Below are 230,686 nucleotides of genomic sequence, written 5' to 3' on the forward strand. Positions count from 1 at the left end.
CCTCGCGGATGAAGGCAGGCAGGATGAGCTCCGCACCACCCCGGCCATGCGCCGGCTGACGGCCGAACACCGTCTCTCCGCCGCGGAGCTCATCCTGCCTGCCTTCATCCGCGAGGGGCTCACCGAACCGAACCCCATTGCCTCGATGCCGGGCGTGCAGCAGCACACCACGGACACTCTGAAGCGCGCCGCCGCCGAGGCCGTGGAGCTCGGCGTCGGCGGCATTATGCTCTTTGGCATCCCCGCCGTCCGCGACGCAGCCGGCACCGCCTCGCTGGACCCCGACGGTGTGCTGAACAAGGCCATCCGGGACGTCCGCGCCGAGGTCGGGGACGACCTGGTGGTGATGAGCGACGTCTGCCTGGACGAATTCACGGACCACGGGCACTGCGGTGTGCTCGACGCGCACGGTTACGTGGACAACGACGCCACCCTGGAGATCTACGGCCGCATGGCCGTGGCCCAGGCGGAAGCCGGCGCACACGTGCTCGGCCCGTCCGGGATGATGGACGGCCAGATCGGCGTGATCCGGCAGGCGCTCGAGGACGCTGGGCACGCCAACACCGCCGTCGTCGCCTACGCCGCGAAATACGCCTCGGCCTTCTACGGCCCGTTCCGCGAGGCCGTCGACTCCCAGCTCCAGGGCGACCGCCGCACCTACCAGATGGACGCCGCGAACCGCCGCGAGGCGCTCCTCGAAGTGGAACTGGACCTCGAAGAAGGCGCCGACATGGTCATGGTCAAGCCGGCCATGAGCTACCTCGACATCCTCGCCGACGTCGCCGCCATGAGCCCCGTCCCGGTGGCCGCCTACCAGATCTCCGGCGAGTACTCGATGATCGAGGCGGCCGCCGCCAATGGCTGGATCGACCGCCGGGCCGCCATCACGGAATCCGTGCTGGGCATCAAGCGCGCCGGCGCCAACATGGTCCTGACCTACTGGGCCAGCGAACTCGCCGGCTGGCTGAAGGAGGCCCGATGAACGCCGCGGCCGCACCCGACCCCGCTTCACGGGCGAACCCCACGGCCCCCGTCGGCCCGGGGCGCATCCTGCTGGGACTGAACACCTTCGGCGACGTCGGGGTCTTCCCGGACGGGCACCCCGTCCCGCACGCCCAGGTGCTGCGCCAGCTGCTGGAGCAGGCCGAACTCGCAGACGAGGTCGGCCTCCACGCGTTCGGTGTGGGGGAGCACCACCGCCAGGACTACGCCGTCTCGGCACCCGAGGTGTTCCTCGCCGCGGCGGCCGCCCGGACCAAACGCATCCGGCTCGGCTCGGCCGTGACCGTCCTGAGCTCCGACGACCCCATCCGGGTTTTCCAGCGCTTCTCCACCGTTGACGCCATCTCCAACGGCAGGGCCGAGGTCATGCTGGGCCGCGGCTCCTTCATTGAGTCGTTTCCGCTCTTCGGCCTGGACCTGGCCGACTATGAGGTCCTGTTCGAGGAGAAGCTGGAGCTCTTCGACAAGGCCCGCGCCCAGAAGCCCATCCGCTGGGAAGGCCGCACCCGCCCGGCGATCAACGGGCTGAGCGTCTACCCGCCGCTGGAGCACCACCTGCTGCCGGCCTGGATCGGTGTGGGCGGAACCCCTGAGTCCGTGCTGCGCTGCGCCGAATACGGGTACCCCATCATCTTCGCGATCATCGGCGGGGAACCCCGGTCGTTCGCGCCGCTGGCCAACCTCTACCGCGAGGCCATGGGCCGGTACGGGCACCCGATGCAGCAGGTCGCCACCCACTCGCCGGGCCATATCGCCGAAACGGACGAAGAAGCCCGCGAGGAGTTCTTCCCGCACTGGCTGGGCCTGCGGAACCGGCTGGGCGCCGAACGCGGCTGGGGCCCGGGCAGCAGGGGCGAATTCGATGCGATGTGCACCCCGGAGGGGGCCCTGTACGTCGGGTCCCCGGAAACCGTGGCGCAGAAGATCCTCCTGCTCAAGCGGAACCTGGGCGTGGACCGCTTCGACCTCAAATACAGCAGCGGCTCGCTGCCGCACAAGGCCATGATGCGCTCCATCGAGCTGTTCGGCACGGTGGTGGCGCCCCGGGTGGCCAGCCTGCTGGCCGCGGACCCCAACGACTGACGGAACTGAAAGAATAGGAACCATGACTTCCAGCCACCCTCGCAACGAGGAACTCTTCGACCGCGCCCGCCACCTGATGCCGGGCGGCGTCAACTCCCCGGTCCGGGCGTTCGGCTCCGTCGGCGGAACCCCGCGCTTTATGGTCTCCGCCAAGGGCCCGTACCTGACCGACGCCGACGGCGCCGAGTACGTGGACCTGGTGTGCTCCTGGGGCCCGGCTCTGCTGGGCCATGCCCACCCGGAGGTCCTCGCCGCGGTGCATGCCGCCGTCGACCGCGGGCTGTCCTTCGGCGCCTCCACGCCGGACGAGGCCAACCTGGCCGCGATCGTGCAGGAGCGCGTTCCCGCTGCCGAGCGTGTCCGGATGGTGTCCACCGGCACCGAGGCGACCATGACGGCGGTCCGGCTGGCCCGCGGGTTCACCGGCCGGAACCTCATCATCAAGTTCGCCGGCTGCTACCACGGGCACCTCGACGGCCTCCTCGCCGCCGCCGGCTCCGGCCTGGCGACCCTGGCGCTGCCCGGCTCCGCCGGCGTCACCGCCGCCACCGCCGCCGAGACACTGGTGCTGCCCTACAACGACCTCGCCGCAGTCGAAGCGGCCTTCGAGGCGCACGGGCCCAACATCGCCGCCGTCATCACGGAGGCCGCGCCGGCCAATATGGGCGTGGTCACCCCGGGTGAGGGCTTCAACGCCGGGCTGGCCCGGATCACGCGCGAGCACGGCGCCCTGCTGATCCTCGACGAGGTCCTCACCGGCTTCCGTACCGGCTACGCGGGCTACTGGGGACTGACCGGCGGGGCGGCCGGCGCCGCCGAGCCGTGGACCCCGGACCTGCTGACCTTCGGCAAGGTCATCGGCGGCGGCATGCCGACGGCGGCCCTCGGCGGCCGCGCCGACGTCATGGACTATCTCGCCCCGGTGGGCCCGGTCTACCAGGCGGGCACGCTGTCCGGGAACCCGGTGGCCATGGCCGCCGGTGTCGCGACCCTGACGCACGCCACCCCCGAGGTGTACTCGTTCGTCGACGCCCGCTCGCTGGAGCTGTCCTCCGCCCTGTCCTCCGCCCTGGACGCGGCTGGCGTGGACCACTCGATCCAGCATGCCGGGAACCTGTTCTCCGTGGCGTTCGGCACCTCCGCCCGGGGCGTGCACAACTACGACGACGCCCAGGGCCAGGAGGCGTTCCGCTACGCGCCGTTCTTCCACTCGATGCTGGACTCCGGCGTCTACCTGCCGCCGTCGGTCTTCGAGGCCTGGTTCCTCTCCGCCGCGCACGACGACGCCGCGATGAACCGGATCTTCGACGCCCTGCCCGCCGCTGCCAAGGCCGCGGCCGCCGCGAAGTCCTGACGCAGTCGGACACAGGCGCCGGTCCCGGCGTCGCCGTTAAACACTTAGGGCACCCGCCGCGGCGGGTGCCCTAAGTGTTTAAGCCGATGGTGCGGCGGGGATTAGAACGCCACGGTCACGTCGCCGTTGGGCCATTCCTTCTCGATGAAGGCCTTGACCTCGGGGGAGTGCAGCAGCTCATCGAGCTTCTTGATGCGGACGTCGTCCTTGGAGTCCTCGCGCCAGGCCAGGAAGTTGGCGTAGGGGTTGTTCTCCACGGACTCCACCGCGAGGGCGTCCTTGGTGCTCAGGCCGGCCTTGAGGATGAAGTTGCCGTTGATCAGGGCCAGGTCAACCGACGGGTCCTTGAGGTCGTTGATCAGCAGTTCCGGCTGGTTCTCGGAGAACTTCAGCTTCTTCGGGTTCTGCTCGTCGGTCAGGGTCAGCACGGAGGAATCGTCCTGGATGTCCTTGACCAGGCCGGCGACCTGGAGCACCTTGAGGGCCCGGACCTGGTTGGACGGGTCGTTCGTGATGGCAACCTTGGCGCCGTCCTGGATGTCCTGGATGTCCTGGACCTTCTCGGAGAACGCGGCGTACGGCTCGATGTGGACGCCCTCGCCGTGGCCGAACTTGTAGCCCTTGGTCTGCACCTGGTCCTCGAACCACGGCAGGTGCTGGTAGTAGTTGGCATCCAGGGAGCCGTCGCTGAGGGCCGTGTTGGGGGTCTGGTAATCCTCGATTTCCTTGATGTCCAGCTTCAGGCCGGCCTTCGGGGCCAGGTCCTGGTTGATGAACTCAAGGATCTTCGCCTGCGGCACCGGGCTTGCGCCGACGGTGAGCGTGGCGGGCTTTGCCGGGTCCAGAGTGGTGACCTGGGCGCTGGGGGTGGACGAACCACCGCAAGCCGTCAGCGCCAGGGCAGTGACAATGCCGGTGGCCAGGAGGGAGAGTGACTTACGCATTGGATGCGTTCCTTTCGAAATAGCAGGATTCACGGCCAGGGGCGTGATCCGCGCAAATGCAGAGGGCGGCTACCCGCTGCAGGGTCGTTGGTATGTGGCGGTCCGCCTGGCCGGGGTGCGGGCCCGGGCGGCCGGTGTTGTGGGTGGCTGGCGCCGGGCCCGTCAGCGGTGGTCGAGGCTGCGGGAGATCCGCTCGCCCACCAGCTGGATGACCTGGACCAGCACAATGATCAGCACGATGGTGACGAGCATGACCGTGACGTCGAAGCGCTGGAAACCGTAGTTGTAGGCCAGCTTCCCGAGGCCGCCGCCGCCCACCAGGCCGGCCATGGCCGAGTAGCCCACGAGGGTGACCACCGTGGTGGTGGCGGCCGCGACGAGGGCGGGCAGGGATTCGCGCAGCATCACCTTGTTGATGACCTGCATCTTGGTGGATCCCATGACCTGGGCGGCGTCGATCTTGCCGTGGTGCACGTCGCGCAGGCAGTTTTCCACGAGGCGGGCGAAGAACGGGATGGTGCCGATGGACAGCGAGACGGACGCCGCCACCGGACCCAGGCTGGTGCCGGTAAGGGCGCGGGCCACGGGGATGAGCGCCACCATCAGGATGGCGAACGGGATAGAGCGGGTGATGTTGACCACCACGTCGCTGAGCACGCGGTTGGTGACCGGCATCGGGCGCAGCCCGCCTGGTGCGGAGACGTGCAGGAACACGCCCAGCGGCAGCCCGATCAGCACCGTGAAGAAGGACGAGATCCCCACCATCTGGAGGGTTTCGAGGATGGCTTCGGGCAGCGCCTTGGCCAGGACGGGGTTGCTGAAAATGTCGTTCATGAGTTACCTCCCTGGTCGCCGCTGGCGGGGACGGGGGCTGTGGGCGCGGAATGCGCGAAGTCGGGGTCCGGGGCTGCGGCGGTGGACGTGCGTTTCGCGCCGATGCCGCGCTGGTGCAGGTAGTCCAGCACCGCGTCGGCGTCGGCGTCTTCGGCCAGCTGCACGCGCAGGTGGCCGAACTGCTCGCCGCCGAGGGTTTCGACGCTGCCGGCCAGGACGTTGAGGTCAATGTCGAAATGCCGGGCAACGCCGGTGAGGACGGGTTCCTTGGCGCTCTCGCCGGAGAAGAGGATCTCCAGCACCGGGCCGCGCTGCAGGGCACCTGCCAGCGGCTCCGACGCCGGCAGCGGCAGCAGCGCCCGGGCCAGCTTGCTGTCCAGGTCGCCGGCCACGTCCTGCAGGGCGCCGTGTTCGACGATGCGGCCCTTGGCCAGCAGCGAGACGGATCCGCAGACCCGCTTCACGACGTTCATCTCGTGCGTGATGATCAGGACAGTGAGCTGCAGGCGCCTGGTGAGGTCCTGGATCAGGTCCAGGATCTCATCCGTGGTGGCCGGGTCCAGGGCCGAGGTGGGCTCGTCGCACAGCAGCACGTCCGGGTCCGCCGCCAGGGCGCGGGCGATGCCGACGCGCTGGCGCTGGCCGCCGGACAGCTGCGACGGGTAGGCGTTCTCGAAACCTTCCAGGCCCACGAGCTTCAGGAGCTCGGCAACCTTGGCCCGGATCTGCTCCTTGGGAGTCTTAACGAGTTCCAGGGGGTGCGCCACGTTCCCGGCCGCGGTCCGGGAATCCATCAGGTTCGCGTGCTGGAAAACCATGCCGATGCGCCGCCGTGCGGCACGGATTTCGGAATCCTTCACGGAGCTCAGCTCGGTGCCGTCGATGCTGACGGAGCCCGACGTCGGACGGTCCAGCAGCGTCAGGCAGCGGACGAGGGTCGACTTGCCCGCGCCCGAGTGGCCGATGATGCCGTGAATCGAACCTTTCGGCACGGAGAGGGTGACGCCGTCGAGGGCCACCACTTCCTTTTTGCCCTGCTGGTAGACCTTGCGCAGGTCAGTAACTGTGATCATTGATCCCTTGGCGGTTGGGTGCCAAGGCGGCATAACACACGCCCGGCTCTGAACTAAATTATGTCAGGGGGGCAATTTGGCGGCCACTTGCGCATCATGTTCGTAACAAAGGGATTTCCGGCACGGGATATTCGGTACAAGCCGCGGCCCGGTGGGCAGGGGACGGGTCAGGCCCGCGCTGGCGGAATCCACGCCAGCCGGCGCTGCCCGCAGCGTGCCGGACGGCGGTGTGATTTCCCTCCCAAAGACGCCGCGGCAGCCGGGGGCTGGGGTATGCGGCGGCCGGGTGCTGCGCTATGCGGCGCGAGGGGGCAGTGCGTCCCGGCTAGAAGTCCCCGCGGCTGGCGTCCACGGGCGGCAGCACGGGCCAGTCACCCTCGATCACGGCAGCAGGCTTGGTTTTACGCAGGTAGTTCTGGAAATCGGTAGCCTGCGCGGAGGCCCATTCGACCTGCAGCTGGTGCAGGTGGCTCGCCGGCATCCGCAGCTTGGGGAACTTTCCTGCCATGGCATCGAGCATCCGCAGGGTGGCCAGGGCATCCGCCGCCGAAGTGTGGGCGTTGTCCAGGTCCACGCCGTATTCCTCGCAGAGCGCCGTCAGGGTTCGCTTGCCCTTGCGGTAGCGGTCCACCTGCTTGTTCATGACGTACGGATCCAGCACCGGGAAGCGGGTCAGCTGCGGCACACCGTACCGGGCGGACTCCGCGGCGAGCACGGTGAAGTCGTAGCTGGCGTTGAAGGCAATAACCGGCACCCCGGTGTCAAAGAGCTCCTGGAGCACCGCGGCGACCTCCCGCGTGACGTCCGCGGCCGGGCGGCCCTCGCTGCGCGCCCGTTCGGTGGTGACGCCGTGGATATCGCTGGCCTCCGTCGGAATGTCCACCCCGGGATCGGCGAGCCATTCGTGTTCCTTGATGATCCCGCCGTCGGAATCCACCACGGTGATGGACGCCGTCACAATCCGCGCGGCGCGGGAGTTCCGCCCCGTTGTTTCCAGGTCGAACGCGGCGCGGGGGAGGGTGTTCCAGGTGCTCATGCTTCAACGCTACCTGCTGCCACCGACACTAAAGTTCCGCCACCCCGCCAGCTAGGCTTGTCCCATGCGGATGGAGTACGTGGAGGCGGTGCTGGAGGTCGTCGCGCTGGTTCCCGCGGGCGCCGCGGTGGCATACGGCGACGTCGCCGAGCTCCTGGGCTCCGGGGGCGCCCGGCAGGTGGGTGCCGTGATGAGCCACCACGGGAGCGCGGTGCCCTGGTGGCGGGTCCTGAAGGCCAGCGGGGACGCACCTCCCGGACACGAACACGAGGCTTTGACGCGGTACATCCTGGAGCGGACGCCCCTGCTGGGACGTTACGAGGACTACCTCCGCACCGGCGAAGGCCGCTGGCGCGTGGACCTGATGGCCGCCCGCTGGGCCCCGAGCGACGGCGAATTCGACCGGATCGACGCCGTGGCCGAGCGGCTGGAGCGGGCCTTGCATAAACTGTCGGTCCCCGATGATGAAATGACTGAGTGAGCATTCCGAGCAAGAACCCCCAGCCACAGGACAACCAGCCACAAAACAACCAGCCACAGGGCGAGCGGCCACAAAACAACCAGCCACAAAACAACCAGCCACAGGACGACCAGCCCCGCGCACCCCAGACACCAGCACAGCAGCCGCCGGCCGGCCGGCCGGCGAATGCGGGGAAGGGCGCTTCGGGTTCCGGGCTCCGGCTGCTGCCGCCCCGCCGGGTGCACAGCGCCGCGCCCGCGCTGTCGGCAGACCAGCTGGCCGTCGTCGACGTCCCGCACGGTTCCGGCCCCGTTCTGGTCCCCGGAGCGCCGGGAACCGGCAAATCAACGGCGCTCGTGGAAGCCGCCGTCCGGCGCGCGCAGCGGGACGGCCTCGATCCGGAGCGGATGCTGATCCTCGCCCCCGGGCGCCTCGCCGCCGATGCGCTCCGCGACCGCTTCACCGCGCGGCTGGACCGCAGCCTGAGCACGACGCCGGCCCGCACCTGGGCGTCGTACGCCTTCGACCTGATCCGGCGGGCCAAAGCGGAAGGAATCCTGCCGCTGCCCCGCCCGCCGAAACTCCTGTCCGGCCCGGAGCAGGACCTGATCATCAAGGAACTGCTGGAGGGGCACGCGCAGCCGGGGCTGGAGCTGCCCTGGCCCGAGGACCTGGGCGCGGCCCTGCAGACCCGCGGTTTCCGCCAGGAAGTCCGCCAGCTCTTCGACCGGATCATTGAATCCGGACGGACCGCCGAGGACCTTGTGGTGCTCGCCCGGCGCTGCCACCGGCCCGACTGGGTGGCCGCGGCGGCGCTGTATGCGGAGTACCGCGACGTGCTGGATCTCCGGATGCCCGAGTCCTTCGACCCGGCCGGAATCATCACCGCGGCCCGCCAGATTTTCCAGGACGAGCCGGACTTCCTGGCTGCGGAGCGCGACAGGCTCCAGCTGGTCCTGGTGGACGACATGCAGGAAGCCAACCCGGCCGTGTTCGAGCTGCTGGCCGACATCGCCGCGGGCAAGGACGCCTTCATCACCTCGTCGCCGGACACCGTGGTCCAGGGCTTCCGCGGCGCCCGTCCGGACCTCGTGGCGGAGCTGCCCCGGCTGCTGGGCACCGGAGGGGCCGTCCTGGAGCGGCCCCTCTGGACCGCCCACCGCCACACTCCGGCCGTCGCCGACGCCTGGCTTTCCGTGGCCGGGCGGATCTCCCGCCGGGCGGGCGGGCAGTCGGCCCGCCGGCTCGAACTGCCGGAGGCGCCGGCCGCCGGCGGCACCGTCGAGGCGCACCTGCTGCCCTCGCCGGTGCACGAACTGCGCTATGTGGCGCAACGGATCCTGGAAGCCCAGCTCAACGACGGCCGCGAACTCGGGGACATCGCCGTGATTGTCCGCAACGGCGGCCAGCTCAGCCAGCTGCAGCGCTACCTCGCCGGCCAGGGCATTCCGGTCCGGATCCCGGTGGCCGAATCGGCGGTCCGGGACGAGGTCGCCGTCCGGCCCCTGCTCGATGCCTACGCCGTGGCGCTCGATCCGGCCGCGCTGGGCCCCGAGGCGGCCGTGGCGCTGCTGACCTCACGGATCGGCGGGGCCACCGCGATCGAACTGCGCCGCCTGCGCCAGTCCCTCCGCCGGGAGGAGCTGCTTGGCGGCGGCGGGCGCACCAGCGATGCGCTGCTGGTCGAGGCGCTCCTGGAGCCGGGAGCCCTGGCCAGCCTCGGCATCGAGGGGCACTCCGCCCGCCGGATAGCGCGGATGATCCAGGCCGGCCGGGAGGCTGCCCTTGCTCCCGGCGGCAACGCCGAAACGGTGCTGTGGGCGCTCTGGAACTCCACCGGCCTCGCGTCGCGTTGGACCGAGGCCGCGCTGGCCGGGGGAGCGGCCGGGGCCCGGGCGGACCGGGACCTCGACGCCATGATGGCACTGTTCCACACCGCCGAACGGTTCGTGGACCAGCTGCCCGGATCCGGGCCGGAGCAGTTCCTGGAGTACCTCCTGAGCCAGGAGCTCCCGATGGACACCCTGGCGGCGCGGGCGCAGCTCGAGGACGCCGTGGAGCTCATGACGCCGGCCAGCGCCGCCGGACGGGAATGGCCGGTGGTCATTGTGCCCGGGCTGCAGGAGGGCGTGTGGCCCAACACCCGGCTCCGCGGCGAGCTGCTCGGCAGCACGCTGTTCGCCGACGCCGTCGAACACGGCGTGGAGTACGCCCTGCAGCTGGACCCGCAAAGCCGGCTGCGCGAGATCCGCTACGACGAACTGCGGAGTTTCTCCACCGCGGTGTCGCGGGCGCAGGAGGTGCTGGTCTGCACCGCCGTGTCCTCGGAGGATGACCAGCCGTCCTCCTTCCTGGACTACGTGGCACCGCTGGAACCCGGCCAGGACCGGCGCGGCTTCACCCCGGTGGAGCGTCCGCTCACCCTGCGCGCCCTCGTCGCCGAGCTGCGCCAATACGCCCAGCTCGACGCCGGGAGCGCCGAGGCGCGGGAGGCCAGCACCGTCCTCGGAGCCCTGGCCGCCGCCGAGCCGCCCGTGCCCGGCGCGCATCCCTCGAGCTGGTGGGGCCTTGCCCCGTTGTCCTCCGCCGAACCGGTGGTTCCGCCCGGCGGCACGGTCTACGTTTCGCCGTCGAAAGTGGAGACCGTGCAGAAGTCCCCGCTGGACTGGTTTGTCCAGGCCGCGGGCGGAGAAGCTGCCACCGACTTCGCCCGCAGCCTGGGCACGCTGGTCCATGCGATCGCGCAGGACCTGCCGGACGCCTCCGGCGGCGAGTACGTGGCCGAGCTGGTCCGCCGCTGGCCGACGCTCGGCATGAAGGACAACTGGGAGGGAAAGCTGGACTTCCGCCGCGCCGAAACCATGGTCCGCAAGCTCGCCCAGTATGTGCTGGTGATGCGCAGCGAGGGCCGCTCCCTGGTGGGCGTCGAGCAGGACTTCGAGGTGAAACTCCCGGACGTCGCGGGCCCCGCCGGCGACGAGTCCTGGCCGGCCCGCCCGGCTGTGCTGCGCGGCCAGGTCGACCGGCTGGAAATCGACGCCGAGGGCCGGCTGGTCGTGGTGGACCTCAAGACCGGCAAGCGGCAGCCGGGCAAGGCCGACCTTGAGCGGCATCCGCAGCTGGGCGCCTACCAGGCGGCCGTGCTGGCCGGCGGCTTTGCCGGCCCCGACGACGGACCGCCGCCGCTGCCCGGCGGTGCCGTCCTGGCCCAGCTCGGCACCACCACCAAGAGCCCCGGCATCCAGGCGCAGGCGCCGCTGGACCCGGCGGAGAACTGGGCGCTGGACATGGTGGGCGACGCCGCCCGGGTCATGTCCGGAAGCACCTTCGAAGCCCGCCACGACCCCGCCAAGGGCGGCCACGGCGGGCACGGCTGCCGCCTTCCCGAAGTCTGCCCGCTCTGTGTGCGGGGAAAGCAGGTTACCGAATGAGTACCGAGGCAACCTCTCCGGGGAAAGAGCCCGCCGCCCTTCCCGCCGCGCGGTTTTCCCCCGAGGAGCTCTCCGCCATGCTGGGCGAGAAGAACAGCCCCACGGCCGAACAATCACTCATCATTTCCTCGCCGCTGGAACCCCGGCTCGTCATTGCCGGGGCCGGCTCCGGCAAGACCGCAACAATGGCCGACCGCGTGGTGTGGCTCGTCGCGAACGGCTGGGTCCGGCCCGAGGAAGTGCTCGGTGTGACGTTCACCCGCAAAGCGGCCGGGGAGCTGGCCACCCGCATCCGCGCCAAGCTGGCTGCGCTGCAGCGCATCGCCGCCGCGGACACCACGAACCAGGTGTTCCCCGCCGGGCTGCTCAGCACCGATGCCCTGGAGCCCAAGGTCTCCACGTACCACTCCTATGCGAGCGGGATCGTCTCGGACTACGGCCTCCGGCTCGGCGTCGAGCGGGACGTCGTGCTGCTCGGCGGCGCCCAGTCCTTCCAGCTCGCCAGCGAGGTGGTGGAGGCGTTTGACGGCGACTACGAGCACTTCCGTTCCGCCAAGTCCACCCTGGTCAAGGCCGTCATCCAGCTCGCCGGCGAGTGCGCCGAACACCTCCAGGAACCGGCAGCCGTGCGCACCTGGCTGCTGGACCGTGCGGCCGAGTTCGAGGCGCTGCCGTACGTCGCGGAGGCCAAGAAGAACCCCAGCCAGGCCGCCGTCGAGCTCAGCGCGCTGCTCCGCACCCGCGCCAGCGTCGCGGACATGGTGGGCCGCTACGCCGAGGCCAAGCGCGCCCGGGGCGCGCTGGACTTCGGCGACCTCGTGGCCCTCGCGGCCCGGGTGGCCAACGAGATTCCGGTCGCCGCGCAGACCGAACGCCAGCGCTACAAAGTGGTGCTCCTCGACGAGTTCCAGGACACCTCCCACGCGCAGCTGGTCCTTTTCTCCCGGTTGTTCGGCGACGGCCACGCGGTCACCGCCGTGGGGGACCCGAACCAGTCCATCTACGGCTTCCGCGGCGCCTCCGCCGGGCAGCTCTTCCACTTCGTCCGCGAATTCCCCGTACGCGTCGGGGCAGCTGACTCCGAGGACGCCGGCAGCCCGCCGCGGTTTGCCGTGGCCCCGACGTCGTACCTCACCACGGCGTGGCGCAACGGCCGGAACATCCTGGCCGCGGCCAATGTCATCTCAGCGCCGCTCAGCCAGGCCGCCGCCCAGACCGGCCCGGCCGGCGAGCGGGACACCGCGGGGGGCGTGGAAGTCCCGCCGCTGCAGCCCAGCCCGGCCGCCGTCCAGGGCCGGGTGCTGATGGGCCGTTTCGGCACCGACGAGGATGAGGCCGCGGCGATCGCCGGCGACGTGCTGCGGTTCCGGGTCACCGACTTCAACGGCGCAGCAGAGGAGTCCGAGCCGCCGGCCATGGCTGTGCTCTGCCGCCGGCGCGCACAGATGGAGTGCATCCGCCGGGAGTTCGAAGCCCGGGGGATCCCGTACGAGATCGTGGGCCTCGGCGGGCTCCTGGACACCCCCGAAATTGTCGACCTGGTGGCGACCCTCCGGGTGCTGGCCGATCCCGGGCGCTCGGATTCGCTGATGCGGCTGCTCGCCGGGGCCCGCTGGCGGATCGGCCCCGCCGACCTCATGGCCCTGCGGGACTGGTCCAGCTTCCTCGCCCGGCGCCGCGGCCGGCCGGGCGGCCTTGACGAGGACGACGCCGACGCCGGGGAGGCGGCCGTGATCGAGGGGGACCTCACGGACGCCGCCAGCCTGGTCGAGGCCCTCGACTGGCTGCCCCGGGAGGGCTGGACGTCCGCGCACGGGCGCCAGCTCAGTGCCGAGGCGCTGGACCGGCTCCGCCGGCTCTCGGCCGAACTCCGGATGCTGCGGGGGTACATGGGCGACGACCTCACCACGCTCCTCGGCGAGGTGGAGCGGGCCATGCTGCTCGACATCGAGGTGGCGGCACGGCCCGGGATCAGCATCCACCAGGCCCGCCGCAACCTGGATGCCTTCCACGACGCCGCCGCAGGGTTCCTGCACACCTCGCACCGCGTCGACGTGCTGGCCTTCCTGGCGTGGCTGGAGGCCGCGGCCGCGGAGGAGAACGGACTCGACGCCGCCGCCCCGGAAGTAAACCATGAGGCGGTGCAGCTGCTGACCGTCCACGCGTCCAAAGGGCTGGAATGGGACGTGGTCTTCGTGCCCGGCCTCAACGCCGGGGCTTTCCCCAGCAGCCGGGATTCGCGCTGGAGCAGCGGCAGCGCCGCCCTTCCCTGGCCGCTGCGCGGGGACCGCGCGGACCTGCCGCAATGGGACCTCGACCACCCGGACCAGAAGGGCTGGCTCGACGCCGAGAAGGAGTTCAAGTCCGCTGTCCAGGTCCACGGCGAGGCCGAGGAACGGCGGCTGGCCTACGTGGCCTACACCCGGGCCAAGCATGTGCTGTGGGTGTCGAGCGCCGCGTGGGTGGGTTCCCGCGCCGGCATGGCCGGCATGTCGCCCTTCCTGGCCGAGCTTGAGGTGCTGGCCGCCGACGGAACCGCCGGGATCCATCCGCTGTCCGTCGCCGAGGAAGCACTGCCCGAGGAGAGCCCGCTGACCTCCGAGCTGGAAGTCGCCGGGTGGCCCTACGATCCCCTCGAGGGGCCCATCGATCCGCGCACGGGTGCCAGGCTGCGGCTGGTTCCGGGCCGGCGGGCCGCCATGCAGTCCGCGGCGGGACGGGTGCTGGAGGTCCTTGAGTCCGGGGCGGCACTGGACACGGCCGCGGCCGCAGGCGCCGCACCGGGGCAGCGCAAGCCGCTGCGCGGCCCGGCTGCGGGCTGGGCCGTCGAGGCCGCGACCCTGCTGGAACGCCGCTCCCGCCGGACGCTGGTGCAGGACGTCCACCTCCCGGGCCACATCTCCGCATCCACCCTGGTGGACCTGGAGGATGACGCGGAGGCTGTCGTCGCGCGGCTGCGGCGTCCCGTCCCGCGCGAACCGGGAATGTCAGCGCGCAAGGGCACTGCCTTCCACGCCTGGGTGGAGGAGTACTACGGGACCGCCGGCATGCTGGACCTGGGGGAGGAAGCGGGCTCCGACGACCACATCGATGAGGCGTACGGGCTGGACACCATGGTGGAGACGTTCCGCCAGTCGGAGTGGGCCGACCGCGCGCCGGCCCACGTGGAGGTGCCGGTGGAAACCCGGGTGGGCGACGTGGTGGTCCGCGGCCGGATCGACGCCGTCTTCCGGGACGCCGACGGCGGGTGGGACCTGGTGGACTGGAAGACCGGCCGCCGGCCGTCCGCCGCCCAGCTGAAGACCAAGGCCGTCCAGTTGGCCGTGTACCGCCTGGCCTGGTCCAGGCTCAAGGGCGTTCCGCTGGACCAGGTCCGGGCGGCGTTCTACTACGTCGCGGACAACCAGGTGGTCCGGCCGCACGATCTCGGCTCGGCCGAACGGCTCGAACAGATTGTGGCAGCGGCCTTGGGCACCGGTTAGCGGGACTTCGCCTCGACCACCGACAGGGTGGTGGTCGAGGTGTCGTCCGCCGCGCCCTCCGGGGCGCCGGCCTTCCCGGCCGTGCTGTCCGCGGGAGCTGCGTCGTCTGTCGGAGCTGCACTGTCCGTCGGTGCTGCACCGTCGCTAGGCCGGGCATTGTCCGCCGGAGCTGCATTGTCCGCCGGAGCTGCGCTGTCCGTCTGGACGGGGCTGACCTGCGGCACGGCGGCGATCGCCTGCGTCGAGGTGTCCTCGCCGGCGTTTTCGCGGTCATCAGGTGCGGCGGCGGGGATCGCCGTCACCGAAACGGCGGGGACCTTGGCGGGTGCGCCGGCGTCAGCGGCAACGGGAATGGGTGCCACGGGAACGGGGATGGGTGCCACGTGGACGGCGGGCCTCACGCCTGCTGCCGGAACAGTGCCCCCGGCCGGAACAGTGCCCGCGGCCGGAACAGCCGCCACATCGGAGACCGGGGCAGGCGCGGGCGCAGGGAGCGGCTCGACGCTGATCTGCTGCCCGCCGTACTCCGCGACGTCCTCAGCAAGCACGGCGAGCATCGACTCGGCCTCGTCGATCATTTCCTGGTTCCCGGCAGCGAGACCCTTAACGAGGTACTGCGCCAGGGCAAATTCGGCGGACAGCGCCGCACGCCTCAGCAGGTGGGCGTCGGGCACGTCGCGCCGCGCCGAGGTGTAGTGCTTCAGGACGGCGTCCACGAAGTCCTGGTCGTTGGAGGCGACGAGCCACGCCATGTCGTCGGCAGGATCGCCGATGCGCAGGTCGGTCCAGCCGGTCACGGCGGTGACGCGGTCGCCGTCGACCAGCAGGTTGTCCTCGTGGAGGTCGCCGTGGACCACGCAGGGGTTGAAGCGCCAGAGGGAAACGTCCTCCAAGGCGTGTTCCCAGCGGCGGAGCAGCAGCGGCGGGATCTTGCCGGTAGTGGCCGCCTGGTCCAGTTCGTTGAGGCGCCGCTGGCGGAATTCGTTGGGCGTGTAGCTGGGCAGGTCGGCGTTGCTGACCAGGGAGTGCGGCAGGTCATGGATGGCGGCGAGGGCCGCGCCGATCTCGCGGGCGACGGCGGGGGACGCAGCACCGAGCTCCTCGACGGAGCGGGTGGCGCCGGCCAGGTGGGAGTACACGAAGGTGCTCAGCGTTCCCTGCCGGACGGTGCCAGCCACAGTGGGCATCAGGAACGGGAGTTCGGCCCGGATGCCGGGCGCGAAGGCGCGCAGCACCAGGAACTCCGTCTCCAGCCGTGCGCTGGCCTCGGGATGGCGGGGGGACCGGACGCGCCAGCGCTTGCCTTCGGAATCCAGGAGGAGCGCCGAATCGAAGTCTGCCGGATCGTCGGGCGCAGAGCTAACGGCGGTCGGGGTCAGTCCGGGGACTGCCGCGGTTGCCACAGCTGCCAGTTCGATTGGTTTTCTTCTCACTCTTCCACGGTAGATTGAGCGGCGCCCAAGACCGCGTTGTAGCGCGGCGAGTCTGAAAGTTCAGGAATTATTTGCGCTCCGGAAGCCTTCTCCGCCGGTCATTCAGCGGAGCCGGGACGGGCCGGGCGGAGGGCACGTGCAACTGCCCACATACGCCGGCTGGAAATGTCATTTGTCGGCGGGAGTCAGTACGGTGGGTACATGAGTCTTGCGGAGTCGGCGGCACCCAACAGTCAGGCCCCACACATCCCGGAAACCGGCCTGGCAGCGAACCACCTGATGGACCGCGTCCTTCCGGTCCGCCCGGCGCTGATGGACCGCGGCTCCGCCGCCCGGCTGAGGCCCGGAATGGTCGAGGAACTCATGGCATCCGGCAAGGCGAGGGCCATGGTGCTCTCCGGCCGGCAGGCCCTCGTCAACGGCAGCAGCCTGGTGCTGCTGGACGCGGCCGAGCTAAGGCAGCACCTGCGGGATACGCCCTATTCCCCGGAACACGTGATCTACCTGGGGTCGGCCCTGCCCGGTTCCGATCTTGCCGCCGGCACCGACGTGGTCCTCTTCCTCCTGCCGCAGCAGTTCGAAGTCCGGGCGGAGGAATTCGAGGCCCACATCGCCGGCATTCCCGAGGGCGCGCTGTGGGCAGGATTCCGCGATGTCGCGGCCACACTGACGCCCACGGACACCGCCCTGTTCGTCGAGGCCAGCGCCATCGCCAACTGGCACGCCACCCACACCCACTGCCCGCGCTGCGGGACCGCCACCGTGCCCGAGGCCGCCGGCTGGGTCCGCCGCTGCCCCTCGGACGGCTCGGAGCATTACCCGCGCACCGACCCCGCGATCATTGTCACGGTGGTTGGTACCGACGGCCGGCTGCTGCTCGGCGGCGGTGGCCCGCTCGACGCCCGAAACTACTCCACGCTGGCCGGCTTCGTCGAGCCGGGGGAGTCACTGGAGCAAGCCGTGGTCCGGGAGATCGGCGAGGAAGTCGGGGTGCGGGTCACCGCCTGCCAGTACCTCGGATCGCAGTCGTGGCCGTTCCCGGCCTCGCTGATGCTCGGCTTCGCGGCCACCACCGAGGACACCGAAGCCGCGCCCGACGGCGTCGAGGTCACCCGGGCGCGGTGGTTCAGCCGCGACGAGCTGCAGGACGCCGTCCTCAGCGGGGAGATCGTCATTTCCAGCAGGCTGTCCATTGCCCGGTCCCTGATCGAGCACTGGTACGGCGGTGTCATCCAGGACCGCGCGGACACCGCGTGACGCCCATCTGACACCACCTAAGCACCACCGCGCCGCCGGCTGTTTCCGCGGCGCATCCACCGGACACCCCCGAACGGCTGAGCAGCAACAGTGAACACAGATATCTTCCAGTCCGCCGCATTTCCCTCCGGCCCGGCCGGCCCCGGCACGCCGGAACAGCACGCGGCGCCGGACAACCGTTCCCTTGAGGAGCGCATCCTCGGCGGCCTCGATGCTGAACAGCGCGAAGTTGCCAGCACCCTGCAGGGGCCCATGTGCGTCCTCGCGGGCGCCGGCACCGGAAAGACCCGGGCCATCACCCACAGGATCGCCTACGGGGTGCATTCCGGGGTGTACAGCCCGCAGCGGCTCCTGGCCGTCACGTTCACGGCGCGGGCCGCGGCCGAGATGCGCAGCCGCCTCCGCGACCTCGGCGTCGGGAACGTCCAGGCCCGCACGTTCCACGCGGCCGCGCTCCGCCAGCTTCAGTTCTTCTGGCCGCAGGCCATCGGCGGCGCCCTGCCCAACCTGCTCGACCACAAGGCACAGATGATTGCCGAGGCCGCCCGGCGCCTGCGGCTCAGCACCGACCGCGCCTCGATCCGGGACCTGGCCTCCGAAATCGAGTGGGCCAAGGTGTCCATGCTGACCCCGGCCAACTACCTGGAGAAAGCCCAGGGCCGCGGCACCCCCGGCGGCTTCGACCTGACCGCCGTGGCCCGGGTCTTCCAGTCCTACGAGGACGTCAAGACCGACCGGAACGTCATCGACTTCGAGGACGTCCTGCTGATCACCGTCGGCATCCTGCAGGAGGACCCCAAGGTCGCCGCCACCGTCCGCGAGCAGTACCGCCACTTCGTCGTCGACGAGTACCAGGACGTTTCGCCGCTGCAGCAGCGGCTGCTGGAACTGTGGCTCGGCGGCCGGGACGAGCTGTGCGTCGTCGGCGACGCAAGCCAGACCATCTACTCGTTCACCGGCGCCTCACCCAAGCACCTGCTCGGATTCAAGGCCCAGTACCCCGAGGCGAACGTGGTCAAACTGATCCGCGACTACCGTTCCACACCCCAGGTGGTGAAACTGGCCAATGAGCTGCTGGCCGGGCGGCGGAGCGGCGGCCCGGCCGCCGACGCGGCCTGGGCTGCGCCCCTGCAGCTCGTGGCGCAGCGCCGCGCCGGTCCCGCCCCGCAGTTCACCGAATGCTCCGACGACGAGGCCGAGGCGGCCACCGTGGCGGTCAAGGTGCGCGAGCTCCTCGACGCCGGCACGCCGGCCAGCCAGATCGCCGTGCTGTTCCGCACCAACGGCCAGTCCGAGGCGTACGAACAGGCCCTCGCCTCGGCGGGCATCGGCTACCAGCTGCGCGGCGGGGAACGGTTCTTCGCCCGCAAGGAAGTCCGCGACGCCATCCTGCAGTTGCGGGCCGCCACCCGGGCCGTCGCCGAATCGGACACTCCCGAACCGCTGGGGCAGGTGGTCCGCGACATCGTCGCCTCGCTGGGATACACCGAAGCCGCCCCGCACAACGGCGGCGCGCTGCGGGAGCGCTGGGAATCCCTTGCGGCCCTGGTGGCCCTGGCCGATGAACTTGTGGTCAGCCGCGGCGCCCAGTTCACGCTTGCAGACTTCGTCAACGAACTCCAGGAACGTTCCCTCGCCCAGCACGCGCCCACGGTCCAGGGCGTCACCCTCGCCTCGCTGCACGCCGCCAAGGGCCTCGAATGGGACGCGGTGTTCCTCGTTGGGCTCAGCGAGGGCCTCATGCCGATTTCCTTCGCGGACACCCCCGCGTCCGTGGACGAGGAACGCCGGCTGCTGTATGTCGGCATCACCCGGGCACGGGAACACCTGTTCCTGTCCTGGTCCACGGCCCGGACGCCGGGCGGGCGCGCCAACCGCAAGCCCTCGCGTTTCCTCGACGGGCTGCGCCCGGACTCCGTCGCCAGCTCCTCCGCCCGCGGCAAGGGCCCGGCGCCGCGCCGAAAGGCTGCTGTCCCGGCCACCTGCCGGGTCTGCGGCACCATGCTCAGCTCCGGCGCCGAACGAAAAGTAGGCCGCTGCGGCCAGTGCCCCCCGGGCTACGAGGAGCAGACGTTCGATGCGCTCCGGCAATGGCGTAAGGAAGCAGCGCTCGACGCCGACGTTCCCGCCTTTGTGGTGTTCACCGACGCCACCCTGACCGCCATCGCCGAAGCCCGGCCCAAGTCCCTCGAAGAGCTCGCCATACTTCCCGGAGTGGGACCGTCCAAGCTGGAGAAATACGGCGAAGCGGTGCTGGTAGTGCTGGCCGAAAGCGCGGCCCTCTGATGCCCGGCAGCAAAAATGCCCCCGGCGGACGGCAGGCGGACGCGGGAACCGTGCCGTTGACTACCGCCGACGGCGCCCCGGTGGAGGTGCGGCGGTCGGCCCGCCGCCGCCGGACCGTTGCGGCGTTCTGGGAGAACGGCACCGCCGTCGTGGCCATCCCGGCGTCCTTCAGCCGCGCGCAGGAACGGGAATGGGTGCACCGGATGCTCGAGAAGCTGCGGCTGCAGGGGGAGCGGGGAACCCGGGGCACCGGACGCCGGCGTCCGCGCAGCGACGCCGCCCTGGCCGAGCACGCGGCCGCCCTGTCCGCCCGGTACCTTGGCGGGCGGGCGGTGCCGTCCTCGGTCCGCTGGGTGGGCAACCAGAACTCCCGTTGGGGATCCGCGACGCCGTCGGACGGGACCATCAGGCTTTCCGACAAGCTCCAGCCAATGCCGCAGTGGGTCATCGACTACGTGCTCCTCCACGAGTTGGCCCACCTGCTGGTGGCCGGGCACAACGCCGCGTTCTGGCGGCTGCTGGAGGCCTACCCGGACACCGAGCGGGCCAAGGCGTTCCTGGAGGGGGTCTCCTTCGCCACGTCCCGGGGCCTTCCGCCGTCCGGGGACACCGACGCTGACGCCGACGTACCGGACCCGGACACCCTCCTCCGGTAGCACCCGCCGGCCCGGACTCCGCAGCTCGGATCCAACCGGCGGCAGGCTCCCGGCGGGCAAGGAAATGCCCCGGCGGGAACCGAAGTTCCGGCCGGGGCATCTGCGTCACAGCGTTGCCGCGTTCCGCTAGGACTTGGGGCTTCCGCCCTCCTCCGGGGCATCGTCCTCCGGGGCATCCTCCGGTCCCGGGGCTCCCGAGTCCTTCTGTCCGGCGTCAGCCTCTCCGGCATCGTCCTGGCCTGCATCGTTCTGTCCTGCATCGTCAGCTGCGGCAGCATCCTTCGGCTCATCGAACCCGCCACTCAGCAGCTTCTGCAGCGCGTCGTCCACCTCGGAGTCGCTCGCTTCGGCCAGCTGCCGGCGTTCGCTGAATCCCTTCGGGTCTTCCAAGTCCTCGGCGGTCGGCAGCAGGTCGGGGTGCTGCCAGATCGCATCGCGCCCGTCCACACCGCGTTCGTCCTTGAGCGAAGCCCATAGGGCGGCGGCTTCCCGCAGCCGGCGGGGGCGCAGTTCCAGGCCCACCAGCGAGGAGAACGCGTGCTCGGCCGGGCCGCCGGTGGCACGGCGGCGCCGCACCGTCTCGCGCAGCGCCGCGGCCGACGGCAGCATCTTCTCGGTGGCGGCCCAGGTCAATTCGTCCACCCAGCCCTCCACGAGGGCTAGGGCGGTCTCCAGCTTCTCCAGCGCCTGGTCCTGCGCGGGGGTGCGCTGCGGCATAAAGACGCCCTGGGACAGCGCCTCCTGGATACCTTCCGGGTTGCCCGGATCCAGTTCGCGCGCAAGCTCCTCGATCTTCGAGGTGTCGATGTGGATGCCGCGGGCGTAGGCCTCGATCGCCCCGAGCAGGTGGCCCCGCAGCCACGGAACCTGGACGAACAGGCGTGCATGGGCCGCTTCGCGGACGGCCAGGAACAGGCGGATATCGCTCTCCGGCAGGCTGAGGCCCTCGCCGAACTTGGCCACGTTGGTGGGCAGCAGCGCCATCTCGAGATCCGCGAGGGGAACGCCGATGTCGGTCGAGCTGACCACCTCGGCGGACAGGGCGCCGATGGCCTGGCCCAGCTGCATGCCGAAGATCGCGCCGCCCATGTTCTGCAGCATCGATGAGGCGCCGCCCATCATGGACTTCATTTCCTCAGGCATCTGCTCGGTCATGGCGGTGGAGAGCGCATTCGCGACGCTGTTGGCCACCGGCTCGGTGAGGCGCTTCCAGGTGCCGAGCGTTTCCTCAACCCACTCGGCCCGGGACCAGCCCCGGCCGATCAGCCCGGTGGCCGGCAGGCCGGTGACCTGGTCAAGCCACATCTCGGCGAGCCGCAGGGCCTCGTCGACCTCGCGCGACTGCTGGGCGGTGATGGAGGGGTCGGAGCCGCTGGCCGCCACGCGCCGCGCGTTCTCGTGCGCCAGCTGCCAGTTGACGGGGCCCTCCGAGGACGCGCTCATCATGGCCTGGACCTGGGAGAACATCTGGGCGAGGAGGTTCGGGTCATCCGGAAGGCCGGCCGCCTTGGCCAGTTCCGCAGGGTCGATGTTTCCCATGCCCTGGCCGCCCATCAGATTCTTCAGCATTTCCGCCAGCGGATCCTTGGGTTCCTCGTCGCCGTTGGACGGATTAAGTGGGTTGGAGGTCATGATCCCGCCGATCGTCGGTGTGGCTGCTTCTCCCGTTCACGCTACCCCGCTGACCGCGGGCTGTCTGCCGAAATCCGGGCCCGTTCGCTGTCGGCAAAGAGACCGCCCGGCGGCCGAGCGCGTAGTGTTAGACACTGGAATATTTGCAGGCGGCAGCCGCGGCGGAGGCTGCGGACGCGGTGCGCTGACCAGGGGATCCTCAGGTCCCCGGGCGCCGGCACGGAGAGGTCCTTCATTGACGATTACGCAGGGCGGGCAGCCCGCCAGCGAGCCGGCGCCCGAACAGTCCCGGCGGGCCCGCCCCGCCGGACCACGGTCCGCCGGGAAGCGGGACGCGCGGTCATCCGCCATGCTGGTTTCGGGGTTCCTCGCGCTGGCGCTGGGCATCACCGCAGTGAGCCTCCCGGTCCCGTACGTCATTGAATCTCCGGGCCCCACGTTCAATACGCTGGGCAGCGACAACGGCACCCCGGTCATCAGCGTCACGGGCCGTGAGACGTTCCCCGCGGAGGGCAACCTGGACCTCACCACCGTCTACGTCGACGGCGGCCCCAACGGGCCGGTGACCGTCATCGAGGCACTCACCGCCTGGCTCAGCGGCTCCAAGGCCGTCTACCCGGAGGAACTCGTGTTCCCCACCGGCGTGACGAAGGAACAGTCACAGCAGGAAAGCGCCGTGGCCATGACCACGTCGCAGGAGAACGCCGTCGCCTCCGCGCTGAGGGAGCTAAGCATCCCGTTCGAGCAGAAGATGCTGGTCGCGGGTATTCCGGAGGGATCCGCGTCCTCGGGGAAGCTCCAGGAAAACGACACCATCATCTCCGTGAACGGCAAACCGGCAACCGCGCTGAGCGTCATTCAGGACGAACTGGCCGCCGGAAACGGCGCACCGGTGGACGTCGTCGTCGCCCGCGACGGCAGCAACGTGACGGCCGCCATCACCCCCACCAAGACCCCGGCCGGGCGGTTCATCCTCGGGGTCATGCTGCAGTACCAGTTCAAGTTCCCCTTCGACGTCAAGATCTCCCTCGACAAGGTCGGCGGTCCCAGCGCCGGCATGATGTTCGCCCTGGGCATCGTGGACACCGTCACCCCGGGTGACCTGACCGGCGGCAAGCACGTCGCCGGGACCGGCACCATCACCCCTGACGGTGCCGTGGGGCCGATCGGCGGCATCAGCCAGAAGATGCACGGCGCGCGTTCCGGGGGCGCCACCTTGTTCCTGGCTCCGGCCGCAAACTGCGACGACGTCGACGGGCACATCCCGGACGGACTGCAGGTGGTGCGGGTCGAGACCCTGGCCGAAGCGAGGAAAGCGGTCGAACTGGCCGCGTCAGGGGCCGACACATCGGGACTTCCGAGTTGCTCCACCAACTAGACTGGCCGCGGAACTAAGATCCGCTGCCACTCGTGGCACATATGACGGCTTCGCCGCGCTGCAGCACTGATAACTAAAAACCAGCACCTGACGACCAGCTATGAGGTACCGAGTTTGTCCCGTCCCGCCAGCACTGTCCCGCCCGGAAGACCCCAGCCACGTCGAAGCGCACTGACGCCGACGTTGATTGTCGTGGCCTTGATCGTGGTCGGCTTCATCTTCTTCGCCAATGTCTGGACAGACGTCCTCTGGTACCAGCAGCTGGGCTTCTTCGAAGTCTTCCTGACCGAGAACCTGGCACGGATCGTCATCTTCCTAATTGGCTTCGCCATCATGTTCTCCGCGGTGTTCTTCGCCATCCGGATCGCCTACCACGCCCGCCCGGTCTACGCCCCGGACTCGGACATCCGCGACAACCTGAACCGCTACCAGGTCCAGCTTGAACCGGTGCGCCGGATCGTTATGGTGGGCCTGCCCATCCTCTTCGGCCTGTTCGCCGGAAGCGCCGCGGCCAGCCAGTGGCAGCGGGTACTCCTGTTCCTGAACCAGGTGCCCTTCGGCCAGAACGATCCGCTCTTCAATATCGACATCAGCTTCTACCTGATGACCCTGCCGTTCCTGGGCTTCGTCACGGGCTTCCTCATCAGCGTCACCATCGTGGCCGGCGTCGCGGGCATCCTGACGCACTACCTCTACGGCAGCATCCGGATCATGGAACGCGGCATCTTCACGAGCCGTGCCGCCCAGATCCACCTCGCCGTCTCCGGTGCAACCTTCCTGCTCCTGCTGGGCGCCAACTTCTGGCTGGACCGGTACTCCTCCGTCCAGAACAGCGGCGGCCGCTGGGCCGGTGCGCTGTACACGGACGTCAACGCCGTCATCCCCACCAAAGCCATCCTGGCGGTGGCCGCAGTCCTCGTCGCCGTGCTGTTTATCGTCGCAGCGGTGATCGGCAAGTGGCGGCTGCCCGTCATCGGCACCGCCATGCTGGTCATCACCTCGATCCTGGCCGGCGGCGTCTACCCCTGGGTCATCCAGCAGTTCCAGGTGCGTCCCTCGGAGCAGACGCTTGAGAAGCCGTTCATCGAGCGCAACATCAATATGACCCGCGCAGCGTACGGCCTGGACAAGATCCAGGAGTCTGTCTACAACGCCACCACCAACGCCACCACGGGCGCCCTGGCCCCCGACGCGCAGACCACCGCCAACATCCGGCTGCTGGACCCGAACCTGATCTCGGACGCGTTCTCCCAGCTGGAGCAGTACCGCCCGTACTACCAGTTCCCCAGCGCCCTGAACGTCGACCGGTACGAGATCGACGGCAAGGTCCAGGACACGGTGATCGCGGTGCGCGAACTGAACCCGGACGGGTTGAGCGCCAACCAGCAGTCCTGGCTGAACCGCCACGTCGTCTACACCCACGGCTACGGCGTCGTCGCTGCCAAGGGCAACAAGTTCACCGTCGACGGCAAGCCGGAGTTCCTGCAGGCCGGCATCCCGTCCACCGGCGTGCTGGGCGATGACACCACCTACCAGCCGCGGATCTACTTCGGCGAAAATTCGCCAGACTACTCGATCGTCGGTGCCCCCGAGGGCGCGCCGAACCGCGAGCAGGACCGTCCGGCGGCCAAGGAGGGCGGCGGCGAAACGCAGTACACCTTCACCGGCGACGGCGGCCCCAACGTGGGCAGCTTCTTCAACAAGATCCTCTACGCCATCAAATTCCAGTCCTCCGACCTGCTGCTCTCTGACGGTGTCAACGTCGAATCGCAGATCCTCTACGACCGGAACCCGCGGGAGCGCGTCGAAAAGGTCGCCCCGTACCTGACCGTGGACGGCAACGCCTACCCGGCCGTCGTCGACGGCCGCGTGAAGTGGATCGTGGACGGCTACACCACCAGCCAGTTCTACCCGTACTCCCAGCAGGAGCAGCTCTCCGAGGCCACCGCCGACTCGCAGACCACCGCGGGCCGCACGGCCTCCCTGCCGAACACCTCCGTCAACTACATCCGCAACTCGGTCAAGGCCACCGTGGACGCCTACGACGGCAAGGTGACGCTGTACGCCTGGGATGACCAGGACCCCGTGCTGAAGGCCTGGCAGAACATCTTCCCGAGCTCGCTCAAGCCGTACTCGGAAATGTCCGGTGCGCTGATGAGCCACGTCCGCTACCCGGAGGACCTGTTCAAGGTCCAGCGGGAACTCCTGGGCCGCTACCACGTCACCCAGCCGGACAACTTCTACACCAACAACGACGCCTGGAGCGTTCCGAACGATCCCACCGTGCAGGACGACGTCAAGCAGCCGCCGTACTACATGTCCCTGAAGATGCCGGACCAGGAAAAGCCGGCGTTCCAGCTGACCTCCTCGTTCATTCCGCAGGTGGTCAACGGCAACGCCCGCAACGTCCTCTACGGCTTCCTGGCCGCGGACTCCGACGCCGGCAACCAAAAGGGTGTGAAGGCGGAGAGCTACGGCCAGCTGAGGCTCCTGCAGATCCCGCCGGAGACCAACGTTCCCGGCCCCGGCCAGGCGCAAAACAAGTTCAACTCCGATCCCACGGTGTCGCAGGCGCTGAACCTGCTGCGCCAGGGTGCATCCGCGGTGCTCAACGGCAACCTGCTGACCCTCCCGGTCGGCGGCGGCATGGCGTACGTGCAGCCGGTCTACCTGCGGTCCACGGGGGAGACCTCCTACCCGACCCTGCAGCGCGTCCTGGTGGCCTTCGGTGACAAGATCGGGTTTGCCCCGACTCTGGACGAAGCCCTGAACCAGCTGTTCGGCGGTGCCTCGGGGGCCAGTGCCGGTGACTCGGCGAACAACGGGCAGACGCCCACCTCGCCCACGGCGCCCGGCGCTCCCGGCTCCCCGGACGCGAAGGCGGAGCTCAAGGCCGCCCTCGACGAGGCGAACGCCGCCATCAAGGCCGGGCAGGAAGCCCTCGCCCGGGGCGACTTTGCCGCCTACGGCGAGGAACAGCGGAAACTCTCGGCGGCCCTTCAGCGGGCCATCGACGCCGAAGCCAAGATCGCGGCGGAACCCGCCCCAGCTCCCGTGGCCACGCCGGCTCCGGAGGCCACCACCACGCCGGAGGCCACTCCGGCACCGACACCCAGCAGCTGACGCAAGAAACTGACGCACGGCGAAAGGCCGGGTTCCCGCTCCACAGGAGCGGGAGCCCGGCCTTTCCCGTTCCGCCCTGTTTCGCCCCCCGGGGGCGGCCCGCCGCCCTGCGTAGCCGGGGAGACGCACATCACGCCCCCTCGATTTGGCCTCATGTTCACCGGCAGGTAAAGTTGATCTTGCGACGCGGGGTGGAGCAGTTCGGTAGCTCGCTGGGCTCATAACCCAGAGGTCACAGGTTCAAATCCTGTCCCCGCAACTGGAGAGAAGGTCCGGAACACTGGAAACAGTGCTCCGGACCTTCTGCTTTAAGCCAGGAACGCCGCCCTGACGGGTGCGGCAGAACAGTCCTGCCCCCCGGGAAACGGACTGTGGTTCGGGCGGGGCAAAAACTAGGGTAGTGTTGGTCAAGCGACGCGGGGTGGAGCAGTTCGGTAGCTCGCTGGGCTCATAACCCAGAGGTCACAGGTTCAAATCCTGTCCCCGCAACTGGAGAGAAAAAGAAGGGCTCGGATCTGATGATCCGGGCCCTTCTTGCTGCCCTGGCCGCCCCGGCCGCCCCGGCTGCCCCGGCCGCCCCGGCCGCTCCAGGCCAGCGGGGGAGACGGGGGAGAGGCTCAGCCGTCCTTGAGCCGCTGGTAGGTCTCCAGCGCCCGGGCACGGGACTCCGGCAGCCCGACTACCGGGTCCGGATAGTCCTCCGCGGAACCGTCGGCCTTCCAGGGTTCGTGGATCGCCTTGTCGTCCAGCCCGGACAGCTCCGGAATGAACTCGCGCAGGTAGCTGCCCCGGACGTCGAACTTCTTGCTCTGGGTGACGGGGTTGAAGATGCGGAAGTACGGCGAGGCATCGGCGCCGGATCCGGCTACCCACTGCCAGTTCGCGGGGTTGCTCGCAGAGTCGGCGTCCACCAAGGTGTCCCAGAACCACGCCTCGCCCAGCCGCCAGTCCGCCAGCAGGTTCTTCACCAGGAAACTCGCGGCGGCCATCCGGACCCGGTTATGCATCCAGCCGGTCTGCCAGAGCTGGCGCATGCCGGCGTCCACCAGCGGGTACCCGGTGCGGCCCTGCTGCCAGGCCTGGAGTTCGGCGTCGGACGGCGCCTGCCAGTCGAAGCGGTCAAATTCGGCGCGGTAGTTCCGTGTGGCCAGCTCCGGTTTTTCGTAGAGGAGCTGCCAGCAGAACTCGCGCCAGCCGATTTCGGAGCGGAAGATCCCGACGTCGGCCGGAGCCGACCGCGGGAAGCGTTCGCGCAGTGCGTGCCAGATCCGGAACGGGCTGATCTCGCCGAAGCGCAGATGGGGGGAGAGCCTGCTGGTTCCCTCGATCCCGGGCCGGTCGCGTCCTGTCCCGTACTCGGACACCGGACCGTCCACAAAGGTCTCCAGCCGCTCGTGGGCGCCGGCCTCGCCGGGGGTCCACTCCTTGGCCAGGCCCTGGCTCCAGTCCGGCCGCTGGGGGAGGAGCTTCCATTCGGCCAGGGCGTCACTGGCCGGCAGCCGGCGCTCCCCGGTTTTGGCGGGATTGGGGAGCTTCTGCGGGGCGTCCAGCGGCTGACGGGGGTCCTGCGAGTCGAGGCAGGCCTTCCAGAACGGGGTGAAGACCTTGTAGGGGCCTCCGGAGCCGTTCCGGACGGTCCACGGCTCGAACAACAGGTTGGCCTGGAAGCTCTGGGCCTCGAGGCCTTCCTTGGCAGCCCAGTCCTTGAGGCCCGCGTCGACCGCCCGCTCCGGCCCGCCGTAGCGGCGGTTCCACAGCACGCGGGTTGCCCCTGTTTCCCCGGCGAGGTCCCGGATGACGCGGTCCGCACGGCCGCGGCGCAGCACGAGGCGGTTCCCTGCCTCCCTGAGGTCCGCGGCCAGGGACTCCAGCGAGTGGTGCAGCCACCACCTGGTGGCGCCGCCCAGGGGCCGGATGCCGGGCGACTCCTCATCCAGGATGTAGACCACCGTCAGCGGGCCGTCCCAGGCTGCCCCGTCCGCCAGGGCGGGGTTGTCGTCCAGGCGCAGATCGTCGCGAAGCCATACCAAAGTCGAAGACATGGCTCAACGCTACTGGATGAGGCCACGACACAGGGCACCCGCGGCGCGGCCGCCCGTCCGGATACGGCAAGGGCCGGGTTCCCTAGCGGAACCCGGCCCTTGCCGACGTCGTCCGGCGGCGCCCACGCGCCCGGGGAACGGATCAGAGCTTGTCGAAGTCGGCCTCGTCGACGGTGGAGCCGCTGCGGGCACCATTGCCGGTGCCCAGGGCCTGCTGGTTGCCGCCGGACTTCAGCGCGGCGAGCCGTGCCTCGATCTCCGTCTGCTCACCGAGGTCCTCCAGTGAGTTGAACTGTGCGTCCAGGCTGGAGGCGGCGAGTTCCTGCTGGCCGCGGACCTTGGCCTCTTCGCGGCGGATCTTCTCTTCGAAGCGGCCCACCTCGGAGGTCGGGTCCATGATGTCGATGCTCTTGAGGGCGTCGTGCACCTGGCTCTGGGCCGCGGCGGTCTTGGAACGGGCCACCAGCTCGTTGCGCTTGCTGGTGAGCTCGTTGAGCTTGCCCTTCATCTGGTCCAGGCCGTGCTTGAGCTTGTCCACCACCTCTGTCTGCGACGCGATGCTCGGCTCGGCGGACTTCGCCTCGTTCTCCGAGGTGATCTGGCGCTGGAGGGCCACCTTGGCGAGGTTGTCGAACTTCTCCGCATCGACGGTGTCGCCGTTGGCGCGGTACTCGTCCGCCTTGCGGGAGGCGGCGAGGGCCTTGCGGCCCCAGTCCTGCGCATTCTTGACGTCCTCGTTGTAGTCGTCCTGGAGCATCCGCAGGTTCCCGATGGTCTGCGCCACTGCAGATTCGGCCTCGGCGATGTTGTTCGTGTAGTCCCGGACCATCTGGTCGAGCATCTTCTGCGGATCCTCGGCCTGGTCCAGGAGGGAGTTGATGTTCGCCTTCGCCAGCTGCGCCATGCGGCCGAAAATGGACTGCTTAACCATGGTGTTACCTTTCGTCCTGCTCAGTGGTTGCCACTGAATTCGGTGAACCGTGCAATGTACTGCTTCTATCCGCCCGCGGGGTCCGCCGGCGCCTAGTCTGAATCGGCCTGTCTGAATCGGCCAGGTGGCCGGTGGAGCGGCTAGAAGTCGCCGCCGCCGCCGAAGTCCCCGCCCCAGCCTCCGCCGCCGCCGAAGTCGCCGCCGCCAAAGTCTCCGCCGGAATCGCCGCCGCCCCAGCCGCCGCCTCCGCCGCCGCCGTGCAGGATGGAGTTGATCAGGATGCCGCCGAGGATGGCGCCGCCCAGGCCGCCGCCTCCGCTGCCACCGAACATGCCGCCGCGGCCGTAGCCCTGGTTGGCGTAGCCGCCGAAGTGGTCGACGTCGGACTGGGCCAGCTGGGCCGCCTGCGTCGCGAGGGAATGGGCCTGCTGCGCGTACTGCAGGGCCGTCACCGGGTCGTTGCGCGAGATGGAAAGTGCGTAGTCCAGGTTCCGCTGGGCCTCCGCCAGGCGGGTCCGGGCCTCAGTGCCCACGCCGCCGCGGCGTGCCGTGATGTAGTCCGAGGTCGCGCTGATCTGCGCCTGCGCGGACATGATGCTTTGCTGCAGCGAGGCCTGGGCGCGGCGGATCTGCTCCTGCTGGTCGCGGATGCCGGTCAGGGCCGCGTCCAGCGACTGGTGCGCTGTCTCGACGCGCTCCAGGGTAGCGATCGGATCGATCTTGCCGCCTTGGATCTCGGCCTTCACCTGCGCCAGCGAGGCTTCCACCGCTGCGACCGGGCCCGCCAGTTCGGGGTGCGCCCCCGACTGGATCAGTGCCCTGGCCTGGGCCAGGTCCTGGGAGGTATCAACCACGGCGGACTCCAGCCCGCTGCGCGCCTCATCCAGGTTTCCGGCGACCTTTGTGATGGCGCCGATCAGCACGTTCGTCTGGTGCAGGCTTTCCTCCGCCGCCCGGACGGCCACGGCGGCGAGGCTGCCCTCGCCGGCGCTGAGCTTCTCCTGCGCGGTGACGGAGGCGTTCTGCACAAAGGCGAGCCGTTCCTTCGCCTGCGTGATGTTGTCGCCGACCTGCACCAGTGCGCTTTCGGCGTACTTGGCCCGCAGCGATTCGAGCGACTGCTCGGCGCTGGCGATCTTGGCCTCAGCCTCCTTCGCTCCGGCACTGACGGCGGCGAGGGCCTGCGGGGCATTCTTCTCGAGCTCACGGAGCGAATCGAAGTCCGCCTTCTGCTCCTGCAGCGAGGACAGCGCCGCCTCGGACCGGCGGATGATCTCGGCCAGCCAGGTCCGCTGCTGCTCTTCGGTGTCGGGGATGTGGTCATCGAGCTGCTGCTGCAGTTTGAACGACTCGGACATGTGGCCCTTGGCCTCCTGCAGGGCCTTCGTGAAGTTCCCGACGGCGGCATCGCCGTACTGTGCCTGCGCGAACCCGAGCTCCTGCTCGCTGGACTTGATGGCGTCGTCGGCCTCGATCAGCAGGGAACCGCTCTTGCGGCGCAGCTCCTCCACGGTCAGCCCGGCGAGCGGGTCCATGCCTGCGCCCTGCTGGCCGGAGCCGGCGGCGGTCCCTGCCGCGGCCTTCTTCCGGCGGTTGCGGAGGTACAGGTAGGCTCCCGCTCCGCCTGCGGCAACGATGCCCACGCCAACGAGCACGCCGCTGCCGGCGCCGCCCTCAGAGGGGACGGTCCCCTTGCCGCCCCCGGCGGCGTCTCCAATCGCGGCGGCGCTGTCGATGGCGGCCTGGGCGTAGTCGCCGTTGCGGAGGTTCGGGTCAACCGCGCTGGTCACGATCGTGTCGCGCTGGGCATCGGTGATCTTGCTGTTGGACGGCTTGCTCAGCAGATACTGCCGCGCCTCGGTGGCTACCGTCAGCAGCATCGCATTGGAACCGAGGCTGGCCTTGTCGGCCACGGCAGCGGCCCAGGCGAACCGGTCGGTGGGGTTCTCGAATTTCTTCACGTAGACCACGTGGTAGGTCATGGCGTGGTCGGCGCCGAGCTGCTTGATGGCCTGTTCCACCTCGCCCCTCCGGTCGCCAAGGACTCCGGCGGAGTCCACCACCTTCGTGACGGGGTCGAGTGTCACCGGATCTTCGGCGAACGCCGGAGCGGCGGGAAGCGCCAGCAGTCCGACGACGCCGAGAACGGCGAGGAGACGTTTAGAGGTAGACCGCATGTGCAACCCTTCAGCACTTCTGCGACCAGTTCGGGCCGAACCGGTCGTCACAGAATGCAGCAGCGCCCCCACGCAGATGTAAAGCCGCAGGTCGCTGTGGCGATTCCATTTGATTCTATGGTGCACCCAATTGGCAGTCCACCAACGGGAATATGCCACCAGCGAAAAGCGCTGAAGCGGGAACGGCGACGCCTCAGGAACCGGGCGGAGACCGCCAGGAACGTACAGCAACCTCCCAGCAAACGTGCGCTCCAGTCTCAGTGAGATCGTCCATAGTTAATGCAGACGAGGATGAAAGGAAGTCTTATGACTGAGAACCCAGCGCAGGGCGGTTCACCGGAGAACCGGGAGCCGGCCACGCCGCGCGAAGACCCATCGAGTCACCCGCAGGCGGCTTCCGCGCCGGACTCAGCCCACGATCCGGCCCGGGACTCCCGCCCGGACTCCCCGCAGGGTTTCACGCAGGATAACCCCACGCTCCGGCTGGACCGGGAGGCGGACAACCGCCCGCAGCCCGTGTACCCGCAACACCAGCCCTCCTACGGCCGGCCGCCGGAGACGCACCCCCAGTACGCCCCAGGAAACCAGTACTCCTCCGGGAACGGCCAGGCCGGCTCTGCATTCGGGCAGGCCCAGCAGGGGAACTACCAGCACGGACAGTCCCCTTACGGGCAGCCCCAGCACAGCGGCTTCGGCAGCAGCCAGCCGGCCTCGCCGTACGCGGGCAATCCCGCCCACGCACCGAAGCGCAAGGCCGCCTTCGGCGTGCCCACCCTCGTCGCCAGCATCCTCGCCGCCGGCCTTGTCGGCGGCGGTGTGGTCGCAGGGACGACGCAGCTGCTGGGCGGCGAGTCAGTCACGTCCATGGGCTCCAGCAGCAGCCAGGCCGGCCCCGTGATCGTAAACAACAGGGAAGACGTCAACGCCATCACCGCCGCCGCCGTGAAGGCCACACCCAGCGTCGTCACCATCAAGGCGTCCAGCGGCAGCGAGGGCGGAACCGGGTCCGGCATCATTCTTGACGGTGAAGGCCACGTCCTCACCAACACCCACGTCGTGACGCTTGACGGCACGGCAGCCAACGCCGACATCGAAGTCCGCCTGAGCGACGGCAAGGTCTACAACGCCACGATCGTCGGTACGGACCCGCTCTCCGACCTGGCAGTCGTCAAGATCCAGAACGCCCGTGACCTGGTGCCCGCCGTCCTCGGCGACTCCAGCAAGCTGAACGTCGGCGACACCGCCGTCGCGATCGGCTCGCCCCTCGGCCTGACGGGAACCGTCACCGACGGCATCGTGTCGACCCTCAACCGCACCATCAGCGTGGCGTCCTCGGCCGCCCCCAAGGAAGGCGCGGACAACCCCCAGGGCGGGGACCAGGGCTTCCAGTTCGCCCCGCCGGACGGCGGCCAGGGCCAGAGCACCGCCAACCAGGGAAGCATCTCGATCAACGTGATCCAGACAGATGCCGCCATCAACCCCGGCAACTCCGGCGGTGCCCTCGTCAACACCAAGGGTGAGATCATCGGCGTGAACGTGGCCATCGCCTCCGCCGGCGGCGACTCCGCCAGCAGCGGCAACATCGGCGTCGGCTTCAGCATCCCCATCAACCACGCCAAGCGGGTGGCCCAGGAGATCATCAGCACCGGGAAGGCCACGCACGGCCAGTTCGGCGTGAGCGTGAAGCAGAAGACCGCCAGTTCCTCGGCCTCCGGTTTCTCCGTCGGAGCCGAGGTTGCCACGGTCGAGCCAGGCTCCGCTGCCGACAAGGCCGGGGTCAAGGTCGGCGACGTCGTTACCCGGTTCCAGGACCTCACCATCAGCGATCCCAACCAGCTGACCGCAGCCGTCCGCGAGCAGCCCGCCGGGGCCACCGTCAAGGTGACCGTCATCCGCGGCGGCAAGGAACAGCAGCTCGACGTCACCCTCGGGACGGCAGCCGAGCAGTAGCCGGGCAGTATCCGGGCTGCGGCCGGGCAGTAGCCGGCACGGGGGCCGGGCAGCACCAGGGGGTGCTGCCCGGCCCTCGCTGTCCCGTGCTGTGGCCGGCGCTGACACAGGCCTTAACCCAGGCCGCGCCGGCCAGCCCCGATATGGTTAGCTAGGAGCACCCCGGCACCCGGGCGTTCCGTGGCCACGACCCCACCCGGCTGGCTGTCCACCCGCATGGAAGGCTGCTGTAAACACAGTGGAAGAGACATTGAAGATCATCGTGCTGGTCAAGCACGTCCCTGACGCCCAGTTCGACCGGCACCTCACGGGCGAGGGGAACACGGCGGACCGTTCAGAAAGCATCCTGTCCGAACTGGACGAGTACGCCCTCGAGGCCGCCCTTCAGCTGATTGAGGCCCGGGGCGGCGAGGCTGCCGGCAACAAGGTGATCGCCCTGAGCATGGGCCCCGCCGGCGCCGTCAACGCCGTGAAGAAGTCCCTGCAGATCGGCGCCACGGAGGGCGTCCACCTCAGCGACGAGGCCCTCGCCGGATCCGACGCCGCCGCCACGTCCCTGGCGCTGGCCGCAGCCATCCGGCACCTGGGTACCGAGACCCCCGTCGACCTCGTCCTCACCGGCATGGCCTCCACCGACGGCGAAACGTCGCTCGTCCCGGCCCAGCTCGCGGAGCGCCTGGACCTGCCCCAGGTCACGTTCGCGGCGTCGCTGGAGCTCGACGGCGGCAGGCTCACCGCCCGCCGCGACGGCGACACCCACGCCGACACGGTCGAGGCGGACCTGCCCGCCCTCGTCTCGGTCACCGACCAGGCCAACGACCCCCGGTACCCGAATTTCAAGGGCATCATGGCGGCCAAGAAAAAGACCATCACCACACTGGCCCTGGCCGATATCGGCGTCGACCCCGGGCAGGTCGGACGGGCCGGTTCCTGGACCGCCGTCGAAACCGCGGAGGCACGCCCGGCGCGCACCGCCGGCACCATCATCACCGACGAGGGCGACGCCGGCATCCAGCTGGTCGAGTTCCTGGCCGCCCAGAAGCTGCTCTAAGGGGATCCCGGACATGGCAAAAGTACTGGTATTCATTGACAACCCCGGCCAGGTCCTCAAGAAGGCCAGCCTGGAACTGCTCACCATTGCCCGGTCGCTGGGCGAGACGGCCGTCGCCGTCAACGGCGAGCTGCACGACGACGTCTTGGACACCCTCGCGGCCTACGGCGTCCAGGCGCTGTACCGGCCCTCCGCGGCGGACCTCGACGACTACCTCGTGGGCCCGAAGGCGTCCTACCTCGCCGCCGCCGTGCAGACCGCCGGCGCCACCGTCGTCCTGACGGAGAACTCGGCGGAGGCCAAGGAAGTCGCGGCGCGGCTGGGCATCAAGCTCGGCGCCGGCGTCATCACCGACGTCGTGGCCGTGGACCCGGACGGGACGGCGCACAAGTCCGTGCTGGCGGGCTCCTACATGACCACCGCCAAGGCCACCACACCGGTCGCGGTCCTGACCGTCAAGCCGAACAGCATCACGCCGGAGCCCGCCGTGACCGGCACGGCCCCGTCCGCCGTCACGGTGCCCGTGCCGGATACGGCCACCGCAGCCTCCGCCCGGGTCACGGCCCGCAGCGAGAAAGCAGCCAGCAGCCGCCCGGACCTCTCCGAGGCGCGCATCGTGGTGGCAGGCGGACGCGGCGTCGACGGCAACTTCGGCCCGCTGGAAGAGCTCGCCGATGCGCTCGGCGCGGCGATCGGCGCTTCCCGCGCCGCGACGGACGCGGGCTGGATCGGCCATGACGCGCAGATCGGCCAGACCGGCAAGACGGTCTCGCCCCAGCTGTACATCTCTGCCGGGATCTCCGGGGCCATCCAGCAGAAGGCCGGGATGCAGACCGCCAAGGTGATCGTGGCCGTCAACAAGGACGCCGAGTCACCCGTGTTCGAAATCGCCGACTTCGGCATCGTGGGGGACCTCTTCCAGGTCCTGCCGCAGGCCACCGAAGAAATCAAGAAGCGCAGGGGCTGATCCCTTGACCAGCCCCGCCGTGCAGGCGCAAAGCCCGTTCGATCCTGACCGCCGGATCGAACGGGTGCTTTGTTTCACCGCCCACCCGGACGACGTCGACTTCGGCGCCGCCGGCACCATCGCCGCCTGGACCGCCGCCGGGGTGCAGGTCAGCTACTGCATCATGACCGACGGCGACGCCGGCGGCTTCGACCCAGGGCAGCGGGACGAAATCGTCCGGCTGCGCAACGAGGAACAGCGCCGGGCCGCCGCCCTTGTGGGGGTGACCGACATCCACTACCTGCACGAGCGCGACGGCTACCTCGAGCCCTCGCACAAGGTGATCCGCGAGGTGGTGCGGCTGATCCGGCAGCTGCGGCCCGACGTCGTGCTTTCGATGCACCCCGAGCGGAACTGGGACCGGATCCAGAAGAGCCACCCCGACCACCTCGCGGTGGGGGAGGCCGTGACCCGGGCGGTGTATCCGGCGCTGGAGAACCCGTTTGCCTACCCTGAACTGGCGGCCGCGGGGCTGGAGGCCTACAAGCTGCCGTGGCTGTGGCTTTTCGCCGGGCCGGAGGAGCGCGAGAACCACTTCGTCGACGTCACGGACCACGTCGACAGCAAACTCGAGGCCGTCCATATCCATGTCAGCCAGCACCCCGACATCGAAGCGATGGACCGCACAGTGCGCGGGCTCATGCTGCGGACCGCTGAACGCGGCGGGCTTCCCTTCGGCCGCAGCGCCGAGGCGTTCCACGTGGTCGAAGTCAACGGGCCGGGCACGATCGCGGGCTTCTAACGGTGCTGCCGCCCTTGCCTCGGCGCAGCCGCGTCCCCTAGGCTGGCCTCTGGTTTAAATCATATTTAATTGAGGAGGCAGGCTTTGATGGTGAAGACTGCGCAGGGCCCGGTACTCGTCATCATGGGCGTCTCCGGATCAGGGAAGTCCACCGTGGCAGGCCTGCTGGCTGACCGGCTGGGCTGGGACTTTGCCGAGGGCGATGACCTGCACCCGGCATCCAACGTGGCGAAAATGCAGGCCGGACAGCCGCTGACGGATGAGGACCGGTGGCCCTGGCTGGAGAGCATCGCCGGGTGGATCCGGCAGCACACCGAAGCCGGCACTCCCGGCGTCGTCACCTGCTCGGCGCTGAAAAAGCGCTACCGGGATGTCCTGCGCGGTGAAGGGGTGGTGTTTGTGTTCCTGAACGGCAGCAAGGACCGCATCTCTGACCGGCTCGCCTCCCGGCAGGGGCACTTTATGCCCGCAGCCCTGCTCGAGTCGCAGTTCGAGGCCCTCGAGGCGCCGGGTCCCGAGGAAAACGCCATCAGCCTCAGCGTCAGTGCCGCTCCCGCCGACGAGACGCAGGAAATCATCGACCGGCTGCAGCTCAACGCCGTGCGGCCCTAACCGCCACAAACCCGGCAACACAGACCCGGCAACACTGCGCCGGCAACACAAGGCGGGCCAAACAGCGCGGGCCCCGGACCTGAAAAGGTCCGGGGCCCGCGCTGGTTTGTTTGTTGTTGGTGTTCCTGCGGCTATGCGTTCAGCGGGGCCGCGGCGACGGTGGGCATGGTGGGCGACGCGGAGCCGCCGGTCGGTTCCACCGTGATGCCGAGGGCCGCGGCAGAGCCGATGCCCGTGACCACCGCGGGCTTGGACAGCGCTTCCGCGTCCATGAGCCCCTGGGACACCGGTGCCGAGCCGTCCTTGGGGATCAGCCACATCTGGTAGACCTTGCCGGGCGGAGGTGCCGGGACGTCGTTCATCTTGACCACCATCGAGTCCTTCGACGGCGATACGGACACGGTGGCGGTACCGCCGCCGGTGACATTGACGGTCGCCTGCTTCACGTCCCCTGCCTGCAGGACCTGGTTCAGCGGATCGTTCAGGTTCGCCATATAGGCGCCGACGCCGACGCCGCCCAGGGCGATGAAGGCCGCGGCCGCGACGCCCACCAGCCAGTTGCGCATGCCCTGCGGCCGGCGCCGTTCCTCCCGGCGCTGGCGGGCGGCGGCGAGCTCGTCGGTTGCGGAGAGGCCGGCGGCCTCCCGGACGGGCCGGGCCACGACCGGCGGGACCGCCGGGGGCTCCTGCTCCGCGGTCCGGGCGCCCGGCGCTGCGGGGGCCTGGGCGGGGAGGGAGGCCATGATCCGGTCCAGCAGGCCGGAGGGCGGCTCTTCCTCGGCGGCAAAGCTGACTGCAAGGGTTTCGCGGGCCTGGCGGACGCGGTTGTCAAAAGCGGCGCGTTCAGCCTGCGGGGCCGAGGCGAGGTACCGCTCGATAGCGGCCCGCTCGGCGTCGTCCACGGCGTTCAAGGCGTACAGTTCGGCGAGGTCGGCCGCCCGTCCCGACGCCAGGTCAGTGGGGATGTCAGCGGCAAAGCCGGAGGGGACGCGGCCCTTGCCGTGTTCGTTCATGTTGGTCATTTCAGCTCACCCCCAGACAGGTTTTCAGTCGGATCAGTCCGTCGCGGATGCGGGACTTGATGGTGGGCACCGCAGCGTTGAGCTTCTCTGCGACTTCCCGGTACGTGAGGCCGCCGTAGTAGGCGAGCCGCACGGATTCCTGTTGTGTCTCAGTCAGCGTCCCGAGGCACCGCACCACGGCCTCGGCCTCGAGCCGGCTGTCCACCTCATCGGCGACGGAATCATGGTCGATGTCCTGGCTGCTGGCGCCGTACTTCGCTTCCCGGTCGGTGGACGACTGCGAGGAACGGACCTTGTCCACGGCGCGGCGGTGCGAGATGGTCATGAGCCACGCGAGCGGGCTCCCGGCCTCCGGACTGAACTTGGCGGCGTTCTGCCAGACCTGGAGGAACACCTCCTGGGTCGTGTCCTCGCTGAGCTCCACATCGATCAGCACCCGCCGGGCCATGCCGAACACCCGCCGGGACGTGAGCTCGTAGAACTCAGCGAAAGCGGCCTGGTCGCCGCGGGCAATGTGTTCCAGCAGCATTCCGAGCCTGCGGTTCATGTCAGCTGGAGTGCCAGGGGGAGCGGCGGCCTCAGGATTCGGGGCGTTGGGAGTTTCCATCACCTTCAAGCATAATGCGCCCCCGGCCCGACCCGGCCCAGAAACGCCTCCGCCCGGGGCGTGGCTGCCGGCAGAACGTTGGACGGGGCGCCTGCCCACCTGCATTGTTGTCACCTGCGGTTCCTCGCTCCCTCACCCGCGCCTCTGGCCCGTTGGCTGAGCCGGGCTTCACAGGGGATTCGGAACAGCCGGGTAAACGGATGGGTGATGCCGGCAGGAAATGCGCGGCTACAGCTTGGCGCCGGCAAAACCGTTCTGGCGCCAGGCTTCGTAGACCGCAATCGAGGCCGCGTTCGCCAGGTTCAGCGAGCGCAGCGAGGGAAGCATCGGCAGGCGCACACGGGACGTGACGTGCGGGTCGTGCTTGATCTCCTCCGGCAGGCCCACGGATTCGGGGCCAAATAGCAGCACGTCTCCTGGCCGGTAGCTGATGTCCGTATAGGAGGTCTCGCCGTCGGAGGTGAACGCAAAGACACGGTCGGGCGCCAGGGCCGCCCAGGCCGCATCGATGTCAGGGTGTACGGTCACCACGGCCAGGTCGTGGTAATCGAGGCCTGCCCGCCGCAGTTTCGCGTCGGAGAAGTCAAAGCCCAGCGGTTCAACCAGGTGCAGCTCGGCGCCGGTAATGGCGGCCAGCCGGATCGCGTTGCCCGTATTGCCCGGGATTTCTGGGGTGTGGAAGAGGATGCGGAACACCGTCCCATCCTAGCGATCCTGCTAGTGCATGCCGCGCAGCAGCCGGGCCAGCACCGGAACGATCACGGTGTTGGGGGCCGGCCCGGACGCCAGGAACTGCTTGAGGCCGCGCGCCAGTCCGGCGGCGTTGACCACCTGCACGGTCTCGTGGCTTGTGTCCCTGCCCGGGGGCCGGCGGTGCCGGTCGATCACCGGTTCGTGCAGGTTCCCGTCGGTGCTGTGGACCACCGTCCAGCCCGTGACGTTGAGTTCCGGGAAGATGTCCTGCATCCGGCGCACCACGTGGGCCAGCTGCGGCGGGGCGATGGACCGTCCCCCGTGGGTGAGGGCGCTGCCGTTCCAGGCGTAGGCGCCCGGCGGCAGCAGCATGGAGCCGATGATCGCCATGCGGTAGCCGGACAGGACCACGTGGTCGATGTGGCTGTTGTCAGCCGGGGACTGCAGCCCGTTGATCAGCCGTGCGGCCGGAATCGCGGGAAGAATCTGCCGGCTGATGAGCTGCACTGTCCGCATTTCGCGCTGGATCCTGGCCTCGGCTCCGAAGATGCCGCGCTTGCGGGGCATCCCGTGGACCTGCTGGCGGGCCAGGTCCTCGGGGATCAGCGGGACCTCGGAGGTCCCCGCATACTGTTCGAACGGCGGAACGTAGACCGGGGCGTCGGAGGCGGTGTTCCGGGGCGTGTTGGGGCGCCGGACATTCGCCGAGGCGCGGCTGCCGGCCGCCGGCGCGTCAAAGTGCGCACCCTCGTCGGCGGGCTGCCGGGCGGCGGTGGCGCTGCCGTAGGAGCGGTCGTAGTCTGCCCGGCTCTTGGCGTCGATCAGTGTCTCGTAGGCGAGGGTCACGCGCCGGAAGGCGGCCGGATCGCCGCCGTGGTCAGGGTGGGCGGTGCGGGCGGCCTTGCGGTAGGCCACCTTGATTTCCTTCTCCGTCGCCGTGACGGGGATCCGGAGGACCTGGTAATGCGAGCTGTTGCCGTGCGTCAAGCAATAATCCTTTGCCTCGATGGTGCCAGCCCATCCTGGACGTCCGGCCTGGCCAGTTTAACCGGCTAGGGAAAGAACGAGCGCAGCGGCGCGGATGGTTCCCGGCGGCTGGCATAATTCAGCGCATGATGATCGCCGTTGCCGTCAACCCGCGGGCATCCTTCGGCCGCGGGGTGCACGCCGGCAGCGAAGCGGCGGCGATTTTCGAGGCGGCCGGGGCCGGCGTCATGCTGCTGTGCGAGGACAGTTATGCCGCGCTCGCGGCGTCCGTGGACAAGGCCCTGGCCGCAGGCATTGACGCCCTGGTTGTGGTGGGCGGGGACGGCATGGTCCACCTTGGCGTCAATGCGCTCGCCGGTTCCGGCATGCCCTGGGGGACCGTCGCGCTCGGCATTGTGCCCACCGGCACCGGGAACGACATGGCACGGGCCCTCGGCATCCCGGCCCACGACATTCCCGCCGCCTGCGCGGCGGTGCTCGCCGGCCTGAAGTCCGGGGGCCGGCTGATCGACGCGGGGCGTGCGTCCGGCCCGGGGACCTCCCGCTGGTTTGCGGGCGTGGTGTCGGCCGGGTTCGATGCGGCCGTCAACGAACGGGCCAACGCCTGGCGGTGGCCGCGCGGCAAGGCGCGCTACCACCTCGCCATGCTCCGCGAACTCGCCTCCTTCCGCGCCATCAACTACACCGTGACGGCCGACGGCGAGACCTGGCCGCAGGCTGCCATGCTCATCTCCGTGGCCAACGGGCAGTCGATCGGGGGCGGAATGAAAGTCACCCCTGACGCCGTGCTCGACGACGGCTGGCTGGACCTGTTTATCGTCGGCCCGCTCAGCCGGACCGGGCTGCTGCGGGTCTTTCCCAAGGTCTTTTCCGGCGGCCACCTCGGGCACCCGGCGGTGCGCATCCGGCGTGTCCGCTCGGTGGAGCTGGCAGCGGAGAACGTGGTGGCCTACGCCGACGGTGAGCGGATCGGGCCGCTGCCGCTGACCATCGAGGTGGTTCCCGGGGCCGTCCGTGTCCTCGCCTGACCCAGACAGCGGAGACCCAGGCCGCGGAGACCCAGGCCGCGGAGACCCAGGGCGGCGCCGTCGTCGGGAGCGTCTAGAATCGTGCGGAAGCCCGGGCGCCCACAGCGGACCGGCATGGCGGAAACGGGGCGGGGCATGGGAAGCAGGCTGGACGCCTGGCCGGCGGGACACGCGGCCAGGAGGGCTGGAGCCGTCGGTGCGCGGTGGGTGCGGCACGGCAGCCGTGCGTTCCTGGCGCTCGCGGCGGCGGCTGCGCTGGCCGGCTGCAGCGTCGGCATACCTGACCCCGCAGCCTCCCCGGTAGCGCCGTCGGCACCGGCGCTGGCCACCCCCACCATTACGCCGGGACACGACGCCGCCGCCGTGGCCGCGAAGGACATGCCCTTCACCGCCGGAGGCACCCTCGCCGCGGGCTCTGCCGTCCAGCTCTCCGACGGGCTGCGCGACGCCCCGGGATGGAAGCCCGTCACCGAGAACGTCGCCGGGGCGAGTGAGTACATCAAGGACGACGGCTGCGTGGCTTCTGCCAAGGTGCGGGCCAACCAGTCGGCGCTCGCCGTGGCCGGGGACGACAAAGCGTCCACGGAGGCCCTCTTCCAGTACCTTGACGCCAGCATCCTGCCGGACTACCTCCAGCCGGGCACCCTGCGCTGGGGCGGCGAGCCCGGCGCGCCGGCGCCGGCCGTGGAGGTGCTGGTCTTTACCGGCGGGGACCAGGCCGGGGCACGCGCCACCGCAATCTATGCCCGGCTGTTCAGTGCTTCGGGGTCCTCCGTCTACCTGTCGGTCTCATGCCCCGACGCCGCCGCGCTGGCTGCTGCGCGGGCGGACGCCGAGGCATGGACCGCCGTTATTCCGCCGTCCGCCTGAGGCTGCCGCGGGCGCTGGCGAGCCGGTTGAGCGCCAGCGCCCCCGCCAGCAGGCCGGCGTCGCGCAGGGCCACGTCGTAGAAGGCGCCCAGGATCACGAGGTTGACGATGATGCCGAGCAGCCAGGCCGCAACCAGCAGCGAGCCGAACCGCGGCGTCAGGGCCACCGCCAGGCCGGCGGCGATCTCCACGACGCCCACGACGTACATGATGGTCTGTGCCGGCAGCGGCACAACATCCGTGACCAGCGGCGCCAGGTACATGGTCCAGTCGGTGAGCAGGTTGGTGAACTTGTCGAGGCCAAAGACCACCGGCGCCACCGTGAACGCGGTGCGCAGCAGGAGGAACGCCTGCCGGTGCGAAGCCGGGGCCAGCGTTGCGGCGGGGGCGGTGGCTGCTGTGGGGGTTTTCATGACGGCTCCTTCTAAAGGTGAATATATTAATTTTAGAATCGGGCCGGTGATTAAGCAATGAAATTTGTTTTTAGAGATAGGCTGGATTCATGACGCGCGCCCCGTGGAACCGCAGGATTGCGGCCGTTGCCTCCCTCGGGGATGAGAACCGCCGGAAGCTGTTCGACGTCGTCGCTGCGGCCGGGTGCGCCGTCAGCCGCGACGAGGCCGCAGCCGCCACCGGACTGCCGCGGAGCACGGCGTCCTTCCAGCTGGACCGGCTGGTGCAGGACGGACTACTGAGCGTGGAATTCCGGAAGCTTGGCGGCAGGGGCGGCCCCGGATCCGGACGTCCGGCCAAGCTCTACCTCGCCGCCGTGCCGGAGGTTGCCGCATCCGTCCCGGACCGGAACTACGACCTGGCCGCGGAACTGCTGGTCTCGGCCATCGAGGACTCCGCCGCCGGCGCGGGGTCAGCCCGCGAGGCGCTGCTGCGCACCGCCTTCGCGCGCGGGCAGGCGGCGGCCCGGGCGCGGGGTGAAGCGGCGGGGCAGGCCGGCCCGGCGCCGGACGCCGGAGAAAGCTTCGCCGCGCTGCTGTCCGCCGAAGGCTACCGGCCCGCAGCTGACGGCGAAGGCGGCCTGGTGCTGCTCAACTGCCCCTTCCACCGGATCGCACAGGGCCACACCGACGTCGTCTGCGCCATGAACGGCGCGTTCCTCGGTGGCGCTGCGGCCGGCTGCGGCATGGACCCGGGCCGGGTGCAGGCCCTCGACATCGAGGAACTGCGGTCCCGCGGAACCGCGCTGCCGGCGCAGTGCTGCGCCCGGATCAGCCCCGGGGAACCCGCGAGTTCCGATCCCCGCCACCTGGAGTTGCCGGCCCCGGATCCGCAGAACCCGCCGCGCTGAGCCCCGCCGCGCTGAGCCCGGGGGACATGCGTCCCGAAACGTCACTCCCCGGCGCGGGCGCCTTGGCCCGGCCCTTCATCCCGGTGAGCAGCACCCCTGCGATCACCAGGAGCCCGCCGGCGACCTGCACCAGGGAGAGCGGTGTCCCCAGCGCCACGGTGATGGCTGCCGTAAAGACCACAATGAGGTTGAGGTAATTCCCGGCGGTGCCCGGAGGCGTGGTTTTCAGGGCAAGGTTCCACAGGAGGTAGGCGCCCAGGGACGGGAAGACCACGATGTAGGCCAGCGACCATGCCTCCGCGGGCAGCTGGGGCAGCCGCACGTCCAGGGCGAGGGCAAACGGTGCCAGCGTCACGGCCGCCAGCGAGACCTGCACGGCGGTGGCTGCAATGGCGGGAAGGTCCAGCCGGCGGGCGATGATCGTATAGCAGCCCCAGACGAAGATCGCGCCGAGCATCATGACCTCACCGATGTTCAGGGACAGGCTGAGCAGGCGGTGCAGTTCGCCCCGGGTCAGCACCAGGAGGACGCCCAACAGGCCAAGGCCGATGCCCACCCATCCCCGTCGGGTGGTCCTCTCGCCGGGCAGCACCATCGCCATCAGGACGATCAGGGCCGGATTGGCCGCGGTGATCAGGGAGGCGTTGATGGCGGAGGTGTGGCCCAGCGCCCCGTAAAGCAGCAGGGTGTAGCCGCTCATGCCCAGCACGCTCAGCAGCAGGAGCACCGGCCAGCGGCGCAGCACCGCACGCCAGTCCGGCTTCTCCACGAAGTGGGCCAGGACCAGCAGCGGCAGGGCGGCAAGGGCCCAGCGCCAGAACGTCAGGTCCATGGGGGTCATGGAGGCGACGGCGGCCTGGGCGACCATAAAGTTCCCGGACCAGAAGAGCGTGGCCAGGACCAGGTACAAGGGCGCTTTCACCGCTTGAATCTACACCAGGGCGGCTCCGGGCCCGCGGGTAGAATTGGACTGTGTCCGTTTACCTTGATCATGCCGCAACCACCGCCCTGGCCCCGGAGGCCCTGGCGGCGCTGACCCGTGAACTGGCCCGGACCGGCAACCCCTCCTCGCTGCACGGATCCGGCCGCCGGGCCCGGCGCGCCGTCGAGGACGCCCGCGAGGTGCTGGCAGCAGTGGCCGGTGCGCACCCCTCCGAAGTCATCTTCACCTCGGGCGGCACTGAAGCCGACAATCTTGCCGTGAAGGGCCTCTACTGGGCCCGCCGGGCGCAGAACCCGGCCCGCAGGCGCATCCTGTGCTCCGCCGTCGAACACCACGCCGTGCTGGACACCGTCGAATGGCTTGAACGGCACGAGGGCGCCGAGGTGTCCTGGCTGCCGGTGGACCCCGACGGCGTGGTGGACCTGGACGTGCTGGCCGCCGAACTTGCCCGGGACCCCGGCTCGATCGCCCTGGTCACGGTGATGTGGGCCAACAACGAGGTCGGCACCATCCAGCCCATCGCGGAGATCGTTGAACTGGCGCACCGGGCCTCGGTTCCGGTGCATTCCGACGCCGTCCAGGCCTTCGGCTCGGTGCCCGTCGATTTCCGCGCCTCGGGCCTGGACGCCATGTCTGTCTCCGGCCACAAGATCGGCGGACCGGTCGGCGTCGGGGCCCTGCTGCTGGGCCGGGCAGTGACGCTGACGCCCGTCCTCCACGGCGGGGGACAGGAGCGCGATGTCCGCTCCGGGACGCTGGACACCGCGTCCATCGCCGCCTTTGCCGCGGCGGCCGAAGCCGTCACCGGCAAACTGCCGGAGGAAGCGGCCCGCATCGCCGCGCTGCGGGACCGGCTGATCGAGGGCGTCCAGGCTGCAGTCCCCGACGCGGTGCTGCGCGGCGCTCCCGGTGCAGGGCGGCTCCCGGGCAACGCTCACTTCACCTTCCCCGGCTGCGAGGGGGACTCGCTGCTGTTCCTGCTGGACCTGGCAGGGGTGGAATCCTCCACGGGCTCCGCCTGCACCGCGGGGGTGCCCCGGCCATCGCACGTGCTGCTGGCCATGGGGCTGGACGAGGAAACCGCGCGGGGTGCCCAGCGCTTCAGCCTGGGGCATTCCTCCACCGAGGAAGATGTGGACGCGCTGCTGGCCGCACTCCCCGGCGCCTGCACCCGCGCCCGCCAGGCCGGCATGGCCGGCCACGAATCCACCATCCAGACCGCCGGCACGGTGGCCCGCCAGGGCGCCAGCCGGGGCTAGGGCGCCAGCCGGGGCTAGACAGCCGGCCGGGGCTAGACAGCCGGCCGGGGCTAGGCCGCCGGCACCAGCCCGCTGAGCGGGACGCCGGGATCCGCGAGGTCGGCAGGACTGACGGCGGTTCCCGCGGCGATGAGCTTCTTGATGGTTTGCTGCGGTTTGGCCGAACGCGGCCAGTTCACGCTCATGCCCGCCACCACGCGGCCCTCGCGCTGCCAGAAGGCGAGGAATTCCCTGGCCTCGAAAGAACCGCGGAGGGTGGGCGGCCCCGAGGCGAGGGACGCGAAGCCCGAATACTCCATGCTCACGTCGAACTGGTCGGTGTAGAAGTAGGGGACCGCGTCCAGGGCCGCCTCCAGGCCGAGCATCGCCTTGGCCGCCACCTTTCCGCCGGCCAGGGCGTTGGCCCAGTGCTCGCTGCGGTGGTGTTCTCCGGTGTAGGGATGCAGCGCGTTCGCGACATCGCCGGCGGCAAAGACGCCGGGCGCCGAGGTCCGCAGGGACGCGTCGGTGAGGATGCCGTTCCGCAGCGCGATGCCGGCCGCGTCGGCCAGGGCCACCTCGGGGATCACGCCCACGGCAATGATCACCAGATCCGCCGGCAGGACCTCCCCGGCATCCGTCTCGACGGCCGTGACCCGGCCCGACTGCCCCTTGATCGCGGCCGCCGAGGCGGGAAGCCGGAACCGGACGCCGTGATCCTCGTGCAAAGACCGGAAGAAGCCGCCCAGTTCCCGCCCCACCGCCGCTTCCAGCGGCACCTGCTCCAGGCCAAGCAGGGTGACCCGGTTTCCGTAGGTGCTCGCCGCCGCGGCGAGTTCCAGCCCGATCCAGCCCGAACCGATCATCACCACGTTCCGGCCGCCGCCGGCCAGGCCCTCGCGGAGGCGGCGGCTGTCGTCCGCCGTGCGGAAGGTGCTGACCCCGTCCAGGTCGCTGCCGGGGACCGGGATGCGCCGGGGCCGGGCCCCCGTGGCCAGGAGCAGCGACGAATAGTCCAGGCCCTGCCCGTCCCCGAGGGTCACCCTGCGGGCTTCCGGATCAACGGCCGCGGCGGCGGCACCCAGCCGCAGCTCGACCCCGTTGTCCTCATACCAGCCGTCCGGCACCACGGGGAGGGCGTCGTCGCCGGCCCGGCCCAGCAGATAGTCCTTGGACAGCGGCGGGCGCAGGTACGGGGGATGGTCCTCCTCGGCCAGCAGGACCACCGGCCCGTCGTACCCCTCGGCGCGGAGGGTCTTTGCGGCCGTGGCGCCGGCGAGTCCGCCGCCCACGATCACGATGTTCCCGGAGGCCATGTCACCCTCGATTCCTGCGGCCGCCGGAGCATCCCAGGCCGCAACGTTGCGGAAAAGCATCTAAAATCGGTACCCTTGACTTTAGAGTCGGAGGGGCGGAGCGTCAAGGTCTTTTGGGTGTGGATCCCCCCGTGGCGATAGAATGGTGCGGCAGGCATTGTGCTCTCTCCGCATCCGGCAGGCGCCGGTGCCGGCACTGCCCCCTAGTCCCAGACCCCATTTCAAAGCACCACATCCCAGACCCCCACGGAAAGTCAGTATGCGAGTTCTTGCAGCCATGAGCGGCGGCGTTGATTCCGCCGTCGCCGCAGCCCGCGCCGTCGAGGCAGGACACGACGTCGTTGGCGTCCACCTCGCGCTCTCCCGGATGCCCGGCACCCTGCGCACCGGAAGCCGCGGCTGCTGCACCATCGAGGACTCCCGCGACGCGTGGCGGGCCTGCGACGTGCTCGGGATTCCCTACTACGTGTGGGATTTCTCCGAGCGCTTCAAGGAGGACGTGGTCCAGGACTTCATCGATGAGTACGCCGCCGGGCGCACGCCCAACCCGTGCATGCGCTGCAACGAGCGGATCAAGTTCGCCGCGCTGCTGGAAAAGGCAATCGCGCTCGGATTCGACGCCGTCTGCACAGGCCACTACGCAAAGGTGATTAAGGACGCCGACGGGAACCCGGAGCTGCACCGCGCCGCGGACTGGGCCAAGGACCAGAGCTACGTCCTCGGCGTGCTGACCCATGAGCAGCTGCGGCATTCCATGTTCCCGCTCGCAGACACGCCGTCGAAGGCCGAGGTCCGCGCGGACGCCGAGCGCCGCGGCCTGTCCGTCGCCAACAAGCCGGACAGCCACGACATCTGCTTCATCCCCGACGGGGACACCGCCGGCTGGCTGGCCGAGAAGATCGAGATGACCACCGGCGACATCGTGGACGAGTCCGGCGCGAAGGTGGGCGAACACCCCGGTGCCAATGCTTTCACCGTGGGCCAGCGCCGCGGCCTGAAGCTGGGCACCCCGGCCGCCGACGGAAAGCCGCGCTTTGTGCTGGAAATCCGGCCGAAGGAAAACAAGGTGGTGGTGGGCCCCGAGGCGCTCCTGGCCATCGACGAGATCCGCGGCATCAAGGTCTCCTGGGCAGGCCTGCCGATCGCGGAAATCGGCACCGGGGAAGACTTCGACTGCCACGCCCAGGTCCGCGCCCACGGGGACCCCGTGCCCGCCTCCGCGCGCATGGAACTCGACAGCGGCAACCTGGTGGTCACCCTGGCCGAGCCGCTGCGCGGCGTGGCCCCCGGCCAGACCGTGGTGCTGTACCAGGGCAGCCGCGTGCTGGGGCAGGCAACCATCGACGCCGCCCGCTCGCTCAAGCGGGCTGCCCTCTAGGAGCGTCCCGGTCCGGTCCGGAAAAGCCGCACGCCGCCGGCGTGCGGCTTTTTTGCTGCCCGGGTTTCTTGCTGCCCAGGCGCGGCGGGCCTGCCCGGCGCGGAGGAGCGAACGGCCGGTGCAGGGTGTCGAATTTCCCGCGGAAAAGGCGAAGATCACGCTGAGTTCTGCCTGTTCGTGTAAATTTTGTGTCTCAACTCACAAGATGTAACGATTCACCGGGCAGCCGTCTGGTTGAATCTAGGCATCAGGACAGTGTTCTGCCCCCGAGTCGATTCAGGCACTACCGGGCTGCGCACTAGTACTCATCGAACAGAAAGTTCACAGATGGCAATGAACAAAAAAGCCCTGCAGAGCGCCATCGCGCTCGCCGGGGTATCCGCCTTCGCACTGACCGCCTGCACCGGCCCCTCCGGCGGCGGAACGGCTACCGGCAGCGCCGCCGGCGGCGGAACCATAACCTATGGCACCACCGACAAGGTGGTCACCCTCGACCCGGCAGGGTCGTACGACGCGGGTTCCTTCATGGTGATGAACCAGATCTACCCGTTCCTGCTCAACTCCAAGCCGGGCAGTGCTGACTCCACGCCCGACATTGCCGAGTCTGCCTCCTTCACCAGCCCCACCGAGTACACGGTCAAGCTCAAGCCCGGCCTGAAATTCGCCAACGGCCACGCACTGACGTCCTCCGACGTGAAGTTCTCGATCGACCGCGTCGTCAGCATCGCCGACGACAACGGCCCGGCCTCGCTTCTGGGCAACCTCGACTCGGTCACGGTCAAGGACGACTCGACCGTGGTCTTCACCCTCAAGGCCGCCAACGACCAGGTCTTCCCGGGCGTCCTCGCCGCCAACGCCGGCCCGATCATCGATGAAGAGGTCTTCCCGGCGGACAAGCTGATGTCCGACGACGAAATCGTCAAGGGCAAGCCGTTCGCCGGCCCCTACACGATCGAGAGCTACAAGAAGAACGAGCTCGTCGGCCTCAAGCCCAACCCGGACTACCAGGGCCTGCTGGGCAAGCCTGCCAACGGCGGCGCCACCATCAAGTACTACGCCGACTCCAACAACCTCAAGCTGGACGTCCAGCAGGGCAACATCGACGTCGCCGGCCGGAGCCTGACGGCCACCGACGCCGCTGACCTCGAAAAGGATTCCAAGGTCAAGGTGCACAAGGGCCCGGGCGGCGAGCTTCGCTACATCGTGTTCAACTTCGACACCATGCCCTTCGGCGCCAAGGCCCCCGACGCCGATCCGGCGAAGGCTCTGGCTGTCCGCCAGGCCATGGCCCATGTGATTGACCGCGGCGCCATCGCGAGCCAGGTCTACAAGGACACCTACCTGCCGGCCTACTCCGTGGTGCCGGACGGCTTTGTCGGCGCTACCCAGCCGCTGAAGGAAATGTACGGCGACGGCAGCGGCAAGCCCAGCCTCGAGAAGGCCAAGCAGGTCTTCAGCGATGCGGGCGTCACGGCTCCGGTCACCATCAAGCTCCAGTACAACCCGGACCACTACGGCAAGTCCTCGGGCGATGAATACGCCATGGTGAAGGAGCAGCTGGAGAAGTCGGGCCTGTTCACGGTTGACCTGCAGTCCACCGAGTGGGTCACCTACTCCAAGGACCGCACGGCGGACGCCTACCCGGTCTACCAGCTCGGCTGGTTCCCGGATTACTCCGACGCCGACAATTACCTCACGCCGTTCTTCGTCCCGGGCAACTTCCTGGGCAACCACTATGAGAACCCCACCGTCACGGAGCTGATCAACAAGCAGCTGACCACCGTTGACAAGGCAGAACGCGAAAAGGTCATCGGCGAAGCCCAGGAGGCCGTCGCCAAGGATCTCTCCACGCTGCCGCTGCTGCAGGGCGCACAGCTCATGGTGGCCGGCGCGAACGTCAAGGGTGTCGACCAGACCCTCGATGCTTCCTTCAAGACCCGCCTTGGTGTTATTTCCAAGTAGGTCGTTTTCCCCATCCGGTTCTGACCAGCCGACGAGGCGGGGCGCCACCATGGCGCCCCGCCTTTGGCACGGATACAGGACAACAGCTTCCGCAGCCCACAAGGCTTCCGGAACACACATTTAGGTACCAATGACAACACTTATCGAGGCACCGCCGGAAGACGGCGAAGGCCTTCTTCCGATAAAGAAAAAAACGTCCGGTGGGGGACTGGGCCGCTACATCCTGATCAGGTTCTTCCTGATCTTCCCGACTATTCTCATCCTGGTCACCATGGTGTTCTTCCTGATGCGCACCACCGGCGATCCGATCACCGCTGCCCTGGGCGGCCGGCTTCCCCAGGAGCAGCTGCAGGAACGCATTGCCGCCGCCGGGTATGACCGGCCCATCTTTGTGCAGTACTTCGAATACCTGGCCCAGCTCATCACCGGCAACTTCGGCACCACCCTCTCGGACAACCGGCCGGTTGCCGAGATGCTCGCTACCTATGGAGCCGCCACCCTGGAACTGACCATCAACGCCCTGCTGGTGGCCCTGGCCGTGGGCATCCCGCTGGGCCTGATCGCCGCGCACCGCCGCGACAAGGGCCCCGACGCCGGGCTGCGCGTCTTTGCGATCCTCTGCTACGCCACGCCGGTGTTCTTCTCCGGGCTCCTGTTCAAGCTGACGTTCTCGGTCTGGCTCGGCTGGCTCCCGGTCGCCGGGCGGGCGACGCCGGCCACAGAGCTGGCCCTGACCTCGCTCGAGGCCCCCACGGGCATCTACTGGCTGGACGCCATCCGCAGCGGCAACATGGCCGCCCTGGCCGACGTGATGGCCCACGCCGTCCTGCCGGCCCTGGCGCTGGGGCTGCTGACCGCCGGGATCTTCCTGCGGCTGGTCCGCACCAACGTGATCGGCACGCTCGGCAAGGACTACGTCGAGGCCGGCCGCTCCCGCGGAGTCAGCGAATACCGGCTGTTGACCAAGCATGCCTACAAGCCCGCACTCATCCCCATCATCACCGTCATGGGCCTCCAGATCGCCGTCTTGCTGGGCGGTGCGGTCCTGACCGAGACCACCTTCGAATGGAAAGGCCTCGGGTTCCAGCTCGCGACCTACCTGACGGCACGCGACTTCGTGGCTGTCCAGGGCATCGTGGTGCTCCTCGCCGTGATCGTGGCCGTGACCAACTTCTTCGTGGACATCGTCGCCGCGCTGATCGACCCCCGCGTGAGGTACTGATATGACCACCACTGCCGTGACTGAACCCGTCAAGGACCCGAAGGACCCTTGGTTCCGGCGCCTGCCGGTCATCTCGCATTTCAACAAAAGCGTCGGACTGCAGCGCGGCATGCTCGTGGCGGGCCTCGTCCTCACCGGGCTCTTCCTGCTGACCGCGGTATTCGCGCCGCTGATCGCCCCCTACGGCTTCTCCCAGATCTCCGACGCCGACGGCAACTTCCCGGCGCAGCAACCGCCCGGCGGAAAGTTCCTCATGGGCACCACCGTCGGCGGCTACGACGTCTTTTCCCGCGTCGTCTGGGGCGCCCAGACCGCCGTCCTGGTGATCATCGTGGCGGTAATCATGTCGATCTTCATCGGTGTGGCGCTGGGCCTGGTCAGCGGTTACATCGGCGGCTGGCTCGACCGCACCCTTGTGGTCATCGCCGACGCCGTCTACGCCTTCCCGCCGCTCCTCGTCGCCATCGTCATGGCCATTGCGATCAGCGGCGGCAGGTCCAGCCTTTGGGGCGGCATCCTCGCCGCGGCCATCTCCATTACGGTCGTCTTCATCCCGCAGTACTTCCGCGTCATCCGGGCCGAGACCATCCGGCTCAAGGCGGAACCCTTTGTGGAATCGGCGAAGGTGGTGGGCGCCTCGAACATCCGGATCATGCGCCTGCACGTCTTCAAAAACGCCACCCGCACCCTGCCGCTGATTTTCACCCTGAACGCCTCCGAAGCCATCCTCACGTTGGCCGGCCTGGGCTTCCTTGGTTTCGGCATCGAACCGACCTCGGCGGCGGAATGGGGCTTCGACCTCAACAAGGCCCTCGCGGACACCACGTCCGGCATCTGGTGGACCGGGGTGTTCCCGGGCCTCGCCATCGTCCTGACGGTCCTCGGCCTGACCCTGGTGGGCGAAAGCATCAACGACCTCAACGACCCCCGCCTGCGTGGCCGCAGGAAGGCCGCTTCCGGAAAGGGCGGCCCGCAGTCCACCCCCGGCGCCCCGGCGGCACGTGAAGAAGAAGTGAGCAGCTCATGACCATCAACATCGACCAGCCCGGCGCCGGTGCCAGCCCGGTCCTCGACATCGACCATCTCAAGGTCACCTTCGCCACCGATGCCGGGGATGTGTACGCCGTCAAGGACGTCAGCCTCGAAGTGAACCCGGGCGAGGTGGTGGCGATTGTGGGCGAGTCCGGCTCCGGAAAAACCGTCACCGCCAAGACCATCCTCGGGCTGCTCCCCGAGACCGCCATCAGTTCCGGGGCGGTGCTGATCAACGGCAACAACGTCATCAGCGTCAGCCCGGGCAAGCTCCGCGACATCCGTGGCCGCGACGTGGCCATGGTGTTCCAGGAGCCGTCCACCGCCCTGAATCCTGTCTTCACCGTCGGCTGGCAGATCGCCGAGGGCATCCGCGCCCACTCGGGCCGCGCCGGAGGCCAGCAGGTCAGCGCCAAGGAGGCCAAGTCCCGGGCCATCGAGGCGCTCCGGAAGGTAGGCATTCCGGATCCGGAAACCAGGGTCAACTATTATCCGCACCAGTTCTCCGGCGGCCAGAAGCAGCGCGTGGTCATTGCCGCCGCGCTGGCGCTGAACCCGGGACTCATCGTGGCCGATGAACCCACCACCGCGCTGGACGTCACGGTACAGGCCGAAATCCTCGACCTCCTGCGCGACCTCCGCGACCAGTACGGCACGTCGATCGTGCTGATCACCCACAACATGGGTGTGGTGGCAGACCTCGCCGACCGGGTTGTGGTGATGTACCGGGGCGATGTCGTGGAGGAAGCGCCGTCGCGCGTGCTCTTTGCCGAGCCCAAGCAGGACTACACCAGGAAGCTCCTGGCCGCGGTCCCGCACCTGGGCAGGAATTCGGCGTCCGAAGGTATGACCCAGCGCGCCCACCAGGGCGGGAAGGTGCTGGTCGAAGCCAAGAACCTGACCATTGAGTACCCCGGGCGCCTGGGCAGCCCCGCCTTCAAGGCGGTGGACGGGGTCGACTTCACCCTGTCCGAGGGGGAGGTCTTCGGCCTGGTGGGGGAGTCCGGCTCCGGCAAGACCACCATCGGGCGGGCCATCGCCGGCCTGAACCGGACCACCGGCGGCAGCCTGAAGGTCCTGGGCTACGAGATGCTCAACCTGAAGGAGCGCACGTTCAAGCCGCTGCGCAAGGAGATCGGGTTCGTGTTCCAGGACCCGGCGGCGTCCTTCAACCCGCAGCTGACCATCGGGGACTGCATCGCCGAACCCCTGGTCATCCACTCGAAGCCGACGCCGGCCCAGGCCCGGCAGCGGACCCGCGAACTCCTGGAGGCCGTGCAGCTTCCGGCGGCGTATGCCGACCGGTTCCCGCATGAGCTCTCCGGCGGGCAGCGGCAGCGGGCCTCCCTGGCCCGCGCGCTCATCCTGAACCCGAAGCTGCTGATCGCCGACGAGCCGACGTCCGCCCTCGACGTGTCGGTCCAGGCCGTGGTGCTGGAGCTGTTCAAGGACATCCAGGCCGAATTCGGCTTCGCCGCCCTGTTCATCAGCCATGACCTCGCCGTCGTCGACATCCTGTCCCACTGGGTCGGTGTCCTCTACAAGGGCAAGATGGTGGAGCAGGGGCTCGGGAGCCAGGTGATGGGCAATCCGCAGCACGCGTACACGAAAAAGCTGATCGCCTCCCTGCCGGTTCCGGATCCGGACGAGCAGGCCCGGCGCCGGGAGGAATTCCGCGCCGTGCTGCACGGCTGATCCCGCCGCCGCTTTCAAGGACATGCCAGGGCATGCCCGCCGTTCGCATTGAACGGCGGGCATGTCCCTTTTTTACGCCGCCTTTTTTACGCCGCCGGCAGACACGCGGCCGGGCCGAGGGACCGCCCCAGGCCAGGGTGCCGCGGGAGGCGCTTAACAGCAGAAGTGATTAGCGCAGGTGCCCCTAGACTGGAGCAATGACCGAGCAGAACCAGACCCATCCCGACGCCGATTCCTACGACCCCCAGGCCAGTTCGCTGGCCGGTCAGGTGGATCCGAAGGTCATGGCGGAGCTGCTGTCGATCCGCTCCAGCATTGACAACATCGATGCCACCCTCGTCTTCCTGCTTGCCGAGCGGTTCAAGGCCACCCAGAAGGTCGGGTTCCTGAAGGCCGCACACAAACTCCCCGCCGGTGACCCCGGACGGGAAACGGCCCAGATCGCACGGCTGCGGCGCCTCGCCGCGGAGGCCCACCTCGATCCGGCGTTCGCGGAGAAGTTCCTGAACTTCATAATCGGCGAAGTGATCCGGCACCATGAGGCCATCGCCGAGGACCATGAGGCGGCCCTGGCCGCAGAGCCGCGGACCACGGAGCCCCGGACCGCAGAGCCGCGGACCACGGAGCCCCTGCCCGCCGGTTCCGTGCGCCCGCAAGCCGCCGGCGACGTGCCCGGCGCCGCCGGCCCGGCCGTCTCCGCCACCGCCTAGCCGTGGCACAGACACCGCCCCCGGCCGCCGCGCCGGACCAGGTCACCGCCACGGCCCTGGGCACCTGGCCCGGCCAGGATCCGCTGGAGGCTGCGCGCATCATCCGCGGCGAACTGGGCAGCCCGCACCTCCCGTTCCTGGCGGAGCTCCCGGACCGGGGCGTCGGCTCCGACGCACTGGGCCGGACAGCGTCGCTGCTGGTGGACCTCGCCGTGGACGTCCAGCCCCACGGCTGGCGGATCGTGGACCGGCCGGGCAAGGACTCCCGGCGGGCGCAGTCCGCGCTGTCCACCGACATCAACATCCTGGCCGACGTCGTCGGTGCCGAGGACGCACCTGCGGCGGACATCAAGGTCCAGCTCCGCGGGCCGCTGAGCCTCGCCGCGGGCCTGCACCTCCACAACGGCGAACGGGCCCTGATCGACCACGGCGCCCGGCGGGACCTCGCGGCCTCCCTCGCGGCCGGCGCCGGCGGCTACCTCAGCCGTGTGGCTGCCGCGGCCCCCGGGGCCCGGATCGTGGTCCAGATCGACGAACCCGAGATCGCCTCGGTGCTGGGCGGCACTATTCCCACATCCAGCGGCTACCGGACCCTGCGTTCCGTGCCGGGCCGCGAGGCCACCGACTCGTGGCAGCTGGTCATTGACGCCCTGCGGGCCGCCGGCGCCGTTGAGGTGGTGGTGTCCGTCCCCGAAATAGAGGCACCCTTCGAGCGGATCCTGGCGGCCGGGGCCGACGGCATCGCCGTACCGCTGCGCGCGCTCACCTCCCGGCAGTGGGAACAGCTCGCCGCCGCGGTGGAATCAGGCAAACGGCTGTGGGCCGGCGCGCTCGACGTCGGAGTCCCCTCCGCCGCGCCGCCGCGCGTTGCCGACGTCGTGGAAACGCTCTGGCGGCCCTGGCGCCAGCTGGGGCTGCCAGCCTCCGCCCTCGCGGGCGTCCGGGTGACGCCTTCCGAGGGCCTGGCCCGGCACTCCCCGTCGGCGGCCACTGCTGTACTGGCGCGCCTCACCAAGGTGGCAGACGGGCTCAACCAGATCGCTCTCGGGTAAGCCCCCGTCTTCCTCAGATGCGGGCTTCCCAGCGGTCCGGCCGGGCGCGGGCCGGAAGATAGCCGGGACTGGACTGTCCGCCGGGATAGGGCTCCAGCCGGTAGTCGAAATGCCCGGCGTAGACCAGGACCAGCCCCAGCTGCGGCTGGATCACTTTCACCTGGATCCGGTGCTTCCCGGCCGGGCCCTCCTCCGGCGCCCACCACTGCTCGGCGTAGGCCTTGGCATCCAGGGCGGCCGGCAGGGGGATCCGCAGCGGTCCCAGGAAAAGCCGCGAAGCCTCCGAAACCCCGCGCAGCCGGCCCCCGGCGGTGACACTCAGATTGAGGTCGGTGACCATCCGCCGGTACCGCCCCACATAGTCCACCAGGCCGTGCCGGCGGCCGGACTCCTCGAAGCTGGTGGTGTCGTGGAACAGCCGGGTGGTGGACGGGAAGAAGATTTCGCGCCGGGCGGTGAGGCTGGACCGGCCGAATGGGTCCAGGTGGGCGTGGTTCTCGATCCGGAACGGGATGCCCTCGCCGTATTCCGGGAAGAAGGACTCCTCGGCGCTGGCGAGCCGCAGCAGCGGGCGGAGCCACGCCTGCCGGCAGCCCACCACCTCGAACACCCCCTCGCCGACGCCGTAGTGGCCGGACCCGGGAGCCAGCGAGAAGTAGTCCTGCAGCTCCGGCTGCAGCCGCGCAAAGCCGGCGCCGAGCGCACGTTCATAAATAGGGGTGCTCACAAACACTTCCTTCCAGCCGGGGGTTCCGCACCCAGCGGCCCGGGCGTGGGACCAGCCTATAGTTTGTGCGCGGGGCCGCAATCCTCCGGCCCGTGCGGGCGGGTGCCCGGACGCGCGGGCGCCATGCCCGGGCGGCGCTGAATACGACAAAGCCATTTCGATAGGGGAATATATACATATGAAGGCACGCATTCTGGTAGTGGACGATGACGAGGCGCTGGCCGAGATGATCGGTATTGTGCTGCGCAACGACGGCTTTGAACCCGTCTTCTGCGCTGACGGCGGGCAGGCGCTGGAAGTGTTCCGCTCCGCCAAGCCTGACCTCGTGCTGCTGGACCTGATGCTTCCGGGCATCGACGGCATCGAGGTTTGCCGCCAGATCCGCGGCGAATCCGACGTGCCGATCGTGATGCTCACCGCCAAAGCCGACACGTCCGACGTCGTCCGGGGCCTCGAATCCGGGGCCGACGATTACGTCCCGAAGCCGTTCAAGCCGGCCGAGCTCGTCGCCCGTGTCCGGGCCCGCCTCCGGCCCGGCGACCAGAAGGCGCCCGAGACCCTGCGCATCGCCGATGTGACCATCGACGTTGCCGGGCACCTGGTCAGCCGCGGCACAGAACGCATCTCCCTGACACCGCTGGAATTCGACCTGCTGGTGGCGCTCGCCCGCAAACCCTGGCAGGTCTTCACCCGGGAGCTCCTGCTGGAACAGGTCTGGGGCTACCGGCACGCCGCCGACACGCGGCTGGTCAACGTCCATGTCCAGCGGCTGAGGTCAAAGATCGAACGCGACCCGGAAGCCCCCGAAGTTGTATTGACGGTCCGTGGTGTCGGCTACAAAGCAGGTTCCTGACCCGTCGGAGGGCCATCCCGCCGGGGTGCCGGTGAGCGCCCCCGGAGGCAGCGACGTCCCCCGGAAGGCCGCCGCCACCTCAGTGGACCTCCGCGAACCGGGCCAGGCTGCGCCCGCAGCCGCTGGGCCCCCGGCGGTTGAGCCCGCAGCGGCACCAGCACCCGAGCCAACACCAGAGCCGGGCCCGGCCCCGCACCGCGAGGGCGGGCTCCTCGCCGCCTGGAACGCCTTGGGCTTCCGCACCCGGATCTGGGTCAAGCGCGCCCGGATTGTGGGCGTGCGGGTGGCGCGGCTGGTCCGGATCGGGGCCAGCAGCATGCTGCCGGGCATCCGCTACCTGATCCGGTCCCTGCACCGCAAATGGCGGCGGTCCCTGCAGTTCCGGACCGTGCTGACGACCCTGATGCTGGCGATTGCGTCGTTCGCCGTCGTCGGTGCCTACCTGTCCAACCAGATCGCCAACAACCTTTTCCAGGAGCGGCTGGCACAGGCCGAGTCGGAGACACGCTACAACGTCAAACAGGTCCAGGACACGTTCGACGGCGCCCAGGTCACCGACCAGTCCAGCGTCATCACGCTGGTGTACGACACCCTGAACGCCGTGGAAGGCCGCGGGTCCGTGATCCAGCGGCGCTACGTCTTCGAGGCGATGCCGGAACAGACCAAACCCCGCAACCGCTGGGTGGAGTCGCGCGCGTCCGACCAGCTCACCATCAGCGTGATCCCGGACGAACTGCGCAAGGCCGTCCAGGACTCCGGCAAGGAGCAGTTCTGGGCCTCCACGGAGTTCCCGGTGGGAACCGAGGACCGGCCCGGCATCGCCGTCGGCAACAAGGTCACGTTCAACGGCACGGTGTACGAGCTGTACCTGATCTACGACCTCAATACGGCGCAAAAGACCCTCAACGAGATCCAGAACGTGCTGCTGGCCGGCGGCGCGGTGCTTGCGCTGCTGATTGGCGCGGTGGCCTGGTACGTCACGCGCAACGTCGTCAGCCCGGTCAGCCACGCCGCGCTGGTCTCGGAGAAGCTAGCTGCGGGGCAGTTGCAGGAACGGATGGTGGTCAAGGGCGAGGACGAGGTGGCCCGGCTGGGCGCATCGTTCAACCACATGGCGGCCAGCCTCCAGGAGCAGATCACCCAGCTCGCCACACTGTCCCAGATGCAGCAACGGTTTGTCTCCGACGTCTCCCATGAACTCCGCACCCCGCTTACCACCGTGCGGATGGCCGCCGAGGTGCTCTATGACGCCCGCGATGACTTCGACCCCATCAACAAACGCTCCGCGGAACTGCTGTACAACCAGGTGGAGCGCTTCCAGTCGCTCCTCGCCGACCTCCTCGAAATCTCCCGCTTCGACGCCGGCGTAGCCACTCTCGACGCCGAACCGGGCGACATGGTGCAGCTGGTCTCCCACGTGCTGGAGGGAGTCGGCCCGGTGGCCGCCGAGTACGGCTCCAAGGTCACCCTCAACGCCCCCGCAACCGGCATCATCGTGGACATGGACGACCGCCGGATCGACCGGATCCTGCGCAACCTGGTCCTGAACGCCCTGGAACACGGCGAAGGCCGGCCGGTGAACATCTCCGTGGCCGCCAACGACAACGCCGTGGCAGTTGCTGTCCGGGACCACGGCATCGGCATGACCGCCGCGGAAGCGGCCCGCGTGTTCGACCGGTTCTGGCGCGCCGACCCGGCGAGGGCCCGCACCACCGGAGGCAGCGGCCTCGGCCTGTCCATCGCGGCCGAGGACACAAAACTCCACAACGGCTGGCTCCAGGCGTGGGGCAGCAAGGGCAGCGGGGCCAATTTCCGGCTGACCCTCCCGCTGCGCCAGGGCGAGACCATCACCAAGTCCCCGCTCCAGCTGGAGCCGGTGGACGTGGGCTTCCACGGCGCGGGAAACGAACGGACCATGCTGCTGCTGGACCCGTCGCCGGCCCCTTCCGCACAGACGGAGAACAGTGCACCGGAGAACAGTGCACCGGACACCAGCGCGGAGACCAGCCCAGTGGACACCAGCGCGGACACCGGAACGAAGGAGAGGCCATGAGCGGCGCCCCCCGAAAAGCCACCCGTGCCGCTGCCGCGCTGCTGGCGGTCCTGCTGTTCCTGCTGACATCGTGCGCCCAGATCCCGCGCTCGGGTCCCGTGGGCAAAAGCACCGATGAGAGCGCGGGGAACCCCAACAACGCTCCCGTGTTCTTCCCGTCCGCGCCCCGTGCGGGGGCCGGGCCGGAAGCGGTGATCGAAGACTTCTACCTCGCCGGCAGCGGCTACGAGGACGACTACGCGGTGGCCCGCCAGTACCTCACCCAGGCAGCATCCGTGACCTGGAAACCGGACCAGCGCGTCCTCGTCTTCCGCTCGGCGCGTGTGGTTCCCACCGGCGTCGAAAACGTCTTCAACTACGAACTGGACGTGTCCTACTCCGTCGACGCGGACGGGGTGGCGACGCAGCTGCCGGAGGGCACCAAGGAAAACATTCCCGCCACGCTGACGCAGGTGGACGGCGAATGGCGGATCGCGGAACTTCCGGACGGCACGGCCATCCCGGAGGAGACGTTCAAGGTCATCTACGGGGCCTATCCGATCTACTTCTACGATCCCTCCTTCACCTACGCGGTGCCCGACGTCCGCTGGTTCATCAAGAAGAAGACCGTCAAGGCCATGACCAGCGCCCTGCTGGGCGGCCCGGCCCCGTACCTCAAAGGTGCCGTGGTGAGCGCGTTCCCCTCCGGCATCAAGCTGGCCCGCGAGTCCGTCCCCGTCGTGTCCGGCGCCGCCCAGGTGGACCTCACGGCCAAGGACCTGGTCGAGGCATCCAACGAGGACAGGCTGCGGATGCAGACCCAGCTGGCGCTGACCTTCCGCAGCCAGCCCGACGTCATCAACGTCGAACTCCGGGCCAACCAGGACCTGGTCCGCGTCGAAGACAACGGTTCGGTGCTGCCTCCCATCCGGGACAAGAACGTCCCGGGCCACCAGATCGCCGTGAGCGAGAACGACCTGGTCCGGTATGAGAATAACCGGATCTCGCCGCTTCCGGACATGCAGCCCGTGGCGGCCCTGGGCCCCCGGGCGCCGGCGGAGTCGCCCGTCTCGCAGTCCGCGGCCTTCCTCGGCTCCGGCCGCGGCACCCTGTATTCCATCATTCCGGGCCAGCCTGCCCGGGCACTGACCACACGCACCACCCTGACCCGGCCCTCGTTCGACCGGTACGACTGGGTCTGGACGGCCGGACCGGGGGCCAGCGGCGCCACCGAAATGGCGGCGTTCAGGCCGGTCGGCGTCGCAGAGGGCGCGGGCGTTCCCGCCGTGACACTGGCGCCGGCATGGCTTGCGGGCCGCTCGGTCAAGGAGTTCAGGGTCTCCCGCGAGGGCACGCGCGCCCTCATCATCACGGAGCAGAACGGCAAGAGCAAGGTCCAGGTGACGGGCATCATCCGGTCAGCGGACGGCACGCCCAAGGACCTGACGGCTCCCATGACCCTGCTGGCCACGAACGACCCGGACCAGGGGGTATGGGTCGATGACACTACAGTTGCCGTGATGCGGGGCTCGTCCAGCGACACCGTCACCCCCGAGCTCCTGTTCCTCACCTCCTCGCAGCCGCAGCAGCTGGCGCCCTGGCCGGGGCTGACTGCGCTGAGCGCCGGCAACGGCGGCGAAGACATCTACGCCCAGTCAACGGAGGGGATCTTCCAGCGGCTCGGCAACGGATGGTCGCCGCAGCTCAAAGGACCGCTCGACCCGTCCTTCCCCGGCTGAGGCGGCGGGTCGCGGGAGCCGTGCCGCCGCGCAGGCACAGGTGACCGGTCCTGCCGGCGGTTGTCCACATGGCCTGTGAGGGGGCTTCCGCAGTGCCCTGCCCGGGCGTCACGGTTGTTCCATGGTGAAATCCGCGGACCCTGACCTGTCCCCGGCGGCACCGGCAGCAGCCAAGCACCGGGGCTCCTACCGCAGGGTGCTGGCACGGCTGGCGGACGGGGCCGCGGCCGCCACCGCCGAGGTGCTGGCGCTCGCTGCCCCGGTTGACTGCGTCTGCTGCGGGGCCGAGGATGCAGCGCTCTGCGGCGGCTGCGAGCGGCAGGTCCGGCTGCTGATGCGCACACCGTTCCGGGCAGAAGCTCACGCCCCGGCCCTGATGGACGTGGACGGTTCGGTGCTCCTGCCGGTGGTGGCCGCCGGGCCGTACCGCGCGGAGCTGGCACAGTCCCTGCTGGCCTTCAAGAAGCACGGGCAGGGACAGCTGGCACGGGTCCTGGCGAAAGGCCTCGCGGGCGCCCTCAGGGCCGCTGCCGGCGAAGATCCGGGAGTGCTGCTCGTGCCTGTTCCCACCAGCGGCGGCGCCTACCGGAGGAGGGGCTTCAGTCCGGTCCACGTCCTGCTCGGCAGGCTGGAACCACGCGCCACGCTGCGGGCAGGCCGGCGCCCCCGTTTCGCCACCGCCAGCGCCCTGGGCAGGACGCCGGACTGGACGCCGGACTGGACGGCGGGCCGGGCGGCGGGCTGGGCGAAAGACTGGGCGGCGGGCCGGGCCGCCGGCCAGAAAGGGCTGGGCCGAGGGGAGCGCGCCGAACGGGTGCGCGGATCCATGCGCGTCCGCCGCGGGCCTTTCACTCCGGACGTGCACGGCGCCCCGTGCATCATCGTTGACGACGTCCTCACCACGGGCGCCACGCTCGCCGAAGCAGCTCGGGCACTGCGGGCCGGCGGCGCCGTGGTGAGGGGCGCCGTCGTCCTCGCCGCGACACGCCCGCCCGGCACCGCCGACTTCGCCGCGCCCGGCCCCGCCACAGCGGGGGAGCGCCCCGTCAAGGAAAAAAATAAACCAAAAAAGGATGAATAAGAGGTAGCTATGAACTAACGTCGAACATGGGTACCAAGAGAAGATGTACCTGTCGATAGCGGCTCGGAAAGGGGCTCGACTGTCAGTCAGATCAGCCCCGGGAAGTGCCGCTGTCGTGTCACCGAAGTCATTTGGAGGGCACCATGGAGTTCATGATCAGCGGACGCAATTTGACGGTCTCGGACCGTTTCCGCGAGTACGCCGACGAGAAGATCTCTAAGATCGCGTCGCTGGGGGACAAAGTCCAGAGGGTGGACGCAAAGGTTTCCAAGGAGACCAAGGCCCGGCAGACCGACGAGATGCTCACGGTTGAGCTGACCGTCCTGGGCCGGGGCCCCGTGATTCGTGCCGAAGCCAGCGCCGCCGACAAATTCGCCGCGTTCGATCTCGCCTACAACAAGCTTCTTGAACGCCTGCGCCGGGCCAAGGACCGCAAGAAGGTCCACCACGGCCGGCACACCCCCAAGTCCGTCACGGAAGCGACGGCCACCCTTGAACCCGCGAGCACCAAAGAGCCCATCTACGAAGAGGCCAACCACTGGCTCGAGCCCAAAACGGCTCCCGCGGAAAAATCGCCCTACGAGGTCGAGAACGACATCCCCGCAGGGGACTCACCGGTGCTCATCCGCCGGAAGGTGTTCCCCGCCTCATCCCTCACCCTCGACGATGCCGTCGACAACATGGAGCTTGTGGGCCACGACTTCTACCTCTTCGTGGACAAGGAGACCAAGGCGCCGTCGGTTGTCTACCGGCGCGAGGGGTGGACCTACGGCGTGATCTCGCTGGACCAGACCTGCGAGCCCGGTGCCGCCGCCCTGGAGGAGAAGATCCTCGCCTACCGTTCCGAGGATGAGCCCGCCACCGCATAAGCTGGTGCTGACCATCCAGCGAAGGGACTGACGTGCAGGAAGTGCTGAGCCTCAAGCAGGCACGGCGGATCGCACTGGCAGCCCAGGGACTGGACAAAGTACGGCCCGCCGGACCCGTGACAGCACGGGCGGTGGGCCGTACTTTTGCCCGCCTGCAGCTGGTGCAGATCGACTCCGTCAATGTCCTGGCCCGGAGCCACTACCTGCCGTTCTTCTCCCGGCTGGGCAACTACGACCGTGCCATCCTGCAGCGCATGGCCGGAACCCACCCGCGCCGCATGATGGAGTACTGGGCCCACGAGGCCAGCTTCATCCGGCCCGACCATTTCCAGGACCTCCTCCTGTGGCAGAGCCGCAAATGGGTGGGGGCACACGCCATGGACCCCGAGCTGCGGAACGGCGTCGCCGGGCAGCTCCTCGATGCGCTTGCCTCCGGGCCGCCCATGACCGCCGCCGAACTCACCGCCCGGCTGGGCCACGTGGAGGACCGCCGGCAGGACAACTGGGGATGGAACTGGAACACCGTGAAACGGGTCCTGGAGCACCTTTTCGAGGACGGCCTCATTTCAGCGGCGTCCCGGACGGATTCCTTCGAACGGCGCTACACCCTCACCGCCAATGTCCTGCGCGCCCGGGCGGACGCGGCTCCTGCCGGGCCGGCGGCTGGAACCGGCGCAGGGGACGATACCGGGGACGATGCAGGCGGCGATCCGGCAGCGGCGATGGTCCGCCTGATCGATGTCGCGGCCCAGGCCCACGGCATCGGCACCCTGCGGTGCTTCGCCGACTACTTCCGCACACCCCTGCGCGCCTCGGCCCCCGCGGTGGAACACCTCGTGGACACCGGCCGGCTGCGGCCCGTCACCGTGCGCGGCTGGGACAAACCGGTGTACCGGCACGCCGAAGCAAAGCTCCCGCGCACCGCCGCCGGCCGCGCGCTGCTCAGCCCCTTCGATTCGCTGGTCTTCGAACGCAGGCGCCTGGAAGCCCTCTTCGGGTTCCACTACCGGATCGAAATCTACACGCCGGAACCGAAGCGCCGCTTCGGCTACTACGTGCTGCCCTTCCTCCTGCGCGACGCCATCGTGGCCCGGGTGGACCTCAAAGCCGACCGGGCCGGCGGCCTCCTGCTCGCCAGGGCGGCCCACGCGGAGCCCGGCGCGCCGGCCGACACGGCCAGCGAACTCGCCGCGGAGCTGCAGCTCATGGCAGAGTGGCTGGGACTGGAGCGGGTGGTCGTTTCCCCGAGAGGGGACCTGGCGGCGGCGCTCGCGGACGCTGTGTCCGCGGCAGGAAGCGGTGTATCCGCTCTGAGGGAACAGGCGTAACCGGTCCTGTGTCTCTCCCGTAGACTAAACACGCCAGAATTCGGCGGCTTGAGACTGGGAGCAACATCACGTGGCATCACTTATCGAAAAACTTCTCCGCACAGGGGACAAAAAAACCCTGCGGCAACTGCGGAACTATGCCGATTCCATCAATGCCCTTGAGAGTTCCTTCCAGACTTTTACCGACGCGGAACTGCGCGAGGAAACGGACCGGCTCCGTGCCCGCCACGCCGACGGCGAAAAGCTCGACGACCTCCTGCCGGAGGCCTTCGCGGCCGTCCGCGAGGCCTCGTCCCGCACGCTCGGGATGCGCCACTTCGACGTCCAGCTGATGGGCGGCGCCGCCCTGCACCTGGGCAACATCGCCGAAATGAAGACCGGTGAAGGCAAGACCCTGGTGGCCACCGCCCCCGCCTACCTCAACGCCCTGACCGGCAAGGGTGTTCACGTTGTCACCGTGAACGACTACCTCGCCGAATACCAGTCGGATCTCATGGGCCGGGTCTACCGCTTCCTTGGCCTCACCAGCGGCTGCATCCTGTCCAACCAGGACCCCGCCCTGCGCCGCGAGCAGTACGCCGCCGACATCACCTACGGCACCAACAACGAATTCGGCTTCGACTACCTCCGCGACAACATGGCGTGGGACAGGTCCGAGCTGGTCCAGCGCGGCCACAACTTCGCCATTGTCGACGAAGTCGACTCCATCCTCATCGATGAGGCGCGAACCCCGCTCATCATCTCCGGCCCGGCACAGGGCGACACCAACCGCTGGTACAGCGAGTTCGCCAAGGTGGTCACCCGGCTCAAGCCCGAGGAGGACTACGAGGTCGACGAAAAGAAGCGCACTGTCGGTGTGCTGGAGTCCGGCATTGAGAAGGTGGAGGACTACCTCGGCATCCACAACCTCTACGAGTCCGCCAACACGCCCCTGATCGGCTTCCTGAACAACGCCATCAAGGCCAAGGAGCTCTTCAAGCGGGACAAGGACTACGTCATCCTCGACGGCGAGGTGCTGATCGTCGACGAGCACACCGGCCGCATCCTCGCGGGCCGGCGCTACAACGAAGGTATGCACCAGGCGATCGAGGCAAAAGAAGGCGTCGAGATCAAGGCCGAGAACCAGACGCTCGCCACCGTCACGCTGCAGAACTACTTCCGCATGTACGACAAGCTGGCCGGTATGACCGGCACCGCCGAGACCGAAGCCGCCGAGTTCATGAGCACCTACAAGCTCGGCGTCGTCGCCATCCCTACGAACCGCGACATGCAGCGCATCGACCAGGCGGACCTCGTCTACAAGAACGAGGCCGTTAAGTTCGACGCCGTCGTCAAGGACATCGCGGAACGGCATGCTGCGGGCCAGCCGGTGCTGGTCGGCACCACCAGCGTCGAGAAAAGCGAATATCTCTCCCGGCTCCTGGCCAAGGAGGGTGTCCGGCACGAAGTGCTCAACGCCAAGAACCATGCCCGCGAAGCCGCGATCGTGGCTCAGGCAGGGCGCAAGGGCGCAGTGACCGTGGCGACCAACATGGCCGGCCGCGGTACCGACATCATGCTCGGCGGCAACGCCGAGTTCACGGCCGTTGCCGAACTGGCCAAGCGCGGGCTGGACCCGGAAGAGAACTCCGAGGAGTACGAGGCAGCGTGGCCGGCGGCCTTCGACGCCGCGAAGCAGTCCGTCAAGGACGAACACGAAGAGGTCCTGAACCTCGGCGGCCTGTACGTGCTCGGCACCGAACGGCACGAGTCCCGCCGCATCGACAACCAGCTCCGCGGCCGCTCCGGCCGTCAGGGTGACCCGGGCGAGTCACGGTTCTACCTGTCCCTGACCGATGACCTGATGCGCCTGTTCAACTCCGGGGCAGCGGAACGGCTGATGAACAGCTCGGTGCCGGACGACGTCGCGCTCGAGTCAAAGCTTGTCTCCCGCGCCATCGCCTCGGCCCAGGGCCAGGTGGAGGGCCGCAACGCTGAACAGCGCAAGAACGTCCTCAAGTACGACGATGTCCTGAACCGCCAGCGTGAAGCCATCTACGGCGACCGCCGCCGCATCCTCGAGGGCGACGACCTGCACGAGAAGGTCCAGTACTTCCTGGAAGACACGATCACCGCGTTCATCGACGAAGCCACTGCCGAGGGCACCGGGGACGACTGGGACTTCAACCTGCTCTGGACCAACCTGAAGACCCTGTACCCCGTAACCGTCACGCCGCGCGACCTGATCGACGAGGCCGGCGGCAAGTCGCGGATCACCGTGGACTTCCTCAAGGAAGAGATCCTCTCCGACGCCCGCCTGGTCTACCAGGCCCGCGAGGAGGCCATCGGCCACGAGAGCATGCGCGAGCTTGAGCGCCGCGTTGTCCTGTCGGTGATTGGCCGCAAGTGGCAGGAACACCTGTATGAGATGGACTACCTGAAGGAAGGCATCGGCCTGCGGGCGATGGCCCAGCGTGATCCGCTGGTGGAATACCAGCGCGAGGGCTTCATCATGTTCCAGGCCATGATGGAGGCCATTCGGGAGGAAAGCGTCGGCTTCCTGTTCAACCTTGAGGTTGAGGTGACGCCCGCCGAGGACGTCGTTGTGGCGGACGCTGCCGGCCAGCACACCGAGCACCACGAGCCGCAGATCCGGGCGGCCGGGCTGGAAGCACCCGAGCGGCCCGCCCAGCTGCAGTACACGGCCCCCGCCGAGGACGGTTCGGCGCAGACCCGCGTCGAGGCCAAGGCCTCCGGCCGCTCGGGCAACCCGGCCAAGGCCGCAGCCCAGGACGCTCCGCGCCGTGCGAACAGGAAAAAGCGGCGCTAGCTGACCAGCTGGGGGCAGTGACCCAGAAATAGAGGACCGGAGCAGTGCACTTGCTCCGGTCCTCTTTTTTGCTGCCGGTTCCTCCTTTCTTCCTTTCCTCCTTCGTCGGGTTGCCAGCATGCCTTTGGCGCGCGCCCGGACTGTCGGCCGCGGGCTCCCAGTCAGCCGATTTCCAGCACCGTGACGCGCCAGGAAACCCTGCTGCGCTCCAGCCGCAGTGCGACCGCCCGGACCCGCAGTTCCTCGACGACGACGGCACTTGCCTCATACGCGTCGTCGGACACCCGGCAGGCCCGGACCGAGCGGACAGAGGGGTTGTGGTGCAGCCGGCCCGCAGTGGGTGAGGAGCCGCACGGCACCCGGCGGGTCAGCGCCGCCCGGTGCTGCAGGGCTGCGAGGCAACGCTCGTCGAGACGCCGGGCCAGTTGCTGCGCAGGCCGGGTGCCGGCCAGCACTTCGATGGCGGCCTGCACGGTGCTGCGGCAAATCGCGCAGACCTCCTGTTCCTCGTCCGCCACCCGGCGCAGCGGTGCCGCCGCCAGGGCAGGACGGGGGAGGGCTTCCGGCGGGATAGCCGTCACCCCGGCGCCGGGCACCAGGCGCAGCGGCGGCGCCGGCGGTTCGGGGGCTTCCACAACGGGCTGGTGGTTGTCCGCCGCGGCGCGGCGGCTGGTCATGGCTCTCATGGGGCTTCCTTTGCGGTGGGGTGGCTGATGCGGAATGACTGCAGGGTCTGCGGTGCGGGGGAGACTCAGGGTGCGGGCGGCAGCCTCAGGATCTGGCCGGGCCGCAGGAGGTGGGGATTGCTGCCGATGACGTCCTTGTTGGCCTGGTAGATCCGCGGCCAGTCCACGGCGATGTCCACGTCGGAGGCGAAGGGCCCGAGCCTGTCCGCCGACAGGCTCCACAGTGAATCCCCGGGGCGGACCGCCACCTCCGATCCCTGGCCCTGCCTGCTCTCCAGACGGTGGGGCCGCCCCGCCAGCGGGCCGGGTTCCGCGGCGGGGGTGAGCGGCCGCCAGTGCGGCTGGACCACCGGCGTTCCGCCGGGGAACCCGGGGGATTCCCCGGCTCCGGGCGGCAGGGGCGCCGGGGTCCAGCCGGTCGAAGCGGCAGGGGAGGAAGCCGTGTCTGGAGCCGGCTGCAGGGTGGAGGCTGCCGCCAGCGGAGCGGTCAGCAGCTGGATCCCGACGGCGGCCAGCGCGAGCCGGCGCATGAAGGCCGGGGCGAACTTCCCGGTGGCCGCGGCGGCACGTGTCCGGCCGCCCCGTTCCAGCAGTGCCGCTGCGACGGCTATCGCCAGCGACAAGGCCCACCAGAGGGTCAGAATGAGGCCGGCCGTGTTCGCCACCACGCCGAGCTGGTCCTCGAACCCGAGGGACTGGTGGCGTGCCGACGACGACCGCCAGCGCTGCACCATGCTGCCTCCGGTTGCTGCGAGGACCAGACCCAGCGCCAGAACGGCGGCGGCCATGGCCGCGTCAGCTGGCAGGACGTGCCTGCGCCGGGAAGCCGGGAGTTCCGCTGTCTTCATGAGCCGCCGCCTCGCAATCGACTGATTTGATTTGACCTGGTTTGATCTATATTGATGCCGTTTGATGCTCTTAGAGCCAGTCTGATCCTCATGCGGCCGGTTTGTCTAGAGTGGATTTCGATTCCTTGTGGTTGACCCCTCCCGGAGGCTCACCTACGCTGGCGCCATGCGCTGGGATGCCCTCTTTCAGGACCTGGAGAGCCAGATGGCTGCCGGGGAGCGCCTGGACCTCGACTCGGAAATTACGGAGCGGGCACGGACCGAGGCGTCCGCGGTGGAGCTCGCCGACAGGTTGCGCGGCTCGCTGGGGCTGGCTATTTCGGTGCAGCTCGCGTCCGGATCAATTCTCGGGGGGACCCTCAGCCACGCAGGCAGCCAGGCGCTGGTGCTGGATGAACCACGGCACCAGGTGCTGGTTCCGTATGCGTCGGCGGTCCGCTACACCGGGCTGTCCCGGCTGGCGGTGGGTGAGCCGTCGAGGGTGCGGCAACGGCTGGGACTGGCCAGTGCGTTGCGCGGGCTGGCCAGGGACCGTGCCGCCCTGGCCGTCATCGTTGCAGGCGGCCAGGCGGGGGAGACCACTTTCCACGGCGTGATTGACAGGGTCGGGCGCGACTACCTCGACCTCGCTGTCACCGGGGCGGGCGAGGAGCGCCGGGCGGCCAATGTCCTCCAGCTGGCGACTATTCCGCTCGCCGCGCTGGCCGCGGTACGGTCTGCCAGGGCCCCGGGCCCTCCTGCCTGAGGCTGACCGGAGGGAATGCGTGGCGCGGAACCTGCAGACCCCAGGTCGTCCGGAGGTCCTCGCGGTTTAGCGGGACTTGGACTTGGCTTCCTGGATCATCCGGCTGGCCTCGGCGTAGCGTTCCTCGATGTACTGCTCCAGCATCTTTTCCTCAACACGCCACTGGCCGCGCCCGCCGACCTGGATGGCCTTGAGTTCACCGCTGCGTACCAGCGCGTAGGCGGCAGGGGCATTGATCTGGAGCTGCTCTGCGACGTCGGCAAGGGTCAGGAATCGGGGCATAAGACAAGTTTGCCACCGATGGCGCCATCTGGGGCGGTTATCCACAGTTTGCACCTCCTTGCCGTGAAGCCTTCCCGTCCGGGCGCGAAGGGGTGACAATGATGGTGCCCGGCCGGACCCGGGCGGCGACTACGGGGGGAGCAGGCGCATGAGTGCGAGCACGGGGGCCGGCGTTGCCCGGCTGAAGAAGCCGTCGTGGAAAGACCCCAAGCTCCTCGTCGGCATCCTGCTCGTCCTGGCCTCCGTCGTCGGGGTGATCTCCCTGGTCGGGGCCGCCGACCAGACGGCCGAGGCGTACACCGCGCGTGAGCCGATCGCGGTCGGTGAGAAGCTGACCGCGGACAAACTGAACCGCGTCAAGGTGCGCCTCGGGGACGTCGAACAGCACTACCTCACCCCCGCCACCGGCGTGGCGGAGGGGCTGGTGGCAGCCCAGCGCATCGGCAAGGACCAGCTGGTGCCGCGCGGGAGCCTCGGGCAGCCAGACAGCCAGGGCCGGAAACCGGTCGCCGTCACCGTTGAGGAGGCACTGCCGGCCCAGGCGGTAGCGGGCTCCCGGGTGGACGTCTGGGTGGCGCTGCCCGATGACCGCAGCGGGTTCAGCCAGCCCTCGCTGTTGCTGCCAGGCGCGGAAATCGCCCAGGTCACTCCGGGCAGCACAGCGCTGGGGTCCGCGCGGTCCACCGTGGTGATGGTGCTGGTGGAGGACGGACAGATGCCGGACCTGCTCGGCGCGCAGGCCAACAAGGCAAAAATCTCCGTGGTCTGGAACCCCGGCGGGGCGGGCCGGTGAACATCCCGGTCGTCACTGTCGGGGACTCGCGTGAAGACCTGGTGGGCCGGCTGGAACGGCTCCACGGGCCGGTATCCGTGGTGCGGCGGTGCCACGAGCTGGCGGAACTGCTGGCGGCCTGCCAGAGCGGCCTGGCCCGCGCCGCAGTGGTGGCCGAAGGCAGCGAGGAGCTGACGGCGTCGCTGGTGGACCGGCTTGCCGCCGTCGGAGTTGCTGTTCTCGCCCTGACGGACAATCCGGAGGAGAAGTCCCGGCTCCGGGGGATCGGTGTGGCCGCCGAAGTGACCGGGGTTGACGCCGAGGCGCTGGCCGGCCGCATCGAGGGGGCCGTCGCCCAGTTGGCCGGACCCGGCCTGCGGCCCGGGCGCAGTGATGTCACCGGCAGCGCCAGCCCCGGCGGTGCCGTGGCCGGCCCTGCCGGCCGGACTGCGGGCGACGGTGCCGCGGAATCCGCGGACGGGCAGATTCTTGCCGTGTGGGGACCCGCCGGCGCGCCGGGGCGGACCCTGCTCGCGGCCAACATGGCGGCAGAGCTGGCGGCCGAGGGAAAATCCGTGCTGCTGGTGGACGCCGACAGCTACGGGGCCAGCGTCGCGTCGATGCTCGGGCTGCTGGACGAGGCGGCCGGCCTCGCGCAGGCCTGCCGCCTGGCGGACCAGGGACTGCTCGACGCGGAGGCGCTGCTCAGGATTGCCACGCCCGTCACCACCAGGGCGGGAACTTTCCACGTCCTGACCGGAATCACCCGCGCGGACCGCTGGACCGAACTCCGCGCCGCAGCGCTCACGCTTGTCCTGGCCCGGGCCCGGCAGGTCGCCGAGTTCACGGTGATCGATACCGGATTCTGCCTGGAATCCGACGAGGAGCTCAGCTTTGACACCATGGCGCCGCGCCGAAATGCCGCGACGCTCACCAGCCTCGAACTGGCGGACACCGTGTTCGCTGTCGGGGCAGCCGACTCGATCGGCGTCCCGCGGCTGGTCCGCGGCCTCGCGGAGCTGGCGGCGGCAGTCCCGCCCGCCTCGCCGCGGGTGGTGCTGAACAAGGTGCGGTCGTCCGCCGTCGGACGGTCCCCGGAACGGCAGCTACGGGAGGCCTGGGACCGGTTCGGCCCCGCCGTCCCGGTCTCGGCGTTCCTCCCGGCAGACCCGGCGTCCAGCGACGCGGCGCTGCTCTCGGGGTCGCTCCTGCTGGAGGCCGCACCGGACTCGCCCCTCCGAAAGGCCATCGCCGCATTGGTTTGTGCACCCGTCCAGCAAAATAGCCGATCCTCTGTATTCTCCTCCACAGCGAAGCGGTTGCTTAAGGGCTAGGCTCGCCATGAGGGGTGCAACGAAGCGCCCGCAAACTTTCTTGATGGAGGCGTTTGTCGATGTCGTCTGGGTCCAGCGTGGAGGATCAACCCGTTTCGATCGGTGCCGGAGAAGGCTACCTGAAGGACTACTACGAGCACCTTGCCGAAGAGGACGCCCGTGCGTACCCCGGGGAACTGCTGGCAGCGCGGGCAGAGACGCACCGTGCCACCGCTGAACACCGGTTCCCGGGCAGCGCCAACATCATCATCGCCGACGAGGCAGACCGCAGCGTCGTCTACATCGTCACCGACGACATGCCCTTCCTCGTCGACTCGGTGAATGCGGAACTCGTCCGGCAGAACGCCCCGATCCACCTGGTGATGCATCCGATGTTCGTCGTGACGCGCAACCGAGAGAGCGGCCAGCTCGTCAAGGTCGCACGGGTGCCCTCCCACCTGGGCATCTCCAGCGGCGACACCGCGGCGATGCCCAACCTGTCGCACCTGATCGCCCAGGGCGACAACGCCTCGCACATGGAGTCGTGGATCGCCGTCGAAATCGACCGGGTGGGCGACGCGAAGCGCGCGGCGCTCACCGAGGGAATCGGGCGGGTGCTCGCCGATGTGCGCGCCGCCGTCGAGGACTGGCCGAAGATGCGGCACCAGGCACTCCGGATCTCCGAGGACCTGGACAAACTTGCCAACCCGGCGCAGATCGCCGAACTCCGCCAGGCCCAGGAACTGCTGCGCTGGCTCGACGACGGAAACTTCACCTTCCTCGGCTACCGCGAGTACGACCTGAAGAACGAATCCGGCGAAGACGTGCTGGAACCGCGGGAGGAGAGCGGGCTGGGGCTCCTGCGCGGCGGCACCGACACACCGCACCAGATCCAGCACCTCACCGAGACCGGCCGGAAGAAGGCACGCGAGAAGCGCGCACTGGTGATCACCAAGGCCAACTCCCGCTCCACCGTGCACCGTTCGGCATACCTGGACTACATCGGCGTCAAGAGCTTCGACGCCGCCGGGAACGTCAACGGCGAACGCCGCTTCATCGGACTGTTCGCCACCACCGCCTACTCCGGGTCCGTGCAGGAAATCCCCGTGGTCCGGGAGAAAGTCGCCGCGGTGCTGCGGGATGCGGGCTTCCCGCCGGACTCCCACTCGGGCAAGGACCTGCTGGGCATCCTCGAAACGTACCCGCGCGACGAGCTTTTCCAGATCGAGGTCCCGGACCTGGCCGCCATTGCCACCGGCATCCAGCGGCTGCAGGAACGGCGCCGCACCCGGCTGTTCCTCCGGCCTGACATCTACGGCCGCTTTATGTCCGCGCTGGTCTACCTGCCGCGTGACCGCTACACCACCAACGTGCGCCTGCGCATCGAGGAAGAGCTGCGCGCAACGTTCGACGCCGTCTCCATCGACTACGAGGCCCGGATGACCGAGTCCGCGCTGGCCCGGCTCTTCTTCCGGATCCGGCTGCCCAAAAACGCCGACGTCGGCAACGTCAACACGGACGAACTGGAGAAGCGCCTGGTCCGCGCCGCCCGCTCCTGGAGCGAAGGCATCACGGAGGTCCTGCGCGCCCGCGCCGCCGAGGGCGTCAAGGACGAGCACGCCGAGGAGCTCGCCGCCGTATGGTCAGAAGCCTTCCCGGCCAGCTACCGCGTCGACTACGAAGTGGAGGATGCCCTGGAGGACATCGCCCGCTTCGAGAAATACGGTGCCGGGGACGGGGAATCCGCAAAGGAACACCCGGGCGTCCACGTCTACCTCCCCGAGGGGGCCGGGGCGACCCTGGAAGAGGACGCCCGCGTCAAGCTCTACATGCTGGAGCCCAAGAGCCTGAGCCAGATCCTGCCCTACTTCCACAACCTGGGCCTGGAAGTGCTGGACGAGCGCCCGTTCGAGATCGAAACCGCGGACCACCGCGACTTCTTCCTGTACGACCTGGGCCTGAAGTACCCGGCAGGCGTGGACCCGGTCAAGACCGGGCAGCTGCTGGCGGACTCCTTCGGCGCCGCTGTTTCCGGCGCGGTCGAATCGGACAGCTTCGACCGGCTGGTGCTCCGCGAGGGAATGCACTGGCGCCAGGTGATGATGCTGCGTGCCTACGCCAAGTACATGCGGCAGATGGGCAACACCAACTCCTACGGGTTCCTGTCCGACACGCTGCTCGCCAACCCGGACGTCAACCGCGGACTCAGCGCCCTGTTCGAGGCCCGCTTCGATCCCGCGCTGGCCGAGGATGAGCGCCGGCTCCGGCAGAAGGAGGTCCTCGAGGGCCTTGACGTGGCCATCGAACGCGTCGCCACCCTCGACGCCGACCGCGTGCTGCGCACCTTCAAGAACCTTATCCAGGCGACGCTGCGGACCAACTTCTATCAGAACAAGCCGCACCTGAGCTTCAAGCTGGACCCGGCAGCCATCGACGGCCTGCCGTCCCCCCGGCCCATGTTCGAAATCTGGGTCTACTCTCCCCGCGTCGAGGGCGTGCACCTGCGCTTCGGCAAGGTGGCCCGCGGCGGGCTGCGCTGGTCCGACCGGCGCGAGGACTTCCGCACGGAAATCCTCGGCCTGGTCAAGGCCCAGACGGTCAAGAACGCCGTGATCGTGCCCACCGGCGCCAAGGGCGGGTTCTACGCCAAGCAGCTCCCGGACCCGGCCGCGGACCGCAGCGCCTGGATGGCCGAGGGCGTCGAGAGCTACAAGACCTTCATCCGCGGCCTCCTGGACGTCACCGACAACCTCGTTCCGACGCCGGAGGGCGAGCGGCTGGTGCCGCCGGCCGACGTCGTACGGCACGACGACGACGATTCCTACCTCGTTGTCGCGGCGGACAAGGGCACGGCGTCGTTCTCCGACATCGCCAACGGACTGGCCGCGGAGTACGGCTTCTGGCTCGGTGACGCCTTCGCCTCCGGCGGGTCGGTCGGCTACGACCACAAGGCCATGGGCATCACCGCCCGCGGCGCCTGGGAGTCGGTCAAGCGCCACTTCAGCGAGCTGGACCTCGACACCCAGTCCGAGCCGTTCACGGTGGTGGGCGTGGGCGACATGTCCGGTGACGTGTTCGGCAACGGCATGCTGCTGTCCAAGCACATCCGCCTGCTCGCAGCCTTCGACCACCGGCACATCTTCCTCGATCCCACCCCGGACGAGGCTGCCTCGTTCGCTGAACGCCAGCGGCTCTTCGAGCTGCCGCGTTCCTCGTGGGACGACTACAACAAGGCGCTGATCAGTGAAGGCGGCGGGGTCTTTGCCCGCTCGGCGAAGTCGATCCCGGTGTCCGAGCAGGTCCGGGCGGCGCTCGGCCTTCCCGACGGCACCACCCAGCTGAGCCCGCCCGAACTGCTGCGTGCGATCCTGCTGGCGCCCGCCGACCTGCTCTACAACGGCGGCATCGGCACCTACGTGAAGGCCGCCACGGAGACGAATGCGGAAGTTGGCGACAAGGCCAACGACGCCATCCGCGTTGACGGCCGGGACCTGCGCGTCAAGGTGGTCGGTGAAGGCGGCAACCTCGGTATGACCCAGCGGGGCCGCATTGAGGCCGCCCTCCAGGGCGTCATCCTGAACACCGATGCGATTGACAACTCGGCCGGCGTCGACTGCTCCGACCATGAGGTCAACATCAAGATCTTCGTGGACCGGATGGTGGCCGCAGGGAAGCTGGACCCGGCCGAGCGTTCGGAGTTCCTGGCGTCCATGACCGACGAGGTCGGCCGGCTGGTGCTGGAAGACAACATCGACCAGAACATCCTGCTGCTCAACGACCGGATGCGGGTCGCCGAATGGAGCCCGAGCTACGAACGCCTGATGGACTGGCTGGAGAAGCACGCCGGGCTGAAGCGCGACCTGGAGGCGCTCCCGACGACGGACACCCTGCGGGAGCGGCTGGAACAGGGCCAGGGCCTGACCTCGCCCGAGCTGTCCGTGCTGGCGGCGTACGCGAAGATCGAACTCGCCTCGGCGCTACGGGACAGCGACCTGCCGGACGATCCGTGGTTCCGCGAGACCCTGCGCGCCTACTTCCCGCAGCAGCTGCGGGACCGGTTCGACGCCGACCTCGACACGCATCCGCTGCGCCGCGAGATCATCGCGACGGTGGTGGCGAACGACATGATCAACATGGGCGGCATCACGTTCGCGTTCCGTGCCATGGAGGAGACCTCGGCCACCGAGGCCGCCGTGGCCAAGACGTTCGTTGCGCTCCGGGAGATCTACGAACTCAACGTGATGGTCGCGGAACTCAACGAGCTGCCCGCATCCTTCCCCACGGAGCACTGGTGCACCGTCCACCTGGACATCCGCCGGCTCCTGGACCGTGCCGTGCGGTGGGTCCTGAGCCAGGGCAACGCGTCCCGGCCGATTGCCGAGATCGTGGGCGAGTTCAAGCCGCTGATGGACCCCATGCGGGCGCGGCTGCTGGACTACCTGCGCGGCGAAGACCGGGCCCGGGTGTCCGACTGGCTGGAAAAGGCGCGCGGGTGGGACCTCCCCGAGGACCTCGCCCACCGCTGGGCCGAGCTGTTCGAGAGCTTCGTCCTGCTGGACATCGCCAAGATCGTCCACGTCAGCACGGAACCTGTCGAGAACATCGCGCACGTCTACTACACGGTGTTCAACCGCTTCCACGCCGACTCGCTGCTTGAGCGCATCACCAAGCTGCCCCGGAAGGACCGCTGGCAGGCCCTGGCCCGTGCGGCCCTCCGCGACGATCTCTACTCGACCGTTTCGGACATGACGACGGCGGTGCTGGAGGCAACTCCTGCGGACATGTCCGCTGAGGAGCGGCTGGCGGCCTGGGAAGGCCAGAACGTGGAGCAGCTGGATCGCGCGAAGAGCATGTTCGATGAGGTGAACGCCCTCGAAGCCGATGACATGGCGTCGCTGTCGGTAGCATTGAGGCTCTTGAGGTCAATCGTCCGACGCTAGGCAGCAGCCGCTGCCGGCGTCGCAAATGGAGGTGCTGTGGCAATCTTTACGGACCCTATCAGGGAGCATGCTGATTTCGGGCCGGGGGATGCCGAGTGGCTGCACCTGCTGGTCGGCGACTGGCAGATGGTGGCGGACCTCGCGTTCGCCGACCTGGCGCTGTGGTTTCCGCACCCTGAGTTCGGCTACGTGGCACTGGCCCACGTCCGCCCCTCCACCACGCATACGGTGTTCCACGCCGACTTCGTGGGGGAGGGGATCAGGTCGGACCTGCTGCCGCTGGTCAACAAGGCGTGGGAGAGCCGCACCATCGAGCGCTCCAACGAGACCAACTGGAGCAGCGACATGGCGCTGCGGGTCGAGGCCGTGCCGATGGTCCGCAACGGCCGGACGCTGGCCATCGTCACCACCCACATGGACCTCTCCAGCTCGCGGATGCCGTCGCGGCTGGAACTGACCTACCGGCAGTGCGCCTACGACCTCCTGCGGATGGGGACGCTCGGCCTCTGGCCCGACTTCGCCTCGCCCACGGGATCCCGCCGCGGGGCCCCCCGCGTCGGGGACGGCCTCATACGGCTCGACGCCGAGGGCATCGTCCAGTACGCCAGCCCCAACGGGGTGTCCGCCTTCCGACGGCTCGGCGACGGCGAGTCGCTGGAGGGCCGGAGCCTGGCCGAGGTCACGGCCGGGCTGCTGAAGGACCGCCGCATGGTGGATGAGACCCTGCCCCTGGTTGTCACCGGCCGCATGCCGTGGCGCAGCGAGATCGAGTCCCGCGGCGTCAGCCTGTCGCTGCGCGCGATCCCCCTGCGGGACGAGCAGCAGCGCTTCGGTGCCCTGGTGCTCTGCCGGGACGTGTCCGAGCTTCGCCGCCGGGAGATGGAACTTGTCACCAAGGACGCCACAATCCGCGAGATCCACCACCGGGTGAAGAACAACCTGCAGACCGTGGCTGCCCTCCTCCGGATGCAGTCGCGGCGCATGGTCAGCGACGAGGCGAAGCAGGGACTCGAGCAGGCCATGCGGCGCGTCGCCACGATTGCCCTCGTGCATGAGACGCTCTCGCAGGGCCTGACCCAGAGCGTTGATTTCGACGAGCTTATTGGCCGCCAGTTCCGGCTCTCGGCGGAGGTTGCCTCCCCGTCGCAGCAGGTGAAGACCGCGCGGTCCGGCCTCTTCGGCGAACTGCCCAGCGACTTCGCCACCCCGCTGGCCCTGGTGATCAACGAGCTGGTGACGAACGCCGTCGAGCACGGCCTGGAGGGCCGGACCGGAACCGTCTGGCTCATCGCGGACCGCTCCGAGAGCGAGGACGGCGACGAACTGCTCACGGTGACAATCGCCGACGACGGGGTCGGGATTCCGGCCACACCGTACGAAGAGGGCCTGGGACTGCAGATCGTGCGGACCCTCGTGACAAGCGAACTGGGCGGCAGCATCCAGTGGAAGGCACGGGAGGGCGGCGGAACGGCCGTCCAGATTGTCCTGAGCCTGGCCAAACGCTAGCCCGGCCCGTACCTCCCGGCCTGGCCTGGCTTGGCCTTCCGTTTGTACTAGGTGCGTTAACGGCAATGGCCGCAGACCATGGTCTGCGGCCATTGCCGTCCCGCCGCCGGAAAGGCGTCAGGAGTGCAGTGTCGGAACTGCTTCAGTGCGGGTGCGTCAGGAGGCGCGGCGGGCGCGGGCTGCGCGGCGCTTCAGGGCGCGGCGCTCGTCCTCGCTCATGCCGCCCCAGACGCCGGCGTCCTGCCCGGACTCGAGGGCCCACTGGAGGCATGTATCGACCACGGGGCACCGACGGCACACACTTTTGGCTTCCTCGATCTGCAGGAGGGCGGGGCCGGTGTTTCCCACCGGGAAGAAAAGCTCCGGGTCCTTGTCAAGGCACGCTGCGCGGTTACGCCAATCCATGCTGATCAGTCACTCCATTTCCTGGGCACTCGTTAAAGGCCTTTGTGAAATTATTCACTAGAGGCTACATAAGAAAGGGGCCCTCTGGGGCCCCCTCGGTCATCTGGATTAAGCGTGTCATGTTAACGCTGTGTAAACAAGGGGTATTTGGCGGCAATATGCGCTGGGATCGTGAGCGATGCATCACATTGGCTGGCGGAGCCTCCACATTTAGCCGACTATGTCCGGTACTGTGCCAGTGTGTCAAGAGCCGCTGAAGACCCCTCAGAACCTGCCCCACACCGCGACGGCGAACCCGCGGGGATACCTGCGGACGGCTCCGGGCCCGGCTCTCCGCAGCGGCCGGCCGGCATCCTCGTCATCGCGGTCATCGTGGCCCTGGAAGCGGCGGCGCTGCTGGTGGCGGCCATCTGGTACGGAACCCAGCTGATCACCGGCGCCCCGGTGCTTTCCTTCTGGGGTGCGGTGTTTACTTTGGTGCTCCTGCTCGCCTTCTCCGCCTGGCTTTCCGCGGTGGCCCTTTTCCTGTTCCGCGGTTACCGGTGGCCGCGTGCGGGTGCGCTGGTGGCCCAGCTTTTCACCCTCACCATCGGCTTTCCCACGATGTCCGGCGGGTACCCGCTGGCGGGCCTGGCCATGCTGGTTCCGGCGGCCGTCGCCATCATCCTGTTGTTCGACAAGCGCGTCATTGCGTTCGCGTCCCGTGCCGGCGGAGCGCCGCCGGCCCTGTAGCCGGGGCGGCACAGGCCAGCTGCACCACCCACGTCCGGCCGTCCGCAATGACCACCGCGCGCCCCGGAGGAGGGCTCTGCCCGACGTCGAACCGGACGCCGAACAGTTCTCCGTCCAGCAGGCTCCGGGGAGCGATCAGGACGCCCCGGCCCTGGCCCGCCGCGGTGAGTGCCAGCGGCACGCGCTGGCGGATGCCGGGACTGAAGCCGGCCGTGAAGACCACACGCCAGCCGAGGCTGTTCAGCGACGCCATCCTGCTGCCCGCCTCGGCCGGCTGCAGGTCGAGGTCGTCCGCCAGGAGGATGGCCGCCGGATCCAGGGTGCCGGAGAGTGCCGCCTCGTGAATTCCTGACCAGTACCGTTCAGCGCCTGTGGGCGGGGCGCTCAGCCAGGTCGCTTCCGGGTTGAGTCCGGGCAGGGCCAGCAGCAGCGAACTCTTTCCGGACGCCGCGCCGCCGAGGACGGCGAGCGCGGCGCCCCTGGGGAGCCGGATCCCTGCCGGGAGGAGCTCGTCGCCGCCGAGCCCCAGGCGCAGCGTGTTGTCCTGGGGTGGGCCCGGTGCGCGGGAGCGGACCTCGCTGACTGTCACATGCCCGGGCAGCGGTTCCACACGGAACGGCCGGTGCGCCACGGCGGCATGCTGCATCCGGACCCCGGGGGACACGGGCCCGAACAGCTGGCCCGCATGCCCGGCCGCCGAGGCTGCCGGCGACATCGGCCCAAAGACGGCCACCCTGCCGGCGTCGACGGCAGGCAGCCGCGGCCAGGCAAGCCGCTCTTCCTCGCTCGATCCTGCGGGCAGGAAGATGCGGTTCGGAAGAGCGGGGAAGAACCGCGCGGCCACCAGCTCGCGTCCGCCCGCGGCGACCACCGTGATCCCGGCCCTGCCGCCGTCGCGGACCAGGTCCTGGACCAGGTCCTCGGCCCAGGCAAGCGGCCCGGCACGGAACGCCGACACCCACGATCCCCAGCCGCAGAGGACAAGCACGATCGCCGGAGCGCCGTTCGGGTGCCGGGCGGCCAGTCTGCGGGTCATTTCTTCGGCGAGCCGCTCCAGCGCCCGCGCCGCCCGGCGGAGCTCGTGCAGGCCGGCCACGGCCCCGACCCTGGCGGCGGTGGCCGCTGTGCCGAAGAGCCCGGCGGCGTCGAGGATGTACAGGTGCGACTCGGCGCGGCAGTGAAGAAGCTGGTCCACGATGAGCTCCAGGACGGCGTCGGCGCCGCCCGCGGTTCCGGCCACCAGCGCGAGGTGGCCGTCGGAGCCCGGGAGCCAGCCGAACTCGGCAACCCGCTGTTCCTCGGGCACGTCCAGCAGGCCCAGCCTGATCCGGGTACCGCAGGACGCCGCGTCCGGCGCCAACGGGGCCTGCAGCAGCGGATCCTGCAGCAGCGGAGCCTGCAGTACCGGCTCCTGCGGTACCGGCTCCGAGGGAAACGGCAGCAGCGACGGCAGGGGCGCTGCCACCGGACGGCGCAGCGCGCCGCCGCCGGCCAGCGCCCAGGCGGAGCTCACTGCCTCGACCAGGCGGGCAAGCCCGGGGCCAGGCTGCGGGCCAGGCACCGGGGCGGCTGCGGCAGCCTGCCCGGCGGGCCGGTGGTTGAGGAAATCCATCGCCGTCATGACCGTGGGGCCACGGTCCGGCTCTTCGGACGGCACCGCGACGGTGGCCGTCTGGAACTCCTCCGGGGCCCCGCTTCCGCGGACCAGGTAGGCGCGGCCCGGAACCGTGACCGGGATGGCTGCCGCCAGCCGGGAATTGATCACATCGGCGGACTCCGGGTCCGACTGCACCCGCAAGGCGATGCGGCTGGTCACGTTCGCGCGGATATCGGCGGAGATGGCCCCCTGCGGGCGCTGGGTGGCCATGACCAGGTGTATCCCGAGGGAGCGCCCGATCGCGGCGATCCGCATGAGCTCAGCCAGGGCGGCAGGGGACTCGTCGACCAGCAGCCTGAACTCATCGATGACCAGGACCAGGTGGGGCAGCGGCGGACCGCCGTGGTCAAGGGAATCGTAGGCCGTGAGGTCGGCGGCCCGGTGCGCGGCCAGGAGTTCCTCCCGTCGGCGGACTTCGGCCGCCAGGGACACCAGGGTGCGCGAAAGCTCGCTGGCCTCAAGGTCTGTCAGAAGCCCGACGCAGTGCGGGAGGCCGGCCAGCGGGGCCAGGCCGGAGCCGCCCTTGAAATCGATGAACAGCACGTTGACGCGGGAGGGCGGGTACGCGGCCGCCAGCGCAGCGGCCAGCGTCCGAAGGAATTCCGATTTGCCGGATCCGGTGGTTCCGGCCACCAGGACATGGGGCCCGTCCGCCTGGAGGTCCAGGCGCAGGGGGCCGGACCTTCCGACGCCGACGACGACCGGCAGGCCGCCGGTTGGGGACTCCGCCCACCGGCGGGAGATGTCCGGCGTGCCCAGTGGAAGTACCGCGCTGAGCGGGCAGGCCGCCGGGATGCCCGCCGGCGGGGCCGTGGCCGGTGCGCTGCCGCCCAGCCGGCGGCAGTTGCGGTCGAAGACGCCGGCCGGAACGAGGTCGGGGGTGAACTCCACCGTTTTCCCCGCAGTGCTCAGCCGTCCGGTGCGCTCGCTGAGTTCAAGGACGGCGTCCGCGGCCGGATCTCCGCCGCAGTCGATCACCTGCCACCCGCCGGCGGCGGCCGCCGCGCGCAGGACGGCGGTCGAGGTGGATCCTGCAATGATCAGCACCCCGCGTCCGTCATCCCCGCCCAGGCCGCCGGACAATGTCTCCAGGGTCGATGACTCCTGCGCGGAGAGCGTAGCGGCCGCCAGGAACCGTGCTGGAAGCAGGGCCGGCCCGGGGCCGTGAATGAGGATTCTGGTCCGCGCTGCCGCGGCGTAGCAGGCCAGCTGCAGCAGGATGGACCTGAGCAGCCCGGACACAGCGGGTTCCGGGCCGCGAAGCGCTGTCACGGCCGTCGCGGGGTCGAGGACCACCGGCGTCATGCCGAGCGGCGGTGCCCGGAATCCGGGATCGGGCGGGTCCAGCCGGATGTTAGCGCGCTGCGGCGCCTGTCCCAGCCGCAGCCAGACAGGTCCCGGAACAGCGGGACCCTGCGGCGGGCTCGACCCGGAGAAACAGCACCGCAGCGACAGCTCGCCTGCGGACGGCGCCGCCCGCCGCCGTCGTTCCGCGTCCCGGCGGGCAGCGGCGGCGACGGCGGACTTCAGCTCACGCCGCTGCCGCCTGCCCGCCGCGACCGGCACCAGCACCGACACCACCGACACCGCGGTGAACGCAAGGAAGATCCACATTCCCGTAGCCACGGCGAGGCCGGTGCCGAGGGCGAGGGGCAGGACCGCGGCCAGCACCAGGGCCTTCCTGTTGCTGCCGGCCGCCGGGTTGCTGACCGGCAACGGCTCCGAGACGTCGGAACCCGCCGCAGCCGGGACACCGGGGCCGAGGATGCCGCCGTCGTCCGGGCCGCCGAACACCAGGGACATCGAGGAACCGCCGCACCCGATCAGGGCCTTCGTGGAGACGGCCGCCGTGCGGACGCGCCGGGCGTCGACGGTGGTCCCGTTCGCACTGCCAAGGTCCCGGAGCGTCACAGCGGAGTCGGCGACCTCCAGCTGCGCATGGTCGCGGGACAGCTCCGCGTCCGGAATGACGACGCCCGTGCCGCTGCGCCCGATCCGGATCCGCCCGCGCCTGAGCGGAACGATCAGGCCGGCGGCCGGCCCGCCGTGCACAGCGAGGACGAGGCCGGCTGCATCCGCCCGGGCACCGCTGCCGCGATCAAGGCCGTCCACCAGGACAGCGCCGGGGACCAGCGGCGCCTCGCCGACGGTAAGGGCAGCCAGCGGGATCCGGTCCACTGTCAGCTCCCCGGTACCGTACCGCAGGGACAGAGCCTGCTGGAGTTCCGCGCCCGTACAGCGTGCGGGGACGTCGACGGCGAGTTCCAGCGGCCCTGCGGTGAGGCCGGACCCCGGCGCCGCCACCAGGGTGCAGTGCAGCATCATCGACGCGGAATCCTTTCCCGGGCAGCCGTTTGGATCCCACGCTAGACCCCGTCGCGGGCGGACTGCGCGGCGGATCCGGGCTATGTGGACGGAGCCGGCCATGGCTGATTCCGTTGGGCGCTCGGGTAGGCTAGAGCAGCAGACAATGCGCACCATTGCGCTGCCCGCATTCGAATCAGGAGAGTTTGTGACCGCTGACCTCGTCATCGTAGGGTCGGGCTTCTTCGGCCTGACAATCGCAGAACAGGCCGCCACAGAGCTGGGCTTGAAGGTGGTTGTCATCGACCGCCGCCATCACATCGGCGGCAACGCCTACAGCGAAAAGGAAGAGCAGACCGGCATCGAGGTGCACCGCTACGGTGCCCATCTTTTCCACACCTCCAATGAGCGGGTGTGGGAGTACGTGAACCGGTTCACGACCTTCACCAACTACGTGCACAAGGTGTACGGAGTCCACAAGGGCGAGGTCTACTCCCTGCCGATCAACCTGGCCACCATCAACCAGTTCTTCCGCGCGAACATGACGCCGGGGCAGGCACGGGAGCTGATCCAGGAGCAGGCAGGCGAGCTGGCGGGCACCGATCCGCAGAACCTCAACGACAAGGGCATCCAGCTGATCGGCCGGCCGCTGTACGAGGCGTTCATCAAGCACTACACCGGGAAGCAGTGGCAGACGGATCCCAAGGACCTGCCCGCGGGCATCATCTCGCGACTCCCGGTGCGCTACAACTACGACAACCGGTACTTCAACGACACCTACGAGGGCCTGCCGACGAACGGCTACACCGCCTGGATCGAGAAGATGGCGGACCACCCCAACATCGAAGTCCGGCTCAACACCGACTTCTTCGACGAGTCGCACGAATACTCCAAGGACAAGGTCGTAGGGAACATCCCCGTCGTCTACACCGGGCCCGTGGACCGCTACTTCGACTTTGCCGAGGGCGACCTCTCCTGGCGCACCATCGACTTCGAGGAGGAGGTCCTCGACGTCGGGGATTTCCAGGGCACCTCAGTGGTCAACTACAACGACGACGACGTCGCGTTCACCCGCATCATCGAACCCCGCCATTTCCACCCCGAGCGCGACTACCAGACGGAGAAGACCGTCATCATGCGCGAATTCTCCCGGGCGGCGGAAAAGGGCGACGAACCCTATTACCCGATCAACACCGCCGCGGACCGTGAGCGCCTGCTCAAATACCGCGACCTGGCGGCAGCCGAGAAGGACGTCCTCTTCGGCGGACGCCTCGGCACCTACAAGTACCTGGACATGCACATGGCCATCGGCTCGGCCCTGACCATGTTCGAGAACAAGATCCGCCCGCACTTCGAAAGCGGCGCCACACTGGAAAGCGGAGGAGTGGACGCATGAGCGCCGCTGTAGAAACCACGGACTGGACCACCATCCAACGCGTCATCCTGCCATCGGCAGACCAGCCGGACACGGTGTCGCTGTACGCCGACGCCGGCAGTGCCAGCGGCATCCGGCTGCGCGAGAACGACGAGCTGGCCCGCACGCCCAAGCTGCCAGAAGACAAGCTGCAGATGTTCAGCTCCGGCAGCCAGCAGGCTCACTTCGAGGACCTGCTCACCCGGCACTCCATGCGGGTCCGTTCCGGTGAACAAATCTCCTTCGGCACCTACTTCAACGCGTTTCCCGCCAGCTACTGGCGTCGCTGGACCTCGGTCCGGGACATCCGGCTGGTGGTCCGGACCACCGGCACCGGCACCGTCACCGTGTACAAGTCGAACGCCCGGGGCTCGGTCCAGCGTGTGGACGGCGTCCACGTCGACGGCGACTCCACGTCGGTCTTCGAGCTGTCACTGAAGCCGTTCGGCGACGGCGGCTGGTACTGGTTCGATCTCGCCGCCAGCGCCGACGGGCTCGTGCTCGAGAGCGGCCAGTGGGAGACCGCGGCCACTGACGCGCCCAAGGGGCAGGTCACCCTCGAGATCACGACCATGAACAAGCCGGATTTCTGCCTGAACAACGCCCGCATCCTGTCGGAGAACCCCGACGTGCTGGAGACCGTCAAGGAAATCCTGATCGTGGACCAGGGCACGCAGAAGGTCGAAGACCAGCCCGGCTTCGCCGCCGTCCGGGATGCCCTCGGCGGCAAGCTGCGGATCATCAACCAGGCCAACCTGGGCGGATCCGGCGGGTTTGCCCGCGGCATGTACGAGGCTGTCGAGAACGGCAGTGACTACGCCCTGCTGCTCGACGACGACATCGTCGTCGAGCCCGAAAGCATCGTCCGCCTCGTCACCTTCGCCGACCACTGCCGCAAGCCGACCATTGTCGGCGGCCACATGTTCGACCTCTACAACCGCAGCGTGCTGCACACCTTCGGCGAAGTGGTGGACCCGTTCCGGATCGTTCCGGCCCTGCCGCACGCCGACATGGAAACCCGGCACGACTTCAGCGTCGCGAACCTGCGCCAGACCCCCTGGCTGCACCGCCGGGTGGACGTAGACTACAACGGCTGGTGGATGTGCCTCATCCCCACCGCCGTGATCAAGGAAATCGGGCTGTCGCTGCCGCTGTTCATCAAGTGGGACGACGCCGAGTACGGGCTGCGCGCCCGGGAAGCAGGGTTCGCCACGGTCTCGATGCCCGGCGCCGCCGTCTGGCACGTGTCGTGGATCGACAAGGACGACCTCGTCGGCTGGCAGGCCTACTTCCACGCACGCAACCGGCTGATCACCACCCTCATCCACAGCCCGTACCCCAAGGGCGGGCGCGTGCTGCGCGAATCCTTCCAGTCCGACGTCAAGCACCTCGTGTCGATGCAGTACTTCACCGAACACGGGCACATCGAGGCGCTGCGCGACCTCCTGAAGGGGCCCGAGGACCTGCACCAGGTGCTGGGCACCAAGCTGCCCGAGATCAATGCACTGAAATCGCATTACCCGGACGCCCAGCTGAAGGACGACGTCGACGACTTCCCCGCGCCGAAAATCGGCCGCGGCCCGATGGGCGGGACCGTTGTGGGCCTGCCCAGCAAGAAGCAGCTCATCCCTTGGGGCATCAAGACTGTGGCACGGCAGCTGATCAAGGCACCCGGCCCCGAGAGCGCCGAACGGCCCCAGGGCTACCTCGCCCACCGGGACAACCGCTGGTACCGCGTGGCGCACTACGACAGTGTCGTGGTCTCCAACGCCGAAGGTACGGGCGCGTCCTGGTACCAGCGGGACCCGAAGAAGCTGAAGGCCATGCTGACCGAAACGACCCGGCTGCACGCACAGCTGTTCCGCGAATGGGACAAGCTCGCCCGGCAGTACAGGTCCGCCGTGGCGGAGATCAGCTCCTTCGACGCATGGAAGAAGACGTTCGAGGCGAACACCAAGGACGGCGACTAGATGGCAGGTCAGAGCGACCAGCTGGTAAAACCCGGAAGCGGGCGGGGCCTCCTCGACGTTTACGGTGACCGTTTCCTCCTGAAGCTGCTGGTGCGCAAGGAAATCAAGGTCCGTTACCGGGGCTCGGTGCTGGGACTTCTGTGGTCGTACGTCAAGCCGCTGGTCCAGTTCCTCATCTACTTCGTGGCGCTGGGCGTGTTCCTCAACCTCCAGCGGGGCACACCGAACTATGCGATCTACCTTTTTGCCGGGATCGTGCTGGTCAACTTCTTCACGGAGTGCCTCTCCAACGCCACGCGGTCCATCGTGGACAACCGCGACCTGATCCGGAAGATCTACCTGCCGCGCGAGCTCTTCCCGGTGGCCACGGTCTGGGTGTCGGCAGCGCACTTCCTTCCCCAGCTGCTGGTCCTGGTGGGTGCCTGCCTGGTGGTCGGATGGACGCCGACGGTCTTCCAGCTGGCCGCCGCCGTCCTGATCTTCCTGATGGTCGCCGTCCTCGCCACCGGGCTGGGACTGATCTTCGGGGCCGCCAACGTCTACTTCCGTGATTCCGAGAACATCGTGGACATGATCGTCATGGTGGTGACCTGGGCGTCGCCCGTCCTCTATGTCTGGACCATGGTCGAGAACGTCATGGGCTCGTGGTTCTGGGTCTACCAGCTGAACCCCATGACGGTGGCCGTGGAGGTGTTCCACTGGGCCTTCTGGGAGCCGACGCTCAAGCCCGAACAGGTCATCGACACCATCCCGCCGGGGCTGCTGACGCTGTGGCTTCCGATCGCCATGCTGATCTCCCTCGCCCTGCTGTTCCTCGGCCAGCTGACGTTCCGCCGGCTCGCCGTCCATTTCGCCCAGGAGCTCTGACATGACCCCGCACGGCCATGTAGCCATCAGCTGCATCGACCTCCGCAAGCAGTTCGTCCTGCGCCACACCCGGTCCCTCAAAGAGGCCCTGGTGTGGCTGGTCAAGGGACGGAAGGGGGACCTGTCGAAGAAGTTCCTAGCCCTCGACAACGTCTCCCTGGAAGTCAAGCAGGGCGAGACGGTGGCGCTTATGGGGCTCAACGGCTCCGGCAAGTCGACGCTGCTGAAGCTCATCTCCGGCGTCCTGCAGCCCGACGGCGGAACGGTGCGGACCCGCGGCCGCGTCGCCGGGCTCATCGAGGTCGGCGCTGGCTTCCACCACGACCTCAGCGGCCGGGACAACGTCTACCTCAACGGCGCCATCCTCGGCATGACCGAAAAACAGATCGACGAGAAGTTCGACTCGATCGTGGAGTTCTCCGAAATCGGCGAGTTCATCGACACCGAGGTCAAGTTCTACTCCTCCGGCATGTACCTGCGGCTGGCATTCTCCATTGCAGTGCACACGGATCCCGAGGTCTTCCTGATCGACGAGATCCTTGCCGTGGGCGATGAGCCCTTCCAGCGCAAGTGCATCGCCAAAATCAAGGAACTCTCCGAGATGGGGAAGACCCTGTTTGTGGTCAGCCACGACCTGGACCTGGTCGCCACCGTGTGTGAGCGGGGCGTCCTGCTCGAGCACGGCAAGGTGGTCATGGACGGGGAGGTGCACGGGGTCGTGGCGGAGCTCCGGCGGCGTTCAGCGCACGCGGAGTCCGGGGACAGTTTGTGAAACCGCTGCGCACCCGCAGCGACCTTGCCTGGCTGAGCGCAACGGTGGCCGTTGCCTTCCTGGGTTCGCTGATTCCGCTGATCACCAACAACAGGTTCTACTACTACGACGACACCCAGGCCGGGGCTTTCGGCATCTGGTTCGAAATCGGAACCAAGCTCAGCGCGGGGGAGTGGCCGCTGTTCAGTGACAGCGCGTGGGGCGCCGGCAACTACGCCGCCGAGGGTCAGTGGGGCATCTGGAATCCGCTGATTCTCCTCATCGGCTGGCTGGCGAGCCGCTCGGCCAACATCGTGGTCTTCTCCACGATCCTGAAGATCAGCTTCCTCTGCCTGCTGGCCGCCGGCACGTTCCTGCTGGCCAGGAGCTACAAGGCCCGGCCCGAATGGTCGGCCATCGCCGGCGTAGCAGTGACCCTGACCGGGTTCACCGTCTACATCGACGCCGCCTCCTGGGTCACCGGCCTCATGGTGTTCAGCCTCCTGCCCCTCACCTGGTGGGGGCTGCGCAGGATGGCCTTCCAGGATCGCAACCCCTTCCCCGCACTGGCCCCCGCCTATGTGCTGATCACCATCGGCTATGTGCACGGGACGCTGATGCTGGTCATCGTCTTCCTGGGCCTGCTGCTGGAGGCCTGGCTGAACGGACGACGGCGGGCTGCCCTCCGGCTGCTATTCGCCGGACTGGTCTGCGGCCTCATTGCGACGGCGGTGTACCTCCCCGGCGTTTTGACGGCACCCGTGACGGCACGGTCCGGCGGCATCGCGAACAGCGGCTTCCTGACCCCCGACCTGACCGGGATGTACACCGCCTGGGTTCCCGGCAGCCTGCCGCAGGTCACCGGCTGGTGGGGCGGTTTCGCCACGGTGCCCCTCCTGTACGTGGCCTGGTTCCTTCCGGTCCTCGCCGTGGTGGACTACGCCAGGGTTAGGGCGGCCGGCCGGGACATGACGGCGCTGTGGGTTGTGGGGGCGCTGTCGCTGGCGTTGACCCTCGCGCCCAGCGACCTGGGACCCCTCCGCTTCCCGATCCGCATCATGCCGTATGTGTCCCTGACGGTCCTGCTGGTGCTCGCGGTGATGGTGTCGCGCTTCAGGGTCCCCGCGCTGAGCCGGGGGCGGATCGCTGCGACTGCCGCCATTGTGCTCTCCGGGCTGTACCTTGCCTGGAGCCAGTACCCGTCCTTCCGGGTGGCGGCGCTTTTTGGATTCCTGGCGCTCGGCGGCATCGTGGGCCTGCTTGTGGTGCTGTATTCCCGCCGGCTGCACGCCCGCTTCCGGAGCCCGGCCGTTCTGGCCGGCGGGGTACTGCTCGTGAGCATGGTGATCGCCGCAGGACAGCACGTCGCCTTCAAGTCCTCGCCGCTGCCCGACTACCGGATGCCTGACAGCCCCTCAAGCTACTCAAGCCAGCTGCCGGAGGCACAGGGCGGGACCTTCATCGTCGGCGATCCTACCCAGCTGGGCCCGGGGATCTGGAACGAGACCCTGGCATCGAATGCCTGGTACCTGAACTCCGCCGAAGTCCAGAACCTGTACACGCCGATCATGTTCGCGAAATACGCCGAAGATCTCTGTATCTCCAGCCATGGCTGGACCTGCCCCGCGGCGGCCGGCAAACTTTTCGAGACCGACCCCGCCACCGGCAAGGTCCTGGCCGACCTGCTGTCGGTCGACACGGTCCAGATCCTCCGCGACCCCGCGGACACCCAGGCCGCTACACCCTTCAACGGCGCCCCGCCCAGCGGCTGGCACGAAGCCCGCAGGTCCGCGGACTCGGTGGTCTGGGTCAGGGACCAGCCGCTGCTCAACACGGGCCACGTGGTCTGGACCTCGGAGGGGACGGACGTCTCGGTTGTCTCGGAGAGCAGCCAGGAGGTGGTGCTCCGTGTGGACCGGACAGGCGATGCGCCGGCGAAGGCCGTGTTCAGCCGGCTGGCGTGGCCGGGGTACGACGCCGACGGGGCCACTGTTGTGGCGCCGCTGCGGGGCTACCTGCTCCAGGTCGAGATCCCTGCAGGATCTGCCGGGACAACGGTCACTGTACGGTTCGCGCCGCCCGGATGGCCCGCCGTCGTAGGCAGCATCACGCTGGCGGCGGGGGTGACCGTGGCATGGAGCCTCGCGGAACTCCTCCTGCCCCGGCGGAGGCGGCCGGGCAGCCCGCAGCCGGCACGCGAAGCCGCCGCGGCAGTCTAGGAAACACTTCAGGCAGACAGCGCAAACAACCCCGGGGCGTATCACGGTGATACGCCCCGGGGTTGTTTTGGCTGTTGGCCCGGAGAGCCGGCCAGGGTGCCGGCGGCGGGTGCTAGACGGTGCTCTTCACGGCGTGCTGGTGGCCCATGCGCCGGTTCAGCCGGACGTATGCCAGGCGGCGGGCGTAGGACATGGCGATGGCCTTGGCATTTCCGATGGCCAGATCGAGCCGGCTCAACAGTGTGGGGTCGTCCGCCCGGAGCTGCTTGTGGAACGCAATGGCCTGGTCGGACTGCTGGCGGGCCAGCCGGACGCTCCACTGGCTGGCGCTGATCCGGAAGGACGCCAGCGTTTTCCGCAGCGCCACGAAGTCGCCGTGGCGGCAGATGCGCACCAGGGTCGCTTCGTCGATGAGGTAGGGATGGGTGTTGTCCCACCACCCTTCCTGGGCGAGCAGTTCACGCTTGAACAGCGAGCAGGCAGGCTCGCCGAAGATGTTGGACCCGGCGAGGACGGTGGCCCGGATGGCCTGGCGTCCGGTGACGCGTCCGCTGACGCCCTGCAGCCCGCGGCCCTTCAGGAAGAGCCGGCCGTCGGCGTCGACAAGATCGCGCTGGGACGAGACCATGACGGCGCCGGGGTTTTCTTCCAGCGCCTTGACCTGGAGTTCCAGCGCGTCCGGTGCGATGAGGTCATCGCCGCAGACCAGCTTGAGGTACTCGCCGGTGGCCGCCTGGCTGACCCGGTTCCAGTTCGCCTGCGCGCCGCCGCCTGTGGGCGTCGGCGTCAGCACCCGGAGCTTGGGGTTGTCCGCGAAGCGGGCGATCACGTCGGCCGTGCCGTCGATCGAGGAGTGGTCCGCGATCACCACTTCATAGTCCTCGAACGTCTGGTTCAGTACGGACTGGAGGGTCTCTTCGATGTACTGGACGTTGTTGTAGGCCGGAATGACGATTGAGACTTTGGGACTCATGGTGTGCTTTCCTCGGTGGCTTTCTTGGGGGACGCTTGGTCAGGGCTGCGGCGGAAGGAGAAGTACTTGTGGCCGAAGTAGTTGATGATGACGGTCACGCACGTGATGGCAATCTGGGACGGGATCTGGGGGTATCCGAGGACTTCGTGGGCCACCAGCAGCAGCGCCATGTTCGTGAAGAACATCGTCAGATTGACCAGCGTGAACCGGCCCAGGTCCAGCCAGAAGTGGCCCTTGACCCGGAAGACCAGCTTCCGGTAGACGAAGAACACTGAGATCAGCGAGATGACGAACGCGATGCTCAGCACCACCGGCGACGGGAGGCCGGGGTACATCCAGGCGACGGCGATGAACAGGCCCGTGCTGAACGCGGTGTTGGCGCCGCCGACCAGGACGAACGCGACTCGCTCGTCCTTGATCAGCCGCAGGAGAGGGCCCGGGGGGCCGTTGTGGATACCTTTGACAGCCTCCTCGGTCGGTTCTGGCTGCTTCATGGATCCCGCCTGTTCTCTGAAATCTGGGGCCGGTAACCGGCAAACACACACCCTAGACTACCGAAGCGCGGCGGCGCCGTCACAATGGAGCCGCCCGGACGGACGGTGCGGAACCCGGTGGGACCGCGTCAGAGCTGACCCGAAAGGGCCAGCCGCTGGACCTCCTGGACCGTGTTGTTGATCCCCACCGCGAGGGGGGTGACGGGGTGCGCGTCGAGCTCCGGCCACACCACGGATTTCAGCCGGAGGTCGTGGGCCTGGGCCTTGGCGAACGGGGAGGCGCCCAGCACAATCAGGGGCCGGCGCTTGAAGATCGCCCGGCAGGCGCCGATCAGGTTGCCGATCGTGTCGGCCCGCTGGGAGGCAAGAATCTTCACCACGGTCTCGCCCGGGTGGACGTCCGGAAGGACAAGCCGGTCCAGTCCGTCCGCGACCAGCCGGCTCGCGTCGTCCACGAAGAGATAGTCCCGCAGGGTGTCCAGGGACACGTAGACCGAGACCGGAGCGCCCGTCAGGTGGGCCTTGGCGAAAACGGAGATGAGCCCCTGCGGCTTCCGCAGGTTCTGGCCCGGGCCGTAGAGGTTGCTGACCCTGCCGATGAAGGCACGGACGCCGGCGCTGCGGGCGAAGTCCGCCACGGTCGCCTCGGCGCGGAGTTTGGCAAAGCCGTACGGAGCCAGGGGCTGCACGGGGCTGTGCTCGGTGAACGGGGGAGCGCTGGACCCGGCGTAGACACCGCCGGCGGAGGAGGCCAGGAAGAACGCCCCGTTTTGCCCTCCGCCAGAGCAGAGAACTTCCTCGAACACGCCAAGGGCCTGCGCCAGCTGGGAGAGTTCCGCTTCCAGGGCCTCCGGGGACGTGCCGGTGACTCCCGCGCCCGCGCACCAGGCAATGGTCCAGGGCCCGGATCCTGCCGCCTCGCGGAGGCGTTCGGCGCCGGCCCGGAATTCAGCCAGTGCGGCGTCCGGCTCAGACCACGGGATCCTGCTGGTCAGGACGGCTTCGCCGCGGGACTGGAACTCTCTGACGACGGCTTTGCCGAGCAGGCCGCCGGCGCCGATCACCCATACGGGCCTACCCTGCATCGGCCACCGGGCCGGAGGGCAACGTGGCCGGTGCCGCGTGGACCGTCTTGCCGAGCGGGCCCAGGGCCGGATCGCTCACAATCAGGTACGCGGGCTTACCCATGGCCATGTTGACGTTGACGCCCACGTATTCCGCGATGACGCCCAGGGCAAACAGGATGGCCCCGGTGCTGACGAGCAGGACCACCATGGTGGACGTCCAGCCCTGCTGCCCGGCGCCGTGGCCGGTCAGGTAGGCGATTACGAAATAGATGGCGAGGCCGATACCCGCCAGCGCGAAGACGGCGCCGATCAGGCTGACCAGCCGCAGGCCCCGGGTCCCGCTGGAGATCACCATGCGCCAGAAATGCGAGAGCAGCGAGCGCAGCCGGTACCCGGAGCGCCGGTCGCCTTCCTCGCGCAGCATCACCGGGCAGGTGGTCACCTTGTCTGCGATCCAGCCCATGGCGACGTCGAGGTAGACGCCGTGGCCCGCGTAGGCGGCGACCGAGCGGGCGACTTCGCCGGTGACCAGCCGGAAGCTCTGGTAGCTGGTGGCGTCGTCGCTGGAGAGCAGGAACCGGACGGTGCGCTTGGCGCTCTTTGACGCCATGTTCCGGAGGAAGCCGTGGGGGGCCGGGTTGCTGGGCATCGCGTAGGTGACGGAGGCGTTCTCCGCCATGGCCGTGTCAAGCAGGTCCCCGATGGCTGCGGGATCGTGCTGGCCGTCCTCGTCCATGGTGACCACCCAGTCGCCGCCCGCGGAGGCCATACCGGCCAGGGTCGCGGCGTGCTGGCCGAAGTTTCGGCTCAGCCAGACACCCCGGACAATGTCAATCGACGAGGCGAGGGAGCGGATGACGGCCGCCGAGTTGTCCGGGCCATGGTCGAAGACCAAGAGGACTTCGGAGACCACATAATCGTGGCCGCCCTTGGTGGTCGACACTTCGCGGTAGGGGAGGAGTTCGTTGACCACTCCGACCAGAGTTTTCTCGCCTTGGTATACGGGGATGACCACGGATATGCGGTGGGGCGTCGAGTTGGTCTCTGGTTGAGCGAGTGTCATATCAGGAGATTCTACCGGCTCCAGTCCGCGCCGCTGTCGCAGGCCCCCTCCGCCGGAGCGCCCCGGCGCCTTGCCGCGCGGGGCCGTTCCGGGCCCGGGAAAGCACCTCGGGTAATATGAACCTGTCCCTCGCGCGCCGTCCTGCGGTGGACGCATGCCCAAACTGAACGGATCCCCAACTTGCAGCCTTCCCTATCGTCCTCGTCGCGCAACAGGAAGTGGCTCTTGCTGACCGCAGGATCAGTCTTGGTGCTGAGCCTGATTCCGCTCCTGTTCTATACGCGCTACTACTTCCAGGACGATACGGAAAACGGCGCCTACGGGGTCTGGTACCACCTGGGGGAAAACCTGCTGCAGGGCCGGGTCCCAGTCCTCAACCCCTCCGTCTGGTCCAGCGGCAACTACATTGCCGAAGGGCAATGGGGCACCTGGAACCCGATGGTCATGCTGTTCGGCGTGCTTGCCTACATCAGCCCGAACGCGGTGGTCCTGACCACTGCCCTGAAGGTTGCCATGCTGGTGGCGGCCGGCGTGGGGACCTTCGTCCTCGCGCGGAGCTATTCACTGTCCCCGGAGTGGGCCTTCATCGCCGGCATCGCCGTTCCCCTGAACGGCTTCACGATGTACTTCGACGCACCCTCCTGGGTGACGGGCGCGCTGGTATGGGCCATCTTCCCCTTCTTCTGGGCCGAGCTGCGGAAGCTGATGGCCGGGAAGAGGAATCCCTTCTGGGCGTTCATCACCGGATACCTGATCGTCACGGTGGGCTATGTGGCCGGCACCGTGGCCATTGGCTTCATCCTGCTGGCCGTCGGCATTGAGACGCTGATCCGCAAGGCCTGGCACCCCGCCGTCCGCATTGCCGTGACCGGTGTGTCCCTGGGCCTCGTCGCCGTGGTGGTCTTCCTGCCGGGCGTGCTGACCGCCGCCGTGACCACCCGTGGGACCACCGGCATCTGGAACGACGACTACATGAGCATCGACTTCAACAGCCTGCTCATGGCGCCGATTGCTACCGCCTATCCGCAGCTCCTGTCCTGGTGGTGGTCCGGCACGGGCGCCACCAGCCCTGCGGCGTACATCGCATGGTTCCTGCCCGCCATCGCGTTCGTGAGCTGGAGCCGCTTCAAGAAGCTCAGCCCCGAGCTGCGGGACCTCTTCTTCTTCCTCGCCGCCTCTGCCGCGTTCGTCCTGCTGCCGACGACGATCGGTCCGCTGCGGTACCCCGCCCGGTTTATGCCGTATGTGGCCACCGGTGCGGTGCTGCTGGTCATCGTGGCGGTGGCCCGCGCCCGGCGGCCGCACATCGGACGTCCCTCCCTGTACTTCGCCATCGGCCTGGTGGCCCTGGGTTCCTACCTGGGCTGGGCGCAGGTCCCGTCGCGCTACTTCACCATCTTCGCGGCCGCCGTCGTGGTCGTGGCGGCGCTGGTGGCGCTGTGGTGGCTGCTGAACCATCCGGAGGCGCAGTCGCACCGCTGGAACAAATTCGGCCTGGGCGCCATGTCCCTGATCGCCATCGGCGTGCTCATGGCCACCACGGCCACAACGCTGCTGCAACACCGGACCTCCGCGCGGAGCGGCCTGTCCATCGCCAACCAGCCCGCGGACGTCTCCACCTACAAGGGTGTGCTCAAGGGCGTCGAGAACGACGTGCTGGTGGTGGGCGACGCCCTGGACTACCCCCAGGAAAAGGAGACGTGGGAGCAGACCCTCATGGCCAACGCCTGGTACCTCAGTGACGCCAGCGTCCTGAACCGCTACCAGCTGGTGGGGTTCTCGAAGTTCAACGAACTCCTCTGCCTGCGGTACCTGGGCGGCACCTGCCCGGAGCTGGCAGAGCGCCTCTTCAACCGCAGGGCCGAGACGGGGCTGATGCTCGTGGACGAGCTGAGCATCGACAACGTGCAGATCCTCAAGGAGTCCTTTAACAAACCGCAGGTCGCCAAGGCGTCCAACAACTACGTTTCACGCGATGAGGAACTGGAAATCCCTGCCGTTCCCGCCGGGTGGCACGTCGCCGCGGAAACCGACGGCACCGTCCTGTGGAGCCGCGACGTGCCCCTCGGCCCGGCCGGCGGCGTGAGCTGGACCCAGCCGGGGACGAAGCTGACGGAAGTCTCCCGGGACAACACAAGGATCGTCCTGAAGGTTGATGAGGTTCCGGAGGGCGGCGGCCGTGCCGCGCTGAGCCGGCTGCCGTGGCCGGGATATACGGTGGATGGGGCAGAATTGATGGAACGTCCCGTGGGCGGGTACCTGCTGGGACTGGAAATTCCCGCGGACGCCCAGGGCAAGCTCATCACCATTGACTTCGAGCCGCCGGGCTGGCGGATCGGCATTCCCGTGTGGGCCGTCGCCGTCGCTGGAATGCTGGGCTGGAGCCTGGTGGTTGTGTGGCGCACGCGCCGGAACCCGTCAGGGCGGCCGGAAAACGTACATGAGGGGACCAAGTAGCAACATGACAGAAGTTCGGAGCAAGGTGCGTTTTCCAGCCGCGACCAAAGTTTTGGTGATCATGCCGGCCTGGAACGAGCGGGCGTGCATCGGTAACACCGTCCGGGAAGTCATTGGCCTCGGACGGAACTACGACGTGCTCGTCGTCGACGACGGTTCCGAGGACGGGACGCCGGAGCTGGCGGAGGCCGCCGGGGCGCACGTCCTGCGGCTGCCCTTCAACCTCGGCGTCGGCGGCGCGATGCGGGCCGGGTTCAAGTACGCGCACCGGATGGGTTACGACGCCGTCGTCCAGGTCGACGCGGACGGGCAGCACGATCCCAAGGACATCCCCGCCGTCATTGCGGGACTGGAACACTCGGACATCTCCATCGGGGCCCGGTTCGCGGACAAGGGGCAGTACACCGTCAGCGGTCCCCGGAAATGGGCCATGCGGCTGCTTGCCGCCGTCATTTCACGCATCGCGCGGACGGAACTGACGGATGTTACCTCCGGGTTCCGGGCCGGCAACGTCCGCGCCATCAAGCAGTACCTGAAGCACTATCCGGCCGAGTACCTGGGCGACACCATCGACTCGCTCGTCGTGGCCATCCGCTCCGGATGTGTGGTCTCCCAGACCGGCGTGGAGATGCGGCCCCGCCAGGGCGGGCAGCCCAGCCACAATCCGGCGAAATCGGCGATCTACCTGGTCCGGTCAATGCTGGCACTCCTGTTTGCCATGACCCGCGGCAAAGCCCGCACAACTCACGAAAGCGATATCTGACCGTGGAAAGCATTGCAGCACTCATCTTCTCCCTGCTTGTCCTGGGCAGTGTGGTGTTCCTGCTCCGCGGCAAGGGACTGCGGGAGAAGTACGCGTTCCTCTGGCTGTTCGTCGGCATCGCATGCCTGGTGCTTACCGCCATCCCGGGCATGCTCCGCTCGGTCACGTCCCTGATCGGCGTGCAGGTCCCGTCCAACCTCCTCTTTGCGATGGGCATCATCTTCCTCACCGGCGTTGCCCTTCACCTGTCGTGGGAGGTGTCCGTGCTGGAAGAGGAGGCGCGCACCCTGTCCGAGGAAGCCGCCATCGGGCGCGTCCGCCTGGAAGAGTTGGAGCGGAAGGTCGAGGCCCTCTCGTCGGCTGTCGGCGAGGCAGGACGGACTGCGCCTTCGCCCACTGCGCCTTCGCCCACTGCGCCTGCGGCGCGGACGGCCACCGCCGACTGGCAGCCGCAGCGGCCCGCCGACTGATCCCAAGGATTGACCTGACTATCAGCCTCCCAGCACCACGTCCCCGCGGACGTGCACGCGATGGTGTGGAGCGCTTGGAGGAACTGAGTTGAAAACGCGACTTCCCGCGCCCGCCGGCGACGCCGTGCGGAACGCCTGGCGCTGGGTATGTGTCAACGACCGCGCCGCCCGGCTGGGAACAGTGCTGGTCTTTGTGGTCTTGGTGCTGTTCGGCATCACGACGTCATCCATCGGCATTTCCGAACTTCGGCAGGATCCCGCCGACCCGCTCGGCTGGCAGTTCGGCAAGTCCCGGCCCATCAGGTCCGATGAGATCCATGCCTTTTCGGCGATTGTCCTCTCCATCCTGGCCACCCACGGCGCGCCGAGCCTGAGCCCGCTCGCGGCGCGCGCCGACCTGGTCCACCGCTTCCCGACCGACGGCTTCTTCGAGCAGTTCGTCTTCTTCGATTCGACCCTGCTCCGCGCCGCCGGCGTGATCCCGGAACACATGCTGTTCGCCGCTCACTGGTGGCTACCCTCGCTGATCCTGCTGCTTGCCATGCCCACCTGGTTCCACCAGCTCGGGCGTTCCCGCCGTTACGGCTGGTTCGCGGCGATCCTGATCGTCCTGTCGCCGTCGAACGCCTGGTGGTCACTCCAGCCGGTGGCGCTGATCGCCTACACGCTCGGCGGCTGCGTGCTCATGATCGCCGCCTACCAGCGCTTCAAGCAGGGGCAGCGCTTCGCGCCGGCCGCCCTGGCAGCCGTGGGCGGCATCCTGATCGCGGGCCTTCCCACCTTCTACGCGCCATGGTCACTGCTGCTGGGCCTCCCGGTGCTGATCGCCTCGACGGCGTGGATCCTGCTGCAGCGCAGCGGCTGGGCACCCCGGCTGAAGGCCGTCCTCATCACCGGCGGCACCGCCGTGGTGTTCGGCGCAGGCACGCTCTTCGAGAACCGCGAGGGCCTGCAGGCGCTCTTCAGCACGGTGTATCCGGGCTCGCGCCGGGCGGAAGCGGATCCGCAGCCCTTCGGCCGCCTCTTCGGAGCGCCCGCCCTGGGACCGCTGCAGTACTTCGAGCCGGTGGGTGTCAACGCAAGCGAGCTGTCGTCGTCGTTCACGGTCTTCTTCGTCTGGATCCTGGTGCTCCTGCTGGCCGCGCAGTGGCGGCCGGGCTTCCGGGACAGCATTGCCGAATGGACGTTCGGCTCCTGGTCGGTGCTGTGGATCGCCTGGATCAGCCTGGACCTTGGCCCCATGAGCCAGAAGTTCCCCCTGCTCAACCTGGTCACGCCCCCGCGGGCGTCGCAGGTGGTGGGTGTGCTCGCGGTAATCCTTGCCAGCCTCCTGCTGAGCCGCTGGTCGCCCCCGGACTCCTGGCGTGTTCCGCTGCTGGCCGGAGCAGCGTGCGCCCTCGTCACGGGGTACGCGGCGTCCCTGCTGAAAGCGGCGGACCTGCCGGAGCTGCCCGACGCGCAGATCCTGCTGGTCCCGCTTGCTGTGGGCGTGGCCGTGGCAGCCATCACCAAATACCCCCAGCGGCTGTGGCCGCTGGCGCTCTGCGTGGTCCTTGCGGCGCTTCCCGTGGCGCGGGCCAACCCTGTACTGGTCGGCCTTGGCGACCTGCGCGCCTCGGACGCCGCCAAGGCAGTGGCGGGCCAGGCGCCCGCGGCGCGGGCCGACGGAAAGCTCTGGGCGGCGGACTCACCGGCGCTGAACACCCTGCTGCTCTCCAACGGAATGCCCTCCCTGTCCGGGCTCCAGCGGTCCGGCCCGGACGCGGCGGCGTGGCAGAAGCTTGATCCTGAATCCGCGTACGCCAACAAATGGAACCGCGGTGGAGGCTACATCTTCTTCTCGTGGGCCCCGGGCCAGCCCACCACCTACGAGACGAACGACTTCGATGCCGTGGGCGTGACGATTGACCCCTGCGTGCTCAAGGCTGCTTGGCAGAATCTGGACCGGATTGTGTCCTCACGGCCGCTGGAGGCAGCGTGCCTGGCCCTGGACTCGGAACTCCAGTGGGACGGCAAGCCGGCCTACATCTACACGGTCCGCTAGGCAGGTACACCGTCCGCTGGGCGGGGTAGGGAAGGGCGCGTACGCCGCCGCAGGGGGATATGCGCCTGCGCCCGCAGGGGAGGGCAGCTGCGCCCGCTGGGGCCTGGCCTAGGCCGCGGGGGAGGGCTCCGCCGTCGCGGGCTCTGCGCTGCGGCGTTCGGCGCGGATGGCGCCGCGGACCAGCCACAGTGCCAGGGCAAGGAACGCCGCGAAGGCGCCAACGCTCAGCAGGGTGCCGCCGGGCGGCTGCCAGGACGGCTCCGTGACCATGTCGATCCAGCGGCGGTCCACCGCCCAGCCGGTCACGTAGCGCCGCAGCGTCTGCATAAAGGTCCAGAAATGGAACACGGCGAGGAGGATGGCCGTGGCGTTCAGGAGTGCTGCGGCCTGGGGCGAGAAGCCGCGGGCATCCATACGGTCAAGGGCCATGCCGCACACCATCAGCAGCGGGACAAAGACGGCCAGGATGTACCGGCCCTGCCAGACGATCCCGATCGTTCCCACGGCCTGCGCCTGGAGCAGCGGCGGCAGCAGCAGCAGGGCGGCGAGCAGGAAGACGGCCGCGGTCCGGCCGCGTCCCCTGGCGAGCACGACGGCGGCCATCACCAGGGCCGTGCCGAGCCCCAGCCACAGCACAAACGCGCCCATGGGTGCGGGGACTTCCAGCCAGCCGAACTGCCCGACGTAGCCGGTGGCGTAGTCGAACGTCCGGTCCAGCATGATCTCGGCGCCGGTCAGGGGTGAGGAACCTGCCGCCTCAAAGGGGTTGCTGGACAGGCTGTCATGCCGGGTGATCCAGTACAGGGCGAAGGCGCAGGACAAACCGATGGCCGCCGTGCCGGCCCACACCCACGCGTTGCGGGTCAAAGCCTTGATCTGCGGCCACGTGCCCAGGATGCAGGCGGTGGCGGCCATGAGTGCCAGCCAGAGCAGGGACAGGCCCTTGGTGTTGGCCAGCACGCAGGCCGCCGCGGTGATCACCGGCACGTAGCGCCGGTAGGCGGTGCGGTCCGCCGATCGTTCCAGCAGCAGCACCAGGTTGGCCAGCAGGGCCGCGGACGTCGCGTACTCCAGGGAGTTCGGGTTCACGGCACCGTTGAGGAACAGGACCATGGGCGTCATCGCCACGGCAGTGGCGGTGATGGCCCATTTCCGCCGCCGCAGCCCGGACAATGCCGAGAACGCGGAGGCCAGGAACAGGCAGCTAAGGAGCGCACTGACCAGGCGCATCCCGTACACGGCGGCGGCACCGTGGCTGGCGAGGGACGGCAGGCCCACCACGGCGTAGTAGAGGGGGTTGTAGTTGCCGGCCGAGGTGCGGGCGTCCACCAGCGTGCTTGGGTCGCCGCTGAAGGGAGGCACGCACGACGGCGGGGTGTCCTTCTTCTGGGCGAAACAGCCGAACGTGTCGTAGTAGCCGATGCCGGCCGGCACGGTGACCAGCTGGAACGCGCCGCCGTCGGGCATTTCCCGGCCGGTCAGCTCGCCGCGGACCACCGCGGCGGCCTTGATGACGTGGGCGGGTTCGTCCGGGACCCCCATCAGGGGAGTGGCCACCGCCCAGGCGCTGGACAAGCCCATCAGCACCAGGAAAGCCCACCAGAACACCCGGCGCTGGCCGGTACGCTGCACGTGGTCAGCCGCGTGTGCGCGCTCCGGGCTGTCCGGGTCCTGCCGGCGGGTAGCCGGTGCCTGGATCAACGACCGTTTTCCAGCAGCCCAAGCAGGTAGGTTCCGTACCCGCTCTTAACCAGCGGCTCGGCGCGTTCCCGCAGTTCGTCGTCGGAGAGGAACCCCAGCCGCCAGGCGATCTCCTCGGGGGCGCCGATCTTCAGGCCCTGGCGGTTCTCCGTGGTCCGGACAAAGTTGGACGCGTCGTTGAGGTCGTTGAAGGTTCCGGTGTCGAGCCAGGCGGTGCCGCGGGGCAGGATCTCCACGTGGAGCTTTCCGCGCTCGAGGTAGGTCCGGTTGACGTCGGTAATCTCCAGCTCGCCGCGTGCGGAGGGCTTGAGGTTCCGGGCGATCTCAACGACGTCGTTGTCGTAGAAGTAGAGGCCCGGCACGGCGTAGTGGCTCTTGGGCTTGGCCGGCTTCTCCTCGAGGGAGATCGCCTTGCCTTCGGCGTCGAATTCGACCACGCCGTAGGACTTGGGGTCGGACACCCAGTAACCGAAGACGGCGCCGCCCTCGATGTTCTCGAACCGGCGCAGCTGCGTGCCCATGCCCGGGCCGTAGAAGATGTTGTCGCCCAGGACCAGCGCCACGGGTTCGTTGCCGATGTGCTCCGCGCCGAGGACAAAGGCCTGGGCCAGGCCGTCGGGGGAGGGCTGCTGGAGGTAGGTGAGGCTGACACCGAACTGCGAGCCGTCGCCCAGCAGGCGCTGGAACTGCTCGGCGTCGTGCGGGGTGGTGATGATCAGGATGTCCCGGATGCCGGCCAGGATGAGCGTGGAGAGCGGGTAGTAAATCATCGGCTTGTCGAATACCGGCACCAGCTGCTTGCTGACGCCGAGGGTAATCGGATGGAGCCTGGAGCCGGTACCGCCGGCCAAAATGATTCCGCGCATACGGGCCATCTTTCCTGTTAACTCGTGCATCGGCCAAATCCGGTAACCTTTGAAACTATGCAGCGACTACTCGTAACCGGCGGTGCCGGCTTCATTGGTTCCAATTTTGTCCACTATGTCATGTCCTCCACGGACAACTTCGTGACCGTCCTTGACAAGCTCACGTACGCGGGCAACCTGGAATCCCTGAAGCAGCTTCCGGCCGACCGGTTCCGGTTTGTGCAGGGCGATATCTGCGACCAGCCGCTGGTGGATGAACTGGTTGGCTCCCACGATGTTGTGGTGCATTACGCTGCTGAATCGCACAACGACAACTCGCTGCACGATCCGCGTCCGTTCCTGGACACCAACATCATCGGCACGTACACCCTCATCGAGGCCGCCCGCAGGCACAACAAGCGGTTCCACCACATCTCCACCGACGAGGTCTACGGGGATCTGGAACTCGATGATCCGGAGCGGTTTACCGAGAACACCCCGTACAACCCGTCCAGCCCGTACTCCTCCACGAAGGCCGGCTCGGACCTGCTGGTGCGCGCCTGGGTGCGGTCCTTCGGGCTGCAGGCCACCATCAGCAACTGCTCGAACAACTACGGCCCGTACCAGCACGTGGAGAAGTTCATTCCGCGCCAGATCACGAACGTGATCGACGGGATCCGCCCCAAGCTCTACGGCAAGGGCGAGAATGTCCGTGACTGGATCCACGCCAATGACCACTCCTCGGCCGTGCTCGCGATCATCGACAAGGGCCTGATCGGCGAGACGTACCTGATCGGTGCCGACGGGGAGAAGAACAACAAAGAGGTCGTTGAGCTGATCCTGGAGCACATGGGCCAGCCGCGGGACGCGTACGACCACGTGGTGGACCGGCCCGGGCACGACCTGCGCTACGCGATCGATTCGACCAAGCTGCGCACCGAGTTGGGCTGGGCGCCGCAGTTCTCGAACTTCGACGCCGGTATCGAGGACACGATTGCCTGGTACCGGGAGAACGAGGACTGGTGGCGTCCGCAGAAGGCCGCCACGGAAGCCAAGTACAAGGAGCAGGGCCAGTAGGGATGGAGTTTTCGAAGACGCTCTCCGTCACGGAGACGCCTATCCCGGGGGTCCTCCTGTTCGACCTTCCGGTCCACGGGGACAACCGCGGCTGGTTCAAGGAGAACTGGCAGCGCGAGCGGATGCTCGCCGCCGGCCTGCCCGATTTCGGGCCGGTCCAGAACAACATCTCGTTCAACGACAAGGCCGGCACCACCCGCGGCATCCACGCCGAACCCTGGGACAAGTTCGTCTCCGTGGCCAGCGGGCGGATCTTCGGCGCGTGGGTGGACCTGCGCGAAGGCCCGACATTCGGCACGGTCTTCACGGCCGAACTGGATCCGGCCAAGGCGATCTTCATCCCGCGCGGGGTCGCGAACTCGTACCAGACCCTGGACGACAACACCTCCTACGTGTACCTGGTCAACGACCACTGGTCCGCCGACGCGGAATACACCTTCCTCAACCTCGCCGACGAGACCGTCAGCATCCCCTGGCCCATTCCGCTGGAGGAAGCCGAGCTTTCCGAGAAGGACAAGGCACACCCCCGGCTGCAGGACGTAGTCCCCATGCCGCCGCGCCGCACGCTGGTAATCGGCGCCGGGGGACAGCTGGGCCGCGCGCTCCGCGAAGCCTACGCGGGGGACACCAGCGTAGAGTTCGCCGAACGCGGCGATTTCGACGTCGCTGATCCCGCTTCTTTCGAGAAGCGGAACTGGCGCCGCTATTCCACCATCATCAACGCCGCCGCCTACACCGCGGTGGACGAAGCGGAAACCGAGGAGGGACGCCGGGCCGCCTGGGCCCTCAACGTCACCGCCGTCGCTGCCCTGTCCAAGGTCGCCGCGACCTACGGCCTGGTGCTGGTGCACGTCTCCAGCGACTATGTCTTCGACGGGTCCCTGAAGAGCCACACCGAGGACGAGCAGCCGGCACCTCTGGGCGTGTACGGCCAGACGAAGGCTGCCGGGGACGCCGCCGTCAGCGTTGTGCCCCGGCACTACATTGTCCGCACCAGCTGGGTGATCGGCGACGGCGGGAACTTTGTCCGCACCATGGCGTCCCTGGCGGCAAGGGGCATCGCCCCCGCCGTCGTGGACGACCAGGTGGGCCGCCTGACCTTCGCCGGGGACCTTGCCGCCGGCATCAAGCACCTGCTGCAGGCCAAGGCGCCGTTCGGCACCTACAACGTGACCAACGACGGCGAGCCCCAGTCCTGGGCCGACGTCGCCGGCGAGGTCTTTGACCTGGTGGGCGCGTCCCGTGCGGACGTCACGGGGGTCTCCACCGAGGAGTACTTCCGCGGCAAGCAGGCCGCGCCGCGGCCGCTCAACAGCGTCCTGGAGCTGGACAAGATCAAGGCGACGGGATTCACCCCGGCCGACGCCTCCCAGCGGCTCAAGGAATACCTGCGCAGTTCCGTCTGACGCGGGGCAAACTTCATTACCTGAACAGCGAGGCCCGGACTGGATTCCAGTCCGGGCCTCGCTGTTGGTGGTTCTCCTAGCCGGCGTCCGGCTCCTGCTTCCCGGCGCGGCCGGGCTCTTCCGTGAGGGCGTGCTTGTGCTGGTGCGGGCCGTGGTGGGTGGCCTTCTTGCCGAACACCCAGTGCTGGTAGAGGAAGAAGTTCCACACCGTCATGGCGGCCGTCGAAATGACCTTGCCGCCCATGTACCCGAGGATGGTGGGCGTCAGCAGCTGCACAATCAGCACGGTGGCCAGGGTGTTGGCGACCACCAGAATGCCGTAGCGGATCATGCTCACGTGGGTCCGGTGCGCCGATTCGAACGAGAACTTCCGCTGGACCAGGAAGTTGAACACCAGGCTGGCGAGGAAGGCGGTGGCGCTGGCCACGCCCACGTCCCAGTGGAAAACCTCGCGCAGGAGCACCAGCAGGCCGAAGTCGACGGCGAACGAGAGCCCGCCCACAATCAGGTAGCGGACGGCGCTGTGGCCAAAGAACCTGCCGACCAGCCCGCGGCGCTTGTCCGCCGGCTTCTTCTCCGGGGCCGGCGTTACCGGGTTGTCCTCTTGGGCGGCCTCCTGGCTGGTGGCCGGGGTGTCCAGGGCGTCTTTATCCGAGGGTGTTGTCCGGCTCATGGCTTGCCCATCTGGACCGGCGCAAGGCGTTCCCGGTCATCGGTGCTGGCGGGGGCGGAACGCGCCGGCTCCGTGGCAGGGGTGGTCACGGTTCCCGCCGCCGATGTTTCGGGGGCCGGGGTTCCGTGGGCACGGGTTCCGGGGGCCACCACCGCGTTGGTTCGGACGTGCTTCAGCAGGAGGAAAGCGCCAAGGGCTGTGCCGGCCGCAAAGACGGCCACTGCCGTCAGCGTCCCCAGGGGCGGCTGCCACTGCGGGTTCTGGAGCATGTCGATCCACCGGATCTCCATGGACAGGCCGGTGACGTAGCGGCGCAGGACCCAGACGAAGGTCACCAGGTGGCTTACCGCCAGCAGCACGATGAGCGTGTTGAGGGCAGGTACGGCGGGCGCGGGCCACGGCCGGGGATCCGAGTTGTCTAGCGCCATCCCCGCGATCATGAGGCAGGGAACGAAGATCGCCAGGATGTAGCGGCCCTGCCACACCATTCCCTGGTCGGTGATGATCACGGCCTGCAGCAGGATCGGGAGCAGGAGCAGGGCCGCGGAGACGAAGATGGTGGCTGCGCGGTAGCGGCCCCGGCCGTAGATGATGGCCGCAAGCACGGCGGCGAAGAAGGCCGCTGTCCACAGTGCCATCACGCCGGTGGGAGCATCCAGCTCAAGCCAGCCGAACTGACCGATGTACCCCTGCATAAAGAGGAAGGTCCTGTCGATCATGATTTCGGCCCCGGCATCAAAGCCGAGCCCGGCGCCGTCGAACGGCTTGCTGGCAAGGCTGTTGTGGCTGGCGACCCACCAAAGGGCGTACACACAGGACAGGCCGATCACTGCGGAGCTGGCCCAGACGGACGGGCGGCGCAGGACGGCCTTGATCTCGGCCGCCGTCCCCAGCAGCAGCACCGCAACCACGACCACCAGCATCCAGAGCAGCGACAGTGCCTTGGTGTTGGCGAGCAGGGCGGCCGCGACCGTTGTTGCGGCCACGGGCACAATGAGGGCCCGGCCCTTGAGTGAGCCCTTCAGCAGGAGCGTGAGGTTGGCGGCGATGGCAGCGGTTGTTGCGAATTCCAGGCTGTTCGGGTTGACGGAGCCGCTCAGGAACAGGGTCATCGGCGTGACGGCGACGGCGAGGCCGACGGTGGCCCACTTGTTCCGGGGCAGGCGGGACAGCGCGGAAAACGCGAGTGCCAGGAAGACGCTGGTGAGGAGCGCGCTGACCAGCCGCATGCCGTAGACGGCCTTGAAGCCGCCCACCACGAGGGACGGCCAGCCGACTGCCGCGTAGTAGACCGGGTTGTACAGCCCTGCCGTGGTCAGCGCGGACACGATTTCGTTGGCGTCGCCGGGAATGGCCGGTGAGCACTGGGGGGTGGCCGTGATGTTCCGCACAAAGCAGGTGATCTGGTTCGTGTGCTCAATGGCCCGGGGGACCTGGACGGCCAGGAGGGGGCCGCCGTCGCCGGTCTGGGCTCCCACCAGTTCGCCGCGGACCACGGCGGCTGCCTTGATGATGTGGGCCGGTTCGTCCGGGATGGACGAGACCGGCGAGGCCAGCGCCCAGCCGGAGCTCATCACGAAGATCGCGAGCAGCGGCCACCAGAACCATCTGGCACCGGGGTTGCGGTCCGGTGGACTCATGATGGCGTGCTTCAAGGTGCGGGCTCCTCAGGGAATGGCGGGCAGTGTCCGTGCTGCTGACGGCCTGCCTCAAGTCATGGCTCTAAGTAGTCTAAGTCAGTCCGGAGGCCAGCCTGCTCAGAGCACCATGGCCAGAGTGCGCGCCAGGTAGCCCTCGCTGGGCTTCATCCCGGTGCCGGAGTACGCCCACAGGGACCCGTCCGGCCGCCGGGCCACCAGGTCCGGGTTCGCGTCGCCGTTGAGGTTCCAGCCGTTGAGCACCGTGTCGAAGATGTTCCATCCGGTGCCGATCCGGATGGTGGCTCCGGGCTTTCCGGTGCCGTTGCCGGGGTAAAGCCACAGGGTGCCGTCGGGCCTGCGGGCCAGCAGGTCGTTCCTGCCGTCCGCGTTGAAGTCGCCGGCGCCGAAGAGCTGGTCAAACACTTCCCAGCCGTAGTCGCCGACCTTCACGCCTCCCTGGTATCCGCTGTTCGAGCCATCGACCTTTCCGGTTCCTTTGTACAGCCACAAGGCGCCGTTCGGCTGCCGGGCGAGGAAGTCGTTCCTGCCGTCGCCGTTGAGATCACCAGCCCCCGTAATGGTGTCGAAGGCTTCCCACCCGAACAGGCCGATCTTCCGCGCGCCGGCGTATCCGTTGTTGCCGGAATCCACGCGCCCCGTTCCCGCATACAGCCACAGCGAACCGTCGGGTTTCCGCGCCAGAAGGTCGCCCTTGCCGTCACCGGTGAAGTCGCCGACGCCGGCAAAGGCATCGAAGACGTCCCAGCCGTAGTCGCCTATCCGCTTCGGGGTGCCATAGGCCCCGGTCCCGTTGCCCGGGTAGAACCACAGGGTTCCGTCCGGCTTGCGGGCCAGCAGGTCGCCCTTGCCGTCGCCGTTGAAGTCCTGGACCGGGATGAGCGCGTTGAAGGCTTCCCAGCCGTATTCCCCGATTTTCCGGGCGGCCTGGTAGCCCTGGTCTTTCATCGCCGTTCCGGCGTAAAAGTAGACCGCGCCGGCGGCGTCGGCGGCCACGAAGTCCGCCATCCGGTCGCCGTTGGCGTCCCCGGTCCCCACGATGTCGCTGTAGACGCCCCAGCCGGAACCGATCTGGCGGCCGTTTACCAGCACGGCGCGGCCGGTATTGGAGTAAAGCCACAGTGTGCCGTCGGGCCGTCGGCCGATGAGGTCGTTGGTGCCATCCCCATCGAAGTCCTGGATGGCGATGAGCTGGTTGAAGATCTGCCAGCCGTAGTCGATCTTGCGGGCGGTGCCGGTCTGGCCGGCGCCGGTCCCCGAGTAGAGATACAGGCTGCCGTCCGGGGTGCGCGCGGCCAGGTCAGGCTTCCCGTCGCCGTCGAAGTCGCGGACGCCGAGGAGGCTGTCGAACGCATCCCACCCGTGGTCGCCGATCCTGACGGCGGGGCGGTACCCCTCGTCGGTGGCGGAGACCCGCCCGGTGCCGGCGTAGAACCACAGCGAGCCGTCCAGTTTCCTCGAAACCAGGTCGTTCTTCCCGTCGGAGTTGTAGTCGCCCACGCCCAGGACGCGGTCGTAGATGCCCCAGCCGGAGCCGATCCGGCGCCCGGCCAGGTACTGCCCGGCGCCGTTGCCGGGGTAGAACCACAGCTCGCCGTCGGCCCTGCGCTGGATCTGGTCTGCGAGGCCGTCGCCGTCGAAGTCACCGGGCGAGACCAGCCGGCGCGTGGGGTCGGTGGGCACCGGCGGCGGAGGCGGGGGAGGCAGGGGCGTGCCCGTGGCGAAGCGCTTGAGGGAGGTGTAGTCCCCGTTCCAGATGTTGGAGTCGCCGCCGTTGGCGAACGGGCCGGACTCGCTGTACTGCCAGAAGCTGAAGTTGGCCCAGCTGGAGGGCAGGGCCCCCGGGCTGTCGCTGGGGTAGTCGGGCCAGCGCGCAATCCACAGCGGCCAGTCACCGAAACCGGAGGGGCCGCCCACGCAGTAGTTCCACCATGACGTGGTGGTGTACATGACCGGCAGCCGGCCGGTCAGTGCCACCATGGTGTTGCCGAAGTCGCGCGCCCAGGAGGTCAGCTGGGCAGGGGTCATGTCGTAGCAGCTGTTGCCCTGGTAGTAGCCGTTGATGGTCATGCCGGCATAGGGGTTCCCCTCAAAGTCCAGCACCGGAGGCAGGGTGTACCCGTCGGCGCTCCAGCCGCCGCCGTTCCGCACGAAGATCCTGGCCTGGTCCGCGCCGGACGAGGCAGCGGGGTTGGCGAAGTGGTAGGCGCCGCGGATCATGCCCACAGCCCTGGAGCCCAGGTACTGGCTGCTGAAGGAGGAGCTGATGTTGTAGTTGCCCTCGGTGGCCTTGATGTACGCGAACCGGGCGCCCATGTTCCACTCGGTCTGCCAGTTGATGCCGGCCTGGTAGATGCTGACGTCCAGACCCTGGACGCCGTAGCTGGGCATCCAGGTGCCTTGGGTGGTCAGCGCCTCGAGGGTGGTCTTCTGGTCCGGTGCCTTCGGGTCCCCGCCGATGGCCGGGATGCCTTCCGCACGGGTTCCCTGCCCCATTTCGGCCCCGCCGTTGGCGGTGGCCGCGGCCATGGCGGCACGGTAGCCCTCGGTGGAGCGGTCTGCCGGTGCCAGGGGGCCGGCCGGAGCCGGGGATGTGGTCGGCGCGGTTGTTGGTGCCGGGGTGGGTGTGGCCGTCGGCGTTGCCGGCGCAGTTGTGGCTGGTGGTGCAGTTGCTTGGGCCGGCGTGGAGACGGGGGACGGTGTGGTAGCTGGAAGCGCCGATACGTGAAGTGCGTTAACTGCCGGCGGCGCTGCAGCGGCGGGGGATGCCAGTCCCGGCCCGGCGACGAGGGAGGCGGCCAGCAGGGCTGCTCCGACCCGGCTGCCGGAACTGTTGGGGGGAAGTATGGTCCGCTTCATTTGCCGCTCCGGAACAACACGCTCGTGGCAGTGTTTTAGTGATCTCGCGCCCGGCGTTCAGCAATTCAAACTGCCGGGATGTAAGAATGTCTGACTTATCGCGCCCACCCTAACACCGCAGAGAAAGCTCAACCAGAGTTTCAGGTGTTACTAGTGTGAATATTGTTGATAAATCTGCATTTGTTTTCCACATAAGGCGTCCCCTGCCCTTGTCCTGTGGCCGGGGCGCCCCTAGCTTTAACCCAATTGCAGCGCCTTTGGGACAGGGCGGCAGTTCTATTGGGGGCCACTGTGGAGGCTGTACGCATTGTCGAGGACGAGGTCCGCGAGCTGATCCGCCGGCGCGGCCTGGACCCCATGCGTCAGGCCGGAGAGGTCCGCCGCCTGGTTGAGGCAGCAGTGATGGACTACGACGAGCGGGCATTACTCGCGCCGTTGCCTCCCATCGGCCCGCTGGAGAATGCGCGGAGGTTCGTCTTCGACGCCGTCGCCGGGTTCGGGCCCCTGCAGCCGCTGCTCGACGATCCCGCCATCGAGGAAATCTGGCTCAACGCCCCGCACGAGGTTTTTGTGGCGCGCAACGGGGAATCTGAGCTGACGTCGGTCTCGCTCACGGACCAGCAGGTCCGGGATCTGGTGGAACGGATGCTCAAGAGCTCCGGGCGCCGGCTCGACATGTCGTCCCCCTTTGTGGATGCCGCCCTTCCCGACGGGTCCCGCCTGCACGTCGTCATCCCGGACGTGACGCGGCGCCACTGGGCCGTCAACATCCGCAAGTTCGTGGTGAAGGCCAGCCGGCTCGAACACCTGGTGGAACTGGGAACGCTGACCCCGCAGGCAGCCCGGTTCCTCGGCGCTGCAGTTGCCAGCGGCCTGAACATCCTGGTCTCCGGCGCCACGCAGGCGGGAAAGACCACCATGCTGAATTGCCTGGCCGCGGGCATAGGAACGCGCGAGCGGGTCATCACCGTGGAGGAGATCTTCGAACTGCAGTTTCCGCTGCGGGACGTGGTGGGGCTCCAGTGCCGGCAGCCCAACCTTGAAGGCGAAGGCGAAATCCCCATGCGCCGGCTGGTCAAGGAGGCGCTGCGCATGCGGCCCGACCGGCTGGTGGTCGGTGAGGTCCGGGAGGCAGAGAGCCTGGACATGCTGATCGCCCTGAATTCCGGGTTGCCCGGGATGTGCACGGTCCATGCGAATTCGGCCCATGACGCCGTCACCAAGATCTGCACGCTCCCGCTGCTGGCCGGCGAAAACATCTCCAGCGCGTTCGTGGTTCCGACGGTCGCGTCCTGCATCGACCTTGTGGTCCACTGTGCCCGCCAGACCGGCGGACGCCGGGAGGTGACAGAGATCCTGTCATTGGGCCGGAGGGTCGAAAACGGCATCATCGAGTCCTCCATGGTCTTCGCCCTGGCGGACGGCCAGTTGCGACCCAAAGCCAATTCGATGCCCTCGGCAGAAAAGTTCGCCCGCTCGGGCTACGACGTCGCGGCCCTGCTGGAGCCGCGCTGATGGCGGCGATGCTCGGCATGGTGGCGGGAGCCGGACTCCTGCTGATCTGGTGGTCCGCCTGGGAACAACCCGCGGCCTCCAGCCGCACGCCCAGAACAAGCCGGCTGGAGGATCTGCTGCGGACCGCGGGAATTGAGAAGGTCAGCGGCGCCGGCCTGCTGGCGAGCTGCCTGGGCGTCGGCGCCTTCACCACGCTCGCCTTCCTGGCCGTCACCAGGTCATGGCCGATCGCGGCCTGTTTTGGCCTGTTTGGGGCCTGGCTGCCCATGGCCATCGTGAAGTGGCGCGCGCGGAAACGCGCCGCCGTTCTGCGGCAGCTGTGGCCCGACGTCGTCGACCATCTGCGGTCGGCGATCCGGGCCGGCCTGTCACTGCCGGAAGCGCTGATCCAACTGGGCGACAAGGGCCCGGAGGAACTCCGGCATGTGTTCCGCGACTTCGGCTCCGACTACCGCTCCGGAGGGCAGTTCGATCCGTCCCTGACCAGGCTGAAAGACCGGCTGGCGGATCCCGTGGCGGACCGGATCGTCGAAGCGCTGCGCCTGACCCGGGAGGTGGGCGGCTCGGACCTTGGCCGGCTGCTCGGCACCCTCGCGGAATTCCTGCGGGAGAGCGCCCGCACCCGGAGCGAACTGGAAGCCCGCCAGTCCTGGACCGTCAACGCAGCGCGGCTGGCGGTGGCGGCACCCTGGGTGGTGCTCATGCTCCTGGCCAGCAGGCCTGAGGCTGTCGCGGCGTACAACACGCCCGTCGGGGCCGCTGTCCTGCTGGGCGGGCTGGCGGTCTCCCTCGTGTCCTATGCCGTGATGCTGCGCATCGGCGCGCTGCCGGCGGACGAAAGAGTGCTCCGGTGACCGGCCTGGTCGCGGCCTCGGCCGCCTGCGGAGCCATCCTGGGCAGCGGACTGTGGCTGCTGCTGGTCAGGCTCCCGTTCATGCGCCCCACCACGTTCGCCGACCGCATCGCCCCGCAGTTGAAGTCCCACAGCCTGGAGTCCCGGCTCCTGCTCACCGTTCCTGGAAACATCACGCCGTTTGGGCCCCTGGAACGGATCCTGCGTCCGGTCATAGGCGACGCCGTGGCGCGGCTTGGACGGCTGAATCCCGGTTCCCAGGCGCTGGCCCGCCGGCTGGCCAGGGCGGGGAGCACCAAGTCGCCGGCTGACTTCCGGGCTGAACAGCTCCTCTGGGGCGCGGGCGGCTTCGTCGCGGCGGTCGGCGCTGTGGTGCTCTTCGGCGCGGCCGGGCGGTTCAGCCCCCTCCTGGCCGTGGTGCTGGTGATTGGCTGCGCAGTGGGCGGTTTTATGCTGCGGGACTACCTCTTGGGGGCACAGGTCCGGAAGCGGGAGGCACGCATGATGGCCGAGTTCCCCAGCATCGCCGAGCTCATGGCGCTCGCCGTCAGCGCCGGCGAGAGTGCCACGGGCGCGCTGGACAGGGTGTGCCGCAGCGCCCGCGGAGAGCTGTCCAAAGATTTTTCCCGCGTCCTGGCCGAGACCAGGGCGGGCAAACCCCTCGTGGACGCACTGCAGGAATTCTCGTCCCGGACGGAGCTGGGTCCGCTGCTCCGCTTCGTGGACGGGCTGACCGTTGCGGTCGAACGGGGAACGCCCCTCGCCGACGTGCTGAGGGCGCAGGCCCAGGACGTCCGGGACACGGCAAAGCGCGAGCTGATGGAGTCCGCCGGGAAGAAGGAAATCGCCATGATGGTGCCGGTGGTCTTCGGCGTCCTGCCACTGACGGTGGTGTTCGCGGTATTTCCCGGCCTGGCCGCCATCAGCATGGGTTTGTAGAGGTATACCGCACGGAAGCTGCAGGCAGTCACAGAACCACCGACCAAAGGGGAGACCAGTGAAACACATCCTGAACCGCATGGCGCTGGCGCTGTGCACCATCGGCCTGGGGGCCGGGCCTACCGGACCGCACCCGCCCTCGGGGCGGCGGCGCCAACCCGGGGACCACCGCGAGCGGGGCGACGTCCCGGGATGGGTGATGATCACGCTGATGTCGGCCGTCCTCGTCGCTGCGCTCCTCGCGCTCGCCGGCCCGGCGCTGGAAGGACTGTTCAACCAGGCCATGGACAAGGTGGGGCAGTAGCGGATGAGCCTGCCCGGCGCCGGCCCGGGCAGACCGGGCGAGCGGGGGTCGGCGGTGGTGGACTTCGTTCTGGTCGGGGGACTGCTGACCCTGTTCTTCCTTGCCATAGTCCAGCTCACGCTGGTTCTCCATGTCCGGAACACCCTCGTCGACGCCGCGGCCTCGGGCGCCCGGTACGGCACCCTCGCGGACCGGGGCGCCGGTGATGCCCGCGAACGGACCGTGCAGCTGATCGGGGTGGCGCTCAACCCTGAATTCGCCACGGACGTGACCACCGGCGAAACCACGTACCAGGGGATCCGGTCACTGGAGGTCACGGTCCGGGCGCCGCTGCCCGTGATCGGGCTGATCGGTCCCCGTGCGGTCCTGGAGGTGAAGGGGCATGCTGCCATCCAGCCTTGACCCGCAGGACAGCCAGGCAATTGACGCGCAGGACGGCCAGGAACGGGGCAGCGCCGTCATCGAGTTCACGTTCCTGTCCCTGCTGCTGATGGTGCCGCTGGTCTACTTCATCATCACGATGGGCCAGCTCCAGGGCGGTTCCTTCGCGGTGGTCGGCGCCGCCGACCAGGCCGCCAAAGTCTTTGTGGCCCAAGCCGACGCCGCAGGCGGGCAGGCGGCCGCCGAGCAGGCAGTGCTCCTGGCGCTCGCCGACCACGGGCACGACGCCGCCAACGCCCGGATCGAGACCAGCTGCGCGCCCGCGGACTGCATGGCCCCCGGATCAGCCGTGACCGTCACCGTCAGCCTCACCGTGCCGTTGCCCTTCGTGCCGTTCCACGAGACCCTCGGCCTGAACGCCGGCCAGCTCAGTGCCTCCGCCACCCAGCTCGTGGGCCGCTTCCGATGACGGCAGCCAGACGGCGGGGGACCGCCGCGGCGCAGGGTGGCGACGACGGGCAGCTGATGGTGATGATCATCGGCTTTGTGCTGCTCGCCCTCTTACTGGCCACAGTGGTCACCGCCGCCTCCAGCGTCTACATCGAGCACAAGAAGCTGCTGTCGCTGGCCGACGGCGCCTCGGTGGCTGCCGCGGACAGCTTCACCCTCGGCCAGCTGGAAACCGGCGGCGGGAGCCCTACCGCCATCCTCACCGGCGCCCGCGTGCAGAGCGCCGCCGCCGACTTCCTCGACCGCACCGGCGCATCCGCCCGGTTCAGCGGCCTCAGCGTCGGACCGGGGACGGGCAGCCCGGACGGGTCCACCGCCGTCGTGGTGCTCAGCGCCGCCGTCCACCCGCCCGTGGTCAACTTCCTGGTCCCCGACGGCATCAGGATCGAGGCGAGTTCGACGGCGCGTTCCCGGCTGACGCGCTGACCCCGCACCCGGCCGCCCGGCAGCCAGTCCGGGCGGCCCGCGCGGATAGCGTAGGCTTAAAAAACCATGGCAAATATCGATTTTCCCGCAGAAATCCGCGCCCTGCGCGCCACCTACGCCTCCATCGAGAACGTTTCGAACGTTGAGGCGCTGAAGGAAGACATCGCCGAGCTCAGCGAGCGGGCCGGCGAACCCAATCTGTGGGACGACCCCGCCGCGGCGCAGGTCATCACCTCCAAGCTCTCGCACAAGCAGTCCGAGCTGGAGCGGCTGAACAAGCTCGCCGCCCGGATCGACGACCTGGAAGTCCTGGTGGAGCTGGGCCAGGACGAGGACGACGCCGACTCCATGGGGGAGGCCGCCGCGGAGCTGGAATCGATCCGCAACGCGCTGAAGGACCTCGAAGTCGTGACGCTCCTGTCCGGCGAGTTCGACGAGCGGGAGGCCGTGGTCACCATCCGCGCCGGCGCCGGCGGCGTGGACGCCGCGGACTTCGCCGAGATGCTGATGCGGATGTACCTGCGCTGGGCCGAACGCCACGGGTACCCGACCACCATCATGGACACGTCCTACGCCGAGGAGGCCGGGCTGAAGTCCGCCACCTTCGAGGTGAAGGCCCCGTACGCCTACGGCACGCTCAGCGTCGAGGCCGGCACCCACCGTCTGGTCCGGATCAGCCCCTTCGACAACCAGGGCCGCCGCCAGACCTCCTTTGCCGCCGTCGAAGTCATTCCGCTGATCGAGCAGACGGACTCCATCGACATCCCGGACAACGAGATCCGCGTCGACGTCTTCCGGTCCTCCGGCCCGGGCGGCCAGTCCGTGAACACCACGGACTCCGCCGTGCGGCTGACCCACATCCCCACCGGCACCGTTGTGTCCATGCAGAACGAGAAGTCCCAGCTGCAGAACCGGGCGGCCGCCCTGCGCGTGCTGCAGTCCCGCCTCCTGCTGCTGAAGAAGGAGCAGGAGGACGCCGAGAAGAAGGCGTTCGCCGGCGACGTGAAGGCCTCCTGGGGTGACCAGATGCGCTCCTACGTCCTGAACCCGTACCAGATGGTCAAGGACCTCCGCACGGAGCACGAGGTCGGCAACACCTCGGCCGTGTTCGACGGCGAGATCGACGACTTCATCGACGCGGGGATCCGCTGGCGGACCGACAACCGCAACGCGGAGAAGTAAACACCCTCCGCCTCTTGCGCCACACCAGTACCTCGGGTCTAATCCTGCGACACGCCCCCGCGGGCGGGCCGATCCGCCGTTACCCGTGCGTATAGTCGAGAAGCCGGAGCTCTACTTCCCCCACTAGAAAGCCCGCGCGCCGGCAGCAGCACTGGTCCGTTCCCGACCACGTCCTGCAGGGTATTTAGGGCCATGATCCGTTTCGAAAATGTCACCAAGGTCTATGACCAGAAGGCGCGTCCGGCGCTGGATTCGATCAACCTTGAGATTGACCGCGGCGAATTCGCCTTCCTTGTCGGGGCCTCCGGATCCGGCAAGTCCACGTTTCTCCGCCTCGTCCTGAAAGAGGACCGGGCCTCCTCGGGCGCCGTCTATGTCGCCGGCCAGAACGTGGCCAACATCTCCAGCTGGCGCGTGCCCCGCCTCCGCCGCGGGATCGGCGTCGTGTTCCAGGATTTCCGCCTGCTGCCGCAGAAAACCGTGTTCGCCAATGTCGCCTTCGCCATGCAGGTCATCGGCAAGAGCCGCAGCGTCATCCGCGACACCGTCCCCGAGGTCCTCAAGACCGTGGGCCTCGAGGGCAAGGAAAACCGCCTTCCGCACGAACTGTCCGGCGGCGAGCAGCAGCGCGTGGCGATCGCCCGCGCCGTCGTCAACCGACCAGGTATCCTCCTCGCGGATGAGCCCACCGGAAACCTGGACCCCACCACCTCCATGGGCATCATGGGGGTCCTGGACAAGATCAACCAGAACGGCACCACTGTGGTCATGGCCACGCACGACGACGACATCGTCAACGAGATGCGCAAACGGGTCGTCGAACTCCGCAACGGCGTCATCATCCGCGACGAGGCCAAGGCCCTGTACACCTCCATGATTCCGGTGGTGGGCGCCTCGCGCCGGCTGCGCGATGCCAGCGGTCGTGAACCGGAGCCAGCTGCGGCCACCCGCAGCGAGGCCCGCGCCGAAGCGCGCGCCGCAGGGGAGGCCCAGCTGTGAGGCTCCAGTTTGTCCTCGCCGAGATCGCCAGTGGTCTCCGCCGGAACCTTTCCATGGTGGTTTCGGTCATCCTGGTGACGTTCGTGTCCCTGACGTTCGTCGGCGCCGCCGGCATGCTGCAGCTGCAGATCAACCAGATGAAGGGCTACTGGTACGACAAGGTCCAGGTCGCCATCTTCCTCTGCAGTGACGGCTCGACGGCGGCCGGCTGCGCCACCGGGCCTGCCACCCCGGAGCAGCAGGAGAACCTCGGCAAGCTCCTCGAGTCACCCGCCGTGGCCCAGTACGTCAACGACTTCCAGTTCGAGTCCAAGGACGACGCGTACAAGCACTTCAAGGAACAGTTCTCCAATTCCCCGATTGTCGACTCGGTGACTCCGGACCAGCTCCCGGCCTCCTTCCGGATCAACATGAAGGACCCGGAGAAGTACCAGATCATCAGCGAGACCTTCTCCTCGCAGGCCGGTGTGGAAACCGTGATCGACCAGCGCCAGCTGCTGGAGCGGCTCTTTTCGGTCATGAATGCCGCCTCCCTGGTGGCGGTCAGCGTCGCAGGCGTGATGATCGTCTGCGCTATCCTGCTGATCGCCACCACCATCCGGCTCTCGGCATTCAGCCGGCGCCGGGAAACCGGGATCATGCGCCTGGTGGGCGCCTCGAAAATGGTGATCCAGCTGCCGTTCATCCTCGAGGGCGTCATTGCGGCCGTGATCGGCGCCGGGCTGGCCTCGGCAACGCTGTGGGCCGTGGCGCACTTCTTCCTCGGCGGGTACCTGTCGCAGCAGTATCCGGACACTGCCTTCATCTCCGCAGGTCAGACGCTGATCCTGGCGCCGGCACTGATCGGACTCGGGGTTCTTCTTGCCGGGGTATCATCACTCCTGACCCTGCGTCGATACTTGAAGGTCTAGCGTGCGCTACGAAAAAGGAATGCCCATGACACCGAGTCCCGGACTCGCCCCGCAGCCGGATCCGGCCCGGCTCCGGCTGGCCGGCCGCCGCAGCCGTGTGGTCAGTGCCGCGCTGGCCCTGGTCCTGGCCGCCAGCATGGGCGCATCTGCCCCGGTGGCATCCGCCGACACCCTTGAGGACCAGCAGGCCGCGCTCCGGGACGAGGCGGCGAAGGTCCAGCATTCCCTCGAGTTCGTGGATTCCCGGATCGCCCAGGCAGCCTCCGACCTGGTGGTGTACCAGGGCCAGCTGCCCGGTGCGCAGCAGGCCCTGCTGGAAGCCCAGGGCCGCGTGGCCAGCGCGGTCAAGGAGTCCGAAGCCCTCGCGGCGCGGGTGGACCTGGCCCAGCAGAGCAAGGCCAAACTCACCCAGCAGCTAGAGACCGACAAGCAGAAAATCGCCGACACCAAGAAGCTGATCGGGCAGATCGCCACCCAGGCCTACAAGTCCGGCGGTGTGCCTTCCAACCTCTCGCTGTTCTTCGGGTCCAACAACAGCGGCAGCCTCACGGACACCATTGACCTGGCCGACCAGGCGATGCGCAGCCAGAACGCCGCGATGGACAAACTGACCCAGCAGAACGCCACCAACGTGAACTCCCAGGCCCGGCTTGAGGCTGTGGAAGCGGAGATCAAGGACCTCAAGGCCAAGGCCGACGCCGCCCTGGCGCGGGAACAGGCCGCCCGCGACGAGGCGGAGTCCAAAAAGGCGCAGGTGGACAAGCTCATCGCCGACACCACCCGCCTTGACGCCGAACTCCAGGCCGCCAAGCCCGGAATCCAGAGCCAGCTGGCGCAGGTGAAGGCCCAGCAGGACGCCGTCGCGGCGGAAATCGCCGAACGCGACCGCAAGCTGCGCGAGGCCTGGGAAGCCGAGCAGCGCCGGATAGCCGAAGCAGCCGCTGCCGCAGCCGCGGCTGCCGCCCGTGCCCAGGGCCAGGTCAAGCCCCCGGCGCCTTACGTCCCCGCCCCGCCGGGACCGCCGTCCGCGTTCGGGCTGCGGCACCCCTTCAACGGTGTCCGGATCAGCTCGGGCTTCGGATGGCGCGCCACGCCGCCGGGAACCATCGACTTCTACGGCCAGGGCGGCTACATGCACACCGGCATCGACTTTGCCGCGGCCTGCGGCACGCCCGTCTACGCCGCGGCGGCCGGCAAAGTCTTCTCCGCCGGCTGGGCCAACGACGGCGGCGGCAACAACGTGAAGATCTCCCACGGCGTGGTGCAGGGCAACTCCCTGACAACGGTCTACTACCACAACACCAGCGTGACGGTATCGCCCGGCCAGCAGGTCAGCCAGGGCCAGCTGATCGCCTACTCGGGAACCACCGGCAACTCGACCGGCTGCCACTCACACTTCGAGACCTGGCTCAACGGCCGGGCCGTCGACCCGATGGGCCTGCTCTAAACTGGAACAGACCCGATCCAACGACTGAGGAGTTCTACCGTGCCGAAAGAAAGTGGCCGGAAAGTGGTGGCCACCAACCGCAAGGCCCGGCATGACTACCACATTCTCGACACCTACGAGGCCGGCATCGCGCTTATGGGGACGGAAGTAAAGTCCCTCCGCGAGGGCCACGCCTCCATGGTGGACGGCTTCTGCACCTTCTACAACGACGAGCTGTGGATGGAGGGCATCCACATTCCCGAGTACCACCAGGGAAGCTGGACCAACCACGCCGCCCGCCGCCGTCGGAAGCTGCTGCTGCACCGCGAGGAGCTCACCAAAATCTCGCACAAAATCCGCGAGTCAGGCTTCACCATCGTCCCGCTCCAGCTGTACTTCGTGGACGGCCGGGCCAAGGTGGAGATCGGCGTCGCCCGCGGCAAGAAGGAATACGACAAGCGGCAGACCCTGCGCGAGCAGCAGGACAAGCGCGAGGCGCTGCGTGTCATGCGGGAGCGGAACCGGCGCTGACGAACCGCCGGAGGGGCCGGGAATGAATCCGGAGTGCCTTGCGTTATAATTGGTAGTCCGGGAAGGATCCGCAGGATCCGGACTGGACTGAAGTTAGATAGTTAGTTGATAACAAAATACGGGGATGATCGGTTTCGACGATGTTAGTCGCGACAGGTGAAGCGGGCCGAGGATGCAGAATTATCTCGTAAACGCTGTCTGCAAACCAATAAGTGCCGAATCAAAACGCACTGACTTCGCTCTTGCTGCCTAAGCAGTAAGACAGTCCGTCAGCCCGAGGTTGCTATTGCCCCGGATCCTGGCGTCATTTAGATAGCCACTGCTGTTTACCCCCGTCACCGGGGTGAACGGGACTCTTAGGTGACTGGGCCCGGATCGGCCAGCTGTTTGCAGCATGGCCGGGGCCGAGAAAATCCGACGCAAACTGCGCCCGGAGAAGCCCTGACAACACGACATCGGACGGGGGTTCAATTCCCCCCATCTCCACCATCGGAACACTGGAAACGGTGGTCCACCCCGTAGAGCACAGAAGAAAGGCCGGAAGCATCAGCTTCCGGCCTTTCTGCTGTGCCGGGGCGGCTACAGGTGCCGGGGCAGCTGCCCGGGCGGCGGTTGCTAGTGCGTCCCGCGCTTCTTGATGTGGGCAACCGGGTCCGCATGCGTCTCCGCGATGTTCTTGGACTTCTTCTCGGCGCGTTTTTCCTTGATGGTTTTGACCGGCTTCTTAACCGAGCTCCGGTGCGGCGTTTTGTCAGGCATGGTGGGCGCTCCCTCACAGGGGGCCGGGGTGGCCCCGTGATATTAAGTTACGCCTCGGGCACCGCAACGTCCACGATGCCGACGAACCGGCTGCCTACCCCCTCGTACTCGCTGCGGACCAGTCCGGCACGCACGGCGGGAACGTCATACGGGGCGTGGTGCGCGCAGCACACGTAGGTAAAATCCGGCCACCATTTCTTCGGCCGGGCCGTCTCGGAGAAGCCGCAGACCGCGCAGGTCAGCTGGACCCAGACCGGGCGCTTGCCCGTCCGGTTGGCTTTGGACTGCACCAGCCAGGCCGGCGGGTTGTCGAGGAGTTCGCCGAGTTCGGTGTCGCTCAGGCGGGACGGGATACCGTGACGGTGCGCCATTTCCAGAGGAATGTCGAGGATCTGGGCTGCTTCACGTCGGGTAACCATCCTTCAACGATACGTGATGGGACGGGCTCCGATGTGCTCCCGGGCGCCGTCACCAGGCCCGTTACTGGCCGGTCAGGGCCAGGCCCAGGGCAGCTGCCGCCAGGCCCAGTGCCAGGTTCGCGGCGATGTTGAGGACGGCCGCGCGGTACCGGTTTTCGGCCGCCAGCCGCACCGTGGCGGTGGTCCAGGAGCTGAAGGTGGTGAGGCCGCCCGCGAGCCCGGTCGCGATTGCCGCGTGCCATTCGGGGCCGAGGCCCAGCTGGCCGGTGGCCCCCATCGCCGCGCCGATGATGAACGATCCGGCCCCGTTGACAGCCAGTGTGGCCCAGGGCCAGTGCGGATGCCGCCCAGGGTGGTGCGCAAACCAGGAGTCGACGGCGAAACGCAGCAGGGCGCCCGCGACGCCGAAAACGCCCACCAGCAGCGGCGTGATCATGGTGCACCGCCGCCCAGGTCGGCCAGCGCCTTGCCGGTTTTCCACCCGGCAGCCGCCGCCCCAAGCCCCAGGACCAGGGAAAGCAGCAGGTAGGCCACCCAGTTGGCATGGAGGCCGGTGCGGTACAGCTGGTCGATCGCGTACACCACCGCTGAGAAGGTGGTGAACGACCCCAGCAGCCCCGGCCCCAGCCCTGCCCGCAGCCAGAAGGCGGTCTTCGGCCGCGCGATCCAGACGGTGGTGAGCGCCGCGAGGACAAAACTTCCGGCGACGTTGATTCCCAGGGTGGTCCAGGGGATGGATCCCGCCGTTTCAGGGAAGAGCACGCCGGCGCCGTAGCGCAGTTCCGTTCCGACGAGGCCGCCGACGGCGACTGCCGTCCACGCCCGCCAGCCGTTAGCTGTGCTCAAGGCTGCAGCCCGGATGGGCCGCTGCGCTGTGGACCCACAGGGCGGCCGCGACCTCCTCGGCCAGGTCGAACTCGCGACCGGACCCGCCGGAGCCGATGCGCACCACGAGGGCGCCGCCAAAAGGTTTGCGGCCCAGAACCTCAACGTCGTCGTCGAGGGCGATCTCCTCGGCGGAGAGGTAGCGCAGCAGCTCGGGGTTGTCGTCGCTGATCCGGGTGATGAGGCCGGTGTGGCCGTCGTCGAGTTCGCTCATCCGGTGGGCCGCCGGCATGTGCACGGAACCGTCCGCGGCCGGGATCGGGTCACCGTGCGGATCCCGCACCGGGTTGCCGAGCTTGGCTGCCATCCGGTCGATAAACGTGTCGGAGACGGCGTGTTCCAGCAGCTCGGCTTCGTCGTGGACCTCGTCCCAGCGGTACCCGAGTTCGCGGACGAGGAACGTTTCAATGAGCCGGTGCCGCCGGACCATGGACAGGGCCAGCCGCACGCCGTCGGCCGTGAGGGTGATGGCGCTGTACGGCTGGTGGTCCACCAGGCCCTGGTCCTTGAGCTTCCGGACCATCTCGGAGACCGAGGAGTTCGCAACGCCGAGGCGCTGGGCCAGCTGCGTGGAGGTGATGGGCTTGTCCTGCCACTCCGTGAAGGAGTAGATGACCTTGACGTAGTCCTCGATCGAGGAGGAGGGCGGGCTGGTCTTCACAGCGTCCAGCCTACCGTCAGGCGGCGCCGGAGAAGGTCAGCCACAGCAGGACGAGGTTGAGCGCCACCACCAGGATCACACTGGCGACGGCGGCCACCCGGAGTGCCACGCCGTCGGCGAAGCGGCCCATCAGGGCCTTGTTGCTGGTCAGCACCACCAGCGGGACAAGCACGAAGGGGATGCCGAAGCTCAGCACCACCTGGCTGAGGACCAGCGCCCACGTGGGGTCGAAGCCGACGCTCAGCAGCACAACAGCCGGGATCAGCGTGAGGACGCGGCGCGTCATCATCGGGATCCGGACCTTCAGCAGGCCCTGCATGATGGATCCGCCGGCGTAGCAGCCCACGGACGTCGAGGCCAGGCCGGAGGCGAGCAGGCCGACGGCGAAGACGACGCCGACGACGGGACCCAGGTTTGCGGTGATTGCCGCGTGGGCACCCTCGATGGTGTCCGTGCCGTCCTCCCCGCCGAGGGTCGATGCGGCCAGCAGCAGCATGCCGATGTTCACGATGCCGGCGACGGCGAGGGCAGCGACGACGTCCCAGCGGGTTGCCTTGACGAGGCGGGCGAGGGCCGGGGCGGGGACGTGGAGGTGCGGGTCCGGGCGGTGCCGGTCCCGGGAGAGGGCGGAATGGACGTAGATGGCGTGCGGCATCACTGTGGCGCCAAGCATGCTGGCCGCGAGCAGGATGGTATCCGGGCCCTCGAAGCCCGGGACCAGGCCTGCAGCCACACCCGCCGGATCGGGCGGGCTGATGAACAGGCCGGCCAGGAACCCGATGGTGATGATGCCCAGCAGGAACATGATGATGAACTCAAACGGCCGTTGGCGGTTCCTGGCCTGGATGGCCAGCAGGAGCATGGAGACACCGCCCACGATCAGGGCGCCGAGGGGCAGGGGCAGCCCGAACAGCAGGTAGAGCGCGATCGCGCCGCCCACCACTTCGGCCAGGTCCGTGGCGGCAGCCACGATCTCGGCCTGGACCCAGAAGGCGCGGCGCGAGGCCGGTTTGAGCCGCTCGCCGAGGATCTCCGGCAGGCTCTTCCCGGTGACGATCCCGAGTTTGGCGGACTGGTACTGCACCAGTACGGCCATGATGTTGGCGGCCACCAGGACCCAGACCAGGAGGTAGCCGTACTGTGCGCCGGCGGTGAGGTTGGCTGCGACGTTGCCGGGGTCCACGTAGGCGATGGCGGCGACGAACGCAGGGCCCAGCAGGCCCACAAGGGCGCCGCGGCCCGCCGGTTTCCGCCGGGCAGGGGCGTGCGCGGCGTTGTGTCCGGTCACGTCCAGCACGGCGGGCTCCCTCTGGTCGGTGCGTTGCGGGGTTGCAGCGCGAAGACACTCCTGCCGGCCGCTTCTGGCCGCGCAAAGTTTCAAAGTGCCTACAGTCAATTATTAGGCACGCCGAAACCATGTGCCAGCCGAATCAGGCCCGGACTGCCCGCCAGCTTTGCGTCAGGTACGGCAGCAGGAGGACGTCCCCCGGGTTGTGGCCCAGATGCTCGTGCAGATACCAGTCGAGGTTGCCCAGTACCTTGGCGCGGACCGCATCGTTGGCTGCCAGGTAGTAGCTGCGCGATTTGGTCAGTTCGATGATGTCGGCGGTGCGCACCGGATCCTCCCAGCGGGTGAGGTGGCTTTCGAGCCCCGTAAACTCCGGACCGAGCGGCGGCCTGAAGTGCGGCTTGTGCACATCCCCGGCGTGCATGATGCGGGACAGCCGGTGCACCCACGGCACCGAGGTGTCCAGCTGGTTCCACACCAGGCCCAGGACGCCGTGGGGGCGCAGGATCCGGGCGATCTCCGTGCTGGCCAGCAGCGGATCGCACCAGTGCCAGGCCTGGGCGACCGTGACGACGTCGAACGCCGCATCAGGCAGGCCCGTCTGTTCCGCGGTGCCTTCGACGGCGGTCACGCCCGGGAGCGCCTGCCGGAGCTGTTCCAGCATGTCGGCGGAAGGGTCCACAGCCACCGTGTGCAGGCCGCGTCCGGCCAGCAGCGCCGTGAACTTCCCGGTGCCGGCGCCCAGGTCCGCTGCGTCGTGCGCGCCGGCGGGGATCAGCCAGTCCGCCGAGTCGCTGGGGTAGCCCGGGCGGACGCGGTCATAGTGCTCCCCGCCGTCCTGGAAGCTCTGTCCCAGCTCGTGGCGCCGTTCGTGATGCAGTTTGGGGCCGCCGCGTGCCACGGGCGCTCTCCTTCGGCAGGTCCGGATGGGTACCTTTCGAATTTACCGCACCTTCTCCACACCCTGCCGCGGGCGGGCCGTCAGTCCTGCGAGCAGGGGGCGGCGCCGGCCGTCCCGGGTGTATTGGGCGCCCAGTGCGGGTAGCTGCGGGTGTCGTTGGCCGGCACCCAGCGCCCGGAGTCCACCACGTAGTCCCAGCCAAGGCCGGTCTGCCGCAGTTCCTGGATTCCCGCGAGCAGCCGCTGGGCGTCCTCCAGCCGGGAACCGAGCCCGAAGCTGGCCCGCAGCGAGCCGGAGGGCAGGCCCAGCCGCCGGAGCAGGGGGTGGGCGCAGAACCTGCCGTCGCGCAGGCCGATGCCGTGTTCCGCCGACAGGTACGCCGCCACCAGGCCGGCGTCGTAGCCTGCCACGGAGAAGTTGACGACGCCGATCGTGCCCGTGCCCGGCCCGTCGCCGCCCGCCGCGTCGAAGGTGGCGCTGTCCGAGAAGATCTGGTGGACCGTGACGCCGTCGATCCGGGCGAGGCCCTCGACCAGGAAGGACCGGATGGCGTCCTCGTGCGCATGCCACTGGTCCTGGTCCAGGTCGGCCACCACCTGGGTGGCCCGGGCCAGCGTGGCGGCGCCCAGGACATTGGGGGAGCCACCCTCGTGCCGGGCCGGGCCCGTGGTCCAGCTGACGGTGTCGAGCCGGGCATCCTGGACGGCGCCGCCGCCGGCCAGGTGCGGGGTGCCGGCGTCGAGCCAGTCGGGACGGCCCACCAGGACGCCCGCGCCGAACGGCGCGTAGAGCTTGTGGCCGGAGAAGGCGAGGTAGTCGACGTCGTCCGCGGCAATGTCGATCCGCCGGTGCGGGGCCAGCTGGGCGGCGTCGACGACGATCCGGGCGCCGTACTCGTGGGCCAAAGCGGCCAGCGCCCGCACCGGCAGGACCTCCCCGGTGACGTTGGAGGCGCCGGTGACGGCCAGGAGGCTGACGCCGCCGTGGGCGAGTTCGCCGCGGATCAGGTCCAGCGTCCCGGCGAGGGTCGGCGCGGCGATGACGCTGCGGTGCGGCACCCGCTGCCAGGGCAGGAGGTTGGCGTGGTGTTCGATGTCGAGGTACAGCACTTCCCCGGTGGGCTCACCGCCGGCGGCGGGCAGGCAGCCGGCCAGCAGGTTCAGGGAATCAGTGGTGTTGCGGGTGAAGATCACCGCATCGTCCGGCCGGCCGCCCACGAAGCCACGGACAATGGTGCGGGCGTTCTCGTAGACGGAGGTGCTGATCTGGGAGGCGTAGCCGGCCCCGCGGTGGACGCTGGCGTAGTACGGCAGGATCTCGTTGAGGTAGGCCGAGACGACGGACAGCGCCGGAGCGGAAGCGCCGTAGTCCAGGTTGGCGTACCGGACGTGGCCGCCCTGGATCAACGGTGCCTGGATCTCGGCGCCGGTGACAGCGGCGAGCGGCCGGCGGGCGACGTCGAACCGCGCATCGGACGGGCTGTGGCCGCCGGCCTGGAGTGCGGCAGGGGCAGGGAAAATGGCAGTAGTCATGGGACCTCGCTGGAAAAGGACCCCACGCACCGGGGATCCGCGCTTGCCGGGTCCGTTCCGGACCGGCCAGGTCGTCACCCGGGGCACCCCACCGCGAATGGAGGGTTGCCGGCCAGCAAACCGGGGTTTAGCGCTGGCACTCGTGACCTGTTGAAGAGCCTAGGACAAACGCCGTTCCGGCGAGAAGGCGCGCTCTGATTATGAAGCGGTTTGTTACGCCGTAATCCCCGGCGAGCCCGTGGCGGCCGGAACGCTGAGGCCGAACAGCGCGTCCAGTGCCGCCGTGTAGTCGTCCTGCCGGCCGGCGGCGGCGAGCTCCCGGGCGCGCAGTGTCGGGGCATGCAGCAGCCGCCGCACCAGATGCCGCAGGGCCCGGTTGACCTCCTCCGGCGGGACGTCCCCGCCGTGCCGTGTGCTGACACGGTCCATTTCGCTGCGGAGCAGCCCCTCGAGGTGACTGCGCAGGGCGACGACGGCGGCGTCGGCCCCGCGGACGGCGTCCTCTTCCTCGAAGCGGCGGGCCGCCTGCCGGACCAGCGCGCGGGCGGAGCGGAGAGCTTCAGCGTCCGCCGGGGGAGCGTTGCGGTGGACCGAGTCCAGCGTGATGAGGTGTACCCCCGGCAGGTCCGCCATACGGGGATCGAAGTCATGGCTGGGCGCCAGGTCGATGACGGTGAGGGGGTGCACCGTGCGGGCGCGCCACCGGCCGAGGGCCGCGGCGTCGAGGCGGACTCCCGCCCCGCTGCAGCCGATGAGCAGCCCGGCGCCGGCAACCGCTGCGGGCAGGTCCCCGGCGGAGAGGGCGCGGCCGCCCCTGGCCGCGGTAAAGGCTTCGGCACGGCCGGAGTGGGAGAAGACGGACACGGCGGAGCATTTCCAGTTCCTCAGCAGGTCCGCCAGGCAGCCGGCATAGGCGCCTGTTCCGACGAGGACGGCGTTCGTCCCCGCGATCCCGGCCGGCCTGGTCGCGGCGGCAAGGTCGAGGGCAACCGAGGCGATGGAGGTGCCCGCGCTGCTGAGCGCCGTCTGCGAACCCACGTCCTTTGCCGTGCGGGAGGCGGCCTGGAACAGCCGGTCCAGCCGGCCGCTGGACGTCCCGGCAGCCTGTGCGGCGGCCAGCGCCCGCCGGACCTGGCCGGCCACCTCGCGCTCACCCACCACCACCGAGTCCAGGCCGGCAGCCACGGCAAAAAGATGTTCGGCGGCCGCCGCGCCCTGGAGTTCCTCGAAAAGTGCCGGCACACGGACCCCGGGCAGGCCGGAGCAGCGGTGGACTGCGCCGAGGGCATCTGCCCTGGCAGCAGCACGAACCGTCACGTCGGTGACATCGCAGTAGATTTCGAACCTGTTGCAGGTGGCGAGGACCACGGAGGCGGCCACGGCTGTGCTTCCGGCGACAAGGTGCGGTGCGAGCCCGGCTGCCGCCGCGTGCAGGGCAGCGGCGGATTCGAGGTCCAGGTCCCGGTACTTCGCCACCAGCACCAGCAGCGCCGGCCCGTTCCCGGTAGCCCCGGCCGTGCCGGTGGCCCCTGGCGCGGCGCGGACGGGGGCTTGAACGGTGTCAGACAAGGCTGCTCTCCTCCCAAAAAGATGCCCTACCTCGACGGCGGGCACTAGGGCCGCCGTCGAGGACAGACTGGTACGGGGAGGTTGGGGAATCCTTGGAGACGGCCGGCTAGAGCAGGTCGTCCAGCCCCGGGTTGAGGCGCTTGAGGACCTCCGAGTGCAGGATGGAATTGGTGGCGAGGGCGTTGCCGCCGAAGGGGCCGTCCTCACCGTCGAGGGAGGTGAAGCGCCCGCCGGCTTCGGTGACGATCGGCACCAGCGCGGCCATGTCGTAGAGGTTCAGCTCGGGCTCGCAGGCGATGTCGACGGCACCTTCGGCCACGAGGCAGTAGGACCAGAAATCGCCGTAGGCCCGGGTGCGCCAGACTTCCTCGGTGAGGCCGATGAACTCGTCGAGGTTTCCGCGCTGCTTCCAGCCGCCCAGGCTGGAGTAGGACAGGGAGGCATCCGAGAGCTGGGAGACGTTGGAGACCCTCAGCCGGGTGGCGGCGGCCAGCGAGCGGCCGGTGTAAGCGCCGGCGCCTTTGGCGGCCCACCAGCGTTTGCCGAGGGCGGGAGCGCTGACAACGCCGACCACCGGCTCGCCTTCGTCGACGAGGGCGATCAGCGTGGCCCAGACGGGGACGCCGCGGACGAAGTTCTTGGTCCCGTCGATCGGGTCGATGATCCAGCGGCGGGAGCCGTGCCCGGAACTGCCGAACTCTTCACCCAGCACGGCGTCGCGGGGGCGGGACCGGGACAGCTGGCCGCGGATGGCCTCCTCGGCGGACTTGTCGGCATCGGTCACCGGGGTAAGGTCCGGCTTCGTCTCGATCCGGAGGTCGAGCGCCTTGAAGCGGCTCATGGTCTGGGAATCTACGGAATCTGCCAGCACATGGGCAAGACGCAGGTCATCGTTGTAGCTCGAAGCGGGTTGACTCATGGTTCCAAAGTACCGCCAAACCGCGCAGGGGAGCGGTAGGCGGCACCGCTGCCCGCTACGAGACGGTGCCCAGTTCCTTGACGTCCTGCGCTTCCATCCGCGGGTCCGTCCCCAGCAGGCGGCGGAGGGAAGCGAGCCTGGCCGGGCCGGATTCGCCCGCGTGGCCGGCGGCCACCCACGCGTCCACACCGCAGTTGACGGCCGTGGAGTCGTGTTTGCAGCCCCGCTCGCAATCGTCGGTGCCGGGTTCCAGGTCCGGGAAGGAGCGCAGGATCCGGTCCGGGTCCACATGGGCCAGGCCGAAGGAGCGGATGCCCGGGGTGTCGATGATCCAGCTGCCCGGGGGCGCACCGTTGACCTTCAGCGCCAGCGCGGAAGACGAGGTGTGGCGGCCGCGGCCCGTGACGGCGTTGACGCCGCCGGTGGCGCGCTCGGCGCCGGTCAGCGCGTTGACCATGGTGGACTTCCCGACGCCGGAGTGGCCCAGCATGACGGTGACCTTGCCGTCGAGGTGGGCACGCAGCTGGGACACGGCGTCCTTGTCCAACCGGGCGGACAAGCCGTCATCGGAGCGCGCGTCAATGCCGGACGCGGCGGAGTCGGCGGTCTTGGAGATGATCACCGGGAACCCGAGGTGCCGGTAGTTGGCCAGGAGTTCCGCGGGATCTTTGACGTCGGCCTTGGTGACGAGCAGCAGCGGCTCGATCCCGGCGTCGTACGCGGCAACGAGGGCGCGGTCGATGAATCCGGTCCGCGGCTCCGGGTTGGCTGCCGCCACCACGATCACCAGCGTGTCGGCATTGGCGACGACGGCGCGCTCGATCGGGTCAGTGTCGTCGGCGCTGCGCCGCAGGAGCGTCCGGCGGTCCTGGATTTTGACCAGCCGGGCCAGCGTGTCGGGTTCGCCGCTGACGTCCCCGACGAGGGAGACGAAATCGCCGGCCACCACGGGGTTCCGGCGCAGTTCCCGGGCGCGGGCGGCAATGATCTTGCGTTCGGTGGGAGTGCCTTCGCCCACGACGGCGGTGTAGCGCCCGCGGTCAACGGTGATGATCCGTCCGGTGACGGCGTCTTCGTGGGCGGGCCGGTCCTTGGTGCGGGGCCGTGTGCCCTTTTTGTTGGGGCGGATCCGGACGTCCGATTCGTCCCAGGAGTCAGTGCTGCGTGCCACCGGCTGTGTCCTTCTGCGCGGGCGCGCCCTGGGCGAGCATGGCCTCCCACATCTGCGGGAAGTCCGGCATGGTCTTGGCCGTCGTGGCAATGTCCTCCACCTCGACGCCGGGCACGGCGAGTCCGAGGATGGCGCCGGCCGTGGCCATGCGGTGGTCGGCGTAGCTGTGGACGACGCCGCCGTGCAGGGGTGCGGGCCGGATGAGAAGGCCGTCGCTGGTTTCCTCGGCGTCCCCGCCGAGGCGGTTGATTTCCGCCACCAGCGCGGCCAGCCGGTCTGTTTCGTGCCCGCGGAGGTGGGCGATGCCGCTCAGCCGGGACGGCCCGGAGGCCAAGGCGCAGAGCGCGGCGACCGTGGGGGCCAGTTCGGAAGTCTCATCGAAGTCGGCGCCCTTGATTTCGGGGCCGCCGGTGACGGTGAGCGTCCCGTCCGTGAACGTGACGGTAGCCCCCATGGTGGTGAGGATGCTGCGCCACAGATCGCCCACCTGGGTGGTCGGGGCGGGCCAATTGGGGATGCGGACGGTGCCGCGGGTGGCCAGGGCAGCCGCCAGGAAGGGCCCCGCGTTGGAGAGGTCCTGCTCGATCCGGAGGTCAAAGGCGCGGATGGCGCCGGGGGAGACCACCCAGTGGTTCGGCCGGGAATCGTCCACGGCTACGCCGAGGCCGCGGAGCACGTCCACCGTCATGTTGATGTGGTCCAGGCTGGGGACGGGTCCGTCGTTGTCCGCGCTGCGGTGTTCCAGGTGCAGCCCGTCGGTGAAGCGGGCGCCGGCCAGCAGCAGGGCCGACACGAACTGGGACGAGGCGCTGGCGTCAATGACGAGGTGCCCGCCGCGGACTTCGCCCGTGCCCTCCACGGCGAACGGCAGGGACGACGCCGGACCGCCGTCGGTCGCGCTGACGGAGACGCCCAGCCCGGTCAGCGCCTCGATGATGGTGCCCATCGGGCGTTTGCGGGCATGCGGATCGCCGTCGAACACGGCCACGCCCCGGCGCAGGGCCGCGAGGGGCGGGACGAAGCGCATCACCGTGCCGGCCAGGCCGCAGTCGATCGAGGTCCGCGCCGCGGGGGCGTCCGCGGGGATGGGGGTCACTGCCAGGTCGGGGCCGAACGCGCCGTCGCCCGGAACCTCCGTGATGGTGGCGCCGAGCTGCCGCAGCGCCCCGATCATCAGGGCGGAGTCCCGTGAGTGCAAGGGAGCGCGCAGCCGCGAGGGCCCGTCGGCCAGGGCCGCCAGCACAAGGTAGCGGTTGGTCAGGGACTTCGAGCCGGGCACGGTGACCGTCGCGTCGACGGGCTGCCCGGCGAACGGCGCCCGCCAGTGCGGGGCCGCGCCGGCCGGAGCAGAAGGAACAGCTGCGGTGGGGGTGGTGCCTGTCATTGCCGTCTTAGGCCCCGGCGGTGTGGTCGACGGCCTTGCGGACGGCCTTGTCGGCCTTTTTCAGCTGCTTGTTGGTGGTCTTCTTGACGTCGGCGGCGAGGTGGCCGGCGCTCTTCCGGGCGTCCGCCGCGAGGTGCTCGGCGCGCCATGCCAGGCTGGGGCGGCCGTTGGTGTCGACGGCGGCCAGCAGCACGCCGCCGGTCAGCGAGACGTTCTTGAGCAGCTGCTTGCGGCGGGCCTCGCGGCCTTCCTTGGAGGTGATGTCCGCGCTGCGCCACTCCACGTAGCTGTTGAGGGCGGAGATGACGGCCAGGACGGTGGCGGCCAGGCGCGCAGACTTGCCGAGCGCAAAGAGGACGCCGGCACCTACCTGCGTGCCGCCGATGACGCGGGCCAGGACCTTCTCGTCGGCCTGGAAGGGCAGGGATGCGGCGGCGCGGCGGAGCAGGGGCGAAAGCTGCGACGCAGTGTCGTCCGCGTTCTTGAGCTTGTCCATGCCTGCAAGGACGAAACTGGAGGCGAGCATGGGCCGGGCGAGAAAGCGGACAACGGACATGAATTTCCTCCTGGATGGACGAGCCGCGGAATCGATGCGGGAGAACCGGTTCTAGTCTTGCACTTTTGCGGAATATTTGCCCGCCCGGCGGGGTTGGACATGGCGAGAACACCGGCCGCACACCCGGCCGGAAGACGCCGCAGGGAGGCCATGATTTGATACTCGTTCAGGACAGGGCAAGCACCCGGCAGGACATTGCCATGCCGGCGATTCCGGGCGCCCGCCCCAAGGTGACAGTAGACTTGGACGCAATGAGCACCATGGATCCGGCCGTTGCGGCCATGCACGACGCTGCCGCCAAGGAAATGACCGTGGACGGGCAGGAACTCGATGTCGCGACGGAAACGTCGGAGGAACGCCGGGTTCGGTTCGAACGCGACGCCATGCAGTACGTCGACCAGCTGTATTCAGCGGCGATGCGCATGGCGCGGAACCCTGCTGATGCCGAGGACCTGGTCCAGGAGGCGTACACGAAGGCGTTTTCCGCCTTCCACCAGTACAAGCCGGGCACCAACCTCAAGGCCTGGCTGTACCGCATCCTGACGAACACCTACATCAACCTTTACCGCAAGAGGCAGCGCGAGCCCCTGCAGTCGAACTCGGACACCATCGAGGACTGGCAGCTGGCCCGGGCGGAGTCACATACGTCCACGGGCCTGCGGTCGGCCGAGGCTGAGGCGCTGGACCATCTGCCGGACTCCGACGTGAAGCGGGCCCTGCAGGCCATTCCGGAGGAATTCCGGCTGGCGGTGTACTTCGCCGACGTCGAGGGGTTCGCCTACAAGGAAATCTCGGACATTATGAACACCCCGATCGGGACCGTCATGTCCCGGCTGCACCGGGGCCGCAAGATGCTGCGGGACATGCTCGCCGACTACGCGGCAGAGCGAGGATTCAAGGCTGCGGATACCGCCGCGGCAGCCGGAAGCAACACACAGGAGAACAGGAAATGAGCGACTGCCAGGGACTGGGCGATTGCGACGATGCCCGGATGCAACGGATCTACGAGTATCTCGATGGTGCCCTCACCCACGATGACATCGCGGAGATCAAGGACCACCTGGAAGCCTGCCCGGAATGCTTCGAGCAGTACGACCTTGAGTGTGTCATCCGCGTCATGGTGAAGCGCTCCTGCACCGAGGCTGCTCCGGAGAACCTGAAGAATTCGATCCTGGACCGGATCCACTCCAGCAACGCCGTCTGAGGCGTCGCGCCTGACCCGGAAAAGGTAAACAAATGACCCCGGCAGCCGTCAGGCTGCCGGGGTCATTTGTCCAAGGCTGGTGTACCCAAGCAGTGCTTAGGTGTTGGGGCGCTTGCCGTGGTTCGCGCCGCCACGCTTACGGTCACGACGTTTACGTGCACGCTTGCTCATAGCTGGCCTCCTTATTTCTAGGTACTCAAAAGAGCTGCCCTCAAGTCTCCCACATCGGGGCACCCGCCGCGAACCGGCGGGCCGGGAAGAGCCCCGCCGGGGTAACGGCAGCGGACGGATCACTCCAGCGAATTGCGGATGGAGATCCGCGCCTGGTCCAGCACCGTCTTGACCGTCTCCAGGGTCACGGGGGTGATGGGGTGCCGGCCGCCGTGGCGGCGCAGTTCCACGCGGATGTCATCGCGGAAGGCCTGCACCAGCATCTCCGCTTCCCGCAGCCGGCGGTCGCTCTCGGGGGAGTAGCGCTGGCTTGCCAGCGAGGCGACTGTCGACCCGGCGGCCCTGGCCGAGGACCGGGCCGCCTCGGCCGTCGCGGCGAGGTCGGCCCGGAGCCCGCGCATGTTGGCCTTGATGTCCTGCCGCAGGCCGTCGGCGAGCCTCCGGACGGAGGCGGAAATGTCGTTCTCCACGTCCGCCAGTTCCTCGCGCCGGCTGTCCAGCTCCACGAGTCCTGCCGGGGTGATGCTGTAGCAGGTCCTGCGGCCCTCGGTGTGGGTGGCTACCAGGCCTTCTTCCTCGAGCTTGCCGAGCCGGGGATAGATGGTTCCGGCGCTGGGGGAGTAGGTCCCGCCGAAGCGTTCGCTGAGCGCCTTGATGAGTTCATAACCGTGTTTGGGCCCGGACTCCAGCAGCGCCAGCAGGTAGAGCCGGAGGGCGCCGTGGGCGAAGACCGGTGCCATCAGAGGCCCGAATCGGTGTCAGTGCGCGCCGGGCGGTGGAAGATGGACGTTTTGCCCGAGACGGAGTTGGTGCGGACCAGCATGAGCTGGGTGTCGGGTCCGGCGATGGTCTGCACGCCGCCGCCGGGCTGGGTGTACTTGGTGTCGCCGATGACGATGGCGCCGCTGGCGGACTTGGCAATGATGTCCACCCCGACGTCGTGCGGCACGCGGAGGGTGACGTCGCCGGACACCGAATTGGCGCCGAAGTCCTCGGTGAAGCCGTGCAGGTCGAAGGTCAGGTCGCCGCTGACGGTGTTGGCGCGGACGTGGCTGAGATCGCCGGAGGCCGTCACCTCGCCGGAGACGCTCTTGGCCGTCAGTACGCCGTGGTGGTTGCGCGCGATCACTTCGCCGCTGACGGTGTTGACGGCCAGGTCTCCGGACGTGCCGTCGGCCAGGACGGAGCCGGAGACGGTGTTGAGGCGGGTGTGCCCGCTGGTTCCGGCGACCATTCCGTCGCCGCTGACGGTGCCTGCCTCGACGTCGACGCCGGCGGGCAGGGCGATGCTGATCACGGTCGAGTTGTTGCTGTTGTTGCTGACGGTGTCCATCAGGTTTTTGAACCAGCCCTGCGGGCCGTGCAGCTGGTGCCGCACCTCGAGGCGCCCGTCGACCAGGCTGATGGCCAAGGGATCGCCGCTGACCTCGGACACCTCGATCCTGGCCACGGATTCCTCATGGGTGACAATGTCGAACCGTCCCCGGACAATGCCGAGCTTGAGTGAACGGACGCCGTCGACGTCGATAGTCTGCGGGCCGGTGACGGTCCAGTTGTTCTCTGCCATGGTTCCTCCGGGGAAGCGATATCCCAAGCATTCACTTGCGATATATCGTGACTATGGACTCACGATATATCGCAGGAGGGGGAGGGTCAAGATATATCGCGAAATTCCCGCCGCGGCCTACTCCGGGGCGTCCATCCCCAGCCACTGGAACCAGCCGCGGTGCAGTACGAGCCAGGCCATCAGCCCGTAGCCCGCTTGACCCGGGGTGCCGGCGTTGGCGGCGAGGTCCTGGCGCCACTGCTCGTGGTTCAGGAGCGGGGAGAACGTGTCGACGTAGAGGTGCTTGCGCCGGGTGGTGACGTCGGCGAAGGCGGTGTTGAGCTCGCCCAGCCGGCGGTTCTGGGCCGGGTCCAGGGTCGGCGGCGGGCCCACGACGAAGACCTCGATCTTGTTCTGCGAGGCCGAGTCAAGGATGTTGGCGAGATTCAGCCGGCTGCGCGCCGTGGACAGTCCGAACTCGACGTCGCGGCCGGAAAGGCCAATCACCAGGCGGTTCTCGCAGTGGCCGTTGAAGCGGCGGCCCGCCTCCTCAAGCCAGCGGGCAGCCAGGCCTTCCGTGCCCTCCTGCGGGCAGGGCAGGGAATAGCATTCCAGCGACAATCCGTCCTGCGGGGTGCGCGCCAGCACCCGCCCCAGCCAGCCCAGGGCCCGGGGGTCACCCAGCCCGGCCAGCAGTTCATCACCAACGGCTGCGATCCGCAGCTTTCGATCTTCCACGACTACCTCTTTACTCCCGAGCGTCCATTAAACCGTCCCGCACACCATCCCGCCGCCGCGGGACAAAGCCGGTTAAACAACGCTGCCCGGCCGGAGTTGCGTGTTTCAATCTCCGGCCGGGCAGCGTTGGCGTTACTTGCGTGCGAATGCCTGCTTGAGCAGCGCGTCCTGCTCGGCCGCGTGCCGCTTCATGGATCCGGCCGCGGTGGAAGCCGAGGCAGGCCGTGAAACGAGGCGGACCCGGCGGTCCAGCGCGTCCGGCAGGTTGAGGCCGATGAACGGCCACGGGCCCTGGTTGGCAGGCTCGTCCTGGGCCCACACCACGTCGGCGTTCGGGTACTTGGCGAGCTCCGCGGCAATCTCGGCCGCCGGCAGCGGGTACAGCTGCTCGACGCGGACGATCGCCGTGGTCTTGTCGCCGGTCTTCTGCCGGGTGGACAGCAGATCGTAGTACAGGCGGCCGGAAACCAGCAGCACACGCTCGACGGCGTCGGCCTGCAGTTCCTCGTGCTCGGGGATGACCGGCCGGAACGTGCCGGTGGTGAAGTCCTCGACGGACGATGCCGCTGCCTTGAGGCGGAGCAGCTGCTTCGGCGTGAAGATGATGAGCGGCTTGCGCGGCCGGCTGTACGCCTGGCGGCGCAGCAGGTGGAAGTGCGACGCCGACGTCGTGGGGTTGGCCACGATCATGTTCTCTTCGGCGCACAGCTGCAGGAAGCGCTCGATCCGGGCGGACGAGTGGTCCGGGCCCTGGCCTTCGTAGCCGTGCGGCAGCATCAGCACGAGCGAGGAACGCTGGCCCCACTTCTGCTCGGCCGAGGAGATGAACTCGTCAATGATGGTCTGCGCACCGTTGACGAAGTCGCCGAACTGCGCCTCCCATAGCACCAGAGCGTCGGGGCGTTCCACGGAGTAGCCGTACTCGAAGCCCATGGCCGCGTATTCCGAGAGCAGGGAGTCATAGATCCACAGCTTGGCCTGGTCGTCGGAGAGGTGTGCCAGCGGCAGCCACTCGTCGCCGTTGGCCCGGTCGTGGAAGACGGCGTGGCGCTGCACGAACGTGCCGCGGCGCGAGTCCTGGCCGGCAAGCCGGACCGGGACGCCTTCCATGATGAGGGAGCCGAACGCGGCCAGCTCGCCGAAGCCCCAGTCGATGCCGCCTTCGCGGGACATGACTTCGCGCTTCTCCAGCAGCTGCTTGAGCTTGGCGTGGACCGTGAAACCCTCGGGGATGTCCACGTGTGCCCTGCCGATGCGCGCCAGCGTCTCAGCCGAAATCGCCGTGGACGCGGGGGCGCTGATGCTCGAATCGGACTGCTGGGCCATGGGCCGCTCCAGATCGGAGACCGCGGCGGAATCCGCGGTGATGATCGGAATCGGGGAGGTCTGCGCGGCATGGGTCTCCGCGAAGACACGCTCCAGGCGTTCCTGGTAGTCGCGCAGCAGCTGCTCGGCTTCTTCCTCGGTGATGTCACCGCGGCCGATCAGGGATTCTGTGTACAGCTTGCGGACCGAACGCTTGGCCTCGATCAGGTTGTACATGAGGGGCTGCGTCATCGAGGGGTCATCGCCCTCGTTGTGGCCGCGGCGGCGGTAGCAGACCATGTCGATGACAACGTCCTTGTGGAACCGCTGGCGGAACTCGTAGGCGAGCTGGCCGATGCGGACCACGGCTTCCGGGTCGTCGCCGTTCACGTGGAACACCGGCGCCTGGATCATCTTGGCGACGTCCGTGGAGTAGGTGGACGAGCGTGACGAGGACGGTGCGGTGGTGAAGCCGACCTGGTTGTTGACCACGATGTGGATGGTGCCGCCGGTGCGGTACCCTCGCAGCTGGGAGAGGTTGAGCGTTTCCGCCACCACGCCCTGGCCGGCGAATGCGGCGTCGCCGTGGACCATGATGGGCAGCACGGGGAAGGCGTTGCCCTGGTCGAGGCGGTCCTGCTTGGCGCGGACAATGCCCTCGAGGACGGAGTCCACGGCCTCCAGGTGCGACGGGTTGGCGGCGAGGTAGACCTTGGTCTCCTTGCCGTTGTCCGACGTGAAGGTGCCCTCGGTGCCGAGGTGGTACTTGACGTCGCCGGAGCCCTGCACGGAGCGGGGGTCCTGGGTGCCTTCGAATTCGCGGAAGACCTGGGCGTAGGTCTTGCCGGCGATGTTCGTGAGCACGTTGAGCCGGCCGCGGTGGGCCATGCCGATCGCCACTTCGTCGAGTTCGTCGTCGGCCGCGTCGGAGATGATGGCGTCCAGCAGCGGAATCAGGGACTCGCCGCCTTCCAGGGAGAAGCGCTTCTGGCCGACGAACTTCGTCTGCAGGAACGTCTCGAAGGCCTCGGCCGCATTGAGCTTGGAGACGATGCGCAGCTGCTCGTCCCGGCTCGGCTTGGAGTACGGGTGCTCGATCTGGTCCTGGAACCACTTGCGCTCGGCCGGGTCCTGGATGTGCATGTACTCGATGCCGGCGGTGCGGCAGTAGGCGTCGCGGAGGACGCCGAGGATGTCACGGAACTTGAGCATCGGCTTGCCGCCGAAGCCTCCGGTGGGCCATTCGCGGTCCAGGTCCCACAGGGTGAGGCCGTACGTCAGGACGTCGAGGTCCGGGTGCTTGCGCTGGACGTACTCGAGCGGGTCGGTGTCCGCCATGAGGTGGCCGCGGACGCGGTAGGCGTGGATGAGCTGCTGGATCCGGGCGACTTTGTTGATCTCATCGGCCGGGTCCACCTGCAGGTCCGGGCTCCAGCGCACCGGCTCGTACGGAATGCGCAGGGACTCGAAGATCTCATCGTAGAAGTTCTGCGCACCGAGCAGCAGCTGGTGGACCAGCTTCAGGAACTCGCCGCTGCCGGCACCCTGGATGACGCGGTGGTCATAGGTGGAGGTCAGCGTGAGGACCTTGCTGATGGCGTTCTGCGCGATGATCTTCTCGCTGGCGCCCTGGAACTCGGCGGGGTAGTCCAGTGCACCGACGCCGATGATGGCGGCCTGGCCCTTGGACAGGCGCGGCACCGAGTGCACCGTGCCGATGCCGCCCGGGTTGGTCAGGGAGACGGTGGTGCCGGAGTGGTCATCGGCGGTCAGCTTGCCGGTGCGGGCACGCTTGATCAGGTCCTCGTAGGTGTGCCAGAACTCGGAGAAGTTGAGGGTCTCCGCTTTCTTGATGTTCGGCACCATGAGCAGGCGGGTGCCGTCGGGCTTGGGCATGTCGATGGCGATGCCGAAGTTGACGTGCGCCGGCTGGACGGCGACGGGCTTGCCGTCGATCTCGTCGTAGTAGACGTTCATCGAGGGGAACTGGGCCAGGGCGCGGATGACGGCGTAGCCGATCAGGTGCGTGAAGGAGACCTTGCCGCCGCGGGCGCGGGCCAGGTTGGAGTTGATGACCACGCGGTTGTCGATCAGGAGCTTGGCCGGAATGGCGCGCACGCTGGTGGCGGTGGGAACTTCCAGGCTGGTGACCATGTTGGTGGCAATGGCCTTGGCCGGGCCGCGGAGGACGGAGACGACGTCCTCTTCCGGCGCCGTCGGGGCCTTGATGTTCTTGGGCAGCTGTGCCGGGATCGGCGCCGTGCCGGGGCCGGCGTCCGAAGTTTTGGAGCCGTCGCGGGCAACGGTGGCGGGAGCCTTCTTGGCGGCGGGAGCGGCGGGGGCCGCAGCGGCGGGGGCGGCCGGCTGCGCTGCCGGTGCCGGTGCTGCGGGGGCTGCCGGCTGCGCTGCCGGGGCCGCGGGAGCTACAACCGGAAGTTCGCGGGTGGCGGGGTGCGCAACTGTCGCTGCGCCTGAGGCTCCGTTAGTGGCGGAACTGTCTCCGGCGTCAAAGGATTCGAACAAGGGCCACCACTTGGCATCCACCGTGTTCTTGTCCTGCTGATACCGCTCGTACAGTTCGTCAACGAGCCACTCGTTTCCGCCAAATTCCTCTGGTAGACGGTGGCTAGGCTGCTCTGGCACTTGAATTACGCCTCTTCCATGAGTTTGATTCCCGACTGGTTTCACGGTGCCGCATCACGACGGATGAACCAGTCTCCACGTCCAGTGAACCCAGACCCATGCCAGTCTAGTGACGATTCTTGCCAAACCGCCAATAAGGGTGACTCAAATCATCAAGTCGTCTTAAACCGCCGCCGCGGCAGGTCAACCGGGCCCCCTGGAGCCCGGGCGGCGGCGGTCGGAAAGCCTCGCTACAATCGCTGTGAGAACCCGTGAGCGCGTCCCGCCCTCTTCGCCGGGCAGCAGTGTTTCAAGCACCGGCAGCGTTTGACGGATCAGCAGCTTTATAAGGAGCAACCGTGCGTTTCCTGACCGAGCCCACCACAGACCTGACCTACTCGGACCTCTTTCTGGTGCCGTCCCGTTCCGGGGTGACCTCGCGGCTCGACGTGGACCTCGCCGCGGACGACGGGACGGGTTCCGCCATCCCGCTCGTGGCGGCGAACATGACCGCGGTGACCGGCAAGCGCATGGCCGAGACCATGGCCCGGCGCGGCGGACTGGCAGTGCTGCCGCAGGATGTGCCGCTCGACGTCATCCGGGACGTTGCCGCCTGGATCAAGGCCCGGCACACCGTCCTCGAAACCCCGGTCACGCTCTCCCCGGGCCACACCGTCATTGATGCCCTGCACCTGATGGGCAAGCGTCCGCACGGGGCCGTGGTGGTGGTGGATGACTCCGGCGCGGTGGCCGGCGTCGTCCGGGCCGCTGACTGCGAGGGGCAGGACCGGTTCGCGTCGCTCGCCTCGGTGATGCGGCACCAGCCGCTGGTGCTGGACGCGGCCACGCTCGACGGCGGTTCCGGCGCCGGAGCGGACCAGGGCCTGCGGGCGGCTTTCGACGCGATGGACACGGCCGGGACCGACCTGGCGCCCGTGCAGCGGGACGGCGTCCTGGCCGGTGTCCTTACCCGCAAGGGCGCGCTGCGCTCCACCCTTTACCGGCCGTCGCTGGATAAGGCCGGCCGGCTCAAGGTGGCCGCCGCCGTCGGGATCAACGGCGACGTCGCCGGGCGGGCAGCGGAACTCCTGGCCGCCGGTGTCGACGTGCTGGTGCTGGACACCGCGCACGGCCACCAGCAGAAAATGTTTGATGCCCTGGCCGCCGTCAAGGCACTCGACCCCGGTGTTCCCGTGGTGGCGGGGAACGTGGTCACGGCCGAGGCGACCAGTGAACTGATCCAGGCCGGGGCGGACATCGTCAAGGTCGGCGTCGGGCCCGGCGCCATGTGCACCACGCGCATGATGACGGCTGTGGGCCGGCCGCAGTTCTCCGCGGTGCTGGAATGTTCAGCCGCCGCCCGGGCTGCCGGCGGCCGCGTCTGGGCCGACGGGGGCGTCCGATACCCGCGCGACGTGGCCCTCGCCCTGGCGGCCGGCGCCAGCCAGGTCATGATCGGGTCCTGGTTTGCCGGCACGCATGAAAGCCCCGGGGACCTGCAGCAGGACGCCGGCGGGCGGCAGTACAAGGAAAGCTTCGGCATGGCGTCCGCCCGCGCCGTGCAGAACCGCAACCAGCGCGAAGGCGCCTTCGAGAAGGACCGCAAGGCCCTGTTCGAGGAAGGCATCTCCACGTCGCGGATGTTCATCGATCCGGCCCGGCCCGGCGTCGAAGACCTGCTGGACATGATCACGGCCGGACTCCGCAGCTCCATGAGCTACGCGGGGGCGGCGGACCTTGGCGCGTTCCGGGAGCGCGCTGTGGCAGGGATCCAGTCCGCTGCCGGATACGAGGAAGGCCGGCCGGTGCCGCAGAGCTGGTGAGGCGTGCTGCTCCTGTAGACTGAGCTTCTTATGGACAGTAAATCTAGGTGCCGGCCTGGGGGCTGTCAGCGGGGAACGGACACCGTTCCCGCGCAGTCTTCCCGAAGAGCCGGCAAACCCCGTTCACGCGCCCATCACTCTCCGGCAGCAGGTTCCTCCCAAACCGGTTCCTGCCAGGAACCAGGGTCGGCTCCGGCCGACCATCCTCCGCCAGGCGCTGCCGGCGGCCCGGAAGCGGGCCGCTAAATGGAGTGGATCCTTCTCGCAGCGGGCCTGCTGCTCGTCCTCGGAACCGGCTTCTTCGTGGCCGTCGAATTCTCGCTCGTCGCCCTTGACCAGGCCGCCGTCCAGCGGGCCGTGGATGACGGCGACACCGCCGCCGTACCCCTGCTCAAATGCCTCAAATCCCTGTCCACGCAGCTCTCCAGCTGCCAGCTGGGCATCACCATCACCACGCTGCTCACCGGCTACGTGATGGAGCCGTCGGTCGGCAAACTCCTGGAAGGCCCGCTGGCCGCCCTGGGGCTTCCGGAGGCCGCGATCTCCTCGGTCTCGCTCATCCTCGCGATGGCCTTCGCCACGCTGCTCTCCATGCTGATCGGCGAGCTGGTGCCAAAGAACATGGCCATTGCGCTGTCGTTCCAAGTGGGCAAGGCCCTGGCCCGGCCGCAGCTGATCTTCACCGCGGTTTTCAAACCCGCCATTGTGGTACTCAACGGCTTCTCCAACAAGGTGCTCAACATCTTCGGCCTGGAAGCCAAGGAGGAGATCTCGGGGGCCCGCACCCCTGCCGAGCTGGCCTCCCTCGTCCGCCGGTCGGCGCAGATGGGAACACTCGACGCCGGCACCGCCAACTTCATCGACCGGACCCTGAAGTTCTCCGGCCGGACGGCAGCGGACGTAATGACGCCCCGCATCCGGGTTGAGACCATCGACGGCCACCAGCCGGTGTCCGACATCGTCGACGCCGCACGCCGCACCGGCTATTCACGGTTCCCCGTGATCGGGGAATCCGCGGACGACATCCGCGGCGTGGTGCACATCAAGAAGGCCATCGCCGTCCCGTCGGACCGGCGCGCCAACCTCGAAGCAGGTGCCATCATGACGGACGTGCTCCGGGTGCCCGAGACCATCCACCTCGACGCGCTCCTCGCGGAACTGCGTGAAGGGAACCTGCAGCTGGCAGTGGTCCTGGACGAGTACGGCGGAACCGCCGGCATCGCCACGCTCGAGGACCTGGTGGAGGAAATCGTCGGTGAAGTCGCCGACGAGCACGACAAGGTCCGGCCGGGGCTGCTGCAGAGCGCCTCGGGGGACTGGTACTTCCCGGGCCTGCTCCGCCCGGATGAACTCTCCGAACAGATCCCGGGCCTGACCGTGCCCGACGAGTCTCCCTACGAAACGGTGGGAGGCTACGTCATGAGCCAGCTGGGCCGGATCGCAGCGGTCGGTGACACGGTCGACGTCGGCGGCGGCACCTTGAGCGTCACCCGCATGGACGGGCGGCGGATCGACCGGATCTGCTTCAAGCCGGCCCGTACCGTGGACGGCGGCCAGCCCGCCGGTCAGGTCGGTGCCGCATGAGCGACTGGGCCGGAATTCTGTGGCTTGTGGTGCTGCTGCTGGGCAACGCCTTCTTCGTGGGCGCCGAGTTTGCGGTCATGTCCGCCCGGCGCAGCCAGATCGAGCCCCTTGCCGAGGCGGGTTCCAAGCGCGCGCAGACCACCCTGCGCGCCATGGAGAACGTGTCGCTCATGCTGGCGTGCGCGCAGCTGGGCATCACCGTGTGTTCGCTGCTCATCCTCCAGGTGGCGGAACCGGCAATCCACCACCTGATGGTGGTCCCGCTGGAAGCCGTGGGCATCCCGGCGGAGGTGGCGGATATTGCCGCGTTCGCCGTCGCCCTGCTGCTGGTCACCTTCCTGCACGTCACCATCGGCGAGATGGTCCCGAAGAACATCTCGGTGTCCGTGGCGGACAAGGCGGCCCTGCTGCTGGCGCCGCCGCTGATGTTCATCGCCCGCGTGGTGAAGCCGGTGATCGTCGCCCTCAACTGGTCCGCCAACCACATCCTGAAGCTGATGCGGATCGAGCCCAAGGACGAGGTCTCGTCCTCCTTCACCTTGGAGGAGGTGCAGTCGATCGTGCAGGAATCCACCCGACACGGGCTTGTGGACGACGACGCCGGACTGATCACCGGGGCCCTGGAGTTCTCGGACCAGACCGCCTCCAAGGTGATGGTGCCGCTGGACAAGCTGGTGATGCTCAAGGCTGCCACCACGCCGGTGGAATTCGAAAAGGCCGTGAGCCGGACCGGGTTCTCCCGCTTCCCGATGCTGGACGATGACGGAATGCTCTCCGGATACCTCCACATCAAGGATGTGCTCACCATTCCGGACGCGGCCTACCACCAGCCCATCGCGGAGAGCAATATCCGGTCCCTGGCGAACCTGTCCATGGACGACGAGATCGAGAAGGCCATGTCCGTCATGCAGCGGACCGGATCACACCTGGCCCGCGTCATCGGACCGGGCGGCAACACCCAGGGCGTGCTGTTCCTCGAGGACGTCATCGAGGAACTGGTGGGCGAGATCAGGGACGCCACCCAGGCTACCGGCTACCGGAGGCTCGGCCAAGAGCAGTAGCGGCGGACAATAAACGGCGCACAGCAGCGGCGGGACCATCGGGTGTAGCCCTAAATAGGAATCATTCCCATTTAGGGCTACACTCGGATCAGTTGCTATTGCTCTTGATTCTCAATAACAGATCCGAGGTTTTCCCGTGCGCCGTCCTGCTGCCCGACCCATCGTTGCCGTTCTCGCCGGCCTGAGCGTGCTCCTGACGGCCTGCGGCCAGGCGGGGGAGAGCCCGCGGGGCAGCGCGGAAGACGGAATTGTCGACGTCGTGGCGTCCACCAGCGTGTACGGCGACATCGTCAGCAGCATCGGCGGCGACAAGGTGCGCGTCAATTCCATCATCACGCGCACCAGCCAGGACCCGCACTCCTACGAAGCCACCACCCAGGACAAGCTGGCGGTCTCGAAGGCTGAACTGGTGGTGGAGAACGGCGGCGGGTACGACGGCTTCATCCACAAGCTGGCCGACGATACGGGGCTGGACCACGGCAACGTCCTGAACGCGGTGGAGCTGTCCGGGCTGGTCCCGGCGGAGGAAGCCGGCGCGTCGCACGACGCCGAGGAGCACGGCCACGCCCATGAGGGCCTGAACGAGCACGTCTGGTACAGCCTGCCCGCCATGGAGCGCCTGGCGGATGCCGTGGCTGCCAAGCTGGGTGAGCTCGAACCGTCCTCCGCCGAAACGTTCCGCAGCAACGCCGCAGAGTTCAAGGACTCGCTCGGTGTCCTCGACACCCGGCTTGCGGACATCAAGGCCTCCGCCGGCGCGGCGCCCGTTGCCGTGACGGAGCCTGTGCCGCTGTACCTGCTCGAGGCGGCCGGCCTGGAGAACCAGACGCCGGCAGAGTACACCGCCGCCATCGAGGAAGACGCCGATGTTTCCCCCGCCGTGCTGAAAGCCACCACCGACCTGATGGCGTCAGGCAGCGTCAGGCTGCTGGCCTACAACCAGCAGACCGAAGGCCCGCAGACCGTCGCGGTCCGGGAGGCGGCCAACGCGGCCGGCGTCCCTGTGGTGAACTTCAGCGAGACGCTGCCGGACGCAAAATCGTACGTGCAGTGGATGACGGACAATGTCGACAATATTGCCAAGGCCCTGGCCTAAGATAAGCGGGACAGCGTCAGCAGGCTCCGCGCAGAATTCGAGGAAAACAAAAAGGTGACACCCGTAGTGAGCCTCCGAGGGGCCTCCCTCGCGTTCGGTCAGCGGACGCTGTGGGAGGGCCTCGATCTGGACATCAATCCGGGTGAGTTCTTCGCAGTCCTCGGCCCCAACGGCAGCGGCAAAACGACATTCCTCAAGGTGCTGCTGGGGCTCCAGGAGCTGAGTTCCGGCACCGCCACCCTGGCTGGCCGGCCGGTCCAGCGCGGCAACCGCGGCATCGGCTACATCCCGCAGCAGAAGTCCTTCGACCCGGACACGCCCCTGCGCGCCCGCGACCTCGTGGGCCTCGGCGTCGACGGCCACCGCTGGGGAGTCCGGCTCGGCGGGGCCCGGATCAACCGGCGGATCGACGAGCTGCTCGAGCTTGTCGGGGCCGCCGACTACGCCAAGGTTCCGGTGGGCCAGCTCTCCGGCGGAGAGCAGCAGCGGCTGCGGGTTGCGCAGGCGCTTGCCGCCGATCCCAGCGTGCTGCTCTGTGATGAACCCTTGCTGTCCCTGGACCTGCAGCACCAGCAGGCCGTCAGCGCCCTGATCAACAAGCAGTGCCACGAGCAGGACAGCGCCGTGGTGTTCGTTACCCACGAGATCAACCCGATCATGGACTACGTGGACCGGGTGCTGTACCTGGCCGGCGGACGGTTCCGGGTCGGCCCGCCCGAAGAGGTCATGACCACTGAGGTGCTGTCGGACCTGTACGGCAGCCACGTTGAAGTGATCAAGGCCAACGGGCGGCTCATCGTCGTCGGGCTCCCGGATGCCACCACCCACCACCACGAGGACGCCCATGCAGTGGCGGGGGAGGTGGGCTAGATGGATCTGGACAGCCTGCTCAATTCCGTCTTCAACTTCGAGAACTACGGCGACCTCCTGGTGCTGGTCCAGAACTCCCTCTGGGCAGGCGCGGTGCTGGGGCTGCTGGGCGGACTCATAGGAACCTTCGTGATGAAGCGGGACCTGGCGTTCGCCGTGCACGGGATCTCCGAACTTTCCTTCGCGGGCGCGGCCTTTGCCCTGCTGATCGGGGCTGACATCATCCTGGGCTCGCTGTTCGGATCCGTGGTGGCGGCGCTGCTGCTGGGCGTGCTGGGCGTCCGTGCCCGGGACAAGAATTCGATCATCGGCGTCATCATGCCGTTTGGACTGGGCCTCGGCATCCTGTTTCTCTCCCTCTATGAGGGGCGTGCGGCCAACAAGTTCGGCCTGCTGACCGGCCAGATCGTCTCCGTCGGCACCGTGCAGCTGCAGGTCCTGGCGGTCGCCGCGATCACCGTGATGATCGCCCTCGTGGCCATCTGGCGGCCCCTTAGCTTCGCGAGCGTGGACCCGGACGTCGCCTCGGCCCGCGGCGTGCCCGTGCGGGCCCTCGCCCTCGGCTTTATGCTGCTGCTGGGCGTTAGTGTGGCGCTGTCCATCCAGATTGTCGGCGCCCTGCTGGTGCTGGCGCTGCTGATCACCCCCGCGGCGGCCGCCATGCGCGTGACGTCATCGCCGCCACTGGTTGTGGTCCTGAGTGTCGCGTTTGCCGTCACGGCGACCGTGGGCGGCATCCTGCTGGCGCTGGGCGGGCGGATTCCCATCAGCCCCTATGTCACCACACTGTCCTTCCTGATCTACGTTGCCTGCCGGATCATCGGCGGCATCCGGGCCAAGCGCGGACTCAACGGGAGGGTGGTCCGGCCGCACGCGGCGACGGCCGCCTGAGCCCGCAGGCGCGTTCCGCCGTCGGGGGCCAAAGTTGCGCGAGTGCAAGTATGCACTTGTGCATAGATTGCAGTCATGCAAATATTGAGGTCATGACTGCCGCCGTTTCGATGCCCCTCCGTGAGCGCAAAAAAGCCGAGACGTGGACGGCGCTCCATGAGGCGGCCGCATCGCTCGCCCTGCAGCACGGCGTCGAGCAGACCACGGTTGAGGCCGTCGCAGCCAGCGCGGGCGTTTCCCCGCGGACCTTCTTCAACTATTTCCAGGCGAAAGAAGACGCCATCCTGGGCCTGCGGGAGCCGGTCCTGGATGCGGCGCTTCTCTCTGAGGTCTCCCTTGCAGCGGACGATCTGGCGGGCCAGGTGGCGAACCTCCTGATGGCCGTCGCCACAACGGCCCTCGGGGGCGAGGACCGGGTGCGCCGCCGCCAGCTGATCGCCCGGGACCCCCACCTGGGCCGCCGCCACATGGACTACATGGTCAAGGCCGAGAACTTGGTCTGCCAGGGACTGGCCGGCCTGCTGGCACAGGATCCCGGCTGGGCGGCCGGCGCCGAAGGGTTCAGCCCGGAGGAATCGGCGCGCATGCTGGTCATGCTCGCCGGCGTCCCCATCCGCTTCAAGATCACCTCCGCCGATTTCGACCCCGTCGAGGGGCTCTCCGCGGAAACCCTCCAGCCCTCGCTGGCACTCCTTCACCACTTGCTAAGGAAACTCTCATGACCACGCACACTGCCCCCTCCACCGGACCGGCCGGGGAAAAGCAACACATGGTGCTGCTCTTCGTGGGCCTGATGCTCTCGATGCTTCTGGCAGCGCTCAACCAGACCGTGCTCAGCACGGCCCTGCCCACCATCGTGGGCGAACTCAACGGCGTCAGCGACATGCTCTGGGTCATCACCGCCTTCATTCTCGCCTCCACCATCACCATGCCCATCTACGGCAAACTCGGCGACCTGATGGGACGCAAGTCGCTGCTGATTGCCGCGATCATCCTGTTTATGATCGGGTCCGTCATCGGCGGCCTCGCCAACGACATGGGCGTGCTCATCGTCGCCCGCGTGGTGCAGGGCCTCGGCGGCGGCGGCCTGATGATCCTGTCGCAGGCCGTCATCGCCGACGTCGTCCCGCCCCGCGAACGCGGCAAGTACATGGGCATGATGGGTGGCGTCTTCGCCATCGCCTCCGTTGCCGGCCCCTTGCTGGGCGGCTGGTTCACCGAAGGGCCCGGCTGGCGCTGGGTGTTCTGGATCAACATTCCGCTCGGCCTGCTGGCACTCGCCGGAGCCGTCTTCTTCCTGAAGCTTCCCAAGCACAGCGGAAAGCCCCGGCTGGACTTTGGCGGCATGGTGCTGCTGGCGGTCGCGACCACCTGCCTGGTGCTGTTCGCGACCTGGGGCGGCGGCAAGTACGAATGGAACGATCCGATCATCCTGGCCCTGATCGCAGGCACGGTTCTCAGCGCGGTCGCGTTCGTTCTGGTGGAGCGCCGCACGGCCGAGCCGATCATTCCGCTGCACCTGTTCAAGGACCTCAACTTCAACCTGTCCACCATCGCCGGCCTGCTGATCGGCGTCGCGATGTTCGGTGCGATTGGCTACCTGCCCACCTATCTCCAGATGGCGTTCAGCGTCAACGCCACCGAATCCGGGCTGCTGATGATTCCGATGATGGGCGCGCTCCTGGTGGCCTCGGTGGTCTCCGGGCAGCTGGTCAGCCGCACGGGCCGCTACAAGTGGATGCCGATTGCCGGCGGCGTGCTGGTGGCCATCGCCCTCGTGCTGCTCTCCACCCTCAAGCCGGAAGCGCCGCTCTGGGAAATCTGCGCCTACCTGGCCGTGATGGGACTGGGGCTGGGCCTGAGCATGCAGATCATGGTCCTGATTGTGCAGAACTCGTTCCCGCTGCGCGAAGTCGGGACCGCCACGGCGTCGAACAACTTCTTCCGGCAGATCGGCGCCACCCTCGGCTCCGCCGTCGTGGGCAGCCTCTTCGCCAGCCGGCTGGCCGAGCTCCTCGCCGAGCGGCTGCCGGCCGCGGCCACCGGGGGTGGCACCCCGGGAGGAGCGAACTCGCTGACGCCGGCCCTGGTCAGCCAGCTACCGGCGCCGGTCAAGGAGGCCGTCATTTCCTCCTACAACGACGCGCTGACGCCCATCTTCATCTGGATGGTGCCGCTGGCGCTGGCCGCCGCCGTGCTGATGTGCTTCGTCAAGCCCAAGCCGCTGGCCACTGCCATTGAGCACGACGTCCTGTCCGAATCCATCGCGGAGGGCAACATCCTCATCACCGCCGACGATGCGGACGAGACGCTGGCTCCTGCCGGCCGTCCTAAGGGCTAGGCGCCGCTCCGGGCGGTGCAGTCCGGGCACAGCCCGAAAATCTCGACGGTGTGTTCCACTGCGGTGAAGCCGTGCTCGGCCGCCGTCCGCGCGGCCCAGGCCTCGACGGCGGGCGCCTCGACTTCCACGGCCTTGCCGCAGCTGCGGCACAGGAGATGGTGGTGGTGGCCGGTGTCGGCACAGCGCCGGTACACGGCCTCGCCGTCGGCGTTCCGGAGGACGTCCACCTGGCCCTCGTCCGCGAGGGACTGCAGGATCCGGTAGGACGTGGCGAGGGACACCGAGGTGCCGCGGTCCTGCAGTATGCGGTGCAGTTCCTGGGTGCTGACGAAATCTGTCAGTTCGTCCAGGGCGGCGCTGACCGCCAGCCGCTGCTTGGTGACCCGCTGCTCCTTGGCCGCGGCGGGTGCCGGCGCCGTGGTCCGGCGGCCGGCGGCTGTGGCGCCGTGGGACATCGTGGAACTCGCTTCACTGGTGGTCTCGGTACGGGGTGGTGGCAAGGTTCCAGATTACCAGCCGGCCCCGTGGACACCGCCGGTGCAGGACCCTAGGCTGGCCAGATGTTGCTGACGAAGTTTACGCATGCGTGTGTCCGGCTGGAGCAGGACGGCAGGGTGCTGGTCTTTGATCCGGGGAACTTCTCCGAGACGGATCAGGCCCTCGCCGGCGCGGACGCAGTCCTGGTCACCCACGAGCACCCGGACCATATCGACGTCGACGCTGTCACCGCCGCCCTGTTGGCTGACCGTTCCCTGCAGCTCTTCGCGCCCGCCGGGGTCGCGGAGCAACTGCGCGGGAAGGCGCCCGACGCCGGGCAGCGGATCCATACGGTGGCCCCCGGCGAGGACTTTGAAGCGGCAGGGTTCTCCGTCCGGTGCTTCGGCGGCCAGCACGCGGTGATCCATCCGCAGATTCCGGTGGTGGCCAATCTCGGCTACTTCGTGGATTCGAATGTCTACCACCCGGGGGACTCGTTTGTTGTGCCCGACGGCGTGGAGGTGCAGACGTTGCTGGTGCCGATCCACGCACCGTGGAACAAGATCGGGGAGGTGGTGGACTTCGTGATCGGCGTCCGCGCCCCGAAGGCCTTCCCCATCCACGACGCCTTGCTCAACGAGAACGGACGCGGGCTGGTGGAGGGGCACGTGACCCGGTTCGGCGCCAAGTACGGCACCGAGTACCGGCACCTCTCCAGCGGCGACACGGTGGACGTCTAGAACCGTCCGGGCCTAGGCTGGCCAGGTTCCCGTGGCGAAGAATTCCCGGATGGCCGCTTCATGCGGGGCGGGGTCCAGGCCCTGGGACTTGAGCCATTCCGGGCTGTAATAGTTCCCGGCGTAGCGGTCACCGCCGTCGCACATCAGCGACACCACGCTGCCCCGGCGGCCCTCCCTGATCATCTCCGCGATGAGCTGCCAGACGCCCCAGAGATTGGTGCCGGTGGACGGGCCGGCGTGCAGGCCGGCGTACTCGTGCAAATGCCGCATTGCAGCCACCGAGGCAGCGTCGGGGACCTGGACCATGTGGTCGATGACGGCCGGCACGAAGCTGGGTTCCATCCGGGCCCGGCCGATCCCCTCAATCCTGGACGGCTGGCCCGCAGCGGGGGTCCCGCCGCCGGACGGTCCGCGGCTCTCCAGCCAGCCGGGGTAAAACGCCGAGTTCTCCGGGTCCACGACGGCGAGCCGGGTGTTATGGCGGTGGTAGCGGAGGTAGCGGCCGATGGTGGCGCTGGTGCCGCCAGTGCCGGCGCCCACCACGATCCAGCGGGGGATCGGGTGCTCCTCAAGGGCAAGCTGGCCAAAGATCGATTCGGCGATGTTGTTGTTGCCGCGCCAGTCCGTTGCACGCTCGGCGTAGGTGAACTGGTCCATGTAGTGGCCGCTGGTGCGCCGGGCGAGGTCTGCGGCGGCTTCGTAGACCTCGGAGGCATGATCCACCAGCAGGCAGGAGCCACCGAACTGCTCGATCAGGGCGATCTTCTCGCGGCTGGTGGTCCGGGCCATCACGGCGATGAACGGCAGCCCGAGCAGCTGGGCAAAATAGGCCTCCGAGACGGCGGTGCTGCCGCTGGAGGCCTCCACGATGGTGGTGCCTTCAGAGATCCACCCGTTGACCAGCCCGAACAGGAACAGCGAGCGGGCCAGGCGGTGTTTCAGGCTGCCGGTCCGGTGCGTTGACTCGTCCTTGAGGTAGAGCTGCACGCCCCAGTGTTCCGGCAGCGGGACCGAGTACAGGTGCGTGTCCGCGGACCGGTTGTTTTCGGCGTTGATGCGGCGGATGGCCTCGTCGGCCCAGGCCCGGTCCTGCTGCAGTACTCTCATCACCGCACCAGCCTACCCGCGGGGGCGGGGCCCCACTGGATAGAGTGGGCGGATGCAGACCCTCATGGACGTTGCCACCCTCAAGGACCGCCTGGACGGAGCCGCGGCCACCGGCCGGCGGACGGTATTGCTGGATGTGCGGTGGGCCCTCGGCGACCCGCGCGGCCGGGAGCACTACCTCGCGGAGCACCTGCCCGGTGCCGTCTTCGTGGACCTTGCCACCGAACTGGCCGGGTCGGCGGACCCGAGCCGCGGCCGCCACCCGCTCCCGTCCCCTGAAGCGTTCCAGGCATCTGCCCGGTCCTGGGGCATCCGCAACGGCGACGCGGTGGTGGCCTATGACGACAGCGGCAACCTGGCCGCCGCCCGGGTCTGGTGGATGCTACGGAACGCCGGCCTGCAGGAGGTTTACCTGCTCGACGGCGGACTGGCCGCATGGCGCGCGGCGGACTTCGACGTCGACAGCGGCGAACAGCACGTGGAGCCCGGCGATGTGGTGCTCACGGACGGTGGCCTGCCCGTGGTCGACGCCGGGCAGGCAGCCTCCTGGGGGCGGCAGGGACTGCTGCTCGATGCACGGGCTGGGGAGCGGTACCGCGGGGAATTCGAACCCGTGGACCCGCGGGCGGGCCACATCCCGGGAGCGGTCAGCGCCCCCACCACCGACAATCTGGGGGCCGACGGCAAGTTCCTGCCGGCCGCGGCACTGCGGGAACGGTTCACCGGACTCGGGGTGCGCTCCGACGTGCCCACCGCCGTTTACTGCGGCTCCGGGGTCACGGCAGCCCACGAAATTGCCGCGCTTGCGATCGCCGGATTCCCCGCCGCACTGTATCCGGGGTCCTTCTCGGAGTGGTCAAACAACGAATCGAACGACGTGGTGACCGGAGCCGAGCCGTATCCGGCCGGAGATGCGGCGCGGTAGACCGCCGTGCGCAACGGGCCGGTGTTCCGGTGCTGGCCGTTCCCGCATGACGGTCCAGCCCGGTTACTCCCTTTTTTGAACGCAGCTCCACCCCAAAAACCGCGGGATTCCGAGGTTCTTGGGCGGGGCGGCGGGAAGCGGCACCGAAGTAACTGGGCTGGAATGTGCGCATGAATGCTCCGTTAGGCCGCGGGCAGGACAGACCTGCGTCTGCATCTGTCGGCTTTCAGGTGGTGCCGCAGTTTGCGGCGGTGACGGCTGGTGTCTGCCGTGCCGGGTGTGGCCTCGGCGGCGCTGGCCAGGGCCGGGTTGGTGAACCGGCTGCCGGTTACAGGGGTGCCGGGGAGGGGTGGTGCGGTGGAGTGGTAGGTGTGGCCGGTGGGGGTGGTGACTTGGAGGGTGTGTCTGGGGCCGGGGCGTGGCCTGACGGTCCAGCCGGGGGTTTCTTTGGTGTGGTTGCAGGCTTCGCAGAGCCCGGCGCCGTTGGCGGCTGTGGTGGGTCCGCCGTGGTGCCAGGGGGCGATGTGGTCCAGATGGCGGATGGGCGCGTCGCAGTAGGGGGTGCGGCAGGTGCCGTCGCGGGCGGTGATGAACCTGCGGAGGCCGGGCGGGAACAGCCGGGCCCGGGAGTCCAGCGCAACCAGTTCCCCGGTGCCCGGCGCGGTGTAGAGCCGCCGGAGACAGAGGGTCAGGTCCGCGTGCGGGTCAGCGTCGGCGCCCGCATCCGTTTCTGTTTCCGTTCCGAGATCCGATCCCGGGTCGGTTGGCGCGCGTCCAGTCCCGTCTCCGCGGGTTCCCGCGCCGCCGCCGGCAGTTCCTGCCGTGTTTTCTGGTCCGGTGCGGGTGCCGGCCGCCTTTCCTCCGCTGAGCAGTTCCCGGGCCCAGCCGGCGGGGACGATGCCGTAGCCGGGGAGCCTGGCGGGTTCCGGGTCTCCCTTCAGGAGGGTGCGGTCGGTCATGATGAGCTGGATTTCGATGCCGGTGATCCCGCCGCGGGTGCCGGTGGTCCGTTCGACGAGGGCGTCGGCTTTGAGCTGGCCGCGGGTTCGGGGGTCTCCGGCGGCGCGGGCGGTGTCGGCGTACCGGGTCAGCGCTGCGTACACGGCGACCCCGGCGGAGGCAGGCAGAAGGGCGGTGAGGTAGCACATGGTGTCCGGAGCCGGGCGGAGCGTCACGGTCCGTTCGGTCGCGGCGTGGGCGGCACGCTGGGTGACGGTGCGCGGGTCCCGCCGGTACGCCGCGGCCCGCGCCGCGGCGATGATGGCCCGGTCCCCGGCACCGTCGAACGTCCCCGTGTCCGCGGCGAGTTCCTCATCGACGGCGGCCCGGTCCGCCGCGGTCAGCGCGGCTGTTTCCTTCACGAGCAGAGTGGCGCGCCATTCGTTGACCTGCCCGGCCTCCAGCGCCGCCAACGTGTGCGGCATCTCCGTGACGAGGGCTTTCGCCAGGCCCAGGAGCCGGCCGCCCTTGGCCGGGGACTCACGCCGGGCCAGGGCAATCTGCGCCGCGACCCCGGCACCGAGTTCGGCCGCCGGCACCCCCGCGGCGGCTTGTTCGCGGCGCTGGACCAGATCAAACTCGACGGACAACCGCGCCTGCCGCGCCGACAGGGCAGACTTCGCGTCCTCCAGGGCCCGGATCTCAGCAATCAACCCAGCCCCGGACGACTGGGCGCTTTCCCGACCGACCTCGTGCGAATCCGGCACGTCCGGACCGTTGGCGGCCACCCCCGGCATGTCCGGGTTGATGCCCACCCACGGCACGTCCGCGACCGTCCCGCCCGCCGGCCGAACTGCCTCTGGATCCCGCCTGTTCTCCATGATTCAAGGCTAGTTTCGACCTCCGACATTTAACGGAACGCCGGGAGCGAAGGACAGAAAGGGCGGCCTACTGTCGCGGGGTGCGGGCGTCGGCGTACTCGGGCGGCCACACCACGTCGAAGCGTTCGAACACGATCTCATCCGATTCCGACCATTCACGGCCGCCGGCGGCGGCAACACGCGTCCAGTACCGGCGGTGCTCGCGCTGCCAGCTGTCCAGGGACAGGTCATCCTCACCCTCGTCCCGGGCGAAGGCCGCGTCGGCGCTGGTGAACGGCCCGATGCGGAGTTCCGTGCTGCGGATGATGATGCGGGGCACCCCGTCGCCGTCGCACGCTATCCAGTGGGATCCGATCCGGGGGACCTGGTCGCCGCGGGCGATGAAGTCCGCGACGAGTTCCGCCGTCGCGCGCTTTCTTCCGCTGAGGACGAGGCCCAGGAGTTCGTTGGCCAGCCGCTGTGAATCACCGAAGTGTTCCACCGTGTACTCCGGCGACGCGGCAACAGCGCCGGGGCAGGCGGCGGCGTAGGCCGCCCACATTCGATCAGCTGCGAAAGAATCGACCGGGGCGACGGGAAGGGATTGCATCTGCCTATCCTTGCAGGCGCGCGGCGGAAGATGTCCGCATTCGACGCCGGGCTGCCTTCGCGCCGGGCGGCATTCAATCCGGGCGCGCTTCCGGTTGGATAACTCCCGCCGCCCGGGTTAGCGTCAACTCATGACTCCTGGACGCCCCGTACCGCCGCCCCTCGCCAAGCCCCTGCCTGATCTCGGCTCACCGGACGCCGCCGGAGGCGCGCGCCTCGCTGCCGCTTATGGCGCGACAGCGACCGACAGCGGCCTGGTTCCCCTGACCGTCGCGCGCCGGGAGCCCAAAGCGGACGACGTCGAGATCGCCATCGAATACTGCGGGCTCTGCCACTCGGACGTCCACGCCACCCGGGGCGAGTGGGGCAACCAGAACTACCCGCTGGTCCCTGGCCACGAAATCGTGGGCCGGGTCAGCCGCGTCGGCTCCGCCGTCGAGGACTTCACCCCGGGTGAGCGGGTGGGAGTTGGCTGCATGGTCGATTCCTGCCGCGAATGCGACAGCTGCCTCGACGGCCTGGAGCAGTACTGCGAAAACGGCATGACCGGCACCTACGGGGCCAAGGACCGCCGTAACGGGGACGCCATCACCCAGGGCGGCTACGCCACGTCCATCGTCGTGGACCGCCGCTACGTGCTGCACGTCCCGGAGAACCTGGACCCCGCCGCCGCGGCGCCGCTGCTGTGCGCCGGCATCACCACGTACTCGCCGCTGCGCCACTTCGACGTCGAGGAGGGCGACGTCGTCGGCGTCGTCGGGCTGGGCGGCCTGGGGCACATGGCCGTGAAACTGGCCAAGGCCATGGGCGCCGAGGTCAAGGTGTTCACCACGTCGGCGTCCAAAATCGCCGCGGCCCGGGAACTCGGCGCGGACGACGTGATCCTCTCCAGCGACGAGGCCGCGATGGATGCCGCGAACCGGAGCATCGACGTCATCATCGACACCGTCGCCGCGCCGCACGACCTCAACCCGTACTTCCGCACCCTGCGCGTGGACGGGGCCCTCTTCCAGCTCGGGCTCCCCTCGGAGGGCATGCCGCCGGTGAACCCCGGGGCGCTGATCCGGCGCCGCATCGCCTACGCCGGGTCGCTGATCGGCGGCATTGCGGAGACCCAGGAGATGCTGGACTTCTGCGCAGAGCACGGCGTCACCTCCGACGTCGAGGTAGTGGCCGCGGACCAGCTGAACCAGGCCTACGACCGCATGGTGGCCGGCGATGTGAAGTACCGTTTTGTCCTGGACACCAGCACCCTCGGAACACCCTCGGAAAGGGCAGACGCATGAGCACTCTCTTCACCCGGATCATCAACGGAGAGATCCCCGGCCGCTTCGTCTGGCGGGAGGACGACGTCGTGGCGTTCCTGACCGTGGGCCCGCTCGCCGACGGCCACACCCTGGTGGTCCCCACCCAGGAAGTGGACCGCTGGACGGACGCGTCCCCGGAGCTGCTGGCCCGGGTGATGCAGGTGGCGCAGAAGATCGGCGCCGTCCAGGTTGACGTGTTCGGCGCGGCGCGGGCAGGCCTGATCGTGGCCGGCTACGAGATCAACCACCTGCACGTCCACGTGTGGCCGTCCAACACCATGGCGGACTTCGACTTCGGCTCCGTGGATCAGAACCCCGATCCGGCGCGGCTGGACGCCAACGCCGAGAAGCTCCGCGAGGGCCTCCGCAACGCCGGGCACGCCGCCCACGTTCCGAAGGCCTAGAACCAGCTACGCCGGCGCCAGCGCCTTGTTCAGCACGGCCCGGATCCGCTTTTCGGACACCGAATAGGCCGTTCCGAGTTCGACGGCGAAGAGGCTCACCCGCAGCTCTTCGATCATCCAGCGGACCTGGGTTAACTCGGCGCCGGCCCGCCGGCCCGGAAGCAGCGCGGAGACGGCGTCGTCGTAATCGTCCTCCAGCGCCTGCACGGCCGCCATATGCTGGGCGTCCCGCTGGACGTTGGTGGGCAGTTTCTCGAGGCGCTTCTCAATCGCGGCGAGGTACCTGGGCAGCTGGCTGAGCTGGGCGTAGCCCGTGCGTGCCACAAAACCGGGAAACACCAGCTGCTCCAGCTGGCTCTGGATGTCGTTAAGGGCGCTGATCAGGGCCAGGCTGGTGGTGCCCTTGAGCGCCTTCTCGATCCGCCGGGTGCTGGCCAGGATCCGCTCCACAATGGCCGTGACGGTGAAGACCGTGTCGATCAGGTCCGCCCGGACAGTCTCGTACAGCGCGTTGAAGGACCCCTCGTCCCAGGGCAGCTCCGCCGGGGTGAGCTTGTCGATGGCCGCCAGGGCGCAGTCCGCAATCAGTGCCGTGACGGAGCCGTGCGGGTTCTGGCTGAACGTCAGCTTCTCGGTGTTGTTCAGGTGCTCCAGGACGTAGCGGTCCGGCGGCGGCACCTTCAGGGCCAGCAGCCGGATGACCCCGCCGCGCATGGCCGCTTCCTGCTCCGACGCGGTCTGGAACAGCCGCAGGGCCACGGACTTCCCCTCGTCCACGAGCGCGGGGTAGCCGGTGACGGTATGCCCCTTCACCGTGCCCTGGACCTGGCGCTGCAGCGTGCCAAAGGACCATGAAGTCATTCCGGCCTGTTCCGCGAACCCGGTTGCGGCAGTGGCGGACACCGCGGGCCCGGCAGGAGCCGCGCCGCCTGCCGCCGTGCCGCCTGCCTTGGCACCGCCCGCCGTAGCACCGGACCTGCCGTTCGCGGCGGGCCCCGTGGTGGCGGGCGTGGCGCCCAGCGACTCGGCGATTGCCCGGCGTGTCTGCGGTGCCAGCCGCTCCTGCAGGGCAGTAAGGTCCTTGCCCTCGTCCAGCACCTTCCCCTGGGAGTCCACCACGCGGAAGCTGACCCGCAGGTGGGGCGGGACGGCGTCCCAGTTCCAGGAGTTCGGCGGGATGACCTGGCCGCGGAGCCGGCGCAGGACGAGCTCAAGGGAGGCCTCCAGTTCGTCGGTGGCCGGATCGAAGTCCGCCTCGAGGGCGGCGACGGCCTGCCGGGCCACGTCCGGTGCCGGCACGAAGTTCTTGCGCACCTGCTTGGGCAGCGACTTGATCAGCGCCGTGACCAGCTCTACGCGCTGGCCCGGAATCAGCCAGCGGAAGGCCGCGTCGTCGAGCTGGTTCAGGAACAGCACGGGCACTTCGGCGGTGACGCCGTCGGACGGGTTGGGCGGCGAGCCGGGGGCCACCGGGTGGAACTCGTAGGTCAGCGGCAGCTCGAAGCCCTTGTGCAGGAGCGTTTTCGGGTAGGCCGAGTCGTCCAGGGCGTCAGCGTCCTCGCTGATCAGCAGCGCCTGGTCGAAGTCGAGCAGGGCAGGGTCCTTCTGCCGCGCGTCCTTCCACCACTTGTCGAAGTGCCGCTCGGAGACAACGTCCTTGCCGATCCGCGCGTCGTAGAACTCGAAAAGGGTCTGGTCGTCCACCAGGATGTCCCGCCGCCGCATGCGGGCCTCAAGCTCCTCCACCTCGTGCAGGAGCGCCCGGTTGCGGTGGAAGAACTTGTGGTGCGTCTGCCAGTCACCCTCCACCAGGGCGTGCCGGATGAACAGCTCCCGGCAGAGCTCCGGCTCCACCTTGCCGTAGTTGATGCGGCGGCTGGGAATGATGGGCACGCCGTACAGCGTGACCTTCTCATGGGCCATCACCGAGCCCATCTTCTTGGACCAGTGCGGTTCGCTGTAACTGCGCTTGACCAGGTCCGGCGCCACCTGCTCGACCCACAGCGGATCGAACTTCGCGGCCACCCGGGCCCACAGCCGGCTGGTCTCCACCAGTTCCGCGGCCATGACGAACGTGGGGGACTTCTTGAACAGGGCCGACCCCGGGAAGATCGCGAAACGGCTGCCCCGGGCGCCGGCGTACTCGCGCTTGCGCTCGTCGAGGATGCCCACATGGCTCAGCAGGCCCGAGAGCAGGCTGATGTGGATGCCGTCGTGGTTGCCCACGGGGTCCGCCAGGCGCTTGTTGTCCAGGCTGATGCCCAGCGGCCGGGCCAACTGGCGGAGCTGGGCGAACAGGTCCTGCCATTCCCTGACACGCAGGTAGTTGATGAACTCGTTGCGGCACAGCCGCCGGAAGGCGGTGGAGGAAAGTTCCTGCTGTTTTTCCTGCAGGTAGTTCCACAGGTTCAGGTACCCGGTGAAGTCCGAGTTCTCGTCCCGGAACCTTGCGTGCTTCTCCGCGGCGAGCTGCTGCTTGTCGGTGGGACGCTCGCGCGGGTCCTGGATGGTGAGCGCCGCCGCCAGGACCATGACCTCCCGGACGCAGCCGCGCTTGCCGGACTCGACAATCATCCGGCCCAGCCGCGGGTCCACCGGAAGCTGGGCGAGCTGCTGCCCGACGGCGGTCAGCCCGCTTCCGCTTCGTCCGCCGCCGGCCCGGCCGGAACCCCGCCGCTGCCCGCCGCCGTCGGCCGGTTCCTGCGGGCGCGCGGCGCTCAAGGCGCCGAGTTCGCGCAGGAGCGTGACGCCGTCGTTGATGGCCCGGGAGTCCGGCGGCTCCACAAACGGGAAGTTCTCGACGTCCTTCGGCCCCCGTGCCACGCCCATCGCGGTCATCTGCAGGATGACCGCTGCGAGGTTGGTGCGCAGGATTTCCGGATCCGTAAACAGCGGCCGGGACTCGAAGTCCTCTTCGGAATACAGCCGGATGGCGATGCCGTCGGAGACGCGGCCGCATCGCCCGGAGCGCTGGTTGGCGGAGGCCTGGGAGACCCGTTCGATCGGCAGGCGCTGGACCTTGGTGCGGTGCGAGTAGCGGGAGATGCGGGCCGTGCCCGTATCGATCACGTACTTGATGCCGGGAACCGTCAGGGAGGTCTCGGCGACGTTGGTGGCCAGCACGATCCGGCGCTTGCTGCCGGGATGGAACACCTTGTGCTGCTCCTGCAGGCTCAGCCGGGCAAAGAGGGGGAGGACCTCGGTGCCTGCCAGTTTGCGGTTGGACTGGATACGGGCGTTGAGCGCCTCGGCCGCGTCGCGGATCTCGCGTTCGCCGGAGAAGAAGATGAGGATGTCGCCGGGGGCTTCCTGCGCGAGCTCGTCGACGGCGTCGCACACGGCATCTAGCGGGTCGCGGTCCTCCTCAAGTTCGTCGTCCGCGGCGGCGCCTTCGCCGTCGCCCTCTGCGGCCCCGCCGGCCGGCTGGGACAGCGGGCGGTAGCGGATCTCCACCGGGTAGGTGCGGCCGGAGACCTCGATGATGGGGGAGGGCTCCTCCTCGCTGCCGAAGTGCTTGGCGAAGCGCTCCGGATCGATGGTGGCCGAGGTGATGATGATCTTCAGGTCCGGCCGCTGCGGCAGGATGCGCTTGAGGTAGCCGAGGATGAAGTCGATGTTGAGGCTGCGCTCATGCGCCTCGTCGATGATGATGGCGTTGTATTTGCGCAGCAGCTTGTCGCGCTGGATCTCGGCCAGCAGGATGCCGTCGGTCATGAGCTTGACCTTGGTGCTGCGGCTGACCTCGCCGGTGAAGCGGACCTGGAAGCCCACCTCCTGGCCGATCTCGACGCCGAGTTCCTCCGCGATGCGTTCGGCGACCGTGCGGGCGGCCAGCCGCCTCGGCTGCGTGTGGCCGATGAGGCCGTTCTCACCCAGCCCCAGTTCCAGGCACATCTTCGGAATCTGGGTGGTCTTACCGGAGCCGGTCTCGCCGGCGATGATGGTCACCTGGTTGGCCGCGATGGCGGCCATCAGGTCCTCGCGGCGCTCGGAAACCGGCAGCTCGGCGGGGTAGGAGATATGCAGTGTCATGGCTGCAACACAGTCTACTGGGAACAGTGCGCCGCGGCGGTCCGGGCAAAAAGATGCCCGGCCCCCTGACGGGACCGGGCAGCGGGTGCGGGTGGGGCGTTCAGAAGATCCGGAAGGTGTAGTTGCTGCTGGGCAGGTCCAGGGCGGACCAGTATTCTTCCGAGCGGACCGGCGGGTTGTGGCCCAGCCCGTCCTTGCGGAGAGCGGCAACGGTGGCGGCGACTCCGACGACGATGAGAACGATGACTGCGATTCCGAAGAGTTCCATGACTCCATGGTTCTCCTGTGGCGGCACGAAAATAAGTGGCAGAAATGACCAAAAAGCTATAATTTCTGCCACCGCTTCTGCCACAATGGAGGCATGATCAAATCAGTGGCCATGATCGTGGTCCCGCACTTCTCGGTCTTCGAATTTGCGACGGCGTTCGAGGTGTTCGGCATCGACCGCTCGCCGCGCGGAAACGGCGTCCCCGCCTTCGACTTCCGCGTCTGCACGCCGGCGCCGGGCGATGTCCCGCTGAAGTCCGGGCTGTCCATGCACGTCGGTCTCGGGCTGGAGGCCGCGGCCGACGCCGACCTGGTCATCATGACGCCTTTCGGCCACGACCGGGACGTTCCGGAATCCGTGCTGGAGGCGCTGCGGGCGGCCCACGCCCGCGGCGCGTGGGTGATGTCCATCTGTTCCGGGGCCTTCGCCCTGGCCCGGGCGGGCCTGCTCGACGGACGCCGCTGCACCACGCACTGGCATTACTCCCAGGAACTGGCTGCCCGCTATCCGGCGGCGCACGTGGATGAAAATGTCCTCTATGTCGAGGACAGCCGGATCATCACCAGTGCCGGCACGGCCGCCGGGATCGACGCCTGCCTGCACCTGATCCGGCGGGAGTTCGGTGCGAACGTGGCGGCGAGCATCGCGCGGGACATGGTGGTCCCGCCGCACCGCGACGGCGGCCAGGCGCAGTTCATCGACCGTCCCATTCCGCGCTGCGGCTCCGAGCCCATGGAGGAACTCCTGCAGTGGATGGTGCGGCATCTGGGGGAGGACCACTCGGTCAACGAGCTCGCCGCGCGCGTCCATATGTCACCCCGCACGTTTGCCCGGCGCTTCCGTTCCGAAACGGGAGCCACCCCGGCCGCCTGGCTCAATTCACAGCGTGTGCTGCGGGCCCAGGAACTGCTGGAGACCACGGACCTCAATATCGATGAAATCGCGCGCGAATCAGGTTTCGGCCACTCGGTGCTGCTGCGGCACCACTTCGCCAAGGTGCTGGACACGAGCCCGCAGTCCTACCGCCGCACTTTCCGCGGCCACCTGGCAACCGCGGTCTAGAACGACAGGCCGTCCGACGGCGGTGCGGGCTCGGCGGCCGCCTTGGCGGTCTCGACGAGGTCCCGCCACGGGCCGGTGACGGCCTGCTCGGGAAGAGTGGCACGGTGCTGCCCGGCCCGGATGCTGTACAGGAACCGGTCCGGCTGGCCGGCCGGTGCGCCCCGGCCTGCCAGGGGAACGGCGTCCCACGGGCAGGCCTCAATCAGCGGCTGCCAGACGTCAGTGTCCTCAGGCGGCGTGGGCTGCACGGTCCACGTCCGCTTCATGCCGGCAATGCCGCCGCTGCGCTGGACGGTTATTTTCATGGCGCTCGGATCGTCATGAGCCTGGTTACCGCCGGGCTCCGGGGAACTTTACCTTCACAGTTTCCCACGCGGAGCGCACGGCGTCATGCTCGGCAGAATCCGCCCCGAAAAGCTCCTTGGCAGATGCCGCGGTGGCCTTGGCGAAGGCCCCGAACGTGGCATTCGGGGCCAGCGACCCTCCGGTCAGGGTCTCGTACCAGATCCGTCCCGGTGCATCCCAGGCGTTGCCGCCAAGGCTGGCGGCCACCAGGTAAAACGCCCGGTTGGGGATCCCCGAATTGATGTGGACACCGCCATTGTCCGCGCTGGTATGCACATAGGAGTCCATCGAGTCCGGCTGCGGATCCTTGCCCAGCACGTCGTCGTCGTACGCGGTTCCCGGGGCCTTCATGGAACGCAGGGCCGTCCCCTGGACCTGGTCCGTGAAGAGGCCCTCGCCGATCAGCCAGCTGGCTTTCGCCGTCGACTGCTGCCGGACATGCTGCTCAACGAGCGCCCCGAAGACATCGGACATCGATTCGTTCAGCGCTCCGGCCTGGTTGCGGTAGACCAGCCCTGCCGAGTACTGGGTGACGCCGTGGGCCAGCTCGTGGCCGATCACGCTCAAAGACTTGGTAAACCGCTGGAACACTTGGCCGTCGCCGTCGCCGAAGACCATCTGCCGGCCGTCCCAGAACGCGTTGTCATACAGCCGCCCGTAGTGCACGGTGGCCTCAAGGTGCAGGCCGTTGCCGTCGATCGAATTCCGGCCGAAGGCCTCGGCGTAGAGGCGGTGGGTGTGCCCCAGCCCGTCGTACGCCTCATCGGCGGCGGGATCGCCGGACGGCGGTTCCCCTTCCTTCCGGACCACGCTGCCGGGCAGTTGCTCGGCGAACCCGGCGTCGTAGACCGTCCGTTCCGGCGGTGCCGGCCGGGGCTCCCGCAGCCCCGGATGGCTGCCGGGCCCAGGCACGGCGCGGGCCGCCTGGAAGCTCGGGACGTGGTGCAGGGCCTCCTTCGCCGCACGTGCGGCTGCGGAGAGCTCCGGTTCGCGCTGGGCTGCCAGCCGGCGGAGCATGTACGGAGGGATGATGGTGCACTGCATGTGAGACCCCTTTGCGCTTCGGCGGGACCCCGGCGTGATGCGGCGGCCGGCACCCAGTCCAGTCACCCGGCCGCCGGAAACCCGCTGTCGATGCAGACAGCCTACGAGCGGGCACCGACAATTGGCAGGGGCCGCGCCTGCTTCCTCCTTATCCCGCCGAGGACCGGGGCTGCGTGCTGGCCCGGGATTCAAGCACAGACGTAAAATTGGCTATGGAAAAGTTGAGGTATTCGGTAACCGTCAACGCACCCGTGCAGGCCGTGTGGGCCACCATGCTGGAGCCGGCCTCCTACCGGGAATGGACCAAAGCCTTCGGTGATTCCTCCTACGAGGGGGACTGGAACCAGGGCAGCGACATGCGCTTCGTCGGACCCGACGGCGACGGCTCTACGGGGGGACTGATCGCCACGGTCGAGGAGAACAGGCCGCAGGAGCTGATCTCCCTGCGCTACACCGGGCTGATCGTCAACGGCGAGGTCGACGCCTCCAGCGAGGCGGCGAAGGCTTTTGTGGGCGCCCATGAAAGGTATGCCTTCAGCGGGTCCGGGGAGTCAACGACGGTGGACGTGGAGCTCGACAGCGACGAGCAGTTCGTGTCCATGTTCGACGAAGCGTGGCCGCCGGCCCTGGCGAAGCTCAAGGAAATGGCCGAAGCCCGGAGCTGAGCGGCGGGGTCCGCCAGCCCGGACGCCCGTCACGGCCCCGGATCCAGGATGAATTGCTGCACCATGGTCCACAGGTTTGTGGTGGTCCAGTAGATCAGAACGCCGATGGGGAAGAGGATGCCGCCCGCGCCGAAGACGGCCGGCAGCGCGTAGAGCAGCACCCGCTGCTGCCGTGCTGCGGGCCCAGTCCCCGCGGCCATGTTCCTGGCCATGATGTGACGCTGGGTGACGAACTGCGCCGCCGTCATGGCCAGGATCATCACCATGGACAGGATCCACACGGCCCCCACGTTGCCGCCCGGGGGCGTGCCGTGGAGCATGGACGCCGCCAGCGGGGCGCCAAAGATGCTCGACTCCCCGAACTGCACCAGCTGCTCCGCGCTCATCGCCCCGATGCCCTTGCCCTGGGCAGCCGCTGCCGGGGCGCCGGACAGCACGGTGAAGAGGGCGAGGAAGAACGGGACCTGGACCAGCAGGGGGAGGCACGCCGAGAGGGGGTTGGTGCCGTGTTCCTTGTACAAAGCCATCTGTTCCTGCGCCATGGCCTGCCGGGACTGGGCGTCGGTCCTGCCGTCGTACTTTTCCTGCAGCTTCTTCAGGTCCGGCTGCAGCCGGCGCATGCGGCGCTGGGCCTTGCCCTGCGCCAGGGCGGCGGGAATCAGGGCGGCACGGATGGCCAGCACCAGGCCGATGACCGACAGGGTCCAGGTCCAGCCGCTGGCCGGCGGCATGCCGGCGGTGCCCAGGACGTCGTGGAACCCCACCAGGACGGCCGAAACCAGCCACTGGAACGGAAACAGCAGCGCTGCACCGACGACCATCCGATGTCCCCCGTTTCGCCGCCTGTGCACTCACCGCAAGCAAACACGAAAGAACCCCTGGGATCCAGTGGATCCTAGGGGTTCTTGGATGTGCCCTCGATTGGAATCGAACCAACGACCTTCTGCTCCGGAGGCAGACGCTCTATCCCCTGAGCTACGAGGGCAGTCAGGGTTCCTGCCGTGACCGGCGGGACGTCCTAGAGCTTAGCAGGAAGGTGGGCCCCAAGGGAAAATCGGCACGCCCGGGTCCTGGGAACACACTCAATAGCCGGCAAAGGAGTCCACGTGGATCCTCCGCGCACCGGCTTTCCGGGCAGCAGCACGGAGCGAGCGGACGCTCGACGGCGAACCCGACACGTACACGTCCCGGCCAGCGATGTCCGGCACCAGGTCCTTCAGCGCGGCCCCGTCAATCCGGCCCGGGCCCGCGTCCTGCATAAACGCCGGCGGTACGGACCCGTCGGAGAGCCTCGCGATGACCCGCACTCCTGCGCGTTCTAGTTCCGCGGCGTAGGCGAGCTCGCCGGCAGTCCGGGCCAGGTACAGCAGCACCACGTCCCTGCTCCCGGCGGTGTCCCCGGTCAGCTGCGACAGATACGGGGTAATGCCGATGCCGGCGGCCACCAGCAGCACCGGCCGCGCCGGGTCCCGCGGCAGGACGAAGTCGCCGCCCACCATGGTGGCGGTCAGTTCGTCGCCGGGAGCCAGGGCCAGGAGGGACTGCTTGGCCGTCGACAGCGGACTGGCCGTTCCGACGCCGATGCTCAGCTCTTCCGCTTCCGGGGGACTGGTCAGGCTGAACACCCGGCGCCTGCCTTTGCGGTCGGCGCCCGTGTGCGGCAGGTTCAGCTCGATGTATTGCCCCGGCGTGAAGCGGACCGTGTGCTCGGGCTGGAAGGTGAATTCCGTCGTCGTCGGGGTCAAGGGCCGGGCGCCGCGGAACCGGAGCAGCACCCGGCTGCGCTGCCCGGCGATGAACGCCAGGGCATTGCCCACCAGCAGGGCCAGCTCGGGGGAGTTGGCCACGACGCCCAGGTTGTAGGGCACAGCGAAGAGCACCCCGACGACGGCGGCCAGCGCCAGCTGCTGCCACCGGCGCGGGGGCAGGGTGAGGGGTTCGGTGAGCATAAAGCCGACGAAGAACAGCACGGGGCGCTGCGCGAGGGGCTGCCATAGGGCCTGCGCTAGGGACATGCCGGAGCCCAGCAGCTCCACGGCCACGATGGACACGGCCACCACCGTAAAGACGGCGGCCATCAACAGTTTCCGGACCCGGTACAGGACCAGCAGGACCCCCGGCAGCACCAGCCACAGCATCGCGGGCGTGGCCGCCCACCACGTGGCGATGTTGAGTCCGGTCAGCCCGGTGATGAAGGCTCCCGCCGCCGCCGGGTTGAAGATGTGGCGGCCGCGCCAGGCCAGGGCGTACTTGGACACTGACGCCAGCACGCACGCGAGGGCGACGCCGGCCAGGTCCAGGTACTGCAGCCCTGCAGTGAACTGGGTGGGCCAGAAGAGGAAGTACAGCAGCAGCCCCGTGATCAGGGACGACTCGGAGTGCGGGCGCACGTGGAACAGGGCCGCCACGGCCCGGTTGGAGCCGTACGTCAGGCCGAGGCAGAGCGCCAGGTGCGCGATCATCTCCGGAAGCCCGAACGTGAGCCATCCCAGCACGTCGAGCAGCAGGCTGTACCCGGCCAGGACGGCGAGGACCCAGAGCACCAGCCGGTACATCGTGAACCGGCCCAGCACCGTGTCCAGGCGGGAGCCCAGGGGAGTGGACATCGTGGCGGTCATGGGAACAGCACCCCTTCGAAATCGGCCGAAAACTCGGCATGGCCGTCCGAGTAGACAGTCAGCCAGGAACAGTCGAACTCCGCCGCCAGCCGGGAGCCGTCGACGAAGAACAGTGCCGTGGCCAGTGCGTCGGCCACCATGGCGGTCCCCGCCAGCGCCCAGCTGGCGACGACGGTGCGCACCGGTGCGCCCGTGGTGCCGTCCAGCACGTGGTGCAGCCCGTCGCCCCAGGCACGGCGGTTGGCGGCGGAAGCGCAGAGGGCGGCGGCCCCGAGAGTGACGATCCCGATGGCGCGGGACGGGTCATAAGGATGTTCCAGCCCGACGTCCACCGGAGCCGGACCGGTGTTGAGCAGGTCGCCGCTCGCATCGATGAAATGTTCGCCTGCGCCGCCGTCACGCAGCACCCCGGACAACAGGTCCGCCAGCTGCCCCTTCCCGGCTGCTCCGACGTCGAGCACCACCGGCGCCCGGGTGGCCAGCACGCTGCCCTGCCAGTCGAGCACGTCGTCCCACAGTGGCGCCGGCTGCGGCGGCCCGGACGGGCTGAGGGAGTAAGCGGCGTCGTAGCCGAGGTGTTCCAGGCTGCCGCCGATCAGCGGGGTCATGGCCCCGCCGCTGAGCCGGTACAGGGTCTTGTAGAGCCGGCCCAGGGCGTCCGCCTCGGGGGGCAGTTCATAGCGTCCCGGATGCCGGGCGGCGGCCGCGATGACGGAGTCCGGCCGGAACCGGGACCACACGGCGTCGTAGTCCGCCACCGTGTCCAGCAGCCGGCGTTGGAGCGTGCCGGAGAGCGGGGACGGCGTGGAGATTTCCCAGCGCGTACCGATCCCGTCGAAACTGAAGTCCGCCCAGCCCGGATGCGGCACTGTGGCTTAGGCCTGCGCCTCGGACTTGATCTTCTGCACAGCCTGGTTGAAGCCGCCGCTTGTCAGCGAGGACCCCGCCACCTTGGAGACCTTAATCTCGTCGAGGCTCTTGCCGGCGATCTGGGACTTGATGCCGCCGGCGAACTCGCCCTGGAACTTGCGGGTGTTGGGGTTCGACGGATGCTGGGTGATCTGGACGTCGGACACGGTGCCGTTGGCGAGGGTGAGGGTCACGCCCACGGTCTCGTTGCCGTTGGGGGAGACGTAGTTGCCGTCCGCGCTGTAGGTCCCGTCCTTGTAAGACCCGCCGCCCGCGGCGGCCGGGGGCGGGGCACTGGCGTCCGGGGAGCCGGAAGCCTGGCCCGGCGCGCACCCGGCCGCTGAACCGGCCAGGGACAGCCCGGCGATGCCGACGACGACGCTTTTACGGAGGGAGATGTTCAACAGCGGCTCGTTTCTCTAGCGGATACTTCGGGATACGACGTACGGATCAGCGTAGTGGTTCAACCTGTGATCCGGCTTTGGAAGCCGGACGTTCTCCCGGCGCCGCCGTGCCGCGGTCATGACCGGCACCAAATTCCGCCACACACCGGGCCACCGGTAGGCTGGAAGGGTGACCCCTGAAGAACTTTCCCTCGCCATATCCGCCTGCCTGAAGGACGCCGTCGCCGCCGGTGAAATCGGGCTCTCCGCATCCGACGTCCCGGATGAGGTGCGCGTCGAGCGGCCGAAGAACCGGGACCACGGCGACTGGGCCACCAACATCGCCCTGCAGCTGGCCAAGAAGGCTGGCACCAACCCGCGCGAGTTCGCATCCGTCCTGAGCGCGCGGCTGAAGTCCATCGAGGGTGTCTCCGCCGTCGACATCGCCGGACCGGGCTTCCTCAACATCACGGTCGACGCTGCCGCCGCCGGGGCCCTGGCCAAAGCAATCGTCGAGGCCGGGCCGGACTACGGCACCAACACGGCGCTCGCAGGCCACACCGTCAACATGGAATTCGTCTCCGCCAACCCCACCGGCCCGCTGCACATCGGCCACACCCGCTGGGCCGCCCTGGGCGATGCGATCGCGCGCGTCCTCCGTGCGTCCGGCGCGGACGTCACGGCCGAGTACTACATCAACGACGCCGGCTCGCAGATGAACGTCTTTGCGCACTCCGTGCTGTCGCGGCTGCACGGCCGCGGCGTCCCGGAGGGCGGCTACCCCGGCGAGTACATCGCCGACCTGGGCCATGAGGTGCTCACCCAGCACCCGGACATCCGCGAGCTGACCGACGTCGCCGCGCTGCCGGTGATCCGCGGCGCGGCGTACAAGGCGCAGCTGCACGACATCAAGCGCACCCTGGCGGACTTCGACGTCGAATTCGACGTCTACTTCTCCGAGCAGGAGCTCCACGACGCCGGCGCCATCGAGGACGCCGTGGCGCGGCTCCGGGAGCAGGGGCACGTGTACGACGACGGCGGCGCGGTCTGGCTGCGCACCACGGACTTCGGCGACGACAAAGACCGCGTGATGATCCGGGCGAACGGCGAGCCGACCTATTTCGCCGCCGACGCCGCCTACTACCTGTCCAAAAAGGACCGCGGCTTCACCGAGAAGATCTACCTGCTGGGCGCTGACCACCACGGCTACATCAACCGGCTCAAAGCCATTGCCGCTGCCGCCGGCGACGATCCCGACGTGAACATCGAGGTCCTGATCGGCCAGCTGGTCTCCGTGAACGGCGCCAAGCTGTCCAAGCGGGCGGGCAACATCATCGAACTCAAGGACCTCATCTCGTGGCTGGGCAAGGACGCGGTGCGGTACTCGCTGGCGCGCTTCCCGGCCGATTCCCCGCTGACCCTGGACCCGGAGCTGCTGAAGAAGCACAGCAACGAGAACCCGGTGTTCTACGTCCAGTACGCGCACGCCCGGTCCCGCGGTGCGGCACGCAACGCCGTGGCCGCCGGCGTCGAGCGCAGCGTGGACGGCAAGGACAGCTTCGAGGCATCCCTGCTGGACCACGCGACCGAGAACGAGCTGCTCTCGCACCTGGGCAGCTACCCCTCGATTGTGGCCAAGGCCGCCGAACTGCGCGAGCCGCACCGCGTGGCCCGCCACCTGGAGGTCATCGCCGGGGCGTACCACCGCTGGTACGACGCCTGCCGCATCGCCCCCCTGGGCGAGGAAGCCATCACCGATCTCAACCGCACCCGGCTGTGGCTCAACGACGCCACCAGCCAGGTGCTGGCCAACGGACTGGACCTGCTGGGCGTTTCGGCGCCGGAACGGATGTAACCGCCATGACCACGAACGCCGCAGGCTCCCCGCTCGCCCCCGAATGGCTGCAGGTCCCCGCAGACCTCAACGCCCTGCACACGCCCATGTGGGCCGGCGACGTCGCCAGGAACGACGCCGGCGAACTCGCCATCGACGGCATCCCCGTCAGCGAACTCCAGCGCCAGTTCGGCACGCCGCTGTTCGTCATGAGCGAGAACGATTTCCGCGCCCGCGCCCGCGCGTTCTCGGACGCCTTCAACGACGCCTTCGCCGACATCTGCGGCGGAGTGGACGTCTACTACGCCGGCAAGTCGTTCCTGTGCACCTCGGTGGTCCGCTGGGTGGAGGAGGAAGGCCTCCGGCTGGACACGGCCTCCGGCGGGGAACTCGCCGTCGCCGCCCGCGCCGGGATCCCCGGCGCCGATGTTGCGCTGCACGGCAACAACAAGTCCGACGGCGAAATCCACCGGGCGCTGGACCTGCAGCTGGGCCGGATCGTGGTGGACAGCCTCGCCGAACTTGAGCGCGTCGCCAAAATTGCGGAGGCGCGCGGCGAAACCGCCAGGGTGATGCTGCGCCTGACCCCCGGCGTCCACGCCCACACGCACGAGTTCATCGCCACGGCACACGAGGACCAGAAGTTCGGCCTCTCCATGGCGGGGGATTCCACCGACCAGGCCGGCCTGTCAGCGGCCGAGGAAGCCGTGGCCGCGGCATCCGGGTACCCCGGCATCGAGCTGCTGGGACTGCACTGCCACATCGGCTCGCAGATTTTCGAACCCGACGGGTTCGCCCTGGCCGCGGAGAAGCTGCTGGACTTCCTCGCCGCGATGCAGGCCAAGTACTCAATTGTGCTTCCCGAACTGGACCTCGGCGGCGGCTACGGCATCGCCTACACGCCGGTGGACACCCCGCGCCCGCCCGCCGAAATCGCCCAGGCGATGGCCGCCGTCGTCCGTACCAAATGCGCGGAACTGGGCATTACCGCGCCCCGAATTTCGATCGAGCCGGGCCGCGCGATTGTCGGCAGCACCACGTTCACGCTCTACGAAGTGGGCACGCTGAAGACCGTCCGGGTGGACGCGCCGGGGGACGGGAACGTTACGTACCCGCGCCGGTATGTGTCGGTGGACGGCGGCATGAGCGACAACGCCCGTCCGGTGCTGTACGACGCGGATTACTCGGCAATTCTGGCCTCACGGACCTCGGACGCGGCACCGCAGCTGTCCCGAGTGGTGGGCAAACATTGCGAGAGCGGCGACATAGTTGTTAGAGATGTATATCTGCCCGAGGACGTGGCAGCCGGTGATCTGCTCGCTGTACCGGGTACCGGCGCCTACTGCTGGGCCCTGTCAAGCAACTACAACTATCTGGCCCGGCCGGGCGTTGTCGCTGTGCGCGACGGATCTGCCCGGCTCATTGTCCGCGGGGAAACCGAAGAAGATCTGCTCAACCGCGACATGGGAGTCTGAATGACCGAATTGCGAACCCTGAAAGTAGCCCTGCTGGGCTGTGGCAACGTCGGGGCCCAGGTTGCGCGGATTCTCATTGACGACGCCGACACGCTGGCGTCCCGCGCCGGCGCCCGGCTGGAACTGTCCGGCATCGCGGTGCGCGACGTCGATGCCCCCCGCGAAGTCGACCTGCCGCGCGCGCTGTTCACCACGGATGCCGAGGCCCTGGTCAAGGACGCGGACCTGGTGATCGAATTGATGGGCGGCATCGAGCCGGCCCGGACCCTGATCCTGACCGCCATGCGCAACGGCGCCTGCGTGGTCACCGGCAACAAGGCCCTGGTGGCCAAGGACGGGCCCACGCTCCATGAGGAAGCGGACCGGGCCGGCGTCCAGCTGTCCTACGAGGCCGCCGTGGCCGGCGCGATCCCCATCCTGCGGCCCATCCGGGACAGCCTCTCCGGCGACCGGATCACCCGCGTGCTGGGCATCGTCAACGGGACCACCAACTTCATCCTGGACCAGATGGATTCCACCGGCGCGCAGTTCGCCGACGCCCTGGCCCAGGCCCAGCGCCTCGGCTACGCGGAAGCAGACCCCACGGCCGACGTCGAGGGTTATGACGCCGCCTCGAAGGCCGCGATCCTGGCCTCCCTGTCCTTCCACACCCGGTTCTCCCTGGACGACGTTTACTGCGAGGGCATCAGCTCCGTCACCGCCGCGGATATCGCCGCGGCCAAGGATGCCGGCTTTGTGATCAAGCTGCTGGCGATCGCGGAAAAGCTGGATACCGCAGACGCAGCAGCAGGCACAGACGCGGCAGCAGACGGCAACACCGGAATCTCCGTCCGCGTGCACCCGACGCTGCTGCCGCGCGAACACCCGCTGGCCGCAGTCCACGGTGCCTTCAACGCTGTCTTCGTCGAGGCCGAAAACGCCGGCGAACTGATGTTCTACGGCCAGGGCGCCGGCGGCAAGCCGACTGCCTCGGCTGTGATGGGCGATCTCATCTCCGCCGCGCGGAGCATCGTCCTGGGTGGTCCCGGCCGCGCCGAGACCACCACCGGCCAGGTGGTGGCGCTGCCCATCAGCTCGGCGGTCACCAGCTACTACATCGGCCTCGACGTGGCGGACCAGCCCGGCGTCCTGGCCCAGATCGCCCGTCTCTTCGCCGAGCACGGTGTCTCCATTGAAATCATGCGGCAGACCATCCACCGCGACGCCGACTCGAACACCGAATCAGCGGAGCTGCGGATCGTGACCCACCGCGCAAGCGAGGCTGCACTGGCAGCCACCGTCGAGGCCGTGAAGGGCCTGGACGTCATCAATTCAGTTACATCCGTTCTGCGGGTAGAAGGAGTCTAAGTGGCTCACCAATGGCGCGGCGTCATCCGCGAATACGCTGACCGTCTGCCCGTCACCGCGGAGACCACCGTCATCACCCTGGGTGAGGGCGGCACCCCGCTGGTGCACGCGCAGCAGTTGTCCGCCCTGACCGGCAGCGACGTTTACCTCAAGGTCGAGGGCATGAACCCGACCGGCTCGTTCAAGGACCGCGGCATGACCATGGCCATGACGGCGGCTGTGGCTGCCGGGGCCAAGGCCGTGGTGTGCGCCTCCACGGGCAACACCTCCGCCTCGGCCGCGGCGTACGCCACCGCGGCGGGGCTAAAATGCGTGGTGCTGGTGCCCGAGGGCAAGATCTCGATGGGCAAGCTGAGCCAGGCGATCGCGCATGGTGCGACCCTGCTGCAGGTCGACGGCAACTTCGATGACTGCCTCGAGATTGCCCGGAAGCTGGGGGAGTCCTACCCCGTGTTCCTGGTGAACTCGGTCAACCCGGCCCGGATCGAGGGCCAGAAGACCGGCGCCTTCGAAGTGGTCGACTGGCTCGGCGACGCCCCGGACTTCCACGTGCTGCCCGTCGGCAACGCCGGCAACATCACCGCGTACTGGAAGGGCTATAAGGAATACTGCGCCCCGTTCGAGTCCCTCACGGCCGGCACGCTGGCCCCGGTCTCCACCCGGACCCCGGTCATGTGGGGCTTCCAGGCCGCCGGTGCGGCGCCGTTCGTTGCCGGCCACCCCATCACGGAGCCCGACACGATCGCCACCGCCATCCGGATCGGCAATCCGGCTTCCTGGGAGACCGCCGTCGCCGCACGCGACGAGTCCGGCGGTGTGATCGAGGCCGTCACCGACGAGGAAATCCTCTCCGCCCACCGCTGGCTGTCCTCCCGTGAAGGCGTCTTCGTCGAACCCGGCTCCGCTGCCGGCGTCGCCGGGCTGATCAAAAAGCACGCCGCGGGCGAGGTGCCGGCCGGCAAGACGATCGTCATCACGGTCACCGGCCACGGCCTCAAGGATCCGCAGTGGGCGCTCCGCACCGAGGACGGCAGCGAAGTGCAGCCGGTCAAGGTCGCAAACGATGTTGTCACCGTGGCTACCGCCCTGGGACTGGAAGAAAAATAGTCGTGGAAACCACCCTCACCATTCCGGCCGAGTCCGCCGCCGACACACCGGCGGTTCGGTCCGGACAGCTCGTGACGGTCCGGGTGCCCGCCACCAGCGCGAACCTGGGGCCCGGCTACGACAGCCTGGGACTCGCGCTGACACTGTTCGACACCCTGACGGTGGAGACCCTGGACAGCGGCGAGCTGGAGTTCGAACTCAGCGGAGAGGGCGCGGAATCCCTGCCCCGCGATGCCAGCCACCTGGTGGTGAGGGCGCTCACCGAGGCCCTGCACCGCCTGGGCTTCCGGCACGAGGGCCTGCGGATCACGGCTGACAACATCAACCCGCACGGCCGCGGGCTGGGCTCCTCGGCCTGCGCCGTGGTGGCCGCCGTCACCGCGGCCAACGCCCTGGTCCCGGAAGCCTCGCGCCGGGACCGGGAGTGGGTCCTGCAGCTCACGAGTGAGATGGAAGGCCACCCGGACAACGTCGCTCCCGCGATTTTCGGCGGACTGGCGCTGTCGTGGCAGGACAGTGACCAGTACAGCAGCACCTGCGCGACTGTCGCAGCGGCCGTCATTCCGGTGGTGGCAGTGCCGGACTACGAGCTGTCCACCGAAGCGGCGCGGGCGCTGCTGCCCGCCTCGGTGGGCCACCATGCCGCGGCCATGAACTCCGGCCGGGCGGCCCTGCTGATCCATGCGCTGACGCAGAAACCCGAGTTCCTGCTGCCCGGTACCGAGGACTACCTGCACCAGAGCTACCGGGCCGAGGCCATGCGTCCCAGCGCGGACCTGATCGCAGCGCTGCGGCGCGCGGGTTTCGCCGCCGTCGTCTCCGGGGCCGGGCCCACCGTGCTGGTCCTGGCCAACGGCGAGGCCCAGGCGGAGGCCGCCGTCGGGTTCATCGATTCCTTCACGGCCGGCAACACGCCGGACGTGGGCTGGCGTGTGATGAAGCTGGCTGTGGACGTCGAAGGTGCTAAAGTGGAAGTGCACCGGCGGTAATTCCGCAGTCGGCAATTCAATTGCCGTCCATAAGACCGCGATGTTGGCCTAGTTGCCTTTCTCATCTTTCACTGCGCAATAATTTCGGTGCCACCTGCATTAGGGTCTGACGCAGGAACCCGCAGAAACAGTCTCTGCACCCCTGAAACGTCAGCCCGCCGTTCCTTCTCTACCGGAACGAGCCAGGTGAATGCAGTATCCGGCTGAGCCGGCCATTTCCATCCGGCAAGGCCGAAATCGCGGCTGCAGATCTGAACTGCAGCCCGGATCAAATCATCGCGTCCAGCTCCTAGCCTGGACGCCGTCGAGGGGGAAGGATCCTTCGTGACCGAAACCACTGAGCTGTCTTCAGCTGTGGAAACATCATCTTCTGCTGCCGGATCATCATCGGCTGCACCCGCCAAGAGCAGCGGCCTCGCCGGCCTCAAGCTCGCCCAGCTCCAGGCTCTTGCCAGCCAGTTGGGGATTTCCGGCGGTTCCCGGATGCGGAAGGGCGATCTTGTGTCTGCCATTTCCGCCCACCGTGCAGGCACCCCCGTGAGCAAGGCGCCGTCCCGCGCTGCTGAGAAGGCGACCGACAACGGCACCGTCTCCCAGTCCGCCGCGCCTGCCGCCGCAGCACCCGTTGCTGCTCCCGCCGCCGATTCCGAGGCTCCGGCCCAGGAAAACCCGCGTGCCCGGGGCCGTGGCCGCAGCCGCCGCGCCGGCAGCGACGGCGTCATCAGCACCCCCGTTGCCGAGGCACCGGCCGCTGCCGCACCGGCAGTCGAGGCTCCCGCCGCGGCTGCGCCCGCCGGCACCGACGGTGCCGCAGCTCCGGCTGAGGGCAGCGACCGCACCCGCCAGCCGCGCACCCGCAACCGCCGCCGCGGCGAGGCCGCAGCCCAGGGCGCAGAGGCCCCGGCCGAGCAGTCTTCGGGCGACCAGCCCCAGGCGGAACGCACTGAGCAGCGTACCGAACAGCGCACCGAACAGCGCACTGAGCAGCGCCAGTCCGACCAGGGTAGCGAGGACGGCCAGCGCCGTGACAACACCCGCACCCGCGGTGGCCGCGACGAGTCCGCCGGCGGCCGCGACAACCGCGACAACCGGGATAACGATGACAACGACGGCGGCAGCCGCCGGAACCGCCGCAACCGTCGCGACCGCAACGACCGCGGCGGGCAGGACAGCCGCGACAACTCCTCGCGCAACGACCGCTTCCGCGACCGCAACGACCGCCGCCGCGGGCGTGTCCAGGGACCGGACGTCGACGACGTCGAGGTCACCGAGGACGACGTCCTGCTGCCGGTCGCCGGCATCCTGGACGTGCTGGAGAACTACGCGTTCATCCGCACCTCCGGCTACCTGCCCGGTCCGAACGATGTGTACGTGTCCCTCGCCCAGGTCAAGAAGTACAACCTGCGCAAGGGCGACGCCGTCGTCGGCGCCATCCGTGCACCGCGCGAAGGCGAGTCCCAGCAGGGCAACCAGCAGCAGTCCGCCCGCCAGAAGTTCAACGCCCTGGTCCGCGTCACCTCGGTCAACGGCAAGACCCCGGAGGAACTCAAGGACCGCGTTGAATTCGCGAAGCTCGTCCCGCTGTACCCCTCCGAGCGCCTCCGCCTCGAGACGGACCCCAAGAAGATCGGCCCCCGCGTCATCGACCTGGTGGCCCCGATCGGCAAGGGCCAGCGCGGCCTGATCGTTTCGCCGCCGAAGGCCGGCAAGACGCTCATCCTGCAGTCCATCGCCAACGCCATCACCACCAACAATCCTGAGGTCCACCTCATGATGGTGCTGGTGGACGAACGCCCCGAAGAAGTCACGGACATGCAGCGCACCGTCAAGGGTGAGGTCATCGCGTCCACCTTCGACCGTCCCGCCGACGACCACACCACCGTGGCCGAACTTTCCATCGAACGCGCCAAGCGCCTCGTGGAAATGGGCATGGACGTTGTGGTGCTCCTGGACTCCATGACCCGCCTGGGCCGCGCCTACAACCTGGCGGCACCGGCGTCGGGCCGTATCCTCTCCGGCGGTGTCGACTCGGCCGCGCTGTACCCGCCGAAGCGCTTCTTCGGTGCAGCCCGCAACATCGAAAACGGCGGCTCGCTCACCATCCTGGCCACCGCGCTCGTTGAGACCGGCTCCAAGATGGACGAGGTCATCTTCGAAGAGTTCAAGGGCACCGGCAACATGGAACTGCGCCTGTCCCGCCAACTCGCGGACAAGCGCATCTTCCCCGCCGTGGACGTGAACGCCTCCGGCACCCGCCGCGAAGAGAACCTGCTCTCCGCCGAGGAAGTCAAGATCATGTGGAAGCTGCGCCGCGTCCTCTCCGGACTCGAAACGCAGCAGAGCCTTGAACTGCTGACCAACAAGATCCGGGAGACCCAGAGCAACGTCGAGTTCCTGATGCAGGTGCAGAAGACGACGCTTGGTGCGAAGTCCGATAACGACAAGTAGCTGGCTTTAGCCGCTCAAAATATGCCGGCCCCGCCCTCCGCCGGGTGGCTGACGATCTACGATCGTCAGCCACCCGGCTCCGGCAGGCCCGAAGCCACTCCCCGGCCGGCATATTTTGAGCGGCTTTGCTATTTGCTCACCGTCGCTTCACCGCAACGCGGGGTCACTTGGCGCCCGTTGGAGCCGTTGGCATGGGCGGTAAGTGACCCCTCGTTGCAGTAACTAGACTTGTAAGAGTCGAAAGAGGTTTTGAAAAATGTTTGAGTCCGTACAGGGCCTGTTGGATGAGCATGATGCCATCCAGGCGCAGCTTGGCGATCCTGCTGTTTATGCTGACCAGAAGCTTGCCCGGAAGCTGGGGCGGCGCTCGGCACAGCTCAACGGCATTGTTGAGGCCTACCACCGCTGGGAAGGCATCCGCGATGATCTGGCCGCTGCCAAGGAGATGGCGGACGAGGACCCCGAGTTTGCTGCCGAGGTGCCGGAGCTTGAGGCTGCGCTGGAGACCGCGGCCGCGAAGCTGCGCCGGCTGCTGATCCCGCGGGACCCGGACGATGCCCGCAACGTGATCCTCGAGGTCAAGGGCGGCGAAGGCGGCGACGAGGCTGCGCTCTTCGCCGCGGACCTGCTGCGGATGTACACCCGGTACGCGGAATCCCGCGGCTGGAAGACCGAGATCATTTCGGCGACGGAATCGGATCTCGGTGGCTACAAGGATGTCCAGATGGCCGTCAAGGGCAGCTCCAACGACCCCGCCGAGGGTGTCTTTGCCCGGCTCAAGTTCGAAGGCGGTGTGCACCGTGTGCAGCGCGTGCCCGTGACCGAGTCGCAGGGCCGCATCCACACCTCGGCCGCCGGCGTGCTGGTCCTCCCGGAAGTGGACGAGCCCGAAGAGCTCGAAATCAACCAGAACGACCTCAAGATCGACGTCTACCGGTCCTCCGGCCCCGGCGGGCAGTCCGTGAACACCACCGACTCCGCCGTCCGGATCACCCACCTTCCCACCGGGATCGTGGTCGCGATGCAGAACGAGAAGTCGCAGCTGCAGAACCGGGAAGCCGGCATGCGCGTGCTCCGTGCACGCATCCTGGCGCACCAGCAGGAGCAGATCGACGCCGAGAACTCCGCCCAGCGCAAGTCGCAGATCCGCACCATGGACCGCTCCGAGCGCATCCGGACCTACAACTACCCGGAAAACCGGATCGCGGACCACCGCACCGGCTACAAGGCCTACAACCTGGACCAGGTCATGAACGGCGACCTGGAACCGGTCATCCAGTCGGCCATCGAGATGGATGAGCAGGCCCGCCTCGACGCCATCGGCGACTAGCACGGCGGCCGTCGTGAGAACAGAACGCACCGGGCCTGGCCTAGGGGACGCGGTCCGCGAGGCCACCGCCACCCTGGCCGCCGCCGGTGTCCCGAGCCCACGGGTGGACGCTGAACTCCTGGCCGGGCACCTGCTCGGCGTCGGACCCGGCAGGCTGCGTGCCCTGATGCTGGTGGACACCCCGGCACCCGAAGGCTACGGGGAACTCGTCGCGGACCGGGCACGGCGCATTCCGCTGCAGCACATCACGGGCGTGGCGCACTTCCGGTACCTCGAGCTGGCCGTCGGTCCGGGGGTCTTCATCCCGCGCCCGGAAACCGAATCCGTGGTGCAGCTGGTCCTGGACTGGCTCAAGGACACCGGCCAGCTGCTGCCCCCGGCACGGCCCAAAGTGGTGGACCTCGGCACCGGGTCCGGGGCCATCGCCGGCTCCATCGCGCACGAGGTTCCCGGGGCAGAGGTCCACGCCGTGGAATTCAGCGAGTTCGCGCACGCCTGGGCGGCGAAGAACCTGGCGCCGCTCGGCGTCCACCTCATCCGCGGCGACCTGCGCGATGCCCTGCCCGAGCACAACGGGACCTTCGACGTCGTCGTCTCCAACCCTCCCTACATTCCCGCCGAAGCGGTGCCCAACGAACCCGAAGTGGCCCTGCACGATCCGCCGGAAGCCCTGTACGGCGGGGGAGCGGACGGCATGGAACTCCCGACGGCGGCCGCAGCCTCCGCAGCCCGGCTGCTGGTCCCCGGGGGCTACTTCGTGATGGAACACGCCGAGGTCCAGTCCGGCTGGATCGCCGCCATGCTGGAGCGCTCCGGCCTCTGGTCCGCCGTGACCACACACCGCGACCTCAACGGCAAGGACCGGGCCACCAGCGCCGTCCTCGCCGGTCCGTCCGCCCGCTGATGATCCGGGCAACCCTCCCAAGTGATGAAAGAATGGGCCAGTGACAACTAGCTACGATTGCACGGCAGCCGAAGAGCGGGCCGCAGGACTTGAACACGCCCAGCGGGCCATCCGCGAGCAGAAGTGCGTGGTCTTCCCCACGGACACCGTGTACGGGATTGCCGCCGATGCGTTCTCGCCCCTCGCCGTGACCCTGCTGCTGGCCTCGAAGGGCCGCAGCCGGAAGATGCCGCCGCCGGTGCTCATCCCGCGGCTCAACGCCCTCGACGGCCTGGCCACGGATGTGCCGGCCGAAGCCCGCCGGCTTGCCGAGGCGTTCTGGCCCGGGGGACTGACGCTCATCCTGCACGCCCAGCCGTCCCTGGACTGGGACCTCGGCGAGACCAAGGGCACGGTGGCCCTGCGGATCCCGGCCGACGAGGTGGCACAGGACCTGCTGACCCTCACCGGGCCGCTGGCCGTGTCCTCGGCCAACCGCACCGGCCAGGCAGCGGCGCAGACCGCCGCCGAAGCTGAAGCCCAGCTCGCCGAGTCCGTGGAGGTCTACCTCGAAGGCGGGCCGCGTCCGGCCGAAGGCGCCGAGGCGGTGCCGTCCACCATCGTCGACGCCACCTCACTGCCGCTGCGCGTCGTGCGCCAGGGTGCGATCAGCCTCGCCCGGCTCCGTGAAGTGGTCCCGGAGGTGCTGGGCGTGGACGAACAGCCCCCCGCCGCAGGCGGAGGAACAGGGGCAGACCCGGCCGGCGAAGAACCCGCCGACGAGCCGGCCGGAACCGCATGACCCTCGAACGGCAGCGCGTCCCCGTCCTCGACGTGGACGCCACACCCCTGACGGTGCCGGAGCTGACAGAGGTGCTCACCCGCTACGTGGCCGAGGGCACCATCCGCACGGTCGTCGGGCACAACCTCCACAGCGTCACCCTGTGCCATTCGGATCCGGCGTTCCGCCGGTTCTACGACCAAAGCGACGTGGTGCTGATCGACGGCGCCCCCGTGCTCATGCTGTGGTCCCGCGGCAGCCAGGCCCGGCCGGACGGTATTCCCGTCATGGACTACCGGCTCGGCTCCACCGACTGGATTCCCGCCCTGGCGGATGTCAGCGGGCTGGAGCGGATTGCCGTGATCGGCGCCGGGCCGGTGGCGAACTCCCAGGCGGTGGCCCGGCTTGCCGCAGTGGTACCGGGCGCCCGGGTGGCCGGAATGCCCGGCGAGGGCTGGAACACGGACCTGGAAGAGTCGGCCGTGGCCTGGCTGTCGGAGTTCCGGCCGCAACTGGTTCTGCTCGGGCTCGGCATGCCGCTGCAGGAGCAGGTGCTCACCCGCCGGCTGGGGGAGCTGCCCCCGGCCGTCTACTGCGCCGTGGGCGGGGCGATCGAGCAGATTGCCGGGATCCAGAAGCTTGCACCGCGGTGGCTGGGACGCCTCGGCCTGGAATGGGCCTGGCGCCTGGTCCTGCACCCGCGGCGCGTCGCCTACCGGGTTTTCGGTGAGCCGTGGCTGCTCGCCGGCCTGCTGGTCCGCCGCCGGCTACAGCCCAGGGGTTAGAACTTCTGGTCCTTGAGGGGGCCGAAGCCCTTGCCGCGCAGTCCGGCGGAAAAGGCCCCGAACCAGTCGGCCAGGCCGCGGAGGTCGCCGCGGCGCAGGAAGTACCCGAGGTAGCCGCCAACATCGGCGACCAGGGACTTGGCCCGGAAGTGGCGGCGGATCAGGTAGCCGCGGTTCCGGTAGTAGAAGTAACGTTTGAACGCCGACTCCGGCACGATCACATGCCACCGGGCGCCGAACACGTGCTGCGTCTCGGAAAAGGCGTGCGGGTGCGTGATCGCTGTCGTCGTGACGGTGCCGAACCGGATGCCGGCCTTGCGGAGCCTGATGGTGAAGTCCACTTCGTCGCCGCGGATGAACAGGCGCATGTCCGGCAGGCCCACCTTGAAGAAGACATCCGAGCGGATCAGCGCACCGTTGAAGAAATGGCCGTCGTTGGGCAGGAAACCGAGTTTCTCCACCTCGGCCCGGTCGTGGGTGACTTTGCCGGCGAGGCGGAAGAAGAAGGAGAGCCGGTCCGGGTGGCCCGGGGCCACCACCAGCGGGACCACTGCCTCAAGATCGCGGGCCTCAGCCTCCCGGACCAGGGTGGCGAGGCACTCCGGATCGGCAGGTTCGGCGTCGTCGTCCATCATCCAGATCCAGTCGGCGCCCGTGGCGACCGCTTTAAGGATGGCAAGCGAGAACCCGCCCGCGCCGCCGAGGTTCGCCTCGGACCGGACATACTCCACGTTTGCATGCGCTTCCGCCACATCCTTGGCGGGGACCGTACCGGAATCGACGAGGCAGATCGAGCGGACCGATGCCGTCTGGTTGTTGATGGCGTCCAGCAGGACCGCCAGCTCCCGGGGACGGTCAAACGTCACGGCAGCAACTGCAACCGACAGGGTCATCGAGTGTTCCTTTCAGCACGGCCGCCGGTGGTTTTCCGCCCGGCAATGGGCCGTGTGACGCGAAGACAGGTGGCCATTGGCATTAGTATCTTGACTAGAGTCCACTGTAATACAGCCCTGTCAGGCACCACGCACTGCCTGCCCTGCGCACGGCGACGGAGAAGTTTCATTTACCGCACGACAGACCCACAGCAGCTAAGTTCACCCCACCACCGGCGCCGCGCAGCATCACCGCGGGTCCGTTCCGGCGAACCGGGTGTGCCCTGCGCCAGCCCCTCCGGACGGGTGTCTCCGCAGTGATTATGTACCTGCTCATGATGCTCTCAGCGGCAGTCGTGAGCTACACAGCAACCTGGGGTGCCCGCTACGTCGGCAACCGGATGGAGCTGTTCTCCCCGATCCGCAGCAGGGACATGCACTCGACCCCTGTATCCCGGCTCGGCGGCCTGGGCATCTTTGCAGGGCTGTCCGTCGGCCTGGTGGTGGCCAGCCAGTCGTTCTTCGTCAAGGACATCTTCCGGAACAACGACGCCCCCTGGGGGATCCTTGCCGGGTCGGCAGTGATCGTCCTGGTGGGGGTGGCGGACGACCTGCTGGACCTGCGCTGGTGGGTCAAACTCATCGGCCAAAGCGCAGCGGCCCTGGTGGTTGCGCTCTGGGGCGTTCGGATGACCATCATCCCGTTTATCCCCGAACCGTTCGTGATCGAGAACGAGGCCGTCAGCATCGCCCTGACGGCGGGTCTGATCGTGACCACCATGAACGCGTTCAACTTCATCGACGGGCTGGACGGACTGGCGGCCGGCGTGGCCATCATCGGCGGAACGGCGTTTTTCCTGACGGCCTACTGGGTGCACCGGACGGCCGTGCTGCTGGACCGCTCGGACCTGGCCACCCTGCTGACAGCCGTGCTGGTGGGTGCCTGCATCGGATTCCTGCCGCACAACTGGTTTCCCGCCAAGATCTTTATGGGCGACTCCGGCGCCATGCTGATCGGCCTGATCATGGCCTCGGCGGGTATTGTCTCCACCGGGCAGATCAGCTCCGGGCTGTACGACCGGGCCAACGGTATCCCCACGATCATTCCCATCCTGCTGCCCTTCGCCGTGCTGTTCCTGCCCCTGCTGGACCTGTGCCTGGCCGTGGTGCGGCGCACCGCGCTGGGACGCTCGCCGTGGTCGGCGGACCGCGGGCACCTGCACCACAAACTCCTCGACATCGGGTACTCGCACCGGGGCGCCGTGATCATGATGTACCTGTGGACCTGCGTGCTGGCGTTCGGCGGCCTGGCCTTCGCGATTTTCCCCTGGCAGATTGTCCTCGTGGCGGATTTTGCCGCTATGGCGGTCATGGCCGTTGTGACGGCGTGGCCGTACCTGCGCAACAAAGCTCCGGCTCGTGGCCCCCGGTCGTCAGCAGAAGGCGAGTGAGCCGCGGCCCGCGGGACCTCGTGGTTCCGCGGGTTTTCCCAATAATTTCTATCTCATGTAGAATTCAGGTGCGGCACTTCGCCGCGCCACTTTGACCAGCAGCCAGCCTCTCGACGATTGGGATCTTATGACCTCCGACGCCGACCCCGGACCTCCGTCCGGCGCCGGACGAGTTGGTCTCTCAGGTCCCACAAAATCATTGTGGCTGCGCCTGCTGGCCCTGAGTTCCGCCGTCGGCGGGGGCGCCCTGCTGCTCACCAGCCTGGCGGCGCTCCTGATCGGAGGCACGGCCGCCGCGCTGTCCTGCCTCTTCGGCGGGGCACTGGTGATCGCCTTCTTCGCTATTAGCCTCCTGGTGGGCCACTTCGGCGGCCGGAACCATTCCTCCGGAGCCATCGGCCTGTTCGCGGCCACCTACTTCATTAAAGTCGTCGGCTTTGCCGTTGTGCTGTTCGCCATCGGCAGCCCCGAGTGGCTGGACGGCCGCTGGTTCCTGGCCGGCGCCGTCGTGACCGTGGTCCTCTGGCAGGCTGCGGAGATCTACGGCTTCAGCAAGGCACGGCTCCAGCTGTACAACGACCCCGAGACGCCGGAAGGCGGTACCCATGTTTAGCCGCAAAGTCCGCCGCACCGACAAGCCCGCCACCCCCAAAACCACAGCCGGAGCCCCCGGTGTTTCTGCCGACGGGGAAGACGGCGGATACAACGCCGGCATCGCCGTCTTCAGCTACATTGTTGGCGGAATCCTCGTCTGGAGTTTGATAGGGTGGGGTCTGGATAATCTGTGGGGAACCCGCTGGATTGTGCTCGCAGGCGCCCTGCTTGGAGCCGCGGGAGGGTTCTATCTTTCTCATATGCACGGCCTCACCAGCCCGGACAAGTCCGCTGGTGGGGACAATGCTGCACGTGGCCCGTCCAAGGACGAGGATCAGTAATGCCAAATAATTTCACAGGGGGAGAGCGCGACAGCAACGTCGCCTTTCCCCGACCGACGCCCAATGATGGACACTGCAGAGAGGAAACGCGTTGATCGCGCTTGCGCTCCCGGCCCAAGATTCAGGAACTTTTACGCCTCCTGGAATTGATGAAATGCACCTGCCGGCAATCCTGCCGTGGGGGGCGGCCGACGGATTCTCCAAGCAGATGCTGCTGGTAATCCTTTCGGTCATTATTATCGCCACATTCTTTCTGCTAGCTGCCCGCAAGGGCCAGCTTGTTCCCGGCAAACTGCAGTTCGCCGGCGAGGCCGCCTATGGCTTCGTCCGCAACGGCATTGCCAAGGACATCATCGGCGGCAAAGACTTCATGAAGTATGTTCCGCTGCTCTTCAGCCTGTTCTTCTTCATTCTTCTGAACAACATCTACGGTGCAATTCCGCTGATCCAGCTCCCGACCTTTTCGCACGTCGGCGGCGCCTATGTGATGGCCGGAATCGTGTACGTCACCTGGATCGCCATCGGCATCAAGAAGAACGGCCTGAGGTACTTCAAGCTGGCCACCGTGCCCTCCGGAGTCCCGGTCTACATTCTTCCGATCGTCATTCCGATCGAGATCATCTCCAACTTCCTGGTCCGCCCCGTCACGCACAGCCTCCGTTTGTTCGCGACCATGCTGGCCGGCCACCTGATCGTGATGATCGCCGGGTCGGGCATCGAGTTCCTCATCATGCAGGAGAATTTCCTGCTGAAGGGCACCTCGCTCCTGGTCCTCGGCGGAGCGATCGCCATGTACATGCTGGAAGCGCTGATCATGGTCCTGCAGGCCTACGTGTTCACCCTGCTGACCGCCATCTACATCGAAGGCGCGCTGCACGCGGACAGCCACTAGGCACCCGGCCGGCCGGCTAACGGCGGGCAGGCACCCACAAACTTCCCCTCGGGGGATGAAGCACACCAAACAACCTGCCACACAGATGGCATCTTGAAAGGAAAAAAATGGAAGGCAATCTCAACCTCGTAGGTTACGGTCTGTCCGCAATCGGCGGTGGTATCGGTGTTGGTCTCGTGTTCGCCGCTTACATCAACGGCGTTGCACGTCAGCCGGAGGCACAGCGTGTCCTCCAGCCGATCGCATTCCTCGGCCTCGCGCTGACTGAAGCCCTCGCCATCCTCGGCCTGGTCTTCGCATTCGTTCTTTAGTCTGAACTTTAGAACCAAGCGAACATCCAGAACCGAGTAGATAAGGACGGGTGAATTATGAATCAGCTGATCATCTCAGCCGCCACAGAGGGCGCCAACCCTCTGGTTCCCAATCCCTGGGAGATGCTTGTTGTCTTCGCCGGCTTCGCTGTTCTCATGTTCATCGTGGTCAAGTACGTTGTCCCGATGTTCGAGAAGACCTTCGCCGAGCGTGCCGAGGCCATTGAGGGCGGCATTGCCAAGGCTGAAAAGGCCCAGGCAGAGGCTTCCGCTGCGCTCGAAGAGTACAAGCAGCAGCTCACGGATGCCCGCGCCGAGGCCAACCGCATCCGCGAGGAAGCACGTGCCGAAGGCGCCCAGATCCTTGCGGATCTGAAGGAGAAGGCAGCTGCAGAGTCTGCCCGCATCACGGCACAGGCACACGCGGCCATCCAGTCCGAGCGCCAGGCGGCCGTTGTGTCGCTGCGCACGGAGGTGGGCACGCTGGCCACCACGCTGGCAGGCCGCATCGTCGGCGAGTCTCTCGAGGACTACGCGCGTTCGGCCCGTGTGGTTGACCGCTTCCTGGCAGATCTGGAGAACCAGAACGCAGGTGCAGCTAAGTAATGGCAGGTGTATCGAGCGAATCGCTGACTACGGCTCTGGTGGCGCTGGAAGCGAAGCTTCCCTTTGCCTCGCTGCAGTTGGCTAAGGAACTCTTCGGAATCCTGGGAATTGTGGACAGCTCGGCCGGCCTGCGCCGTGCCCTGACTGACCCGTCCCGCAGCGGGGAAGAGAAGTCGGCGCTTATCAAGCAGCTCTTCAGCGGGAAAGTCTCCGCGGACGCTGTGGACATCGCGAGCGGACTGGCCGGTTCACGCTGGGCATCCGCCCGTGACATCGGCGATGCACTCGAGACTCTTGCCGCTTCGGTGGTCATCGCCGTAGCTGAGAACAAGTCTGCCGTCTCTGCCTCCGGTATCAGCGGCCTGGAAGCGCTGGAGAACGATCTGTTCTCCTTCAACCAGGCCGTCGAGGCCAACCACGAGGTGCAGCGTGCTGTGTCCGAACCGCAGGCGAGCACGGCTGCCAAGGTGGCCCTCGCTGAAAAGCTGGTGCCGAGTGCAAGCGAGGAAGCGAAAGTCCTTATCGGACAGGCAGTCTCGCAGCCGCGCGGCCTCAAGGTCACCAAGCTCGTTCGTCGGTTTGCCGAGCTCGCAGCCAAGCGCCAGCAGCGCTGGATTGCCACGGTCAGCGTCACCCGTCCGCTGACGGAGACACAGGCCAGCCGTCTGCAGGCGGGGCTGAACGCCCTCTACGGGCGCGAGCTCAAGATCAACACGAACGTTGACCCGGCACTGATCGGTGGCCTCCGGATCCAGGTAGGGGATGAAGTGGTTGACGCTTCGGTACTCGCCCGCCTGGGCCAGCTCCACCGCCAGATCGCCTAGCCAGCCGGACAAGCACAACTTAACGTAACGAAACCCCGGTCATCGTGAGCAACGATGATCACGAAACAGGAGAGCAGGGACTGCAGATGGCCGAATTGACCATCAACGCCGACGACGTCCGTAATGCGTTGAACGAGTTCGCGGCGTCCTACGAGCCCGGAAACGCAGAGCGCGTCGAGGTCGGCCGTGTAACAACCGCAGGTGACGGCATCGCCCGTGTTGAGGGCCTTCCCTCGGTCATGGCGAACGAGCTGCTTCGCTTCGAAGACGGCACGCTGGGCCTGGCCCAGAACCTCGACGTCCGCGAAATCGGTGTCATCGTCCTCGGCGACTTCGCCGGCATTGAAGAAGGCCAGGAAGTTCACCGCACCGGACAGGTTCTGTCCGTACCGGTGGGCGACGCCTTCCTTGGCCGCGTCGTTGACCCGCTGGGCCAGCCGATCGATGACCTCGGTGACATCAAGGCTGAGACCACCCGTGCACTGGAACTCCAGGCGCCCGGCGTGACCCAGCGCAAGTCGGTGCACGAGCCGATGCAGACCGGTCTCAAGGCTATCGACGCCATGATTCCGATCGGCCGCGGCCAGCGCCAGCTGATCATTGGCGACCGCCAGACCGGCAAGTCCGCCATCGCGATCGACACGATCATCAACCAGAAGGCCAACTGGGCTTCCGGTGATGTCAACAAGCAGGTCCGCTGCATCTACGTCGCCATCGGCCAGAAGGCGTCCACGATCGCAGCTGTCCGCCAGACCCTCGAGGACAACGGCGCACTGGAGTACACCACCATTGTTGCCTCCCCGGCATCCGACCCCGCAGGCTTCAAGTACCTGGCGCCCTACGCCGGTTCCGCGATCGGCCAGCACTGGATGTACGGCGGCAAGCACGTCCTCATCGTGTTTGATGACCTGTCCAAGCAGGCTGAGGCCTACCGTGCAGTGTCGCTGCTGCTGCGCCGCCCGCCGGGACGCGAAGCCTACCCGGGCGACGTCTTCTACTTGCACTCCCGCCTGCTGGAGCGTTGTGCCAAGCTCTCCGACGAGCTCGGTGCAGGTTCGATGACCGGCCTGCCGCTCATCGAAACCAAGGCAAACGACGTCTCCGCCTACATTCCGACCAACGTGATCTCCATCACCGATGGCCAGATCTTCCTGCAGTCGGACCTCTTCAACGCCAACCAGCGTCCCGCCGTCGACGTGGGTGTCTCCGTTTCCCGCGTTGGTGGCGCCGCCCAGGTGAAGTCCATGAAGAAGGTCTCCGGTACCTTGAAGCTGGAACTGGCCCAGTACCGCGACATGCAGGCGTTCGCCATGTTCGCCTCGGACCTCGACGCCGCATCGCGCCAGCAGCTGACCCGTGGCGCACGCCTGATGGAACTGCTCAAGCAGGGCCAGTACTCGCCGTTCCCGGTCGAGGACCAGGTCGTCTCCATCTGGGCCGGCACCAACGGTTACCTCGACGACGTTCCGGTGGAAGACATCAACCGCTTCGAGACCGAGTTCCTCGAGCACCTGAAGCACAAGTCCTCCATCCTCACGACGCTGGCCCAGACCAACGTCATGAGCGATGACACTGCAGAAGCACTGAAGACCGCGATCGTGGACTTCAAGAAGGGCTTCTTCGGCGAGGGCGACAACCTTCTGGTGGGTGCGGGGCACGAGGAGTACGCCCCCATCGACGAGGCACAGGTCGACCAGGAAAAAATCGTCAAGCAGAAGCGCTAGTTCTGCTGGCAGGGACTGCCGGAGCCCGCACGGGTTCCGGCAGTCCCGGCCATCAGGATCTTAGGAAAGGATAAGTATGGGAGCCCAGATCCGGGTCTACCGCCAGAAGATCAGCTCGACGACGTCGATGCGCAAGATCTTCAAGGCGATGGAACTGATCGCTACCTCGCGCATCGGGAAGGCCCGAGCACGCGTAGCAGCTTCACTGCCTTACGCAAACGCCATCACGCGTGCCGTTTCTGCTGTTGCCAGCCAAAGCGAAATCGACCACCCGCTCACCACCGAGCCGGAGCAGATCCGCCGGGCTGCCGTCCTGGTCATCACCTCGGACCGTGGCCTTGCCGGCTCGTACTCCGCCAGCGTGCTGAAGCAGGCGGAAGGCCTCAACGAGCTGCTCGTGGAGGAGGGCAAGGAAGTCAAGATGTACCTCGTCGGCCGCAAGGCGCAGGCGTACTTCGACTTCCGGAACCGTCCTTACGAACGTGTTTGGACCGGCGGCACCGATGCACCGGAATTTGCCACCGCACAGGAAATCGGCGAGGCATTGCTGGCCGATTTTGCGACGGACTACGCCGAGGGCGGCGTCGACGAGATCCATGTCGTCTACACGCGCTTCAAGTCGATGGTCACCCAGGAGCCGACGGTTGTCCGTCTTCTCCCGCTTGAGGTTGTTGAAGAGCAGGCTGCGTCCGAGTCGGACCTCCTGCCGCTCTACGAATTCGAGCCGGAAACGGAGCAGGTTCTTGATGCCCTGCTGCCGCGCTACATCGAATCACGCATCTTCGCAGCCATGCTGCAGGCAGCCGCTTCGGAGCTTGCTGCCCGCCAGCGGGCGATGAAGTCCGCCGGCGACAACGCCACGGAGCTCATCAAGAAGTTCACGCGTCTGCGCAACACTGCCCGCCAGGCTGAAATTACGCAGGAGCTCTCCGAAATCGTGGCCGGTGCCGACGCGTTGAACGCGTCCTAACCAACCCGGTCCCGGATCCTGCGGTACCTGCACCAAAGTAAACTTAACCCCAACGCCATCTACTGAGTGAAGTGAGAGAGATGACTGCCACTGCTACCGAACACGTAGCCGCGACGGCCGGTGCCACCGGCCGTATTGCACGTGTTATTGGTCCGGTTGTCGACGTCGAATTCCCGGCTGACGCAATCCCCGCGATCTACAACGCACTCACCACCGAGATTACTCTCAACGGTGAGACCAAGACCATCACGTTCGAGACCGCCCTGCACCTGGGCGACAACCTGATCCGTGCCATCTCCCTCCAGGCCACCGACGGACTGGTCCGCGGTACCAACGTGGTGGACTCCGGTGCTCCGATCTCCGTGCCCGTGGGCGACGGCGTCAAGGGCCACATCTTCAACGTGCTGGGCCAGCCCCTCGACGTTGCCGAGTCGGAACTGCAGATCAGCGAACGCTGGCCGATCCACCGCAAGGCCCCCGCCTTTGCGACCCTGGAAGGCTCCACCGAGATGCTGGAGACCGGCATCAAGGTCATCGACCTTCTCACCCCGTACATCAAGGGTGGAAAGATCGGCCTGTTCGGCGGCGCCGGTGTCGGCAAGACCGTGCTGATCCAGGAAATGATCACCCGTGTTGCCCGCAACTTCGGCGGCACCTCGGTGTTCGCCGGCGTCGGCGAGCGTACCCGTGAAGGTAACGACCTCTGGGTTGAAATGGAAGAGGCAGGCGTCCTCAAGGACACCGCCCTTGTATTCGGCCAGATGGATGAGCCGCCGGGAACGCGTCTGCGCGTGGCGCTGTCCGCACTGACCATGGCGGAGTACTTCCGCGATGTCCAGAACCAGGACGTGCTGCTCTTCATCGACAACATCTTCCGCTTCACCCAGGCAGGCTCCGAGGTTTCCACCCTCCTCGGCCGCATGCCGTCGGCCGTGGGCTACCAGCCCAACCTGGCAGACGAGATGGGCCTCCTCCAGGAGCGCATCACGTCCACCAAGGGCCACTCGATCACCTCGATGCAGGCCATCTACGTCCCCGCAGATGACTACACCGACCCGGCGCCGGCGACCACCTTCGCACACCTCGACGCGACCACGGAACTTTCCCGTGAAATCGCCTCCCGTGGTCTGTACCCGGCCGTTGACCCGCTGACGTCGACCTCCCGCATCCTGGATCCGCAGTACATCGGCAACGACCACTACAACACGGCCGTCCGCGTCAAGCAGATCCTGCAGAAGAACAAGGAACTCCAGGACATCATCGCCATCCTCGGCGTTGACGAACTGTCCGAAGAAGACAAGATCGTCGTGTCGCGTGCACGCCGCATCCAGCAGTTCCTGTCGCAGAACACCTACACCGCCAAGCAGTTCACCGGCGTCGAAGGCTCCACCGTGTCCATCAAGGACACCGTTGAAGGCTTCGCGGCGATCTGCGACGGCGAACTCGACCACATCGCAGAGCAGGCGTTCTTCAACGTCGGCGGCCTGGACGACGTCGAGCGCCAGTGGGCCAAGATCCAGGAACAGACCAAGTAATATGGCTGAGCTTGAGGTTGAGATTGTCGCAGCGGACCACTTCGTGTGGTCCGGAGCGGCCAAGATGGTCAAGGCCCGCACCAGCGATGGTGAAATCGGAATCCTGCCCGGCCACTCGCCCCTGCTGGCGATTCTGGCCGAAGGTGAACTGGCCATCGAGCCGGTCTCCGGTGACCGCATTGCTGTAGTTGTCGACGGCGGATTCTTCTCCGTCGACAACAACCGGGTCGTCATTGTTGCTGACAACGCCAAAATGGGCGACGCGGCTACTGCGGGGATCCGCTAGCACGACCTTGATGAACGATACTGTCTTTCCGTTCATCGTCCTGGCAACGATTTTTGCGTTGCTGGTCTTTGCACTGTGCCTTTCCGGGGTGCGCCGCTTCAATCTGCGGCGCGCCCTGGGCACGGTGGACGCCTCCATTTGCACGGCTGGAAACAGCTGGCATATGGGGGTTTGTCGTTATCAGGACAACGACCTCGAATGGTTCCGCCTTGCCTCGCTGAGCACGCGGCCCAAACACACCTTCCGGCGCAGTTCCCTGGAGCTCCTCGGCCGGCGCCAGCCCACCGAATCCGAGCTCGTCAAAGTCCAGCCCGACACCGTGATCGTCGAACTCCGGTACGAGGGCAAGGATGTGCTGCTCGCCATGCGGTTCGACGCCTACACCGGGCTGTCCTCCTGGCTTGAGGCCGGTCCCGTCATCGGCGTGGGCACCTGGCGCTAGCCGCGGTGGACTTCCTCGAAGACCTCCGACTGGTGGACGGACCGGTGCTCTGGACGGCCTGGGCAGCCGGAGCAGCAGGCCTGGGCTATCTCCTGTGGCGCGGCGGACACCGCAGCAGCCAGGACACGGACACCGGGCCCCGCCGCGCGCTGCTGTTCCTGCTTCCCCTCCTCGCCGCCGCCCTAACGGCCGCCGCGCTGCTCGCCGGCACCCACTGGCTTCTGATCTATGCCATCCCGGTCTTCCCGGGAGAACTTCCGCGTGAGGTTCTGGGCTGGTCCCTGGCCGCCATTACAGCGCTGCTGCTCTGCGGCCTCCGCCTCTGGACCACCTGGCGTCCTGTCCCGGAAGCAGGGCAGGCCCGCACCCGGCGCCGTGTCCGCACCACCGCGGTCTCCATCGGCGCGCTCCTCGGCGTCGTCCTGCTGTCCGCCGTCCAGATCAACGCCTACTTCGGCCTCAACCACACAGTGAGCGACCTGACCGGGACCGCCGTCGCCCGGATCCAGCCCCTCGAAGACGGGCTCAAGCGCGTTCCCGGGGCAACGCCGTCCAGCCTGTCCGGCTGGAGCCCTCCAGGGAGCCTGCCCGACGGCGGGGAGCTGCGGCGCGCCAGCATCCCCGGCACCGCCTCGGGATTCCAGAGCCGCGAGGCCTACATTTACCTGCCGCCGGCCTACTTCGCCACGCCACGGCCCGCCCTCCCCGTCCTGGTCCTCTTCGCCGGGCAGCCCGGTGCACCGGCGGACTGGCTCACCGGCGGTGCGCTGCGCAGCCGCATGGACCGCTACGCCGCGGAGCACCACGGCGTGGCCCCGGTGGTGGTGGTGGCGGACCCCAACGGCACGGCCTCGGGGAACACCCTGTGCATGGACAGCAGCATCGCCCCGGCCGACACGTTCCTGGCCAAGGACGTGCCGGAGTGGATCAACAGCACACTGGACGTGGACCCGGACCCGTCGCGGTGGGCCGTCGGAGGGTTTTCCTTTGGCGGGACCTGCGCCATGCAGATGGTGACCCGCCACCCTGACACCTACGGCTCGGCTTTGGCCTTCTCGAGCGAGCGGGAGCCCGCCCTGGCCAAGGAACGGGACAAGACCGTCGCCGCGTCGTTCGGCGGCGACACGGAGGCGTTCGACCGGCAGACGCCGCTGCGGATCATGCAGGAGCGCCGTTTCGAGGGGCACGGCATCTACTTCGCCGCCGGAGAGCGCGACCCCGAATTCCTCGGCTACATGGACGAGCTGTCCGCCGCCGCGCGGAAGGCCGGCTTCAGCGTGGAAACCTCGCCGGTTCCCGGCGCCGGGCACTCGTGGGAGGCCGCATCCACCGCGCTCCCGGCCGGCCTCGATTTCCTGTTCTCCCGTTGGGGCATCGCGCAGTGAGCGCGGGGGCAGCGGAACACCGGCAGGGCGCCAGCCCCGGCTCCCTGCGGGGGCTGGGCCGCGAGGGGCTGCGCCAGTCGCTGCGGCATCTGCGGTCCATCCCCTTCACCCTGGCGGTCCTCGCGGTTTTCCTCATCACCGGTGCCGCCACCGGAAGTTTCCTCGGCGGTCCGCCGGAATCCCTGCTGGACGTGGCCTCCGTCAGTGCCCCGCAGCTGAAGGCCGGGAACTGGTGGTCGATGTTCACCTCCATGTTCTTTGCCACGAACCTGCTGGCCTACGCCGCCGCTGCGCTGATGATCCTGCTCCTGCTGGGCGTAGCCGAACGGCAGCTCGGGACGCTGCGCACCGCCGTGTTCTACTTCGCCGCCCAGTTCGCGGCGGTCACGTTGTTCCTGCTGCTCACCCAATTCGCCCGCCAGGTCGACGACGGCTGGCTCAGCCGGATGGTGGACGCCCGGCTGATGGGCCCGTACGCGGCAGTCCTGGCGGTGTCACTGGCGTCCTGCGGGCTCCTGCCGACGCTGTGGCAGCGCCGGCTGCGCACCGCCGTGGTGTCCATTTCCCTGATGCTGGTGCTGTATGTGGGGCACGCGGAGACGGTGGTGGGATTCGCGGGGGCGCTGGCGGGGCTGGCGGCAGGCTGGTGGATCCAGGGCGACAAGGGCACCCTGCACCGCCACCGGTCCACCGGCCGCGAAACGCGCAACCTCCTGGCCCTCACCGTGGCGATCTTCGCCGTCGGGCCCATCCTGACCGCCACCGTCCGGACCCCCACCGGGCCGCTGGCCCTGCTGCGGGACGTGCTCCTGAACCCGCTGCCCACGCTGAACCAGCTGGAGCAGTACTGCGGCGGCACCATCGACGTCACCTGCCTCGAGGCCGGCCGCAGCGGGTTCGCGGGCCCGCTGGGCCTGGCGCTGGCGGTGGTTCCCGTGGTGCTGCTGCTGATCTGCGCCGACGGCATGAGGCATGGACGCCGGCTGGCGCTGCGGATCGCCATCACGCTCCAGCTGGCGGTCACGGCGATGGCCGCCGTCTACCTCTCCCTGCTGGCCCGGATTCCGCAGTACCCCAACCGGCCCCACACCGCGGTGATGGGATCCGGGTTCGTCCATGTCCTGCCCCTCGTGGTGGTCCCGCTGGTGCTGGTGGTGCTGCTCGCTGCGAACCGCCGCCAGTTCCGGGTGGAGACCAGCCCCCGTGCCCGCCGTGCGCTGGCCGCCGTCGTTGGCGGCACGTGGCTGGTGCTGGCGTCCACCTACACCGCCGTGTGGCTGGCTGCCGGAGGCATGGAGCGCGACGGCGGCCTGCTGGGCCTGGCTGCGGAGCTCTCCCGCCAGTACCTGCCGCTGCCCATCCCGGGCATCTACAGCCGCGTCTTCCAGGGCCGCGACCCCGTCGAGGCCTTCCTCTTCGCTGCGTCCGGCATCGTCTTCTGGGCCGTGGCCCTTGCTGCCGTCTGGCTGGTGCTGCAGCGCCGGCTGCACCACTCGGACGCCGGGGCGGAGGACCGTGAGGTGGCCCGGGCGCTGATCCATGAAGGCGGCGATTCGCTGTCCTGGATGGCGCTCTGGGAGCCCAACAAATACTGGTTCGCGCCGGAACGCCGCGGGGGAGTGGCCTACCAGCAGCACGGCAACGTGGCGCTGACGCTGGCCGGGCCTTTCGGCCCCGCGGCGTTCCGCGAGGAGACTGCCGAGGGCTTTATCCGCTACTGCGCCGAACACGCACTGATCCCGGGCTTCTACTCCTGCACGGACGAGCTGTGGCCGCTGCTCAGGGCCCGGGAATTCCGGCGGGTGGCCGTGGCCCAGGAAACCAGGCTTGCCGTGCGGACCCTTGAGTTCAAGGGCAAGGACTGGCAGAACGTCCGCACGGCCCTGAACCGTGCCGCTAAGACCGGCGTGCAGGCCGTATGGGGCCGCTACGCGGACTTTTCCCCCGCCCTGCGGGCCCAGCTGATTGAGGTCTCGGAGGAGTGGGCCGCGCAGAAGACCGTCCCGGAAATGGGGTTCACCCTCGGCGGCATCGACGAGCTCGAGGACACCGAGGTGCTCTGCTGCCTCGCCGTGGATGCCGAGGGGCAGGTGCAGGGCGTCACGAGCTGGCTGCCGGTGTACGAGAGCGGGCGCGTTGTGAGCTGGACGCTGGACTTCATGAGGCGCCGCGGCGATTCCTTTCCCGGTGTAATGGAATTCCTCATCGCCTCGGCAGTGCAGGAGCTGCGCGGGTCCGTGGAGGTCATTTCACTCTCCGGGTCGCCGCTGGCGAAGGACTCGGTGGCGGACGGTGACGGCGGCAGCGCCGGATCCGAGGGGCTGGCGGCAATCCTCGATGTGGTGGGCAAAGCCCTGGAACCTGTGTACGGGTTCCGGTCGCTGGCCAGCTTCAAGTCCCGTTTCAAGCCTGAGTACCGGACGCTGTACCTCTATTACCAGGACCCGCTGCAGCTGCCCGCCATGGGCCGGGCCCTGAGCCGCGCCTACCTGCCCGGCCTGTCCGTCCGGCAGAGTGCCCGGCTGCTCCGCACCCTGGTGCGCTGACTCCGGCCCGCAGGCATCAAAGACGGCACAAAAAATGATCCCCGGCCAAAAGGCCGGGGATCATTTTATTGCGGGAACTGCCAGGGGCAGTTCCGCCGCGGGGTACTAGACCAGCGTGACGCCGGTAGCCTGGGGGCCCTTGGCGCCCTGGCCGATTTCGAACTGAACGCGGGCGTTCTCGTCGAGGGTCTTGAAGCCGCCGGTCTGGATCTCCGAGTAGTGCACGAAGACATCGCCATCGGAGTCATCCGGGGTGATGAAGCCGAAGCCCTTTTCAGCGTTGAACCACTTCACAGTTCCCTGTGCCATGTATTTCTCCTCATTATGGATTCTGGTTAAGTCCGGCACACTTCGTGCCGTCCTTGGTCACTCCGCGAGAAGAACCTGGGCTGTGGGACCGGGGATTCCGGGCTTTGGCGGCAGGCGCTTCACGCTCGCAACATGTCTTGCGAGCATGAAAAAACACCTACACAAAGACTGGTATTAGAATTTCATGCCGCTTGCCTCTGGTCAACGGGTGCGGCACAAATTGGCATAAATTTTGTACAAAGAATCGATGAACGCTTCCGGCAGTGCATTTACCGGCGGCGCTGCGGTCCCGCGGGGCGGGAAATGCCGTCAGAAAAGGCGGGATTCGACGTCGTCGACGCCGCGCATGGCGTCGTAGTCGAGGGTGACGCAATCAATGCCGCGGTCGTTGGCGAGGACCCTGGCCTGCGGCTTGATCTGCTGGGCGGCAAAGATCCCGCGGACCGGCGCCAGCAGGGGGTCGCGGTTGAGCAGCTCAAGGTAGCGCGTGAGCTGTTCGACGCCGTCGATGTCGCCGCGGCGCTTGAGCTCAATGGCCACCGTGGCGCCCTTGTCATCCCGGGCGAGGATGTCCACCGGGCCGATAGCGGTGAAGTATTCGCGGCGGATGAGGGAGAAGCCGGCGCCCAGGAGCTCGATCTGGTCGGCCAGCAGGCGCTGCAGGTCCGCTTCCACGCCGTCCTTGATCAGTCCGGGGTCCTGGCCCAGCTCATGCGAGGTGTCGTGGAGCTGCTCATGGATGTTGATGATCAGCCGGTCGTCGGTCTTGGCCGACTGCACGGTCCACTGTTCGATCACGCCGACCTCGACGTCCACCTCATCCGGCGTGGAAACGCGCAGCGAGGCCGGCGGGCTCATCCAGTTCAACGGCTTGTAGGACCCGCCGTCGGAGTGGACCAGGACGGAGCCGTCGGCCTTGACCAGCAGGAGCCGGGTGGCAAGCGGAAGATGGGCTTTGAGCCGACCGACATAATCAACGGAGCAGCGGGCTATGACTAAACGCACCCGGTCAACACTACCGTCTGCGGGGCCGCGGGGTCACGGCGGCATCCTGCCTGGGGCAGAATGGAACCATGCCCCGTTCCAACCGCCCCCGCCGAGCCGCCGCAGGACGGGCAGGCTCCGGCAACGCCGGAGCGGGCAAGAAGCTGAAGCCCGGCGCGAAGGGCGGCCCTGTTCCGGAACTGGATCTGGAGCGGGCACGCTCGGGGTTCGCGCGCCGGGAGAGTGCGCCGGACGGCGAGTGGTCGGTCCGGCCCATCACCGCCGCGCGCGCCGAGAAGACCTATATCTGCCCGGGATGTTCCACGGCCGTGCTCCCTGGTGTGGCGCACCTGGTGGTGTGGTCCGAGGACCACCTCTTTGGCGCCGCGGCGGGCCTTGCCGAACGCCGGCACTGGCACAGCAACTGCTGGACCTCCCGCAGCTACCGGTACCGCTGACGGCCCTGCCGGTTCTCTGCCCTGACTGCGTCGGCGAGTGCAGCCTGGGCTTTCGCTAAGCTGGACGCATGAGTTTTGACCCGGCGTCGTACGTCTTCAGCCAGCCTTCCGCCCCCACCGCCATCCGGGCCTCCACGGTCCTGCCGGCCCGCCGGGAAAACGTGGAGCTCCGCACGGACGACGGGCACCGGCTCGTCGGCGAGCTGGCGCTGCCGGAATCCGGCGAGGTGAAGGCCACCCTGATCACACTCCATCCGCTGCCCACCCACGGCGGCTTTATGGACTCGCATGTCTACCGGAAAGCCTCCTACCGGCTGCCTGCGCTGGCCGGGATCGCCGTGCTTCGGTTCAACACCCGCGGCACCGCGTCGCCGCGGGGGACCAGCGACGGAACGTTCGAGGAGGGCATCGGGGAGCGCCTGGACGTAGAGGCGGCCGTGAAGTTCGCCGTCGACCGCGGCCTGCCGAACCGCTGGCTGGTGGGCTGGTCCTTCGGCACAGAGCTCGCACTGATGTACGGGGCCTCGGAGCCCGTGGCCTCCGAGGTGGAGGGGGCCATTCTGCTTTCGCCCCCGCTGCACCGGGCCACGGAGGTCCACCTGAAGGAATGGGCGGCCGCCGGCAAGCCGCTCAAGGTCCTGGTTCCCGAGCACGACGACTACCTCCAGCCGGCCGAGGCCGCGGAGCGCTTCCGCGTGGTGCCGCAGGCCCGCGTGGTGGGCGTGGACGGCGCCAAGCACCTGTGGGTGGGGGAGAAGTACGCCGGGCGGGTGCTTGATGAAATTGCCGCCGAGGTGCTGCCGGGCGGCTCCGGCACGGGGCTTCCGCAGGAATGGACCGGCCCGGTGGCCACCGCGCACACCTAAACCCCTCGAACGCGCCCCGCACAAGGCGCTGAAAACAGACAGCCGCTGCGTGGATCCACGCAGCGGCTGTCCGTTTGTGCAGCAATAACGGGTCAGTGCTTGTCCTGCCGGACGATGAAGATTTCCTTGATCAGGAGCATGATCGCGGCCGCGGTGGGAATGGCGATCAGTGCGCCCAGCACGCCCAGGAGGCTGCCGCCGGCGATCACCGAGATGACCGCGACGGCGCCGGGCACGGCGACGGCCTTCTGCATGATGCGCGGCGAGATGAAGTACGCCTCGAACTGCAGGTACGCGAAGTAGCAGACGGCATAGGCAACTGCGGTCTGCCAGCCCGCCGTCAGGGCGATCAGCGTGACGATGACGCCGGCGATCAGCCCGCCGACCAGCGGAATGAAGGCCAGCAGGGCCACGACGAATGCCAGCAGCACGGCGAACGGAACCCCGACGATCGACATGACGATGAAGGCGAAGGTGGCGTTCACCAGGGCCACCACTGCCTGGCCGATCACGTAGTTGCCCACGGACCCGGTGATTTCCTCGGACAGGGCCTCGACCCGCGCCCGGCGCGACCGCGGCGCCAGGCGGTAGCCCCACTTCTTCATGGCCGGCAGGGCCGCGAGGAAGTACAGGCTCAGCACCAGCACGATCAGGGCGCCGAACAGGCCGTTGGCCACGGTGGAGCCGAACCCCACAACACCGCCGAAGATGCCGCCCATTGCCTCAGGGTTGTTGACGAACTTTTCCAGCTCCTGGGTGATGCGCTGCCGCACCCCGTACTGGTCGTCGATGCTGCGGAAGAAGTCGGAGTTGATGAAGTCGGTGATCCAGCGCGGCGCTTCCTCGACGATCTGGGTGACCTGCTGGACGATCGTGGGGATCAGGGTGGCGAAGAAGGCCGCCACGCCCAGCGCGAGGGTGGACACGGCCACCACGATGCCTGCGGCGCGCGGGAACTTCTTGCCTTCGAGCCAGCGCACCACCGGGTCCAGGCCCAGGGCAATAAAAAGCGCTGCCACAATCCAGAGGATCAGCTGCGTGGTGTTGGAGCCGATCCAGTACACCAGCAGGGCGACGCCGACGCCGACGGTGCCCATGAAGCCGACATAAAGAGGATGCTGCGAGGACATCCGCGGTCCGGGGTTGCCGAAGCGGGTGCCGGACTCCGTCTCCGGCGTCAGTTCGTCATCCTCCTGCTCCGGGGGCATCTCGAAGCGGAGCCGGGGCTGGGCCCCCGGAAGGGGCTGGCGCAGGCGGTGGGCCATCGAGTTCAGCATCCCGGCGAGGGCCGCGCGGCGCGGGGAAACGTGCTTCTGCACACCGTCCGCCGGGCCGGGCCCGAGGCTTCCTGCCTGTCCTGTTGTGTCCTGTGCTGTATTTTCCTGTCCAGGGGTTCCCTGTCCAGGTGTTTCCTGTCCAGGGTTGTCCTGTCCTGCTGCGGACGAATCCGTGTGTCCGGTCACTGCGCTGAAGGCCCTTGTTTCTTGAGAGTATTCCCGTCGGAGCGGCGGTCACGGCCCCGGTGTGATGATCACCGCAAACACTATCAGCAGGCTTGTTTTGGCGCGGTGAGGCGGCTGCCGAACGTGCGCCGGAAGGGGTTGACAACGGGCCCGATCTGACTCTGTGGTAACAAAACGGTTACTATTGAAGCTAAGTGTCCGCTGATGATAGGTAATATTTTGCGTTTCAAGACTGCAGTTGCCCTCGTGCTGCTCGGCCTCCTGACACTGCTGGCAGGTATCGGCCAGAAGACTTTTTGGGCTCCGGCCGAAACCATGACCGCCACCGTCCCTGCAGGCGCCACCGCCGCGCCGCTGACCGTTTTCGACGAGAAGCTCCGCACCATGCAGGACGGCACGGTGACCATCACCGTCAAGGGCGAAGGCAGCTTCATGCTGGCCGCCGGACGCCCGGACGACGTCGATGCCTGGGTCGGACAGACCGCGCACAACACCGTCTCCGGCGTCTCCGAGGACGGCAAGGAGCTGCAGTTGACGCACGCCGACGGCGAGGCAGCCGCGCCTTCGCCGGCCGGTTCCGACCTGTGGGTCAGCACCGAGAACGCCAGCGGCGAGCTGAAGTACAACTGGACTGCACCGGCCGACGGCGACTGGTCGCTGCTGCTTGCGTCCGACGGTACGAAGCCCGCGCCTTCCGAGATCACAATGACCTTCCCGAACGACACCTCCACCCCGTGGGCCATTCCCCTTATGGTGCTTGGCGGCCTGCTGATGCTGGCCGGCGTTGCCTTGCTGGTGCTGAAGCCCAAGTCCGGTGCCCGTCGCGGTGCGGGCAGCGGCCCGGCCGGGGGAGGCACTGGTTCCAAGGCCGTTCCGGCTGACACCACCTCCATTCCTGCCGCTTCGGCCCCGACCACTGCGGCGCCTGCCACGTCGCCGGCGAACACGGGCACCCCGAACACGGGCACCCCGAACACCGGCACCCCGAACACCGGCACCCCGGCCACTTCGCCCTCGAAGACTGTCCCGACGGACACCGCCGAGAAGTCCGTTGCCGCCCCGGCCTCCGTGGCGCAGCGCCTGCGGCGTTCCGGTGCCGTGGTGGCGGTGCTGACCGCCACGGCCGTCGCCGGCAGCGGCGTCGCGGCCCAGGCCAGCCAGACGCCGGCCCCCGCGCCGGCAACGTCGTCGGCCGCCGCCGAGCAGGCCCCGGCGTCACCGGTACTGGTGGACGCCCAGTTCCGGCGCATTCTGGAGCAGGTGGCCAGCGCGGTGGATGCGGGCGACGCAGCCAAGGACGCCAGCAAGCTTGAACCCCGTGTGGCCGGGCCTGAACTCGAGGTCCGCACGCAGAACTACAAGATCCGGTCCCAGGTGGGGTCCTACGAGGCCCGGATGCCGGTGCGTGCCACGAAGCTCCTCACCACGGTGGTCACCGACCAGCGCAGCTGGCCGCGCACGGTCATGGCCGTCACCCAGGGCGAGGGCAACGTTGTTCCGCAGCTGCTCACCCTCACCCAGGCGTCCCCGCGGGACAACTACAAACTGGTCCTCACCACCCCGCTGCAGCCCGGCACCACCTTCCCCGGGATCGCACGCGGCGGCACCGAAACGGTGGCTCCCGGTGACAAGACCGGGCTGCTTTACAGCGGCGAGGAAGCGATGGGCATTCTGGGTGACCGGCTGAACTCCGCCGAATCCACCTTCAAGGACAAGCTCGCTGAAGGTGAGTCATCCCCGTACATCGCTGACACGCTGGCCTACCAGTCGGACGTCGTGAACTCGGGCGTCAACGGCACCTTCTCCTTCACCCACAAGGCGGTCCCGGACAGCATTGCGGTGTTCCGGACGGCCGACGGCGGGGCGCTGGCCCTGGGCCGCCTCGACTTCGCGTTCGACGGCACCCCGAAGGCCTCCGGCGACAAGCTGACCATCGGCGATGACGCAGCGGCACTGGCCGGCGGCAAGGAGACCAGCACCGGCATGGTGCTCAACTTCGCCGAGTCCGTGGCCGTCTACATTCCGCCGGCGGGGTCCCAGGACCCCATGAAGCTCGTGGCCGCCACCCGCGGCCTCACGGGCGCCAGCTTTAAGTAGCAGACCAGCACCAGCAGAAGGGACCCGGCCGCACGGCCGGGTCCCTTCTGCTGTCCGCCCGCGTTGCAAAGTGGCACCGGCGCGGGCCGGAGTGGCTAGAGTGGAACCATGACTTCGCCAGCTTCCCGCCCGGTCCCGCCTGCTGCCGCCAACCCGCTCAACCTGCGGGGCGCCGTCGACCTCTCCGCCCTGAAACAGCGGCAAGCGGCACCGCCGGCCGCCTCCGGCCCCGCAGGCGCGCCGGGCGCACCCGCCGCGCCGGGGGAGCCCGGGGCAGGCAACGGTGGAGCCGGGCGTCCGCTGCGGGTGGACATTACGGAAGCCAATTTCCAGGAACTGGTGGAGCTCTCGGCCCAGGTTCCGGTCGTCGTCGCGCTCTGGGCTGCCTACTCGCCCGGATCCGCGGCGCTGGTGGATGTCCTTGAGGGGATTGTGGACAGCTACGGCGGCCAGCTGGTGCTCGGAGCCGCCGACGTCGACGTCTTCCCGCAGCTGGCGCAGGCCTTCCAGGTGCAGGCCGTGCCGACCGCCGTGGCCCTCGTGAAGGGCCAGCCCGTGCCGTTGTTCCAGGGCGGCGCCGAGGAGACCCAGGTGCGCAGCCTGTTCGACGAACTGCTGAAGGTCGCCGCCGCCAACGGCGTGACAGGACGGATCGGCGCCGGCGGTCCGGGCGCGGCCGAGCCTGAGGCGCCGCCGCTGCCGCCCCTGCACCAGAAGGCGTACGACGCGATCGAGGCCGGGGACTATGCGGCCGCCGCGGAGGCCTACCGGCAGGCGCTCCTGGAGATGCCCTCTGACGCCGACGCCAAGGCCGGTCTGGCCCAGGTGGAGCTGATGGACCGGCTCCAGCCGCTCACGGCCGCGGACACCGAGGCGCTGCGCCAGCAGGCTGCCGGCGAACCGGACAACCTGGACGCCCAGCTGGCGGTGGCCGACCTTGACGTCGCCGGCGGACACGTCGAGGACGGGCTCGGCCGGATCGTTGCGTTCATTGGCCGCAACTTCGGCCCGGAGCGGGAAACGGCCCGGGTGCGCCTGCTTGAGCTGTTCGACGTCGTGGGCGCCGCCGATGAACGCGTCGCCAAGGCGCGCCAGAACCTCGCCCGGGTCCTGTTCTGATGGGTTCCGCGCTCTTCAAGCCGCTGGAACTGCGTTCCCTGCGCCTGCAGCACCGCGGCTGGGTGTCACCCATGTGCCAGTACAGCTGCGAGCCGGAGACGGGGGAAGGGGTCCCCAACGACTGGCATTTGATGCACCTGGGCTCCTTCGCCGCCGGAGGTGCCGCCCTGATCCTGACCGAGGCGGCCGCCGTCAACGCCGCCGGCCGCATCAGCCCGCGGGACGCAGGCCTCTACAACGACCAGCAGGCGGAGGCGTGGGAGCGGATCACCTCCTTCGTGCACCGGCACGGCCCGGCTGAGGCCAAGATCGGCACCCAGCTCGCCCATGCCGGCCGGAAGGCGTCCTCCTACTGGCCCTTCTCCGGCCGGACGGGCACGGTGCCCGCCGGCGACGGCGGCTGGCCCACTGTCGGTCCCGGCACCTCGGCCTTCGACGGCTATGACGCCCCGTCGGCGATGACGGAAGAAGAGATCGGCGGCGTTATCGCGGATTTCGCCGCCGCCGCGGAACGGGCTGTCGGGGCGGGCTTCGACACGGTCGAGATCCACGGCGCCCACGGGTACCTCCTGCACCAGTTCCAGAGCCCGCTGGTGAACCAGCGCACCGACCGTTGGGGCGGTGACGAGGACGGCCGGAACAGGCTGACCCTCGCGGTGGTGGATGCCGTGCGCAATGTCATTCCCGATTCCATGCCGCTGCTGCTGCGGATCTCGGCCTCGGACTGGGCCGAGGGCGGCATCGATGCCGAGGCGTCCGTGCGGCTGGCCCGGGCAGCCTCCGACCACGGGGTGGACCTGGTGGACGTCTCCAGCGGGGGCGCGGTGGCCCACCAGCAGATTCCTGTCGGGCCCGGTTACCAGACCGGCTTCTCCGCGCGGATCCGGCGGGAAACCGGCGTGCGGACGGGGACCGTGGGGCTGCTGACCTCCGCCGGCCAGGCCGAGCATGCTGTGGCCACGGGACAGGCCGACGGTGTCTTCATCGCCCGCGCCGCCCTGCGCGACCCGCACTGGTGGCTCCGGGCAGCGTTCGAGCTGGGCCACGACCTGGCCTGGCCGCCGCAGTACGAGCGCGCGGTTCCCCGCCACTCCTTCTAAAGAGGGCTGTATAAAGGGGGCTGCATCGGCCTGCAGGGGTACGCCTTGCGGACGACCCTTTCCGCTGCCCGCGGCGGTTAGTCTAACGACATGACTTTTCAGCAACCGCATCCGCAGGCCCCGGGAAACCAGCCGGGCCCGCCCGTTCCTGCGCCGCCCGTTCCTGCATTGTCCCTGCGCGGGCTGGCCAAGCGCTTTGGCGGCAAGATCGCCGTCGACGGCATCAGCCTGGACGTTCCCGCGGGGTCCTTCTTCGGCATCGTCGGCCCGAACGGGGCCGGCAAGACCACCACGCTGTCCATGGCCACCGGACTGCTCCGGCCCGAGTTCGGCACGGCGTTTGTGCACGGCGTGGATGTCTGGAAGCAGCCGCTGGAAGCCAAGAAGCTCATGGGGATCCTGCCCGACGGCGTGCGGCTTTTCGACCGGCTGACCGGCGAGCAGCTGGTCAGCTACGCCGGGCTGCTGCGCGGCATGGACAAGGCCGTGGTGGCCGAACGGGTCAAGGAGCTGCTCGCCGCCCTGGACCTCAGCGCCGACGCCGGCACGCTGGTGGTGGACTACTCCGCCGGCATGACCAAGAAGATCGCCCTCGCCTCGGCGCTGATCCACGCGCCCCGGCTGCTGGTGCTCGACGAACCGTTCGAATCCGTGGACCCCGTCTCCGCCGCCAACATCCGCGACATCCTCGACCGCTACGTGGCCTCGGGCGGAACGGTGATCGTCTCCAGCCACGTGATGGACCTGGTCCAGCGGATGTGCGACCACGTGGCCGTCGTCGCCGCCGGCCGCGTGCTCGCCGCCGGGACGGTCGAGGAGGTCCGCGCGGGCGAGTCCCTCGAAGACCGCTTTGTCCAGCTGGTCGGCGGGCGTAACCAGACGGAGGGGCTGGAATGGTTGCGCACCTTCTGAGGCTCAAGCTGACCCTGCTGCGCAACAGTGTCCGGCGCAGCCCCTGGCAGCTGGTGGGCCTGGGCATCGGCGTCCTGTACGCACTGGGCCTTGTGGGGCTCGGGTTCACGGGCCTTCTGCTCCTGCGCGGGGCGGACGCTGGCCTGGCGCAGACCATTGTGGTGCTGGGCGGTGCCGCTGCGCTGCTCGGATGGGCTGTCATCCCGGTAGCCGCCGCGGCCGCCGACATGACCCTGGACCCGGCACGGTTCACCACTTTCGCCGTGCCAATGCCGCAGCTACTGGCGGGACTGGCCCTCGGCGGGCTGATCGGCATCCCGGGGATCGCGACCACCCTGGTGGCGCTCGGCACCGTGGGGACCTGGTCCCGGAGCCTCCCCGCCGCCGGCGGCGCGCTGGTGGGCGCGGCCCTCGGCGTCCTGAGCTGCGTGGTGCTGTCCAAGGTGGCCACCACTGCCACGGCCGGGCTGGCGAGCTCCCGCCGCTTCAAGGACGCCAGCGCCATCATCTTCCTGATTCCCCTGATCCTCATGGGCCCGATCGTTGCGGGCGTCGCTGAAGGGGTTGCCAGGTCCGGGGACTTCCTGGCCGGCCTGGCCCGCACGCTGTCGTGGACCCCGGCGGGGGCCGCGTGGTCCCTTGGCGGGGACATGGCCATGGGCAACTACGGCGCCGCGGGCCTGAAGTTCCTGATCGCTGTGGCCACGCTGGCCGGGCTCGGGCTCTGCTGGAAGCTGCTGCTGCAGCGCGCGCTTGTGACGCCGCCCTTCACCGGCAGTGCCAAGAAGAAATCCGGCGGGCTGGGATTCTTCCGGCTGTTCCCGGCGACGCCCACGGGAGCGGTTGCCGCCCGCGCGCTGAGCTATTGGTTCCGGGACCCCCGGTACGCCGGCACCCTGGTGGTCATCCCGCTGCTGCCGGTGCTGCTGCTCTTCCAGGCAAGCCAGACGGGGTCCTACGGCCTGCTGCTCTTTATCGGCCCGCTGACGGCCTTCCTGTTGGCCTGGTCCATCTCGACCGACGTCTCCTATGACAACACCGCGTTCGCGCTGCACCTCGCCACGGGCGTCAAGGGTGCCCACGACCGGCTGGGCCGGGCCGTGGCGTGCCTGGTTTTTGCCCTCCCGGTGGTGCTGGCGCTTTGCGTCCTGCCGTTCCTCTTCGGTGAAGACTGGCAGCTCCTGCCGGGCGTGCTGGGACTGTCCCTGGGTGTGCTGTTCAGCGGGATGGGGCTCTCCTCGGTGGTCTCGCCCCGCTATACGGTTGCGGTGCCCCTCCCGGGGGACAGCCCCTTCAAGAAACCGCCCGGCAACGTGGCGCAGACCATGGCGGTGCAGCTGGGCGGCATGGCGGTGCTCCTGCTGCTGGTGGCCCCTGAGGTGGCCCTGATGGTGGCACAGTCCGTGACCGGAAGCGCCGTGCCCGGCTGGATCAACCTGGTACTGGGCCCCGTCCTGGGGCTGGCGCTGTTCACCGCCGGTGTGCGGCTGGGCGGCAAATGGCTCGATGCCCGCGGGCCGGAGCTGCTCGCCGAACTGGCCGTCAACCGCTGACCCGGGCAACTTTGACCGCGGCACACTTTGACCCGGGCACACGTTGACCCAGGCACACAGGCCGGGACTGGGATAACCTGCCACTAGGCCTGGTCCAACGGGGGCACAGGCCGGGCACCGGCGCCGCAAGGCGCGGCACACGTGGAGGCAGGGCCATGGAAGTCGTCATTCTGTCCGGCAACAAGGCAATCGCCGCGCTGGCGGCCGGCGCCGTGGAGGCGCTGCTGCGGCGCAAGCCCGCTGCCGTCCTGGGACTGGCCACCGGCTCGTCGCCGCTGCCGGTCTACGACGAACTGGCGCTGCGGCACGAACGGGCGGGCCTGGACTTCAGCCGCGTGAGCGCCTTCACCCTGGACGAATACGTGGGACTGCCCGACGGCCACCCGGAGTCCTACCGCGAGGTGATCAAGCGGGAGTTCACCGAGCGGGTGAACATCGACCCGGCGAACGTGCACTGCCCGGACGGCGCCGCGGCGGAAATCCCGGGTGCCTGCCGGGCGTTCGAGGACGCCATGCGCGCGGCCGGGGGAGTGGACCTGCAGCTGCTGGGTGTTGGCACCGACGGCCACATTGGCTTCAACGAGCCGGGGTCGTCGCTGGCTTCCCGGACCAGGATCAAGACCCTGATCGAGCAGACACGCCGGGACAATGCGCGGTTCTTCGGCAGCCTGTCCAAGGTCCCGCACCACGTGGTGACCCAGGGCCTGGGAACCATTTTGGCGGCCCGCCATGTGATCCTTCTCGCCACGGGCGCGCAGAAAGCCACAGCGGTCCGTGACCTGGTGGAGGGGCCCCTCGCGGCCATCTGCCCGGCCTCGGTCCTGCAGCTTCATCCGCACACTACGGTCCTGGTGGACGAGGCTGCGGCGTCGTCGCTGCGGCTCGCCGACTACTACCGGCACAGCTACGAGAACAAGCCGTCGTGGCAGGAGCTTTAGCACGCGGCACTGTCCTCCAGGGATGCCGGGCCGCCGTCCCTGGTCGCCACGGTGTCGGATGCAGCGGCTAAGATTGGATTCATGAACAGCATGACCGATCCCATGACCGATCGCATGACCGATCGTATGACTGCTCCACTGATGAGTACCGTGGAAAACGACCCGATGCGCGAGCTCTCCGGCGCCGGGACGTCAACGGCCACCATCGAGCGCGAGGAACTGCGGCAGGAAGTGGAACCCGGAGACCGGGAACGCTTCTCGCACTACGTGCGCAAGGAAAAGATCATGGAATCCGCGCTGTCCGGCGAACCTGTCATCGCCCTGTGCGGCAAGGTCTGGACGCCGGGCCGCGATCCCAAGAAGTTCCCCGTCTGCCCCGAATGCAAAGAGGTCTACGACGGCCTCCGTCCGGGCAACGACGGCGGCAAGGGCTCCGGCGACAAGTAAGGCCCCCACCCGGATGGCAGGACGTGCCGGTCACGCTCGTCCTTAGTGCCACGCGCGGGACTGCCCGCGCCTGACTGCCCTCCCGGTGAATGATGCCCGGCCCGTGCCGGCCGGTGACTGCTTACGGATCATCCGAAAAAGATTGGTGTTTTTGTGCTTATGTGGGTTCCCCCGTCAGCGGTTGCAGTGCGCGGAATGGAGGGCACCTAAATGACAGAGACACTCTTTGGCGGGCCGGTGCTGCCTCCCGCGTACCCCGAGCGGGCAGCATGGGGCACCGCCCCGAAGCTGCGCGCCTGGCAGCAGGAGGCACTGGACCGCTACTTCTCCACCCATCCCAAGGACTTCCTCGCAGTGGCAACCCCGGGTGCCGGCAAGACCACCTTCGCGTTGCGGGTGGCCTCCATGCTGATCGAGGCCAACCTCGTGAACCGGGTGACGATCGTGGCGCCCACGGACCACCTCAAGCGGCAGTGGGCTGACGCTGCCGCGCGGGTGGGCATCGCCATCGATCCCAACTTCAAGAACGCTGACGGCCAGCACGGCCGCGGATTCATCGGCGTCGCGGTCACGTATGCGCAGGTGGCGAGCAAACCGATGCTGCACCGGGCCAAAACCGAGGCTGCCCGCACCTTGGTCATCCTCGACGAGATCCACCACGGCGGCGAAGCGCTGTCCTGGGGCGACGGGCTCCGCGAGGCCTTCGAGCCCGCGGCGCGGCGGCTCTCGCTGACCGGTACCCCGTTCCGTTCCGATACCTCGCCGATCCCGTTTGTGGAGTACGCGGAGGACCGGGACGGCATCCGGCGCTCCAAGGCGGACTACACCTACGGCTACGGCAAAGCTCTCCGGGACCACGTGGTCCGTCCGGTGATGTTTATGGCCTATTCCGGCCAGATGCGCTGGCGCACCAGCGGCGGCGAGGAGATGGCTGCCTCCCTGGGCGAAGCGGCCGTCACCAAGGACATCACGTCGCAGGCCTGGCGGACCGCGCTGAACCCGACCGGCGAGTGGATTCCCGCGGTGCTTGCCGGGGCGGACAAGCGCCTGAGCGAGGTCCGCCGGACAGTGCCCGACGCCGGCGGGCTGGTCATCGCGACCGACCACGAGGACGCGCGCGCCTATGCCGGCCAGCTCAAGCGGATCACCGGCCAGTCTCCCACCGTGATCCTCTCCGATGACGCGAAGGCATCGTCCAAAATCGAGGAGTTCTCCGCAGGGGACCAGCGCTGGATGGTGGCGGTGCGGATGGTGTCAGAAGGGGTGGACGTTCCGCGGCTGTCCGTTGGCGTCTACGCGACCTCCACCTCCACCCCGCTGTTCTTCGCCCAGGCCGTGGGCCGTTTTGTGCGTGCCCGCAAGCGCGGCGAAACGGCGTCGGTGTTCCTGCCCTCGGTGCCGCAGCTCATGGCGCTGGCGAACTCCATGGAGGCCGAGCGCGACCACGCCCTGGACCGCCCGGAGAAGGAGGACGGCGACGGCCTGTTCAACCCGGAAGACTCGCTGATGGACGAGGCGAACCGCGAGGAGAAGGCCTCCGATTCGCTGACCAAGGGAAAGTTCGAGGCGCTGGATTCGCAGGCCTCCTTTGACCGTGTCCTGTTCGACGGCGGCGAGTTCGGCACCGGCGGCGAGGTGGGCTCGGAGGACGAGCTCGACTTCCTGGGCATCCCCGGCCTGCTCGACGCCGAACAGGTGGGCACGCTGCTGCGCCAGCGCCAGCACGAGCAGCTCAGCCGCAAGAACGCACGCGCCCCGCAGGGCACGGCCGCGCCGGCCGCCGGGCCAGCCGTCCCGGACCACCGCATGCTGATGGACCTGCGCACCGAACTCGCGAAAAACGTCGCAGCCTGGTCCGCGCGGACCGGCACCCCGCACGGGGTCATCCACACCAAGCTGAGGACCGTCTGCGGCGGTCCGGCCGTGGCGCAGGCCAACGAGGAGCAGCTGCAGACCCGGCTGCGGAAGCTGCAGGACTGGTTCATCGGCCGCAAGTAGCGGCGGAACAGCGGCACGCTCCGTCCCGGGGCCGCCTGAGGCAGAAAAAGAAACAGGAAAAAGGATCGGGGAATCCCCGGTCCTTTTTCCTGCTCTTTTCGCGCCCGTCAGGCCGGGCTGCCGCTGCTGGGGGGTGCCGCTACTGGCCGCCGCCGGTGCAGAGCTCGCTGAGCTTCTGGCCCGCGGACGTGTAGGCGCCCTGCAGTTCCTCCAGCTTGGCGGTGTCCGGGTTCTCCTGGGCGGATGCGTCCAGGAATTCGATGATGGACTGCAGGGGGGCCTGCAGTTCCTGGGACGCCGTGGCCTCGATGGGCCGGAGCCGGTTGGCGAGCCGGATCATCCCGGCCTTGTCCGCGTTGGACGTGGGTCCGGCGCCGACGGTCTGGATCCGGGCGCAGGATTCCTCGGTGGTGTCCTGCGGCGCCGAGCAGCCGGCAGCACCGAGCAGGGCCCCTGCAGCGATCAGGACGGTAAGGGTCTTTTTCATGATGTACTCCGGGGTTCCTACTGGTCAGACGGTATTGGCAAGGGTTCGAGTCTACTGTGGGGGCACGGCATTCCGCTCGGCGGGCCGGGCGCTGCCCGCAACAATCGGGCGGCGTTCCGCTCCTGCCGGCAGCGACAGCGCGTCAGGCGATGTCGACCCCGCCGAGTTCCATTTCGGCGATGGCGTCCTCGGGATCGTCCGCCACGGCGACGGTGAGATCCCGCAGGACCGTCACGGAATACCCGGCCTGCACGCCGTCGAGCGCGGTGGCCTTCACGCAGTGGTCAGTGGCGATGCCGACCACCACCACGTCCTCGACATCGTGGCTCTGCAGCCAGTCGTAGAGTCCGATCGCGTCTTCGGCCTCAGTTTCTTCGCCGTGGGCGCCTTCACCGCCGGAGGCCCCGGCATCGCCGGCCCCTGCGGAGACCGGCATGGCGCCGGGCTTCCGGTCGCCGGTGGGGACGGCGTCGTCCGGGGCCAGCAGCCCCTCGAAACCGGAATAGGCGGCGGTGAACTGGCCCTTGCGGAAGTAGGCCTGAATGTACTCCGTGTCCAGGTCCGGGTGGAGTTCCGCGCCCCGGGTCCCGGCCACACAATGCCTCGGCCAGCTTTCGGTGAAGTCCGGGTTCTCGGAGAAGTGGGCGCCCGGATCGATGTGCCAGTCCTGAGTAGCCACAATGTGGTCGAACTGCCCGTGGTGGGCGTCGACGTATTCGCTGATGGCGCCGGCGAGCTCGGCCCCGCCCTCGACAGGCAGGGTGCCCCCCTCGCAGAAGTCGTTCTGGACGTCGACGATGATCAGTGCGCGGGACATCAGTTCTCCTCGTAGATGGTGGGGATGGCTGCCTCGCCGCGCTGCAGCCGGTTGACGACGGCGGGGAGCTCCTTCATGGTGTCCGCGTGGCGCTGGCGTGCCCGCAGCACCCCCTCCGCGCCGGTCCAGCCAGGCAGGAGCTCGCCGTTTTTGACGAACTGCTGCAGCAGGGGCCGGTCGTTGCCGTCGTCCTCCGGGCGGTGGCCGATCCCGACGATCTCCTGGGTGGCCGTGCCGCGCTCGTTGAGTTTCCGCAGGGCGTACTTGCGTCCGCCCTTGCTGGTCTTGTTCTTTGCGGCCTTCGCCACGGGGGTGAACTCGCCGGCGTCGTCCGTGCGGCTGACCAGCTTGTAGACCATGCTGGCCGTCGGGGCGCCGGAGCCGGTCACCAGCGACGTGCCCACGCCGTAGGAATCCACCGGGGCCGACTGCAGGGCGGCGATGGCAAACTCGTCCAGGTCGGACGTGACGATGATGCGGGTCCGCTCATTGCCGAGGTCATCCAGGAGCTGGCGGACCCACTGTGCCTGCGCCACCAAGTCCCCGGAGTCCAGGCGCACCGCCCCGAGTTTGTCGCCGGCCAGCTCCACCGCAGTGCGCACGGCCGACTCGACGTCGTACGTGTCCACGAGCAGGGCGGTGCCGGCGCCCATCGAGGCGATCTGCGCCTCGAAGGCCTCGCGCTCGGAGTCGTGCAGGAGGGTGAAGGAGTGCGCGGCCGTGCCCACGGTCTTGAGCCCGTAGCGCAACCCGGCCTCCAGGTTGGAGGTGCTGTCGAAGCCGGCGATGATGGCCGCGCGGGCGGCGGAGACGGCCGATTCCTCCTGGGTGCGGCGGGAGCCCATCTCCACGCACGGGCGGCTGCCGGCCGCGGTGATCATGCGGGAGGCCGCCGACGCGATGGCGCTGTCGTGGTTGAGGATCGAGAGGATGTAGGTCTCAAGGATGCAGGCCTCGGCGAATGTGGACTCGACGATCAGGATGGGGGAGTTCGGGAAGTACGCTTCGCCCTCCGCGTAACCCCAGATGTCCCCGGAGAAGGAGAAGTTGGCCAGGTACTCCAGGGTTTCCTCATTCACCACCTTGGTGCGGCGCAGGAAGTCGATTTCCACGTCGCCGAAACGGAAGTCCGCGAGGCCCTCCAGCAGGCGGCCCGTGCCGCCCACAATGCCGTAGCGGCGGCCGTCCGGCAGGCGCCGGGCAAAGGCCTCGAAGACTGATTTGCGGTGGGCGGCGCCGGAATGCAGTGCGGCCTGCAGCATGGTCAGCTCGTAATGGTCGGTGTACAGGGACGTGCGGGGACGGTCCCAGCCAGCTGAGGTACTCACGAAATTCACTCTAGTCCCCACCGGCTCCCACGTCTCGCTTCGCTTCGCCGCGGGGCCCTCGCCGGCGTGGCCCCACCCACCGGCTCCCACGTCTCGCTTCGCTTCGCCGCGGGGCCCTCGCCGGCGTGGCCCCACCCACCGGCTCCCACGTCTCGCTTCGCTTCGCCGCGGGGCCCTCGCCGGCGTGGACCCATCCTCCCCATAGAATGGACAGATGACCCTCAGCGTTGCGCTCGGCCCTGACACCCAGGAGAGCACCCAGACCGGAACAGGAACCTCCACCGAGGTCCTGAGCGCCCCGGACATCCCATGGAACCTCGTGATCTGGAACGATCCCGTCAACCTGATGAGCTACGTCAGCTACGTCTTCCGCACCTACTTCGGCTACTCCGAGGCGAAGTCCAACAAGCTGATGCTCGAGGTCCACAAGAAGGGCCGCTCCATCGTGGCGCACGGCAGCAAGGAGCAGGTGGAGCAGCACGCCGTCGCGATGCACGGCTACGGACTCTGGGCCACGGTGGAAAAGGCAACCGGCGGCGGCCCGGCGTCGGGCAAAGGCAAAGGAAAACGTGGCTAAGGCATTCAAGTACGGCATCAAAGGCATCACCGGCTACCTGGAACCGGCCGAACGGGACCTCCTGCGCAGCCTCTTCGACGACGTCGTGTCCATGCTGGAGCCGGAGGAACGCGCCGACCAGGACCCCCTGGCCGCGCTGGTGGGGCTCGACGCCGAGGCCCGCGAACCCGAGGACCGCGCCCTGCGCCGGCTGCTGCCGAGCGTCTCGAAAACCGATGCCGCAGCCTCGCTGGAATTCCGCCGGTACACCGAGCGGTCGCTGCGGGAGAGCAAGATCGGTGCCCTGAAGGCCGCATCGCTCGGCCTGGACAAGGATGAACTGGTCCTGACCCCCGCCGACGCGCGGCACTGGTCCACCGCGCTCAACGACGTCCGCCTGGTGCTCGCCGAACGCCTGGACATCCGGGACGACGAGGACGCCGGGCACGTGCACCTGATGCAGGACTGGTCCCAGGCCGAAGACGTCGAGAGCTACCTGGCCCTCGTCTACAACTTCACCACGTGGCTCCAGGAGTCGCTGGTCCAGGCGATGCTGCAGTCGCTGGACACGCGGCGCTGACCCGGGAGCGGAGCGGCCGGGCCGCCGTCGGGCCCGGCGTGCCGTGTGACACATAAGACATGAGTCGGACGACACAATGTGATGGCCGCACCCGTGGCTAAGCCCTATCCTCGAATAATCATGACTTCAGCATCGAGCATGGATCCGGCAGCGGCAGCTGTTGCGGACTCCCCAGAGAGCAACACCGCCAGCAGCCAGATGGGATCGCGTCCTATCGGTGTGTTTGATTCCGGCGTCGGCGGGCTCACCGTGGCGCGGTCCATCATCGACCAGCTGCCCAATGAATCAATCCTCTACGTCGGCGACACCGCCCACGGCCCCTACGGCCCGCTTCCCATCGCGGAGGTCAGGGCCAACGCCCTGGGCGTGATGGACGAGCTGGTCGACTCCGGCGTCAAGCTGCTGACCATTGCCTGCAACTCGGCGTCCGCTGCGGTGCTGCGGGACGCCCGCGAACGCTACACCGCGCGCTACGGCATCCCCGTCATCGAAGTGATCCAGCCTGCCGTGCGCCGCGCTGTCGCCGCCACCCGCACCGGCCGCGTCGGCGTGATCGGCACCTCGGCCACCGTCGGTTCCCGCGCCTATGAGGACACCTTTGCCGCCGCCCCGGACCTGCAGATCACCTCGGTGGCTTGCCCGGCGTTCGTGCCGTACGTCGAAGCCGGCATCACCACGGGGCCCGAGCTGCTCGCCGTCGCCCGCGAATACCTGGCACCGCTCAAGGCCGCCGGCGTGGACACCGTGGTGCTGGGCTGCACGCACTATCCGCTGCTTACCGGTGTCATTTCCTACGTGATGGGCGAGGACGTCACCCTCGTCTCCAGCGCCGAGGAGACCGCTAAGGATGTCTACCGAGCCCTCGCCTCCCGGGGACTGGAACGGGCCGATGCGTCCGCACCCTCCCACAACTTCATCGCCACGGGGGACGCCGCACAGTTCGAGCACCTCGCGCGGCGGTTCCTCGGCCCCGAGGTCCTCAGCGTCCGCCACGTGGACCACGTCGCGGCCCAGTACCCCACCGGCAGCCTGGCCAGGATTACGCCGGAAATGATCGCTGCGGCGCAGGCCGGCGCCGGCCGGCCCCGGATCTCCAACTTCGTCGGCGGACCCGCGGGCGGGGGACCCCTGCTGTGAAGCTGACCATCGTGGGCTGCACCGGGTCCTTCCCGGGCCCCGGCTCCCCGGCGTCGTGCTACCTGCTGACCGCCAACGACGGCGAGCGGAACTGGAAGATCGTCCTCGACCTCGGCAGCGGGGCGCTCGGGGCCATCCAGCGCTACACGGACCTGGAGGACATTGACGCGATTTTCCTCACGCACCTGCACCCGGACCACTGCATGGACCTCTGCGGCCTGCACGTCGCGGTGCGCTGGAAGCCCGGCGGCTGGGGACGCGGCAGGATTCCCGTGTGGGGGCCCGCCGCCACAGCCGACCGCATGGCCACGGCCTACGGCCTGGACCTCGACCCGGGAATGCATGAGGAATTCGACTTCAGCAACTGGTCCGAGCGCAAGCCGGTGACCATGGGGCCGTTCACCGTCACCCCATATGCCGTGAACCACCCGGTCGAGGAGGCGTTCGCGCTTCGCGTGGAGGTCACCGAGCCGGACAAGAACGGCAGCCCCGTCACCAGGGTGCTGAGCTATTCGGGGGACACGGATTCCTGCAGCGGCCTGGAGGACGCGGCCCGCGATGCCGACCTGTTCCTCTGCGAGGCGGCGTTCGAGGAAGGCCGCGACGACGGCATCAAGGACGTGCACCTGACCGGCAAGCGGGCGGGGGAGGCCGCAGTGGCGGCCGGAGCCCGCCGGCTGCTGCTCACGCACATACCGGTCTGGACGTCGCCCACCACGGTCATGGCCGAAGCCAAGGACGTCTTTGGCCAGCATGTGGCCGTGGCTGTGGCAGGCGTGCACTATACCGTCTGAACGCCATCGCCCTGCCTGGTCGATAAGCTAAAGGCATGACTTCCGAAGCCCTGACTGCCCCCATCCTCCGCGCCGACGGCCGCACCCCCGACCAGCTCCGGCCCATCAGCATCACCCGCGGCTGGTCCAAGCAGGCCGAGGGTTCGGCCCTGATCGAGTTCGGCAACACCCGGGTGCTGTGCACGGCCTCCCTGACCGAGGGCGTGCCGCGCTGGCTCAAGGGCGAAGGCCGCGGCTGGGTCACCGCCGAGTACGCCATGCTGCCGCGGGCCACCAACACCCGGTCCGACCGCGAGTCCGTCAAGGGCAAGATCGGCGGCCGCACGCACGAGATCTCCCGGCTGATCGGCCGCTCGCTGCGGTCCATCATCGACACCAAGGCCCTGGGCGAGATCACCATCGTGCTGGACTGCGACGTCCTGCAGGCCGACGGCGGAACGCGCACCGCGGCGATCACGGGCGCCTACGTGGCGCTGGCCGAGGCCATCCGATTCGCCCGGGAAAACAAGATGCTGGCCCGCAACGCCCAGCCTCTGATTGACACGATCGCCGCGGTTTCCGTCGGCATCATTGACGGTGTCCCCATGCTGGACCTGCCGTACGTCGAGGACGTCCGGGCCGAGACCGACATGAACGTGGTGGTGACCGGCTCCGGCAAGTTCGTTGAGGTGCAGGGCACCGCCGAGGGCGCACCGTTCGACCGTGACGAGCTCAACAAGCTCCTCGACCTGGCCCTGATGGGCACCGAGCAGCTGGCCGCCATCCAGCGCGAAACCCTGGCGGAAGCCCCGTGAGCCCAGCACCCGTGCTGGTCCTCGCCACCCACAACCAAGGCAAGCTGCGGGAACTGCGCGAGCTGCTGCGCGGGCAGGTTCCCGGCCTCGACGTCGACACCCAGGTGGTGGACGCCGGAGCCGTTGGCGCCCCCGACGTCGTCGAAACCGGGGTGACGTTCGCCGAGAACTCGCTGCTCAAGGCCCGTGCTGTGGCCGACGCCACCGGCCTCGTGGCGATCGCCGACGACTCCGGACTCGCCGTAGACGTGCTGGGCGGTGCTCCGGGGATCTTTTCGGCCCGCTGGTCCGGGCGGCACGGGGACGACGCCGCCAACCTGCGGCTGCTGCTGGATCAGCTGGCGGACGTGCCGGACGCGTTCCGCGGCGCCGCGTTTGTCTGCGCCGCGGCCCTTGCCGTGCCCGGCGCCGGCGCGGACGAGGGCCGGGAGGTTGTGGAGTACGGGCAGCTGGAGGGGACGCTGCTGCGGGAACCCCGGGGGACCGGGGGATTCGGCTACGACCCCGTGCTCCAGCCGAGCGGGCTGGACCGCAGCTGCGCGGAGCTGAGCCCCGAGGAGAAAAACGCGATCAGCCACCGCGGGCACGCGTTCCGGGCGCTGCTCCCGGCCATCGTGGAGGCGCTGTCCGGGAGGTAACCGCCCCGGGACCGACCAGGCCACTGCCGTAAACACAAGGAAGGCGCCCCGCGTGCGGGGCGCCTTCCTTGTGGCTTGTGAGTCGGCAATGCCGGGTGCCGGGTTACGGCGTTTTGCGTTCCTCTTCGGGCTCGTGCTCCTCGATGAATTCCTCGACAATGTCCGTGCCGTACTTCTCAGCCTGGCGCTTGGCGATGAAGCCGCGGCCGACCTCGATGAAGATCGGGATGACCGAGACGAGGACAATCACGATGAAGATGATGTCCAGGTTTTCGCGCACCCACGGGAAGGTGTCGCCCAGCAGGTAGCCCAGCAGGGTCACGCCGCCGCCCCACAGTACGGCGCCGATGACGTTGAAGAAGAAGAACTTGCGCTTGTCCATCTGGGCCACGCCCACGATCACCGGCACGAAGGTGCGGATGATGGGCACGAAACGGGCCAGGATCAGGGCCTTGCCGCCGTGCTTCTCGAAGAAGGCGTGCGCGCTCTCGACGTTCTCGCGCTTAAACAGCCGGGAGTTGGGCTTGTTGAAGATGGCCGGGCCGGCCTTGGAGCCGATCAGGTACCCCACCTGGTTCCCGATGATCGCCGCGACAATGATGAGCGCTATGAACGCCCAGATGTTGACCTTGATGGTGCCGGTGGCCACCAGCAGGCCGGCCGTGAACAGCATGGAGTCACCTGGCAGGAAGAAGCCCACCAGCAGGCCGGTTTCGGCGAAGATGATGCCGCAGACCAGCAGCACGACCCACGGCGCCAGGGCGGGGTCGGCCAGGAAGACCTGGGGGTTCAGCCAGTCGGGCAGGAAGGAGGCCAGCTGGGGCTGGACCGGTCCTGCGCCGCCGATCGTGGACACGGCAAAGTCGCTCAAAGCTAAAAGGTTCACCCGTTAAGGGTACTTGACGCGGGCCGCCGGGCGTTTTTCAGGCGTTGTTTCGGAAGGGGGGTTGCACGGGGTCCAGCAGGTTGTGACCGGCGGCACCGGTGGCGGGCCGGGCCGGGATCCGGCGGTAAAGTGGCAGCGTGGGTTTGGACTTTACGGCGATCGACTTCGAGACTGCGAACGGCTTCCGGGGCTCACCCTGCGCTGTTGGCCTGACCAAGGTGCGGAACGGCGTCGTCGTCGACGAGGCGTCCTGGCTGATGCGGCCGCCGGAAAATTATGACCGCTTCGACCACCACAACGTGCGGATCCACGGGATCCGGCCCGAGCAGGTGGCCGGGCTCCCGCGCTTCGGCGAGCTCTTCCCGGAGATCGGCGCCTTCATTGGCGGCGACGTCCTGGCCGCCCATAACGCCGCCTTCGACCTGGGCGTGATCCGCTCGGCGCTGGAGGTCTCCGGCCTCCCCGGCCCGGCCTACGATTACGTCTGCACGGTGATGCTGTCCCGCCGCTGTTACTCCCTGGTGTCCAATTCACTGCCGTACGCGGCCGAGGAAGCCGGCGTTCCGCTGGTCAACCACCACGACGCCGCCGAGGACGCGCGCGCGTGCGCCGGGATCCTGGTGGACATCGCCGCGCGCAACGGCGCCAACAGCATCGCCGAACTCCACCTCTCCCTGGGCCTTGCGGTGTCCCGTCAGGCGGCCTTCGACCCCCTGAGGGATCCGCTGTCCAAGGCCAGCCAGTCCGCTCTGGAGGCCTTCGCCGGGGGAGCCGCCGCGGCCGCCCCGGTGCGGAGCTACCAGCCGGGCTGGCCCGAAGAGGGCGCGAACCCGCCGCCCAACGCCTTCGCCGATCCGGGGCACCCCCTGTTCGGCCAGACAGTGGTGTTCACTGGAGAGCTCGCCATGCCCCGGCCAGAGGCGAAGATCCGCTCCGCGGAGTTCGGTGCCACCCCGGAAAGCCGGGTCACCGCCCGCACCACCGTCCTGGTGGTGGGCGACGGCTTTGTCGCGGCCGACCTGCGCTCCGGCCGGCTCACGGGCAAGGCCCGCCGGGTCCTGGAACTGCACGAGCGCGGCCGCCGGATCGAGGTCATCTCCGAAGGCGAATTCTTGCAGATGGTGGGCGGCCACGTGTCCACCGCAGCGCTGGCCTAGGATCCACCGCTGTGGTCAGCCGGCGCTGCGGTCATACGGCGCAACAAACGTTCCGGCGGCGGCCGTCCGGCTCCTAGCCTTGAACGATGAGCAAACTCTCCCTGGCACCCGACGGATCTGTGTCACCCGAAACCGTGTCACCCGGAACTGTGTCACCCGGAACCGGGACCGGCGGCGCCGGCTGGCGGGCCCTCTTCGCCTTTCCGAACCCGGTCAATGAGTACGCTGCCCGCATCACGGCAGGCCTGGTGGTGCTCCTCGCCGTCCTCACGCTGCTGACCGGCGCCGGCTGGGGCCTTGCCGCCATTGCCGCCGGGTTCTGGCTGCGCGTTCTGTTCGGCCCCAGGGTTTCGCCGCTGGCCCTGCTTTCGGTCAAAGTCCTGGCGCCGCGGCTGGGGAAGACCAAGCTGGTTTCCGGGCCGCCCAAGCGCTTCGCGCAGGGTATCGGCGCCGCGGTGTCCACCACCGCCGCCGTGCTGCTGGCCGCCGGACTCGCGCCCGCGGCGTGGACCCTGCTCGCGGTCCTGGTTGTTGCGGCATCCCTCGAGGCTTTCGCCGGTTTCTGCCTGGGCTGCACCATCTTCGGCTTCCTGCAGCGCCGGGGCCTGATCCCCGAGGACGTGTGCGAGGCCTGCAACAACATCTCGCTCCGGCGCGCCTGAGCCCGGCCGGCTGCGTTCAGGGGCCCGTTTTCAGGAGCCGCTGTTCAGGAGCCGGTGTTCGGGATCCGCAATTCAGGATCGGGTGTTCAGGAGCCGGTGACCGCGGCCAGCCGGGAGGCCATGCCGCGGACGAGCTCCGGGGCTTCCAGCGCTGCCAGCCATTCCGCCGGCAGGCAGTCCTCGCCGTAGAAGGCGCCAAGGATGTTGCCCGCCATCGACGCGGCCGGGCCGCGGTCCCCGCCGTGGCCCACGGCGACGGCGATGGCCGCGCGGAAGTGCGCTTCCGGGGTGCCGGGAGGTGACTGCTCCGGTGCCGTGGAGAGCACCGCAAACAGCGCGACGGCGAGTGCCTCCTCGGCCGCGTGGCCTTCGCCGAGTTCGCTGGCCAGGTCGCGGGCGCCGGGAGTCTCGCCGGCGGCGCCGAGCCGGAGGGCAGCGTCCAGCCGGGCGGTGAGATCGGGATCCACGACCTCGTCCTGGCGCAGCCGGGCACCGTCCGGCCCGGCGCCCTCCACTGCGGCGCCCTCCACAGCGGCCCCGGCCAGCTGGCGGGCGGCAAACTCAGCGGCTTCTCGCAGGCTGTGTCCGGCGGCGAGGGCATGGATGACGAGGCTGAACGCGCCCGCGCTCTGCCGGCCCGCGGGATGCCCGTGCGTCAGTGACGCGGCATCGGCGCTGAGCTTGTAGACGGCGTCGGCGGCGATGTAGGGGATCAGACCGAAGGGGGCGGACCGCATCACGGCACCGGAACCCTTAGCCTCGGGGTTCACAGGCCGGTAGAACGTCCCCATCTCCCCGGTGGCCAGGCCAGTGAGGCAGGCACTCTCCGGGGCGCGGCGGTGCCGCAGGACGTCATGGGAATCGATCCAGCGCGGCGGCTGGAACGGCGCCGCGTCTGGAACCGGAACCCCCTGGGTGGCGAGCCAGCGCAGGTAGGCCAGCCACAGGCACGCAGTGGTGTCCGCGGCCACGCCGTCGTTGGCCCACTCCAGGGTCTCGAGCAGCCCGTCCACGGTGTAGAGCGTGAGCTGCGTGGTGTCGGAAAAGTGGCTGCCGCCGTCGGACGCATCGCCGTTTTCGGCGGCGGACCCCAGCGTGTCCCCGAGGGCGCCGCCCAGCAGGCACCCGTGGATCCGGGACCCGTGCGACGGGGTCGAAGGCAGCGCAGGGACAGTGGCGGGCTCGTTGCTCATGACTTAGAATTTTACCCCGCCCGCATGGCGGCGCGGGTGCCATACGGCAACACCCGGACAGCAGGCGACCAATGCGCGAACCAGCATGGCGGAAGACCGGATCCACCCCCGACTACCGGTTCTCGCTCGCCAACGAAACGACCTTCCTGGCGTGGATCCGGACGTCCCTGGCGCTGATAGTCGGGGCGCTGGCCATCGACCAGCTTTTCCCCGAGATCGCCCCGGCACCGTTGCGCATCGCGATGTGCGTGGCGCTGGCAGTCATCGGCGCCCTCCTGGCCGTGCTGGCCTACCGTCGGTGGGGGCAGATGGAAGAGGCCATGCGCCAGAACCGTGAATTGCCGTTCTCCGGTGTGATGCTGGTGATGACTATCGGGGTGGCCGCGGCGGCCTTTATCCTCGCCGTCCTGCTCCTGGCCGCGCGGTGAGCGCCCCGGCAGCGCGGGATCCGGGGCTGCAGCCGGAGCGGACCTCGCTGTCGTGGGGCCGGACGCTGCTGGCCCTTTTCGCAGCGGACCTGCTGATCTGGCGCAGCTGGGCGGTGGCGGCGTCGCAGGGCAGTGCTGTGCCGAAGACCGGGCCGGAAGCAGGGCCGGCGGCCCGCGGCTGGGCCGGCGCCGCGACCCCGGACTTCCTGGGCGTCTGCGCACTGGCGGCCACGGTAGCCACCGTGGTGCTGTGCCTTTGCGTCGCGGTCCGGGTCCGGCAGCTCAGGCACTCTTCCTATGCGCCCCCTTCCTCCCTGATGCGCTGGTCCGCCGCCGGGGTGGTGGTGCTGGGGCTCAGCTCCGTCGCCGCCGTGGCGCTGGGCCCGTGAGCCGGTGTCCAGCCAACGTCCAGCATCCGCTGACAGACTGCACGCTGACCCCAAACGAAGGAAATCCCGCACATGACCACGCCCGCGCCCGCTCCTGAACCGGCCGCCCCCGAACCTTCCATCCGGCCGGCCGCCGCCCCGGACGGCTCGCCGCGGCCCGGACTGCTGCTCAGGTTGTCCGCCGAGGCCCTGGGGACGTTCTTCGTGGTGGTGGCCGGCTTGGGCGTCCCGCTGTTCACCATTCCGCAGTCCAACCCGCTCTCCGCTTCCCTGGCCGCGGGGCTGGCGGTCGCGGCGGCCATGCTGGCGTTCGGCTACGTTTCCGGCGGCCACTTCAATCCCGCGGTGACGGCCGGAAACGCGATTGCGGGCCGGATCCGCTTCGCCGACGCGGCGGCGTACGCAGGAGCGCAGCTGGCGGGTGCCCTGGCCGCCGCCGTGGTGCTCTTCGGCATCCTGCGCACTGTCCCCAACATTGCCGACACCCGGACCGCCTTCGACACGGTGGCGGCCGGTTTCGGGGAGAACTCCGTCATCCAGGTTCCGCTGGCCGGCGTCCTGCTCATTGAGGTGCTTGGGACCGCGCTGCTGGTGGCCGTCTTCCTGGGCGCTACCGCGGCCCGCAACCCGTCCCGGCTGTCGGCCCCGTTCGCCGTCGGGCTGACAATGGCGGTGCTCCTGCAGTTCGGCCAGGCGGCCGGCAACACGCCTTTCAATCCCGCACGCGCCACGGCGTCGGCGCTGTTCAGCAGCCCGGACGTCCTCGGCCAGCTGTGGCTCTTCTGGGTTGCCCCGCTGGTGGGCGCCGCCCTCGCCGGACTGGTCTGCCGCGGCTTCGCGCAGGGCACCCGGCCCATGCCTGCCGCTGCGGACCGGGCGGACGGCGCGCCCGGTGGCGATGATGCGGACGGCACTGACTTGGACGGCACTGGGGCGGCAGATGCTGCCACGCCCCGGACGCAGCCGGCGGAGTCCCGGACGGCAGCTGCCGGCAGCGACGAAGCGCGTGCGTTCTTCGACGGAGAGCGCAGCAACCGGGGAGACAGCGGCGCGCCGGGCGGGCCGAACGCCTGATCCGCGGCCGCCGGGGGACCGGCAACGGCTCCGGGCCGGCTCCGGGCCAGCTCTGGGCTCCAGCTCCGGAGCGGTGGCGCAATCCTGTCGGTGGCAGCCGATACCGTAGGAACATGCGGTTATTGCACACCTCGGACTGGCATTTGGGCCGGTCGTTCCACGGCGTCGGCATGCTCGACGCCCAGCGCGCCTTCATCGACCAGCTCGTTTCCTTCGTGCGGGAGGAGTCGGTCGACGTCGTCCTCATCGCCGGCGACGTCTACGACCGCGCCCTGCCCGGGGTGGACGTGGTCCGGCTGCTGGACGATGCCCTGGTGGGACTGACCGGGGCGGGTGCGCGCGTAGTGCTGACCAGCGGCAACCACGATTCCGCTATCCGGCTGGGGTTCGCCTCGCGTTTGCTCGAACGCGGCGGCGTGCACCTGCGCACCCGGCTTGCCGAGCTGGACCAGCCGGTGCTGTTGCCCCTCGATCCGGCCGACCCCGACGCCGGAGCCGTGCTGGCCATTTATGGCATCCCCTGGCTGGAACCGCGGCTCGTGGCCGGTCAGCTCGGTGCTGGAACCGCCAGCCATTTCGAGGTCACCCGGGCGGCCACCGACCGCATCCGGACGGACCTGGCGGACCGCTCCGCGGCCCGGACCGTCCACTCAGTGGTTCTGGCGCACACGTTCGCCAGCGGCGGGATCAGCTCGGACAGCGAACGGGACCTCAGCATCGGCGGCGTAGGAGCCGTTCCCCTGGATCTGTTCGATGGCTTTACCTACACGGCTCTGGGCCACCTGCACGGACGGCAGGAGCTCTCTCCCGCCGTCCGTTATTCTGGTTCGCCGCTCGCGTACTCGTTCTCCGAAGCCCAGCACAAAAAGGGCAGCTGGCTCCTGGACATCGGCAAGGACGGCCTCGCGGGCGTCCGGGAAGTGCTGTGGGAAGCGCCCCGGACCCTGGCGGTGCTGCGCGGCAAGCTCGACCAGCTGCTCTCCGCCGGGGATCTTGCCTGGGCGGAGACCGCCTACTGCCAGATCACCCTGACCGACGCGCAGCGGCCGGCCCAGGCCATGGAGAAGCTGCGCGCCCGGTTCCCCGACACCCTGGTGCTGGGCTTTGACCCGGAAGGGGCGGGCGCCGCCGCAACCACCAGCTACAGCAGCAGGCTCGCCGAGGCCACGGACGACCTCTCCATTTGCTGCGGCTTCCTGGAACACGTCCGCGGCCGGGCCGCCGACGACGCCGAGGCGGCCGTACTGGCCGAAGCCCTGGAAGCCGTGCGCCTGGAAGGACTGTCCCTGTGAGGATCCACCGCCTCGAAATCTCCGCCTTCGGTCCCTTCGCCGCCACCGAACACGTCGACTTTGACCGCCTCAGCGGCCACGGGCTGTTTCTGCTGAACGGCCCCACCGGCGCCGGCAAGACCAGCGTGCTGGATGCCATCTGCTTCGCGCTCTACGGTTCGGTGCCCGGAGCCCGGCAGGACGGCAAGCGCCTGCGCAGCGACCACGCCGACGCCGCCGCCGAGCCCCGGGTCACGTGTGAGTTCTCCGCCCGCGGGCGCCACTTCGAGGTGTCCCGTTCGCCCGCGTGGAACAAACCCAGCGCCCGGGGCAAGAACGGCTACACCGTCCAGCAGGCCAACACCGTACTGCGCGAACGGGTCGGCGGCGAATGGATCGAAAAATCCGGACGCAACGACGAAGCCGGCGCCGAGATCGCCGACGTCCTCGGCATGAACCGGGAGCAGTTCACCCGGGTTGTCATGCTGCCACAGGGAGAGTTCGCGGCGTTCCTGCGGTCCAAGGCCAGTGACCGCCTCGACCTGCTGCAGAGCCTCTTCGGCACCCAGCGGTTCGAGGCCGTGGAACAGGAGCTCGCCCGGAAGGCGCAGGCCGCCCGCGCGGAAGTGGCCAGCCTCAACGGCCAGCTGGAGCTCCTGTTCGCGCAGGCGGAAGCCGAAACGGCCGCACTGGAACTCGACACCGCCGACGCCCCGGACCGGGCCGCGCCGGATCAGTACCTCGCCTGGCTGCAGGTCAGTGCCGCCGCGGCCGGGGAGCAGCGGCGTGCAGCTGCGCTCGACGCCGAGGAGGTGCGCCTCAGTCGCGTCTCCGCCCGGGACGCCGCGACGGCGCGGGCGGCCCGCCAGGTTCGGCTTGCCGCTGCCGAGCGCCGGCGCGTCGAGGCAGAGGCCGCGGCCCCCGCCATCGCCGCGAAGAACAGCCAGCTGGACCTGCACCGCAAGGCCGAGGTCCTCGGCGGCCAGCTGCAGGCCGTGGACAGCGCCGCCGCGGCGGAGGAGGCCGCCTCGGCGGCCATGGCCGCCGCCGCCGAAGACGTGCGCACCGCGGCCCTCACCGACCCCGAACTCGCCGCGTTGCCGGCGGAACCCGACGGCGCCGCCCTGCGGTCCGCGCTGGAGCGGCTGCGCTCGCTCCGCGCCGTGCTCGAGGAGCGGCTGCCCGACGAAACCCGGCTCGCCGGACTGCGGGACCGCAGCTCCCGGCTGAGCCACGACCTGGCCAGGCTTGAAGAGGGGCAGACGGCCCGGGCAGCCGCCCTGCTCACCCTGCGCAACGAATCGGCGGCGCTCCTCGCGGGGCTGCGGCCCCTCGAGGAACTCGCCGCCGAGCTGCAGCTGCGGACCAAGGAGGCCGCTGCTGCGGAGGAGCTCCTGGTCCTGGTCCGGCGCTACGCCGCAGCCGGGGAGGCGTGCGCGGCAGTCGCGGAAGGCCATGGCAGCGCCCGGCAGAACTACCAGGACCGGCGTCAGCGCTGGCTTGACCTCCGGGAGGAACGGCTGGCCAACGCCGCCGCCGAACTTGCGTCTCAGCTGCAGGCCGGAGAGCCGTGCCCGGTCTGCGGCAGCTCCGAGCACCCCGTCCCGGCCACGGCCGCAGCGTCCGCGCTGACTGTGGCCGAGGCCGAGCAGGCCGCGCAACACGCTTGCGAGGAGGCGGAGACCGCGCTCGCGGCACGTGAACGCGAACTCTCCGACGCCCAGCAGGAGGTCGCCGTCCTGGCGGCCCAGGGCGGAGACACCGCACCCGAGGTTGCGGCCGGGGAAGCCGCCGTAGCGGCTGAACGCGCCGCCGAGGCACAGCGCGCAGCGGCGGACCTCGCCGCGAACCGGGCACGGCACACTGCACTGGACGAGCAAATTGCCGGGCTCGAGCGGGAACAGACGGACACCGCGGCAAGCATCGCCCAGGCCGAGGCCTCCCTCGCGGAAGTCTCCGGCCAGGCCGAGGCCCTCGACCAGGCTTTGAGCACGCTCCGGGCGGGCCACCCCGTCCTGGCCGGCCGCATCAGCGCGCTGGCCGGCACCGCCGCCGTGCTGGAACGCGCCGACGCGGCGCGGACCCGGCTGAAACAGGCCGCGGACCGCTCCACGGAAGCCCGCCGGCAGCTGGAGCTGGCCCTTCCAGGCACCGGCTTCGCCTCCGGCGATGCCGCCCGCGCGGTCCTGCTTTCCGCCGCGGACTCCGCAGCCCTGGAAAACGCCATCCGCGCCGCCCAGGACGAGGAGGCCCGGATCGGTGAGCTCTTCGCCAGTGACGAGCTGGTCCAGGCTGCCCGCGAGCTGGAGAGCGACGGACCCCTCAGCGAGGAGCTGGTTGAACACCTCCGCGCTGACGCGGACGAAGCGGAACGCTCGGCCCGCGCGGCCGCCCTGGCCGCCGGCCTGGCGGAACAGTCGGCGCGGACCCTGGACAGAATAGCCGCCGGCTACGCCCGGCTCGCGGCGGACGGCCGGGAGCCGCGCGAACGGGCCCAGCTGCTGGCCGCCGTCGCCGACGCGGCGCGGGGAGCGGGGGACAACAACTACCGCATGAGCCTGAACAGCTATGTCCTCGCCGCACGGCTCGAGCAGGTGGCCGTGGCCGCCTCGGAACGGCTCGTCGGCATGAGCGACGGCAGGTACACCCTGCAGCACTCGGACGCCAAAGCCGCACGCGGGGCCAAATCCGGCCTGGGCCTGGAAGTAGTGGACCAGTGGACAGGCCAGCGGCGCGACACCGCGACGCTGTCCGGCGGCGAGTCCTTTATGGCGTCGCTGGCGCTCGCGCTCGGTCTGGCGGACGTGGTGCAGCAGGAATCCGGGGGAGTGGACATCGAAACACTGTTCGTGGACGAGGGCTTCGGCAGCCTTGACGAGCAGGCCCTCGAACAGGTCATGGACGCCCTCGAAGGGCTCCGCGACGGCGGCCGGGTGGTGGGCCTGGTGAGCCATGTGGGAGAGATGAAACAGCGCATCAGCACCCAGCTCCAGGTGCTCAAGGGACGCAACGGCTCCACCCTGCACATCTCCGACGACGCCATGGCCTGAGCCGCACCCGGGACCGCCGGGCCAGGCCCGGGTTCAGCTGTGAGGTGCAGCTATAATGGGAGCGTTACCGGGTCGCGCGCATCGGGAGGAGGGACGATGCGCACCTTGAACGAACCCGGAAACCATGACTCTCACATCGTCGTCCCAGCAGGCCGGCACCCCCGCGCCGCTTTCCCCCGAGACCGCTGCCGGCCCCTCTCCCACGCAGCAGGCCGAGGCAGCACCGCCCGCGCCGTACGCCGGCGGGCGCTTCTCCCGGCTGCCGATGCTCGCCGGCAAAAGCTTTATCCCGATCGGGCTCTTCGCCCGCCTCCCGCTCGCCATGCTCACGGTCGGGGCGCTCACCCTCGCCACCGCCGTCACAGGATCGTACGCGGTGGGCGGCACAGTGGCGGGAGCTGTGGGCATCGGCTCAGCCCTCGGCGCCCCCGTTTTCGGGGCGCTGGCAGACCGGCTGGGCCAGCGCCCGGTGCTCCTGTTCGCCGCCGTTTTCAACACCGCCGCCGTCCTTGCGCTGATCCTGGCCGCCTACCTGATCCCCGGCGGAGACGGCCTGGCCGGCGCAGCGCCCGTCCTGGCAGCGGCCTTCGTGGCCGGTGCCAGCTGCCCGCAGGTGGGTTCCCTGGCCCGGGTCCGCTGGATGGCGCTGACCTCACGCGGCCGGCGGAACACCAACCCCGGCGACCTGGACACGGCACTATCCTACGAAAGCACTGCTGACGAACTGACTTTCGTCCTGGGCCCGGCGCTCGTGGGAATCCTTGCCAGCCTGATCGCCCCGTGGCTGCCGCTCGCCCTGGCCGCCGCGCTGACCATCACCCTTGTCCCGGCGTTCGCGGTGCATGCCACGCATCACGCCGTGGGCCGGACCCTGGCCCCCACGGCGTCCGCCGCGGCGCAGAAGAAACAGCACCGCGCGTCCCTGTCCGCCGGTCAGCGTGCCGGCGCCGCTGCCGCCGTCGGGCTGCCGGTGCTGGCCATGGTCTGCATGGGCACGTTCTTCGGCGCCACCCAGACCGCGCTGAGTTCCTTCTCCGCAACCTTCGCCACCTCCGAACTGGCCGGCCTGCTCTACGCGGTGATGGGACTGAGCTCAGCCGCGGCGGCCCTGTCGGTGGCGTACTGGCCCCAGCGGTTCTCGGTGAACGCGCGCTGGCTGGCGTGCGCGGGGCTGATGGCGGCCCTGGCGCTGCTGCTGTTGCTGCCCTCGACGGCGCTGCCCATGATCCTGGTGCTCCTGGTCCTGGGACTCCCGGTGGGCCCATTGATGGTCACGGTCTTCGCGATCGGCGGCCTGGTGGCGCCGGCGGGGAAACTCGGCACGGTCATGACGGCCCTGGCCAGCGGCATCGTTGCGGGCACCGCGACCGGTTCCACCATTGCCGGGCAGCTGGCGCAGAACCACGGCTACTCCGCGGCGTTCCTCGTTCCGGTCTGTGCCGCGGCGGCGCTGTTCCTGCTCGGTGCGGCGGCCGCCGTCGTACTCCGGCGGCGGAAGAAGACGGCGGCGGCCGCCTAGCCGCGGCTTCGCGTCAGCCCAGCTGGCTCTCGATGCGTCCGGCGGCCGCGGTGAGTGCCGCGGCCACCTCTGCCGGATCCTGGGCAGCGCGGATGTAGACGACGGCGAGTGCCGCCGGCCGTCCGCCCGGAACCCGGACGGGGACCGCCACCGAGGAGACACCGGAGATGACCTCGTCGTGGCTGGCCGCATATCCCCGGCGGCGGGCCTCGGCGGCCTCGGCCCGGTAGGGGATGCCGGGCGCAGCGGCCGTCCATTCCTCCGCGGACAAAGCCGACTGGATCGCGATCCCCGGTGCGCCGGCGCTGATCGGGTGCCGGGAGCCGGGATGCTGGACCACCGTGGCCCCGGTGTGCCGCGGATCCACGGTCACCAGGGTGACGCATTCAGCGTGGTCCCAGACGGCGATAAAGGCGCTCATCATCAGGGTGTTGGCCAGCTGGGTGAGTTCAGGGAGGGCGGCAGTCTGCAGATTCCTTGACACACCGCGGGCCAGGACGGCCAGGCCCGGCCCGGGCTGGACCCGGCCGCCGTCGTCGCGCACCAGCAGCGAGTGGTCTTCCAGGGTGCGGAGGATGCGGTACGCCACCGAGCGGTGCACCCCCATGGCGTCGGCCAGCTCGGCAATGGTCAGCGGATGCTGCGCCTCGGCCAGGATTTCGAGGGCACGGATGCCGCGTGACAACGTCTGGGACGGGGAGGCCTGGGCGCTGCCGGCGGTGGGGGTCATGGCTCCATCCTAAAGGTGCCCGGGGGCGGATCCGGGTCCCGCTGTGGCGCCTCCGCGCACGGCCCGGAGTACGGCGCGGCGTTCCATATGGGAACCGCAGGTTCGATTATAGAATCCGAGCACAGGGACGTCCGGTTTCCGCCCGCTGCCGCAGCATACGGACAGCGTTACGGAAAAGTTCCCAATGATGTGTGCCTAATCACATGTTTCATAGTATGATTCTGAATACTAACTGACCGTTCGATCAGTAAATGCATTCGATCAGCAAATCCAGAGGCACTCAGTTATTCCCCCGTACCCAATCCGGGCAGAATTCCTGCCCCCAGCAACGGAGTTTCAATGACCGCAACTTCAAGTGTCGATTCCGAGGCGGGCCCGAGCAGCAAGCATGAGGAACGTAAGGTCCTCGCCGGCACGCTGGTCGGCACCACCATCGAGTGGTACGACTTCTTCATCTTCGCCCAGCTGACGGCAACGCTGCTGTCCCCGCTCTTCCTGGCGCCGCTGAACGCCTCCAACCCGGGCCTGGCACAGATCCTCTCCTTCGCCCTCATTGGCATCAGCTTCCTGTTCCGCCCGCTCGGCGCCATCGTCGCCGGCCACCTGGGTGACCGCCTCGGCCGCAAGGCCATGCTGGTCTTCACCCTCATCATGATGGGTGCCGCCACGGCGCTGATCGGCATGCTGCCGACCTACGCCCAGATCGGCTTCTGGGCTCCGGTCCTGCTCATCCTGCTCCGCATCATCCAGGGCTTCTCCGCCGGCGGTGAATGGGGCGGCGCAGCCCTCATGGCTG

At 68.5% G+C, this 230,686-nt stretch carries 198 protein-coding genes, 3 tRNA genes, 1 other RNA gene, 1 pseudogene and 1 riboswitch (1 of these 204 running past the window's edge); of the genes and pseudogenes, 131 read left to right on the forward strand and 72 right to left on the reverse strand.

The features are described from left to right. From hemB to hemL, 3 genes are all read left to right on the forward strand, one after another. Positions 1-982: porphobilinogen synthase (gene hemB / locus AR539_RS03780; RefSeq protein ID WP_197410543.1), on the forward strand; the 982-nt coding region annotated here is incomplete at its 5' end. After that, on the forward strand, positions 979-2,085 hold the full coding sequence (locus tag AR539_RS03785; protein WP_066432686.1) for an LLM class flavin-dependent oxidoreductase: 1,107 nt from the start codon (positions 979-981) through the stop codon (positions 2,083-2,085). The genes hemB and AR539_RS03785, both read left to right, overlap by 4 nt. Before the next feature lie 22 nt (positions 2,086-2,107). Continuing rightward, on the forward strand, positions 2,108-3,439 hold the full coding sequence (gene hemL / locus AR539_RS03790; protein WP_066432687.1) for a glutamate-1-semialdehyde 2,1-aminomutase: 1,332 nt from the start codon (positions 2,108-2,110) through the stop codon (positions 3,437-3,439). Between the two features lie 101 nt (positions 3,440-3,540). Here the strand turns inward: hemL and AR539_RS03795 are convergent, their stop codons facing one another. The 4 genes from AR539_RS03795 to AR539_RS03810 all read right to left on the reverse strand — a co-directional run bounded on the left by AR539_RS03795 (position 3,541) and on the right by AR539_RS03810 (position 7,326). Further along, positions 3,541-4,383 (reverse strand): MetQ/NlpA family ABC transporter substrate-binding protein, encoded by an 843-nt coding sequence (locus AR539_RS03795; RefSeq protein WP_066432688.1) that lies wholly within the window; start codon positions 4,381-4,383, stop codon positions 3,541-3,543. A 162-nt stretch (positions 4,384-4,545) separates the two neighbouring features. Further along, on the reverse strand, positions 4,546-5,217 hold the full coding sequence (locus AR539_RS03800) for a methionine ABC transporter permease (RefSeq protein ID WP_066432690.1): 672 nt from the start codon (positions 5,215-5,217) through the stop codon (positions 4,546-4,548). After that, entirely contained in the window at positions 5,214-6,290 is a 1,077-nt protein-coding gene (locus tag AR539_RS03805; RefSeq protein WP_082699174.1) for a methionine ABC transporter ATP-binding protein, read from the reverse strand. The genes AR539_RS03800 and AR539_RS03805 overlap by 4 nt, the downstream gene beginning before the upstream one ends. 325 nt (positions 6,291-6,615) lie before the next feature. Further along, positions 6,616-7,326, reverse strand: a complete 711-nt coding sequence (locus AR539_RS03810) for a 3'-5' exonuclease (protein ID WP_066432692.1) — start codon at positions 7,324-7,326, stop codon at positions 6,616-6,618. Between the two features lie 64 nt (positions 7,327-7,390). On the opposite strand from AR539_RS03810, the gene AR539_RS03815 reads away from it, so the two are divergent. From AR539_RS03815 to AR539_RS03825, 3 genes are all read left to right on the forward strand, one after another. Then, positions 7,391-7,807, forward strand: coding sequence for an MGMT family protein (locus AR539_RS03815; RefSeq protein ID WP_066432694.1), 417 nt, complete (start codon positions 7,391-7,393; stop codon positions 7,805-7,807). A 200-nt stretch (positions 7,808-8,007) separates the two neighbouring features. Further along, positions 8,008-11,217, forward strand: coding sequence for an ATP-dependent helicase (locus tag AR539_RS03820; RefSeq protein ID WP_066433111.1), 3,210 nt, complete (start codon positions 8,008-8,010; stop codon positions 11,215-11,217). After that, the gene (locus AR539_RS03825; protein ID WP_066432696.1) at positions 11,214-14,699 is read left to right on the forward strand and encodes an ATP-dependent helicase; all 3,486 of its coding nucleotides are present in this window, start codon (positions 11,214-11,216) and stop codon (positions 14,697-14,699) included. Before AR539_RS03820 ends, AR539_RS03825 begins: the two co-directional genes overlap by 4 nt. Here the strand turns inward: AR539_RS03825 and AR539_RS03830 are convergent. Beyond that, entirely contained in the window at positions 14,696-16,132 is a 1,437-nt protein-coding gene (locus AR539_RS03830) for a macrolide 2'-phosphotransferase (protein WP_066432698.1), read from the reverse strand. The two genes, AR539_RS03825 and AR539_RS03830, sit on opposite strands and share 4 nt — an antisense overlap. Positions 16,133-16,333: 201 nt before the next feature. On the opposite strand from AR539_RS03830, the gene nudC reads away from it, so the two are divergent. From nudC to AR539_RS03845, 3 genes are all read left to right on the forward strand, one after another. After that, the gene (gene nudC / locus AR539_RS03835; RefSeq protein WP_066432703.1) at positions 16,334-17,389 is read left to right on the forward strand and encodes an NAD(+) diphosphatase; all 1,056 of its coding nucleotides are present in this window, start codon (positions 16,334-16,336) and stop codon (positions 17,387-17,389) included. A 195-nt stretch (positions 17,390-17,584) separates the two neighbouring features. Continuing rightward, a complete protein-coding gene (locus AR539_RS03840) occupies positions 17,585-19,675 on the forward strand; it encodes an ATP-dependent DNA helicase UvrD2 (RefSeq protein WP_066433113.1) in 2,091 nt (696 codons plus the stop codon). Then, the gene (locus AR539_RS03845) at positions 19,675-20,331 is read left to right on the forward strand and encodes a M48 metallopeptidase family protein (RefSeq protein WP_066432709.1); all 657 of its coding nucleotides are present in this window, start codon (positions 19,675-19,677) and stop codon (positions 20,329-20,331) included. The genes AR539_RS03840 and AR539_RS03845 overlap by 1 nt, the downstream gene beginning before the upstream one ends. A gap of 126 nt (positions 20,332-20,457) precedes the next feature. Here AR539_RS03845 and AR539_RS03850 read toward each other — a convergent pair whose 3' ends face one another. After that, a complete protein-coding gene (locus tag AR539_RS03850; protein ID WP_066432711.1) occupies positions 20,458-21,963 on the reverse strand; it encodes a zinc-dependent metalloprotease in 1,506 nt (501 codons plus the stop codon). A gap of 235 nt (positions 21,964-22,198) precedes the next feature. On the opposite strand from AR539_RS03850, the gene AR539_RS03855 reads away from it, so the two are divergent. The 4 genes from AR539_RS03855 to AR539_RS03870 all read left to right on the forward strand — a co-directional run bounded on the left by AR539_RS03855 (position 22,199) and on the right by AR539_RS03870 (position 26,953). After that, positions 22,199-23,341: a YlbL family protein gene (locus AR539_RS03855; RefSeq protein WP_066432712.1), complete on the forward strand. Its 1,143-nt coding sequence runs from the start codon at positions 22,199-22,201 to the stop codon at positions 23,339-23,341. 114 nt (positions 23,342-23,455) lie between these two features. Beyond that, on the forward strand, positions 23,456-26,464 hold the full coding sequence (locus tag AR539_RS03860) for a UPF0182 family membrane protein (RefSeq protein ID WP_197410544.1): 3,009 nt from the start codon (positions 23,456-23,458) through the stop codon (positions 26,462-26,464). A gap of 185 nt (positions 26,465-26,649) precedes the next feature. After that, positions 26,650-26,723, forward strand: a tRNA-Met gene (locus AR539_RS03865). A gap of 156 nt (positions 26,724-26,879) precedes the next feature. Next, positions 26,880-26,953: transfer RNA gene (locus AR539_RS03870), tRNA-Met, on the forward strand. Between the two features lie 128 nt (positions 26,954-27,081). Here the strand turns inward: AR539_RS03870 and AR539_RS03875 are convergent. From AR539_RS03875 to AR539_RS03885, 3 genes are all read right to left on the reverse strand, one after another. Further along, complete coding sequence (locus AR539_RS03875; protein WP_066432716.1) at positions 27,082-28,506, reverse strand: cryptochrome/photolyase family protein; 1,425 nt, start codon at positions 28,504-28,506, stop codon at positions 27,082-27,084. 142 nt (positions 28,507-28,648) lie between these two features. After that, on the reverse strand, positions 28,649-29,437 hold the full coding sequence (locus AR539_RS03880) for a PspA/IM30 family protein (RefSeq protein ID WP_066432717.1): 789 nt from the start codon (positions 29,435-29,437) through the stop codon (positions 28,649-28,651). Positions 29,438-29,577: 140 nt separating this feature from the next. Beyond that, a complete protein-coding gene (locus AR539_RS03885; RefSeq protein WP_197410545.1) occupies positions 29,578-31,614 on the reverse strand; it encodes a TPM domain-containing protein in 2,037 nt (678 codons plus the stop codon). A gap of 306 nt (positions 31,615-31,920) precedes the next feature. Here AR539_RS03885 and AR539_RS03890 point away from each other — a divergent pair, with 306 nt between their 5' ends. The 5 genes from AR539_RS03890 to AR539_RS03910 all read left to right on the forward strand — a co-directional run bounded on the left by AR539_RS03890 (position 31,921) and on the right by AR539_RS03910 (position 36,975). After that, positions 31,921-33,564 carry a S1C family serine protease gene (locus tag AR539_RS03890; protein ID WP_066432720.1) on the forward strand — a complete coding sequence of 548 codons (1,644 nt, stop codon included), beginning with the start codon at positions 31,921-31,923 and terminating at the stop codon, positions 33,562-33,564. A gap of 250 nt (positions 33,565-33,814) precedes the next feature. After that, on the forward strand, positions 33,815-34,615 hold the full coding sequence (locus AR539_RS03895; RefSeq protein WP_066432721.1) for an electron transfer flavoprotein subunit beta/FixA family protein: 801 nt from the start codon (positions 33,815-33,817) through the stop codon (positions 34,613-34,615). Positions 34,616-34,628: 13 nt separating this feature from the next. Beyond that, positions 34,629-35,582: an electron transfer flavoprotein subunit alpha/FixB family protein gene (locus AR539_RS03900; protein ID WP_066432723.1), complete on the forward strand. Its 954-nt coding sequence runs from the start codon at positions 34,629-34,631 to the stop codon at positions 35,580-35,582. Between the two features lie 4 nt (positions 35,583-35,586). After that, complete coding sequence (locus AR539_RS03905) at positions 35,587-36,363, forward strand: PIG-L deacetylase family protein (RefSeq protein ID WP_066432725.1); 777 nt, start codon at positions 35,587-35,589, stop codon at positions 36,361-36,363. A gap of 87 nt (positions 36,364-36,450) precedes the next feature. Next, entirely contained in the window at positions 36,451-36,975 is a 525-nt protein-coding gene (locus AR539_RS03910; protein ID WP_066432726.1) for a gluconokinase, read from the forward strand. Between the two features lie 131 nt (positions 36,976-37,106). Here the strand turns inward: AR539_RS03910 and AR539_RS03915 are convergent, their stop codons facing one another. The 4 genes from AR539_RS03915 to AR539_RS03930 form a co-directional block, all read right to left on the reverse strand. Next, positions 37,107-37,997 (reverse strand): anti-sigma factor, encoded by an 891-nt coding sequence (locus AR539_RS03915; RefSeq protein ID WP_197410546.1) that lies wholly within the window; start codon positions 37,995-37,997, stop codon positions 37,107-37,109. A gap of 1 nt (position 37,998) precedes the next feature. Next, entirely contained in the window at positions 37,999-38,604 is a 606-nt protein-coding gene (gene sigK / locus AR539_RS03920) for an ECF RNA polymerase sigma factor SigK (RefSeq protein WP_066432727.1), read from the reverse strand. Positions 38,605-38,832: 228 nt separating this feature from the next. Further along, complete coding sequence (locus AR539_RS03925) at positions 38,833-39,300, reverse strand: tRNA (cytidine(34)-2'-O)-methyltransferase (protein WP_066432730.1); 468 nt, start codon at positions 39,298-39,300, stop codon at positions 38,833-38,835. 21 nt (positions 39,301-39,321) lie between these two features. Then, a complete protein-coding gene (locus AR539_RS03930; RefSeq protein WP_066432733.1) occupies positions 39,322-40,284 on the reverse strand; it encodes a J domain-containing protein in 963 nt (320 codons plus the stop codon). A gap of 125 nt (positions 40,285-40,409) precedes the next feature. Here AR539_RS03930 and AR539_RS03935 point away from each other — a divergent pair, with 125 nt between their 5' ends. Together AR539_RS03935 and AR539_RS03940 are read left to right on the forward strand one after the other, a co-directional pair. Continuing rightward, positions 40,410-41,312 (forward strand): diacylglycerol/lipid kinase family protein, encoded by a 903-nt coding sequence (locus tag AR539_RS03935; protein WP_066432736.1) that lies wholly within the window; start codon positions 40,410-40,412, stop codon positions 41,310-41,312. 135 nt (positions 41,313-41,447) lie between these two features. Beyond that, positions 41,448-42,182 (forward strand): hypothetical protein, encoded by a 735-nt coding sequence (locus AR539_RS03940; RefSeq protein WP_231728479.1) that lies wholly within the window; start codon positions 41,448-41,450, stop codon positions 42,180-42,182. Here AR539_RS03940 and AR539_RS03945 read toward each other — a convergent pair. After that, positions 42,163-42,594 carry a hypothetical protein gene (locus AR539_RS03945; protein ID WP_066432738.1) on the reverse strand — a complete coding sequence of 144 codons (432 nt, stop codon included), beginning with the start codon at positions 42,592-42,594 and terminating at the stop codon, positions 42,163-42,165. The two genes, AR539_RS03940 and AR539_RS03945, sit on opposite strands and share 20 nt — an antisense overlap. Before the next feature lie 89 nt (positions 42,595-42,683). Here AR539_RS03945 and AR539_RS03950 point away from each other — a divergent pair, with 89 nt between their 5' ends. Beyond that, positions 42,684-43,484, forward strand: coding sequence for a helix-turn-helix domain-containing protein (locus AR539_RS03950; protein WP_197410547.1), 801 nt, complete (start codon positions 42,684-42,686; stop codon positions 43,482-43,484). On the opposite strand, the gene AR539_RS03955 is transcribed toward AR539_RS03950, so the two are convergent. Continuing rightward, complete coding sequence (locus tag AR539_RS03955) at positions 43,405-44,406, reverse strand: DMT family transporter (RefSeq protein WP_082699176.1); 1,002 nt, start codon at positions 44,404-44,406, stop codon at positions 43,405-43,407. The genes AR539_RS03950 and AR539_RS03955 overlap by 80 nt on opposite strands. A gap of 50 nt (positions 44,407-44,456) precedes the next feature. Between AR539_RS03955 and AR539_RS03960 the strand changes: the two genes are divergently transcribed. Beyond that, positions 44,457-45,686: a cysteine desulfurase family protein gene (locus AR539_RS03960; RefSeq protein ID WP_066432740.1), complete on the forward strand. Its 1,230-nt coding sequence runs from the start codon at positions 44,457-44,459 to the stop codon at positions 45,684-45,686. Between the two features lie 50 nt (positions 45,687-45,736). Here the strand turns inward: AR539_RS03960 and AR539_RS03965 are convergent, their stop codons facing one another. Beyond that, positions 45,737-46,981: an NAD(P)/FAD-dependent oxidoreductase gene (locus AR539_RS03965; protein WP_066432742.1), complete on the reverse strand. Its 1,245-nt coding sequence runs from the start codon at positions 46,979-46,981 to the stop codon at positions 45,737-45,739. 259 nt (positions 46,982-47,240) lie between these two features. Between AR539_RS03965 and mnmA the strand changes: the two genes are divergently transcribed. The 7 genes and pseudogenes from mnmA to AR539_RS04000 all read left to right on the forward strand — a co-directional run bounded on the left by mnmA (position 47,241) and on the right by AR539_RS04000 (position 56,032). Then, a complete protein-coding gene (gene mnmA, locus AR539_RS03970; RefSeq protein WP_066432744.1) occupies positions 47,241-48,359 on the forward strand; it encodes a tRNA 2-thiouridine(34) synthase MnmA in 1,119 nt (372 codons plus the stop codon). 327 nt (positions 48,360-48,686) lie between these two features. After that, complete coding sequence (locus tag AR539_RS03975; protein WP_066432746.1) at positions 48,687-50,321, forward strand: ABC transporter substrate-binding protein; 1,635 nt, start codon at positions 48,687-48,689, stop codon at positions 50,319-50,321. Between the two features lie 130 nt (positions 50,322-50,451). Then, positions 50,452-51,543 carry an ABC transporter permease gene (locus AR539_RS03980; RefSeq protein WP_066432748.1) on the forward strand — a complete coding sequence of 364 codons (1,092 nt, stop codon included), beginning with the start codon at positions 50,452-50,454 and terminating at the stop codon, positions 51,541-51,543. Between the two features lies 1 nt (position 51,544). Next, positions 51,545-52,570 (forward strand): ABC transporter permease, encoded by a 1,026-nt coding sequence (locus AR539_RS03985; protein ID WP_066432750.1) that lies wholly within the window; start codon positions 51,545-51,547, stop codon positions 52,568-52,570. Beyond that, a complete protein-coding gene (locus AR539_RS03990) occupies positions 52,567-54,270 on the forward strand; it encodes an ABC transporter ATP-binding protein (protein ID WP_066432753.1) in 1,704 nt (567 codons plus the stop codon). The genes AR539_RS03985 and AR539_RS03990 overlap by 4 nt, the downstream gene beginning before the upstream one ends. 197 nt (positions 54,271-54,467) lie before the next feature. Next, positions 54,468-54,840 (forward strand): annotated as a pseudogene (locus AR539_RS03995) (chorismate mutase); the annotation flags it as partial. A 142-nt stretch (positions 54,841-54,982) separates the two neighbouring features. Beyond that, the gene (locus AR539_RS04000; RefSeq protein WP_066432755.1) at positions 54,983-56,032 is read left to right on the forward strand and encodes a hypothetical protein; all 1,050 of its coding nucleotides are present in this window, start codon (positions 54,983-54,985) and stop codon (positions 56,030-56,032) included. Positions 56,033-56,045: 13 nt separating this feature from the next. On the opposite strand, the gene AR539_RS04005 is transcribed toward AR539_RS04000, so the two are convergent. After that, positions 56,046-56,759, reverse strand: coding sequence for a DUF4166 domain-containing protein (locus AR539_RS04005; protein WP_066432758.1), 714 nt, complete (start codon positions 56,757-56,759; stop codon positions 56,046-56,048). A gap of 178 nt (positions 56,760-56,937) precedes the next feature. On the opposite strand from AR539_RS04005, the gene mtrA reads away from it, so the two are divergent. From mtrA to secA, 7 genes are all read left to right on the forward strand, one after another. Continuing rightward, a complete protein-coding gene (gene mtrA / locus AR539_RS04010) occupies positions 56,938-57,612 on the forward strand; it encodes an MtrAB system response regulator MtrA (protein ID WP_066432760.1) in 675 nt (224 codons plus the stop codon). Continuing rightward, complete coding sequence (mtrB, locus tag AR539_RS04015) at positions 57,584-59,665, forward strand: MtrAB system histidine kinase MtrB (protein ID WP_066432761.1); 2,082 nt, start codon at positions 57,584-57,586, stop codon at positions 59,663-59,665. Before mtrA ends, mtrB begins: the two co-directional genes overlap by 29 nt. Next, the gene (locus tag AR539_RS04020; RefSeq protein WP_066432762.1) at positions 59,662-61,383 is read left to right on the forward strand and encodes an LpqB family beta-propeller domain-containing protein; all 1,722 of its coding nucleotides are present in this window, start codon (positions 59,662-59,664) and stop codon (positions 61,381-61,383) included. The genes mtrB and AR539_RS04020 overlap by 4 nt, the downstream gene beginning before the upstream one ends. A gap of 121 nt (positions 61,384-61,504) precedes the next feature. Beyond that, positions 61,505-62,464 (forward strand): ComF family protein, encoded by a 960-nt coding sequence (locus tag AR539_RS04025; RefSeq protein ID WP_066432763.1) that lies wholly within the window; start codon positions 61,505-61,507, stop codon positions 62,462-62,464. A gap of 143 nt (positions 62,465-62,607) precedes the next feature. Beyond that, entirely contained in the window at positions 62,608-63,333 is a 726-nt protein-coding gene (hpf, locus tag AR539_RS04030) for a ribosome hibernation-promoting factor, HPF/YfiA family (RefSeq protein ID WP_066432764.1), read from the forward strand. Between the two features lie 32 nt (positions 63,334-63,365). After that, on the forward strand, positions 63,366-64,661 hold the full coding sequence (locus AR539_RS04035) for a winged helix-turn-helix domain-containing protein (RefSeq protein WP_066432769.1): 1,296 nt from the start codon (positions 63,366-63,368) through the stop codon (positions 64,659-64,661). A 70-nt stretch (positions 64,662-64,731) separates the two neighbouring features. Further along, positions 64,732-67,470: a preprotein translocase subunit SecA gene (gene secA / locus AR539_RS04040; protein ID WP_066432771.1), complete on the forward strand. Its 2,739-nt coding sequence runs from the start codon at positions 64,732-64,734 to the stop codon at positions 67,468-67,470. Positions 67,471-67,631: 161 nt separating this feature from the next. Here the strand turns inward: secA and AR539_RS19275 are convergent, their stop codons facing one another. Beyond that, positions 67,632-68,156, reverse strand: a complete 525-nt coding sequence (locus AR539_RS19275) for an Rv3235 family protein (RefSeq protein ID WP_157360912.1) — start codon at positions 68,154-68,156, stop codon at positions 67,632-67,634. 65 nt (positions 68,157-68,221) lie between these two features. Further along, the gene (locus tag AR539_RS04050) at positions 68,222-69,004 is read right to left on the reverse strand and encodes a LysM peptidoglycan-binding domain-containing protein (protein ID WP_066432773.1); all 783 of its coding nucleotides are present in this window, start codon (positions 69,002-69,004) and stop codon (positions 68,222-68,224) included. A gap of 166 nt (positions 69,005-69,170) precedes the next feature. Here AR539_RS04050 and AR539_RS04055 point away from each other — a divergent pair, with 166 nt between their 5' ends. Continuing rightward, positions 69,171-69,749 carry a hypothetical protein gene (locus tag AR539_RS04055; protein WP_066433123.1) on the forward strand — a complete coding sequence of 193 codons (579 nt, stop codon included), beginning with the start codon at positions 69,171-69,173 and terminating at the stop codon, positions 69,747-69,749. Between the two features lie 66 nt (positions 69,750-69,815). Here AR539_RS04055 and AR539_RS04060 read toward each other — a convergent pair whose 3' ends face one another. Beyond that, the gene (locus AR539_RS04060) at positions 69,816-70,031 is read right to left on the reverse strand and encodes a helix-turn-helix domain-containing protein (RefSeq protein ID WP_066432775.1); all 216 of its coding nucleotides are present in this window, start codon (positions 70,029-70,031) and stop codon (positions 69,816-69,818) included. A 148-nt stretch (positions 70,032-70,179) separates the two neighbouring features. Here AR539_RS04060 and AR539_RS04065 point away from each other — a divergent pair, with 148 nt between their 5' ends. Genes AR539_RS04065 through AR539_RS04080 form a run of 4 tightly spaced genes read left to right on the forward strand, consistent with a single transcriptional unit; the run spans position 70,180 to position 78,562 of the window. After that, a complete protein-coding gene (locus AR539_RS04065; RefSeq protein WP_066432777.1) occupies positions 70,180-70,824 on the forward strand; it encodes a hypothetical protein in 645 nt (214 codons plus the stop codon). Further along, positions 70,821-72,137, forward strand: coding sequence for an AAA family ATPase (locus AR539_RS04070; protein ID WP_066432779.1), 1,317 nt, complete (start codon positions 70,821-70,823; stop codon positions 72,135-72,137). The genes AR539_RS04065 and AR539_RS04070 overlap by 4 nt, the downstream gene beginning before the upstream one ends. Before the next feature lie 59 nt (positions 72,138-72,196). Continuing rightward, on the forward strand, positions 72,197-77,056 hold the full coding sequence (locus AR539_RS04075; RefSeq protein WP_066432781.1) for an NAD-glutamate dehydrogenase: 4,860 nt from the start codon (positions 72,197-72,199) through the stop codon (positions 77,054-77,056). Positions 77,057-77,092: 36 nt separating this feature from the next. After that, a complete protein-coding gene (locus tag AR539_RS04080) occupies positions 77,093-78,562 on the forward strand; it encodes a sensor histidine kinase (RefSeq protein ID WP_066432784.1) in 1,470 nt (489 codons plus the stop codon). A 156-nt stretch (positions 78,563-78,718) separates the two neighbouring features. On the opposite strand, the gene AR539_RS04085 is transcribed toward AR539_RS04080, so the two are convergent. Beyond that, positions 78,719-78,967, reverse strand: a complete 249-nt coding sequence (locus AR539_RS04085) for a WhiB family transcriptional regulator (RefSeq protein WP_003804966.1) — start codon at positions 78,965-78,967, stop codon at positions 78,719-78,721. Positions 78,968-79,207: 240 nt separating this feature from the next. On the opposite strand from AR539_RS04085, the gene AR539_RS04090 reads away from it, so the two are divergent. Next, positions 79,208-79,699 (forward strand): hypothetical protein, encoded by a 492-nt coding sequence (locus AR539_RS04090; protein WP_082699177.1) that lies wholly within the window; start codon positions 79,208-79,210, stop codon positions 79,697-79,699. On the opposite strand, the gene AR539_RS04095 is transcribed toward AR539_RS04090, so the two are convergent. Then, entirely contained in the window at positions 79,653-83,681 is a 4,029-nt protein-coding gene (locus tag AR539_RS04095; protein WP_066432786.1) for an FtsK/SpoIIIE domain-containing protein, read from the reverse strand. The genes AR539_RS04090 and AR539_RS04095 overlap by 47 nt on opposite strands. Before the next feature lie 187 nt (positions 83,682-83,868). Here AR539_RS04095 and glf point away from each other — a divergent pair, with 187 nt between their 5' ends. The 5 genes from glf to AR539_RS04120 are packed head-to-tail and all read left to right on the forward strand — an operon-like array spanning position 83,869 to position 90,881. Continuing rightward, a complete protein-coding gene (glf, locus tag AR539_RS04100; protein WP_066433127.1) occupies positions 83,869-85,056 on the forward strand; it encodes a UDP-galactopyranose mutase in 1,188 nt (395 codons plus the stop codon). Continuing rightward, complete coding sequence (locus AR539_RS04105; RefSeq protein ID WP_066432788.1) at positions 85,053-87,044, forward strand: glycosyltransferase; 1,992 nt, start codon at positions 85,053-85,055, stop codon at positions 87,042-87,044. The genes glf and AR539_RS04105 overlap by 4 nt, the downstream gene beginning before the upstream one ends. Next, positions 87,045-87,911: an ABC transporter permease gene (locus AR539_RS04110; RefSeq protein ID WP_066432790.1), complete on the forward strand. Its 867-nt coding sequence runs from the start codon at positions 87,045-87,047 to the stop codon at positions 87,909-87,911. Between the two features lies 1 nt (position 87,912). Next, positions 87,913-88,683 (forward strand): ABC transporter ATP-binding protein, encoded by a 771-nt coding sequence (locus tag AR539_RS04115; RefSeq protein WP_066432792.1) that lies wholly within the window; start codon positions 87,913-87,915, stop codon positions 88,681-88,683. Continuing rightward, entirely contained in the window at positions 88,680-90,881 is a 2,202-nt protein-coding gene (locus AR539_RS04120) for a hypothetical protein (protein ID WP_066432793.1), read from the forward strand. Before AR539_RS04115 ends, AR539_RS04120 begins: the two co-directional genes overlap by 4 nt. A gap of 112 nt (positions 90,882-90,993) precedes the next feature. On the opposite strand, the gene AR539_RS04125 is transcribed toward AR539_RS04120, so the two are convergent. From AR539_RS04125 to AR539_RS04140, 4 genes are all read right to left on the reverse strand, one after another. Further along, on the reverse strand, positions 90,994-91,854 hold the full coding sequence (locus AR539_RS04125) for a glycosyltransferase family 2 protein (protein WP_066432794.1): 861 nt from the start codon (positions 91,852-91,854) through the stop codon (positions 90,994-90,996). Further along, positions 91,851-92,348, reverse strand: coding sequence for a GtrA family protein (locus tag AR539_RS04130; RefSeq protein ID WP_066432799.1), 498 nt, complete (start codon positions 92,346-92,348; stop codon positions 91,851-91,853). Before AR539_RS04130 ends, AR539_RS04125 begins: the two co-directional genes overlap by 4 nt. 128 nt (positions 92,349-92,476) lie before the next feature. Next, on the reverse strand, positions 92,477-93,412 hold the full coding sequence (locus AR539_RS04135) for an NAD-dependent epimerase/dehydratase family protein (RefSeq protein ID WP_197410548.1): 936 nt from the start codon (positions 93,410-93,412) through the stop codon (positions 92,477-92,479). 10 nt (positions 93,413-93,422) lie between these two features. Then, complete coding sequence (locus AR539_RS04140; RefSeq protein WP_197410549.1) at positions 93,423-94,478, reverse strand: glycosyltransferase; 1,056 nt, start codon at positions 94,476-94,478, stop codon at positions 93,423-93,425. Between the two features lie 249 nt (positions 94,479-94,727). On the opposite strand from AR539_RS04140, the gene AR539_RS04145 reads away from it, so the two are divergent. The 4 genes from AR539_RS04145 to AR539_RS04160 all read left to right on the forward strand — a co-directional run bounded on the left by AR539_RS04145 (position 94,728) and on the right by AR539_RS04160 (position 100,212). Beyond that, positions 94,728-96,935, forward strand: coding sequence for a hypothetical protein (locus tag AR539_RS04145; protein WP_157360913.1), 2,208 nt, complete (start codon positions 94,728-94,730; stop codon positions 96,933-96,935). A 61-nt stretch (positions 96,936-96,996) separates the two neighbouring features. Continuing rightward, the gene (locus AR539_RS04150; protein WP_066433131.1) at positions 96,997-97,698 is read left to right on the forward strand and encodes a glycosyltransferase family 2 protein; all 702 of its coding nucleotides are present in this window, start codon (positions 96,997-96,999) and stop codon (positions 97,696-97,698) included. A 2-nt stretch (positions 97,699-97,700) separates the two neighbouring features. After that, the gene (locus AR539_RS04155; RefSeq protein WP_082699178.1) at positions 97,701-98,168 is read left to right on the forward strand and encodes a DUF2304 domain-containing protein; all 468 of its coding nucleotides are present in this window, start codon (positions 97,701-97,703) and stop codon (positions 98,166-98,168) included. A gap of 88 nt (positions 98,169-98,256) precedes the next feature. Beyond that, a complete protein-coding gene (locus AR539_RS04160; RefSeq protein WP_066432804.1) occupies positions 98,257-100,212 on the forward strand; it encodes a DUF7657 domain-containing protein in 1,956 nt (651 codons plus the stop codon). Positions 100,213-100,320: 108 nt separating this feature from the next. Here AR539_RS04160 and AR539_RS04165 read toward each other — a convergent pair whose 3' ends face one another. Together AR539_RS04165 and rfbA are read right to left on the reverse strand one after the other, a co-directional pair. Then, positions 100,321-101,913: a DUF2142 domain-containing protein gene (locus tag AR539_RS04165; protein ID WP_066432806.1), complete on the reverse strand. Its 1,593-nt coding sequence runs from the start codon at positions 101,911-101,913 to the stop codon at positions 100,321-100,323. Continuing rightward, positions 101,910-102,779, reverse strand: a complete 870-nt coding sequence (gene rfbA, locus AR539_RS04170; RefSeq protein WP_066432808.1) for a glucose-1-phosphate thymidylyltransferase RfbA — start codon at positions 102,777-102,779, stop codon at positions 101,910-101,912. The genes AR539_RS04165 and rfbA overlap by 4 nt, the downstream gene beginning before the upstream one ends. A gap of 57 nt (positions 102,780-102,836) precedes the next feature. Here rfbA and rfbB point away from each other — a divergent pair, with 57 nt between their 5' ends. Beyond that, positions 102,837-103,835 carry a dTDP-glucose 4,6-dehydratase gene (gene rfbB / locus AR539_RS04175; protein WP_066432809.1) on the forward strand — a complete coding sequence of 333 codons (999 nt, stop codon included), beginning with the start codon at positions 102,837-102,839 and terminating at the stop codon, positions 103,833-103,835. 2 nt (positions 103,836-103,837) lie between these two features. Beyond that, positions 103,838-105,241, forward strand: coding sequence for a sugar nucleotide-binding protein (locus AR539_RS04180; protein WP_066432810.1), 1,404 nt, complete (start codon positions 103,838-103,840; stop codon positions 105,239-105,241). 76 nt (positions 105,242-105,317) lie between these two features. Here AR539_RS04180 and AR539_RS04185 read toward each other — a convergent pair whose 3' ends face one another. The 3 genes from AR539_RS04185 to AR539_RS04195 all read right to left on the reverse strand — a co-directional run bounded on the left by AR539_RS04185 (position 105,318) and on the right by AR539_RS04195 (position 110,101). Continuing rightward, positions 105,318-105,914: a GtrA family protein gene (locus tag AR539_RS04185; protein WP_066432812.1), complete on the reverse strand. Its 597-nt coding sequence runs from the start codon at positions 105,912-105,914 to the stop codon at positions 105,318-105,320. After that, complete coding sequence (locus AR539_RS04190; protein WP_157360914.1) at positions 105,911-107,554, reverse strand: DUF2142 domain-containing protein; 1,644 nt, start codon at positions 107,552-107,554, stop codon at positions 105,911-105,913. Before AR539_RS04190 ends, AR539_RS04185 begins: the two co-directional genes overlap by 4 nt. A gap of 117 nt (positions 107,555-107,671) precedes the next feature. Further along, positions 107,672-110,101 carry a GH25 family lysozyme gene (locus tag AR539_RS04195; RefSeq protein WP_066432815.1) on the reverse strand — a complete coding sequence of 810 codons (2,430 nt, stop codon included), beginning with the start codon at positions 110,099-110,101 and terminating at the stop codon, positions 107,672-107,674. A 621-nt stretch (positions 110,102-110,722) separates the two neighbouring features. On the opposite strand from AR539_RS04195, the gene AR539_RS04200 reads away from it, so the two are divergent. From AR539_RS04200 to ssrA, 13 genes are all read left to right on the forward strand, one after another. Beyond that, positions 110,723-111,946 (forward strand): CpaF family protein, encoded by a 1,224-nt coding sequence (locus tag AR539_RS04200; RefSeq protein WP_066433133.1) that lies wholly within the window; start codon positions 110,723-110,725, stop codon positions 111,944-111,946. Then, positions 111,946-112,800 (forward strand): type II secretion system F family protein, encoded by an 855-nt coding sequence (locus AR539_RS04205; protein WP_066432817.1) that lies wholly within the window; start codon positions 111,946-111,948, stop codon positions 112,798-112,800. The genes AR539_RS04200 and AR539_RS04205 overlap by 1 nt, the downstream gene beginning before the upstream one ends. Beyond that, positions 112,797-113,738 carry a type II secretion system F family protein gene (locus tag AR539_RS04210; protein WP_066432819.1) on the forward strand — a complete coding sequence of 314 codons (942 nt, stop codon included), beginning with the start codon at positions 112,797-112,799 and terminating at the stop codon, positions 113,736-113,738. Before AR539_RS04205 ends, AR539_RS04210 begins: the two co-directional genes overlap by 4 nt. A 58-nt stretch (positions 113,739-113,796) precedes the next feature. Beyond that, positions 113,797-114,042: a hypothetical protein gene (locus AR539_RS04215; RefSeq protein ID WP_231728480.1), complete on the forward strand. Its 246-nt coding sequence runs from the start codon at positions 113,797-113,799 to the stop codon at positions 114,040-114,042. A 3-nt stretch (positions 114,043-114,045) separates the two neighbouring features. Next, complete coding sequence (locus AR539_RS04220; protein ID WP_066432821.1) at positions 114,046-114,444, forward strand: TadE/TadG family type IV pilus assembly protein; 399 nt, start codon at positions 114,046-114,048, stop codon at positions 114,442-114,444. Further along, a complete protein-coding gene (locus AR539_RS04225; protein ID WP_066432823.1) occupies positions 114,425-114,892 on the forward strand; it encodes a hypothetical protein in 468 nt (155 codons plus the stop codon). Before AR539_RS04220 ends, AR539_RS04225 begins: the two co-directional genes overlap by 20 nt. Then, positions 114,889-115,359 carry a pilus assembly protein TadG-related protein gene (locus AR539_RS04230; protein WP_231728481.1) on the forward strand — a complete coding sequence of 157 codons (471 nt, stop codon included), beginning with the start codon at positions 114,889-114,891 and terminating at the stop codon, positions 115,357-115,359. The genes AR539_RS04225 and AR539_RS04230 overlap by 4 nt, the downstream gene beginning before the upstream one ends. 66 nt (positions 115,360-115,425) lie before the next feature. Continuing rightward, positions 115,426-116,541, forward strand: a complete 1,116-nt coding sequence (prfB, locus tag AR539_RS04235; protein ID WP_066432828.1) for a peptide chain release factor 2 — start codon at positions 115,426-115,428, stop codon at positions 116,539-116,541. 192 nt (positions 116,542-116,733) lie between these two features. Next, on the forward strand, positions 116,734-117,540 hold the full coding sequence (gene ftsE, locus AR539_RS04240; protein ID WP_066432829.1) for a cell division ATP-binding protein FtsE: 807 nt from the start codon (positions 116,734-116,736) through the stop codon (positions 117,538-117,540). Continuing rightward, a complete protein-coding gene (gene ftsX, locus AR539_RS04245) occupies positions 117,537-118,451 on the forward strand; it encodes a permease-like cell division protein FtsX (RefSeq protein WP_066432831.1) in 915 nt (304 codons plus the stop codon). The genes ftsE and ftsX overlap by 4 nt, the downstream gene beginning before the upstream one ends. Before the next feature lie 25 nt (positions 118,452-118,476). Continuing rightward, positions 118,477-119,898, forward strand: a complete 1,422-nt coding sequence (locus AR539_RS04250) for a M23 family metallopeptidase (RefSeq protein WP_066432832.1) — start codon at positions 118,477-118,479, stop codon at positions 119,896-119,898. A gap of 39 nt (positions 119,899-119,937) precedes the next feature. Next, positions 119,938-120,408 (forward strand): SsrA-binding protein SmpB, encoded by a 471-nt coding sequence (gene smpB / locus AR539_RS04255; protein ID WP_066432833.1) that lies wholly within the window; start codon positions 119,938-119,940, stop codon positions 120,406-120,408. A gap of 120 nt (positions 120,409-120,528) precedes the next feature. Further along, positions 120,529-120,897, forward strand: a transfer-messenger RNA (tmRNA) gene (gene ssrA, locus AR539_RS04260). Between the two features lie 126 nt (positions 120,898-121,023). Here the strand turns inward: ssrA and AR539_RS19470 are convergent. The 13 genes from AR539_RS19470 to AR539_RS04320 form a co-directional block, all read right to left on the reverse strand. After that, positions 121,024-121,167 (reverse strand): hypothetical protein, encoded by a 144-nt coding sequence (locus tag AR539_RS19470; protein WP_197410550.1) that lies wholly within the window; start codon positions 121,165-121,167, stop codon positions 121,024-121,026. Positions 121,168-121,214: 47 nt separating this feature from the next. Beyond that, entirely contained in the window at positions 121,215-121,586 is a 372-nt protein-coding gene (locus AR539_RS04265; protein WP_066432835.1) for a hypothetical protein, read from the reverse strand. A 61-nt stretch (positions 121,587-121,647) separates the two neighbouring features. Beyond that, positions 121,648-122,022: a fluoride efflux transporter FluC gene (locus AR539_RS04270; RefSeq protein ID WP_066432837.1), complete on the reverse strand. Its 375-nt coding sequence runs from the start codon at positions 122,020-122,022 to the stop codon at positions 121,648-121,650. Beyond that, the gene (locus tag AR539_RS04275; RefSeq protein WP_066432839.1) at positions 122,019-122,432 is read right to left on the reverse strand and encodes a fluoride efflux transporter FluC; all 414 of its coding nucleotides are present in this window, start codon (positions 122,430-122,432) and stop codon (positions 122,019-122,021) included. Before AR539_RS04275 ends, AR539_RS04270 begins: the two co-directional genes overlap by 4 nt. Next, entirely contained in the window at positions 122,419-123,132 is a 714-nt protein-coding gene (locus AR539_RS04280; protein WP_066432842.1) for a metal-dependent transcriptional regulator, read from the reverse strand. Before AR539_RS04280 ends, AR539_RS04275 begins: the two co-directional genes overlap by 14 nt. Positions 123,133-123,148: 16 nt before the next feature. Then, on the reverse strand, positions 123,149-124,429 hold the full coding sequence (locus AR539_RS04285; protein ID WP_082699180.1) for an Nramp family divalent metal transporter: 1,281 nt from the start codon (positions 124,427-124,429) through the stop codon (positions 123,149-123,151). Positions 124,430-124,562: 133 nt separating this feature from the next. Continuing rightward, on the reverse strand, positions 124,563-125,321 hold the full coding sequence (locus AR539_RS04290; protein ID WP_066432844.1) for a class I SAM-dependent methyltransferase: 759 nt from the start codon (positions 125,319-125,321) through the stop codon (positions 124,563-124,565). An 80-nt stretch (positions 125,322-125,401) separates the two neighbouring features. Continuing rightward, on the reverse strand, positions 125,402-126,853 hold the full coding sequence (locus AR539_RS04295; protein ID WP_066432846.1) for an aminotransferase class V-fold PLP-dependent enzyme: 1,452 nt from the start codon (positions 126,851-126,853) through the stop codon (positions 125,402-125,404). A 34-nt stretch (positions 126,854-126,887) separates the two neighbouring features. Then, positions 126,888-127,001: riboswitch (SAM riboswitch) on the reverse strand. A 65-nt stretch (positions 127,002-127,066) separates the two neighbouring features. Next, the gene (locus AR539_RS04300; protein ID WP_197410551.1) at positions 127,067-128,422 is read right to left on the reverse strand and encodes a glutamyl-tRNA reductase; all 1,356 of its coding nucleotides are present in this window, start codon (positions 128,420-128,422) and stop codon (positions 127,067-127,069) included. A gap of 106 nt (positions 128,423-128,528) precedes the next feature. Then, positions 128,529-129,341, reverse strand: coding sequence for a histidinol-phosphatase (hisN, locus tag AR539_RS04305; RefSeq protein ID WP_066432848.1), 813 nt, complete (start codon positions 129,339-129,341; stop codon positions 128,529-128,531). Positions 129,342-129,396: 55 nt separating this feature from the next. Beyond that, the gene (rsgA, locus tag AR539_RS04310) at positions 129,397-130,512 is read right to left on the reverse strand and encodes a ribosome small subunit-dependent GTPase A (protein ID WP_066432850.1); all 1,116 of its coding nucleotides are present in this window, start codon (positions 130,510-130,512) and stop codon (positions 129,397-129,399) included. Then, positions 130,496-131,896, reverse strand: a complete 1,401-nt coding sequence (gene aroA, locus AR539_RS04315) for a 3-phosphoshikimate 1-carboxyvinyltransferase (protein ID WP_066432853.1) — start codon at positions 131,894-131,896, stop codon at positions 130,496-130,498. The genes rsgA and aroA overlap by 17 nt, the downstream gene beginning before the upstream one ends. Before the next feature lie 7 nt (positions 131,897-131,903). Beyond that, positions 131,904-132,452: a DoxX family protein gene (locus AR539_RS04320; RefSeq protein WP_066432855.1), complete on the reverse strand. Its 549-nt coding sequence runs from the start codon at positions 132,450-132,452 to the stop codon at positions 131,904-131,906. Between the two features lie 155 nt (positions 132,453-132,607). On the opposite strand from AR539_RS04320, the gene AR539_RS04325 reads away from it, so the two are divergent. Both AR539_RS04325 and rsrA read left to right on the forward strand, forming a co-directional pair. Continuing rightward, positions 132,608-133,405 carry a sigma-70 family RNA polymerase sigma factor gene (locus tag AR539_RS04325; protein WP_066432856.1) on the forward strand — a complete coding sequence of 266 codons (798 nt, stop codon included), beginning with the start codon at positions 132,608-132,610 and terminating at the stop codon, positions 133,403-133,405. Continuing rightward, the gene (rsrA, locus tag AR539_RS04330; protein ID WP_066432857.1) at positions 133,402-133,656 is read left to right on the forward strand and encodes a mycothiol system anti-sigma-R factor; all 255 of its coding nucleotides are present in this window, start codon (positions 133,402-133,404) and stop codon (positions 133,654-133,656) included. The genes AR539_RS04325 and rsrA overlap by 4 nt, the downstream gene beginning before the upstream one ends. A 96-nt stretch (positions 133,657-133,752) precedes the next feature. Here the strand turns inward: rsrA and AR539_RS19890 are convergent, their stop codons facing one another. The 5 genes from AR539_RS19890 to AR539_RS04350 all read right to left on the reverse strand — a co-directional run bounded on the left by AR539_RS19890 (position 133,753) and on the right by AR539_RS04350 (position 140,059). Beyond that, positions 133,753-133,827, reverse strand: a complete 75-nt coding sequence (locus AR539_RS19890; RefSeq protein ID WP_369299106.1) for a 50S ribosomal protein bL37 — start codon at positions 133,825-133,827, stop codon at positions 133,753-133,755. A gap of 119 nt (positions 133,828-133,946) precedes the next feature. Continuing rightward, positions 133,947-134,567 carry a PadR family transcriptional regulator gene (locus tag AR539_RS04335; RefSeq protein ID WP_066432859.1) on the reverse strand — a complete coding sequence of 207 codons (621 nt, stop codon included), beginning with the start codon at positions 134,565-134,567 and terminating at the stop codon, positions 133,947-133,949. Then, positions 134,567-135,394, reverse strand: a complete 828-nt coding sequence (locus AR539_RS04340) for a DUF4097 family beta strand repeat-containing protein (protein WP_066432861.1) — start codon at positions 135,392-135,394, stop codon at positions 134,567-134,569. Before AR539_RS04340 ends, AR539_RS04335 begins: the two co-directional genes overlap by 1 nt. A 117-nt stretch (positions 135,395-135,511) precedes the next feature. Beyond that, entirely contained in the window at positions 135,512-136,111 is a 600-nt protein-coding gene (locus tag AR539_RS04345; RefSeq protein ID WP_066432863.1) for a GDSL-type esterase/lipase family protein, read from the reverse strand. Positions 136,112-136,243: 132 nt separating this feature from the next. Continuing rightward, on the reverse strand, positions 136,244-140,059 hold the full coding sequence (locus AR539_RS04350; RefSeq protein ID WP_066432865.1) for a multifunctional oxoglutarate decarboxylase/oxoglutarate dehydrogenase thiamine pyrophosphate-binding subunit/dihydrolipoyllysine-residue succinyltransferase subunit: 3,816 nt from the start codon (positions 140,057-140,059) through the stop codon (positions 136,244-136,246). A gap of 338 nt (positions 140,060-140,397) precedes the next feature. Here AR539_RS04350 and AR539_RS04355 point away from each other — a divergent pair, with 338 nt between their 5' ends. The 8 genes from AR539_RS04355 (at position 140,398) to AR539_RS04390 (ending at position 149,704) form a co-directional block, all read left to right on the forward strand. After that, complete coding sequence (locus tag AR539_RS04355; protein ID WP_066432867.1) at positions 140,398-141,861, forward strand: GuaB1 family IMP dehydrogenase-related protein; 1,464 nt, start codon at positions 140,398-140,400, stop codon at positions 141,859-141,861. A gap of 246 nt (positions 141,862-142,107) precedes the next feature. Next, positions 142,108-143,445 (forward strand): hemolysin family protein, encoded by a 1,338-nt coding sequence (locus tag AR539_RS04360; protein WP_066432868.1) that lies wholly within the window; start codon positions 142,108-142,110, stop codon positions 143,443-143,445. Continuing rightward, positions 143,442-144,506 (forward strand): hemolysin family protein, encoded by a 1,065-nt coding sequence (locus tag AR539_RS04365; RefSeq protein WP_066432869.1) that lies wholly within the window; start codon positions 143,442-143,444, stop codon positions 144,504-144,506. The genes AR539_RS04360 and AR539_RS04365 overlap by 4 nt, the downstream gene beginning before the upstream one ends. 136 nt (positions 144,507-144,642) lie before the next feature. Beyond that, entirely contained in the window at positions 144,643-145,602 is a 960-nt protein-coding gene (locus tag AR539_RS04370) for a metal ABC transporter solute-binding protein, Zn/Mn family (protein ID WP_066432870.1), read from the forward strand. Between the two features lie 66 nt (positions 145,603-145,668). Continuing rightward, a complete protein-coding gene (locus tag AR539_RS04375) occupies positions 145,669-146,472 on the forward strand; it encodes a metal ABC transporter ATP-binding protein (protein WP_066432872.1) in 804 nt (267 codons plus the stop codon). Beyond that, a complete protein-coding gene (locus tag AR539_RS04380; RefSeq protein ID WP_066432873.1) occupies positions 146,473-147,363 on the forward strand; it encodes a metal ABC transporter permease in 891 nt (296 codons plus the stop codon). It begins immediately after the preceding gene. Between the two features lie 92 nt (positions 147,364-147,455). Then, entirely contained in the window at positions 147,456-148,085 is a 630-nt protein-coding gene (locus AR539_RS19280) for a TetR/AcrR family transcriptional regulator (protein WP_066432875.1), read from the forward strand. Beyond that, a complete protein-coding gene (locus tag AR539_RS04390) occupies positions 148,082-149,704 on the forward strand; it encodes an MDR family MFS transporter (protein ID WP_066432876.1) in 1,623 nt (540 codons plus the stop codon). The genes AR539_RS19280 and AR539_RS04390 overlap by 4 nt, the downstream gene beginning before the upstream one ends. Here the strand turns inward: AR539_RS04390 and AR539_RS04395 are convergent. Then, entirely contained in the window at positions 149,701-150,159 is a 459-nt protein-coding gene (locus AR539_RS04395) for a Fur family transcriptional regulator (protein ID WP_066432878.1), read from the reverse strand. The two genes, AR539_RS04390 and AR539_RS04395, sit on opposite strands and share 4 nt — an antisense overlap. Before the next feature lie 105 nt (positions 150,160-150,264). On the opposite strand from AR539_RS04395, the gene AR539_RS04400 reads away from it, so the two are divergent. Beyond that, a complete protein-coding gene (locus AR539_RS04400) occupies positions 150,265-150,921 on the forward strand; it encodes an MBL fold metallo-hydrolase (RefSeq protein WP_066432880.1) in 657 nt (218 codons plus the stop codon). Between the two features lie 12 nt (positions 150,922-150,933). On the opposite strand, the gene AR539_RS04405 is transcribed toward AR539_RS04400, so the two are convergent. Beyond that, entirely contained in the window at positions 150,934-152,028 is a 1,095-nt protein-coding gene (locus AR539_RS04405; RefSeq protein WP_066432882.1) for a PLP-dependent cysteine synthase family protein, read from the reverse strand. A gap of 52 nt (positions 152,029-152,080) precedes the next feature. On the opposite strand from AR539_RS04405, the gene AR539_RS04410 reads away from it, so the two are divergent. Beyond that, complete coding sequence (locus AR539_RS04410) at positions 152,081-152,953, forward strand: sulfurtransferase (protein WP_066432884.1); 873 nt, start codon at positions 152,081-152,083, stop codon at positions 152,951-152,953. A 182-nt stretch (positions 152,954-153,135) separates the two neighbouring features. Here AR539_RS04410 and AR539_RS04415 read toward each other — a convergent pair whose 3' ends face one another. Next, a complete protein-coding gene (locus tag AR539_RS04415) occupies positions 153,136-154,689 on the reverse strand; it encodes an HNH endonuclease signature motif containing protein (protein WP_157360927.1) in 1,554 nt (517 codons plus the stop codon). A 151-nt stretch (positions 154,690-154,840) separates the two neighbouring features. Next, the gene (locus tag AR539_RS04420) at positions 154,841-155,362 is read right to left on the reverse strand and encodes an ASCH domain-containing protein (RefSeq protein ID WP_066432885.1); all 522 of its coding nucleotides are present in this window, start codon (positions 155,360-155,362) and stop codon (positions 154,841-154,843) included. Between the two features lie 130 nt (positions 155,363-155,492). Here AR539_RS04420 and AR539_RS04425 point away from each other — a divergent pair, with 130 nt between their 5' ends. Continuing rightward, positions 155,493-156,647: an NAD(P)-dependent alcohol dehydrogenase gene (locus AR539_RS04425; RefSeq protein WP_066432886.1), complete on the forward strand. Its 1,155-nt coding sequence runs from the start codon at positions 155,493-155,495 to the stop codon at positions 156,645-156,647. Beyond that, the gene (locus AR539_RS04430; RefSeq protein ID WP_066432887.1) at positions 156,644-157,072 is read left to right on the forward strand and encodes an HIT family protein; all 429 of its coding nucleotides are present in this window, start codon (positions 156,644-156,646) and stop codon (positions 157,070-157,072) included. Before AR539_RS04425 ends, AR539_RS04430 begins: the two co-directional genes overlap by 4 nt. 6 nt (positions 157,073-157,078) lie before the next feature. Here the strand turns inward: AR539_RS04430 and hrpA are convergent, their stop codons facing one another. Further along, positions 157,079-161,104 carry an ATP-dependent RNA helicase HrpA gene (hrpA, locus tag AR539_RS04435; protein WP_066432892.1) on the reverse strand — a complete coding sequence of 1,342 codons (4,026 nt, stop codon included), beginning with the start codon at positions 161,102-161,104 and terminating at the stop codon, positions 157,079-157,081. Between the two features lie 100 nt (positions 161,105-161,204). Next, entirely contained in the window at positions 161,205-161,372 is a 168-nt protein-coding gene (locus tag AR539_RS19475; protein ID WP_197410553.1) for a hypothetical protein, read from the reverse strand. A 93-nt stretch (positions 161,373-161,465) separates the two neighbouring features. Between AR539_RS19475 and AR539_RS04440 the strand changes: the two genes are divergently transcribed. Then, positions 161,466-162,434 (forward strand): GlxA family transcriptional regulator, encoded by a 969-nt coding sequence (locus tag AR539_RS04440; protein ID WP_066432895.1) that lies wholly within the window; start codon positions 161,466-161,468, stop codon positions 162,432-162,434. Here the strand turns inward: AR539_RS04440 and AR539_RS04445 are convergent. Both AR539_RS04445 and AR539_RS04450 read right to left on the reverse strand, forming a co-directional pair. Then, a complete protein-coding gene (locus AR539_RS04445; RefSeq protein ID WP_066432897.1) occupies positions 162,431-162,739 on the reverse strand; it encodes a protealysin inhibitor emfourin in 309 nt (102 codons plus the stop codon). The two genes, AR539_RS04440 and AR539_RS04445, sit on opposite strands and share 4 nt — an antisense overlap. A 25-nt stretch (positions 162,740-162,764) precedes the next feature. Next, complete coding sequence (locus AR539_RS04450; RefSeq protein WP_197410554.1) at positions 162,765-163,823, reverse strand: M4 family metallopeptidase; 1,059 nt, start codon at positions 163,821-163,823, stop codon at positions 162,765-162,767. A gap of 212 nt (positions 163,824-164,035) precedes the next feature. On the opposite strand from AR539_RS04450, the gene AR539_RS04455 reads away from it, so the two are divergent. Then, positions 164,036-164,488, forward strand: coding sequence for an SRPBCC family protein (locus AR539_RS04455; protein ID WP_157360917.1), 453 nt, complete (start codon positions 164,036-164,038; stop codon positions 164,486-164,488). 29 nt (positions 164,489-164,517) lie between these two features. Here AR539_RS04455 and yidC read toward each other — a convergent pair whose 3' ends face one another. The 5 genes from yidC to AR539_RS04480 all read right to left on the reverse strand — a co-directional run bounded on the left by yidC (position 164,518) and on the right by AR539_RS04480 (position 168,419). Further along, entirely contained in the window at positions 164,518-165,309 is a 792-nt protein-coding gene (yidC, locus tag AR539_RS04460) for a membrane protein insertase YidC (protein WP_066432900.1), read from the reverse strand. 91 nt (positions 165,310-165,400) lie between these two features. Then, positions 165,401-165,473, reverse strand: a tRNA-Arg gene (locus AR539_RS04465). A gap of 97 nt (positions 165,474-165,570) precedes the next feature. Further along, on the reverse strand, positions 165,571-167,106 hold the full coding sequence (locus AR539_RS04470) for an FAD-dependent oxidoreductase (RefSeq protein WP_066432904.1): 1,536 nt from the start codon (positions 167,104-167,106) through the stop codon (positions 165,571-165,573). Then, on the reverse strand, positions 167,103-167,975 hold the full coding sequence (locus AR539_RS04475) for an FAD:protein FMN transferase (protein ID WP_066432905.1): 873 nt from the start codon (positions 167,973-167,975) through the stop codon (positions 167,103-167,105). The genes AR539_RS04470 and AR539_RS04475 overlap by 4 nt, the downstream gene beginning before the upstream one ends. A 6-nt stretch (positions 167,976-167,981) precedes the next feature. After that, positions 167,982-168,419, reverse strand: coding sequence for an FMN-binding protein (locus AR539_RS04480; protein WP_066432906.1), 438 nt, complete (start codon positions 168,417-168,419; stop codon positions 167,982-167,984). A 169-nt stretch (positions 168,420-168,588) separates the two neighbouring features. Here AR539_RS04480 and argS point away from each other — a divergent pair, with 169 nt between their 5' ends. From argS to AR539_RS04530, 10 genes are all read left to right on the forward strand, one after another. Beyond that, positions 168,589-170,253: an arginine--tRNA ligase gene (argS, locus tag AR539_RS04485; RefSeq protein WP_066432907.1), complete on the forward strand. Its 1,665-nt coding sequence runs from the start codon at positions 168,589-168,591 to the stop codon at positions 170,251-170,253. Between the two features lie 5 nt (positions 170,254-170,258). Beyond that, on the forward strand, positions 170,259-171,707 hold the full coding sequence (gene lysA, locus AR539_RS04490) for a diaminopimelate decarboxylase (RefSeq protein ID WP_066432909.1): 1,449 nt from the start codon (positions 170,259-170,261) through the stop codon (positions 171,705-171,707). Further along, positions 171,708-173,054 carry a homoserine dehydrogenase gene (locus tag AR539_RS04495; RefSeq protein ID WP_066432912.1) on the forward strand — a complete coding sequence of 449 codons (1,347 nt, stop codon included), beginning with the start codon at positions 171,708-171,710 and terminating at the stop codon, positions 173,052-173,054. It abuts the gene before it with no gap. Beyond that, a complete protein-coding gene (gene thrC, locus AR539_RS04500; RefSeq protein ID WP_066432914.1) occupies positions 173,055-174,161 on the forward strand; it encodes a threonine synthase in 1,107 nt (368 codons plus the stop codon). It begins immediately after the preceding gene. 2 nt (positions 174,162-174,163) lie between these two features. Continuing rightward, positions 174,164-175,150: a homoserine kinase gene (thrB, locus tag AR539_RS04505; protein WP_197410555.1), complete on the forward strand. Its 987-nt coding sequence runs from the start codon at positions 174,164-174,166 to the stop codon at positions 175,148-175,150. Between the two features lie 324 nt (positions 175,151-175,474). Then, positions 175,475-177,598 (forward strand): transcription termination factor Rho, encoded by a 2,124-nt coding sequence (gene rho / locus AR539_RS04510; RefSeq protein ID WP_066432915.1) that lies wholly within the window; start codon positions 175,475-175,477, stop codon positions 177,596-177,598. A 256-nt stretch (positions 177,599-177,854) separates the two neighbouring features. Then, positions 177,855-178,928 carry a peptide chain release factor 1 gene (prfA, locus tag AR539_RS04515; protein WP_066432916.1) on the forward strand — a complete coding sequence of 358 codons (1,074 nt, stop codon included), beginning with the start codon at positions 177,855-177,857 and terminating at the stop codon, positions 178,926-178,928. Beyond that, positions 178,894-179,832: a peptide chain release factor N(5)-glutamine methyltransferase gene (gene prmC / locus AR539_RS04520; RefSeq protein WP_082699182.1), complete on the forward strand. Its 939-nt coding sequence runs from the start codon at positions 178,894-178,896 to the stop codon at positions 179,830-179,832. Before prfA ends, prmC begins: the two co-directional genes overlap by 35 nt. A gap of 40 nt (positions 179,833-179,872) precedes the next feature. Then, positions 179,873-180,613: an L-threonylcarbamoyladenylate synthase gene (locus AR539_RS04525; protein WP_066432919.1), complete on the forward strand. Its 741-nt coding sequence runs from the start codon at positions 179,873-179,875 to the stop codon at positions 180,611-180,613. Next, entirely contained in the window at positions 180,610-181,377 is a 768-nt protein-coding gene (locus AR539_RS04530; RefSeq protein WP_066432920.1) for a WecB/TagA/CpsF family glycosyltransferase, read from the forward strand. The genes AR539_RS04525 and AR539_RS04530 overlap by 4 nt, the downstream gene beginning before the upstream one ends. Here AR539_RS04530 and AR539_RS04535 read toward each other — a convergent pair. Then, positions 181,374-182,270, reverse strand: a complete 897-nt coding sequence (locus AR539_RS04535; protein WP_066432925.1) for a glycosyltransferase — start codon at positions 182,268-182,270, stop codon at positions 181,374-181,376. The two genes, AR539_RS04530 and AR539_RS04535, sit on opposite strands and share 4 nt — an antisense overlap. 296 nt (positions 182,271-182,566) lie before the next feature. On the opposite strand from AR539_RS04535, the gene AR539_RS04540 reads away from it, so the two are divergent. From AR539_RS04540 to AR539_RS04600, 14 genes are all read left to right on the forward strand, one after another. Beyond that, positions 182,567-183,700, forward strand: a complete 1,134-nt coding sequence (locus AR539_RS04540; RefSeq protein ID WP_066432926.1) for an MraY family glycosyltransferase — start codon at positions 182,567-182,569, stop codon at positions 183,698-183,700. A 127-nt stretch (positions 183,701-183,827) separates the two neighbouring features. Beyond that, positions 183,828-184,313, forward strand: a complete 486-nt coding sequence (locus AR539_RS04545) for an ATP synthase (RefSeq protein ID WP_066432927.1) — start codon at positions 183,828-183,830, stop codon at positions 184,311-184,313. Continuing rightward, positions 184,306-184,635 carry a hypothetical protein gene (locus tag AR539_RS18900; protein WP_082699183.1) on the forward strand — a complete coding sequence of 110 codons (330 nt, stop codon included), beginning with the start codon at positions 184,306-184,308 and terminating at the stop codon, positions 184,633-184,635. Before AR539_RS04545 ends, AR539_RS18900 begins: the two co-directional genes overlap by 8 nt. Before the next feature lie 91 nt (positions 184,636-184,726). After that, positions 184,727-185,527 carry a F0F1 ATP synthase subunit A gene (gene atpB, locus AR539_RS04550; RefSeq protein ID WP_066432929.1) on the forward strand — a complete coding sequence of 267 codons (801 nt, stop codon included), beginning with the start codon at positions 184,727-184,729 and terminating at the stop codon, positions 185,525-185,527. Positions 185,528-185,634: 107 nt separating this feature from the next. Then, a complete protein-coding gene (atpE, locus tag AR539_RS04555; protein ID WP_009356484.1) occupies positions 185,635-185,838 on the forward strand; it encodes an ATP synthase F0 subunit C in 204 nt (67 codons plus the stop codon). Positions 185,839-185,895: 57 nt separating this feature from the next. Then, positions 185,896-186,444: a F0F1 ATP synthase subunit B gene (locus tag AR539_RS04560; RefSeq protein ID WP_066432931.1), complete on the forward strand. Its 549-nt coding sequence runs from the start codon at positions 185,896-185,898 to the stop codon at positions 186,442-186,444. Next, positions 186,444-187,268, forward strand: coding sequence for a F0F1 ATP synthase subunit delta (locus AR539_RS04565; RefSeq protein ID WP_066432932.1), 825 nt, complete (start codon positions 186,444-186,446; stop codon positions 187,266-187,268). The genes AR539_RS04560 and AR539_RS04565 overlap by 1 nt, the downstream gene beginning before the upstream one ends. Before the next feature lie 86 nt (positions 187,269-187,354). Then, positions 187,355-188,992 carry a F0F1 ATP synthase subunit alpha gene (gene atpA, locus AR539_RS04570; protein ID WP_066432933.1) on the forward strand — a complete coding sequence of 546 codons (1,638 nt, stop codon included), beginning with the start codon at positions 187,355-187,357 and terminating at the stop codon, positions 188,990-188,992. A 76-nt stretch (positions 188,993-189,068) separates the two neighbouring features. Continuing rightward, the gene (locus AR539_RS04575) at positions 189,069-189,962 is read left to right on the forward strand and encodes a F0F1 ATP synthase subunit gamma (protein WP_066432934.1); all 894 of its coding nucleotides are present in this window, start codon (positions 189,069-189,071) and stop codon (positions 189,960-189,962) included. An 80-nt stretch (positions 189,963-190,042) separates the two neighbouring features. After that, positions 190,043-191,497: a F0F1 ATP synthase subunit beta gene (atpD, locus tag AR539_RS04580; protein WP_066432936.1), complete on the forward strand. Its 1,455-nt coding sequence runs from the start codon at positions 190,043-190,045 to the stop codon at positions 191,495-191,497. A gap of 1 nt (position 191,498) precedes the next feature. Beyond that, entirely contained in the window at positions 191,499-191,783 is a 285-nt protein-coding gene (locus tag AR539_RS04585) for a F0F1 ATP synthase subunit epsilon (RefSeq protein WP_066432938.1), read from the forward strand. Between the two features lie 10 nt (positions 191,784-191,793). Continuing rightward, a complete protein-coding gene (locus AR539_RS04590; protein ID WP_066432940.1) occupies positions 191,794-192,225 on the forward strand; it encodes a DUF2550 domain-containing protein in 432 nt (143 codons plus the stop codon). A 5-nt stretch (positions 192,226-192,230) separates the two neighbouring features. Then, positions 192,231-193,610, forward strand: a complete 1,380-nt coding sequence (locus AR539_RS04595; protein WP_066432945.1) for an alpha/beta hydrolase — start codon at positions 192,231-192,233, stop codon at positions 193,608-193,610. After that, entirely contained in the window at positions 193,607-196,156 is a 2,550-nt protein-coding gene (locus AR539_RS04600) for a bifunctional lysylphosphatidylglycerol flippase/synthetase MprF (RefSeq protein WP_197410556.1), read from the forward strand. Before AR539_RS04595 ends, AR539_RS04600 begins: the two co-directional genes overlap by 4 nt. 105 nt (positions 196,157-196,261) lie before the next feature. Here AR539_RS04600 and AR539_RS04605 read toward each other — a convergent pair whose 3' ends face one another. Together AR539_RS04605 and nucS are read right to left on the reverse strand one after the other, a co-directional pair. Continuing rightward, entirely contained in the window at positions 196,262-196,465 is a 204-nt protein-coding gene (locus AR539_RS04605; protein ID WP_024365900.1) for a cold-shock protein, read from the reverse strand. A 309-nt stretch (positions 196,466-196,774) separates the two neighbouring features. Further along, the gene (nucS, locus tag AR539_RS04610; protein ID WP_066432946.1) at positions 196,775-197,470 is read right to left on the reverse strand and encodes an endonuclease NucS; all 696 of its coding nucleotides are present in this window, start codon (positions 197,468-197,470) and stop codon (positions 196,775-196,777) included. A 68-nt stretch (positions 197,471-197,538) separates the two neighbouring features. Between nucS and AR539_RS04615 the strand changes: the two genes are divergently transcribed. Together AR539_RS04615 and AR539_RS04620 are read left to right on the forward strand one after the other, a co-directional pair. Then, positions 197,539-197,907 carry an ATP/GTP-binding protein gene (locus tag AR539_RS04615; protein ID WP_066432948.1) on the forward strand — a complete coding sequence of 123 codons (369 nt, stop codon included), beginning with the start codon at positions 197,539-197,541 and terminating at the stop codon, positions 197,905-197,907. A gap of 68 nt (positions 197,908-197,975) precedes the next feature. Then, positions 197,976-198,773, forward strand: coding sequence for an alpha/beta hydrolase (locus AR539_RS04620; protein ID WP_066432950.1), 798 nt, complete (start codon positions 197,976-197,978; stop codon positions 198,771-198,773). Positions 198,774-198,865: 92 nt separating this feature from the next. Here AR539_RS04620 and AR539_RS04625 read toward each other — a convergent pair whose 3' ends face one another. Next, on the reverse strand, positions 198,866-200,050 hold the full coding sequence (locus AR539_RS04625; RefSeq protein ID WP_082699197.1) for an AI-2E family transporter: 1,185 nt from the start codon (positions 200,048-200,050) through the stop codon (positions 198,866-198,868). A gap of 390 nt (positions 200,051-200,440) precedes the next feature. Here AR539_RS04625 and AR539_RS04630 point away from each other — a divergent pair, with 390 nt between their 5' ends. The 8 genes from AR539_RS04630 (at position 200,441) to AR539_RS04665 (ending at position 210,400) form a co-directional block, all read left to right on the forward strand. Then, positions 200,441-202,333 (forward strand): hypothetical protein, encoded by a 1,893-nt coding sequence (locus AR539_RS04630; RefSeq protein WP_066432958.1) that lies wholly within the window; start codon positions 200,441-200,443, stop codon positions 202,331-202,333. A gap of 108 nt (positions 202,334-202,441) precedes the next feature. Next, a complete protein-coding gene (locus AR539_RS04635; protein WP_066432959.1) occupies positions 202,442-203,452 on the forward strand; it encodes a tetratricopeptide repeat protein in 1,011 nt (336 codons plus the stop codon). Beyond that, positions 203,452-204,552: an NADH:flavin oxidoreductase/NADH oxidase gene (locus AR539_RS04640; RefSeq protein WP_066432961.1), complete on the forward strand. Its 1,101-nt coding sequence runs from the start codon at positions 203,452-203,454 to the stop codon at positions 204,550-204,552. The genes AR539_RS04635 and AR539_RS04640 overlap by 1 nt, the downstream gene beginning before the upstream one ends. Before the next feature lie 90 nt (positions 204,553-204,642). Further along, positions 204,643-205,464, forward strand: a complete 822-nt coding sequence (locus AR539_RS04645; protein WP_066432963.1) for an ABC transporter ATP-binding protein — start codon at positions 204,643-204,645, stop codon at positions 205,462-205,464. Next, the gene (locus tag AR539_RS04650) at positions 205,446-207,017 is read left to right on the forward strand and encodes a transporter (RefSeq protein ID WP_066432965.1); all 1,572 of its coding nucleotides are present in this window, start codon (positions 205,446-205,448) and stop codon (positions 207,015-207,017) included. Before AR539_RS04645 ends, AR539_RS04650 begins: the two co-directional genes overlap by 19 nt. A gap of 155 nt (positions 207,018-207,172) precedes the next feature. Further along, positions 207,173-207,955 (forward strand): glucosamine-6-phosphate deaminase, encoded by a 783-nt coding sequence (nagB, locus tag AR539_RS04655; RefSeq protein ID WP_066432966.1) that lies wholly within the window; start codon positions 207,173-207,175, stop codon positions 207,953-207,955. 126 nt (positions 207,956-208,081) lie between these two features. Beyond that, entirely contained in the window at positions 208,082-208,402 is a 321-nt protein-coding gene (locus AR539_RS04660; protein WP_066433148.1) for a DUF3039 domain-containing protein, read from the forward strand. A 210-nt stretch (positions 208,403-208,612) separates the two neighbouring features. Then, on the forward strand, positions 208,613-210,400 hold the full coding sequence (locus tag AR539_RS04665) for a DEAD/DEAH box helicase (RefSeq protein ID WP_066432967.1): 1,788 nt from the start codon (positions 208,613-208,615) through the stop codon (positions 210,398-210,400). A 139-nt stretch (positions 210,401-210,539) separates the two neighbouring features. Here the strand turns inward: AR539_RS04665 and AR539_RS04670 are convergent, their stop codons facing one another. From AR539_RS04670 to AR539_RS04680, 3 genes are all read right to left on the reverse strand, one after another. After that, positions 210,540-210,887: a hypothetical protein gene (locus tag AR539_RS04670; RefSeq protein ID WP_066432968.1), complete on the reverse strand. Its 348-nt coding sequence runs from the start codon at positions 210,885-210,887 to the stop codon at positions 210,540-210,542. Positions 210,888-211,029: 142 nt separating this feature from the next. After that, a complete protein-coding gene (locus AR539_RS04675; RefSeq protein ID WP_066432970.1) occupies positions 211,030-211,704 on the reverse strand; it encodes an isochorismatase family protein in 675 nt (224 codons plus the stop codon). Further along, positions 211,704-213,032, reverse strand: coding sequence for a nicotinate phosphoribosyltransferase (locus AR539_RS04680; RefSeq protein ID WP_231728482.1), 1,329 nt, complete (start codon positions 213,030-213,032; stop codon positions 211,704-211,706). The genes AR539_RS04675 and AR539_RS04680 overlap by 1 nt, the downstream gene beginning before the upstream one ends. Positions 213,033-213,246: 214 nt before the next feature. Between AR539_RS04680 and clpS the strand changes: the two genes are divergently transcribed. From clpS to rdgB, 6 genes are all read left to right on the forward strand, one after another. Then, positions 213,247-213,609 (forward strand): ATP-dependent Clp protease adapter ClpS, encoded by a 363-nt coding sequence (gene clpS, locus AR539_RS04685; protein WP_066432975.1) that lies wholly within the window; start codon positions 213,247-213,249, stop codon positions 213,607-213,609. After that, positions 213,602-214,168 carry a DUF2017 domain-containing protein gene (locus tag AR539_RS04690; protein ID WP_066432977.1) on the forward strand — a complete coding sequence of 189 codons (567 nt, stop codon included), beginning with the start codon at positions 213,602-213,604 and terminating at the stop codon, positions 214,166-214,168. The genes clpS and AR539_RS04690 overlap by 8 nt, the downstream gene beginning before the upstream one ends. 81 nt (positions 214,169-214,249) lie before the next feature. Continuing rightward, positions 214,250-215,305, forward strand: a complete 1,056-nt coding sequence (gene murI / locus AR539_RS04695; protein WP_082699185.1) for a glutamate racemase — start codon at positions 214,250-214,252, stop codon at positions 215,303-215,305. Further along, positions 215,302-216,099: an MBL fold metallo-hydrolase gene (locus AR539_RS04700; RefSeq protein ID WP_066432983.1), complete on the forward strand. Its 798-nt coding sequence runs from the start codon at positions 215,302-215,304 to the stop codon at positions 216,097-216,099. Before murI ends, AR539_RS04700 begins: the two co-directional genes overlap by 4 nt. A 35-nt stretch (positions 216,100-216,134) precedes the next feature. After that, the gene (rph, locus tag AR539_RS04705; protein WP_066432988.1) at positions 216,135-216,893 is read left to right on the forward strand and encodes a ribonuclease PH; all 759 of its coding nucleotides are present in this window, start codon (positions 216,135-216,137) and stop codon (positions 216,891-216,893) included. After that, positions 216,890-217,531 carry an RdgB/HAM1 family non-canonical purine NTP pyrophosphatase gene (rdgB, locus tag AR539_RS04710; protein WP_066432989.1) on the forward strand — a complete coding sequence of 214 codons (642 nt, stop codon included), beginning with the start codon at positions 216,890-216,892 and terminating at the stop codon, positions 217,529-217,531. The genes rph and rdgB overlap by 4 nt, the downstream gene beginning before the upstream one ends. A gap of 103 nt (positions 217,532-217,634) precedes the next feature. Here rdgB and AR539_RS04715 read toward each other — a convergent pair whose 3' ends face one another. Next, positions 217,635-218,402, reverse strand: a complete 768-nt coding sequence (locus tag AR539_RS04715; protein ID WP_066432990.1) for a DedA family protein — start codon at positions 218,400-218,402, stop codon at positions 217,635-217,637. Positions 218,403-218,554: 152 nt separating this feature from the next. Between AR539_RS04715 and AR539_RS04720 the strand changes: the two genes are divergently transcribed. Together AR539_RS04720 and AR539_RS04725 are read left to right on the forward strand one after the other, a co-directional pair. After that, positions 218,555-219,574 carry an exonuclease domain-containing protein gene (locus AR539_RS04720; RefSeq protein WP_066432992.1) on the forward strand — a complete coding sequence of 340 codons (1,020 nt, stop codon included), beginning with the start codon at positions 218,555-218,557 and terminating at the stop codon, positions 219,572-219,574. An 86-nt stretch (positions 219,575-219,660) separates the two neighbouring features. After that, the gene (locus tag AR539_RS04725) at positions 219,661-220,236 is read left to right on the forward strand and encodes a DUF4395 domain-containing protein (protein ID WP_082699186.1); all 576 of its coding nucleotides are present in this window, start codon (positions 219,661-219,663) and stop codon (positions 220,234-220,236) included. A gap of 86 nt (positions 220,237-220,322) precedes the next feature. Here AR539_RS04725 and AR539_RS04730 read toward each other — a convergent pair whose 3' ends face one another. Then, entirely contained in the window at positions 220,323-221,429 is a 1,107-nt protein-coding gene (locus AR539_RS04730; protein ID WP_066432994.1) for an ADP-ribosylglycohydrolase family protein, read from the reverse strand. 71 nt (positions 221,430-221,500) lie between these two features. Here AR539_RS04730 and AR539_RS04735 point away from each other — a divergent pair, with 71 nt between their 5' ends. From AR539_RS04735 to AR539_RS04760, 6 genes are all read left to right on the forward strand, one after another. After that, the gene (locus tag AR539_RS04735; RefSeq protein ID WP_066432995.1) at positions 221,501-221,857 is read left to right on the forward strand and encodes a YidH family protein; all 357 of its coding nucleotides are present in this window, start codon (positions 221,501-221,503) and stop codon (positions 221,855-221,857) included. Beyond that, positions 221,854-222,246, forward strand: a complete 393-nt coding sequence (locus AR539_RS04740; protein ID WP_066432996.1) for a DUF202 domain-containing protein — start codon at positions 221,854-221,856, stop codon at positions 222,244-222,246. Before AR539_RS04735 ends, AR539_RS04740 begins: the two co-directional genes overlap by 4 nt. A 72-nt stretch (positions 222,247-222,318) precedes the next feature. Beyond that, positions 222,319-223,320 (forward strand): MIP/aquaporin family protein, encoded by a 1,002-nt coding sequence (locus AR539_RS04745; RefSeq protein WP_066432998.1) that lies wholly within the window; start codon positions 222,319-222,321, stop codon positions 223,318-223,320. 113 nt (positions 223,321-223,433) lie between these two features. Then, a complete protein-coding gene (locus AR539_RS04750; RefSeq protein WP_066433001.1) occupies positions 223,434-224,612 on the forward strand; it encodes an exonuclease SbcCD subunit D in 1,179 nt (392 codons plus the stop codon). Further along, complete coding sequence (locus AR539_RS04755) at positions 224,609-227,641, forward strand: AAA family ATPase (protein ID WP_066433002.1); 3,033 nt, start codon at positions 224,609-224,611, stop codon at positions 227,639-227,641. The genes AR539_RS04750 and AR539_RS04755 overlap by 4 nt, the downstream gene beginning before the upstream one ends. A 124-nt stretch (positions 227,642-227,765) precedes the next feature. Next, entirely contained in the window at positions 227,766-229,160 is a 1,395-nt protein-coding gene (locus tag AR539_RS04760) for an MFS transporter (RefSeq protein WP_066433003.1), read from the forward strand. A 13-nt stretch (positions 229,161-229,173) separates the two neighbouring features. On the opposite strand, the gene AR539_RS04765 is transcribed toward AR539_RS04760, so the two are convergent. Further along, positions 229,174-229,890 (reverse strand): IclR family transcriptional regulator, encoded by a 717-nt coding sequence (locus AR539_RS04765; protein ID WP_066433004.1) that lies wholly within the window; start codon positions 229,888-229,890, stop codon positions 229,174-229,176. Between the two features lie 339 nt (positions 229,891-230,229). On the opposite strand from AR539_RS04765, the gene AR539_RS04770 reads away from it, so the two are divergent. Next, on the forward strand, positions 230,230-230,686 hold the start of the coding sequence (locus tag AR539_RS04770; RefSeq protein ID WP_066433005.1) for an MFS transporter. Its footprint extends 878 nt past the window's final position; only the first 457 of its 1,335 coding nucleotides appear in the window; it begins with the start codon at positions 230,230-230,232; its stop codon lies off the right edge, out of view.

Source organism: Arthrobacter sp. EPSL27, from assembly GCF_001512305.1.
Taxonomy (GTDB): Bacteria; Actinomycetota; Actinomycetes; order Actinomycetales; family Micrococcaceae; genus Arthrobacter.

Coding starts and splice junctions, on each gene's coding strand:
- AR539_RS03785 (WP_066432686.1), top strand. CDS start 979: ATGAACGCCGCGGCCGCACCCGACCCCGCTTCACGGGCGAACCCCACG.
- hemL (WP_066432687.1), top strand. CDS start 2,108: ATGACTTCCAGCCACCCTCGCAACGAGGAACTCTTCGACCGCGCCCGC.
- AR539_RS03795 (WP_066432688.1), bottom strand. CDS start 4,383: ATGCGTAAGTCACTCTCCCTCCTGGCCACCGGCATTGTCACTGCCCTG.
- AR539_RS03800 (WP_066432690.1), bottom strand. CDS start 5,217: ATGAACGACATTTTCAGCAACCCCGTCCTGGCCAAGGCGCTGCCCGAA.
- AR539_RS03805 (WP_082699174.1), bottom strand. CDS start 6,290: ATGATCACAGTTACTGACCTGCGCAAGGTCTACCAGCAGGGCAAAAAG.
- AR539_RS03810 (WP_066432692.1), bottom strand. CDS start 7,326: ATGAGCACCTGGAACACCCTCCCCCGCGCCGCGTTCGACCTGGAAACA.
- AR539_RS03815 (WP_066432694.1), top strand. CDS start 7,391: ATGCGGATGGAGTACGTGGAGGCGGTGCTGGAGGTCGTCGCGCTGGTT.
- AR539_RS03825 (WP_066432696.1), top strand. CDS start 11,214: ATGAGTACCGAGGCAACCTCTCCGGGGAAAGAGCCCGCCGCCCTTCCC.
- nudC (WP_066432703.1), top strand. CDS start 16,334: ATGAGTCTTGCGGAGTCGGCGGCACCCAACAGTCAGGCCCCACACATC.
- AR539_RS03845 (WP_066432709.1), top strand. CDS start 19,675: ATGCCCGGCAGCAAAAATGCCCCCGGCGGACGGCAGGCGGACGCGGGA.
- AR539_RS03850 (WP_066432711.1), bottom strand. CDS start 21,963: ATGACCTCCAACCCACTTAATCCGTCCAACGGCGACGAGGAACCCAAG.
- AR539_RS03875 (WP_066432716.1), bottom strand. CDS start 28,506: ATGTCTTCGACTTTGGTATGGCTTCGCGACGATCTGCGCCTGGACGAC.
- AR539_RS03880 (WP_066432717.1), bottom strand. CDS start 29,437: ATGGTTAAGCAGTCCATTTTCGGCCGCATGGCGCAGCTGGCGAAGGCG.
- AR539_RS03885 (WP_197410545.1), bottom strand. CDS start 31,614: ATGCGGTCTACCTCTAAACGTCTCCTCGCCGTTCTCGGCGTCGTCGGA.
- AR539_RS03890 (WP_066432720.1), top strand. CDS start 31,921: ATGACTGAGAACCCAGCGCAGGGCGGTTCACCGGAGAACCGGGAGCCG.
- AR539_RS03900 (WP_066432723.1), top strand. CDS start 34,629: ATGGCAAAAGTACTGGTATTCATTGACAACCCCGGCCAGGTCCTCAAG.
- AR539_RS03910 (WP_066432726.1), top strand. CDS start 36,451: ATGGTGAAGACTGCGCAGGGCCCGGTACTCGTCATCATGGGCGTCTCC.
- AR539_RS03915 (WP_197410546.1), bottom strand. CDS start 37,997: ATGACCAACATGAACGAACACGGCAAGGGCCGCGTCCCCTCCGGCTTT.
- sigK (WP_066432727.1), bottom strand. CDS start 38,604: ATGGAAACTCCCAACGCCCCGAATCCTGAGGCCGCCGCTCCCCCTGGC.
- AR539_RS03935 (WP_066432736.1), top strand. CDS start 40,410: ATGATGATCGCCGTTGCCGTCAACCCGCGGGCATCCTTCGGCCGCGGG.
- AR539_RS03940 (WP_231728479.1), top strand. CDS start 41,448: ATGGGAAGCAGGCTGGACGCCTGGCCGGCGGGACACGCGGCCAGGAGG.
- AR539_RS03945 (WP_066432738.1), bottom strand. CDS start 42,594: ATGAAAACCCCCACAGCAGCCACCGCCCCCGCCGCAACGCTGGCCCCG.
- AR539_RS03950 (WP_197410547.1), top strand. CDS start 42,684: ATGACGCGCGCCCCGTGGAACCGCAGGATTGCGGCCGTTGCCTCCCTC.
- AR539_RS03965 (WP_066432742.1), bottom strand. CDS start 46,981: ATGGCCTCCGGGAACATCGTGATCGTGGGCGGCGGACTCGCCGGCGCC.
- mnmA (WP_066432744.1), top strand. CDS start 47,241: ATGCGAGTTCTTGCAGCCATGAGCGGCGGCGTTGATTCCGCCGTCGCC.
- AR539_RS03975 (WP_066432746.1), top strand. CDS start 48,687: ATGGCAATGAACAAAAAAGCCCTGCAGAGCGCCATCGCGCTCGCCGGG.
- AR539_RS03980 (WP_066432748.1), top strand. CDS start 50,452: ATGACAACACTTATCGAGGCACCGCCGGAAGACGGCGAAGGCCTTCTT.
- AR539_RS03985 (WP_066432750.1), top strand. CDS start 51,545: ATGACCACCACTGCCGTGACTGAACCCGTCAAGGACCCGAAGGACCCT.
- AR539_RS03990 (WP_066432753.1), top strand. CDS start 52,567: ATGACCATCAACATCGACCAGCCCGGCGCCGGTGCCAGCCCGGTCCTC.
- mtrA (WP_066432760.1), top strand. CDS start 56,938: ATGAAGGCACGCATTCTGGTAGTGGACGATGACGAGGCGCTGGCCGAG.
- AR539_RS04020 (WP_066432762.1), top strand. CDS start 59,662: ATGAGCGGCGCCCCCCGAAAAGCCACCCGTGCCGCTGCCGCGCTGCTG.
- AR539_RS04025 (WP_066432763.1), top strand. CDS start 61,505: ATGGTGAAATCCGCGGACCCTGACCTGTCCCCGGCGGCACCGGCAGCA.
- hpf (WP_066432764.1), top strand. CDS start 62,608: ATGGAGTTCATGATCAGCGGACGCAATTTGACGGTCTCGGACCGTTTC.
- AR539_RS19275 (WP_157360912.1), bottom strand. CDS start 68,156: ATGAGAGCCATGACCAGCCGCCGCGCCGCGGCGGACAACCACCAGCCC.
- AR539_RS04050 (WP_066432773.1), bottom strand. CDS start 69,004: ATGAAGACAGCGGAACTCCCGGCTTCCCGGCGCAGGCACGTCCTGCCA.
- AR539_RS04055 (WP_066433123.1), top strand. CDS start 69,171: ATGCGCTGGGATGCCCTCTTTCAGGACCTGGAGAGCCAGATGGCTGCC.
- AR539_RS04060 (WP_066432775.1), bottom strand. CDS start 70,031: ATGCCCCGATTCCTGACCCTTGCCGACGTCGCAGAGCAGCTCCAGATC.
- AR539_RS04065 (WP_066432777.1), top strand. CDS start 70,180: ATGAGTGCGAGCACGGGGGCCGGCGTTGCCCGGCTGAAGAAGCCGTCG.
- AR539_RS04075 (WP_066432781.1), top strand. CDS start 72,197: ATGTCGTCTGGGTCCAGCGTGGAGGATCAACCCGTTTCGATCGGTGCC.
- AR539_RS04085 (WP_003804966.1), bottom strand. CDS start 78,967: ATGGATTGGCGTAACCGCGCAGCGTGCCTTGACAAGGACCCGGAGCTT.
- AR539_RS04095 (WP_066432786.1), bottom strand. CDS start 83,681: ATGATGCTGCACTGCACCCTGGTGGCGGCGCCGGGGTCCGGCCTCACC.
- AR539_RS04105 (WP_066432788.1), top strand. CDS start 85,053: ATGAGCGCCGCTGTAGAAACCACGGACTGGACCACCATCCAACGCGTC.
- AR539_RS04110 (WP_066432790.1), top strand. CDS start 87,045: ATGGCAGGTCAGAGCGACCAGCTGGTAAAACCCGGAAGCGGGCGGGGC.
- AR539_RS04115 (WP_066432792.1), top strand. CDS start 87,913: ATGACCCCGCACGGCCATGTAGCCATCAGCTGCATCGACCTCCGCAAG.
- AR539_RS04125 (WP_066432794.1), bottom strand. CDS start 91,854: ATGAGTCCCAAAGTCTCAATCGTCATTCCGGCCTACAACAACGTCCAG.
- AR539_RS04130 (WP_066432799.1), bottom strand. CDS start 92,348: ATGAAGCAGCCAGAACCGACCGAGGAGGCTGTCAAAGGTATCCACAAC.
- AR539_RS04140 (WP_197410549.1), bottom strand. CDS start 94,478: ATGACACTCGCTCAACCAGAGACCAACTCGACGCCCCACCGCATATCC.
- AR539_RS04150 (WP_066433131.1), top strand. CDS start 96,997: ATGCCGGCCTGGAACGAGCGGGCGTGCATCGGTAACACCGTCCGGGAA.
- rfbA (WP_066432808.1), bottom strand. CDS start 102,779: ATGCGCGGAATCATTTTGGCCGGCGGTACCGGCTCCAGGCTCCATCCG.
- rfbB (WP_066432809.1), top strand. CDS start 102,837: ATGCAGCGACTACTCGTAACCGGCGGTGCCGGCTTCATTGGTTCCAAT.
- AR539_RS04180 (WP_066432810.1), top strand. CDS start 103,838: ATGGAGTTTTCGAAGACGCTCTCCGTCACGGAGACGCCTATCCCGGGG.
- AR539_RS04185 (WP_066432812.1), bottom strand. CDS start 105,914: ATGAGCCGGACAACACCCTCGGATAAAGACGCCCTGGACACCCCGGCC.
- AR539_RS04190 (WP_157360914.1), bottom strand. CDS start 107,554: ATGAGTCCACCGGACCGCAACCCCGGTGCCAGATGGTTCTGGTGGCCG.
- AR539_RS04195 (WP_066432815.1), bottom strand. CDS start 110,101: ATGGCCGCGGCCACCGCCAACGGCGGGGCCGAAATGGGGCAGGGAACC.
- AR539_RS04205 (WP_066432817.1), top strand. CDS start 111,946: ATGGCGGCGATGCTCGGCATGGTGGCGGGAGCCGGACTCCTGCTGATC.
- AR539_RS04220 (WP_066432821.1), top strand. CDS start 114,046: ATGAGCCTGCCCGGCGCCGGCCCGGGCAGACCGGGCGAGCGGGGGTCG.
- AR539_RS04225 (WP_066432823.1), top strand. CDS start 114,425: ATGCTGCCATCCAGCCTTGACCCGCAGGACAGCCAGGCAATTGACGCG.
- AR539_RS04230 (WP_231728481.1), top strand. CDS start 114,889: ATGACGGCAGCCAGACGGCGGGGGACCGCCGCGGCGCAGGGTGGCGAC.
- prfB (WP_066432828.1), top strand. CDS start 115,426: ATGGCAAATATCGATTTTCCCGCAGAAATCCGCGCCCTGCGCGCCACC.
- ftsE (WP_066432829.1), top strand. CDS start 116,734: ATGATCCGTTTCGAAAATGTCACCAAGGTCTATGACCAGAAGGCGCGT.
- AR539_RS04250 (WP_066432832.1), top strand. CDS start 118,477: ATGACACCGAGTCCCGGACTCGCCCCGCAGCCGGATCCGGCCCGGCTC.
- AR539_RS19470 (WP_197410550.1), bottom strand. CDS start 121,167: ATGCCTGACAAAACGCCGCACCGGAGCTCGGTTAAGAAGCCGGTCAAA.
- AR539_RS04265 (WP_066432835.1), bottom strand. CDS start 121,586: ATGGTTACCCGACGTGAAGCAGCCCAGATCCTCGACATTCCTCTGGAA.
- AR539_RS04270 (WP_066432837.1), bottom strand. CDS start 122,022: ATGATCACGCCGCTGCTGGTGGGCGTTTTCGGCGTCGCGGGCGCCCTG.
- AR539_RS04295 (WP_066432846.1), bottom strand. CDS start 126,853: ATGACTACTGCCATTTTCCCTGCCCCTGCCGCACTCCAGGCCGGCGGC.
- hisN (WP_066432848.1), bottom strand. CDS start 129,341: ATGAGTCAACCCGCTTCGAGCTACAACGATGACCTGCGTCTTGCCCAT.
- aroA (WP_066432853.1), bottom strand. CDS start 131,896: ATGACAGGCACCACCCCCACCGCAGCTGTTCCTTCTGCTCCGGCCGGC.
- AR539_RS04320 (WP_066432855.1), bottom strand. CDS start 132,452: ATGTCCGTTGTCCGCTTTCTCGCCCGGCCCATGCTCGCCTCCAGTTTC.
- rsrA (WP_066432857.1), top strand. CDS start 133,402: ATGAGCGACTGCCAGGGACTGGGCGATTGCGACGATGCCCGGATGCAA.
- AR539_RS04335 (WP_066432859.1), bottom strand. CDS start 134,567: ATGGCACCGGTCTTCGCCCACGGCGCCCTCCGGCTCTACCTGCTGGCG.
- AR539_RS04340 (WP_066432861.1), bottom strand. CDS start 135,394: ATGGCAGAGAACAACTGGACCGTCACCGGCCCGCAGACTATCGACGTC.
- AR539_RS04360 (WP_066432868.1), top strand. CDS start 142,108: ATGGAGTGGATCCTTCTCGCAGCGGGCCTGCTGCTCGTCCTCGGAACC.
- AR539_RS04365 (WP_066432869.1), top strand. CDS start 143,442: ATGAGCGACTGGGCCGGAATTCTGTGGCTTGTGGTGCTGCTGCTGGGC.
- AR539_RS04380 (WP_066432873.1), top strand. CDS start 146,473: ATGGATCTGGACAGCCTGCTCAATTCCGTCTTCAACTTCGAGAACTAC.
- AR539_RS19280 (WP_066432875.1), top strand. CDS start 147,456: ATGACTGCCGCCGTTTCGATGCCCCTCCGTGAGCGCAAAAAAGCCGAG.
- AR539_RS04390 (WP_066432876.1), top strand. CDS start 148,082: ATGACCACGCACACTGCCCCCTCCACCGGACCGGCCGGGGAAAAGCAA.
- AR539_RS04395 (WP_066432878.1), bottom strand. CDS start 150,159: ATGTCCCACGGCGCCACAGCCGCCGGCCGCCGGACCACGGCGCCGGCA.
- AR539_RS04400 (WP_066432880.1), top strand. CDS start 150,265: ATGTTGCTGACGAAGTTTACGCATGCGTGTGTCCGGCTGGAGCAGGAC.
- AR539_RS04405 (WP_066432882.1), bottom strand. CDS start 152,028: ATGAGAGTACTGCAGCAGGACCGGGCCTGGGCCGACGAGGCCATCCGC.
- AR539_RS04410 (WP_066432884.1), top strand. CDS start 152,081: ATGCAGACCCTCATGGACGTTGCCACCCTCAAGGACCGCCTGGACGGA.
- AR539_RS04415 (WP_157360927.1), bottom strand. CDS start 154,689: ATGCCGGGGGTGGCCGCCAACGGTCCGGACGTGCCGGATTCGCACGAG.
- AR539_RS04420 (WP_066432885.1), bottom strand. CDS start 155,362: ATGCAATCCCTTCCCGTCGCCCCGGTCGATTCTTTCGCAGCTGATCGA.
- AR539_RS04425 (WP_066432886.1), top strand. CDS start 155,493: ATGACTCCTGGACGCCCCGTACCGCCGCCCCTCGCCAAGCCCCTGCCT.
- AR539_RS04430 (WP_066432887.1), top strand. CDS start 156,644: ATGAGCACTCTCTTCACCCGGATCATCAACGGAGAGATCCCCGGCCGC.
- hrpA (WP_066432892.1), bottom strand. CDS start 161,104: ATGACACTGCATATCTCCTACCCCGCCGAGCTGCCGGTTTCCGAGCGC.
- AR539_RS19475 (WP_197410553.1), bottom strand. CDS start 161,372: ATGGAACTCTTCGGAATCGCAGTCATCGTTCTCATCGTCGTCGGAGTC.
- AR539_RS04440 (WP_066432895.1), top strand. CDS start 161,466: ATGATCAAATCAGTGGCCATGATCGTGGTCCCGCACTTCTCGGTCTTC.
- AR539_RS04445 (WP_066432897.1), bottom strand. CDS start 162,739: ATGAAAATAACCGTCCAGCGCAGCGGCGGCATTGCCGGCATGAAGCGG.
- AR539_RS04450 (WP_197410554.1), bottom strand. CDS start 163,823: ATGCAGTGCACCATCATCCCTCCGTACATGCTCCGCCGGCTGGCAGCC.
- AR539_RS04455 (WP_157360917.1), top strand. CDS start 164,036: ATGGAAAAGTTGAGGTATTCGGTAACCGTCAACGCACCCGTGCAGGCC.
- yidC (WP_066432900.1), bottom strand. CDS start 165,309: ATGGTCGTCGGTGCAGCGCTGCTGTTTCCGTTCCAGTGGCTGGTTTCG.
- AR539_RS04470 (WP_066432904.1), bottom strand. CDS start 167,106: ATGACCGCCACGATGTCCACTCCCCTGGGCTCCCGCCTGGACACGGTG.
- lysA (WP_066432909.1), top strand. CDS start 170,259: ATGACCACGAACGCCGCAGGCTCCCCGCTCGCCCCCGAATGGCTGCAG.
- AR539_RS04495 (WP_066432912.1), top strand. CDS start 171,708: ATGACCGAATTGCGAACCCTGAAAGTAGCCCTGCTGGGCTGTGGCAAC.
- prfA (WP_066432916.1), top strand. CDS start 177,855: ATGTTTGAGTCCGTACAGGGCCTGTTGGATGAGCATGATGCCATCCAG.
- prmC (WP_082699182.1), top strand. CDS start 178,894: ATGAGCAGGCCCGCCTCGACGCCATCGGCGACTAGCACGGCGGCCGTC.
- AR539_RS04530 (WP_066432920.1), top strand. CDS start 180,610: ATGACCCTCGAACGGCAGCGCGTCCCCGTCCTCGACGTGGACGCCACA.
- AR539_RS04535 (WP_066432925.1), bottom strand. CDS start 182,270: ATGACCCTGTCGGTTGCAGTTGCTGCCGTGACGTTTGACCGTCCCCGG.
- AR539_RS04545 (WP_066432927.1), top strand. CDS start 183,828: ATGACCTCCGACGCCGACCCCGGACCTCCGTCCGGCGCCGGACGAGTT.
- AR539_RS18900 (WP_082699183.1), top strand. CDS start 184,306: ATGTTTAGCCGCAAAGTCCGCCGCACCGACAAGCCCGCCACCCCCAAA.
- atpE (WP_009356484.1), top strand. CDS start 185,635: ATGGAAGGCAATCTCAACCTCGTAGGTTACGGTCTGTCCGCAATCGGC.
- AR539_RS04560 (WP_066432931.1), top strand. CDS start 185,896: ATGAATCAGCTGATCATCTCAGCCGCCACAGAGGGCGCCAACCCTCTG.
- AR539_RS04565 (WP_066432932.1), top strand. CDS start 186,444: ATGGCAGGTGTATCGAGCGAATCGCTGACTACGGCTCTGGTGGCGCTG.
- atpA (WP_066432933.1), top strand. CDS start 187,355: ATGGCCGAATTGACCATCAACGCCGACGACGTCCGTAATGCGTTGAAC.
- AR539_RS04575 (WP_066432934.1), top strand. CDS start 189,069: ATGGGAGCCCAGATCCGGGTCTACCGCCAGAAGATCAGCTCGACGACG.
- atpD (WP_066432936.1), top strand. CDS start 190,043: ATGACTGCCACTGCTACCGAACACGTAGCCGCGACGGCCGGTGCCACC.
- AR539_RS04585 (WP_066432938.1), top strand. CDS start 191,499: ATGGCTGAGCTTGAGGTTGAGATTGTCGCAGCGGACCACTTCGTGTGG.
- AR539_RS04590 (WP_066432940.1), top strand. CDS start 191,794: ATGAACGATACTGTCTTTCCGTTCATCGTCCTGGCAACGATTTTTGCG.
- AR539_RS04605 (WP_024365900.1), bottom strand. CDS start 196,465: ATGGCACAGGGAACTGTGAAGTGGTTCAACGCTGAAAAGGGCTTCGGC.
- AR539_RS04615 (WP_066432948.1), top strand. CDS start 197,539: ATGCCCCGTTCCAACCGCCCCCGCCGAGCCGCCGCAGGACGGGCAGGC.
- AR539_RS04620 (WP_066432950.1), top strand. CDS start 197,976: ATGAGTTTTGACCCGGCGTCGTACGTCTTCAGCCAGCCTTCCGCCCCC.
- AR539_RS04625 (WP_082699197.1), bottom strand. CDS start 200,050: ATGCTGAACTCGATGGCCCACCGCCTGCGCCAGCCCCTTCCGGGGGCC.
- AR539_RS04630 (WP_066432958.1), top strand. CDS start 200,441: ATGATAGGTAATATTTTGCGTTTCAAGACTGCAGTTGCCCTCGTGCTG.
- AR539_RS04635 (WP_066432959.1), top strand. CDS start 202,442: ATGACTTCGCCAGCTTCCCGCCCGGTCCCGCCTGCTGCCGCCAACCCG.
- AR539_RS04640 (WP_066432961.1), top strand. CDS start 203,452: ATGGGTTCCGCGCTCTTCAAGCCGCTGGAACTGCGTTCCCTGCGCCTG.
- AR539_RS04645 (WP_066432963.1), top strand. CDS start 204,643: ATGACTTTTCAGCAACCGCATCCGCAGGCCCCGGGAAACCAGCCGGGC.
- AR539_RS04650 (WP_066432965.1), top strand. CDS start 205,446: ATGGTTGCGCACCTTCTGAGGCTCAAGCTGACCCTGCTGCGCAACAGT.
- nagB (WP_066432966.1), top strand. CDS start 207,173: ATGGAAGTCGTCATTCTGTCCGGCAACAAGGCAATCGCCGCGCTGGCG.
- AR539_RS04660 (WP_066433148.1), top strand. CDS start 208,082: ATGACTGCTCCACTGATGAGTACCGTGGAAAACGACCCGATGCGCGAG.
- AR539_RS04665 (WP_066432967.1), top strand. CDS start 208,613: ATGACAGAGACACTCTTTGGCGGGCCGGTGCTGCCTCCCGCGTACCCC.
- AR539_RS04670 (WP_066432968.1), bottom strand. CDS start 210,887: ATGAAAAAGACCCTTACCGTCCTGATCGCTGCAGGGGCCCTGCTCGGT.
- AR539_RS04675 (WP_066432970.1), bottom strand. CDS start 211,704: ATGTCCCGCGCACTGATCATCGTCGACGTCCAGAACGACTTCTGCGAG.
- clpS (WP_066432975.1), top strand. CDS start 213,247: ATGACCCTCAGCGTTGCGCTCGGCCCTGACACCCAGGAGAGCACCCAG.
- murI (WP_082699185.1), top strand. CDS start 214,250: ATGGCCGCACCCGTGGCTAAGCCCTATCCTCGAATAATCATGACTTCA.
- rph (WP_066432988.1), top strand. CDS start 216,135: ATGACTTCCGAAGCCCTGACTGCCCCCATCCTCCGCGCCGACGGCCGC.
- AR539_RS04725 (WP_082699186.1), top strand. CDS start 219,661: ATGAGCAAACTCTCCCTGGCACCCGACGGATCTGTGTCACCCGAAACC.
- AR539_RS04730 (WP_066432994.1), bottom strand. CDS start 221,429: ATGAGCAACGAGCCCGCCACTGTCCCTGCGCTGCCTTCGACCCCGTCG.
- AR539_RS04735 (WP_066432995.1), top strand. CDS start 221,501: ATGCGCGAACCAGCATGGCGGAAGACCGGATCCACCCCCGACTACCGG.
- AR539_RS04745 (WP_066432998.1), top strand. CDS start 222,319: ATGACCACGCCCGCGCCCGCTCCTGAACCGGCCGCCCCCGAACCTTCC.
- AR539_RS04750 (WP_066433001.1), top strand. CDS start 223,434: ATGCGGTTATTGCACACCTCGGACTGGCATTTGGGCCGGTCGTTCCAC.
- AR539_RS04760 (WP_066433003.1), top strand. CDS start 227,766: ATGACTCTCACATCGTCGTCCCAGCAGGCCGGCACCCCCGCGCCGCTT.
- AR539_RS04765 (WP_066433004.1), bottom strand. CDS start 229,890: ATGACCCCCACCGCCGGCAGCGCCCAGGCCTCCCCGTCCCAGACGTTG.